Consider the following 186,980-nt stretch of genomic DNA (forward strand, 5'->3'; position numbering starts at 1 on the left):
TGCGGCGGCCTGGGGACCGGACCATGTGTCCGGGCTGCTCATGTGCCTGGCCGGCTCGCTGTGCTATGCGGCCGTGACCATCCTGGCCAAGACCGAGAAAGTGGTCACGCCGTTTGCGCTGGCCTGGTGGCAATGCGCGGTCGGCACCGTGCTGCTGCTGTGGGTGCCGCTGGTTCATGGCTGGCCGCAGGCGCCGTCGTCCTGGGCCTGGCTGGCAGGGCTGGGCGTGCTGCACACGGGCCTGGCCTACGCCATTCTCTTTGCGGGCATGGCCCGCCTCACGCTGGGCCGCATCGCCGTGCTGCAGTACGTCTATCCGCTGACGGCCATCGTGCTGGACTGGGCCGTCTACGGGCGTGCGCTGGGCGCCGTGCAACTGGCCGGTGTGGGCCTGATGGCCGGGGCGCTGCTGGTGGTCAAGGCCCGACAGCTGCGATGAGCCGTGCGGGCCCTGGCATAGGGCCTACTCCTTGCCCAGCGCCTTGTACTGCTCGTACAGCTCGTCGGCCAACCGGCGCAGGGCGCGGCCTATGGCGGCGTACTCGTACTCGTTGAGGTTGGCCAGCGAGGCGCGGCCCGAGGGGCGGTCGGACCCGAAGCCCCGGCCCGGCAGCAGCACGATGCCGGTCTCATCCGCCACGCGGAACAGCATGTCGCCCGTGGACGACTGCTGCACGGCCCATTGCGAGAAGGCCTCGCCATAGAGCCGGCAGGTCACGTTCTGCAGGTCGATCAGCGTGTAGTAGTTGACCGAGTTGGGATTTTCCAGCGGGGGCATGCCCAGCTCGCGGTACAGCGTGGCCTCGCGGCGGCGGATCAACTGCTTGAGCGCCTGCTTGTAGGCGTCCGCTTCATCCATGAGCGCAAACAGCGAGAACAGCACCATCTGCACCTGCTGCGGCGTGGACAGGCCGGCCGTGTGGTTCAGCGCCACCACGCGGCTGTCGGCCACCAGGCGGTCGATGAACTTGAGCGAGCGCACATCGGGCAGCAGCGAGCGGTAGCGGTGGTCCAGCGCCTTCTTGGCGGACTCGGGCAACTGCGCCAGTGCATGGTCGAACACGTTGTCCTTGTGCGCCGCGATCACGCCCAGGCGCCAGCCCGTGGCCCCGAAATACTTGGAGAACGAATACACCAGCAGCGTGTTCCGGGGGCAGACCGAGAACAGGGACTGGAATTCATCGGCAAAGGTGCCGTAGACATCGTCGGTGAGGATCAGCAGGTCGGGCCGCTGCTCGGCCACGATGGCGCGCACGCGGTCCAGGCTGCGCTGGTCCATCTTCACGGACGGCGGGTTGCTGGGGTTCACACAGAAGAAGATCTTGACGTCCGGGTCCTTGAGCTTGTCCAGCTCGGCGTCGGAGTACTGCCAGCCGTTGTCGGGGTCGGCGTGTATGGGCACTTCCTTGAGGTCGTACTGGGCCAGTTCGGGGATCTCGATATACGGCGTGAACACCGGCATGCCGATGGCCACCTTGTCGCCGGCCTTGAGCAGGCCGCTGATGCGAAGGCTCTCGAAGATATAGGCCATGGCTGCCGTGCCGCCCTCGACCGCGAACAGGTCCACCGACTCGGGCGGCACGGCGCCGCCTGCCATCTCGCGGACGATGTACTGGCGCACGACCTGCTCGCTCACGGTGAGCATGCGCGGCGGCACGGGGTAGTTGCAGCCCAGGATGCCGTCCACCATCTCGTGCAGGAAGGCGGCGGGGTCCAGCCCCAGCTGGTCGCGCACATAGCTCAGCGACTTGCCCAGGAACTTCACGCCCTCCTGGTCGCGGTGCTCGGCGATGAAGCGCTCGAAGCGCCCCTCGATGCCGTCGAGCTTGGCCAGCCCGCCCACGCCCACCGTCATGTAGGAGTACGACAGCTCCGACTCCGCCGCCGCGAACAGCCCCAGCCGGAAGAACGCCCGGCGCGGCGTGGTCGCCAGGAAGTTGGGATTGCCACGCCCCGCATTGAGCATGAGGCGGTTGGCCTTGCCCGAGGCCACCTTGATCAGTTCGTCCTTGAGTTCGAACGGGCTCAAATTCGCCAGACTCCGATAATCCTTGCTCATTGCGCAGCTCCTTGTGATGGTCCTTGGTGGTCCTTGGGGATCGGTCAGGGGTGATCAGGGGTGATCAGGCAAAGGCGATGACCAGCGGCCCCAGCAATGTGAGGAACACATTGGCCAGCGCATAGGTGATCGCAAACGGTGCCGTGGGAATCGAGTTGCCGGCCTTGTCCAGAATCTCGCCAAACGCCGGGTTGGCGCTGCGCGCCCCCGACAGCGAGCCCGCGAACACGGCCACGTTGTCATAGCGCAGCACGTACTTGCCGAACAGCATGGCGATCAGCAGCGGCACGATGGTCACCACCACGCCCAGCAGGAACAGCGTCAGGCCCTGCTGCATCACCGTGGTCACGGCCTGCTGGCCCGACTGCAGGCCCACCATGGCCACGAAGCCGGCCAGGCCCAGGTCACGCAGCAGTGTGGAAGCGGCCGTGGGCATGTTGCCGAAGGTGTGCTTGCGGCTGCGCCACCAGCCGAACAGCAGGCCCGCCAGCAGGGCGCCGCCGCCGCTGCCCAGCGTAATGGGAATGGAGCCCAGGCGCAGCACCAGCAGCCCGATCAGCAGGCCCACCGTGATGCCCAGGCCGTGGAAGACAAAGTCCGTCTTGTCGCTGGGCACGATGATGGGGCCCACCGACTGCGCAGCCTTCTGCACATCCTGCGGCGTGCCGAACAGCGTCACCACATCGCCCGGCATGACCATGGTGGCCGGCGCAATCGGCACCGGCGTGCCCGCGCGCATCAGCGCCACTGCGTACACGCCGTGCTTGAACTCCTGCGACAGGCTGTCCAGGATGTCCTTCACGCTGCGGTTCAGGTACTGGTTGTTGGAGATGGCCACGTCGCGCCGCACCATCACCACGTCCATGCCCTCGGCGCCCTGCAGCTCCTCGCCCACCGAGGCGCCCAGCGCCACCACGGCCGCGCGCCGGCCCACCAGCAAGATGATGTCGCCGGCCTCCAGCGCCAGGCTGCCGTCCACGCCCACCATCGCGTTCCTGCGCTGTATGCGCTCCACCGTCACCGTGCCGCCGTTGGCGGTGGCGCTGGCCTCCAGCTCCGCCACGGTGCGGCCTGCCTGTCCCACGCGGAAAATGCGCCCCACCAGATCCGGCACGGCCGGTGACTCGCCGGTTCCGTACACGCGCACGCCCTTGAGCAGCTCCTGCTCAGCCTGGATCGCGTCCTCGCGGATATTGCGGCCCGTCAGCCACTGCAGCACGTTCACGCACATGATGATGGCGCCGAAGGAGCCGAAGATATAGGTCACCGCATAGCCGATGGCCACGTTGGCCTGCATGCGCTGCACCTCGTCGGGCGCCAGCCCCAGCTTCTCGATGGCCGAGCCCGCCGTGCCGATCTCGCCCCAGGCACCGCCCGGTGCGGAGACCACCCGCGCGTTGTTGCTCATGTTCTGCGCCTTGAAGGGCGCCACCTTGTAGCCCTGCGCGCGGTACCAGGCGCACAGAGCGGTGGCCACCCAGCTCTTGCCGGCGCCGCTGCTGGTGCCCAGCACCATCACGCACAGCGCGGGGCGCTGGCCTGGGGTGGGCAGGGGCAGATTCACGGCAGCGGGTTCATTCGATTGCATGGTGTTTCTCCATTGGCTGCCAGGCGGCCAGCAAGGCGTTCTGGGAGGCGGGCGCCAGCACGCCCATGCGCACGCAGCCGGGCAGGCCGAAGCTGTCGCAGTCGCGCAGCTTGATGCCCTGCGCGCGCAGTTGGGCCAGACGCGTCTGCATGGCATCGCCCTGCTGGGCTTGCGGCCAGCGCGCCACAAAGTAATTGGCCTGCGAGCCGGGCAGTGCCTGCCAGCCCAGACGCTGCACCAGATCGAGCTGCTGCGCCTTCCAATCGCGCAGCCGTTGCAGGCTTTGCGCCAGCCATTGCCGGGTGGCCGGTGCGGTCCAGGCCGTGAGCATGGCCTCGCCATGGGCGCCCACGGGCCACGATGGTGACAGGGCACGCAAGGCCTCGATCTCGTCGTGCGGCGCGGCTTCGGGCGCAATGGCGTAGGCCGCGCGCACGCCGGTCATGCCCAGGGCCTTGTTGGGGGTCCACATCTGCCAGGCATCGCGCACCTGGGCGGGCACGGCGGGTTCCATGCCCAACTCCAGTCTGAGGGGCGCATAGGCGCAGTCGATCACGCGCCAGGTGCCCGGCGGTGCGGGCTCGCTCCACAGGGGCCAGACATCTTCGGGCCGGCCCAGCGGGCTCGATGGCGCGCAGGCCCAGTGCAGGCCGGGGCCGGCCTCGGTGATGCCGTCGCGCGCGGCCAGGGGCAGGCGCCAGACCTGGGCCGCGTGGGCGTAGTCGCCGTAATGGTGGGCCGGCAGGCTGGCGACGGCCGCGCCCTCGCGCGCTGCATGCATGGTGATGCGGTGGATGAAGTCGCTGGCGCTGGCCGCGATGACGATGCGCTCGGCCGGCACACCATGAAAGTCCGCCAGCCGTGCGCGCAACGCCGTGTAGTGCGGGTCCGGGTACTGGGCCGCGTGGGCCTGGGCCAGCATGTCCAGCGCCTGCGGGCAGGGTCCGCAGGCATTGCGGTTGGTGGAGAAATCGTGCGCGGGCACGCCCAGCGCGTCCGTGCCGCCGTGGATGACTGTCATTGGTTTCATCGTGTCTGCCCCGTCATCACCCATCCAAGGACCAGCGCGAGGGCCAGCCCTGCAGCCACCAGCATGGCCACCACGCGGCCCGCATGCGCCACGGCCTGCTGCAGCTCGGCCGCCTGCGGCACGCGGCCTGCGGGGTTGAGCACGTAGACGCAGGGCTTGCCCAGGCGCACGCCCAGCAGCCTTGCCATGGCGCCCATGGGCCAACCGCCGTTGGGCGACGGGGTGATGCGCGCGTCCTGGCGCAGCGCGCCCCAGCCCGGCCGCCGGCCAGCGGCCAGGCCGGACAAGGCCAGCAGCAAGGCGGTCAGGCGCGCCGGTATCCAGTTGAGCAGGTCATCGGCACGCGCCGTCCATTTGCCGGCCCATTGCCAGTGGCGCCGGTCATCGCCCTGCCCGCGCCAGCCCGGGTAGCCCCACATCGCATCGGCCGTGTTGGCAAAGCGGTAGAGGGCCGCGCCCGGCAGTCCGGCCACGGCAAACCAGAACAGCGGCGCCAGCACGGAGTCGCTGAGGTTCTCGGCCAGGGTCTCGATGGCGCTTTCGCGCACCTGGCCTGCGTCCAGCTGCGCCGTGTCCCGGCTGACCAGCCAGGTCAGGCGCTCGCGGCCTGCGGGCAGGGATTGCTGCAGCGCGGCTTCCACGGCCAGCACCTCGTCGCGCAGCATGCGCCAGGACAAAAGCGGCTTGAGCAGCACGCCCAGCACCAGGGCGCCCAGCCACCAGGGCATGGGCGGCAGCAGCCACTGGATGAACGCGTAGACGGCGAAGAACAGCAGCGCCAGCAGGCACCAGGCGACGGCGCCCAGCGCAAAGCGTGGCCAGTCGCGCACATGTTCTTCGCGTGGGGCAATTCTTCGCCCAACCGCACCCAGCAGCCGGCCCATGGCGACCACGGGGTGCATCCACACGGGCGGCTCGCCCCAGAGCCGGTCGATCAGCAGGGCCACGGGAACGGCCAGCGCGGCGGCCAGGGCGTGGCGCGCCCAGGGTTCGGCTTGGACCTGGGCCTGCGGCTGCGACAGCGCCTGCCAGCACCACCACAGCGGGCTGAGCGCGGCGCCCAGCAGTTGCCAGGAAGGGCTGTCGCTCATGCCTGCGGCTGCGGACCGGCGGCGCGCTGGCCCCAGAAGTCGTCGTAGAGCATGTCCTGCAGCGGTGCGCGGCTGGCCCACTTTTGCTGCTGCAGCATGGGCTCGGCATAGTAGGCCGACACGGGGCCCAGGCACAGCACGGCCAGTGGCCGGCTGCCCACGGGCATTTGCAGCAGCGCGGCCAGCACCTCGGGATCGAACAGCGAGACCCAGCCCAGCCCCAGCCCCTCGGCACGCGCGGCCAGCCACATGTTCTGGATGGCGCAGGCGGCCGAGGCCACGTCCATCTCGGGCAGGGTGCGACGGCCGAAGACATGGGCCTCGCGCCCTGGCGGCATGGCCACGACCAGTACTTCGGCCGCATCCAGCACGCCCTGGACCTTGAGCTGCATGAAGTCTTCCTCGCGCTCGCCCAGCGCACGCGCGGTCTGCAGGCGTTCCTGCTCGATCACGGCATGGATCTCCTGGCGCAACTGCGCATCGCGCACGCGGATGAAGCGCCAGGGCTGCATGAAGCCGACGCTGGGCGCATGGTGGGCGGCGCGCAGCAGGCGCAGCAGCACCTCGGGCGCGACCTCGCCGCCGCAGAAGTGGCGCATGTCGCGCCGCTCATGGATGGCGCGGTAGACGGCTGCCCGCTCGGCCTCGGCAAAGGGTTGGGCGGGAATGGTCTCTGGCGCCCGGGATTGCGTTTCGCTGCTCATGCCGCCATTGTCCGCCGCAGGCCGGGCCTGCGGGCGGCATCAGTCCTCAATACCACGCTGGGCGGGAATGCCGGCCTGGAAGGCGTGCTTGACCAGTTCCATGCGCGTGACGGTATCGGCCACGGCAATGATTTCCTCGGGGCAGCGGCGGCCCGTGAGCATGACGTGCACATGGCGCGGGCGGTCGGCCAGGGCCTGCAGCACAGGCTCCAGCGGCAGCCAGCCATAGATCAGCGGATAGGTGATTTCGTCGAGCACGACCAGGAAGTGATCACCCGAGAGGATGGCGGTGCGCGCACGCTCCCAGCCCTCGCGCGCGATCTGGGCCGACCGCTCATGGTCCTGGCTCTTCCAGCTGAAGCCGTCGCCCAGGCCCTCGATGGGCATGCCCAGCTGCTCGAACATGCGGTGCTCGCCAAAGCGCGCCGTGGGCACCTTCATGAACTGGAAGATCTTGACGGACTTGCCCCGGCCATGCGCGCGCAGGGCCAGGCCGAAGGCCGCCGTGCTCTTGCCCTTGCCGTCGCCGGTGTTCACCAGCACCAGGCCACGGCGTTCGCCTTCGGGCTTTTCATAGGGCTTTTCCGTCGGGGCCTGTTCGATCTGCATGGGTCTGTCATCCTCAAAAGTTGCACGCGCTGCGGCGGGCATGCGCCGCAGCGGAGCGCCACTTTAACCGAGGCGGACGCCCAGCCGGCGCTGCAGGGCACGCACGGCGCTGTCCACCGTGGTGAGCACGGGCAGGCCCGTGGCGGCCTCGCATGCGGCGCGGGCACGCGCCATGCTGAACTGGGCCAGCGCAATGCGCGTGCAGCCACGCGCGGCCAGGGCCCTGGCCTGCTCGACCACCAGGCGGTCATGCGTGGCAGTGTCGCCCCGGTTGAGCGCGTCCATGGCGCCATCGGCCAGGGCGGGCACGAGTTCGATGCCGGCCGGAAACTCCGGCGGCATGGACTGCAGCGTGGGCGCGAAGCTGGAGATCAAACCCAAGGCACCCTGCTGGCCCTGCACGGCCTCCTCGATCATGGCCTCGTTGGGCTTGAGCACGGGCAGCGGCGCATGGCGCGCGGCCACGGCCTCGATGCAGGGGCCAAAGGCCGAGCAGGTGAACAAGATCCCCTGCGCGCCCGTGTCCACGGCGTACTGCGCCAGGCGCTGGAAGCGCTCGTGCATGGCGGCGTCCAGCCCGCGCCCGTTGCGCGCCAGGTCGGCCGAGAGGCTGTCGTCCAGCAGGTTCATGCGAACCGCCTCGGGCCAGTCGCGCGCAAAGGCTTCGTTGATGGGAGCGACGGAGTGGCTGAGGGCGTGGATGAGGGCGATGCGGGTCATGGATGCGTGCAATAAGTTCAGATGCCCTTGGACGAGGGATGGGCGAAGGCCTCGCGCGTCTCGGCGTTGAGCGGGTAGTTGATGTTGATGTTCCTGGGCGGGATGGGCGACATGAACCAGCGGTTGTAGAGCTTTTCCATCTCGCCGGACTGCATCATGCCCGTCACCACGCGGTCCACGATGGCCTTGAAGCCGGCATCGTCCTTGCGCAGCATCAGCGCCTGGTTTTCGGTGCGCAGGCTTTCGCCGGTGATCAGGTAGTCCTGCGGGTTCTTGGCATTGGCGATCTGGCCGGCGAGCAGGATGTCGTCCAGCACAAAGGCCTGGGCACGGCCGCTCTCCACCAGCATGAAGGAGTCCGAATGGTCCTTGCCCGAAAGGTTGGTGATGTCGAGGTTGCGGCCCCGGTCAGCCTCGCGCAGCAGGCGAAAGGACGTGGTGCCCGCCGTCGTCGCCACGGTCTTGCCCTGCAGGTCGGCGACGGAGCGCAGCCCCGAGTCCGCGCGCACCAGCATGCGCACGTTGTAGCGGAAGATATCCGGCGAGAAGGCCACCTGCTTTTGCCGCTCCACCAGGTTGGTGGTGGAGCCGCACTCCAGGTCCACCGTGCCGTTGGCCACCAGCGGGATGCGGTTGGCCGAGGTCACGGCCTGATAGCGCACCTGCAGTGCGGGCAGCTTGAGCTGGGCCTTGACCTCGTCCACGATGCGCCGGCAGATGTCCATGCTGTAGCCCACGGGCTTGAGATCGCCATCCAGGTAGGAAAAACCGAACGAGGACTCGCGGTAGCCCAGCGTGATGGCCCCGGCCTGCTGGATCTTGGCGAGCGTGCCGCTGTCCTGGGCATGGCTGGCAGCCAGCGGCAGCAGCGCGGCGATCAGGGCGCTGGTCACGGCCAGGGCCGTGCGCTTCAGGGTCGGGCGGGATGGGGTCATGGGGACACTCCTGTGGCGGGGTTGGGGAAAGCGTGGGAAAGCGAGGAAGTGCGCGCGAGCGCAGGAACGGATCAGAGAACCTGGGTGAGTGCGGCCTCGATGGACTCGGCCAGGCGCGTGGCGATGGTCTGCAGCTGTTCCCGCGTGGCGATGAAGGGCGGCGCCAGCAGCACGTGGTCGCCCGCACGGCCATCGGCCGTGCCGCCGCCGGGGTAGCACAGCAGGCCGCGCTGCATGGCTTCGGTCTTGATGCGGGCATTCAGCTTCAGGCCCGCATCGAAGGGCGCCTTGCTGGCGCGGTTGGCCACCAGCTCCACGCCCCAGAAGAAGCCGCGCCCGCGAATGTCGCCAACGTGCTCGCCCGCGCGGCGGTGGCTGCCCAGGGCGTGCACCAGCATCTGCCCGAAGGCTTCGCCATCGGTACGCACCTTGTCCAGCAGGCCGTCGCGCCGTATCACGCGCTGCACGGCCAGCGCCGCCGCGCAGGCCACCGGGTGGCCCAGGTAGGTATGGCCGTGCTGGAAGAAGCCGCTGCCGCGCGACATGGCATCGACGATGCGCCCCTGCGCCAGCACCGCGCCCACGGGCTGATAGCCGCCGCCCAGGCCCTTGGCCACGGTGATCAGGTCGGGCACCACGCCTTCCTGCTCGCAGGCATGCAGGGTGCCCGTGCGGCCCATGCCGCACATCACCTCGTCCAGGATGAGCAGCACGCCGTGGCGGTCGCACACCTCGCGCACGGCCTTGAAGTAGCCGGGCACGGGCGTGAGCACGCCGGCCGTGGCGCCGCCCACGGTCTCGGCCACGAAGGCGATCACGCTGCGCGGGCCGTGGACGCCGATGGCCGCATCCAGTTCGTCGGCCAGGCGCTGGCCGTATTGCTCTGGGGTTTCATCGTCGCGCTGGTCGCGGTAGGCATTGCAGGGCGAGACATGGGTGGCCGGCACCAGGATGGGCGCGAACGGCGCGCGCCGCCAGGCATTGCCGCCCACGGCCAGCGCACCCAGCGTGTTGCCGTGGTAGCTCTGGCGGCGCGCGATGAAGTGCGTGCGCTCGGGCTGGCCGATCTCCACGAAGTACTGGCGCGCCATCTTGAGCGCGGCCTCCACGGCCTCGGAGCCGCCGCTGACCAGGTAGGCGTGGCTGGTGCCTTCGGGCGCCCCGCGCACCAGTTCCTGCCCCAGTTCCTCGGCCACCGCAGTGGTGAAGAAGCTGGTGTGGGCATAGGCCAGCCGGTCGATCTGGTCATGCATGGCGGCGATCACGTCGGGATGACCGTGGCCCAGCGAGGACACGGCCGCGCCGCCCGAGGCATCGATATAGCTGCGCCCCTGCGCGTCGCGTATCTCCAGGCCGCTGGCGGCGACGGCAACGGGGGGCGTGTGGTGCAGGTGACGATGGAACACATGGCTCATGGCAGTTCTTTCAAGGAACGAATGTTTCATCTCATTATTTGACGGAACATTTGTTCCGTCAACAGAGATTTCAACCACAGCCGTTCCAAGCCGGCCCGCGCCTGGGCTACAGTCGGCGCAGCCAACACCGCCCTTTTCCTCTCCTTCCTCCTGAAAACCCATGTCCGTTCAAGACGACATCCGCCAGCGATTTGCCGAGCTGAGCCCGGCCCTGCAACAGGTGGCCCGCTTCGTGCTGGAGCATCCCAACGATGTGGTCACGGCCTCCATGCGCAGCGTGGGCACGCGCGCCGGCAGCCCGCCCGCCACGCTGGTGCGGTTTGCGCAGTGGCTGGGTTTTGACGGCTGGCCGCAACTCAAGCAGGCCTTCGCGCAGGACATGGGACTGGGCAGCGACGAGGCCTACGGCCAGCGCGCCAAGGCCCTGGTGGGCCGCGCTGGCGACCATGACCTGGTGGGCGAGACCTTCGAGGTGCACCGCCGCAATCTGGAGGCCACCGAGCGGCGCCTGGGCGATGCGCTGCAGCAGGCCTGCGCTCTGCTGGAAAAGGCCCGCAGCGTGCATGTGGCGGGCTTTCGCGCCAGCTACCCCGTGGCCTTTTCCTTCGTCTATGTGTACCGGCTGCTGCGCGCCACCGTGCACCTGCTGGACGGCCAGGGCGGCACGCTGGAGATGCAGTGCCGCGCCATGGAGCGCGGCGACGCCCTGCTGGTAGTCGCCTTTGCCCCCTACTCGCGCGAGGCGCTGGCCGTGGCCCAGGCCGCCAGGGATGCGGGCTGCCGTATCGTGGCGCTGACCGACAGCCCCGCCTCGCCCCTGGCGCTGCTGGCCGACGCCACGCTGCTGTTTTCGCTGCACAGCCCGTCGTTCTTCCCCTCCATCACCTCGGCCGTGGCGCTGTCCGAGGCCCTGGTGGAACTGCTGGCCAGCCGCGCCGGCAAAGGCGTGGTGCAGCGCATCGACCAGGCCGAGGAGCAATTGTTTGCCAGCGGTGCGTATCTGGAGGCACCTCGGTCGAGGAAAGCCGGTCGCGACTAGCCCAAGGCCGAAGCCGCCATTTGCGCCACAGCCATCGCAGCGCCAGGATCGTCACCGTCTTCCATGCTCCAGACGGCAGACAGTCCCGACCAGGCCAGCACCCATTGCAACAGGCGCCTTTGCTCTATGCCCGAGACTTCGGCAATGGTGGCCATGCGGCGCGCAAAGCGCCCCGGCGCCAGTGCGCTGGCGCGGTCGGGATTGCTCAGGATGTTGGCGTAGTCGAAGCCGCGCTCGCCGTACAGGCCCTTGGGGTCGATGGCCAGCCAGCCCAGGGGGCCGAAGTCCAGCACATTGCCGTGGTGAAGGTCACCATGCAGCACGGTCACGTCGCGCGGTGCGGCCAGCAGCTCGCGCGCCGTGGTGGCGCACAGGCCGAGCAGGCTGGCGGTTCCATGGCCTTGTGCAAGCAATGCAGGGAACCACTGCGTCAGCGGCACCAGGGGTGGCAACGCCTTGGCGCGCGGCAGGTGCAGGCGCTTGGCAGCGGTGCACAGGATGCGCGAGGCCTCCTCATCGCGCTCGCCACGGGCCATCTCCACCAGCGATTCGGGTCCTGTGGCGCGCAGCATCAGCAGGGCCGGCCCCTCATGGGCCAGCACGGGCGCGGCACCATCGCCATTCCACCAGGCCATCAGCTGGGCGCCGGCCACTTCCTCGGGCTCCTGGGCGATCTTGAGCATGGCGGGCGTGCCGCCCTGGCGCACGGGCAACAACACGCCGCGCGGCGTGGACAGGGGCTGACCATCGATGGTCAGAGCCCAGCGGCTCAGATACGGCGCATGTAGAGACATTTTTTTCTGGCGGGCGATCAGGCAGCCGCAGCTTGCCCCCGCAGCCGTGGCAGGGCCAGCCACTGCCCGTCGATGGCGCGGATGCGCAGCCGGTGCTCGAACACGGCCTCCAGCGCCGCATGCGTGGCCGCGTCGGCGCAGGCGCCCTGGTGCAGCACCTGCCCCTTGTCGAGAATGACCAGTTCCTGGGCCTGCAAGGCCATCGATATCTCGTGCAGCACGCTGACCACGGTGCAGCCCTGGGCGACCAGGGCCTGCACGCATTCGAGCCAGTCGGCCTGGTGTGGCGGGTCGAGGTTGGCCAGGGGTTCGTCCATCAGCAGCACGCGGGCCTGCACGGCCAGGGCGCGCGCCAGCAGCACGCGCTGGCGCTCCCCGCCCGAGAGACTGCCCACGCTGCGCATGCGCCAGTCCCAGCCCTGGGTCTGGCGCAGGGCCTGCTCCACGGCGGCATGGTCTGCCTGGCTGGGCGCAGCCAGCCAGCCCTGGTGCGGCAGGCGGCCCAGCATGACCACGTCATGGACCCGCATGTCACCGGCCACGGGCTGGTTCTGGCCCAGCCAGGCGAGCGAGCAGGCCCGTTCGCGCGCACTCCATTGCCGCAGCGGGCGGCCCAGGAGCTCCACTTCGCCTTGCACGCCAGCGCCGGACTCCATGCCTGCCAGGGCGCGCAGCAGCGTGGATTTCCCGGCGCCGTTGGCGCCGACGATGGCGGTCCAGCGGCCGGCGGGCAGGGCCAGGTTCAGGCCGCTGAGGACCTGTCGATCGCCCAGGCGAACCTTCAGGGCGCGCGCTTGCAGGGCGGGGGCCAGTGCCGTCATGCGCCCTCCCCGCCGCGCAGGGCGTGGCGGCGGTGCATGAGCCACAGCAGGTAGCTGCCGCCCAGCAAGGCCGTGAGCGCGCCCACGGGCAGCTCCTGCGGGGCGATGAGCCAGCGCGCCAGCAGGTCGGCTGCCAGCAGCAGCACGGCGCCCATGCCCGCGCTGAGCACCAGAAGCCAGCGGTGCATGGACCGCACCATGGAGCGCACCAGATGCGGCGCGGCCAGGCCGACGAAGGCGATCAGCCCGGTCTGCGCCACGGCCGTGCCCGTGGCCAGGGCCAGCAGCAAGATAAGCACCATGCGCAGCGGCGCCAGCGGCAGGCCCAGGCTGTGGGCCGTGGCCTCGCCCAGGGACAGGCCGTCGAGCACGCGGCCCAGGCACCAGGCGCCCAGGGTGGTGGCCAGCAGCACGGCCAGCATCAGCGCGCAGGCGCCCCAGCCGATGAAGGAGGTGCTGCCCAGCATGAAGGCCTGCATGGCCTGCATGATGTCCGGGTTCATCAGCAGCACCAGGGACGCGGCCGCGCCCAGAACCACCCCCACCACCACGCCGGCCAGCAGCAGGCGCATGGTGTTGTGCACGCCCTGGGCCAGCACCAGGGTCAGCAGCACGGCCAGGGCCGCGCCCGCAAAGGCCGCACCCGTGACACCCAGGCGCGCCAGGCCCGCCAGTGCGAAGGGCGAGGCGCCCAGCGCCGCCATGCTCAATGCAACGCCCAGCGAGGCGCCCGAGGCACTGCCCAGCAGATAGGGATCGGCCAGTGGATTGCGGAACACGCCCTGGGCGATGGCCCCGGCCAGCCCCAGCAGGCCGCCGGCCAGCCAGGCGCCCGCCGTGCGCGGCAGCCGGATCTCGGTGACGATCTGCCAGGACAGCGGATCGCTGCGCGCCGCCCACACGCTTTCCCAGCCCGTGCTGCCCACGCCCGCGCCCAGCAGCATGAGCAGGGCACTCACGACCAGCAGGGCCAGTGCCATCCAGGGCGCAGCCAGGCCGCGGTGGAGCCTGCGGGCCGGCCTCACCGTGCGGCCCCGTTCAGGCAGCGCGCCATCAGCGCAGCGCCCTCGGCCATGCGCGGGCCGGCGCGCACCAGCACGTCCAGCTCGGCCGGCACAAAGCGGCAGACGCGCCCGGCCTGCATGGCACGCATGCGGCCCCAGCCCGGATAGGGCTCGCCCGATGTGCCCAGGCTGCGGTCGCCGCCCAGGATGAAGTCCGGGTCGGCGCGCACCACGAATTCAGGGTTGATGCGCGGGAACGGCCCCAGCTGCGCACCCACGATGTTGCGCATGCCCAGGCGCGCCAGGGTCTCGCCGATGAACGAAGACTCGCCTGCGGCAAAGGGGCCGCGGTTGACCTCGAAATACACGGTCTGCCCGCGCAGCGCGGGGGCCATGCTGCGCTCCACCTCCTGCATGCGCGCCTCGATGGCGGCCCAGACACGGTCGGCGCCCTGCGCGGGCGGCAGGTCCAGCAACTGGCCCACGGTGCGCAGCACGGCCTGCGCATCGGCATGGGTGCGCGGCTCCAGCGCCACGACCTTGAGGCCCAATGCCTGCAGCCGCGCCACCGAGCGCGAGGCCATGGACACCAGCACCAGATCAGGCTTGAGCGCGACGATGGCCTCGATATTGGGGTCCATGCCGCCGCCCACCACAGGCAGGGTCTTCACATGGGCCGGCCAGTTCGAATAGCGGTCCACGCCGACCAGGCGCTGGCAGCCGCCCAGCTCGCACACGGTCTCGGTCAGCGAGGGCAGCAGGCTGACGATGCGCTGCGGCGGATGTGGCAGCTCCACCGGAACGCCCCGCCCGTCCGTGACCCGGATGGCAGCCTGCGCCGCAGACAGCGCCAGTGCCAACGCCAGGCCCCACAGGGCGAGACGCCATGGCCTCACGGCTGCGGGCCCTTGAGCGCCAGCGGCAGGCCGGCGCACATCAGCGTGACGGTTTCGCAGCTTTGCGCCGCACGCTGGTTGAGCACACCCAGCGCATCCACAAAGGCCCTCACCTGCGATCCCAGCGGGATCACGCCCAGGCCGATCTCGTTGCCGACCAGGATCACCGGGCCGGGCGCAGCTTGCAAGGCGGCAAGAAAGGCCGTGCATTGGCCCTCCCATCCGCGCGCCAGTTCCTCGGAAGGCTGGGCCGGCATCATCCAGTTGGTCAGCCACAGCGTCAGGCAGTCCACCACCAGCAGGCGCTGCGGCGTGCTGTGCCGCGCAAGCATGGCGGCCAGGTCCAGCGGCTCCTCAAGCGTGGCCATGCCGGGCACGCGCTCGGCGCGGTCGCGCCGGTGGCGGGCGATGCGCTCGCGCATTTCGTCGTCCCAGGGCTGGCCGGTGGCGATCAGCGCGGCCTCGCGGTCCAGGGCGCCATCGAGCCAGGCGCGGGCCAGCAATTCGGCACGGCGCGACTTGCCGCTTTTCTGGCCGCCCAGAATGAGTTGGCTGCGCGCAAGCGAATAGGTGGAGATCTGGTCGGTCATGACGCCTGGCCTGCGGGAATGTCAGCGCCCAGCAGCGCCGCCACGGCACGCGGCTGCGAGGCAAACCAGGCATGGAAATAGCTGGCGTGCACGCTGCCCTGGCGGTACAGCGCCTCGCCCCGGTCGGGCTGGGGGGCCTGGCCGGGGCGGCTGCTGCGCCCGGCCTCGGTCATGGAGGTCTCCAGCCGGCTGTAGTGGAAGGTGTGACCGCGCAACAGGCCCCAGGGCGTGGGCAGTTGCTGCATGCCCAGGCCGGCCAGGCGCGGCTGCATGCGCGCATGGCCGGGCAACAGGCCCCAGAGGTCCGTGGTCCGGCCCGCAGTGTCGGTCAGTCGTTCGCACAGCGCGAGCATACCGCCGCACTCGGCCCAGACCGGGCGGCCGGCAGCCACGTGGGCGGCAATGTCACCGCGCAGCGCGGCATGGGCGGCCAGCGCGTCCAGGTGCAGTTCCGGATAGCCGCCGGGCAGCCACAGCGCATCGCACTGCGGCAGGCGCTCTGCGGCCAGGGGCGAGAAGAAGGCAATCCGCGCACCCATGGAACGCAGGCAGTCGAGGTTGGCCTGGTAGATGAAGCTGAAGGCCGCATCACGCGCCACCGCCACGGTGCGGCCCGCCAGCCAGGGCTGCACGGCTTCGGCAGGTTCCGGGCACGGTTCAAAGTCCACGGACCAGTCCTGCCAGTTGGCGCCCTGCCCGGCTTCGGCCTGCCAGGGCAACTGGCCCAGCGGCGTGGCCAGCAGCGCATCGGCGGCCACGTCCAGGCGCTGCAGGGCATCGTCCAGCTCATGCGCGGCGACCAGGCCCAGGTGCCGCTCGGGCAGCAGCGAGGTGGCGCCTGCACCCTGCACCCGCGCCAGCGCGCCCAGCCACAACGAAGGCTCGCGCAGGCCGGCACGCAGCAGGTCGGCATGGTGGGCGCTGCCCACGCGGTTGGCCAGCAGGCCGGCCCAGCGCAGGCCCGGCCGGTAGTGCTGCAGGCCATGGGCCAGCGCGCCAAAGGTCCCGGCCATGCCCGAGGCGTCGATCACGGCCAGCACCGGCAGGCCCAGCCGCTCGGCCACATCGGCAGCGCAGGGCGTGCCGTCGAACAGGCCCATGACGCCTTCCACCAGGATGAGGTCGGCCTCGCAGGCGGCGGCGTGCAGGCGCGCACGCATGTCGGCCTCGCCCGTCATCCACAGATCGACGCTGTGCACGGGCGCGCCGCTGGCCAGCTCGTGCCAGTGCGGGTCCAGGAAGTCAGGGCCGCACTTGAACACGCGCACGCGGCGCCCCTGGCGCGCATGCAGCCGCGCCAGCGCAGCCGTCAGCGTGGTCTTGCCCTGGCCCGAGGCCGTGGAAGTGATCAACAGCGCCGGGCAGCGTGCCCCGCCCCGGCCAAGGTCAATATTCATGTGTATTTGTTTGCTCCGTGCGACGCTGCCTTGAACCGGCCGCTCCGCCAACGCGGCGCATTGTAGTGCGCACCCCCGCCGTATCCGCACCCTCCCCGCACCGCGCCCGCAACCAATGCTTACGCATTACACCCCGCCGAAGCAGACGCGTCCTACACATGGCGCTACGATTTTGTGAGACAGTCTGCCGCCTGCGCTCGAATACCTGAGCACGGCGCTGACGTCAAGCCTTCTAAGCCCCCCTGCTATCAGGTTTCCTCGGATACTTCCACGGAATGCGCTCACTTCGTTCGCACGTCCTACAATCTCAGCGTCTATGACCTCCCAGACTTCCCTCGACCACATTGCAGAGCGCGTGGAGCGCCTGCTGGTTCGCCACGAGGAACTGCAACGCACGAATGCGCTACTCGCCGAACAGGTGGCGGCCCTGACCCAGGAGCGTGATTCACTGCGCTCGCGGCTCAACGCCGCCCGGGCCCGCGTCGATGCCCTGATCGAGCGCCTGCCCTCCAACCAGGGGGCTTGACCCCCTTCGCAACCGCCGACGCCCGAACGCCCATGAAGCAGATCGAAGTGCAAATCCTGCAGCAAAGCTATGTGCTGACCTGCCCCGATGGCCAGGAAGAGCGTCTGCTCGAGGCCGTGCGCCGTGTGGACACGGCCATGACCCGGATCCGCGACAGCGGCAAGGTCCGCTCGCGCGAGCGCGTGGCCGTGCTGTCCGCGCTGAACATGGCCTTCGACGTGCTGGACCGCGAAGCGCAGGAAAGCGCCATGGCCACGGCCCAGGCCGAAATGCAGTCCCTGCATGACGAGGTCACTTCGCAGCATGCCGCCCAGTCCCTGCCACCCGAGCCCAGCCCCGAGGAACTGGCCGAGCGCCAGCGCCAGCAGGCCCTTGCCGAGCAACTGGTGCTGCGCCTGGACCAGGCCCTGGAAAGCGATGCTCGGCTGCTCTGAGCCGCCACAACCCCGCCCATGCAACGGCCTCTTCGGAGGCCGTTTTTCATGGCATCGGCCATGTCAATGGAAAGCCCATGCCGTTCAAAGAACTTGATTGCGGGGCTGCCCAATCGCCGTAGAATGGAGGCGTCTGCAAACCCGCCGGGCTTTATAGTTCCTTGGACCAATGCTCTATGAGCCCGGGCTTGGTACATTGCCATTCGAGCGTGATCGTCTCGCGTTAGATGAACCCAACGTCTGGCTGCCCTTGCCCCCCTGAACCCCGGTTCAGGATGACGGCCCGGTGGTCTTTGCAGACACCTGACTCCAACCCGGCGCACCTCCACGGTGCGCCGGGTTTTTTGTTGCCCTCCCTTCCCCGCCCATCCACTACCGACCTTCTGCCGCATGCCTGACCTGCTGTTTCTCGAACTGGCCCTGCTGGGCCTGTGCTCCGGCTTCCTGGCCGGCCTGCTGGGAGTGGGCGGCGGCATGGTGCTCGTGCCGTTTCTGACCTACTTTCTCGACAAGCGCGGGGTCGGCCCGGATCTGTCCGTGAAGATGGCGATCGCCACGGCCATGGCCACCATTGTGTTCACCTCGATCTCCAGCCTGCGCGCCCACCACGGTCGTGGCGCCGTGCGCTGGGACATCGTGCGCAGCCTGGCGCCGGGCATCATCACGGGTGGCCTGCTCGCCAGCCTGGGCGTTTTCGCGCTGCTGCGCGGCAAGTACCTGGCACTGTTCTTTGGCGTGTTCATCGGCTACATGGCGCTGCGCATGCTACGCAGCAACAGCCAGCCCACGGCCACGCGCGCCCTGCCGGGGCCGCTGGGGCTGTACGGCGCGGGCACGGGCCTGGGCTTCATCTCGGGGCTGGTGGGTGCGGGCGGGGCCTTCATCAGCGTGCCCTTCATGATGCGCTGCTCGGTGCCCATGCACATGGCCGTGGGCACCAGCGCGGCGCTGGGGTTTCCGATTGCCGTGGTGAATGCGGCGGGCCTGATCTTCACCGGCGCGGGCGACGCGGGGCGCCCCGAATACTCGCTGGGCTACCTGTGGCTGCCGGCCCTGCTGGCCCTGGCCTGCTGCAGCGTGCTGACGGCACCGCTGGGGGCACGGGCCGCGCACCGGCTGCCCGTGGGCCAGCTCAAGCGCATCTTTGCCACGCTGCTGTTCGGCCTGGCGGCCTACATGCTCTGGAAGGGCTTGAGCGCAGGCAGCTGAGCGCTCGCGGCCTGGGCCATTCTCTGCCGGTAGGCGATGGCGCCAATGCCGGCGCGCTGGGCCTGCAGGCATTCGCCGAACTGCTCGCGCGGCAGGCCCGGTGCACACAGGAAGCCCTGGAAGTAGTGGCCCTGCATGCGGTGGATGGCCGTCAGCTGCTCGTGCGTTTCCACGCCCTCGGCCACGATCTCCACGCCCAGCGCCAGCCCCAGGCTGATGATGGCGCCGACGATGGCCTGGTCGCCCTCGTCGCTGGGCAGGCCGCGCACGAAGCTCTGGTCGATCTTGATCTTGGAGATGGGCAGCTTCTTCAGGTAGGCCAGGTTGGAGTAGCCGGTGCCGAAGTCGTCAATCACCATGCCCACGCCCAGATCGGCGATCTGGCATACGCGCAGCGCCATGTCCTGGGCGTCCTGCAGCAAGATGCTTTCCGTCAGCTCCAGCTCCAGCAGCTGGGGTGTGAGGCCGTAGCTGCGCAGCAGCTCGGTCACCCGCTCGACAAAACCTGACTGGCGGAACTCCAGCGCCGACACGTTGACCGAGACCTTGATGGGCATGCCCTGCTGCTGCCAGCGTGCAGCCTCCTGCACGGCCTGCTCCATGACCCAGGCGCCCAGCGTGACGATGTAGCCCGACTCCTCGGCCAGCGGGATGAAGACACCCGGCGAGACCACGCCGAATTCGGGATCGGTCCAGCGCAGCAGCGCCTCGGCTGCGACGATGCGGTCGCTGTCTATGTGCACCTGCGGCTGGAAGTAGACCGCCATGCGGCCATGCTCCAGCGCCTGGCGCATGGCGTGCTCCAGCTTCATGCGCGACAGCAGGCCGGCGCTCATCTGCGGCTGGTAGAAGCTGAAATGGCCCCGGCCCCGTTCCTTGACGCGGTACATGGCGGTGTCGGCCTGGCGGATCAGTTCATCCAGCGTGAGGCCATCGGCCGGGTACTGGGCCACGCCGATGCTGCACTGCACGGAGAAACCCAGGCCGTCGAGCAGGAAGGGGCGCTCCATCTCCTGCAGGATGCGCTTGGCCACCGAAGCGGCCAGCTCGGCGTTGCAGCCCTGCAGATAGAGCACGAACTCGTCGCCACCCAGCCGGCACAGGATGTCCACGGGCCGCATGCAGTCGCTCAGGCGCTGCGCGACCAGCTTGAGCACGCGGTCGCCGAACTGGTGGCCCAGCGAGTCGTTGATGATCTTGAAGCGGTCCAGGTCGATGAACAGGATGCTGAACACCGTGCCGCCTGCGCGCGCGGCCTCGATGGCTGCATCCACGCGCTCCGTGAGGTTCAGGCGGTTGGGCAGGCCGGTGAGCGCGTCGCTGTAGGCCAGCTGTTCAATGCGCTGCTGGGCCACGCGCTGCTGCGTGAGGTCGCGCATGAAGCCGATGCTCTGCACCACGTCGCCCTGCGCGTTGCGCAGCGGCACCCAGGACAGGCGCACGGCGCAGCGCGCGCCGCCGGCCTGGCGCAGCCACAGGTCGCCCTCCCAGAAGCCGCCCTGGTGCCACTGGATGCGGGCCAGGTCGCCCAGGGTGTCGGCCTGGCCTTCGGAGGCCTCGAACAGCGACTCCACCGTGCGCCCCTGCACGGGCATGCCGCCCAGCAGGCGTTCGCAGGCCGGGTTGGTGCGGGCCACATCCATGTAGCCGTCGGCAATGAAGATGCCGTCCAGGCTGGACTCGAAGACGCGCGCGGCCAGCTCCAGGCCCGCCTGGGTCTGGGCCTCGGCCGTGATGTCGCGAAAGGAAAAGATCCGCCCCATGGGCAGGCCCCGGCGCAGCTGAGGCACGGCGCGGCGCTCCAGGATGCGGCCGTCGCGCAGGTCCAGCACGTCGGCCGCCTCCATCAGGGGCTGGGCCGACAGCAGCTTCAACTGGCGCGCATAGGATTCGGCATCGCGCACCTGGCCGGCCAGGTGGTCGAGGATGGCCACGTCGTTGCGGCGCACCAGCAGCGCCTCGGGAATGCCCCAGAGCGTGGCAAAGCGGTGGTTGAAGGCGCGGATGCGGCCATCGGGATCGCAGACCAGGATGGCGTCGGCCGCGGACTCCAGCGTGGCGCGCAGCTCGCCCAGCAGGCTCTCGAACTCGGCCTCGTGCAAGGCCTGCTCGCGCCGGTCCAGCATGCTGACCAGCAGCACCTCGCCGTCGAGCGCGCGCACGCGCATCTCCACGGGCGCCAGCTGGCCATCGGCGCGGCGCACCTCGGCAATGAACTGGGCTCCGGCCTGCCAGTTGAAGGGATCGCTCCAGAAAGCCTGCTGCTGCGGCGTGGCGGCCAGCACCTGCACGGGCAGCCCCGGGGCCGCATCGGCCTCATAGCCGGTGACGGATTCGCTGGCAGCGTTGGCGCGCAGCACCTTCAGGGTGCGCGCATCGATCAGCCACAGGGCCTCCTGCAGTGCATCGAGCAGGCGGGGCCAGGCGCGGTTGAGCGCTTGCTTGTTCAAGACGCCACCTTCGGTGGATCCAACTCCACCGCCCGTTCAAAGTAATAGCAGACACGCCGGCGCGGCGACAGGTAGTCCAGCGCATCGCGCGGCAGTTGCGCGGGCGCCACTCCCCGGCGTATGCCCAGCTCGGGAAACAGCTCCAGCGCCAGCACGGGCGCCTGCGCGGCCGGCACGCCGGCATCGTGCACCATCACCGAGGGCTTGAGCGGGCGTGATGCATTCACGGACATGACCATGGCATGGCGCCCGTCGGTCAGCTCCACCACCGAGCCCGGCGGGAACACACCCATCATGCGGATGAAGCCATTGAGCACGGGCGCGGCGAACTTGTCGCGCAGCCGACTGAACAGCATGGACAGGGCCTCGTGCGGCGTATGCGGCGTCTGTGCATCGCCGGGATTGCACAGGCGATCGTAGCTGTTGACCAGGGCCAGGATCTGGCCCGTGAGTTCCATGTCTTCGGCCACCAGGCTCAGCGGGAACCCCGTGCCGTCGGCCCATTCATGGTGCTGGGCGATGGCCGTGGTGACCTGGGCCGACAGGCCCATTCGCATGGCAATGGCCACGGATTCGCCCACATGGCGCTCGTAGCGCTCGCGCAGGGCGTCGGGCACGGAAGGCTCCAGGGCCAGGCCGTGCATGCCTTCGACACCGGCCACGGGCTTGCCCGCGTCATGCAGCAGCGCCGCCAGGCCCAGGTCGCGCAGCAGCGATTCCTGCAGGCCCAGGGCCCGGCCCAGCAGCAGGCTGAGCACGGTCACGTTGACGGCATGCACGCTCTGGCTGCTGCCCACGCCATCGGACAGCAGGTGAATGGCCACGTCCTGCGGGCCCGCCAGTTCGGCCAGGCAGCCATCGACCAGGGCCTCGGTGGGCATGCGCGCCTGCTCGGGCGCGCTGGCGATGGTGGTCTCTATGGCCACATAGCCGCGCTCCACCTTCTGAAAGCGCGCATTGCAGTCCTCCAGCCGGCCGCGCCAGTCGGGCACGGACAGCAGCAGCGGTGCTGGCGCAGGTTCGGTGGGTGCAGGCTCGGGGGCCACCACGACGGGCGGCAGCTCCTGCGGCGGCGGGGTGCGCACCTCGGCGGGCCAGGTGTCGCTTTTGTGCGGGACACAGCGCACCACCTCCAGGCCCAGGGATTTCAGGGTCTGGATCTGTGCGCTGGAGGTGATCTTGAAGCTGCTGACCGGAAAGGGATGGTTCAGCCACCCAACATCGAGCTGGACAAACATGCCCGGACGGAGGTCTCGGATATCGATGAGGACGGAATGGTTCACGCGCGGCAACGGCCCCGAGGCTGAAGGAATCGGCAATATGTAAGCCGATGATTCGGGCATTATCTCCAGTTCTGAGGGCCTCGCAGCCAATCCGCGACCCCAGGTGCCAAGTCTGGCCTCAGCTGTTGCTCAACGGCACCAGAGGCTGGGCTTGTAGATCAGGTCCATCCACAGCGCCCAGACGGCCACGCCCACCAGCATCAGGCCGGCCAGGCGCGTGCCCCATTCGGCGCGCAGGCCGTTCAGGCGCTGCCGGCCCAGCCGCCACAGCCAGGGGCCGGCCACCAGCCACAGGCCGCTGCCCACGCCAAAGGCCGCCATGGCCAGCGCGCCCTGCAACGGGCCGCCGCTGAGCGCGGCGACCAGCACGGCCGAATACAGCAGTCCGCAAGGCATGAGCGCCCAGGCATAGCCTGCCGCCAGCGTGCCGCCCGGCGCCGACACCCAGGGCTGCACGCGCCGCCAGGCAGCGCGGCCGGCAGACTCCAGCCAGGCGGGCTGGCGGGCCTGCACCATCATGGCCAGGCCCCAGGCCATCACGGCGACATGGGTCAGCGTCCAGAACGGCTGCAGCGCCGTGGTCTGGCTGGTGAGCCAGGACAGGCTCTCCATGGCCAGGGCCGAGGCAGCGCCCAGGCTGGCATAGCCGGCCAGACGGCCGCCGTGGAACAGCGCCGTGCGCAGCCACAGCCGGCTTTGCAATCCATGCACGGCCACCACCTGCGAGCCACCGCCCTGCCCCTCCCCGCCCGTGACCACGCCGCAGGGCGCAGCGCACATGGCCAGGCAATGGGGCCCGCCGACGAGCCCCATGATCAAAGTGGTCCAGAGCAGCGACAAGAGCATGGGGCCTAGATGATCCTCGAAAACCGCGCCCGGTTCTTGTCCGCCTGCAGATATCGGTCAAACAGCATGGCCACGCCGCGCACGAAGTACCAGCCCATGGGCGTGACCTGGAAGCCCTCGTCGCTGATCTGCACCAGGCCCTTGGCCTGCAGGTCCTCCAGGGCCGCCATCTCGGGCGCGAAGTACTCGCGAAAGCCCAGCAGCCATGCCTGCTCCATGGGCTCGAACAGCACGGCGCCCTGGCACATGATGGCCATGATGACGGCGCGGCGCACCAGGTCGTCGCGCGACAGCGCCAGGCCCCGCACCACGGGCAGGTGGCTGGCGTCGATGGCGTCGTAGTACTCCTCCAGCGTCTTGGCGTTCTGGCTGTAGCTGGCGCCCACCTTGCCGATGGCCGACACGCCCAGCGCAATCAGGTCGCAGTCGGGCTGGGTGCTGTAGCCCTGGAAGTTGCGGTGCAGCCGGCCCTGGCGCTTGGCCACGGCCAGCGAGTCCTCGGGCAGGGCGAAGTGGTCCATGCCCACGTAGACATAGCCACCGTCCATGAACGCGGCGATGGAACGCGACAGCATGGCCAGCTTGTCGGCCCCCTGGGGCAGATCCTCGGCCGCAATGCGCCGCTGCGGCTTGAAGCGCTCGGGCAGGTGGGCATAGGCATAGAGCGCGATGCGATCGGGCCGCAGCGCGTTGACCTGGGCCAGCGTGCGCTCGAAGGATTCGGGCGTCTGCTTGGGCAGGCCGTAGATCAGGTCCACGTTGATGGAGGCAAAGCCCAACTGCCGCGCGGCCGCCACCAGCTCGAACACCTGCTCTGCCGGCTGCACGCGGTGCACGGCGATCTGCACCTGTTCGTCGAAGTCCTGCACACCGAAGCTCAGGCGGTTGAAGCCCAGCTCCTTGAGCACGGCCAGGCGCTCGACGCTGACGGTGCGCGGATCGACCTCGATGGAATACTCGCCACCCGGCTCCAGCTTGAAATGCTCGCGCAACAGGCCCATCAGCGTGCGCAGCTCGTCGTCGGAGAAGAAGGTGGGCGTGCCGCCGCCCAGGTGCAGCTGGCTGACGGTCTGGCCCTTGCCGCAATGGGCCGTATGCAAGGCCATCTCGCGCGCCAGGTAGTCCAGGTAGACGGCAGCGCGATCGTGGTGGCGCGTCACGATCTTGTTGCAGGCGCAGTAGTAGCAAAGCGACTCGCAAAAGGGCACGTGCACATACAGCGACAAAGGCGTGGCACGCGCTGCGGTACTCGATTTGCGTTGTTGCAGCGCCAGGATATAGTCCTCTGCACCAAAGGCCTCGACAAAGCGGTCGGCGGTAGGGAACGAGGTGTATCGGGGCCCCGGTACGTCAAAGCGACGCAGCAGCTCTGGGGTGACAGCGGTCATGGGTTTTTTCCTCTAATACCTCGACTGTGCCGCAGCACATCGGTCATGTCCTTGACTCATATCAAGAGTTGTTTGAGGGACTGCTGCGACAATTTGATCCAACTCATCGCAATCCACGAGGTCACCGCCGGCACGCTGTGTGCCGCTGATGTTTATCACTCCATGAACCTTCAGACCATCAAAGCCTCCTGCTCCAACTGCAACCTGCGCGAACTGTGCATGCCCATGGGCCTGGATGCCGAGCAGATGCAGCGCATCGACGACATCGTGGCCACGCGCCGCAAGGTCAAGCGCGGAGGCCTGCTGTTTCGCAACGGCGAGACATTCACCTCGCTGTACGCCATCCGCACCGGCTTCTTCAAGACCTGCGTGGCCACCGAGGACGGACGCGACCAGGTCACAGGCTTTCAGATGGCCGGCGAGATCATCGGCCTGGACGGCATCGTCAACGACCACCACACCTGCGATGCCGTCGCGCTGGAAGACGCCGAAGTCTGCGTCATGCCCTTCGACAAGCTGGAAGACCTGTCGCGCGAGGTCACGGCCCTGCAAAACCATGTGCACAAGGTCATGAGCCGCGAGATCGTGCGCGAGCACGGCGTGATGCTGCTGCTGGGCAGCATGCGCGCCGAGGAGCGCCTGGCCGCCTTCGTGCTCAACCTGGTGCAGCGCCTGCATGCACGGGGCTTTTCCAAGTCCGAACTGGTGCTGCGCATGACGCGCGAGGAAATCGGCAGCTACCTGGGCCTGAAGCTGGAGACGGTGAGCCGCACCTTCTCCAAGTTCGCGGACGACAACATCATCGAGGTGCGCCAGCGCCATCTGCGCATCCTGGACACGGAGGCGCTCAAGCGCATCGTCAACAGCCAGCAGTGCCAGTGAGGCTGCAAGGGCGGCAAGCATTCGTCCGCCAATGAACAAGGCCCGCGACAGCGGGCCTTGTTCATTGCGGCGGGCTCTCGATCAGTCCCGCCCCAGCCCCTGCATGGCCAGGTCCGGGTCGGGCTCGGAGACCACGCCGTCATTGAGATCGCGGGCCGAGCGGCCCAGCATGGTGGTCATCAGGCTGGAGAGCATGGTCACGCCCCAGAAGGCGAAGAAGGCCAGCGTGTAGATGCCCTGGCGCGACCAGCCCAGGTCGCCGAGCCAATGCAGCTCCAGCGGGTCCACAAAGGCAAAAACCAGCATCTCCATCACGGCGGCTGCCAGAAAGGCAGGCCAGGCAATCCACATCCAGCGTTGGGCCAACATCAGCGATCTCCTTGTGCTGTCGAGGGGTCGCCTTCATTGTGCGCCGCGCCAACGCATGGCGCCAAGCCCCGCAGCGCCCTGCACGCCTGTAGGAAACCCTCACCCGTCGCGCATGCCGGAGATGCGATCCGCCATGCAAAAAGGCCGCGACTGCGGCCTCTTGCAGGGGTGCACGGCGATCAGCGGTCGGTGGGGTGATCGTGCGCGGGCGTGGCCGCATGGTTGCGGCCGGTGACGGCGGGCGCCATGCTCTTGGGCACTTCGCGCACGCCATCGGCACGCTCGTTGATCGTGATGCCGTTGCGGTAGTAGTCGGGGTCGATCACGGGATCGGCGCCGTTGATGGCGATGATGGCCGTGATCACGGCAGCGACCACCACGGCCGCCGGGCCGGCCACCACCAGCCAGACATGGCCGAACCTCCACCAGGGCTTGCCGGCGTCGGGGTGCGAGGGAGCCTGCGCGGGCGCGGACACTGCGGGACTGGAAGACATGGGAAACCTCTTTCTTTCAGGCGGCAGGCGCGGACCGTGCCGCGCCTGCCAGGAACATCACCGGGGCACCAGGAAGACGGCCTTTTCGGACGCGCGTCCCGCGCCCGAATGCACGGCATCGATATCGAAGAATACGGTGTGCGAGCCCGGCTCGGCCGAACCGTAGGGAATCTGCAGGCGCGCCGCAATGCCGCGCGTCTCGGCCGGGCCGACCTCGACTTCCTGCTCGGACGCCAGCTCCAGCCCATCGAGGCCGTGGGCGCTGATGCGGTAGCGCTGGGCCTGCTCGGTGGCATTCATGATCTGCAGGCGGTAGACATTCTCCAGCTTGCCGCCCGCCACGATGCGCGACAGCGAGGCGCGGTCGCGGATCACGTCCACCTTGACCGACTGGCGCAACGCCAGGCTCACGATCATGACCACGCTCAAGCCGATCAGCACGGCCGAGTAGATCAGCACGCGCGGACGGAAGATGCGGCGCAGCACCTGGGCACGCCGCCACAGGCCGGCCATGGCGTTCTGCGTGGTCAGGCGGATCAGGCCGCGCGGGTACTCCATCTTGTCCATGATGGAATTGCAGGCGTCTATGCACAGGCCGCAGCCAATGCATTCGTATTGCAGACCGTTGCGGATGTCGATGCCCACGGGGCAGACCTGCACGCACATCTTGCAGTCGATGCAGTCGCCCAGGCCCTGGGCCTTGTAGTCCACCTTCTTGGTGCGCGGCGCACGCGGCTCGCCCCGGCCCGTGTCGTAGCTGACGATCATGGTGTCCCGGTCGAACATGGCGCTCTGAAAGCGCGCATAGGGGCACATGTACTTGCAGACCTGCTCGCGCATGTAGCCCGCGTTGCCATAGGTGGCAAAGCCGTAGAACAGCACCCAGAACATCTGCCAGCTGCCCTGCAGCGCCAGCAGCTCACCGCCCAGCTCGCGGATGGGCACGAAGTAGCCCACGAAGGTGAAGCCGGTCCACAGCGCAATGGCGATCCACAGCAACTGCTTGAGCGACTTCTTCCAGGCCTTCTCGAAGGTCCAGCCGTTCTTGTCCAGCCGCATGCGCGCGCTGCGGTCGCCTTCGACCTTGCGCTCCACCCACATGAAGATCTCGGTATAGACCGTCTGCGGGCACGAGAAGCCGCACCACAGGCGCCCGGCCACGGCCGTGAACAGGAACAATGCCAGCGCCGAGATGATCAGCAGGCCCGCCAGGTAGATGAAGTCCTGCGGGTACAGCACCAGCCCGAAGAGATAGAAGCGCCGCGTTCCGAGGTCGAACAGCACCATCTGGCGCTGGCCCCACTCCAGCCAGGGCAGGCCGTAGAAAACCAGTTGGGTGAGAAACACCAGGGCCCATCGCCAGCGTGCGAAGACACCGCTGATGGAGCGCGGGTAGACCTTCTTTTCCGACTCGAACATCGACACCAGCTCGCCCGGATCAGGCGTGGCCGGCGTGATCGGAATGACTTTGCGGGGAGGCTTCCCGGTGTCATCCCCGCTCTCGGGCTTCATGGTGGGTTCCTTTGTTTTTTTGAAATATCTGAAAACTCAAAACGCAAAAAGGCGGCGCCGCAGCGCCGCCCCTGTGCTTACTGACGGACTGCGCCGTCTTTGTGCGACATGCCCCAGACATAGGAAGCAAGCACCGCGATCTGCGCCTCGGTCAGCTTGTCCTTCTGGGCAGGCATCTCGTTGTGCTTGCCGTTGTTGATCATGGCCGTGATGGCGGCCTCGCCCCAGCCGTGCAGCCAGATGTCATCGGTCAGGTTGGGCGCGCCCAGGGCCTGGTTGCCCTTGCCGTCCATGCCGTGGCAGGCAGCGCAGGCCGTGAACTTGGACTTGCCCAGCGAGGCCTTGAGCGAGTCGTGCGGGCTGCCCGACAGGCTCAGCACATAGTGCGAGAGGTTGCGCACATCGTCGGGCGTGCCGACGGCAGCGGCCATGGGCGGCATGATGCCGATGCGGCCACCCGTGATGGTTTCCCTGATCTTCTCGGGCGTGCCGCCATGCAGCCAGTCGCCATCGGTCAGGTTGGGGAAGCTCTTGCCGCCGCGTGCATCCGAGCCGTGGCACTGTGCGCAGTTGTTCATGAACAGGCGCTCGCCGATGGCCATGGCCTGGGGATCCTTGGCCATGTCTTCGGTGCTCATGCTCGTGAACTTGGCGTACAGCGGCTCCAGGTCCGCGCGGGCCTTGGCCATCTCGTTTTCATAGGCGCCCAGCTGCGTCCAGCCCAGCTTGCCCGCGAACGAGCCCAGGCCCGGATAGGCCGCCAGGTAGGCGAAGCCGAACACCGAGGTGATGATGAACAGCCACATCCACCACTTGGGCATGGGGTTGTTCAGCTCGCGCAGGTCCTCGTCCCAGACGTGGCCCGTGGTGTTGTCGGCCGATGGGACCACCTTCTTGCGTGCGGTGAGATACAGCAGCAGCAGGCAGCCGATGATGCCGCCCAGCGTGATCGCCGTGACATAGATCGACCAGAAGTTGTTTACGAAATCGCTCATGGGAAGTTCTCGTTCTGGTGGAGGGACTCAGTCTTGCTCGAACGGCAGCTGGGCGGCCTCGTCGAAACGGGCCTGGTTGCGGCGGGCGAACGCCCACCACCAGATGCCGATGAAGCAGGCCAGCGAGGCCAGCGTGGCCACGATGCGCATGGTGGTGATGTCCATGTCGCTCTCCTTTACTTGACCGAACGGCCCAGGACCTGCAGGTAGGCGATGACGGCGTCCATTTCCGTCTTGCCCTTGACCTGCTCGGCAGCGCCGCTGATTTCCTCGTCGCTGTAGGGCACGCCTACCTTGCGCAGCGCGCTCATGTGCTGGGCGACCACGGTGTCATCCACCTTGTTCTTTTCCAGCCAGGTGTAGGCAGGCATGTTGGACTCGGGCACCACGTCGCGCGGGTTGTTCAGGTGGATGCGATGCCATTCGTCGCTGTACTTGCCGCCCACGCGGTGCAGGTCGGGACCCGTGCGCTTGGAACCCCACTGGAAGGGGTGGTCATAGACGAACTCGCCAGCCACCGAGTAGTGGCCGTAGCGCATGGTCTCGGCGCGGAAGGGGCGGATCATCTGCGAGTGGCAGTTGTAGCAGCCCTCGCGCAGATAGACGTCGCGGCCCATCAGCTGCAGCGGCGTGTAGGGCTTGAGGCCCGCCACCGCTTCCGTGGTCGACTTCTGGAAGAACAGCGGAACGATTTCCACCATGCCGCCGACGGCCACCACCAGCAGGGTCAGCACGATCAGCAGGAAATTGTTGGTTTCCACCTTCTCGTGGGAAAAGCTCTTGGGAGCGCTATTGTTGTGATCGGACATGAGTAATGCTCCTAGACGCTCAGGCGTGGGCCACGACGGCAGGCACGGCCACCTTCACCGAACGGCCCGAGATCGCGGTCTTCCAGGTGTTCCACAGCATGACCAGCATGCCGCCCAGGTACAGCAGGCCACCGGCCACGCGGATCACGTAGAACGGATAGCTGGCCTTGACGCTTTCGACGAAGGTGTAGGTCAGCGTGCCATCGGGATTGACGGCGCGCCACATCAGGCCCTGCATCACACCGGCGATCCACATCGCGGCGATGTACAGCACGATGCCGATGGTGGCCATCCAGAAGTGCAGTTCGATGGCGCCCACCGAGTGCATCTTGGTCTTGCCGAACAGGCGCGGGATCAGGTAGTACAGCGAGCCCATGGTGATCAGGCCCACCCAGCCCAGGGCGCCCGAGTGAACGTGGCCCACGGTCCAGTCCGTGTAGTGCGACAGCGCGTTGACGGTCTTGATGGACATCATCGGACCTTCGAACGTGGACATGCCGTAGAACGACAGCGACACGATCAGGAAGCGCAGGATAGGGTCGTCGCGCAGCTTGTGCCATGCGCCCGACAGCGTCATCACGCCGTTGATCATGCCGCCCCAGCTGGGAGCCAGCAGGATCAGCGAGAACACCATGCCCACGGACTGCGTCCAGTCGGGCAGCGCGGTGTAGTGCAGGTGGTGAGGACCCGCCCACATGTAGGTGAAGATCAGCGCCCAGAAGTGGACGATGGACAGGCGGTAGCTGTAGACCGGACGGCCAGCCTGCTTGGGGATGAAGTAATACATCATGCCCAGGAAGCCCGCGGTCAGGAAGAAGCCCACGGCGTTATGGCCGTACCACCACTGCACCATCGCGTCCTGCACGCCGGCGTAGGCCGAGTAGCTCTTCATCCAGCCGGCCGGAATGGCTGCGCTGTTGACGATGTGCAGCAGTGCCACGGCGATGATGAAGGCGCCGAAGAACCAGTTGGCCACGTAGATGTGACGGACCTTGCGGATGCCGATGGTTCCGAAGAACACGATGGCATACGAGACCCAGGTCACGGCGATCAGCAGGTCGATCGGCCACTCCAGCTCGGCGTACTCCTTGCCCTGGGTGTAGCCCAGGGGCAGGCTGATGGCGGCGGCGACGATGACGATCTGCCAGCCCCAGAACGTCAGGCTGGCCAGCTTGGGCATGAACAGCCGCGTCTGGCAGGTGCGCTGCACCACGTAGTAGCTGGTTGCGAACAGCGCCGATCCGCCAAAGGCAAAGATCACGGCGTTCGTGTGCAGCGGACGCAGGCGTCCGTAGCTCAGCCATGGAATGCCGAAGTTGAGTTCCGGCCAGGCCAGCTGCGAGGCGATCAACACCCCGACAGCCATGCCTACCACCCCCCAGACGACGGCCATGATAGAGAACTGCCTTACGACGGAATCGTCGTAATAGACAGCGTTTTTATTTGAACTATCCATCGTGCACCCCTTAGATTGCTATCAAAGTGTTACGTTCTTCGCTCCCGGGCGTGTTGACCCACGTCAATCGTCCCGAAGAATGCGCTCACCCTCTTGCTCCACACTCTCGAACTGCCCGCGATATACGGCCCACCACAGGGCCGCAAGGATGGCCAGCACCAGCACCACCGACAGCGGGATCAGCAAATACAAAATATCCATGGTCAGTTCCCCGTGGCGCTGACGCGCCACGCCTTGCCCCCAGAACGGGCGCGATCCAGCTCAGTGACACCGAGCAAGAGCCGCCTCGCGGCGAAGGTGTCGTTCCCCTCCCGCGAAGCGAGAGAGGGGGAAGCGGCGCAGCCGCTCAGGGGGTGTATTTCCATCAGAACCTCCCCACCGTTGCGGTGGAGCCCGTCTTTATCGCGACGGACGCTGCGGGCGCAGCAGGCGTGCCCGTGTGTTTCGTTGCAGCCAGTGGCAGGCTGCGCGCAAGGCGCGCGGCATTCATCACCACCAGCAGCGAACTCAGTGCCATTCCCAGTCCGGCCACCCAGGCAGGCATGAAGCCCGCCAGGGCCAGCGGAATCGACACCGCGTTGTAAGCGGCTGCCCAGGCCATGTTCTGGCGCACCACCTGCAGCGTGCGGCGCGACAACAGGCATGCCTGGAGTACCAGTTCCAGGCTGTCACCCAGAACAACGAAATCTGCGCGCGATTGTGCCAGGGGCACTGCTCTACCAAAAGCAAAAGAGACATGCGCTCCAGCTAAAACTGGGCCGTCGTTGAGGCCGTCGCCCACCATGGCCACGTGGTGGCCGGCAGCCTGCGCCTGCTGCAGGCGCTCCAGCTTGTCCTGCGGGCTGCAGCCGCCTTCGGCCTGGGTGATGCCCACGCGCGCCGCCATGGCGCGGGCCGCGTCCTCGCGGTCGCCGGACAGCAGCATCACCTGCACGCCATGCCGGTGCAGCGCCTGCACCACGGCGGCGGCCTCGGGCCGCACGTCCTCGCTGAGGACGAAGCGGGCCAGCGTGTGCCAGCCCTGCGAGGTCTCCTCGGCCAGCAGCACACCCTGCACGGGCTGCTCCCCGGCCAGGCCTGCGTGCAGGGCCGAGCCCAGCCGCAGATGGCGGCGCGCGCCGGGGCGCTGCACCCAGGCGTCCAGGCCCAGGCCGGCCATTTCCTGCATGGTGTCCAGCTTCCAGTCGGTGGCGGCATCGGCGCCGGCCTGCGCAATGGCGCGCGAGGCCGGGTGGATGGACTGGCGCGCCAGCAGCGCCGCCAGTGCCAGCACTTCGTCGGCGTCTTCGCCCGCAGCAGGCTCGAAGGACGACAGGGCCAGGCCATCGCGCGTGAGCGTGCCGGTCTTGTCGAACACCAGGGTGTCCACGGCGGCCAGCGCCTCCAGGCCCTGCAGGTTGCGCACCAGCACGCCGCTGCGCGCCAGCGTGCCGGCGGCAGTGAGCATGGCCACGGGCGTGGCCAGCGACAGCGCGCAGGGGCAGGTGACGATGAGCACGGCCACCGCCACCATCATGGCCTTGCCGGGATCGGTGGGCCACCACCAGATGGCGGCGCCCAGCGCAGCCAGCAGCACCACGACGAGAAAGGGCCGCGCCACCTTGTCGGCCAACTGGGCCAGGCGCGGCTTTTGCAGCGAGGCGCTTTCCATCAGGCCCACGATCTGGGCGAAGCGCGTATCGGCGCCCACGCCATCCACGCGCACATCGACCACGGCATCCAGGTTGTAGCTGCCGGCCGTGACGGTATCGCCCTCGGCACGCAGCACGGGCGTGGACTCGCCGGTGAGCAGGGCCTCGTCGGCATGGGTGCGGCCGCGCACGATGGTGCCGTCGGCCGGGAAGGCCTCGCCACTGAGCACGCGCACCCGGTCGCCCGCGCGCAGGCGGCGCGTGGCCACGCGCTCGAAATGGCCGGCTGCGTTCTCGCGCAGCACGGCATCGGGCAGGCGGTTCATCACCGCTTCCAGCGCGCCGGCCGTGCGGTCGCGCAGGCGCAGCTCCAGCCAGCGGCCGGACAGCAGGAAGAAGACGAACATGGTCAGCGAGTCGTAGAAGACTTCCTCGCCGAAGGGGCCCGAAGGATCGAAGGTGCCCAGCGAACTGATCACGAAGGTGATCAGCATGCCCAGGGCCACGGGCAGGTCCATGCTCACGCGGCGCTGGCGTATGTCGCGCAGCGCGCTGGAGAAGAAGGGGCCGCAGCAAAACAGCACCACTGGCAGCGAGATGACCCAGGAGGCCCAGCGCAGCAGCGTCTCCATCTCCTGCGACAGGTCGCCGGGGCGGGCCACGTAGGCGGGCCACGCATACATCATCACCTGCATCATGCAAAAGCCGGCCACCAGCCAGCGCCACAGCGCACGGCGGCTCTCAGCCTGGCGGCGCTCGCGCGCAAAGGCATCGCGTGCGGGAAGCGCCTGGTAGCCGGCGCGCCGCACGGCCTCCATCCACTCGGAGGGAAGCACCTGCGCGTGGCGCCAGGTGACACGGGCGCGGCGCGTGGCAGCACTGACTTCGGCCTTCTCCACTCCGGGCACGGCACGCAGCGCATCCTCGATGGTCAGGGCGCATGCGGCACAGTGCATGCCTTCCAGAACGACGTGCGAATCCCAGGCGGGAAAGTCGGTGGGTTCCTTGGAAGGGTCGGCGGGAGTTGCGGGGCCTGCGGGCCGTCCGAACGAACTCCACTCCTGCGGATCATCCAGCAGCCGGGCGGTGGCCTGCTGCGAGGGCGAGGGGCCTGAATCAAGCGCCGCCACTGCCGCCTCGCTGGATGGGGCTATCGTGGTGTGGGGCATGGTTCTTAGCGTAATCGGGCCGCATGATAAGCGTATTGACATTAATCAACCGTTAACTCATGGTTGGGTCTATGCTGACTTCATCCCATCCATCAGCACACACGAAAGGAGCACGCATGTACAACCGCATCCTGATCGCCACCGACGGTTCCGAGCTTTCCGACAAGGCCGTGGACAGCGGGCTGGGCCTTGCCGCGCTGTGCGGCGCCAGCGTCGTCGTCGTCCAGGTGGTGCAACACTATCCGCGCAGCTACTTCGAGGGCGGCGAGACCGTGGACCTCAAGCAGATCGAGCGCATCGAAGGCCAGTGGACTTCCAACGCGCAGACCGTGCTGGATGCCATCCATGCCAAGGGACAGGCTCTGAAGGTCAACGTGACCACCGAGATCGTCAAGTCCGACCTGGTCGCCGAAAGCGTGATCGACGTGGCCAAGCGCCGCGACTGCGATCTCATCGTCATGGCCTCGCACGGCCGCAAGGGCCTGCAGCGCCTGCTGCTGGGCAGCGAGACGCAGCATGTGCTCACGCACACCCATATCCCCGTGCTCGTCCTGCGTTGAAGGGTAGCGGCAGCCTCGGCGGCCGCCACACAAAAAAAGGCATCGGCGGCGCCGATGCCTTTTGCTTTTTCAATCAGGCCAGGGCGCAATCCGCACCCTGGCGCCAACTCAGGCGAACAGCTGCTTGTGCTCGTCGCGCAGCAGGTTCTTCTGCACCTTGCCCATGGTGTTGCGCGGCAGCTCCTGCACTACGAAGCAGCGCTTGGGAATCTTGAAATTGGCCAGCTGGCCCTTGAGCGCATCGACCACCGCCTGGGGCTCCAGGGCGGCACCGGGGCGCGGCACCACCACGGCCACGCCCACTTCGCCGAAGTCCGGGTGCGGCACGCCGACCAGGGCGCTTTCGGCCACGCCGGGCAGCTCGTTGATGAAGCCCTCGATCTCGGCCGGATAGACGTTGTAGCCGCCCGAGATGATCAGGTCCTTGCTGCGGCCCACGATGCTCACATAGCCCCGCTCGTCGAGCTTGCCCACGTCGCCCGTGCGGAACCAGCCATCGGCCGTGAACTCCTCGGCCGTCTTCTCGGGCATGCGCCAGTAGCCCTTGAACACATTGGGGCCACGCACCTGGATATTGCCGATCTCGCCCACGGGCATCTGCTGGCCTGCGTCGTCCACGATGCGCACGCCCACGCCGGGCAGCGCAAAGCCCACGGTGCCGGCGCGGCGCTCGGACTGGCCGCCGTTGTGCGCGTCGGCGCGGTAGGGATTGGAGGTCAGCATGATGGTCTCGCTCATGCCGTAGCGCTCCAGGATGACGTGGCCGGTGCGCTCCTGCCAGTCGCGGTGCGTCTCCACCAGCATGGGGGCCGAGCCCGAGATGAACAGCCGCATGTGGGCCGCCGCCTCGCGCGTGAGCCGCGCGTCCGCCAGCATGCGCACATAGAGCGTGGGCACGCCCATGAAGACGGTGGCGTCGCGCATGCGCGAGATCACCGTTCCGGGCTCGAACTTCGACAGCCAGATCATGGGGCTGCCATTGATCAGCGCGCCGTGGATGGCCACGAACAGGCCGTGCACATGGAAGATGGGCAGCGCGTGGATGAGCACGTCGCCGTCCTGCCAGCCCCAGTAGTCCTTGAGCGTCTCGGCGTTGGACAGCATGTTGCCGTGCGTGAGCATCGCCCCCTTGCTGCGGCCCGTGGTGCCGCTGGTGTAGAGGATGGCGGCGAGGTCGTCCTCGCCGCGCTCCACCACCTCATGCTCGTCGCCATGGTGGGCCGCGCGTTCCAGCAGCGTGCCGCTGCGGTCGTCGCCCAGGGTGTAGACATGGGCCACGCCCGAGGTGAAGGCGATCTTGGAGACCCAGCCGAAATTGCCTGGCGCGCAGACCACGACGGCGGGCTCGGCATTGCCCACGAAGTATTCGATCTCGGCGCTCTGGTAGGCCGTGTTCAGCGGCAGGAAGACATGGCCGCTGCGCAGCGTGGCCAGATAGAGCATCAGCGCCTCGACCGACTTTTCCACCTGCACGGCGATGCGGCTGGCGGGCGGCAGTTGCAGCGACTGCAGCAGGTTGGCCATGCGCGCGCTGCCACGGTCCAGGTCGGCCCAGCTGTAGAACAGGCTGGCGCCGTCCGCGCCTATGGCCTCTACGGCCGACTTCTGCAGATCCTGGGGAAAGGCGGCGCGCAAGGCAGCGAACAGATTGCGGTTGGTCATGGCTGTGAAGAAGAAGGAAGAGTCCGCGGGAAGCAGGGAAATCTCAGGCACGTTCATGGTTGGGCGAAGGCTGCGCCACGGACAGCTCGCGCAGGATGCGCTCGCGGTCCGCGTCCAGCGCGGGCGGCTGCCTGCGCACCAGGGGCTGATCGCACGCGGCCAGCAAGGGGTTGCCCGCCACGCGCAGCGTCTGGCCACCGGGGGCCTGCACCTGGGCCAGCATGCCGCGCTCGCGCACCTGGGGGTGCTCGACGACATCGGCCACGCTGTTGTACTCCCCCGCCGGGATGCCATTATCAGTGAGCAGGCGCAGCCAATGCGCCCTGGGACTGTCCCGCAGGCGCGCCTCCAGCGCGGCCTTGAGTTCGGCCTGGTGCTCGCAGCGCAGGGCATTGCCGGCAAAGCGCGCGTCCTCGGCCAGTTCGGGCAATTGCAGCAGGCTGCACAGCTTGCGGAACAGCGCATCGCTGCCCACGGCGATGACGAACCAGCCGTCCTGTGCCGCGAACACATCGAAGGGTGCCATGGACGGATGCCGCGTACCCATGGGCCCCGGCACGCTGCCCAGCGCACCGAGCCGCGCCACGGGGTTCTCCAGCAGGGCCACCTGGCAGTCGAGCATGGAGACATCGACACGTTCGCCCTGCCCCGTGCGGGCGCGGCGCATGAGCGCGGCCTGCGTGCCGATGACGGCATACAGCCCTGCGCCCAGGTCGCCGATGGACACGCCCACGCGGCAGGGCCCGGCGCCCGGGTGGCCGGTCACGCTCATCATTCCGCTCATGGCCTGCACCACCATGTCGTAGGCAGGAAAGCCGCTGTAGGGACCCGTCTGGCCGAAGCCAGAGACCGACGTCATCACCAGCCGGGGATGGCGCGCATGCAGGGTCTCCCAGCCATAGCCGAGCTTGTCCATGGTGCCGGGGCGGAAGTTCTCGACCAGCACATCGGCGCCTTGCAGCAGGCGCTCGAAGACCTCGCGGTCCTGCGGCTGCTTGAGGTCCAGCGCAATGGATTCCTTGTTGCGGTTCACCGACAGGAAATAGGCCGAGCCCCCGTCCACAAACGGCCCGATGCCGCGCGCATCGTCGCCCGTGCCGGGCTGCTCCACCTTGATCACGCGCGCGCCCAGGTCGGCCAGCATCTGCGTGCACATGGGGCCGGCCAGCACGCGCGTGAGGTCGATGACGGTAAGGCCTTCCAGCGGCAGGCCCGTGGCTTGTTCATTCATAGGGATTTCCATATCGTTATCTACTGCTTGATGCGACACCCACAACCTGTGGGACCGGCGGGGCCCAAGACCAGGACACCGAGGAAGGGCCGCTCCCGCACCGAGGGTGTCGTCCCCCCGCGAAGCGAGAGGGGGAAGGCGCGTGGCGCCTCAGGGGGTGTCTCACTGCAGCCCGGCGCCGGAACGCTGGGTCAGGGCCTTGGACTCCTGCCCTTCCTTGAGGGCCCAGGCACGGAATTCCTCAAGGGATGCCGAGGGCGCGGCCAGATTGCCCTGCTTGGCCAGCCTGGCCTTCACATCGGGGTCTTCCAGCGCCTTGGTGCTGGCATCGAACAGCTTCTTCGCCACGTCCTCGGGCAGACCCGCCGGGGCGAACAGGCCGAACCAGAACGTGTAGTCAAAACCCGGCACGCCGGACTCCTTCATGCCCGGCAGCTCGGGAAACAGCGGGGAGCGCTCGGCCGTGCTCACCGCCAGCATGCGCAGCTTGCCCGCCTGGGCCAGCGGCAGCACCGAGGGCGGCGTGCCGAAGGTCAGGTCCACATCGCCGGCGGCCACGGCCTGTATCGATGGCGCACCGCCCTTGAACGGCACATGCAGCATGCGCAGGCCACCGCTGGCGCCCGCGAACGACAGCGTGGCCAGGTGCGTGATCACGCCTGCGCCCGAGGAGGAATAGCTGAGCTTGTCGGGCTGGCTGCGCGCCAGCGCCACCAGATCGCCCACGCCCTGGCCCGGAAAATCCTTGCGCACGGCCAGCAGCATGGGGGCCGAACTCCAGCGCGTGATGCCCGTGAAGTTGCGCGCGCCGTCATAGCGAGCGCTCTTGTAGAGCAGCTGGTCCGAGCCATAGATATTGGCGCTGCCCAGCAGCAGCGTGTAGCCGTCGGGCGCTGCACGCGCCACATGCTCGGAGGCCAGCGTGGTGCCGGCGCCCGGGCGGTTGTCCACCAGCAGGGGCTGGCCCAGGATCTTGCCGACCTTGTCGGCCACGATGCGCGCCACCGCATCGGCGCCGCCGCCGGGCGGAAATCCCACGACCAGCGTGACGGGCCGGGCGGGATAGGACTGGGCCATCGCGCCACCGGCCAATCCGGCCAGCAGCAACGACAGTGCAAAACGCTTGAACATGGCTTGTCTCCTGTTTATTGATACCCCCTGAGTCGCTGCGCGCCTTCCCCCAAAGGGGGACGACACCCTCGGTGCGGGAGCGACCCTTCCTCGGTGTCCCCGAGTTGGGCCGCGCCGGTTCCGTGGGCTGTGGGCGGTAGGCAGCACCACGGGCAATCTGCGTGTATGCGGGTGGATGCGGTTCAGCGCCCCTTGAACTCCGGACTGCGTTTCTCGCGCCAGGCCCGGCCGCCTTCCTGCAGGTCTTCGGAGGCGATGCTGCGCTGCACCTCGCGCGTGATCTCGGCCACGTCATGGCGGCCACGCGCGATCAGGTTCAGGTGCTTTTTCATGCCGAACAGGGGGATGGGCGCCATGGCGGCCAGCGTGCCGGTGAGCTGCTCCACGGCCGCGGCGAAGGCGGCAGGATCGGCCAGATGGGTCAGGAATCCGCAGGCCTTCATCTCCGGGGCCTGGATGCGCTCGCAGGTCAGGAACAGCCGCTTGGCCGTGTCCAGGCCCAGGCGCGAGACATAGCGCTCCAGCCCGCCGGCGTAGAAATGCAGGCCCAGGCGCGCGGCCGGCATGAACATCTCGGCCGCCGTGCTGCCCACGCGAAAGTCGCAGGCCAGGGCCATGTCCGTGGCACCCCCGTAGACGCCGCCTTGGATGGCGGCCACGGTCACGGCGCGGCATTGCTCGATGGCGTCCACCATCTCGCCGAAGCTGCTGCCCTCGGTCTGGCTGCCCTGGATCTCTGATATATCATAACCACTGCAAAAGTACTTGCCTTCGCTGCGCAGCACCACCACGCGCACATCGTCGCGGTGGTTGATATGCTCCACATGCGCGACCAGCGTGCCCAGGTCTTCGGGGGCCAGCTTGTTGGCCGCTTCGGGACGCTGCAGCGTGATGGTGGCCAGGTGATCCTGGATGTCGAGTCTGGGTTTCATATGTATCAGTCAGTCAATCAGATATATTTGAATTAGAAAATGCTTCCAGCCAAGCAGCCATTGGAGAAAACCCCGGCCACGTCCAGCCTGCAGGAGCGTATACGGCAATCGCTGGAAGACGAGCTGCGCTCGGGCGCCATGCGGCCCGGCGACGCCATCGACGAGCCGGCCCTGTGCGAACGCTTCGGCGCCTCGCGCACCCCCGTGCGCGAGGCGCTGCTGCTGCTGGTGGCCAAGGGGCTGGTGGAGATCGTTCCGCGCTCGGGCATCTATGTGCGGCGGCTGGATGCGCGCGAGCTGGTGGCCATGATGGAAGGCCTGGCCGAGCTGGAAGGCGTGCTAGCGCGGCTGGCTGCCACGCGCATCCATGCGCAGCTGCGCGAGCGGCTGCAGGCGGCGCTGGCGCACACCGCCGCCTGCGCCCAGGCGCAGGATGCCGAAGGCTATGTGCAGGCCAACATGCAGCTGCACGAACTGATATACGAGGCCAGCGGCAACGACTTCATCGTGGAGCAGACGCGGCTGCTGCGGCTGCGCATCACGCCCTACCGGGGCCGCATGTTCGAGAAGCCCGGCCGGCTTGCGCGCTCGCAGCAGGAGCACGCCACCGTGGTGGCCGCCATCTGCGCAGGCCAGGCGGAGGTGGCCGCCGAGGCCATGCGCCAGCACATCTGCGCAGGCGGCAGCGCCTTCACCGACATGGTGCTGGGCGCGCCCGCGCAGGCGGGCTACGAGCGCCCGCGCAAGTCAAGGTAGCCCGAAGAGGGTTCAGGGCCGCACTTCAAAGGCCAGGAACTGCGTGACCTGGTTGTCCGCGAAGTTGTTGTCGGCCACCAGCACCAGGGTGCGGTTGCCGTTGGCCAGGCGCGGACCCCAGGAGATGCCTTCGATGTTGTCGAGCTTGACGCCCTGGTAGGTCACGGGCATTTCCAGCAGCAGCTCGCGCTTCATGGGCTTGTAGCTGGCGCCCAACAGGCTCTTGAAGCTGCGCACGTCGGTGGTGTCCGGCTCGATGGTGGCGCGCGTCAGGCGGATGGTGTTGCCCACGCCATCGGCAAAGGCGCGCTCGATGGCGATGAACTCGTTGTTGGAGACCGCCAGCAGCTCGGGCAGGCCGTTGTCCGGCGGAAAGCTGCCGCTGGCGGCCTTGTCCAGGGGAATCTTCGGCAATGCGTAGGCATACTGCGCCCCCGACTTGCCCGTGGCCGGATCGAGCTTGAGGACGCGGATGACGCTGCCCGCTGCCAGCGTGGTGAGGGGGCCGTCTTCCACCAGCGCATCCTCGTTGGCCGTGAACACGCTGCCGTCGGGCGTGACGGCCAGGGCCTCGAACAGCTTGTTGTTGCGCCCTCCGCTGGTGGTGTTGTCCACGTAGTTGAAGGCCGCAGGCGTCTCGAAGTCGCGCACGAAGCTGCCGTCGACCTTGATCTCGCGCACAAAGGGCTGGAACAGGCTGGCGGGGTCGGTGCTGAAGTTCCCCTCGCTGGACACGTAGAGGTTGCCGTTGGGCGCCACGCGGATGCCTTCGGGGTCCACGGTGCGGCGCGTGCCGGGCAGCGGCTGGCCGTCGCGGCCCTTGAGCGTGACCATCTTGCGGATGGTCACGGCCTGGATGGCCTTGTCATCGAACTGAATGCCCAGGTTGTAGAAGCGCGGCGTGCCACGCTCGCCGCCGCGCTCATCGGAGATGGCCCAGTAGCTGCCATCGGGCGCGCGGTCCAGGCCGGAGATGCCGCCGAACTCCACTCCGTCGAACAGTGTCTTGGTCTTGATGCTGTAGTCGCCGATCAGCCGCAGCGAGCCGATGGTCTCGGGGCCGTCGTCGCTGCCGCCGCAGCCTGCCAGGCCCGTGGCCGTGCCGAAAGCCAGGACCAGCGCGAGCAGCACGGATGCGGGCGAGCGGACCTTGTCTGCCTTGTTCATATTCCCTCCCAGGATGGATCTCAGAAGGGATGGACCGTAGCCAAGGCCCGTGACAGGGTGGTGACATGCACGCGCATGCCGCCGCCCTGCCCCTGCCCTGCCCGGCCCCTCGTCCGCTACTCCAGCTTGGCGCCCGAGGCCTTGACCACCTGCGCCCAGCGCGCGATCTCGCCATGCACCATGGCCGCGAACTGCTGCTGGTTCATGCCGCCGTAGTCGGCGCCGTTGCGCGCCCAGATGGACTTGATCTCTTCGGCCGAGCCTATGCGCTGCACCTGGTCGATGACCTGGGCCTGCACGGCCTGCGGCGTGCCCTTGGGCGCCCACAGGCCGTACCAGGTCGTGACCGTGTAGTCGGGCAGGCCGGACTCGGCCGCGCAGGGCACGTCGGGGAAGGCGGGGTTGCGCTTGTCGCCAGAGACCATCAGCGCGCGGATGCGTCCGCTCTTGATGTGCTGGGCCGACGAGCCCAGGCCGTCGAACATCATGTCCACATTGCCGGCGATCAGGTCCTGCAGCGCCGGGCCTGCGCCCCGATAGGGAATGTGGGTGATGAAGGTATTGGTCTGCAGCTTGAACAGCTCGCCGGCCAGGTGGTGCGAGGTGCCCGCGCCCGCCGAGGCGTAGTTGAGCTTGCCCGGCCGCTTGCGCAGGTCGGACAGCAGCTCCTGCACGGTCTTGTGCGGCACGTTGCGCGGGTTGACCACCAGTACCTGGGGCACGCTGGCCAGCAGGGCCAGCGCGATGAAGTCGCGCTCCAGGTCATAGTCCAGGCGCGGGTACATGGACGGCGCAATCACATGGTGGGTGCCGCCCATGAAGAAGTTGTAGCCGTCCGGCGCCAGCTTGGCCGCGTAGCTGGCGCCCAGGGTGCCGCCTGCGCCGCCGCGGTTGTCGATCACCAGGGTCTTGCCCGCGCTTTTGGCGAACTGGGCCGAGAACGGGCGGGCAAAGGCATCGGTGCCCCCGCCGGCCGGAAACGGCACGACCAGGTTAACGGGTTTGGACGGCCAGTCCGCCGCCGCGCGGGCTGCCATGGGCAGGGCCAGCGCGGCCATCGAGGCCCCGGCTGCGCGCAACACCGCGCGCCGCCCCGTGGGGTGGGAAGCTTGCATGACTTGTCTCCTTGTCGCCTCTTTGAGGCTGTCTTCGTTGTCAGGCGCAGCAGTCCCTGTGCAAGAAAAGGGGCACGGCCTGCGCCGCGCCCCTTTTCATTTGCACAGGGCTTCGATGTCCGAGGACACCGGTATGCGGCCCTGCGCCAGCAGGCCGCGATGCTTGTCCAGGCGCTTGAGGTCGTAGAGGTAGTTGACCATCAGCCCCAGCGACTGCTTGAGTCCCTTGGCCGACAGGTCGGCCGCCCAGTTGAGCCGCTCCACGCGCGCGCCGTTGCCCAGGTGAAAACGCGCCACCGGGTCCAGCGGCCGGCCCTTGGCCGTCTCGCGCCCCAGATAGTGGGCAGCGCAGAACAGCAGTGCGCGGCGCACGGGTGCGTCGGGCTTGAGATCCTGCGGCGCATCCAGCGCCGCCAGCAGGTGCTCGGCGCCCATGCCGCCGGCCTTGAGCTCGAAGGCCTTGCGCTGGCGCTCGTCCATCTTCTCCAGGATGGCATCGCCGTGCTTGGCGATCCAGGCACGCAGGCCCGGAATGGGAGACAGCGTGGCGAAATGGCGCAGCCGGGGGAACTCGCCCGTCAGCGTCTCCACCACATGCTTGATCAGCGAGTCGCCAAAGCTCACGCCGCGCAGGCCGGCCTGGGTGTTGCTGATGGAGTAGAAGATGGCCGTGGTGGCGCGGCCCAGGTCGGAGGCCGCCGCCGTCTCGTCCAGCAGCGGGGCGATGCTGTCGGACATCCGGTCCACCAGCGCCACCTCCACGAAGATCAGCGGCACGGTGGGCATGCGCGGGTGGAAGAACCCGTAGCAGCGCCGGTCGCTGTCCAGGCGGTTCTTGAGGTCGGCCCAGCTGCGGATGTCGTGCACGGCCTCGTACTGGATGAGCTTTTCGATCAGCGAGGCCGGCGAGTCCCAGCTCAGGCGGCGCAGCTCCAGCAGGGCCACGTCGAACCAGTTGGCAAACAGATGCTCCAGCTCGGCGTCCAGCGCGGAAAAGCGCTGCTGCTCCGCCTTGGGCAGGGCCAGCAGTTCGGCGCGCAGGTCCACCAGAAAGCCCATGCCGCCCTGGGGCTGGGCAAAGCGCTGCAGCAGCCGCGTGCGCGGCGACATCAGCGCGCGGCGCAGGTCCATCTCGGCTTGGCCGCGCTCGGCATCGCTGGCCGCCGTGTCATAGCGCTTGCGCGCGGCCATCAGGGCTTCGGTATCGGGGCCGAACTGCTCGACGATCAGCGCCCAGAAATCCTTGTGCGCAGGCAGCTCGGCCTGGGCGTACCAGTCCATGAGCAGTTGCGCATGGCGGCCGCCCTCGACGTCGCTCAGGCCGGCGTCGGCGGCAGCCTGCAGGTCTTCCATGAGCTTGCGCAGCTCGCGCGGGGACAGCACTTCCTGGCCGCGCCGCAGGGTGGCCTGCAGGCGCTGGGCCGTGCCGCGCGGCGCGGGTCCCTTGGCTGCCTCGCCCTCGGACTTTGTTGCAGGCGCAGCCGCATCGGTGCTGCGAAAGCGGGACACATTGCGGGCAATCCAGTCAGTAGCCAGACCCATTCAGAAGTTCCTCCATGTCAAGCGGTCACGGGACTGTCATGCCGCCAATCGGCCAATGACAATCTTTTGCTGCTCACATTATGAGAGTCTGCACGGCAGACCGTGTACGCCGATGTCGCGTTCTTGTCTTCGGGCTATCCCCATGCACGCCCCTGCCCCCTCTCCCGCCAATCTTGCACAAAAAAACAAAGCGGGCACCAGGCCCGCTTCGTATCCGTGCGTACCGCCGGCCTCAGGCCGGCTTGCCCGCCTGGGCAGGATAGGCCGGGCGCCCCGCAGCCCAGAACCACATGGCGATGCCGCCGATCACCATGGGCACGCACAGCCACTGGCCCATGCTCATGCCCAGCGACAGCAGGCCCAGGAAGTCATCGGGCTCGCGGAAGTACTCGGCAATGAAGCGGAAGGCGCCGTAGCCGACGAGGAAGACCGCCGCCACCTGGCCCGGCTTGTGCTCCTTGCGCGCATACAGCCACAGCAGCACGAACAGCAGCAGGCCTTCCAGCAGGAACTGGTAGACCTGCGAGGGGTGGCGCGGCAGCATGGAGCCGCTTTGCGGGAAGACCATGGCCCAGGGCAGCTCGGGGCTGGCGAAGCGGCCCCACAGTTCCCCGTTGATGAAGTTGCCGACGCGGCCGGCCGCCAGGCCCGTGGGCACGCAGGGCGCGACGAAGTCGGCCACCTCCAGCCAGGAGCGGGCCCGCGAGCGCGCGAACCAGACCATGGAGGCGATCACGCCGACCAGGCCGCCATGAAAGCTCATGCCGCCCTGCCAGACATAGAAGATCTCCAGCGGGTGGCTCAGGTAGTAGCCCGGCTTGTAGAACAGGCAGTAGCCCAGCCGGCCGCCGACGACCACGCCGAGCACGCCCAGGAAAAGAATGTCTTCCACGTCCTTGCGCGTCCAGGCGCGGTCGCCCTGCGTGCGCACGAAGGGCGGGTGGCGCAGCCTGCGCGTTCCCAGCCAGAGGAAGAGGCCGAAAGCGGCCAGATAGGTCAGGCCGTACCAGTGCACGGCGAGGGGCCCGATCTGCAGGGCCACGGGATCGATCTGCGGGTACATCAGCATGGTCGGCATTGTGCCGCAGCGCCGCATGGCCGGCGCCGGCCAGGGGTTGGAAAGCGGGCGGCGCGGCGGTTCAGCCCGGCTGGCTTTCCTGGATGGCCATGAGCTTGTCCAGGGCCGCGAACAGATGGCGCTGCTCGGTGGAGGTCAGCAGTTGCTCCAGCTCGTCTTCCAGTTGCACCACCACGCCCTCGGCCCGCGCCTGCAGCGCGCTGCCTTCGGCCGTCATGTGCAGCTGCTGCAGCCGGCGGTCGCGCGGATCGGGCTGGCGCCCGATGAGCCCGCGCTGCACCAGGCGCTCGACCACCGGCACCAGGTTGGAGGGCGAGATGTCCAGCGCCTCGCCCAGCTGGCGCAGGTAGATGCCGGGATTGGAGTGGATCAGCACCAGGATGGAGAACTCGCTGGGCTTGAGGTCCAGTTCGGCCACGCGCCGCGCGAACAGCTTGTGGATGTGGATTTCCGCGCGCGTGAGGCGGTAGCCCAGGAAACGCTGCAGGCGCGACTGATCGACGGCGGGTTCGGAGGAGCTGTCCATGGACACGGATCTGGAAGAGGAAGAAGGCACACCGAGGCAAAGCCGCCCCGGCGCCTGCGGATCTTCAGGGCCGGTGCGGCGTTCCATCATAAAAGCCCCGGCTGCCCGCTCAGGCCACGGCAGCCGGCAGCGGCGTGCGCGCGGCGCACTCGGTGCGGCGCAGCCAGTGCTCCGCATCCAGCAGCCCATGCGCGAAGAACCAGGCCGCGCTGTCCGCCTTGGAGCGGCGCAGCGCCGGATCGGCCAGCGGCTGGCTGACACGCGCCGCGCGCGCGCAGGCAAAGGCCATGCACAGCGTGCCGACCAGGCGCAGATAGTCCTCGGCGCAGCGCGCCAGCAACGGGGCGTCGCCCGCGGCGCGGGCGCACAGCGCATCCGTCAGCGCTTCGGTGCGATCGCTCCAGCTGCGCAGCGCGCCGGCCAGGCCGGGCTCCATGCCCGCCGCCTCGCAGGCAGCGGCCTCCTCGCGCAGTGCCGCCAGCAGCGGTGCCAGCGCGGCCCCGCCGCTGGCGGCCACCTTGCGCTGCAGCAGGTCCAGCGCCTGGATCTGGTTCGTGCCCTCGTAGATCATGGCGATGCGGGCATCGCGCAGCGTCTGCTCTATGCGGTACTCGTGCACATAGCCGTAGCCGCCGAAGACCTGCAGCGCCTCGCTGGCCAGCGCAAAGCCCCGCTCGGTGAAGAAGGACTTGACCACGGGCGTGAGCAGCGAGGCCAGCGCATGGGCCTGGGCGCGCTCCTCGGCATCCGGCGCCTGTTCGGCCAGGTCCAGCTGGTGCGCCACCCAGCCTGCAATGGCGCGCATGCCTTCGGTCCACACACGCAGGTCGGCCAGCATGCGCTGCACGGCCGGCTGCAGGGCGATGGGGTCGGCGGGGCCCTGCGCATCGGCGGGACGGGGCTGGGCGCGCATCTGGCGGCGCTCGGCCGCATAGGCGCGCGCCAGTTGCCAGGCCATCTCGGCATGGCCCAGGCCCTGCAGGCCCACGTGCAGGCGAGCGGAATTCATCATCACGAACATGGCGGCCAGGCCCTGATGGGGCTGGCCGACCAGCCAGGCCTGCGCACCCTCGAAGCGCATGGCGCAGGTGGCGCTGCCCTTGATGCCCATCTTCTTTTCGATGCCGTCGCAGTGAATGGCATTGGGCAGGAACCCGCCGCCGTCCTGGGGAATGCCGCGCGGCGCCAGGAACAGCGACAGGCCCCGCGTGCCCGCCGGCGCATCGGGCAGGCGCGCCAGCACCAGGTGCACGATGTTCTCGCTCATGTCCTGGTCGCCGCCCGAGATGAAGATCTTGCTGCCGTCCAGGCGGTAGCTGCCATCGCCCCGGGGCCGGGCCTGGGTGCGCAGCAGGCCCAGGTCGGAGCCGGCCTGGGGCTCGGTCAGGCACATGGTGGCCAGCCAGCGCCCGCTGACGATGTGCGGCAGATAGGTGGCGCGCAGGTGCGCGTCGCCATGCGCGTGCAGGCAGGCATAGGCGCCGTGCAGGATGCCCGGGTACATGGTCCAGCCATGGTTGGCCGAGGCCAGCATTTCGTGCAGCGCGGCATCCAGCAGCTGGGGCAGGCCCTGGCCGCCGGCCTCCGGTGCGCAGGCCAGGGCCGGCCAGCCGGCTTCCACGAAAGCCGCATAGGCCTCGGGAAAGCCGTCGGGCGTACGCACCCTGCCCTCTTCCAGTCGGCAGCCCTGCAGGTCGGCCGGGCCGTTGAGCGGCGCCAGCACGTCGGCGCAAAAGCGCCCGGCCGCCTCGACCACCATGTCGGCCGTCTCCTGGTCCAGGGCTTCATGGGCCGGCATGCGGCGCCAGTCGGCCTCTGCGCCCAGCCAGTGCTGCTGGACGAAGCGGATGTCCTGCAGCGGCGGCTGGTAATGCGAGCAATGCGATGCCTGCGCGCTCATGCCCGGCCCTCCATGGCCGCGACCAGGCGGCGGTAGGGGCCGATGGCGCTGGCCAGGCACAGCACGGACAGCAGCGCGGCCAGGGCGGACACCAGGCCCAGCGACAGGCCCACGAGCTTTTCGTCGTGGAAAACGAAGTCCGTGAAGAAGGCCACGAGGAAGGGGCCAAGCCCCAGGCCGATCAGGTTGATCAGCAGCAGGTAGATGGAAGTCACCTGGCCGCGCAGCTGGTTGGGCGTGACCGCCTGCAGGATGGGCGGCGCCAGCGCCACCGGCATGCCCAGGAAGAAAGTGGTGACCGCCACGGCCACCAGGGCCACGGTGGGCGAAGGCGCAAAGGCCAGCACCAGGCCGCTGGCGATGAGCACGCCGGTGGCCACCAGCGAGATGACGATCGACCCCACCTGCTTGCCGCGCGCCGTGAGGTAGTCGGCCAGGAAGCCGCTGAGCAGCATGCCGCCAATGCCGAAGGTCAGGATGATGACGCCGTAGGCGGGGCCGATCTCGCCGGGCGTCCAGCCCCACTGGCGGATGAAGGTGGCCGGCAGCCAGGCCGTGACGCCGAAGGTGATCATGGCCGTGATGCCAGGCGCCAGCAGCAGCGGCAGGAAGGCGCGCTTGTTACGGAACACATGGGACAGATCGGGCGCGGGGCCTGCTGCAGCGGCGGCCCTGGCGGAGGCGCCTGCCGCCTGCAGGCCGCGGCGCACCGGCTCGCGCACGGTGTACATCAGCGCCACCAGCGGAATGCCGGGCAGGGCCACGAAGATGAAGGCCGCCTGCCAGGGCTTGAAGCTGCCCAGCAGCGGGAACACCACCTCGCCGGCCTGGCTGGTGGCCTGGATGACCAGGCCACCCACGATGAAGGCCGTGGCCGAGCCGATGTACACGCCCGAGGTGTAGATGCTCATGGCGCGCGCGCGGCGCTCGGGCGGGAAGTAGTCGGCCAGCATGGAATAGGCCGCCGGCGACAGCGCCGCCTCGCCCACGCCCACGAACATGCGCGCCACGAACAGCGAGACAAAGCCCGTGACATAGCCACCGGCCGCCGTGGCCACCACCCAGATCGCCATGCCGATGACGATGAGGTTGCGGCGGTTCCAGCGGTCGGCCAGGCGCCCCAGGAAGATGCCGACGAAGGTATAGAAGATGGCGAAGGCAAAGCCGTGGACGATGCTGAACACCCAGTCCGACAGCTGCAGATCCTTCTTGATGGGCTGCACCAGCAGACCCAGGATCTGGCGGTCCACGAAGGACAGGGTGTAGGCCAGCAGCAGGATGATGGTGACGTAGTAGGCATAGCCGAGTCCGTTCGACTCGGCCGGCGCGGGCGTGGACACGCGGCCCGGCGGGTAAGGCAGGCTCATGGAGACCTCCTGTGGAGGAAGGGGAAGCGGAAAAAAGAAAGCGGGAAAGCGAGACAGGGCTGCGCATGAAAAGGGCCGGCGCACCGCGCCAGCCCTTGCGCGATCATCAGCCCGCGCTGTGCTCGACCAGCATCAGCGCATCAAGCGCGACCACCCCCTGCCCTTCGGGCAGCACGATGACCGGGTTCAGGTCGATCTCGCGGATGGCCGGCGTGCCGCGCAGCACCTGGCCCAGGCGCACGATGAGCTCGGCCAGCGCCTGGCGGTCCAGCGCCGGAGCGCCCCGGTAGCCGTGCAGCAGCGGCGCGCCCTGCAGCCGGTCCAGCTCGCGCAGCACCTCGCCGGTGGACAGGTCGGCGTCCAGCAGGCGCGCATCGCGCATGATCTCGGCTGTCACGCCGCCCAGGCCGGCCAGGATCACCGGGCCCCACTGCGGATCGTTGCGCGCGCCGATGATCATCTCCAGGCCACGTTGGCCCATGGCCTCGATCAGCACGCCGTCCAGCGCAATGGCGCTGTCATAGGCGGCCACATTCGCATGCAGCCGGCTCCAGGCCTCGCCCATGGCCTGCGCATCGGCAATGTTCAGGATCACGCCGCCCGCATCGCTCTTGTGGCTGAGGTCGGCGGACTGGGCCTTGAGCGCCACGGGCCAGCCGATCTCCGCCGCTATCGCCACGGCCTGCTCGGCCGAGGTGGCCAGCCGGCCGCGCGCAAAGGGTATGCCGGCCTGTGCCAGCACGGCCTTGGATTCGTACTCGGGCACCACCGTGCGGCCTGCGGGCAGGGTCAGCGCGACGGGCTGGCCATCGGTTCGCTCGAAACTGCGCTGGCTGAAGGCCGTCAGGCGCTGCACGGCGCGCAGGGCACGCTCGGTGCTGGGGAAGTACGGCACGCCCAGCGCACGCATCTCGGCGATGAACTCGGCAGGCACGGCCGCGCCCTCGTCCAGGCCCGCCACGATGACGGGCTTGGCCGGCCGCAGCTCGCGCACGGCGCGCAGCACGGGTGGCATCTTGATGCCGCAGGTCACCGGATCGCCCTGGATCAGGCCGACCAGGACGGTGGAAAAGCGCGCATCGCCAAACAGCGCATCCAGCGTGCGGAAATACAGATCCGGCTCCACCAGGCCCTGGGCCGTGAGGTCCAGCGGGTTGCTCACGCCCACGAACTCGGGCAGCGCAGCCCGCAGCGCGGGCGAGTCGTCGTCGCCGATGGCGGGCAGGGCCAGGCCCAGTTCCTCGGCCCAGTCCAGCGTCAGCGCCTTGAAGGCGCCGGACTCGCCCAGCACGGCAACTCCCGCTGCAGCGGCTGCACCGGCCCCACCAGCCGATGGCAGCACGGGGCAGCGGATGGCGATCTCGGCGATGTCGCCCAGCTCCTCCAGTGTCTCGGCAAACACGGCGCCTGCGCGTTCCAGCTTGGTGCGCATCAGCGCATAGTCGCCGGCCATGGCGCCGGTGTGCGTGGCGGCCGAAGCGCGCGCCGCGCTGCTCTTGCCCGGATGCAGCAGCACCACGGACTTGCCCAGGCTGCGCGCGCGGGCCACGGCGGCCAGGATGCGCGCGGGCTGGCGGAACTGCTCGACGATCATGGCGACCACGCGCGTGGAAGGCTGCTCCAGCAGGAAGTCCACATAGTCCTCGGCATGGCTGGCGGCCTCGTTGCCCGTGGAGATGGCGTGCGACAGCGGCAGCGCGCGGCTGGCCAGCGTGGTGCACAGCACGGTCATCATGGCGCCGCTTTGCGAGACCACGCCTATCGCGGGCCGCGCGGCATCGATATGCTGCGCGTCGATATTCACCTCGACAAAGGTCAGCGGCACGCGCTGCAGGTAGTTGATGCAGCCCAGGCAGTTGGGGCCTTCCACCACCATGCCGGCCTCGGCGGCAATGCGTGCGATCTCGCGCTGCTCGGCCATGCCGCGCTCGCCGGCCTCGGCAAAGCCTGCCGAGAAGATCACCGCCGCGCCCACGCGGCGCGCCGCCAGTGCGCGCACCGTGTCCAGCACAAAGGGCTGGGGGATGGCCAGCACGGCCACATCCACGCCTTCGGGCAGCTGATCGACCGAGGCCAGGCAGGCCCGCCCGGCGATCTCGCTGCGCTTGGGATTGATCAGGTGGATGTCGCCGGCGAAGCCGTTGCGCTCCAGATTGCCCAGCACCGATGCGCCCAGCGCACCCGGCGTGGCCGAGGCGCCGACGATGGCGATGGAACGCGGCCTCAGCAGCCTGCCGATGTCGGGCCGCAGGGCGGCCGCCATCTCTGTCGTTGTCATTCTTGTCTCCAATGATTAAAGCTGGGAGGCCTACCGCCCGTGGTGGACGCTGCCCAAGCGAGGGACACCGAGGAAGGGCCGCCCCGCACTGAGGGTGTCGTCCCCCTCCCTCGCGAAGCGAGTTAGAGAGGGGGAAGGCGCGAAGCGCCTCAGGGGGTGACTTGCTTGCTCAAGTCGTAGGTGCCCAGGCCGGGCTTGTAGGTCTTGTCGTCCAGGAACTGGCGCATGCCTTCCTTGCGGCCTTCGTTGTCATAGCTGTTGGCGGCTTCCTGGGCGCGCACCAGGTAGTCCTCGGCGTTGTCGTAGCTCATGTCGCGCACGCGGCGGATGGCGTCCTTGGTGGCCTTCAGGGCGCTGGGGTTCTTCTGCAGCAGGGCCTCGGCCACTTCGGTGACGCGGGCCTGCAGGCGATCGGCCGGCAGCGACTCGTTGACCAGGCCCCACTCGGCGGCCGTGCGGCCGTCGATGTTCTCGCCCAGCATGGCGTGGTACATGGCACGGCGGAAGGACAGCAGCTCCACGGCCACCTTGGAGGCGCCGCCACCGGGCAGGATGCCCCAGTTGATTTCGGACAGGCCGAACTTGGCGTCATCCGAGGCAAAGGCCAGGTCGCAGGCGAACAGGGGGCCGTAGCCGCCGCCGAAGCACCAGCCGTTGACCATGGCAATGGTCGGCTTCTGGAACCAGCGCAGGCGGCGCCACCAGCCATAGCTCTCGCGCTGGGCCTTGCGGGTTCCGGCCAGGCCGGTGGCCTCGGTCTCGCGGAAGTATTCCTTCAGGTCCATGCCGGCCGTCCAGGCCGTGCCTTCGCCTGCAAGCACGACCACGCCCACGTCGTCACGGAACTCCAGGTCGTCGAGCACACGCATCATCTGGCGGTTGAGCTGGGGGCTCATGGCGTTGCGCTTTTCGGGACGGTTGAATTTCACCCAGGCCACGCGGCCTGTGACGGTGCAGGACACGGTCTGTTCTTCGGTACGTTCGGTGCTCATTGCGCTTCCTTGTGCAAAGGGGAAATGGGGTTTTGGACACCGATGCTTCGGCTCCATAATCGTTATGATAAATAACTATTATTGAAGCCCGCAATACAGCGTTTACCCTAGCCCCAGCCCCCCCCACCAGCCTGCCGCGATGCGAATGCTTCTGCGTCGCGCATGCATGCAATGCGCCGTCCACGGGGAATTGCAGCGCGCGCTTTGGCCCAAGGGCCGGTTCACGCGATACTTGCGGCGTTCACACAGTCAGGAGAAGAAGAACATGCAAGGCCAACCAGAAGTCATCGAATGCCTCATAGAGTTGCTGCGCGGCGAGCTTGCCGCGCGCGACCAGTACTTCATCCACTCGCGCCAGTACGAAGACCAGGGCCTGCTGCGCCTGTTCGAGCGCATCGGCCATGAGATGGAAGAGGAAACCCAGCACGCCGACGCCATCCTGCGCCGCATCCTGTTCCTGGGCGGCCGCCCCGACATGCGCCCGCACGAGTTCACGCCCGGCGAGACCGTCGAAGAGATGCTGCGCAAGGACCTGGCCACCGAATACCGTGTGCGTGACAGCCTGCGCTCGGCCATGGCCCTGTGCGAGCGCCACAGCGACTTCAACAGCCGTGACCTGCTGCTGGCCCAGCTGCGCGACACGGAAGAAGACCACGCCTACTGGCTGGAGAAGCAACTGGGCCTGATCGAGAAGATCGGTCTGCCCAACTACCTGCAAAGCAAGATGGGCGAGCCCGCCTGAAGACAAGTCGCCCCACGATGAAAAGCAAACCGGCAGCCACGATGAAACGGCAAGCCGGTCGCCCCGCGATGAAACAAGAGCCCTCAAGGGCCTGAAAGAAGAGAAAAGAAAAAGGGATGGAAAGCCGCAAGGCCTTCCATCCCTTTTTCTTTTCATCGGGTGCGCACCGCCGGGCGGCGGTGCTGCGCGGTGTCAGTCGTCCAGCAGGGACAGGTCGCGCACGGCGCCCTTGTCGGCCGACATCACCAGCTTGGCATAGGCCTTGAGCGCGGCCGAGACCTTGCGCGGGCGCGGCTCGGCGGGCTTCCAGCCCTTGGCATCCTGCTCGGCACGGCGGCGGGCTAGCTCCTCGTCGGAGACCAGCACGTTGATGCTGCGGTTGGGAATGTCGATGCGGATGCGGTCGCCGTTCTTCACCAGACCGATGGCGCCGCCAGCGGCAGCTTCCGGCGAGCAGTGGCCGATGGACAGGCCCGAGGTGCCGCCCGAGAAGCGTCCGTCGGTCAGCAGCGCGCACTCCTTGCCCAGGCCCTTGGACTTGATGTAGCTGGTCGGGTAGAGCATTTCCTGCATGCCCGGGCCGCCCTTGGGACCTTCATAGCGCACGACGACGATGTCGCCGGCCTTGACCTTGTCGTCCAGGATGTTCTGCACGGCCTCGTCCTGCGACTCGGTCACGTGGGCCGTGCCTTCGAACACGTGGATGCTTTCGTCCACGCCGGCCGACTTGACCACGCAGCCGTCCAGGGCGATGTTGCCCGTCAGCACGGCCAGGCCGCCTTCCTTGGAGAAGGCGTGCTCGTAGGAGCGGATGCAGCCTTCTGCACGGTCCAGGTCCAGGCTGGGCCAGCGCGTGTTCTGGCTGAAGGCCACCTGGGTGGGAATGCCTGCCGGGCCTGCCAGGTAGAAGTGCCTGACGGCTTCGTCCTGGGTGGTGGTGATGTCCCACTGCGCCAGGCCTTCGCCCAGGGTCTTGGCGTGCACGGTGGGCACGTCGGTGTGCAGCTTGCCCGCGCGGGCCAGCTCGCCGAGGATGGCGAAGATGCCGCCGGCGCGGTGCACATCCTCGATGTGGTACTTCTGCGTGTTGGGCGCCACCTTGCACAGCTGGGGCACGGAGCGCGAGAGGCGGTCGATGTCGGCCATGGTGAAGTCGATCTCGGCTTCACGGGCAATGGCCAGCAGGTGCAGGATGGTGTTGGTGGAGCCACCCATGGCGATGTCCAGCGTCATCGCGTTCTCGAAGGCCTTGAAGCCCACGGAGCGCGGCAGCACGGAGGCGTCTTCCTGCTCGTAGTACTCGCGGGCCAGCTCGACGATGCGGCGGCCGGCGCGCTTGAACAGTTCCTCGCGGTCGGCATGCGTGGCCAGCACCGTGCCGTTGCCGGGCAGGGACAGGCCCAGCGCCTCGGTCAGGCAGTTCATGGAGTTGGCGGTGAACATGCCCGAGCAGGAACCGCAGGTCGGGCAGGCCGAGCGCTCGACCTGGGCGACCTGCTCGTCGGTGTAGTTGGAGTCGGCCGCGATCACCATGGCATCGACCAGGTCCAGCTTCTTGAACTCCAGCTTGTGCGTGTTGGGATTGGCCAGCTTGGTCTTGCCCGCCTCCATGGGGCCGCCGGAGACGAAGATCACCGGAATGTTCAGCCGCATGGCAGCCATCAGCATGCCGGGGGTGATCTTGTCGCAGTTGGAGATGCACACCAGCGCGTCGGCGCAGTGGGCGTTGACCATGTACTCCACCGAGTCCGCGATGATGTCGCGGCTGGGCAGCGAGTACAGCATGCCGTCGTGGCCCATGGCGATGCCGTCGTCCACGGCAATGGTGTTGAATTCCTTGGCCACGCCGCCTGCGGCCTCGATCTCGCGCGCCACCAGCTGGCCCAGGTCCTTGAGGTGGACGTGGCCCGGAACGAACTGCGTGAAGGAGTTGGCGATGGCGATGATGGGCTTGTCGAAGTCGCCATCCTTCATGCCGGTGGCACGCCACAGGGCGCGCGCACCGGCCATGTTGCGGCCGCCGGTGGAAGTCTTGGAACGGTATGCGGGCATGGGGAATCCAGTTGTCTGTCGTCTCGGTCCATCCCTGGTCCTGTGGGGAAGGCCAGGGTCTGGGCGAAGATTATGGCGCAGCGCCCGCCGCACCGCTGGGGCACAGGAATGCCTCGGCCGGCATGGGCCGCCCCTTTGCAGACCCCAGGCATCGCCTGCGGCGAAGCCTGCGCCGCCGTTCAAGGCCCCTCAGCGGCGCGAACGCGAGCGCGTGCCCGTGCCCATGGCTTCCTTGTTCTTTTCGATGCGCTTCAAGCGCCGCTGCTCGATCTTGTCGGCCGCGCGCCGCTTGGTGTAGCCAGAGGTGTCGGCCCAGGCCCACCAGGCTGCCGTCACGCCATAGGCGCCCAGGATGACGTACCAGGACCAGGAGGCCACAGGCTCGATATCGGCCAACTTCAGCAGGGTGAGCAGGACCGCGATTCCCAACAGATACATAACTTCTCCTTCACCAGACGGTGCTTCACACGAGGTAACGCATCAGGCATGCGCGCCCACTACAATGTTTCGCATAATTATTCCCGACAACCCCCAGGAACTCATGATGAAGCAGACATTGATCGCATTGGCCTTGACCGTCGTCACCGTGGCTCCCGCCATGGCCGACCAGGCTCTTGCCGCCTCCAAGAACTGCATGGCCTGCCACGCCGTGGACAAGAAGCTGGTGGGCCCGTCCTATAAGGATGTGGCCTCCAAGTACGCAGGCCAGAAGGACGCGGTGGACAAGCTGGCCGCCAAGATCATGAAGGGCGGCAGCGGCGTCTGGGGCCCGGTTCCCATGCCCGCCAACCCCCAGGTCAACGATGCCGACGCCAAGAAGCTGGCCGCCTGGGTGCTGTCGCTGAAGTAAGTTCCGCCGGCCTCCCGCCTCGGGGCCCGCAACGAAAAAAACCGCGCAACGAAAGTCGCGCGGTTTTTTTTCATGGTACGCCCGTGATTCCAGGCGCGAGCCGCCTACCTGTAGTCCGGAGCGCCTGCGCCGGGCTGCTGGTACAGGCGAACCTGCTGCTCCAGCTGCCCCACATAGGCGGCCGTGCTGTTGTCCGACTCCTGGGCACGCTGCACCAGGTGCGCCTCCAGCCCGTCCAGCCGTGCCATCAGCACTTCCTTGTCACGCGCATGCAGGTCTTCCAGCACGGTGCGCAGCTCGGTGAAACGCGAGGCCTCGGCCTTGTCGGCCAGGTCACGCTGGGCCTGCATTTCCTTGGCGTGGCGGCGCGCCTCCATCAGTACCGAGCCCTGCAGCCACAGCACATAGGCGACGAAGAACACGCCCAGCAGGCAGGTCAGCGCCAGCATCAGCACGCCCAGCGGCGCCTGGACTTCGGTCACGCCCAGCGACACGACGGAAGGCGCGGCCAGCGTGTTCCAGTTGAATGCCGCCAGCAGCGCAATCAGGGCCACGGTGATCAGCAGCGACAGGGTTCTCAGATTCATGGTGCAACGCCTCCCTCGGCAGTGGTGAAAACAACAGCTTCGGTTGTACTGCAGCCATCATGCCTGAGCTGTCGGCCCACACAAAATAGGACTGCAAGACAGCGCGCCGCCCGCAGTCCAGCCAAGAAAAAACCGGAGCCTGTGCTCCGGTTCTTCATGGCGGGCGTGTCCGCCCTCAGTTCGTCTCGGCCAACTGGTCGAGGATGGCCGGGTTCTCCAGCGTGCTCGTGTCCTGGGTGATGGCCTCGCCCTTGGCAATCGAGCGCAACAGGCGGCGCATGATCTTGCCGCTGCGCGTCTTGGGCAGGTTGTCGCCAAAGCGGATGTCCTTGGGCTTGGCGATGGGGCCGATTTCCTTGGCCACCCAGTCGCGCAGCTCCTTGGCGATCTGCTTGGCCTCCTCGCCCGTGGGACGCGAGCGCTTGAGCACCACGAAGGCGCAGATGGCCTCGCCTGTCAGGTCATCGGGGCGGCCCACCACGGCGGCTTCGGCCACCAGGTCGGTCTTGGACACCAGGGCCGACTCGATCTCCATCGTGCCCATGCGGTGGCCCGAGACATTGAGCACATCGTCGATGCGGCCCGTGATGCGGAAGTAGCCACGGTCCTCGCTGCGCACCGCGCCGTCGCCGGCCAGGTAGGTCTGCCCGCCCAGCTCGGCCGGGAAGTAGCTCTTCTTGAAGCGCTCGGGGTCGCCCCAGATGGTGCGGATCATGCTGGGCCAGGGCTTGGTGACCACCAGCAGGCCGCCTGCGCCGTTGGGCAGTTCATGGCCGGTCTCGTCGACGATGGCGGCCATGATGCCCGGCAGCGGCAGCGTGCACGAACCCGGCACCAGCGGCGTGGCGCCAGGCATGGGGGCGATCACGTGGCCGCCGTTCTCGGTCTGCCAGAAAGTGTCCACGATGGGGCAGCGCTCGCCGCCCACATTGCGGTGGTACCACATCCAGGCCTCGGGATTGATGGGCTCGCCCACGCTGCCCAGCAGGCGCAGGCTGGACAGGTCCGAGTTCTTCGGATGCACGGCGGCATCGCCGTCGGCGGCCTTGATCAGCGAGCGGATGGCCGTGGGCGCCGTGTAGAAGATGGTGCAGCCGTGGCGCTCGATCATCTGCCAGAAGCGGCCCGCGTTGGGGAAGGTGGGCACGCCCTCGAACACGATCTGCGTGGCGCCAGCGGCCAGCGGACCATAGGCCACGTAGGTGTGGCCGGTGATCCAGCCGATGTCGGCCGTGCACCAGAACACGTCGCTGGGCTTGAGGTCGAAGGTCCACTCCATGGTCTGCTTGGCCCACAGCACATAGCCGCCCGTGCAGTGCTGCACGCCCTTGGGCTTGCCCGTGGAGCCGCTGGTGTAGAGGATGAACAGCGGGTGCTCGGAATCCACGGCCACGGGTGCGCACTCGGTGCTCTGGCCGGCCAGGATCTCGCCGAAGGTCTTGTCGCGGCCTGCCGTCATGGCACAGGCCGTGGCCGTGCGCTCGTAGACGAAGACATGGCGCACGGCCTCGCAGCCGCCCAGCGCCAGCGCATCGTCCACGATGGCCTTGAGCGGCAGCTCCTTGCCGCCGCGCATCTGGTAGTTGGCGGTGATCACGGCCACGGCGCCCACGTCCACGATGCGCTCCTGCACCGCCTTGGCCGAGAAGCCGCCGAACACCACGCTGTGCGTGGCGCCGATGCGCGCGCAGGCCTGCATGGCGATCACGCCCTCGATGGTCATGGGCATGTAGATCAGGACACGGTCGCCCTTTTGCACACCCTGCGCCTTGAGCGCGTTGGCGAACTGCGAGACGCGCTCCAGCAGTTCGCGGTAGCTGACCTTGGTGACCTCGCCGCCATCGGCCTCGAAGATGATGGCCGTCTTGTGCTCGACGTCCGTGCCCATGTGCTTGTCCAGGCAGTTGGCGCTGGCGTTGAGTTCGCCGTCGGCGAACCAGCGGAAAAACGGGGGATTGCTGTCGTCCAGCACCTGGGTGAAGGGCTTGGACCAGACCACGTTCTCGCGCGCGAGGCGGGCCCAGAAGCCCTGGTAGTCGTTCTCTGCCTCGGCGCACAGCGCCTTGTACTGCTCCATGCCGGAGATGCGGGCCTTGGCGGCGAAGTCTGCCGGCGGCGGGAAGACCCGGTTCTCCACCAGTACCGATTCAATGGGGGATGCTGTTGCGGTGCTCATGCTTGCTTGTCTCCTGGGCTGGCCAAATAAAAATTGTGGTGTGACTGTCGGGGGCCGGTCTTACATGCCACTGACTGAAACCCCCTTGGGCGCGTCTACCTGGGGATTCCCCGCAGTTCCCGGCTGTCACTGGCAATGGCCTGTTTCGCCGCTAAAATCGCGCGCCCGTTTTCCACGGCCATTGTCCCCTCCCATCCACGCTCCCACACCAGACAAGCGCGACCGACCACCATGGCCCGCCAGCAAAACTCCAATCGAGCCCCCGGCTCCCCCCTGCGTCCCCTACCCTCCCTGATCTTCGCCAGCCGCTGGCTGCAGCTGCCGCTGTACCTGGGCCTGATTGCTGCCCAGGGCGTCTACGTCTGGCACTTCCTGCTCGAGTTGTGGCACCTGATCGAGGCCGCCTTCGGCAACCAGGAGGCGCTGCAGGCCCTGATCACCAGCATCGGCTACAAGCACGATGCGCCCATCGGCGCGCTCAACGAGACCATCATCATGCTGGTGGTCCTGGCGCTGATCGACGTGGTGATGATCTCCAACCTGCTGATCATGGTCATCGTGGGCGGCTACGAAACCTTCGTCAGCCGCCTGGGCCTGGACAGCCACCCCGACCAGCCCGAGTGGCTGGGCCACGTGAACGCCTCCATCCTCAAGGTCAAGCTGGCCCTGTCCATCATCGGCATCAGCTCCATCCACCTGCTCAAGACCTTCATCAACGCGGGCAGCTACGACGTCAAGGTGCTGATGTGGCAGACCATCATCCACGTCACCTTCCTGGCCAGCGCACTGGCCATCGCCTACACCGACAAACTGATCAACAGCACGGCCAGTAACCACTGAGCCGGCGGCATCCCGCACCAAAGCCCCGCAGCGCCAGCCGCCGCGGGGCTTTTTTCATGGGCGGGCGCAGGCAACGGGTCGGACACCTGCTGGCGCCCGGCCGGCCAGCGCGCCAGGCACGCTTTTTGCCGCAGATCGGCCCTGAAGCTTTCCTCAAGCTGACGCTTGACCGATTTTATTCATCGATGACAGCATATGCCTTGTGAATAATGGCCTCAATGCTCTCATTAAGTGAGCAAATATTGGCCGGATTGCAGCCCCCAAGGGCTTGAAACAGCCCAAAACAGGCCTTCTTCGGCTCATGCGTTTTGACGCAGTAAAACCTGTTTTATATAATTTCGGCTTCTTTACAACCTGCCAAGCAGGTCATCGGCACCGTCTTCACGGCCTGCCGATACACCCCGGCGGATCGTTGTGCTCCCGGCACAGCCCCGTCAACCGGGCCGAAACTCGGTCCTGATGTTGTGGGGCATCGCGCTGGCTGATCTTCAGCCACGATGCCCGACTGAGACACCGCGCGCCTCGCCGCCGGCTGCTCTCGCCTTCTGGCTCTTGCGCACCGCTTCGCGTGCCATCCGAGCCGCCTCGGGTGCTTTCGCACCTGTTTGAATCCCAGCAACGGGGGACGGCAGTCCTCTGCAGCGAACGGCATCAGGGCTTCATTTTTGGCTTGCGCGCCAGCGTCTTCGCCCGTCGAGGACGCTGGACTGTGTTCCATCTCACCCAAAAGGAGAACGCCACAGTGGCCAAGCAGATCATCATCGATCATGTGTTCAAGGTGTTCGGGGACGACCCCAAGACCGCACTCGACCTCGTTCAACAGGGCCTGAGCAAACAGGAGATCCTGGAGCGCACGGGCCAATCCATCGGCGTGTTCGACGCCAATTTCACCATCGAGGCCGGCGAGATCTTCGTCGTCATGGGCCTGTCGGGCTCGGGCAAGTCCACCCTGGTGCGCATGCTCAACCGCCTCATCGAGCCCACGGCCGGGCGCATCGTGGTCGATGGCCAGGACATCAATGCCCTGAGCGAGCGCGATCTGCGCGCGCTGCGCCGCAAGGACATTTCCATGGTGTTCCAGTCCTTTGCGCTGATGCCGCACATGACGGTGCTGGACAACACGGCCTTCGGCCTGGAGCTGGCCGGCGCCGACAAGGCCGAGCGTCAGAAGCAGGCCCAGGCCGCGCTGGAGCAGGTGGGCCTGGGCGCCTGGGGCGCCAGCTACCCCGACGAGCTGTCGGGCGGCATGCAGCAGCGCGTGGGCCTGGCCCGGGCGCTGGCGTCCGATCCGTCCATCCTGCTGATGGACGAGGCCTTCTCGGCCCTGGACCCCATCATCCGCACGGAGATGCAGTCCGAGCTGCTGCGCCTGCAGCAGATCCAGCGCCGCACCATCGTCTTCATCTCGCATGACCTGGACGAGGCCATGCGCATCGGCGACCGCATCGCCATCATGAAGGACGGCCAGGTGATCCAGGTCGGCACGCCCGACGAGATCCTGCGCAGCCCCGCCGACGACTATGTCCGCAGCTTCGTGCGCGGCGTGGATGCGGCCTCGGTCTTCAAGGCCGGCGACATCGCGCGCCAGGCGCTGACCGTGGTGTCCGAGCACAGCGACCGCGGCTGCCGCGCAGCCCAGCGTCTGCTGGAAGACTCCGACCGCGACTACGCCTATGTGGTCAACGCGCGCCGCCGCTTCCTGGGCGTGGTGTCCTCGCAGTCGCTGCGCGACGCACTGCATGGCCGCCCCGGCATGCTGGGCCTGAGCCACGCCTTCCTGCCCAACGTCGAGCCGCTGTCCGCAGGCACGCCGGTGGCCGAGCTGTTCGGCCCCGTGGCCGCCGCGCCCTGCGCGCTACCGGTGACCAGCGACGACGGCCAGTTCATGGGCGTGGTCAGCCGCACCACCATGCTGCGCTTCCTGGACCGCGACACGCCGCCCGTGCCGCCGCCGCAGGAGATCGTGCCGCCGGTCACGCTCAACCCGCATTTCCCGGCCTCCAACGCCCCCACCGTCGCGCCGACCGTGGAGCCGATCGAACAACGACAAGGAGATGCCGCATGAGCGATGCAACCAACAGCCTGAACCCGAACACCGCCGCTGCCGCCACCGATCCCTGGGCCGATGCGAGCGCAGCCCCTGCTTCCACCGATTCCGCAGCCTCTGCTGCCTCTGCAAGCGCCGATCCCTGGGCCACCGCCGCCACGCCGGCACCCGATGCCTCGGCCGATCCCTGGGGCGCCGCCAGCGGCGGTGATGCCGCAGGCGGTGACTGGCTGGGCGCCTCGGCCGGCTCGGGCGTTCCCGACGACGCCCATGCCAGCCTCTGGCACCAATTGACCACCGACGGCCTGCCCGTGCAGGGCTGGATCAACAGCGGCCTGGAATGGGTGGTCCACCATTTCCGCCCCTTCTTCCAGGCCGTGCGCACGCCCATCGACGGCACGCTGTCGGGCATCACCGATGCCATGCTGGCCCTGCCCTGGCCACTGCTGATCCTGATCCTGACCCTGGTGGCCTGGCAGTTCGCGGGCCGCGCCATGGCCATTGGCGCCGCCATCTCGCTGGTGGTGGTCGCCATGCTGGGCATCTGGCCCGAGGCCATGGTGACGCTGTCCCTGGTGCTGACCTCGCTGGTGTTCTGCATGGTCATCGGCCTGCCTGCGGGGATTTTGCTGGCCTCCAGCGACCGTGCGCAGCGCTGGACACGCCCGCTGCTCGACGCCATGCAGACCACGCCGGCCTTCGTCTACCTGGTGCCCGTGGTGATGCTGTTCGGCATCGGCAACGTGCCCGGCGTGATCGTGACCATCATCTTCGCGCTGCCGCCGCTGATCCGACTGACCAACCTGGGTATCCGCCAGGTGCGCCCCGACCTGATCGAGGCCAGCCGCGCCTATGGCGCATCGCCCTGGCAGTTGCTGTGGAAGGTGCAGCTGCCGCTGGCCATGCCGTCCATCATGGCGGGCGTGAACCAGGCGCTGATGCTGTCGCTGTCCATGGTGGTGATCGCCTCCATGATCGCCGTGGGCGGCCTGGGCCAGATGGTGCTGCGCGGCATCGGCCGCCTGGACATGGGCCTGGCCACCGTGGGCGGACTGGGCATCGTGCTGCTGGCCATCGTGCTGGACCGCATCACCCAGGCCATGGGGCAGACGACCCGTGGCGGTGCGCGCTGGTGGCACAGCGGCCCCGCCGGCTGCATCGCCCGCCTGCTGGGCGCCGGCAACAAGCCGGTCCATCGCGGCAGCACCAGCTGAATGCTTTCACTGCGGCGCGGATGGGCCCACTGCCGCGCCGCCTTCCCGAAAAGCGGCCAGCCGCGCTGGCCGCCCACTCCCCTTTCATCACACAACGGAGGAACCCGAGGATGAACCAAGCCCTGAACCACAACCGACTGCCGACTGCCGCTGCCAGCCACTGGCTGCGCACCGCCACGATGGCTGCCGGCATCGCACTGGCCTGCGCAGGCGCATCGGCCGCCAGCGACCAGCCCGGCAAGGGCGTGAAGGTGTCGCCGCTCAAGAGCTCCATCGCCGAAGAAAGCTTCCAGACCCTGATCGTCATGAAGGCCCTGGAGAAGCTGGGCTACGACGTGCAGCCCTTCCAGGAAGTCGAGTACCCCACGGCCCACGTGGCGATTGCCAATGGCGATGCCACTTTCCTGGCCACGCACTGGAACCCGCTGCACGCCGACTACTACAAGAATGCGGGCGGCGACGCCAAGCTGTTCCGCAAGGGCGTTTACTCGGACAACGCGGCCCAGGGCTACCTGATCGACAAGAAGACGGCCGACGAATACAAGATCACCAATATCGGCCAGTTGAAGGACCCCAAGATCGCCAAGCTGTTCGACTCGGACGGCGACGGCAAGGCCGACCTCACCGGCTGCACGCCGGGCTGGGGCTGCGAGGCCGTGATCGAGCACCACCTGACGGCCTACAAGCTGCGCGACACCGTGACCCACAAGCAGGGCACGTACTCGGCGCTGATCGCCGACACCATCTCGCGCTACAAGGCCGGCAAGCCCATCCTCTACTACACCTGGACGCCCTACTGGGTGAGCAACGTGCTCAAGCCCGGCAAGGACGTGGTGTGGCTGGAGGTGCCCTTCTCCTCGCTGCCCGGCGAGCAGGCCAAGTTCGATACCAAGCTGCCCAACGGCAAGAACTACGGCTTCGTGGTGAACAAGCAGCAGATCGTGGCCAACAAGGCCTTCACCGACAAGCACCCCGACGCCGGCAAGCTGTTCGAGCTGATGCAGCTGCCCGTGGGCGACATCAGCGCGCAGAACCACATGATGAGCCAGGGCCAGAACAAGCCCTCGGACATCAACCGCCATGTGGACGGCTGGATCAAGGCCCACCAGAAGACCTTCGACGGCTGGCTGGAACAGGCCCGCGCCGCAGCCCGCTGAACGCTGCGGGGGGAGCCGCTACAGGCGTTCCCCGGCTTCCGGCTTCAAAGGCCCGCTTCGGCGGGCCTTTTGAACATGCGCAGGGCGATGGCCGTGACCACCACGCCCGCCACCAGCGCCACCGCATACATGGCCACGTGGGTCACGGCGTTGGGAATGGGCGCGACGAAGATGCCGCCATGCGGCACCTTCAGCTCCACACCCGCCAGCATGGACACGGCGCCGGCCACGGCCGAGCCCAGCACCAGGGCCGGAATCGTGCGCAGCGGATCGCGCGCCGCGTAGGGAATGGCCCCCTCGGTGACAAAGGCCAGGCCCAGCACGCCGGCCGAGGCGGCGCTGCCGCGCTCCTCGCGCGTGAAGCGGTCGGCAAACAGGCGCGTGGCCAGGGCCAGCCCCAGCGGCGGCGTCATGCCGGCGATCATGGCTGCAGCCATGGGCGTGTAGACCTGGCTCGCGATCATTCCCGTGGAAAACGCATAGGCGGCCTTGTTCACCGGCCCGCCCATGTCAAAGGCCATCATCGCGCCCAGCAACAGGCCCAGCAGCAAGGCGCTGGCACCCTGCATGCCGCGCAGCCAGGCGCTCAGCCACTGCAGCAGCTCGGCCACGGGCGCACCGACCAGATAGAACATCAGCAGCCCCGTGAACAGGCTGCCCAGCACAGGCAGGATCAGCATGGGCAGCAGGCCCTTGAGCGCCTGCGGCAGCCGGATGTGCGCCGCCATGAAGGCCACGCCGTAGCCGGCGATGAAGCCGGCCGCGATGCCGCCGATGAAGCCTGCGCCCATGCTGGACGCGATCATCCCGCCGATCATGCCCGGCGCAATGCCGGGCCGGTCGGCAATGGAATAGGCGATATAGCCGGCCAGCGCCGGCACCATCAGCGCAAAGCCGCCCTTGGCGCCGATCTGGAACAGCGTCCATCCCAGCGTGCCCTGGTGCGCATCGTCATGGACATAGATGCCGCCCAGCGCAAAGGCCATGGCGATCAGAATGCCGCCCGCCGTGACGAAGGGCAGCATGAAGGACACGCCGGTCATCAGGTGGCGATAGGCACCGCCCTGGGTCCGGGCCGGCGTGGGCGCGGCGCCGCCTGCAGCAGCGCCCACGGCGGCACCATGCACGGTGGCTTCGGCCAGCGCCTTGGCGATCAGCCCCGAGCCGTCGCGTATGGCCGGCTTGGTGCCGCTGCGCAGCAGCGGCTTGCCCGCGAAGCGCGAAAGATCGACCTCGCGGTCGGCGGCGATGATGACCAGGTCGGCCTCGGCAATCTCCTGCGGCGTCAGCGCATCGAGCGCGCCCACCGAGCCTTGCGTCTCCACGCGCATGGCGTGGCCCAGCGCCGCCGCGCCGCGTTGCAGGCCCTCGGCCGCCATGAAGGTATGGGCGATGCCCGTGGGGCAGGAGGTGACGGCCACGATCCGCTTGCCCGTGCGCTGTGCTGCGGGACTGGCGGCAGCGCAGCGTGCAAGCACGCCGGCCGGATCGTCGAGCGCCTCGCGCAGGCTGCAGCGCTCGACGGCGGCCTGCACGAAGCGGGAGGCATCGGCGGCGGTATCTGCATCGTCATCGGTGCCGGCATCCCCCACGATCAGCAATTGCCCGGCCTGCGCGGCGGCATCGGCCGCATGCAGCCCGATCACACCGCCGCTGGCGCGCACTTCCACGGCCAAGGGACGCTGTCCGGCCGCATGGCGCAGGGCTTCGGCGGCCAGCAGCGCTTCGGCGTCATGCCCGGCGGCTGCGATCACCACAAAAAGAGGGTTCATGAAAGCGCCTGAAGAATGGGGGATCACGGCCACTGGCATGGCTCCAGCAGCACGCTGGCGGCCAGGGCCTGGACGCGGTTGGCATCGACTTCGCGTGCGGGTGCGGCCTGCAGCCAGGCCAGCGCGCTGGCCGTGGACAGGCGTGCGGTGTCCGCCAGATCCAGTCCGCGCAGCCGCGCGGCCACCATGCCCGCGACCATGGCATCGCCCGCGCCCACGGAGCTGCCGCGCGCGCGCTGCGGCGGCCGCGCAATCACCGAGCCTTGCGCGCTGGCGAACAGCGCGCCCTCCTCGCCCATGGACACCACGGCCAGCCCCAGCCCTCTGTCCAGCAGACTGCGCGCGGCGGCCAGAAGCGCATCGCGGCCGTCCAGGCGCTGGCCTGTGGCGGCCTGCAACTCCTCCCGGTTGGGCTTGATGGCCCAGGGCATGGCCGCATGGGGGGCCGTGGCCAGGGCGGCGGCCAGGGGGGCCTCGCTGGTGTCCAGCAGCACATCGGCACCGGCGGCCACGGCCTGGGCCTGGAGCCGGGCCCAGCTGTCCGCAGGCAGGCCGGCCGGCAGGCTGCCCGACAGCACCACGGCCAGGCCGGGCCGCAGATACCGGGCCAGCGCGGCCATGACGGCGTCCAGATGCGCTTCGGCCAACACCAGGCCCGGCAGGTTGATGTCCGTGGTCTGGCGTCCGCCATCGGCCACCAGCTTGATGTTGGTGCGCGTCTGGCCCGGCACGCGCAGGCAGGCGTCGGCAATGCCGCGCTGGGCGAACAAGGCCTCGAACATGCCGGCGTTGTCGCTGCCCAGCACGCCCAGCGCGGCCGTGGAAACGCCCAGGCCCGCCAAGGCGGCGGCAACATTGATGCCCTTGCCGCCCGGCGCCTGCACGCTGCCCAATGCGCGCTGCACCTGGCCGGGCAGCAGCGCATCCAGGGTCACGAGCTGGTCTATGGCCGGGTTCAGGGTCACGGTGATGGCTTGCGGGGCGTTCATGCCGTCACCTCCTTGGCCAGGTCCCGCACCTGCGCAGCATCCTCGCAATCCAGCGCCCTGTCTGCCAGCGCCTGCAACTGCCGCAGGCTGGCCGCGCGCAGGCCGGCCTTGACAACGGCGATGTCGTTGGGCGTCATGGACAGCTCGCCCACCCCCAGCCCGGCCAGCAGCAGCGCACCGAACGGGTCGCCGGCCAGTCCGCCACAGACGCCCACGGGGCGTGCGCGGGTGGCAGCACCCTGCACGGTGGCGCGCACCATCCGCAGCACGGCCGGATGCAGGCTGTCCGCCTCGGCCGCCAGTTGCGGGTTCTGGCGGTCCATGGCCAGCACGTACTGGGTCAGGTCGTTCGTGCCGATGGAGAAGAAATCGGCATGGCGGGCCAGTGCGTCGGCCTGCACGGCGGCGGCGGGCACCTCGATCATGATGCCCAGCGGCAGGACCGGGGCGTCCAGTTCGGCACGCAGCCGTTCGCAGGCCGCGCGCAGCGCCAGCAGCTCCTGCACGCTGGTGACCATGGGAAACATCACGGACAGCCTTGCGCCATCGCGAGCCGCCCGGTACAGGGCGCGCATCTGGGGCTCCAGCAGGTCGGGGCGGCGCAGCAGCAGCCGCGCACCGCGCACGCCCAGGAAGGGGTTGTCCTCGCGCGGCAGCTCCAGGTGGGCGACCTGCTTGTCGCCGCCGATGTCCAGCGCGCGAACGATCAGCGGCCGGCCCTCCAGCGCCTGCGCCATGGCGCGGTAGGTTTCGTACTGCTCGTCCTCGCCGGGCGTGCTGCCGCGCTCCAGGAACAGGAATTCCGTGCGCATCAGGCCCACGCCCTCGGCGCCCTGGGACAGGGCCAGCGGCACCTGCTCGGGCAGGTTGACGTTGGCGCAGACTTCGATGCGCACGCCATCGGTGGTGATGGCAGGCAGGCTGCGCTGCGCGGACACGCGTTCCTGCAGCGCCCGCTGCTCGGCCATGTGGGCACGCGCCGAAGCCAGGTCCTGCTCCGAGGGATCAAGGTAGATGCGGCCATTGGCGCCATCGACGATGGCCAGGGCCCCATCGGCCATGCCCAGCACGCCGCCGCCCGCCGCCACGGCGGCCGGCAGCCCCAGCGTGCGCGCGAGTATGGCCGTGTGCGAGGTGGGACTGCCCTGCGCCGTGACCAGCGCGGCCACGCGCGCCGTGTCCAGCTGGGCGGTTTCCGAGGGCGAAAGATCGGCCGCGACCAGGATGCAGCCGCCTTCCGGCAGGCCCTCCGGCCCCGCCGCTGCCAGCGAGGGCTGCAGTTGCACGAGCACGCGCCGGCCCACGTCGCGCAGGTCGGCGGCACGCGCGGCCAGCGCAGGGTTGTCCAGCGCCTGGAGACGGGCAGCACCCTCCTCCACGGCGCGGTCCCAGGCCCAGGCCACGCCGTGGCCCTGGACCATGAACTGACAGGCGCGCGTGATGAGTCCGGTGTCGCCCAGCCACTCAGCCTGCGCGCTGAAGATGGCCGCATCGCCTTCGCCCAGGCGGCGGCGGGTGTCGTCATGCAAGGCGCGCAACTGGCCCTGTGTCTCGGCCAGCGCCGCATGCAGCCGCGCGCCGCCCACGCTGAGTGGCTCGGGCAGGTCGGGGATCTCGGCGGCCTCCACACGCCACTGGTGGATGCGGGCCACAGCCAGCCCCGGGCTGGCGCCCAGGCCCACAAAGGCAGGCCGCGCCAGCGGCGGCAGCCAGCCCGTGGCGGGCGATTCGGCTGCCTTGCGCGCAGCGGCGTCGGCATCGGCACGTTCCTGGGCCACCAGGGCCTGGGCCACGGCACACAGGCGCTGGACCGCGGCCCTGGCGTCGGGGCCCTCTGCCGAGACGGTGACCTTGTCGCCTTCGCGCAGTCCCAGCTGCAGCAGGCTGGCCATCTGCCGCGCATCGGCCACCTCGCCGCCATGGCGCACCTGGATGCGCGAGGCAAAGCCGCGCGCCGCCTCCGCCCAGCGCGTGGCAGGCCGCGCATGCAGGCCGTTGGGATAGGCAATGGTCCATTCGCGCGCCTCGGCCAGGTCCACTGCCGCCGGGCGGGCGGCAGGCGGCGCCGGGTCCGCTTGCCCCTGGAGTACATCAATGACCTGCTGCGCATCGCCCGTGGTGAACAGCGCCTGCAGCCGGGGTGTCTGCAGCAGGCCGGCCAGGCGGCGCAGCAAGGTGATGTGGGCATCGGAGCGTGCCGCCACCGCCACGACCAGATGCACGTTCTGGCCGGCATTCCAATCCAGGCCCTCGCGCACCTGGAGCACGGCCACCGCGTCGCGCAGCACCAGGGCCCGGTCTTCGGCGCGGCCGTGGGGAATGGCCACGCCGTGGCCCAGAAAGGTTTCGGCCTGGGCCTCGCGCGCCTGCATGCCGGTGGCATAGCCAGGGGCCACGCAGCCAAGGTCCTGGAGCAGCCGGGCCGCCTGGGCAATGGCGTCGGCCTTGTCGCGCACCCTGGCGTCCAGGCGCACGGCGATCTGCAGGCCCGCAGGAGCGGTGGGTGCAACCGCCGGGAGGGATGAATGGGCATTGATCATGGCGCGGATTGTGGGAACGTTCCCAACCATCAGTCAATCTGCACTGCAACATAACCTGGCCATAATCCGGCCATAACTCGGCATTTCTTTGGAGTTATCCTCTGCGGCACACCACAACCAACGGGAACGATTGCATTGAGCATCAGCATCAACGATGTGGCCCGTGCGGCCGGGGTTTCCAAATCGACGGTGTCGCGCGCGCTGGCGGGCGGCTCGGTCAGCGAGGAGGTCCGGGCGCGGGTCGCCGCCGCCGTGCAGGCCACGGGCTACCGGCCCAATCTGATGGCGCGCCGGCTGCGCGCGCGCGACGCTGGCCCCATGGGCGTGCTGGTGGCCGACATACGCAACCCGTTTTTCACGGCCCTGATCCGCGCGGTCGAGGCCGAGGCCTATCGCCAGGGCCGGCGCGTGCTGTTGTGCAACACCGACGAAGACCCGCAGCGCGAAGCCATGTACCTGCAGCTCATGCAGGAAGAGCGCATCGCGGGGCTGATCTTTGCGCCCACCCAGGCCAGCCTGCACAAGCTGGAGCGCATGCAGCTGGAGTTCCCCGTCGTCCTGGTGGACCGGGCGGGCGCCCCGGCCTTCCATGACAGCGTGGTGCTGGACAACGCCCAGGCCTGCGCCACCCTGGTCAGGCATCTGGTGGACCAGGGCCGCCGCCGCATTGCAGGCGTCTTCGGCAGCACCAGCAGCACGGCGCGCGAGCGCTGCGACGGCTATCTGGCCGCAATGCGCGATGCGGGCCTGGAGCCCGACTTGCGCCAGTTGCCGCCGACCAGCGATGCCGCCGAGGCCGAGGTCGCGCAATGGCTGCGCCAGCCGCAGCGGCCCGATGCCTTCGTGGCCAGCAACAGCCTGCTGCTGGAAGGCTGCCTGCGCGCGATACGCGCCGCAGGCCTGCGCATCCCCGGCGATGTGGCGCTTGCCGGTTTCGACAACGAGCGCTGGACAGAACTGGTGGCCCCCGCCATCACCGTGATCGAGCAGCCGGTGGAGGCCATGGGCCGCGCCGCATTCGGCCTGCTCATGGAGCGGCTGCACACGCCCGACCTGCCGCTGCGCAAGGTGATCATGCAGGGGCGCTGCATCGTGCGCGAGTCCACGCAGGCGGCGGGCTGAGGGGCTGCGCCGGGGCGGGGATCACGCAGGGATCTGCAACTGGCGCACGGCGTCGTCCACGCTCCAGCCCGCATAGCTGGCGTGCGGCAAGGCCGGATTGCCCACGCGCGCCAGCAGGTCGCGCACGGGGTCCTTGACGCGGGCCAGGGCCAGCGGCACGCCCAGTTGCCGCAACTGGGCCGCGAAGTCGCACAGCGCCTCGACACTGGTGGCATCGAGATCGGCCGAATCTTCCAGGCTCAGCACCACGCCGCGGGGCGAAGGCAGGGATTGAAGCCGCTCCCGGATGGCCGCAAACACCGGGTCGGCATTGCCGAAGAACAGCGGCGCCTCGGGCCGCGCGATCAGCAGGCCGGCCGGCACCACCGCGTCAGGGTGGCGTGCGGCATCGACAAAGTCATGCGTGTCCCCCAGCCTGCCCAGCCAGCTCACATGCGAGCGCGACAGCGTTTGCAGCAGCATGAGCAGGCTGGCCGCAATGGCCAGCAGCAACCCGTCGAGCACGCCCAGCGCCAGCACGGCAAAGAAGGCCAGCACCACGATCAACCGATCCCGCCGCCAGGCGAAGTAAGGGCGCAGCGCGGCAGGGTTCAGCGTGTGGCCCACGGCATGGATGACGATGGCGGCCAGCAGCGGCTGCGGCGTGCGCTCTATCCAGGGCAGCAGCAGCCAGACGGCCAGGCCCACCACGGCGCAGGCCACCAGGCCTGCAGCGCGGCTTTGCGCGCCCGCCACCTCGTTGGCCGAGGTGGCCGAGTAGCCCGCGCCCACGGGCATGCCATGGAACACGCCCGACAGCAGGTTGGCCGCGCCCAGCGCCATCAGGTCGCGGTTGGCATCGACGCGGTCGCCGTGGCGCAGCGCAAAGCTGCGGATGGAGCCATAGGACTCGGCATAGAGGATGAGCGCCATCGCAAAGGCCAGCTCGCCCAGGCGCAGCCATTCGGCGCGCGACAGCGAGGGAATGCCGGGGTTGGAGAAATCCAGCCGTATCGGCCCCACGGCCGCAATGCCCCAGCGTGCGCACCAACCGCCCGCATCCAGCGCAATGCCGGCCGCAAGCACCAGCAAGGCCGCAGGCAGGGCACGCCAGCGGGCCAGCGCACGCATCAGCAGCAACGCCGCAACGGCCATGGCCAGGCCCGCTCCATTCCAGTGCCGCCAGCCGGCCAGCAGCTCCCAGACAAAGCGCGGCAGATCGCCATGCACGGGCTGGAAGGCGACGGCATGCGGGATCTGCTTGACCACGATGGTCAGCGCCAGCCCCAGCGCAAAGCCGCGCAGCACGGGCTTGGCAATGAAATTGGAGACCGCGCCCAGCCGCGCCAGCCCCGCCACCACGAAGAACAGGCCCGTCAGCAACACGATGCCCACGCCCAGCAGCATGCGCTGCTGCGGCGAGGTGCCGGCCATGGACGCCGTGGCCGCCAGCAGCACGGCGGCAGAGGAGGATGTGGCCGAGACGATGGCGAAGCGGCTGGTCCCCAGCAGGCCATAGGCCAGCAGCCCGGCGAACAGCGCAATCACCCCGGCCTGCGGCGGCAGGCCGGCGATGCCGGAATAGGCCACGGCCTCGGGCAGCAGCAGGCCGGCGATGGACAGGCCGGCGCCCCAATCGGCCAAGGCAGGCAGGCCAGGGGCACGCATCAGGATTGCGGGGCAACGACGCCGGACCAGCCCGGCAGGTAGCGCGCCTCGGCGCCGTGCGCCAGGCCCAGGGCCTCGTGCAGGGCCTGATCGGGCAAGGCGACATCGCTCTTGCCACTGCGCAGGTCCTTGGTTGCAAAGCGCGTGCGGAAAAAATCGGCCCAGAGGAATTCGACGAAAGGCGCCGTGTCCTTGGCATAGCCACCGGCCTTGCGCACGGCGCCGGCCAGGCTGCGGTAGGGGTCGTCGCGCAGGCGGTCCAGCTGCTCGGGCATCTTGGCCCAGTCGCATCGGCGGCCGCGCTCGTCATACGGATGGGCCCATTGGTGGAACTCCATCAGGCGCCAGAACATCAGCGGATCGGCCTCGCTGAAATCGGCCAGCTGCATGACCCAGACCTGCTCCACGGACTCCTGCGTCAGCGCCAGCCCCAGGTGGTGGTGGTCAACGATGTAGTGCAGGCCACGCGGTCCCAGCACGGCAGGAAACCAGTGCGAGGCCAGAAGGCCTTCGCGCTCCTTGCGCCTGAGGCGGCTCCACTGGGCGCGCTTGGTCTGCACTTCGGCGGCGCCTATGGTCATCTGCGTGGGACGCAGTGCGTCCAGCGGAACCCGGGTCAGATGCTGCTGTGCTCTCATCGTCCAACCTCCGTTGCATCAAAGGTGCGGACCCGGCGGGCTGCCCGGTCCGACATCCAGAATACGCCTTCGGAGTTACAAATGGTCGCAACAACGGACTTGCACCCATAATCGCTCACAATTTTGTCCCGTTGACCTCATGAACCAGCCCCAACATCCCATCGTCCATGGCACGGAAGACGTGCTGATCAGCCTCTGCAACTCCGTCTCGCGCGTGCTCCAGGTGGCCACGCAGTGCCAGATCCAGTATTCGGGCATGGTGCAACGCATCACCAAGACCAGCCTCAAGCCCGACATCGGCTGCTTTGTCCTGGTGGACGGCGGCTTCTCGGGCCTGGTGATCATCAATTTCTCGGCCGCCGCCGCCATGGAGCTGTACCGCAGCTACATGCTGAGCATGGGCATGGGCGAGGACGACCTGGCCACCTCCTATACCTCGGACGATGTCAGCAACGTCATGGGCGAGCTGATGAACCAGGTGGTGGGCGACTTCACCAGCAAGGTCCAGCGCGAGCTTCAGACCTACATCACCCAGAGCCAGCCCAAGATGATCCGCCTGAACAAGCAGGTCAACCTCAGCGTGGACGCCAACCTCGACTCCCCCGAGGCGCGCCGCGTGACCTTCTACACGGGCAACAACAACATCTTCTATCTCGAACTGGCCATGGACCGCACGGAGTTCATCAAGGTCGTGGACTTCGAGCCCCAGGAGCGCCCCGATCCCGATGCGCTCATGGCCCAGACCGCCGCCAGCGCCCCGGCCGCAGCGCCCGCGCCGGCCGCCAGCACCGACACCGACGAACTGCTCAAGTCGCTGGGCATGTAACTGCCGGCACACGCCCCGGCTTACAACCCAGGCACACAGCCCCGGCACCGCGGGCAAGACCCTGATGCATGCGGATGTATCAGGGCGGCCCCGCAAACGACATCGTTGATATACAGATAATTGGGATGCCAACTATTTGAATATCACCCGATGTCGTCCCCTTCCACCCCCTTCCCGCCCACGCAGGCCGACCCCGCCGCCGTGCAAAGGCATTTCATGTTCACGCTGGGGCAGGTGAACAAGCAGTGGCGCCGCACCCTGGACCGGCTGCTGGCCCCCATGGGACTGACCCAGGCACTGTGGATGCCGCTGATGCACCTGGCGCGCTCGCCCGAGGCCATGCGCCAGAAGGATCTGGCCCACTCCCTGGCGCTGGACAGCTCCTCCGTCGTGCGCCTGGTGGACGGCCTGGCCGCCCAGGGCTGGATAGAGCGCGTGGACGACAGCGACCGCCGCGTCAGAAAAATCCAGCTCACGCCAGCCGGCCATGCCCAGGTAGAAGCCGTGCAGGGCCTGCTGCAGCAGGCGCGCGCCCAGGTGCTGGGCGCCGTGCCGCCCGAGGAACTGGGCGCGGCCTATGCCACGCTGCAGCGCCTGCTGGAGGCCATGGCCGCCGAGCCCACCTCCGACACGGACCTGCCCGACGAGCAGGCTGCCTGAGATGGCGGCCGAGCACTCTTCGCTGCCACCCGCCCAGGACCATGCAGCGGCCAGCCTCAAGGCGCCGCTGTGGCTGCTGGTGATCGTGACCATCGTCGGCACGCTGGCCATGCACATGTTCCTGCCCGCCCTGCCCGATGCGGCACGCCAGCTCCAGGCCGGCGCCAGCCAGATGCAGCTGACCATCACGGTCTACATCCTGGGCCTGGGCGTGGGCCAGCTGATCTATGGCCCGCTGTCGGACAGCCTGGGGCGCCGCCCCATGCTGCTGGCAGGGCTCATCCTCTATGCGCTGGCCAGCCTGGCGGCCTTTCTCGCCCCGTCCGCCCCCTGGCTGATCGGCGCGCGGCTGCTCCAGGCGCTGGGCGGCTGCGCGGGCCTGGCCCTGGGCCGCGCCATTGCGCGCGATTCAAGCACGCCCGAGAACGCCGTGGGCAGCCTGGCGCTGCTCAACCTGATGATGATGATCGGCCCCGGCATCGCGCCGGCCATTGGCTCGGCCATCGACGACGCCCTGGGCTGGCGCGCCATCTTCGGCACGCTGGCCGTGGTCGGCGGCGTGACGGCCTTCGCCATCTGGAAGCTGCTGCCCGAAACCGGCCAGCCCACGGGCCGCCTGCACCTGGGCACCATCCGCGACGACTACCGCAGCCTGCTGCGCTCCCCTGCCTTCGTGGGCTTTGCCGTGGGCGGCGGCTGCGCCACCACGTCCATCTATGCCTTCCTGGCGGCGGCGCCCTTCGTCTTCATCGAGCAGCTGCATTCCACCAAGCATGAGGTGGCCATCTACCTGGGCCTGCTCATGGGCGGCATGGCCGTGGGCAATGCGCTGGCCCGCCAGCTGATACGCCACTGGCCCCTGGAGCGGCTGATGCTCAACGGCAATCTGCTGAGCCTGGCCAGCGCGGCCATGCTGCTGTTGCTGGCCCTGTTCAACCAGCTCACGCCGGCCATCGTGGTGGGGCTGATGGTGCTGTTCGCGCTGGGCTCGGGCCTGACCAGCCCTGCGGCGCTGGCCAGCGCGCTCAGCGTGCATCCGCGCCTCACGGGCTCGGCCGCCGGTGTCTACGGCAGCACCCAGATGGCCGTGGGCGGCCTGTGCACGCTGGGCGCCAGCCTGGGCAGCAACCCGGCCCTGTCGGCCGCACTGGCCCTGGTGGTGGCCTGCGTGCTGGGGCAACTGGGCTTTCGCAGCGCGCTGCGCCACGCGCAGCGGGCGCCCGGCTGAGGGCCACAGTCCCCCAGGCGACGGTCCGGCCGCATGCGGGCCCGAGGCGCACAGGCCCTCGATTACATTGGCGCAGCCGTGGCCAGCCGCTACGGCCCACAGGAGACAAAAAACCATGCGCCAACTTTCCTTTTCCATCGTCCTGCGCCAGGCCGCCACCGGCACGCTGGCAGCCGCCGCGCTGCTGGCCGGCACAGCCGCCCAGGCCGGCTCCATCGAGGCCGCCGAGTTCAAGAGCGCCACGCTGCAGCGCAGCTGGACCTACAACGTCTACCTGCCCACGGGCTACGACGCCCAGTCCAGGCTGCGCTACCCCGTCATGTACCTGCTGCACGGCAATGACGGCCAGCGCAATGACTGGCCCGTCAAGGGCAATCTGCTGCGCACGGTGGACCAGCTGATCCAGAACGGGGAGATCCCGCCCGCCATCATCGTCATGCCCGACGCGGGAACAACCTGGTACGTGGACCTCAAGGAGCCCATGGAGACGGCCTTCTTCCAGGACCTCGTCCCCCATGTCGAGAAGAAGTACCGCACCCTCACCAGCCGCGATGGCCGCGTGATCGGCGGCCTGTCCATGGGCGGCTACGGCGCGCTGCGCTACGTGCTCAAGTACCCCGAGAAATTCCAGGCCGCCGCACTGCTGAGCCCCGCCATCTACAACCCCGAGCCGCCCGCCGATTCCTCGGCACGCTCGGTCAAGGTCTTTGCCGAACCCAATACCGGCGGCCAGTACAGCACCACGGTCTGGAAGAGCTACAACTACCCTGTGCTGTGGGACAGCTTTCTCGCCCGCAAGATCAGCGTGCCCATGTACATCAACTCGGGCGACGACGATGAATTCATGATCGAGTCCGACGCCGCCCAGCTCTACGCCCAGCTGCGCAGGAACAAGCAGCCTGCCGAGCTGCGCATCGTCAACGGCAAGCATGAATGGCCGGTCTGGGAAAGCACCATCGGCGACGCGCTCAAGTATGTGTTCCGCACCGTGCGCCGCCCGCAGGCGGACAACTGAGCCAGGCCATGAAGCAAAAAAAAGGGGAGCCGATCGGCTCCCCTTTTTTGATTGCATCAGCAGGTCTTACAGGTTGCCGACCATCTTGGCAGGGATCACCCAGGCGTCGAACTGTTCGCCGGTCAGGTGGCCGGAAGCCACGGCGGCTTCGCGCAGGCTGGAGCCTTCCTTGTGCGCCTTCTTGGCGATGTAGGCCGCCTTGTCGTAGCCGATGTGCGGGTTCAGCGCCGTCACCAGCATCAGCGAGCGCTGCACCAGCTCGGTGATGCGCTCGCGGTTGGGCTCGATGCCCACGGCGCAGTGGTCGTTGAAGCTCTTCATGCCATCGGCCAGCAGGCGCACGCTCTGCAGGAAGTTGTGCGAGACCATGGGGCGGAACACGTTCAGCTCGAAGTTGCCCGAGGCGCCGCCGAAGTTGATGGCCACGTCGTTGCCGAAGACCTGGGCCGCCAGCATGGTCACGGCTTCGCTCTGCGTGGGATTGACCTTGCCGGGCATGATGGACGAGCCGGGCTCGTTCTCGGGGATGGAGATCTCGCCCAGGCCGCTGCGCGGGCCCGAGGCCAGCCAGCGCACGTCGTTGGCGATCTTCATCATGCTGGCGGCCAGCGTCTTGAGCGCGCCGTGGGCGTGGACCAGGCCGTCGCACGAGGCCAGGGCCTCGAACTTGCTGGGCGCCGTCACGAACGGGTAGCCGGTGAGCTGGGACAGCTCGGCCGCCACGCCCTCGGCATAGCCCTTGGGCGCATTCAGGCCCGTGCCCACGGCCGTGCCGCCCAGCGCCAGCTCGTACAGATGCGGCAGCGCGGCGCGCACATGCTTTTCGCCATGGGCCAACTGGGCCACCCAGCCCGAGATTTCCTGGCCCAGCGTCAGCGGCGTGGCGTCCTGCAGATGGGTGCGGCCGATCTTGACGATGTCGGCATAGGCCTCGCTCTTGGCCTGCAGCGTATTGCGCAGCAGGGCAATGGCGGGCAGCAGCTTTTGCTCGATGGCCGTGACGGCAGCCACGTGCATGGCGGTCGGGAACACGTCGTTGCTCGACTGGCTCTTGTTCACGTCGTCATTGGGGTGGACCAGGCGCGACTCGCCGCGCTCGCCGCCGAGGATTTCGCTGGCGCGGTTGGCCAGCACCTCGTTGACGTTCATGTTGGTCTGCGTGCCCGAGCCGGTCTGCCAGACCACCAGCGGGAACTCGTCCGGGTGCTTGCCGGCGATCACCTCGTCGGCGGCGGCCAGGATGGCCTGGGTCTTCTTCTCGTCCAGCAGGCCCAGCTTGTGGTTGACGGTGGCCGAGGCCTTCTTGACCTGGGCCAGCGCGTGGATGATCTCGCGCGGCTGCTGCTCTCCGCTGATGTCGAAGTTCTGCAGCGAACGCTGCGTCTGCGCACCCCAGAGCTTGTCTGCGGGGACGGCTATGGGTCCGAAAGTGTCTTTTTCCTGGCGGGTCGCGGTCATTGGTATGGACTCCTTGGTGAAAACAACGCGGCGCAGTTGGCTGGAGGCAGGTCGGCGGGCCGCGCAGGACGTGGCTCGGGGATATCTGGCTGGCAGGGCCGCAATGGCAAAAACCCGCTCATGGTAACTCCGTAAATGGGAACCTCTCGCATCCGTCCCCCACTGAGGTGTCGCCGAGGCGGGCTTGTCCAGGCAAACCCCTCGACTCTTGTACAAGACTGCGCCCATTGCGTGCACTTTTCCCCCTGCAGCGCCGATAATCGCCCCCGGGATTCCCCTCCCCTGTTCCCCCGATCAAAAAGACACCCCACCGATGACCACCACGATCCGCCAGCAGGACCTGATCGATTCGATCGCAGGCGCCCTGCAGTACATCAGCTACTACCACCCCGCCGACTACATCGCCCACCTGGCCCGCGCCTACGAACGCGAGCAGAGCCCGGCGGCCAAGGACGCGATGGCCCAGATCCTGACCAACTCCAAGATGTCGGCCACCGGCCACCGCCCGATCTGCCAGGACACCGGCATCGTCAACGTGTTCCTGAAGGTGGGCATGGACGTGCGCTGGGAAGGCTTCACGGGCGGCCTGGAAGACGCCATCAACGAAGGCGTACGCCGCGGCTACAACCACCCCGAGAACACGCTGCGTGCCTCGGTCGTGGCCGATCCGCTGTTCGCGCGCAAGAACACCAAGGACAACACGCCTGCCGTCATCAACGTGCAGATCGTGCCCGGCGACAAGCTGGACGTGACCGTGGCCGCCAAGGGCGGCGGCTCGGAGAACAAGTCCAAGATGATCATGATGAACCCCAGCGACAACCTGGTGGACTGGGTTCTCAAGACCGTTCCGACCATGGGCGCAGGCTGGTGCCCGCCGGGCATGCTGGGCATCGGCATCGGTGGCACCGCCGAGAAGGCCGTGCTGCTGGCCAAGGAAAGCCTGATGGAAGACCTGGACATGTACGAGCTGCAGGCCAAGGCCGCGCGCGGCGAGAAGCTCGACCAGGTCGAGGAACTGCGCCTGGAGCTGTATGAGAAGGTCAACGCCCTGGGCATCGGCGCGCAAGGCCTGGGCGGCCTGGCCACCGTGCTGGACATCAAGATCAAGATGTACCCCACGCACGCGGCCTCCAAGCCCGTGGCCATGATCCCCAACTGCGCGGCCACGCGCCATGCGCACTTCGTGATGGACGGCTCCGGCGCGGTCTACATGGACGCCCCCTCGCTGGACCTGTGGCCCAAGATCGACTGGGAGCCCGACTACAACAAGTCGCGCCGCGTGGACCTCAACGCACTGACCAAGGAAGAAGTGGCCAGCTGGAAGCCCGGCGACACCCTGCTGCTCAACGGCAAGATGCTCACGGGCCGCGATGCCGCCCACAAGCGCATCCAGGACATGCTGGCCAAGGGCGAGAAGCTGCCCGTGGACTTCACCAACCGCGTGATCTACTACGTCGGCCCCGTGGACCCGGTCAAGGACGAAGCCGTGGGCCCCGCAGGCCCCACGACGGCCACCCGCATGGACAAGTTCACCGACATGATGCTGGAGCAGACCGGCCTGATCGCCATGATCGGCAAGGCCGAGCGCGGCCCGGTGGCCATCGAGTCCATCAAGAACCACAAGTCGGCCTACCTGATGGCCGTGGGCGGCGCCGCCTACCTGGTGTCCAAGGCCATCAAGAACGCCAAGGTCGTGGGCTTCGAGGACCTGGGCATGGAAGCCATCTACGAGTTCGACGTGGTGGACATGCCCGTGACCGTGGCCGTGGATGCCGGCGGCACCAGCGCCCACATCACCGGCCCTGCCGAATGGCAAAAGCGCATCGCGTCCGGCGAGTTCAAGACCATTGAGATCGCCTCGGCCTGAAGCCGGCGCCAAGCGCAAAGGGACCGCCTTCGGGCGGTCTTTTCATTGGTGCGGGCATTTGTGACAGACTGCCCGCTGCCTGCAACACAGCCCATTCAACATGACCATCGCGCTCGTCCTCATCGCCCTGCTGGCCGTGACCAGCCTGGCCTGGCGCCTGTCCTCCCGCCGCCATGTCCTGCCCTGCCCGTCCTGGCTGCGCTGGATGGTCGAGCTTGACAACCCCTTCGCGGCCAGCAACAAGGCCGCCTTCATCGTCGGGCAACTGCAGATCCAGCCGGGCATGAAGGTGCTGGACGCAGGCTGCGGCCCGGGCCGCGTCACCCTGCCATTGGCACGTGCCGTCGGCGCGCAGGGACAGGTGCTGGCCGTGGACCTGCAGCCGGCCATGCTCGAACAGGTGGCTGCCAAGGCGCGCGCCCAGGGGCTGGAGAATGTGCGCACCCAGGCGGCTGCGCTGGGCCAGGGGCAGCTCGCAGCCGAGCAGCACGACCGCGCCGTGATGGCCGCCGTGCTGGGAGAGATCCCGGACCGCCAGGCCGCGCTGGCCGATATCTTCCAGAGCCTGCGCCCCGGCGGCCTGCTGGCCGTGGCCGAGCTGGTCTTCGACCCGCATTTCCAGCGCCGCACCAGCGTGGAAAAGCTGGCAGGCGAGGCAGGTTTCATCCCCCACTCCTTCCACGGCCATGCAGCCGCGTATCTGCTGGTACTGCAGCGCCCTCTCCAACCATGACCACCACACATTCCCCTGTAGCGACCCTGCGGACACCGCGCCTGATACTGCGCCAGTGGCGGACCGGCGACCGGCAGCCCTTTGCCGCGCTGAATGCCGCCCCACAGGTCATGGAGCACTTTCCGGCACTGCTCAGCCGTGAACAAAGCGATGCCATGGCAGACAGGATCCAGGCACTGATCGAGGAACGCGGCTGGGGCTTCTGGGCGGCAGAGCACCTTGCCAGCGGCGAGTTCATGGGCTTCATCGGGCTGCATGCTCCCGCCGCGTCTTTGCCGTTCTCGCCCTGCGTGGAAATCGGCTGGCGGCTCGCCCGGCCTTTCTGGGGCCAGGGCCTGGCCAGCGAAGGCGCACGGGCGGCGCTGGAGCACGGCTTCAGCACGTTGCATCTGGAGTCCATCGTCTCGTTCACCGCGCTGTCCAACCTGCGTTCGCAGGCCGTGATGCAGCGCCTGGGCATGGAGCGCGACGCCCATGACTTCGACCATCCGGAGGTGCCGGCAGGCCATGCGCTGCGCAGGCATTGCCTGTACCGCCTGACACATGCCCAATGGCTGCAGCAGCAAGCCATGGCCGCGGCATGAACGCGCCCGAGCGGGCATACTGGGCGCCGCCTCCAAAAGCCTTTATCCGGATCTCCAAATGACCTCCCCGGCCTCTCCCATCGGCGTCTTCGACAGCGGCATCGGCGGCCTCAGCGTGCTGCAGGCGCTGCGCCATGAACTGCCGCATGAGCGCTTCGTCTACCTTGCCGACAGCGGCAATGCACCCTATGGCGATGCGCGTGGCGATGCCTTCGTTCAGCAGCGCACGCGCACCATTGCGCGCCATCTGCGCGAGCAGCACCAGATCAAGGTACTGGTGATCGCCTGCAACACAGCCACGGCAGCGGCCGTGGACATGCTGCGCGCCGAAATGCCCGAACTACCCCTGATCGGCGTGGAGCCCGCCATCAAGCCCGCCTCGCTGTCGAGCCAGACCGGCCACGTGGGCGTGATGGCCACACGCGGCACGGTGAGCAGCGCACGCTTTGCACGCCTGGTGACCGACCATGGCCAGCGCGTGCAATTCCACGTCCAGCCCTGCGACGGACTGGCCAAGGCCATCGAGGAAAGCACGGAGCAACCCGTTCCCGCCGACCCCATGGCCACCGAGGTCGCGCAACTGTGCGCCAAGTATGTGAATGCCCTGGGCAGCTTCGGACAGAAGACGGGTGAGATGGATTCCCTGGTGCTGGGCTGCACCCACTACATATTCGCCCGCGAGCAGTTGCGCACGCTGCTGGGGCCGGACATCCAGTTCATCGACACAGGTGCCCCGGTAGCCCGCCAGACGCGGCGCGTGCTGGATCGCCTGGGCACCCTGGCCAGCGAATCAGGACCCTTGCCCGCGGCAGAGGGCCAGGTCCAGCTGATGACCACGGGATCGCTGCAGGCCCTGCAGTCTGCCGCATCGCGCTGGCTGGAGCTGCCCGCGCAATGCTGCTCGTCCGTTCAGGTCGGCGAATCCAGCGCCGTCCCCACGGCCGCTTGAATCAGGGCTGCGCCTGCCACAGGCGCCGGCCCGAGTGGTCCATCCAGCTCAGGTAAAGCCGCAGTTCGAACTCCAGCTGGTGGTAGTCGGGTTCCATGTGCGTGCACAGCTGGTAGAAGGCCTTGTCGTGGTCGGGCTCGCGCAGATGGGCCAGCTCATGGACGACGATCATGCGCAAGAAAGCCTCGGGCGCCTGCTTGAACAGTGCGCCGATGCGGATCTCATACCGGGCATTGAGGCGGCTTCCCTGCACCACGGTGCGGCGCGTGTGCAGGCCCAGGGCGTTGTGGACCACATGGATGCGGCCGTCGTAGGCCACCTTGTTCAGCGTGCCGGCATTGCGCATGTGCCGGCCCTTGAGGGCATCCACGTAGTCATAGAGGCTCTTGTCCGTGCGCACGGCATGGGCCTCGGGATGCTTGCGCAGCAGCCAGGCCTCGGCCTTGTCATCGGCCAGCCAGCCACGCACCTGTGACTGCAGCGCGGCCGGGTAGGCGGACAGGTAGGGAAGCGGCAGCGCGCCACCGGCCACCTCGCGCCGCTGCTCGCGCTGGCGGCGCACGGTCTCGGTTACTGCTCCGGAATACTTGGGCGTGCTGGCCTGTGCCGCCATGGCTGTACGCTGCGCGGGGCAGCGCCTTGCGCTCAATGCAGGTGGCGAGGGCGGCGGTTGCCGCCGTGGCCCGAACCCGATCCACCCATGCCACGCGGCGGCTTGCCGATCTCCAGCGAACTGACCAGGGCGTCGAAGCGCTGGGAGAACAGCTTGTCGATCTCCTGCACCACGCCACCCAGCTCGGAGCCGTCGAAATGGCGCTCCATCAGGTTGACCACGTCCTGCACCAGCAGATCGCGCTGCACCTGCATGATGGCCGCGGGCGTCGGGCCCACGAAGAGCATGACGAAGTCGTCGCGCGACTCGGCCTCTTCGGACTCCTCTTCCTCGTCGAACTCGGTGTCGTAGAAGGTCACCTCGATGGCCGCGCCCTGCTCGGCCAGCTCGTTGATGCCCATGCACATGTCGTCCAGCGACTGGCGGAAATCCTCGTCACCACGCACGGTCCAGCACACCTGGAGCAGGCGCTCCTTGGTATCGAACTGGATGCCTGGCTCTTCCTCATAGACGCTGCCAGCGCCATCGGCCAGGGAACGGGCCCCCGCATACTTCCACAGCGGACCCAGCGCTTCCTGCAACTGCTCGTAGGTCGTGTCGGGGCGCAGCAGCACTTGGCCGTGCACGTGGATTTCAAATGGAGCGTTGTAATTCGACATGTTCTCGTCTGGGATGAGTTTGGCCACACCTGTCACGCCGCACCATGTGCCACGATCAACGTCAACGGAACGCATGCAGGCATCGCCATCACTGTCTGCCCGAGCCGCGCCATCCAGGCAAGCAGCCCGGGGCCTGATGAATGGATTCTCGCACGTTATGCCAACGGGCAAGGACTTGGCAACGCATGGACACCGTGCAGCGCAGCAAGCGGGCAGGACCGTCGATGCACGTTGCGGCCCGACGCCTGAATTTGCGGAACAGCAGGCGCCTTGGCTGCTTCAATCCGCTACCGTATAGATAGCAACAATGCCTAGTACGTATTGGGTTGTGGTGCCCCGAGCCGGGATCGAACCGGCACGCCCCTGTTCGGAAGCGGCGGATTTTAAGTCCGCAGTGTCTACCAATTTCACCATCGGGGCCCTGCACCGCAGCGTCACAGGTCAGCGCGAACTGCTCACACCTGCAACTGCAGCACCAACGAAAAAGGGAAGCGTTACCGCTTCCCTTTTTTCTGAATTGGAGCGGGAAAACGGGTTCGAACCGTCGACCTCAACCTTGGCAAGGTTGCGCTCTACCAACTGAGCTATTCCCGCGTATCTGTAAAGCTGTGCGCCTCACAGAGCAGACTTGAATTCTAGCGCAGATTTTTGGTGCTTCGGAAGAAGCCCGCAAAAAATCTGCACCAAGGCAGATCGCAGCCCGCCTTGCACTTTGCTGCGGCAGGCTGCTTCACCGTCGACGCCTACTTGCCGTCGATGCGATCCTGCATGCGCTTGGCCCGCTGTTCGGACGGCGGATGGGAGCTCAGGATGGAGCTGCCGCCGCTGCCAGCGCTGAGCTTGGCCAGCTTCTGGAACGATGTGACCAGCCCCTGGCGGCTCATCTTCTTTTCCGTGAGCAGATCGAAGGAGTAGTCATCGGCCGCCGACTCCTGCGACTGCGAGAACTGGGCATTGATGAACTTCTCACCCAGATCACCCGCCTGCGAACGCGACAGCGAGGCCAGCGCCGAATTGCCGCTATTGGCCGCAATAGAGCGTGCAGCCGAAGCCGCATAGGCCGTCTGCATGCGCTTCTTGCTGTGACCCAGTGCCACGTGCCCGATTTCATGGCCAATCACGCCACGCAGCTCGTCATCGTTCATCAGATCCATCAGGCCGCTGTAGACACGGATACAGCCATTGGCCATGGCCCAGGCATTCACGTCCTGCGTCATATAGACCTTGTAGACAGCCTTCTTCCCATTGACAGCCTGCGGCATGCCGGCAATCACCTTGTTCAACCGCAGCGTGTACTTGCTCTTTGCATCTGCCACCTTGTTCTGAGCATCCATGGCTGCGCAGGAATCATTGGACAGCGTGACCACGTCGTCATCCGTGAGCGTCATGGCCTTCATGGCCGTGGAGCCCGAATCCAGCAACCCGCCCACATCGGCAGACTCCATGGTTTTACAGCCCGCCAGCACCACGCCGCTGGCAACAATCGCCGTCAATAACTTGATCTTCATAATCCCTCCCGATAAATGAAGCGCGCATCATATCCACGACCCCCCAATTCAATCTACCGGCAATGGCAACCCATTTGCAATTTCTTGCAATTTCTCAATGGATAAGCAATGCCAAATTTCAATGACGACTGCTCATTACAACAAATGGAAACAATTAAATTCACCAAATCAGCGATGAATGACCAAAACAGGCATGCAGCCATGCTCTCGATGCACAGAGCGTGAAGCACTACCACGGCACTGAATCGGAAGAGAAGAAGATGCGCCAGCCAAGTCGAGGCCGCTGCGGAGACATGGCACCAAGGACCAACAACGATCCGTGATGCAGAAAAAGAAAAAGGCCCCGAGGGGCCTTTTGAACACTGTGTCTGCAATGAATTTTTGGAGGCGCGAACCAGAGTCGAACTGGTCTAACCGGATTTGCAATCCGGGGCATAACCGCTTTGCTATCGCGCCAAGATCACTATCAAACATGCAGCATTGCTGCAGTTTTTAAAACTGGAGCGGGAAAACGGGTTCGAACCGTCGACCTCAACCTTGGCAAGGTTGCGCTCTACCAACTGAGCTATTCCCGCAAAAAATTCAAGCAACCAACCGTCACCTGAATCGGATGTGCACTAGGCACATCCAAAACTGGAGCGGGAAAACGGGTTCGAACCGTCGACCTCAACCTTGGCAAGGTTGCGCTCTACCAACTGAGCTATTCCCGCTTGAATCATCCATTCTGGCAGCCAACCGCCACCAGAACCGAACACACACGAAAGCATGTTCAAAATCTGGAGCGGGAAAACGGGTTCGAACCGTCGACCTCAACCTTGGCAAGGTTGCGCTCTACCAACTGAGCTATTCCCGCATTTCTACCGAAGCCTGACATTCTACAACGTCGTTTGCTGCGATGGGATGAATTGTAGCGTAGTTCTTGGAGGGTTCAGGAAAAACGCTACATTTTTTCATCTTCAGTGCTTGACGGCTGGCTCCACAGGCTTGGATTCCGCTGGCGGCGGCGCTGCGGCCTCCTCCTCGGACAAGGGCTCGGGCACGCGCTCCAGCGCCACCTTGAGAACCTGGTCGATCCACTTGACGGGGATGATTTCCAGGCCGCTCTTGACGTTGTCGGGGATCTCCTGGAGATCCTTGACGTTCTCTTCCGGGATCAGCACCGTCTTGATGCCGCCACGCAGGGCCGCCAGCAGCTTTTCCTTGAGGCCGCCGATGGCGGTGACCTCACCGCGCAGCGTGATCTCGCCAGTCATGGCGACATCGGCACGCACCGGGATACCGGTCAGCGCAGAGACGAAGGCCGTCGTCATGGCCGCACCCGCGCTGGGGCCGTCCTTGGGCGTGGCGCCATCGGGCACGTGCACGTGGATGTCCTTCTTCTCGAAGGCCTCGTCCTTGATGCCGAGCATGCGCGAGCGGCTGCGCACCACGGTGCGGGCGGCTTCCACGGATTCCTTCATCACGTCGCCCAGGGAGCCGGTGCGCGAGATCACGCCCTTGCCGGGCATGATGGCGGCCTCGATGGTCAGCAGATCGCCACCGACCTCGGTCCATGCCAGGCCCACGACCTGGCCGACCTGGTTGTTGTGCTCAGCACGGCCGTAGCTGTACTTGCGCACACCCAGGTAGTCGGTGAGGTTGTCGGCATTGACGACGACGGTGGGCTCCAGCTTCTTGAGCTGCAGTCCCTTGACCACCTTGCGGCAGATCTTGGAGAGCTCGCGTTCCAGCGAGCGCACGCCGGCTTCACGCGTGTAGTAGCGCACGATGTCGCGGATGGCGGACTCGTCGACCTGCATTTCGCCGTCCTTCACACCGTTGTTGGTGAGTTGCTTGGGCAGCAGGTAGCGGATGGCGATGTTGACCTTTTCGTCCTCGGTGTAACCCGACAGGCGGATCACTTCCATGCGGTCCAGCAGCGCGGGCGGGATGTTCATGGAGTTGGAGGTCGCCACGAACATCACGTCGCTGAGGTCGAAGTCCACCTCGACGTAGTGATCGCCGAAGGTGTGGTTCTGCTCGGGGTCCAGCACTTCCAGCAGGGCGCTCGACGGGTCGCCACGGAAGTCCATTCCGAGCTTGTCGATTTCGTCCAGCAGGAACAGCGGGTTGCGCGTGCCGACCTTGTCCAGGCTTTGCAGCACCTTGCCCGGCATAGCGCCGATGTAGGTGCGGCGGTGGCCGCGGATTTCCGCCTCGTCACGCATGCCGCCCAGCGCCATGCGCACGTACTTGCGGCCCGTGGCCTTGGCGATGGACTGGCCCAGCGAGGTCTTGCCCACGCCCGGAGGTCCGACCAGGCACAGGATGGGCGCCTTGACCTTGTCCACGCGCTGCTGCACAGCAAGATACTCAAGGATGCGGTCCTTGACCTTTTCGAGGCCGAAGTGGTCGGCATTGAGCACGTCCTCGGCATTGGCCAGGTCGTGCTTGATCTTGGTCTTCTTGCTCCAGGGCAGGCCCGTGAGCACGTCGATGTAGTTGCGCACCACGGTGGCTTCGGCCGACATGGGCGACATGAGCTTGAGCTTCTTGAGCTCGGCCTCGGCCTTCTTGCGCGCCTCGGCGGGCATGCGGGCCAGCTTGATCTTCTTTTCGATCTCTTCGATGTCGGCGCCGTCTTCGCCCTCGCCCAGTTCCTTCTGGATGGCCTTGACCTGCTCGTTCAGGTAGAAGTCGCGCTGGTTCTTCTCCATCTGGCGCTTGACGCGGCCACGGATGCGCTTGTCGACGTTGAGGATGTCGACTTCGCGGTCCAGTTGCTCGAAGAGGTTCTCCAGGCGCTCCTTGATGTCCACCAGGTCGAGCACGGCCTGCTTGTTCTCAAGCTTGAGCGGCAGGTGCGCGGCAATGGTGTCGGCCAGGCGGCCGGCATCGTCGATGCTGGCGATGGAGGTGAGGATCTCGGGCGGAATCTTCTTGTTCAGTTTGACGTACTGGTCGAACTGCTGCGTCACGGCGCGGCGCAGAGCCTCGATCTCGCTGGGCTTGTGCGTTTCGGCCTCAGGCGCCACGGGCACGACGGAGCCCACGAAGTGGGTCTCCTCGTCCACGACCTGCTTGACCAGCGCGCGCTGCTGGCCTTCGACCAGCACCTTGACCGTGCCGTCGGGCAGCTTGAGCATTTGCAGGATGGTGGACACGCAGCCGACATCGAACATGTCAGCAGCCGTGGGCTCGTCCTTGGAGGCTGTCTTCTGGGCCACCAGCATGATGCGGCGGTCGCCCTCCATGGCCAGCTCCAGCGCCTTGATGCTCTTGGCGCGCCCCACGAACAGCGGGATCACCATGTGGGGGAACACGACCACGTCACGCAGCGGCAGCAGCGCCAGGTCTAGGGGGGTGGAAGGCAAAGGGGTATGTCCTGACATGGGAATCCTCGGTTTGTCAGCGGAAGATGGTCCGCACACCGGTGTATTTCAACCCTGCGGCCCGAAAGGATTTCGGGACGCAGGGACTTGCGCTGCCGGACCTTTGCAGGCGGCGGCGCATCAGGCCTTCTTGGCCGCTTCGCGGTAAACCAGCAGCGGCGCCTTTCCGTCTTCGATGGTGGACTCGTCCACCACTACCTTTTCGACATTGTCGGCGTTGGGCAGCTCGTACATGGTGCCGATCAGCGATTGCTCCAGGATGGAGCGCAGGCCACGGGCACCCGTCTTGCGCGCCAGCGCCTTGCGGGCGATGGCCTTGAGCGCGGCAGGCCGGATCTCCAGCTCCACGCCCTCCATGGCCAGCAGCTTGCTGTATTGCTTGACCAGGGCGTTCTTGGGCTCGGTCAGGATCTGCACCAGGGCGTCTTCGCCCAGTTCGGCCAGGGCCGTGACCACGGGCATGCGGCCGACCAGCTCGGGGATGATGCCGAACTTGATCAGGTCTTCAGGCTCGATCTCCTGGAACACTTCCGAGATGGAGCGCTGCTTCTTGCTCTTGACCGTGGCGCCAAAGCCGATGCCGGACGCCTCGGTGCGGTTCTCGATAACCTTCTCCAGGCCCGCGAACGCGCCGCCGCAGATGAACAGGATGTTGGTCGTGTCGATCTGCAGGAAGTCCTGGTTCGGATGCTTGCGGCCGCCTTGCGGGGGAACGCTGGCCATGGTGCCTTCGATGAGCTTGAGCAGGGCCTGCTGCACGCCCTCGCCAGACACGTCGCGCGTGATGCTGGGGTTGTCGGACTTGCGCGAGATCTTGTCGATCTCGTCGATGTAGACGATGCCGCGCTGTGCACGCTCGACGTCGTACTCGCAGCTTTGCAGCAGCTTCTGGATGATGTTCTCGACGTCCTCGCCCACGTAGCCGGCTTCGGTCAGCGTGGTGGCATCGGCCATGACGAAGGGAACGTTGAGCATGCGCGCCAGCGTCTGCGCCAGCAGCGTCTTGCCGGAGCCCGTGGGACCGATGAGCAGGATGTTGCTCTTGGCCAGCTCAATCTCGTCCTTGCCGGCCTTGTCCTTGTGACGCAGGCGCTTGTAGTGGTTGTAGACGGCAACGGCCAGCGTGCGCTTGGGCAGGTCCTGGCCGATCACGTAGTTGTCCAGGTTGGCCTTGATTTCGGCGGGCGTGGGCAGGTCGCCTCGGCCGTCCTTGGCCTCGGTGCTGGGCTGCTCGTCGCGGATGATCTCGTTGCAGAGATCGATGCACTCGTCGCAGATAAAGACTGACGGACCCGCGATCAACTTCTTGACCTCATGCTGGCTCTTGCCGCAGAAGGTGCAATAAAGGTTTTTTTCGCTGGAGGAGCCTTTTTTCTCGGCCATGGGGTCGGTGCCTTGTTACAGAAATATGGAAAAGGATGATAACCAAATGGAAAGCGGCGTTTTCCGTAGGGGGAAAACGCCGCCCATTCTCATGCAGCCTCCGGACTTCAGGAGCGCTTGTTGATCACCTGATCGACCAGGCCGTAGTCCTTGGCTTCCTCGGCGGACAGAAAGTAGTCGCGCTCGGTGTCGTGCTGGATCTTTTCCAGCGGCTGGCCCGTACGCTCGGCCAGGATCTTGTTTAGGCGCTCGCGGGTCTTGAGGATCTCGCGGGCGTGGATCTCGATCTCGGTGGCCTGGCCCTGCATGCCGCCCAGCGGCTGGTGGATCATGACCTGGGAATTGGGCAGCGCAAAGCGCTTGCCCTTGGTGCCAGCGGCCAGCAGGAAGGCGCCCATGCTGGCTGCGATGCCGGTGCACAGCGTGGACACATCGGGCTTGATGAAGTTCATCGTGTCGAAGATGGCCAGGCCGGCGCTCACGGAGCCGCCGGGGCTGTTGATGTAGAACGAAATGTCCTTGTCGGGGTTTTCGCTTTCAAGGAACAGCAGCTGGGCCACGACGAGGTTGGCCGTCTGGTCATTGACAGGGCCCACCAGGAAGATCACCCGGTCCTTGAGCAGGCGCGAGTAGATGTCGTACGACCGCTCTCCGCGGCCGGACTGTTCGATGACCATTGGGATCATGCCCAAACCCTGAGTTTCCAATGCGCTCATGTTTTCTCCAGTACTAGGGGGCTACTTTAGCCGTATCCGGAAAGAAAATGGGGCTTGTGCGCCAAAGCACAAGCCCCGCAGATGCCAACCCGCCCGCCGATCTCACGAAGCGGCAGGCAGGCGGTGCTCAAACCCTCAGGCCTGGCCCATCAGTTCGTCGAAGGACACGGCCTTGTCGGAGACCTTGGCCTTGCCCAGCACGAACTCGGTCACGTTGTTTTCGATGACAACGGCTTCGACTTCAGCCAGGCGTTGGCGGTCGCCGAAGTACCAGCGTGCCACGTCTTCGGGCTTTTCGTAGCTGGCGGCCAGCTCTTCCACGTGGGCCTTGATCTGGTCGGGCGTGGCGTGCAGCTCGTTGGCGCGCACCAGCTCGGCCACCACCAGGCCCAGGCGCACGCGGCGCTCGGCTTGGGGCAGGAACACGTCTTCAGGGATCTCGGCCTTCTCGGCGTCCTTGATGCCGCGCTGCTGCAGCTCGGCGCGGGCGCCTTCCAGCAGACGTGCGACTTCAGCCTGCACCGAAGCCTTGGGCAGTTCCAGCTCGGCCTTGGACACCAGGGCATCCATCACGGCCTGCTTGTTGCGGCCCTGGACGCGGAACTTGACTTCACGCTCCAGGTTCTTCTTGATGTCGGCGCGCAGGCCTTCGACCGTGCCTTCAGCCACGCCCAGTGCCTTGGCAAAGGCCTCGTCCACTTCGGGCAGGTTGGCGGCTTCGATCTTCTTGACCGTCACCAGGAAATCGGCGGTCTTGCCGGCCACGTCCTTGCCGTGGTAGTCAGCGGGGAATGCCAGCGGGAAAGTCTTGGACTCGCCAGCCTTCATGCCGCGCACTGCGTCTTCGAATTCCTTGAGCATCTGGCCTTCGCCGACCAGGAACTGGAAGTCTTCAGCCTTGCCGCCGGAGAAGGTCTCGCCGTCGATCTTGCCTTCGAAGTCCACGGTCACGCGGTCGCCGTCCACGGCCACATCGGCCTGGGCGCGCTGCGCGAAGGTGCGGCGCTGCTTGCGCAGGATGTCCACGGTCTTGTCGATGGCGGCGTCGTCCACTTCGGCGGTCAGCTTCTCGACTTCGGCCGAGGTCAGGTCACCGATCTTGACTTCAGGCATCACTTCGAAGATGGCTTCGAACTGGGCCTCGCCCTCGGGAGCGCCTTCCTTTTCGGAGATGCGGGGCTGGCCAGCCACGCGCAGCTTGGCTTCGTTGACGGCCTGTGCAAAAGCCTCGCCAACCTTGTCGTTGAGCACTTCGTACTGCACCGAGTAGCCATAACGCTGGGCCACCACGCTCATCGGCACCTTGCCGGGACGGAAGCCGTCCATCTTCACGGTGCGCGCCACCTGCTTCAGACGGTTCTCGACTTCGCTCTGGATGGAGTTCAGGGGCAGGCTCAGCGTGATCTTGCGCTCGAGCTTTTCAAGGGTTTCAACAGTAACGGCCATGTTTGTTCCTATGAGGGATTGGACCGTGCCGGCTGACATGCAGCCCGCACCGTATTGCGCAAAGTCACGGTGCATCGCGGACCGAAGCCAGTCGGCCGCGCGGCACCTCAGATTTCAAGGGCTTACATCGCATGCGCCTGGCCGCCTGGACCTCGCATGGTTCGCTCAACCCGTGATAAGCGAAGCCAAGTATTATAAACGAGGCGCTTTTCCCATCAGAAAGGCCGCATTGGGGATTTGCCCTCGGTTTTCAGTGTGCGGCAGCAGCGCGGGGACCGCGCCTCCCCGCAGCACGACCCAGTTACCCGGTCACCCTGCATCGAAGCCCTGGCGCCCCCCTTAGATATCAATGAGCACATAGGTCAATTGAGGGGCTTCACCCGTGATCGCCTGCCCCTGGACATAGACGCTGCCGCCCTCCTGGCTGCCCAGGGGATTGCGTACGCGCAATCGGCCATTGCCAGGCAGATCGACCGTGGCTGTTCCGTCGCCATGCACCGCGCTGATCCGTCCGGTGAGCACAGGCTCGTCAGGCAGCAGTTGGACAAGACGCTTGAAGAGATTGACGGTGCTCATACGGTTGCGCGCTCCACGGTAATCTGCTGCCGCACCACGGGCATGGCAGCGCTGAGACGGGTTCCACGGACCAGACCGCGCCAGGATTCGTCGGTATCGACGACTTCGATCAATTGGCCGGGCCGGATCAGGCCTGGTGCCGTCCCACCGGAAAGCAAGGGCATGGTGATGGACTGGACCAGCTTGTTGCCCGATGCTCCCAGCACGGCCTCGCCACGCTGGCGTGCGGCCACGGCCTCGGTGATCAGGGCATCCGTGACCTGGGGAGCCAGGCTATTGCCCGCCGTCCCGGCTCGGCGCACGTGACCGAGGATGCCGCCCGCCTGGCCGCTGACATAGATCGCGTTGTAGGCGGCACGCGGCTCGGGCCGCAGCTCGTCTGTCACAATGACGTCCGCCGGCATGCGCACGTCCGGCGTCGCATCCGCCCACTTCCATGGCAGATGTGCGAAGCGCGGCGCGACGATCAGGCGCTCCTGCGTCCGATGGCTGCTCACCACCGCGCCAATCGAAGCAGCCACACGCATCACGGCCGACAACGGCGTGCCACGGTGACTCCAGGCGCCGGCCGGCACCAGCCAGTCCGACACCTTCCAGTCCAGTTGCACGCCGGTGAACTCCAGCGCATTGCGGATCAGTTGCTGAGCCGTGGCCGGCGCCGTGTTCAGCCAGGTCTGCTCCGGCATGTAGGGACTGCTCAGCAGGGCGGTGGCACTCACGCCCTGTACGGCCACGCGGTGGTTGCCGAAGCTGCGCGTGCGGCTCAGGCTTTGTACGACAAAGACGAAGTCGATGCCATCGACCACCACGCGCAGCCGTGCAGGCAGTCCCCCGGACGGCGCCAGTTGATCCAGCAGGTGGTCCGGACCATTGGCCGAAAAGCTCCATCCGAAGCCGTCGTCATCGCTGGCGATCGTCACATCGCTCAGCGCAACGGCTTCCATGCCCGGCAGCAGGGCTGCCTCCATCGTGTGTACTGTCATGTAAACCTTCAGTTGCGGGATGACATAGCGGGGTGGTTGGGGATCCGTGCCCGGCCTGCAGCAGATGAACACGAGTTCGGAGCTTTCGCTCCAGACGCTCGAGAACGCCAGCTCGACGGCCCCACCCGGCGGCGGCCGATAGCACGGTGGCGGCTTGGGCGGATCGACAGGGGGGCCCGGCGTGACGCCGGGCAGCGGCGCCATGGCGTCCTGATGGCGGGCACCGCCCATCACGATGCCCAGCACCCGGGCATCGCCCATGCTGCTGGCGTGCCAGGCACCTTCGCAGAGGCCGTCGCTGAAAGCCTGCCGCATGGCACGGCGCAAAATGATGCCCTCCTGGAACCTCTGCAGCACAACCGCCTGGCCAGCCAGTGCGTTGGCCAGGCCCTGGCGCGTGGCCAGGCGCAAGCGCATACCCTCTTGCCAGGCCTGGGCCGTGAGTCCCCCCACGTCCATGGCAAAGCCCATGCCTTGGCGCGTGGTCAGACGCAGGCGCGCCGAGTCCTGCCAGCGCTGCACGGTGGCCGCGCCTGCGTGCAGCGCTCGCCAACCGCGCATCTGCGTGACCCTGTCGGCAATGGCCGCCTGCTGGTAGACAGACACCAGGCCGCCCTGTGCCGGGGCGGCCTCTTCAAATCCCGACAATGTGCCCCCCACGGCCGGCCTGTCGGTGCGCGTCTGGTACGCCGCTCCAAGCGCCATGCGCGCCCCAGGCAGGCGAATGCCGGCGCCAGCGGCCTTGCGACGCAAGGCACCGATGGCCACGCTCGTCCCCGGCAGCCGGATGGCCATCCGTGTGACTGCGTCCTGAGTCGAGCCCGGGTCCGAATCGTCCTCGTTGCCGAACACCATCTGGCTGGGTGAGCCAGCAGCTGGTGGGCGATGGAAGATCAGCTCGATGCGTGCCATGGCGCTACTCGATGTAGCTGGTCGGCGCCAGCGTCAGATAGCCGCCCGCGTACAGCTGGGTGCTGTCCGGGATCTGGATCTGACCCTCGCCACCTTCGATCGACACATCCGCGTCGAGCACCAGCGCACCGCTGGCCGAGACGACGCGGCCCCAGGTGGCGATGCCGGACTCCAGGATCATGGCGCCGGCCGTATCACGGGCCAGCAGCCGCAGCCGGCCGGCCACGATCTCGCCACAGGGTCTGGCCAGCGGCAGCTCCACCAGCATGGGCAGGGCCGAGGGCTCGCCGAAGGCGGGCCGCTGGGCGTCCGCAAAGAAGCGCACGCAGGCCGTGCCCGGACCCACGTCCAGCAGCAGATCGCGCAGGCCCTGCAAGCGGGCCTCGTTGGCCTGCACCGTGATTTCAACACTGCGCTGTGTCATGGCATGGCCTCCGGCGTGACGCGGTCGGCGACCACGGCGCGGAAGTCGCCCTCATGGTCGTAGCTGAGCACGGTGTATGCGGTGGTGCTGTCGATGCGCGCGAACTCGTAGTCGCCCTGGGCGTTGCTCCAGGCCTCGCGGACCAGCAGGCCGTCGCGGTCGCGGTACAGCCGCACGCGGCGCGAAACTGGCACCTTGGGGCTGTTCTTGTCTTGCTGCTCGACCGTGCGACCACGCACGCGGCCCAGGCCGTTGCCACCCAGCACGTAGTCTTGCTGACCGGCCGATCCGACCTGCAGCGGCCTGGCGATGTTGGAATAGAGGCCTCGACCGCCAACTCCTACCACGGCGGTCAGCCCCAACAGACTGACGGGGTAAGTTACTTGCGCCATGGCCATCACCGCCAGGGGCCTGTGATGTCAACGAAACCGTAGCCAGATGGCGCAGATGCAGATGATGACTGGGGCAACGCAAGCAAACGCCTGCCAGTGCCCTCTTCAAACAAATAAGTATCGCGCTCAAAGTACGCCGCAGTGTTGGCTTGGGGCACATACCGGAAGCCAGGTATCAAGGCGCGTGGAACATAGGTTGAGACTGGCGTGTTGTCTACGAAGGTACGTGTGAGCTTGAGCTCGCCATCCACATCGCTGGGGAAATTCCCCAAAAAGCTGTCTGCCCCGGACGTACTCGACCCAATAAAGCTGCTGTAACGCGGAGCCACAGCACCACCCAACCCCGTTATTGCCCTCGGAAGATAGATTCTGGAACTCGTTGTGTTCTGCTCCAGCGCACCCATGTTTGGGGTTCCGTAAGCATCAGCAAGGTTTGTCGCCCCCATAAGCACCGTGGCAAATGCATCGCCTGCACGGCGCAATGCCAGCAAATCACCAAATGCACGACTCCCACCCGCAGTAGCCGTCGTCGAATTTGAGGAACCCGGTGCCACGTTTTCGAGAAAAAACCGCGTGTCGCCGACAAGGCACCACCGTACCGCCGCCGAGCTTGCGACTGTGCTTTTGCCCCAATACAACCCCACAGCCTGCTGGATGGCGGTCGGAAACGGCCCCTGACCCACATCGATGGCCGACATGCTCTCGTAACCTCGCATGGCGGTCGACCTGGTGTCGCGGTCATCCACATAGAGGTGCATACCGTAGCTCTGCGAATCGGTGGAGCGATACACGGCCTGGTTCGTGCCACTGAAAACCTTGGCCCAGCCCAGTGGCGCGTACTTGAACGTGATGCTCGCGCCTGTGTCAACGCTGTCAGGCGCGGCCGTGCGGAACTTGAACAGGCCACTGGCCGACTCGGAAACGCGCTGTTCACCGTTGAGCAGGGCTTGCGCGGCGCCTTCGATCAGAAGCACGCTGTCCGGAGGCGGAGGCAGCGCCGTGCCCACCGAGAACTCCACCGAAGCAACGCCGGCCGCCACGGTGATGCGCGTGGCCGCGCGCAGGCCGAAGCCCGTGAGAAGGCAGGCGTCAAGGACAGCGATCTTGCTGCCAGCCTGGCCGTTTTGCACGGGCGCGCCATACATTGATGAGAGGAAGTGCTTGACGCTGGTATCGACAAGGGTTGCCATGGGTGATCTCCAAAAAGTCAGGTACGGTCGACGCTGCCGCGCACCAGGTGCTCGAACTGGTAGTCGTCGGCCACAGCCTCGCTGGGCTGTACGGTGCGGATGAGGGCATGGGGTGCGATGCCGCCCTCGGTGTTGATGCGCAGCACGTTGCCTGCGCGCCAGCCCTGGCCCCAGCCCAGGGCGCGGATGGTGATGTAGGGCACGCCGCTGATGGGGTTGATGGGCGCGAAGTCCGCATTCGTGGAGCCGGGGCCCAGGTTGCCCACGTGCTCTCCGATGAACTCGAACGTCGTGGCGCTGGTGAAGCGGCACATCCAGCGCTCGGGCAGCGCGCCGGCGTTGGTCACGATGAGAGGAGCAATGGTGTCGTTGTAGCTGGCCAGGGCCTCGGCTCCATCCACCGTGTCCTGCCATCGGTTGCCCCAGTTGTCCTGATCAAACATGAGGCTGACACGCGCGCGCAGCGTTCCGGCCATCAGCGCGCTGGACACCACGCTGCCCACAGGGAACTCGTGGCTCAGCTGCTTGGTGATCGCCAGCATGCCGTTGATCTGCACATCGCTGACGCGCGCCATCTCCTCGATGCGGTGCTGGAACGTGACCGGCTGGGCCCAGCCCGTGATGTCGCTAACCGTGATCTTGCCTGACTCAAGATCCACGCTCCAGCCCTGCTGGATGCGCTGGCCATCGGCGCCGATGACATAGGCACGCGAGAGCCGCACGCGGCCACAGTTGATGACCTGGCCGTTAGTCACGGTGACGGGGCCGACCTGGCCTGTGTGGCCGATCACGATGTAGCTGCCCACCCGGTAGATGGGCACGCGGCCATCGGGCGGCAGGCGCACCGGGTCCAGGCCGATGACATCAGCGTCCAGCGGCAAGTAGAAGTAGCTGACGCTGTTGTAGCGCAGCGTGGTCGGGTCCACGGGCCAGGGGCGCCAGATGCGGTTTGGCTGCACGGCCCCGATGTCGTCAGCCGAATACCACCACTCGGTCTTCTGGGCAGCGGTCAGCGAGGTGTCCAGCACATAGTCGCCGAACTGCAGCTCGACCACGCCGCTCTGGTAGTCGATCTTGCCGCGCAGGTGTGTGCCCGAGATCACGCCGTCGATGCCGGCCGAGGCCGTGATCTGCTCGCCCGTGGCATCGGACAGGTTCATGACAAAGCCGGAGGGCTTGATGGGCGCGGCGGCCGTGCGCATGAAGATGCTGGCCGTGGTCCAGTTCTGGCGCACGGTCCACAGGCTCTCGACCACCAGGTCGGTGGCCGGACCATCGACCACATAGTCGAAGATCCGCGCCACGCCGCTGGAGTAGTCCAGCGCGCCAGCCACGATGCCCAGCGCCGTGGACGTGCGGTCGCGCACCAGCACGCCGTCGTAGTCCTCGTAGACATGGCCCATCCACCGAAACCGCACGCTGCCCGGCACGATGTAGTCGGTGGTGTAGGGGCACAGGTCCAGCACCACGGGCTCCGGTGTGAAATTCATCACATGGTGCTGCGCGCTGGTGAAGTCCTCAGCGTAAGTCACCGTCACCGTGCTGGCCGCCAGCAGTTCTTCGCTCACCGAGGTATCGCAGCGGTCACCGCCCTTGGACATGGTGGAGAAGCTGGGGTCGCTGCCATTGCCGCCCATCGTGGTTTCTTCAAAACTCAGGGCGTTTTCGTAGTCACTGTTGTAGCCCTCGGTCTTGCTGTCCAGCTGCACGAACTTGATGTTGAGGAACTTGCCCGCGTAGTTGATGGTGCCGTCCGGGCCGAACGTGCCCCGGCCGTCATCCGTCAACAGGTGGCGCACCGTGTCCTGGGTCTTGCTTGTCTGGTAGCTGGACCGGCTGTGTGTCGAAGACGAGCTTGCCGATGTCCTTGTTGTCTGCATGACAACGCCGCCCGATACGCGGCCCACTGATACTTCTGCCATGGTTTTTCTCCCTTAATTGATCAGGCGCCCCAGCGCCGGTAATCCACGCCGCCGATGGACTTGACGCCCGCCGTGTACTCGGCATCCGTCCAGACCACGCCATCGACATCGGGCGGCACGTACTGATTACCCGTGGGCGAGCTGGTGGCGCCGACCTCGATATAGACGGCCCCGCCGCTGGCGCGCGCGCCGCCCTGGGCCATGTACTTGCCTGTGGTCGATCCATCGGATAGAGGCACACGCGAGGTGATGACGGGCGCAGGCGCCGGGGGCACCTGGGGCAGGTAGCTGAATTTGCCGCTGCCGCCGTTTTTCGAGGCCGAGGTGCCGCCAGACGAGGCGCCGGAGCTGGCCGACAGATTGCGCACGGTGATCCATGCCACAGCCACGGAGCCGGGCGCGGGGATGGTGTCCAGGGTGATCGTGCCGTAGCCGCCCGCATCCAGCGTGACCGCCACGTTTTTGTTGATGACCATCGCGTAGTCGTACTCGATCGCGAACTGCCCGCCCGCGTCGATCATGAATTGCGGGCGCAGCAGCAGCGCGGCCGAGGCGTAGTTGATCTCGCCCGTGGCAGCGCCCTGCAGGTCGCCCTGCCCGTTGTCCGTGGCCGTGCGCAGCACGCCGCCCGAGGTCCATTTGATGACCAGCGAGCCCGGCTTGATGCCCTGGTGCGGCAGGCGCATGGCGTGCTCGGGCAGCCGCCAGCCCGTGGCGCTGGAGCGGTTGACGAAGGCCGAGGCCTCGCCCCACTGGAAGATGATGGAGCTGCCCACATCAGGCAAAGCGGGCAGCGTCACGGACACCGAGCCATTGGCATAGTTCACCGTGCCCACGGCCGAGCCCGTCAGCCCGCCCTGCCCGTTGTCGGATGCGGTGTACCAGACGCCCATCACTTGGAAGGACACCACAAGCGTGCCGGGCGCCGGAAAGGGCTTGAGGATGGCCACCCAGCTGAAACCACGGTTTTCCTGGCCTACCTTAATTCGCCTGGTATGCGGGGAATTGGGCACCCGGATCTCACGCGGCGAGGTAGCGAGCACCAACTGCCGCACGCCGGCCGGGCGCTGATCCAGAGCCGCTGTCTCGGTACGCGAGTTGGGCACCAGCTGGGTATGGATGCCGGCCACGCGCAGCATGCTCTCGCCCAGTTGTGCGGCAGCGGTCAGCGGCTGGGCACCGAAAAAGCTGGCCGCATCCGCCACGGTGGTGTCCCGGATGCGAGTCTTCGTGGTGTCCAGGACATAGTTGCGGTTGGGTGCCGTGCCGGGGAACGCGCTGCGCAGCCGGGGGGTGACCTCACAGGTGGTGACACTGGCCTGATAGTCCACAAAGCCGTTGCCGCTGTGTGTGAAGGTCTGCGTCTCCGTCTCCGCGCGCAGCACACGCACGTATTGCAGCACCTGGCTGGCCAGACCCTCGTTGTGGACGAGGATCAGCGTGCGACCAATGGTCGGTGCAGGGGTTCCGGGACGATGGAATATCTTGATCGAGGCCTGTCCCTGGACGTGGTTTTCCAGCAGGAAACCGCTCCACTCCGTGCCCGGGATCAGGTAGGCGGCGATGGCTGCCGCGATCTCCGAGCGGCGCGCGAACACACCACAGGCCGCTATGGTGATGGATACGTTGGGATCACTGGGTACTGCCGAGACGATGATATTGGTATCCATCAGTGCCTCGGTCGTCGGCGTCTGCACGGCCGCATGCACCTGACGGATGCTCACGTCGCCGCCGGCGCGGTCCACTTCGGTGATGTCCTCGAAGATGCCATTGCTCTTGCCCCAGGCGATGACGTTGCCCGTGGGGCCGCCGCCGCCATTGGGGTCATCGGTCATGACCTTGGACTCGAGCAGGCGGATATCGCCGTCTCTGACTGTCATATTTTCAACTCCTCAAACTGTGATGAGCCGCAACGTTGCGACATAGGGATTGGCGAGCGCGGGAAGCTCGGGCCTGCCGACGGGCCGGGCCGTGATGGGTTCGTCGCCGGAAAACTGCACGTCGAAGGCGCGGCCATCCGCCAGCCGCAGGCTGTAGACCTGGCCTGCGGCGCCAGCCATCTGCAGCAGCACGAGCAAGGTGGCGCGGCGGATCCAGCCATGGGACTCATCCCCCTCCAGAGTGATCGGACGTCCCGCAGACTTGCCGGCTTCGTCCACGATCAGCGCCCCCGTGATGCTGCGCGCCGTACTGCGCGCCACGGCGGACCATGTGAATTCATCCATCCAGGTCATCCCGCGGGGAATCTCAAGCGTTCCCAATAGGTGGTTCTTGGCTGTCATCGTCATATTCCGGAAAGGTTCTTGCTTCGCTCAAGCTCCGACAGCAGGCGTTCGATCGCCCGTTCGCCATCGGCGTCGGTCCTTACATTGCCCAGCGAGCTGCCGTTGATCCGCAGGTCGATGACCCGAGCTGCGGCCCCAACCGTGGACGTGTTGGTGGGAGACTCCAGCGGTGCCCTCTGCGCTTGGGCAACCTTGTCCCTCGCCTGCTGCAAAACAGCATCGGCGATAGCCCTGTTCACCTCGTTCGGATTCACGCCGCCCTGGATCCCGCCGAAAATGCCGGCGGGTTTGTCGTACTGCTGCTCGAACTGGTCCACGACGCGCAATGCGGCCGCGTCATCCAGCCCCTGGCCCTTGGCCATTTCGAGCACGGCCGTGCGCGAAAGAATGGTGAGTGCCACTCGCTCGCCTGCGGTGTTCAGGCTGTGGCCTTCCTTGTCGATATTCCATTTCTTTCGGTACAGCTCCAGCTCTCGTTCCTTGAGCTCGTTGGCCTTTTCCTGCGCGGCGATCTCTCGCTCACGCTCGGCATTCAAGCGCTCCAGTGCAGTGCGCTGGTCGTTCACAGCACGGGTTACCTGATCGTTCGAGCCTTTCGTCTTGTCGGCAGCATCTTTCAGGTCCCTGGTGCTTTTCCCTGTCTTGTCCACCTCGGACTTGAGGCCTTGCAAGGAGGCTTTGCCCTTGTCCAGGCCCGTATAGGCTTCATCCACCGCCTTGGCTGCCTGCTGCGCGCTCTGAGCGGACTCGGGAAGCGCCTTCTGGATCTTGTTGATTTCCTCCAGCTTCTCTGCAGCGGCCTGCAGGTTGCCCGCCTCCATCAGTTGCCGATATTCGGCACGCAACTGGCTGACGCTTTGTGACGCGGTGGCCGTCGCCGTAGCCGTACTCTCCAGCGCCACCTTGGTTTCCATGCTCTTTCGGCCGGTCTCCTCGATGGAAGCAGCCATCTGCCGGAAGGCGCGCTCCGATTCGCCGCTCGCCGTACTGGCCTCCTGGGAGCCTTGCACCAGGCCGGTGAATCCATTGCGCGCCGTCTGCGCGGCATCGGCCACGGCCTGCAGGGACTCGGCGGCCTTGTCGCGCATGGCCTGGGCCGAAGCCCCGAAGCCGCCCGCCATCACCTCGGCGTCCTGCGCGGCCAGCTTGAAGGATTGGGACAGTTGGCCGAACGTCACGGCGGCCAGACCTTCGCGCAACTTCGCCACTCCGGTCATGACAGCGCTGGCGATCTCGGCGAACCCCGCGCCCAGGCCATAGATGACGGTCATTACGCCATTGACGCCAGCGCTCATCGTGCCCCAGGCAATCTTCAGCACGTTGCCGGTGTTCGTGCCGTACTCCTGCACCCGCGTCAGGGCGTCCTTGGCCTGGTCCGCGAAGGCCTGCAGCTTTTCGCCCACGGCCTTGAAATCGATCGTGGAAATGAAGCCCTTGGCGAATTCCAGGCCGGAGCGGAAGGCTGCGGCAATCGATTCGCCGAAGCGCCCGATGGCGCCGTCAGCAACGGCAGTGCGGAAGCCCTCTGCCACCGCATCCACCGCCTCCTTGAGAACAGGCAACACGGGCGTGCCCAGCGCGGTCTTGACACCCTCCCAGACATTTCCGAACCCCTTGACCGAGCCATTGAGGTTGTCCGACATGGTTGCTGCCATGTCGGCGGCACTGCCGGAGGCATTGCCCAGCGTGGTGGAGAGAGCATTCAGTGAGCCCATGCCCTGGCTGAGCAGCCCGGACAGCACGGGACCGGCCTCCGTCCCCAGTGCCTTGATGGCCTGCGCACCTTCCGGGCCCTTGCCGGCCAGTTGCTGCAATGCCTGCTCGAAATCGTCGGTGACAATGCCGGCCTCGCCCAGCTCCTTGCGGAACGCGCTGGCCGGATCCGCGAACTGGCCCAGGATGGTATTGAACGCCGAGCCGGCCTTCTCCGCATCGGTCCCAGCCTGCGAGAACTGGCCGATCATGGCCACCGTGCTCTCCAGGCTCAGTCCCACGCGTCCGGCAGCAGGGCCCACCGTGCCCAGGGTCTCGGCCAGGCTGCCGATACTGGTGCCGGTGAGCACCGACCCTTTGGCCAGCACATCCGCCACGCGCCCTGCATCCTCGAATTGCAGGCCCATGCCCGAGACCGCCTTGGTCACGGCTTCGCTGGCGGCGGACAGTTCCATGCCGCCGGCCTGCGCGAGGCTCAGAACCGCCGGCAAAGTGGCGATGCTCTCCTGGGCCGTCAACCCCGCCTGGGCCAGGCTTTCCAGCGCGCCGGCAGCCTGCACGCCCGAGTACTGCGTGGTGAGTCCGGCATCCGTGGCCGCCTTGGTCAGCGCGGCCATCTCCTCGGCCGAACTGCCGGTGGCGACCTGGACACGGTCCATTGCCGACTCGAAATCCGCCGCAGCCGTGACGGCATTCTTGAAGGTCTCTCCAGCCGAAGCACCAAAGCCCTTGAGCATGGATGCCCCCACCTCGGACAGTTTGGTGGCAAGACTGTCCAACGAGGCCGCGCCCCGGCTCACCATCCCGCTCACCGCAGAGCCGGCCGCCGTGCCGAGCGCCATGAAGGACTGGGCTCCCTGGGCGCCCTTGTCCGCCAAACTTTGCAACACGGCCTGCACACCGTCCATCACCGTCTGGAAATTGCTGAGCGCTTTGGCCGCGCTGTCGAAAGCAGACCTGGCCGCAGCACCAAAACTCTGGAGCATTGATGTGCCCACCTCGGCTGCCTTGGCCTTGAGGCTATCGAACGCCTTCTCTGCGGCGTCCTTGGCGCGGGTGAGCATGGAAATGGGTTTCTCGTCCATGATTCAGGGTTCTTTTGTAGGCATGTCTGGTTGGCGCTGCCGCCTGTCCAGGCGGCAGGGCGAACCACCCGGCACGCGGCCAGGTGGGATGGTTCACATCAGGGGATGGACACGGGACGGCCGTCGCGGTAGATGGCCTGCGCGTTGGGACCCTTGAGAACTTCCAGCGAGAACTGCATGCTCACGGGCTTGGTGTCCTCGGTGATCAGAGGCATCTCGCCCGTGGGCGTGAGCGCCACCAGCGGCATGTACCAGTCGCTGTCCAGGCCGGCAGCGCTGTCGGACACGATGCGGATCGCACAGGTCATGTCGGACTTGGCGCCCGTCATCACCGACTCGAACTGGCCGGCCACGGGCGTGTAGCCGAAGACCACCTTGCCGGCGGCGATCTGGCCGCCTTCGATGATCTGGACACGGCCGGTCTCCAGGCTCAGGTTGTAGTCGCGGCCCGCGACGTAGCTGGTCTGACCGTCCTCGCTCTTGATGGACACGGTGGAGACGTTGCGAACGCCCAGAGGATTGGCAGCGGTGGCGCCCAGCTGGTACTGGCGGCCGGGTACCACGGCGCGGCTCTCGTTGTCCACGGGGGTGGCGTCCTGTGTCTTCAGCGCATGGGTGCCGGACAGCCAGGAGGCCACATTGCGCGCGCTGATGTTGTCGCAGGTCAGGGCGCCGGTGCGGGTGACCTTGATGGGCCAGCTGCCGTCTTTCTCGGACATGCCTTCTTCGCTGCTGAAGTGCTCAGCCTTTTCTGCCGCGACGGTGAGGGTGAAGCCAGGGCAGTTGCCCATGGGAATCTCGCCCGTCAGTTGCTCGTTGGCGTCATAGAGGTCGATGTAGACGCGGCCTCGCGGAATCTGGTAGTCATTTTTCGGGTGTGCAATCGGCATGTCGCTGCTCCAATCAAAGGTAAGAAATCACGGCTGGCCGTCAAACAGGGCCGTGGTGGTGAATGCGGCCTCGTACCCCACGAGGCCTGGGTCGGGAAAAGCCGCCTCCTGGATGGAGACGAACTGGAAGGGGGTCCAGAAGCGGTCATCGACCGCTCCCGGCGACCAGTTGTGCAGTGCTTCGACCAAGGCCCCGAGTGCCTCGCCCAGCGCGGCGGCAGCCTGTGCGCCGCGCGGCACCATCAGCGCGGCAACCCAGGTCGGCTGCAACTGCGCCGCGGTCCTCATGGCGGCCACCCCTGTGGCAGATGCCATGCGCACCTGCGCAGCAGGCACAGCCGAGCGGTCGACGGACTCGCTGGCTCCGCTGACGTGCCAGCCCCCGAAGGCCGGCAACGACTTGAGGCGGGAGGCTAGGATGGATTCGAGCTGAAGCATCAGGCGCGCGCTCTGGTGGCGGCCGTCTGGCTGCGGATACAACCGTCCGCTGCATCCGGCAAGCCTGCGACCGGGGCCGCAGTGTTGAAGGTGTTGTTTCTCGAGTGGGTGAACATAGGAAAAAGACCGCCTGTATCCTTGGGTTCCATTGCGCCCTGCTGGGCGTGTTCAGACAGTTTCTCTGTCCTCGCGTCTCATTTCCTGCCGACAAATGAGACTGTTTTCAAGCACATGCCAGGCGCAGCAGCGGTCGCCGTCCGCCGCTGCGCTGCACGGCTCAGCCCTCTACGGAAAGCGATGTCTCCGGAGGGGAAACACCGTTGCGAACCGCGCCTGGCCGCTTGCCCAGGATGCGGTACAGCTGAGCCCGCTGGAGTCCATATTTGGTCTGCAACTGCTTGCGGTTGACCCCGTTGAATTCCTGGCGGATGGCTTCGTTGCGCTCCTTCTTGCTGGGCGCGGGCACGTAGATGGCGGCGCCGCGTGCGCCCATGCGCATGCCGCCATAGCGCTTTCGCAACCCGCGCAACATGGCCTGGGCAACGGACAAGGCCTGCGGGCCGCTCAGCCCAAGCTCCTGCTCGGCAATCTCCAGCAGCTCGCACTCCAGCAGCTGCGCCGCCGAGTCCTCAGGCGGGCTGACGGATTCAATGGATGTCGTCATGGTGTGCAACGCCCCGGGTCGGCGATTCCTGCCACGGGCCCCGCGTCACTGCCTGGAGCCCACATCGCCGAACTCGCCCTTGTCCATGCCGGTGCGGGCCTGCGCGTCCACCCTCTGCCGCTGCGCATCGGCTTCGGCGCGTGGCGCAGCGACGGCGGCGGGCAGGCCGTTGCCAGCAGGCTGCCCGCCCCGCCGCACCCAGTCGCGGGCAGGCAGGATGAAGTCCTCGATGATCCTGGCATCGGACATCGCCATGGGCCTGATGGATGGCAGTTGAGCACGCAGCCGCGAGCGGACCGCCTCGACAGCCTTTCGAACGAACCCCGCCTGCGGCGACTGCTCGGCCATGGCCGCCAGCACATCCTGGGCGGCGGCACGCCGACCCTCCCGGCCCTCGGCCAGTCCGTGCTCCTGGGCCTTCTCACGCACATCGCGCGGGCGCGCTGCGACGATCTGGTCGAGCACGGCATCCATCCCTTCGCCAAACGCCCCCTGAAGACCATGCTGGCCTAGCGCCTGCCGGTATACGACCCGCGCAACCTGGGCCGGCGTATGGCTTGCATTGGCAAGCAGGTGGAGCTGACCATCGGCATAGAAACCGCGCGGCCCCTGCGTGCCGCCATCGGCCCCCGGTTCCCGGCCGGCATCACGCATTGCCTGCGCCAGGCGGGGCTCCTTCAGGTCGAACATGACGCGCACCGGAGGTCCCTTGGTCCATGAGGCACTGATGGCATCAGCCACCTCTTTCACGTTGCCCATGGAGGCATCAGGCGCCGGGCTTGCACTCTTGTCTGCATCCTGGCGCGAAGCTGGCTGTACCGCAGCAGGCGCTGTATCGGGTGCCGAGGCGCCATCGCCCGCACCGACCTTCACTGCAGCTGGCAACGCGGCGGGCAGTTCTCCACCCGGATGGGGCCGTTGCGCCGCAGCGGCAGGCGGCCCGGAGGAGTCCTGTGCACCAGAAGCCTCATCCGCAGTAGCCTCCCCACTCCGCCGCACACCCGGGGCAGGTTGCATGGATGCCTTCTCGCTGCCCGGGACCGGTGCGCTGTCTTCAGCGACAGGGGCGGCGGGCGCATTCTCGTCGCCCGGTGCACGGACCGTGGCATCCTCCACGGGCGCTGTGCGGTCAGCCGAGGCTTCCCTGCGTGCAGCCTGCACGGCTTTCCAATCGTCCTGCAGCAATTCCCAGGCAGGTGTACCCCTGCGCAGCCTGCCGATGTTCTCGCCGCGCTCGGACACGAACTGCAGCCAATTGCGGGCCTGCACCGTAGCTGGATCGAAGGCCGGCGCATCGCCACTAGCAAAGGCATCGGCCGGCACTGGCCCGCGTTGCCTGGCGCCTTGCGGCTTGGCGTCGCCATCGGCTCCACGACCGGATGCTGCAGGTACCGTGCTGACAGCCTTGTCCATCTTGGCAGGACCTGCGGAGATTTCCATGGCAGCCGGGCCTGCGTCCACAGGTACCGGCGATCCGGGCCGCGACGGGCTTGCAGATTCCGGGCTGGTGATGGGCAGCGCTGCATCGCCCTCACTACCCGCCTTGCCCCCTTGGGCCCGGCTGCGCCTGGCGGCGATGGCAGCGACGCCCGCAGGCGGCAGGCCGCTGACAGCGGCCTCCGCCGCCGTGCGTCCGACATTGCGCGACAACGGTCGCCCATCGACCTCCCCAGCCTGGTGGTTTGTCGCCATCTGGGGCAGTACGTCATCGAGCTGCTTGCCCAGCATCGCCGATGCCAGTGCTCCGGTCACGGCATGTCCCCTGCCCGCCAGAGCACGCTCGATGTGGCGCTTGCCAGGCAGCAAGCCGGTCAAGCTGCCTATGGCAGCAGGCAACACCGACTTGCCGAGGGCGATCCGTACCGCCTCGTCTTCCGGAACGTTTTGCTTGCGCAGCGTGTCGCGGACCTCTTCGAAGGCTTTTCCACGGGCGCCTCCCGCATTCATCAGTGCCTCCGTGGCACCTGCCATGGTGGTGCCGGCCGCAGCCGCCAGGGCAGTGCTTCCTCCTGCGGCCAGCGTGGCAATCTGCCCCACCCTCGACGCGCCAAGGCCCGGGAGCACACTGGGCAGATTCGTGAAGATGAAGCGCGAGATCAGTACGGGGTCCGAGCTGTAGGCCCGCGCTGCCGCGATGGATTGTTCGATGATCGAATCCTGGTCCGCCGCGCTGATCACCTTTTCGGCTTCGGCCAGCTTGCGCTGCATCACGGGGCTTTGTGCCTTGCGCCAATGCTCGCCATTGCTGCGGAAAAAATCCGCAACACCGGATGAGGGCGAAAAGAGGTTGAAAACGCTGCCCAAGGTTGTATTCACCCCTTCAGCGCTTTGCACGCCGGCATCCGCGATCGCCTCACCCCAGCTGCGCTCCTGCGGCTGTGCAGGCGGTTGGGCAGGCACGGGCCGGTAGCGTGCGCCGGCACCGATGCCGGTCACATCCAGCCCGTCCAGCAATTCGAATGCCTCTGGCTCGTAGGCCCGGCTGCTCGGCTGGTCCAGCCTTTCGCGCTTGTACTTCTTGCTGCTCATCTGATCCCCTTTTGGCAAGAAGCACAGACTGGCAGGCTTGGCACGGCAGGCAGCGGCACCCGGGCTCCTGAAACGGCAAGGCCCGCTGAAGCGGGCCTTGGCCTGGGTTGCAGAATCAGCGCCGCGCTACCTGGAAGCGCCATACGGCAAGCCGCTCGGGACGGTTTCTCGGCTCGGACGCAAGCTGCGTTGGAACTCGCCCTGGGAATACTGGTACAGCGCCGCCGGGCTGGCCATGGACTTGAGAAGTCCAAGAGCCTCGCCACTGTCCTTAAGAGTGACTGGCGCCGCCTCCCGGCCATTCAGGTCTGTGCGCTTGATCTGCAAAGCCCCTCCCTGTCCCGCCTCGATGCCGGAAATTTTGTAGCCACTGGGAACATAGCGGTTGTAGAGCTCCATCAGCGGGGCATAGTCGCCCACCGCCAGGCCAGCAGCGGCTTTGTCAGATGCCTCCTGACGCCTTTTTGTATCCATCTGGATTTTGATGTGCGACTGCGCCATCAAATCCTGGGTAGCCTGGTCCGCAGCCTTGAGATGCCCAGCCTGTGTCAGCGCCGCTATACGGCGCTGACTATGGGCAAGGTGGTCGTCCATCGTCGCTTCGCGTGACTTGCCGCTCTGGTCAATCAATGATGCCTGGAACTGCTTTCGTTGCTCGCCCTCGATGCGCCCCACTTCGTCATCCTGCTGCCATTGCTTCATCTCTCTAGCCTGGCGTTTGACATCGTGCGCCCCCAGCGTGAGCTGTTGGCGCATCTGCAGGCCGCGCTCTGGGTCGGTACGGCCGATCACGTCGGCCATGGCCAGCATGCGCGTGCTGTCCTGCTGCTCGCGGCTCATCGACCCCGCCGAACGCTCGCCCATGAAGTCGGTCACCCCCTGCATGGCGATGGTCTTGGTGTCGCCCGCATCGTTGCGCGCGACATAGGCCTTCTGCGCGCCGTCAAAGTCGATCTTGTAGCCGTTGGCGGCCAGGCCTTCCAGCTCCTTGCCCTGGTCGGCGGTGTAGCCCGTGGACTCCACGGCTGTGGCACTGGCAATGCCTTTCAACGCCTCTTTCTGCGCAGCCTGGTCGCGCGTATCGTTCATTTGCTGACCGGCGCGATAGGCATCAGCAATGCCCCGCGTAAATTGCTGGCCCTGTGCCAGGCCCGCAGCGAAACCACTTCCCAAATTCATTGTTCGCACTCCTTCAATTCGCTGTCCAACTCCTGCACCCGGCGCGCCAGCTCGGCGCGGATGGTCTGCAGACTCGCTCGGTACTGCCCCACCTTGTCGGGGTGCAGTTGCTTGAGATAGGCGGCCTTGCCGTCGTCCCACCATGCGCTGCAGTGCAGGCATTCGGGCGCGCTGATGGCGCGGAAGGTGTCGTAGACGGCATTGCGCGGGGCACCCACCGCCTGAAGGAACTGGAACACCTGGTCATGGCTCCAGTGCAGCAGGGGCAGCAAAACCTCGTAGGCATCGCCTGGGCCGCGCGCCGGCACTTGCCCCGTGTCGGCCAGCTTGGTGCCGCGAATCACCACCTCGATGCCGTCGGCCAGCATGCGCTGGTGCATGGGCTGCATCAGGTTGGCCACGCAGCAGTCCATGCGGCCCACCAGCGGCGTGTCGCTCATGCCGTAGGCCTGGCCGATCCAGCTCGATTGCGCCGTGGTCACGTCGCTCGGGATGCCATGGGCTGCTTTCCAGGCGAGCACGTCCGTCTGCACGGTACGCAGATCTGGAACCCACGTGCGCACCTGGTCCACAACCGCGCGTGTTTCCGGGATGGTGTCACCCGTGGACAGCCAGTAGACCGGCAGGCCCTGCTCCACCAGTGGATGCAGCAGGTACAGGCATGCCAGCGAGTCCTTGCCCCCACTGAACTGCAGCGCAGCGCGCCGGCCGGCAATCGCCTGGCCCACGCTGTCGGCAATGTCTGCGGCCCGCATCAGAAGAACATGGCCGCAGCAGACAGGCCCGCGCCCACGATGGCCCCCGTTCCGGCGCCGCTGGTGGCCTGGGACTGCTGATAGGCCTGGGACTGCTGCCCCCACATGTTGGCCGCGCTGTTGCCGGCATTGCCTGCCATGCCCGCCGCCTGGCCGTAGCCTGAGTTCAGGCCAGCCAGGCCGGTGTTGGCGATGTTCTGACCCGAGGTGCCGTAGCCGGCCGTGGCAGCCGTCGTCTGCATGCCCATGGCGGGATAGCCGGCCAGCGCATTCGAGGCCCGATCCGTCAGCGCCCGCCCTTCCGCGCGTGCAGCGGTTCGGGCCGAGTTCTTTCCGGCGGCAGTGGCCAGTGCCTCGCTGGCAACCAAGGCATTGGACCCGGCGCCATACTTGCCATCGGCAGGGTTGACACCCATGCGGGCCATTTCCGCGCCCTGTGTGCGCTTGGCGCTTTCATAGGCGTTGGAGACATCGGCAGCCGCCTGGCCCGCCAGCTCCTCGCGCTTGCCCTCCGTGTCGAAGGTCCGCGCGTCCTCCACCATGGTGTCCTGCAGGCCCGTCAGCTTGTCGCGGCGCCCCAGCGCATAGTCGCGGTCGGCCTGAGACTGCTCCCAGGCCGTGCGCGAGGTGTCCAGCGCGAACTGCGTCTGCTCCTTCTGCAGCGGCGCCATGTCGTTCGCATTGCCGATGATCTGCTGGATCATGTCGTCCTGGATGCCCAGGTTCTTCACCTGCGCTTCCACCAGTCGCGGATCGGGTGCTGGGGTCGAGGCGCCGCCACCCTCCAACGTCATGCCGCCCCCGGGCCGAGGTCGGAATGCCTGCTCGGGCAGGAAATCAAATTCAGTGCTGTGCCAGCGTGTCATGTTTCAGCTTTCCTCTCCAAAGGGTGCAGACCACCACATCGCCGCCGTCGCGCGCTGCGCCTGCCAGCACCGCTTCCTCCACGGCGCCCAGCCGGTGGGCCAGTGCACGCAGCCTGGTGTTGGAAGCGAGCACGTAGCCGCGCAGCGCATCGACCGCGCACACAGCGAACGGGTAGTCAAGAAACGCGCGCAGGAAGCGGCGCGATAGCGGGGCGTCGATGGCCACATGCGCCCACACGGTGCGGCCGTTGTGCTGCTCGAAGACGGCCCCGGCCACCAGCCCCCCGCCGCGCTTCCAGCCGATGCCCACAGCGCCCTCGGTGCTCAACAGGCCAGGGATGCGCATGCGCAGGAAGGCGTAGATGGCGAGCGTGTCGTAGTCCAGCATGCTTGCCACATTGGCAGGCTTGGCACGCATCAGGCCGGCGGCGTGGGCCACACGATGGTGAGCGGGTCGGGCTGGTCGGTGATGTCGCGCAGGGCCTGGCGGTAGGCCATCCACTCAGGCTCCAGGCGCCGGCCCTCCTCTTGCGCCCGAGTCACACGCCAGTCACAGGCGGCGATACGCCGGTCGCGGTCCGCGCGCACGGTCGCCCAGGCCGCAGCTTCATTCAGCGTCCAGGCGCCTGAATTCGACAGCACATGAAACGGAGAAGGGGCTGGGGCCGCCACGCGCACTTGGTGCCCATCAAAAAACAGCGGCCCTCCCGCGACAAGATCGTCGCCCAGCCGCACCACTTGCCCGCCTGGCGGCGTTGGCACTGCCGCCAGCGGCGCGTTGGTACTCCCCCGGCCAAGGATGTCACCGGCGGCACCTATCAATACGTAGTGGTTCACCGCTTTCCCCCTGTGGCCATGATGTGCGACAAATGGACCTCTATGGCCCGGTTTGCATCAAGGTTAGTGGCCACTAATCTATACGTCAGATTGCCCGCAGGTGGCCAGCTTTCAAAGGCGCCAACATAGGCCGCTGTCCGGAATCCATTAAGCATCGAAGTCCCGCTGAAACGCATTGCGTTGTTGTCGCGGAATATGGTCAACCCCAGCCCTGCATCGCCATTTCGAGGCATGGCGTTGGCAAATGCCATGATGGCTACGCCTGTGCCACCTTCGGCCATCTGCAAGGTGCATCGACACAGTTCAATTTCGGCACCAGGAGATATGTAGATGATCCGACCGGGCTCCTGTTCACCTTGGACCATGGAGGTGACTGAGCCCCCCTTGATTTGGAGCGTGCCCACGGCCGCCTGCCCGATATAGGCCGTACCAATGGCCGCCGTGTCCATGAACACCCCGATGTTGTTGGACGTGATGCGCTGCAGCCGGTTGATGAAGTCGCTGGTGTTCATCGTCGTGCCGTCCGGAAACGCCACGGTGTCGCCAATGCGGGCCTTGTCCTTGGTGGCCAGTGGCCCCAGGCCGTTGACCTGGGCGGCCTTGAGATTGCGCAGCCATTGCGCGTCCAGGCCGTTGGCGTCCAGGATGACGTTGCCGGCGTTGTCGCGCACGGTGAGCCCGCGTGTGTCCACCTTGCGCGCGGCCACGGTGCCGTCCACCAGCAGGTCGCCGTTGAGCACGGCCGCCGGGATCAGCCAGGCCGCGCCCATCCAATGCCGGGTCTGGGTGAAGCTGGAACCGTTTGTGATGGTCACGGCATCGCCCACGATCAGGTGGTTGGTGCTGGGTGCGCTGCCGCTGTTGCCCAGGGCCTGCCAGACGGCCTGGCGCGCGGTGGCATCGCTCCAGAAGCTGCCGCTGGCCGACAGCAGCACCGAGCCGCGCAGCCCGTCCACGAGCTTCTTGCCCAGCCCGTCGATGCGCATGTTGCCCTTGAGATAGACGTTGCGCTGCAGGTAGATGCCGTCGCCATCGACGCCGAACACCACGTCTTCGGGCCGCGGCGTGCTCATCTGGCCGGCGTTGTAGCTGGGGGAGACGATGGCGAACTTGTCCGCCATGATGATGAAGGCGCTGGAGGTCTTGCCATTGACCTCCTCGGCCGCGATGCCGTAGCCGGCAAGGGCCCCGCCCGCCTGCACCTTGAGCGTGTACTGCGCGCGCAGGCCTTCGCTGTAGCCGGCCAACACCGTCATCTCCTGCTCCAGCATGGCGCGGCCCGGTTTGCCGTCCTGGTAGTAGTTGCCCAGGGATGCCTGCAGCTGCAGCACGTTGGTGGCCATGGCCCGCTGGCCGTCAGCGAACGCCGCCTGCGTGGCGCGCAGGCCTGCGCTGGCGTTGCGCAGGCTGGCAGTGACCTCGCGCACGGCCATGGCCAGGCTGCGCTCGTTGCTCTGCACCACGGTCTGCAGCTCGCGCACCTCGGCGCCGCGCTTGGCGGCCTCGTCGGCGATGGAGCGCAGCAGCTCGTCGCGGATCTCCTGCGCCAGGTGGTCGAAGCGGCTGGGGTCGTCCAGGGTCTTGGCCAGGCTCTTGAACAGGCGCGATTCGATGATGGATTTGGCGAAGCGCTCCACGGCCACCGTGGCCGACAGCCCGCCGCCCAGGTCGATGACGATCTCGCCCTCGCCGGGCGTCTTGTCGGTGGCCAGCAGCTGGGTGACGCCCTGCACCGATCCCTGCAGGGCCACCAGCTCGCGCAGGGTCACGCCGCGCTCGAACTCGTTGCCCCGGGCGCCGGAGCGCACTTCCAGGTGCTCGGTCACGGCCTGCATCCAGTTGGACAGGGCCTTGTCCTGGACGTTGACCCGGGCCAGGGCCGGCAGGCGGGCCGCGCCCGTGTCGATTTTCTTGCGGTTGGTCATACGCTGCGCAGCTCCTCGGTGGTCGAGCACAGCACCATGCTGGTGACGCGGGCCGCGCCCTCGATCTCCACCTGGTGCTCCAGCCAGCGCCCGGGCGGCAGGCGCTGCGGCTGCAGGTCGGTGAACTGGGCCGTGTGCTGCAGCTGGCCGTCGCCCCACAGGCGCAAGGTGATCGGGTGCTGGGCGTCCTGCAGACCGTAGACCTTGGCCCAGGCCAGCGGCAGCTGCTGGCCCTGGGTGGCCAGGCCTGTGCGCCAGCGCGCCGTGCGCAGGGCATCGCCCGTGAAGCATTCCAGGATGTCCTGGCCGCGCGCCACGTACATGAGGTCGTTGAAGCGGTCCACCCAGACCGCCGTCACTGTCGCGCCGCCCAGGTCGGTATGGCCCAGCTTGGCCCCGTCCTGCGCGCTGAACGCCAGGCAGCCGCCGCCGGCCCCGGCGTAGAACAGGTAGTAGACGCCCTCGTGCTCGGCCGCGAACATGCTGGACGGCTGCATGCGCTGCCAGTCCTGGCGCGCGATCAGCTGCCGAGTCACCACCTGCACGCCGCCCGGGCTGGCCAGGCACAGGCCATCGGGCGAGGCATAGAGCACGCCGCCCTGCACGGGAACGATGGAGCGACGCGCGCTGCAGGACTGGTTGCTGTCCAGCTTGATGGCCGACATCTGCGCCGAGTGCGCGCCCGTCACGAAGTAGGGATTGCCGGCCGTGCCCACGAACAGGGTCTGGTCGAACACCGCCATGCCCACGATGGACCACTCGGTCGTGACCTGGTAGTCTACGGGCCAGGCGTAAGGGATGTAGGGCTCGCAGAAGGCCACGGTGTTGTCGATGAAGCCGGCCATGATGCCGTTGGGCATCCCCGTGAGCCCGCGCAGGTAGGGATTAGCGCCCACGCTGGGCTTGTTGTCGCCCTCGTACTGGCTGTCCATGCGGTACGGGGGCGCGGCCCAGGTGAACTGCGGCTGCAGACTGTCCAACTCCTCGCCCTTCTTGTCATCGAGGAAGCTGGCCACGGAGATCTGCAGTTCCTGCACCAGCTGCCAGGCCGCCGCTGCGGCCGAGGCGTTGCTGCGATAGATGCGCCACTTCACGACGTGGCGCGCGGCATGCTGCTCGCCCGTCATGGCCTGGGGCCGCTGGATGGTCACGGTGTCGTTCTGGTCCACCTCCAGCATCTCGGAGATGGGCGACGGCTCGGACTCCTCGCCCCAGTCGGTCACAAAGGCCACGACGTAGAAGCGCGAGTCCACCACGCGCTCCACAGTCTTGCCCGCCAGTTCGGCCACGCCGCCCAACTGGTCCAGCCAGGTGCCGATCACGGCCGTGTCACCCGTGGCCGCGATGTACTGGCCGGCCAGCTGGGTCTGGATGCTGGACACCAGGGTGCTGCAGCGCTGCTGGATCTCAACCATGCGGGCATTCAGGCTGGCCGCCTGGGATGTGGCAGCCGTCTTGCCTTCCGTGTAGGTGTCCAGGGCCTTGTAGTAGGCCTCCAGGTCGCGCCTGTACTGCACCCAGTCGGCGTGCTCGAGGGCGTTGTTGTCGGAGTCGAAGTAGTACTGCGCGGCCTTGGGCTCGCTGGGCTTCACGGGCGCCGCGCCCGGCGTGGCCCAGGCCTTGGCCAGGCCCAGGTCGGCGAACTCCTTCACCAGCTTGTCCAGCTCGCTGCGCCAGTTGGCGCACTTGGTGCCCGGGGCCACGGCCTCCTCCACCAGGTCGGCCAGCTTGGCGGCCTGGTCGGCCGTGAGCACAGTTTCACCGGAGCGCTCGCCGGCCGTGTCCGGAAACTCATGCTGCTGCAGCGCCTCCACCAGAGCGGGCCGGCGGAACGGGTAACTGAAGGGCATGGCGGCCAAAGGGATGGCCCAGCCGCTGGCTGTCTTGACGGCACCCAGGCGTGTAGTGTCCATCTCGCACGCAGCCGCACGGGCCGCCGTGACCACGGCATAGAGGTTGCCAGCCGACGCCCCCGCGCCCACGGCGGTAGACAGGGACAGGCCGTAGTTGGACGTGGCGCCGGCATAGGCCTTGCCATTGGCATCCCAGCGGATCGCCTCCTGGTGGCCCTCGTGCTGGATCACCGTGGCCAGCAGGTCCGCGCGCACCAGTTCGGCGAAGTCGCCATACAGCCAGGTCTTGGCCTCCTCGGTGGTGAACTCGTCCACCACCTGCAGCGTGACCGTGGGCTTGACCGGGCGCACCACGCCCAGCAGCCGGTCATTGCCGCGCACGTCCAGCGCACGCGGCGCTGCGCTGCCATCGTTGGTGGTCTGGTAGGTGCGCTCGGTGGCCTCGTCGTTGATCTGGCCCTTGACCAGGGACAGCTCCTGCACCCAGGAGCGGATGGGCGCGGCCGGGTTCTGCTGCACGGCGCCGCTGGCATCGCGCGCGAAGCGGTGCAGCGTGCGGGTGCCGGCCAGGCATGCCGAGTGGCGCCGGTCGGTGGCCAGCGGCCAGAACTCGGAGCTGGGCAGGAAGAGATTGAAGTGCTCCCGGGCGAAGTTCGCGCCCAGCGCGCGATCGGACACGCTGGGCGCCTCGCCCGGGAATGCGGACAGCTTGTAGGTGGTCATGGCCTGCTACCCTGGCAGGCTTGGCACCATTTCAAACCTCGACGGTCACCGCATGCTTGAAAAGCGCGTCAAGGTCTGATGCAGAAAGGCTCAGTAGTTCGCCCATCAGCACGATGGAGGGGCTGCGGCGCCTCCACTCCGTCGCCCTGGCAAATCCTATGCGAGTCGTATAGCGCAGGGCGTCATCTTCGATGGCTTCAATGGTCGCATTGAGCGCATCTTCAGTGATGCCCCTCAGTACATAGAGAGCAACCAAGCCCTGGGCGGGCGTGCATGATTCGGGAACTACCGCCGGTGGTGGCGGCTCCTCAGTAGCCTCGACCGCTGCGATCAGAGACTCGTACTCAGGCGCTTGCGCCCCGAGGTCGGAGCGCAACTCCTGCATTTGGGAGTTGGCATAAATGTGGCAACGTGCCACATTGCCCTCATCATCAAGCCATGTCACCTCAATTGCATGGGCGTTGTCGTAGCGAATAACGCTCTTTATTTTCATTAGATTGCTGCACCTTTAGTAATTGCAAAATTGATTTGCACCGAATGTGCCAAGGCAGACGATGAAATATTCTTCAAGCAAATATAAAATGAACCATTGTTATAGGCAACAGCCCAAACATTATAAAATGACGAATCGACTGTCCCGTCGCTATTAGTTAATGTCAAATTGACGACATCAAGGGGACCAACCATGCTGTTATATACCAAAAAAACAGCCACGGCGTTAGGCGCCAACGCTTGGTTATGCGTGGTAATCACTCCGGCAACTTTGTTGATAGCAACACTGGTAGATTTACTTGTTGGCTGGGTCACTGTGCCACCGGCACCAGGACCGTAACCAAATCCCCCATTACCAACGAGGACAGGACCACCATTAGGATTCAAGAACAGCCATTGATTCAATGTGTAATCCGAATAGATTCGCGGCTGTATCCAAAAGGCCCCAGACTGATACACCCCAAAGTCCAACGCAACACTTCCCCCTTGCAAGCGCATGATGGAATTCGGGTCGGCACCACTGCCAGTAGTCTGCGGACCACCACCTACAAGAGCCGAATTGCTAACGACAAACTTGGACAGCGGCAAAGATGTGCCCACACCCACATTACCGTTGGTTCGGATAATCATCCGCTCTGATCCGCTGGTGTAAAACGTCATGGGAAGGTACTGGCCATTTCCCGTAACACCGGAGTTCAGTCGGACCTCTTGGCCTCCCAGAATAACCAGATCCCCAACAGCCGAATTACCAGGGTCTGTCCCACCATGCGTGCGAAAGCCCGAGATCGTCCCTGTCCCAGTCGGAAGCGCACCAATGATGGTCAAAGAATTGTTAATGTTCGACTGAAAGGCGAGGCGATCAGAGAGCACGTTGCTACTGAAATCAGCGGTCAGCCTCAAGCCATTTCCATAGAGATTCAGACTACCTCTCATGGTGTCGCCGGACTTCTTCAACATCGTGTCCAACGCATCTTGCAAGCCGGTGACGGAGGCTATCGCCTGCTCACCCGTGTGCGTGCTGCGGTCCCGCAGTTGGGCATCGGTCGCGTTCTTGGTGGCACCCGTCGCCACACCGCCGAGCTTTGCCGCAGCCTCGTCGGTGAAATCGTTGGCGCTCAGGCCCTTACCGGGCACCTTGTCCACCTTGCCCTGCAGATCCGCCGCCGTGGCCATGGGTTGGGCAAACGTGGGGTTCGGGTACTGACCGGCTAGCACGCCGCCGGCCGCGCCGGTCGGTGCACGCGGATTCGACATGCGCTCATCCGTGGTCTGCACCACCTCGCGCATACCCCCGGCCGTCATGCGCATCTCCAGCAGGTCGCCCGAGTTGTAGGCACGGGGCGCCGTGCCTTCCTGGCCGCGCAACACCGTCAGGCGGCATTCGCCAATCACCGAGTTGTCCACGGCGGTGACGCGCAGGATCTCGTAATCGGTTTCCAGGGAGCCGTTGCGCTTGTAGGCTGTCAGCACGTACCAGCCGCCGGCGGGCGGATTCAGCAGCGCGCCGGCCGCGCCATCGGACACGCGCAGCACGCCGTAGTCCAGCTCGCTGGCCGGGGCACCTGTCTGCGGCGCCGCGCGCACGTCGGCAATGAACTGGGTCTGGAAGTTGTTCAGGAACAGCTGCGGCATTTCTATTTTTCCTTGATGGGCACGATCAGCTCCACCTCTTTCGTGCGGCCGTCGTTGGTCGTGGCGGCCACGCTGATCTGGTACTTCTGGCCGCTCAGGCCGCCCGCGTAGATCCAGACCTTCACGCGCTGGCCCACGTAGGCAAAGGACGGCGGCATGGGCATGGCCGGGTGGACCTTGAGCTGCACGGAAACAATCTCGTCGCCTGGCGGAAACCAGTCGGCGAACTCGATGTCGTAGTCCTGCGTGTCCGCAGGCTGCATGGGGGAAGTGCGGAACATGCTTTGCCCCTGGTCTGTGACGTAGAAGGTGGTCATTCCTGCGGGCACGAGGAAGGTGCGGGATTCGGGCGCCTGCTCATCGAAGGGCAAGCGCTTGTGCACGGCGGGATCAATCTCGATGAAGGCCACGCCCTGAGCCTGCAGCGGCGCGCGCACCAGGCGCTGCCCACGGGCCGTTATCGCAGCCTTGGCCTGGACCAGCGCGGCCAGACGCGCCTCGACCCGCCCCTGCGTGACGACAAAGGCCTGACCCTTGCCGTCCACAGGCGAACGCAGCCAGCGGCGCACGTAGATGCGGCCATCGGCAGAGCCACGCGCCGTGGGCGTGGATTGCACAGGGCCACGGCGCAGCAAACGCGCCTGGGGCTTGAAGCTGGCACTCGCGGTCGCGTCCACGCCAACGCGGGCCTGCACATGGGCCGTGACCGTGGCGTTGGCCCGTGCCTGGACTGCCACACGCCCGCGCACGGGAGGCAGCGTGACCTTGACGATGGCGCGGCCCGTGGTGGCCAGCAGGCTGCGCACATGGACCCGGCCCAGCACGCCCTCGACAGCTGCGCGCGCCAAGGAATCGGCCGAGAGCTTGGCGTGCACGCGGCCCAGCGGGCCGGTCAGCGCAGCAGCTGGTGCCGAGTGGACCACGGCATAGGCGAGCACTCTGCCACCGGCACGCACACGGGCATAGCCCTTGGCGTCCACGCGGATGCGCACCACGGGATCGGAGGCCCGCCCGTTCAGCGCGAAGCCATTGAGTGCGCCCCTGTTCATGGCTTACAGCAGCTGCAGCGTGAAGTCGCCTGTCAGGGCCTGGCTGTCCACCAGGAACACGTCGTTGATCTGCAGCGTGCGCGGCGTGGGCAGCGGCTCGGAATACATGAGCGTGGCCGTTCCATCGGTGGCCGAGTCACCTTCCATGATTCCGATGTGCGTGACCGTGACCTGGGCGCCCGTGACGGGCGGAAACTCCGCGCGCACGGCGTTGTAGGTGGCGCCGTTGTTCGGCGCGGCAAAGGCGCCCGTGGCCACGCGCTGGTACCACGGTGCTGCCACCTCGGTGCCGGCGGTGAAGGCGTCGGTAGGGTCGGCCGTGAACAGGGCGAAGAAGGTGTTGCGGATGGCCGGGAAGGCCTGCTTGCGCAGTGTGGCGCTGATGATCGCGTTGGCGAGGGATGTGCTGAAACCAGCCATGACGGCTCCTATGGCTTCGAGCACTCCAGCGCCCCGATTGAAGATGCCCGCCAGGATGGCAGGCTTGGTTCACTTTTGGGCGACGGCCGTGGTGGCCGCAGCCTGGGCCTGAATGCCCAGCGCCTCGTTGTAGAGCGCACGGTGCGCCGCCGCGATGGTCGCGTTGCCGCCGAACTCGGCGTCGATGGACCAGGCCCGGAACAGCACGAAGTGCCGCACGGCGTCCATCCAGCGCTCGGGAACCGAGGGCGTGCCATTCTCGTCGGCCAGGTCCACAGCCGCGACACCCACCATGGCGCGCACCTTGGTGCCGGCGACCACGGGCGGATAGACCAGGAATTCCTGCGGCGTGCCCAGGTCGTGCATGTAGTGCTGAACCTCGCGGCCCGGCGAGCCCGAGCGCCAGGCGCCGGCCACGGCGTCCAGCACCCACAGGTCGGTCTTGGTGATGCGCCGCTGCGTGGCGTTGGCGTTGTTCGTGATGTCGATCAACGTGAGCATGTCGGCCGGCAGCTCCTGCCGCCACCCGGCGGCCAGCACCAGTTCGCGCGGCTGGGCCATCTGGTCGGGCCGCTGCTCGGCAAAGGCGCGCTGCGCCGCGTTGAACCAGTCCAGCAGATCCACGCGGGTCCAGCGGATGTGCCCTTTGTCCTGCAGGTCGCGCGCTGCATCGTCCAGCAGCTGGGCCACGGTCAAAGCCATGATGCCCTCCCCCGCGAGCCGCGGCTGGTGTTGGAGCGCCACACGTCGGCTGTGGCGTCATCCATGGCGCGCTGGAAGAACGCCAGGGCCACGCCGGCCTGGTCGGGCTTGTAGTAGTCCGTGCCCTCGGTGGCCAGCAGCTCGGCCTTGGCGCCCTCGCGGATCGCCTCATGGTAGAGCGAGGCAACCTCGTCGGGCACGCTGTTGCCGCGCAGGGACGGCATCAGCGAGGCGTAGACCTGCAGCCGGCCCGCGCTGCCCGTGCGCACAGTGAATTCGCGCAGGTTGGTCGTGACCAGGTAGAGCTTGCCGCGCAGCTCGTGCTGCCAGGGATCGGCCGGAAGGTCGCGCGCCTTCGCCACCTCCAGCGGGCGCCCAGCCAGCGTGGCGCGCTCCAAGCGCAGCAGCTCTGCGCCCTGGGGCAGCTCGAAGGTGTATTCGGCGAAGGCCTCGCCAGTCACGTCCGTGGGCTCCAGCCATTCCTGCCAGGCGCGCGTTGCCTTGAGAAAGGTGCGCGCGGCGCGGTTCAACGCCAGGTGAATGAGCGGTACCGGCGCCTTGGGGGCAGCCAGTACCAGCTCAGGCATCCAGTTCTCCCAGCTGGCCATGGTGCGATCAGCCGGTCACGTTGGAGGAGCGGGCAGCGCGGCGCACGCGGCCGGTCGGCGCGGAGTCGGACTCCTGGGGCATGCCGGTGCCGCCATCCAGGTCGTCCTCATCGTCCGGGCCCACGCCGGGCGAGAAGGTGCCGCGCGAGGACGGGGCCTTGCCGTCCTGGGCTGCGCGGCGGGCTTCGCGCTCGGCGGCCAGGCGCTGGAATTTCTGCTCGGCGTCGAACTCCTCCTCGGTCTGGAAGTTGCCAGCGCGCAGATGCTCGGCATGGGCCTCGTTCTCGACCTCGCAGGCAAGAGGCTTTCCCTCGAAAACATAGGTGGCGCCCTTGATGCGCACGATCAGGCTTCCGTCCTTGCGTGCGGGCAGCGAAGTGAACAGCTTCATGGTTTGGTTCTCCGGGGTTCAAAAAGCCCCGGCAGCCGATGCCACCGGGGAAAGCCCCTTTGCGGGGGCGCACACATGAGCGCGCTGTCAGGCGTTCGTGTAGATCAGGTCCAGCGTGAACAGGCCGGCAGCCGTGCCTGCGCCCGAAACCTTGAGGATGATGCGTCGGTCTTCATCCTTGGTTGCGAGTTTGGCGAAGGCCGCTGGCACAAGGTGCGCGTAACCACCGGCTGCACCCACATCGTTGTCCGTCACCCAGGCGCCGCCGCCGTCGTCGGCCGCTGTGCTGATGTCGCCAGCCGCATCCGCCAGGCCAATGGAGGCCTTGAAGCCCGCGCCCAGGGCCGCAGGCACGCGGATGTACAGCGACACGGGCAGCATGCCGGCGGGCAGGATGCCGATGACGCCACGGGTACCCACTGCGTGGTCTGCCACTGCCAGGGGCTGGCCGAAGCGCGAGCGCACCAGCTCGGAGCCGCCGGGGGTGATGGGGGCCTGATGGCCTGCGGCCACGGCACTGAGTTGTTTGAAAGCCATGAATGACTCCTTTCGTTCGGTGGGGATCAGCGCGAAGCAGCGGCCGTGTCGATGCCGTAGACGCCGTGGTCCTGCTTCTCGCCCTCGATCTCGAAGACCGACTTCTTGACGCCGAAGATGGACGACGTGGTGATCACGACCTGGTTGCCGTTGTCGCGGGTTTCCTCATGCCAGCCGTAGCGCATGCCCGTGCCCGGCGAGCCGAAGGCCATCACGCCCGCCTGCGCGCCCATGAACAGCGCGCGCGCCGTTTCCAGGTCGCCCGTGGCGCCGTGGGTGTTGTGGCGAATCACGTTGCGGTGCGAGTGCAGCACCACGTTGCGGTACATGCCCAGCGCGCTCTTGAACAGCGGCGACTTGAAGCCCACCGCAGCGGCTGCAGCCTTTTGCAGTTCCAGCCAGCCGCCCGTGCCGGTTTCCTTGCGCAGGTCGTCTTCCTGGAAGGTGTGCATGACCATGACGAACACTTCCTCGCCATCGACCACGCAGGGCTGCATGACGGGGATGTTGGTGGCGCCGCCGCCTTGGCTGTCTGCGCGCACGCGGGCACGGTCCACCACGGCCAGCGACATCTTGTCGGTGGCATCCAGGTTGGCCACCGCCGTGGCATCGCCGCCGAACAGGTGCTGGTTGGGCGTAGGCGCCGTCAGCGGGTTCTTGGCACGGCCCTGGTAGCCCAGCGGCAGGATGAAGTTGGCATTGACGCCGCGCGAGCCCGACAGGTAGGTGAAGGTCAGCTCATCCTGGAAACGGCCCCACCAGTTGGCCTGCTGCTGCTTGGCGCGCATGCGCAGATCGTGCAGCGTGCGCTTGCGCGACATGCGGCCGCCCGTGTTGACGCCCCCGCGCGCCTGGTCGATGTACAGCTCATCGGTATAGAAACGCTGCCCTTCTTCCTTGCCCTCCAGCACATCGTCGCCCTCGACGGGCGCCATGCGCAACTCGGCCAGCAGGTCATAGCTGACCAGGTCACCAGCTTCGGATTCCAGGTCCGTCAGAAGTTGGATTGGCGTCTTGGCGCCCTGGCCCACGGCCGCAAAGCGCTTGCCGAAGTACGAGGCTTGCGAGACATCGAGAGCCAGGTCGCCGGAAAAGCGCTTGACCGCGCGGGGGCTGTTCACGCCCACCACTGTTTTGCCCATAGGAGTGCTCCTGTGTGGTAGCGAGCACTCCAGCGCCCCGGTTGAAAAATGGTTCAGCCCTCAAGATGGCAGGCTTGGTACGGGCCGCGAGGCAGCTGCGATCTTTCGCACGCAGGTATCCGGCGCCGCCGCGATCACCATGCGCGCGGCCTGCCCCTTCTTGTATTCCAGCTGGATGCGAACGCCGCCCACCTCCAGCACATCCCCCGTGCGCAACTCGATGAAGATGCGGCGCACGCCGGGCGTCGATGCTGCAGCCTGTGCCATGGGGCCCTTCACACCGAGCGCAGGAACTGCGCACGCTTTTCTTCGGACAGGCGGCCCAGCGCGCGCTCGTAGTCCAGGCCGGTGAGCTTGTCCAGCTCGGCGAACTCGTCGCCCGCGGGGTCGGCATCGCCTGCGCCGCCGGGCACGTCGGCCAGGTTGGTGACTATGTCGGACGGATCGGCCCGGCGTCGCATGTCCACGGGCTTTTTGGTGGTAGGGATCCCATGCAGGGCCAGAACACGCCTGTGCGCTTCCTCCAGAAACCAGCGAAAAGGCCTGTGCTGGTTGGCGGGAGCTGCCCCAAGTGCCTTGACGAAAGCGTCCAGGTCAGCCTGTTTTTCCAAGTCCGCGTGGTAGTTCACGCGACCCAGTTCAGGCATTTTTGCAGCGTCATCCAGGAACGTGTGGATGGAGTGGGTCCATGCATCCATTTCAGACTGCTGGCGCATTTCCGCAGAGACAGTGGCACGCGTTTTCACATCGCGTAGCTGGTCACGCTCATCTTGCAGCCTGTCCAGTTCAGCCTCCATTTCCGAGTGGTCCAGATCACCGTCGTTGAACCTGCGGCGGACTTCGGCCATGGCAGATTTGTTGGCCCAGACCTGGTCCTGGTAATCCAAGGGCAGATCCACCCTGTAGCCAGATGGCAACGGCTTAGAGGATCCCCCGGCGCCGTGGCGTTCGGCATTGTGGTCCGTTTCGGGCGAATGGCTCGTTGACGCTTCCTCCCCGGCTTTCAGCGTGGATGCTGGCGCGTCATCACTGTCACGGCCATCGGCTTGCCCCATTGGCTCATCTTCGGGGCTCCCATCGAGACTGCCACGGCCCAACGCAGCAAGTGCTGCCGCATTGTCCTCGCTGGGGTCATAGTCGTCTTCCTGCAACGTGGCGCGCTCGGCTTCGGACAGAAGGCGCAGTTGGTCGTCTTGATTGGTCATGGTTGGCAGTTCCTGATGTGCGTGCTCAAGGGAGATTGGCAGGCTTGGCACGGGGCCAGGCATCACCCATCAATCGGACGTCAGCGGCATGGCCATCAGCCGCTCGCGCGATGTCTGCACCGCGCTGTGCCATTCTTGTACCTCGCTCTGCCAGACTTTCGAGTAAGGCTGTGCAGGTGCTGGCGTACTGGGCAAGAGAGGGCCGGGTAGCTGCGCTGATACGTTCTGGCAAACCGGCGAAGTCACCGCGCAAGCCTGCAGCAGCAATGTGCATGTCGCGCAGGCTGCGCTCAAGATCCTGCTGGACCAGCGCATTGCGCTGCTGGGTACGTTGGAATGTGGCAAGTGCATCGTCAAGTCCCTTGGAAAAAGCAGCCATGTCCTGCGCGGCCTGGCGCACACGGGACAGTTCGTCGCTGACAGCCTGTTGCCTCAGTTGCTCCAGGCGCACTCCGTAGCGTTGATCCTGAGTCCACCACGCGCAACCTGCACCGAGGATGAAGGCCAGTCCTGCAGCCATGGACTGGACGAAGAAGCGGGAGCTCAAGGCATGACCCTCCACTCTCGGCAGATTTCGCCATTCGCATCGCCTCGCAGTTGCAGCCCCGGCAGAACGGTGGAAACGCCCTTGACCGTGCCCCTATTCCAGCGAGGGTTCTCGTTGCAGGCCCCTGCCAGATCACCGGCGTTGGCTTTGCGCCGCAGCGTGCTGGAAGCCAGGCTACCCGCCCCCTTGTTGTGCACGAAGTCGATGAATTGCCCTTGCACGAATGGGTCATACGCCGCCCAGTCCACAAGCATTTGCCGTGCATGGCGCTCTGCAATCAGTTAGCGGCCAAGTTCCAGTGCATAGCAGTCTGAGGAGCTGTACCAGCGGCCCGCCGTGACCCCCTCCCCAGTGATGCCATTGCAGACAGTCAGTGGCTGGCCCTTGCCCAGCTTGTCGACATAGGGCATTCCCACATGGCGCCCGCTGCTCTCGTAGAACGAGCCCAGTACCATCGCAACCTTCACGCCGGGCGAGGTTTCAGTATCTGCCGCAACGGCCTGCACATAGGGATCGTTGAGTGCCGGGCCGTCAATGTGCCGGGCCACGATTGCCCCTCCACTGCCCAACCCGGCCAGCAACACCAGCGCAGCCAGCCGGCCTGCCAGCCATGCCGGCACCTTGGAAGTCTGCTCAGCCATCATGCATTCCCCTGGGCATGCACCCATGGCCCGGCAGTTCGCCCAGGCAAGGCGGTGGTCCATCGATCTTGCGTCATTGCCCCCCCTCCTCGTCTGGGGCATTGCGCGTACCGCTGCGGCGCATGAGGCTCATGCGCAATTCGTGCTCAGCCTGATCACGAGCCTCTTCCGCCAACTTCAGTTGAAACTCCTTGCGGCGGTAGTACCAGCTGACCGAAAAGCCTGCGACCCCCACCACTATGCCGATAGCGACACCGGCTTCGGAGGTCAAGAGCCAGCCAAAGCCACCCAGTCCGAGTCCGCTCCAGCCGACCTTGCTGCTCATGGCCGCCGCCGCCCCAGCGTTTGTTGCGTTGGCCGCAGCTTCGAGCGCGGCCTGCGTGACGTCATTGCCCATCCATCACTCCTTGTTGTTCAAACTGGGCGAGGCGACCCGACATCGAATCGAGATGCTGGCGGCTCAAGGCCTGGATTTGCGCCACGCGCTCGCGCGAATCGGCCTCGATGCACGCCACCTGCAGGCGCACGTCCTCGTCTGCCCGGATCTGCAGCGTCTTGTTGGCAAGGTCTGCATTGGCCTTGGCAAGTTGCTGGCGCATGTTGTCCAGCTCGACGTCCGCATCGCGCCGCACTGAGGCGGCCGCACCCGCCATGCGCAAGGCCAGAGCCTGGTCCCCGCCGCTGGCACGCATGTGCTCGGCCTCGGCCTCCAGCTTCTCGGCACGGGCATTGACTTCACGGACCTTGGCCACCTGCTCGGCAAGCGCCTGGCGCGCGCCCTCCTGCTGCATTTGCAGGGCCTCGGCCTGGGCCTGCATCTGCTGCTGCATCTGTTGCTGCTCTTCGGGTGTAAGAGGTTTGGCGGGGTCGCGCTCGCCGGTCAGCTTGCGCATCTCATCTGCGATCTGCTCCCTATTGGGCAGGTCGGAGTAGTCCATGGCGATGGTCAACAGGCGCAACGCAGCCTCGGGCGGCATGCGGCCGGCCATCTGTGAAAGCGACTCGAACATGACCTGGCGCAACGTGCCCGCATAGTCCTGCTCGGACACAATGAAATCAGCCAGGCTTGCTGTGATGTCGTTGAGGTAGCGCACGCTGCCATCCGGCTGCAGCTCGGGCAAGTTGATGCGTACCCAGTCGAGACGCCCTTTGTGGCCTGACAGACGAATGACCTTTTCCTCCGTGTACCACTGCTCGATCAGGCTCAGTTGCTTCTCGCCCTGGATCTGCACAGCCAGCCGGTGATTGTCGAATGGCTGTGTGGTCACGACCGATCCTTGCATCTGGCGCGCCTTGATCGCAATGCCGGAGCTGGCATTCGTCTGCCGGCCCAGGTTCTCGCTGCCGATGCCGGCGGACTTCTGTATCGCCTGGGTATCCAGGTTCATCATCTGCATCTGGCCGGAGGCCATCTCGCTGTCGCGGTGCACCTCGAATTTCCGTCCGGCGCGATAGATCACGACCCCATCGGGCTGATTGATTTCCTCGCGCGCCTCGTTGATATCGTCGAAGGCGCCCTTCTCGGCGAATATCTGGTTGGTGGACAACAGGAACAATGCTTTGCTGGCCCGCTTGTTCAGGTCCATTTGCAGATCGCGTACACGCCGCACCACGCCATAGGGCATGCGATCGCGGCCGCGGCGATAGCACCAGATGGGCGTGAGGCTGAAGCTGTTGTGCCGCATGGGCATGGGCCCCAGCGCAAGCAGATGGCCTTCGGTGAATACGGCCACGTGCATGCGCATGACCACCCGGTCCACGATGGCCCCGCCAGCCTGACCGATGGCTTGCATCAAAGCCTGGTCCCAGGGTTCAACGAACGCGCCCTTGAACGGCCCTTCGGTCACGACGCGAACCGAGGCCGGCATGCGGAACTGGCACTCGATCAACCGCACGCGGCGGCGCTGCTCGTCATCGGCATCGCCATAACCACTGGCCAGGCCACCCCGCGAATGCTGACTGGAGGAATGGCCCTGGTAATGGAATGCGTCCTCAGCCCACTGCTGCGCGCTGTGCTCCTGTCCCTGCTCCACTGCACGCTGCAGCACGTCGCGGCGAGCTGGGTACATGGTGATGGCCACATCCTCGTCCACCCAACGGGTGCGGAAGATATAGCGCGCGTCGCTCAGATCGTTTTCCATGGCCATGGAGTCCCAGAGCACGTTGCGCCAGTCTTCGTACTTGGAGTAGATGATGTCCTTGGTTGGGTCGTTCCGTACCCCGTCGTCCAGCCAGCCGACACCCACCTTGATGGTGTCTTCAAAAGCCCGGCTGCGGTTGAAGCCCGTGCGATTCACATCGGACACGTACTTGAGCACCTTGGTCTTGATGTCAGCCATCTGCACGCCTTCCTCGGTACGTGGCAGCACGCTCCAGTCCACGCGCGCGCGCCGCTCCGTACCAATCAGCCAGTCGCACATCACGGCCACCTCGTTGAATACCAGAGGTACCTGGCCGCGCCCCTCCAGCGTGGCTGCGTCGGCAGGATCCCATTGGTCGCCGTCGTAGTAGTCGGCGTCGATGGACATCTGCAGGCGGTTCTCGGCCTGGATCTCGCGCTCGCGGTAGTACCAGCTCAGGAGCTTTCGCAGCGTATTGCGGGCCTCGGCCTGGTCCAGCGGATGCTGGGGCGCTGTGTCCACCACATCGAAAGCCAGCGGCTCATCGTTCAGGACGTGCTCGCCCACGCCTGCTCGGCGGTTGAAGCGGGGTTCAAGCAGGGACATATTCGGCCCCCACATCAGGAACGGTCAAAGCCTGCGCTGCAATTTCCTTGCCTTCCATCTTGATCACCAGCTGACCGAACTCGCGGCCCCGGCGCTCCCATGGCGGCTCGCTGGGCATGGCCACCAGATCAGGCAACCCTTCATTGATGATGGAGGCCACCCGCACCCAGTTGGCCCGGCTGGGTTCAATACCCAAAACCTCGCAAGCCTTCACGCACATGCGTGCAAGGTAAGACGGATGGTCATAGAGATAGGCGACGCTCTCCATCACCACATACCAGGGCGCTTTGGGACGCAGACTGGGGATCAGGACCAGGGCCCTCTCTCCATTGATCCAGGTGTAGATGGCTAGCAGGTCGCCGTGCCGGCGGTGGAGGTGGGACTTGCGAAGATCGATGCATGCGGGCATGCCATGACAATGGCAGGCTTGGCACGGTCTCAACGCGCCATGCCGCCTCCGCGCCGCCGATTCCTCATCGCGCCCTGGGTCGCGTTATCCATGCGCGGCAGGGCCATGGCCAGATAGCGCCACACATCTGCGCCGTGGCTGGCGTCGTCATGCAGCGGCGCGCCAGGCTCCTGGGTTCGGGGGTCTATCTGGCGCCGATACCGGCTCAGGCAGTCCAGCAATTGGGCGCACCTGCCGGCATCGACATAGGCCTGGGCAAAGATGCCACGCGCCATCCGTATGCCGGCCTCCAGCCCGAATCGCTCGAGCACCTCGACCTCTCGGCCCATATCCTGCAGGATCTGCTGCGAAGTCTGCCCGGTCTTGAAGTCTCCGTGCGCGCCATCGTGCGGGAGGAAGTCTGTGCCCCATAGATAGGGGAGTTTTTCCATCTCCTGCACGTACCACTCCAAGGTCTTCTGGTGGCCTTGCATGAAATGAATGATCCGAAAGTCCACGGCCGTGCGCTGCACGAAAGCGATCGCCATGTCGTCGGCCCATCCCAGGTCCCACACAGTATGCACGGGCAACCTGGGATTGCAGGGGACGGGGCAAACGCGGCCGTCGTTGTGCAGGCGCTCCACCTCCTTGGCGTAGATGGCACCAGCCAGGCTGCGTCTGGGACGGCCCTCCCAGATGTTCCAATAGCTGTCTGGATCACGCTTGAAATGGCGTCCCCGTTCCTTGTCCAGCACATCGGGAAACCATGGGTTGTCGCGCCAGTTGATTTCGCAGAGCCAAGTATCACCATCCGCATGGGTGATGAAGCGGTCATAGGTTGGGTCACTGGCCAGGCCAGGATTGAGCGTCAGCCAGATCTCGGATCCTGGACGCCGAATGGTGGGCACCAGCACCTCCCAACTGCCCGCGCTGACGCCCTGCGCCTCCTCCACCCAGACGATATCGATCGCCTCGAACGACTTGATGGAGTTCACCGTATGGGCCTGCAGGCCTGCGAACAGGATCAGTGTTCCGTTGGCTCCGCGGATTTCCGTACCCAGCACCTCGTAGAACGCCCCCAACCCCAGGGCCTCGATCTGGTCCTGCAACAGGCGATGCACAGACTCGCGCATGGACTTCTGCACCTCGCGGGCACAAAGGATGCGCAAGGGGCGGTTGCTGCCAAGCACCAGCAAGGCCATGGCAACGGACCACGACTTCGCCCCTCCGCGGCCACCGTACATGACCTTGAACCGCCGCGGCTCGAAGAGTGGCCTGAGCTTGAGCGGGAACTCGACGGTGACGCGCGAGCGCTCGACCTCATAATCGGCTGCAAAATCAGGAGGCTCGCCCGAAGGCAGGCTGTCGAGCGCGAGCATCGGCAACTCATCAGACATGGTGCTCATGCACGCTCCTCGCGAGGATCGTCACTGCGCCGGGGTGGCTCAATGAAATGCACTTCGAAGTGCCCCATGCCCATGCTTTTCTGAGCGGTGTCCCGCTGGTACAGGCCGTGATAGCGCATCAGTTTCTCTATCACATCCAACTGGCTGCGGAGGCTGATCTCCGTGCCGTACTTGCCTTCCTTTGCGCCACCGAACAGCGCCAGCGCACCGCGCCCAAGGCCGCGCGTGTCCTTGACGACCGTGCGTGGCAGGCCGGCGCCAAAACACTCAGGGCACTCCGCCAGGGGGGGACGGTGGGCCTCGTAGCCCACCCCGCCGAGCTCGGGAAAGTCCTGAAATTGCTTGCCGGCATCAATCCACTTTTCACGCTTGGAGTTGTACTCGGACAGCGTGTACTGGTAGCCATGGGCGGCTCCGTAGCAATGCCGGCAGCACGATACGTGAACCTCGACCAAATCGCGCGGATCGGCCATCAGCATTTCATGGAGCCGGCGCACCACTTCCTCGGCCCGAACCTCGGCATGCTCCGCGACGCGTTGGCTGCACTCCCTGACATAGTCCTGCACCCGTGGATCCTTCAGCAGCCTGGCGCCCTGAGATGCCGCAGAGGATGGACTGTAGCCTGCGGCGACTGCCGCCCGCGTGGCATTGAAACCCGATGCAACGTACTCCCGTGCAAAGCAACGATGCCGCTCCTGCGTGCTGCTGTGCTGACGGGAGGAGGAGACTTGCTCCCCCCCGGAAAGGACGGTGTTGGAGATTAGCGTTTTCATACCTGCGAACCTGTCAGGCTTGGGACGCGCCATCAGGCAGGCCCGAAGAATTCGCAGGCACCTCGCGACGGTCGCAGATCAGTCGGTAGCGCAGAACAGGCTTGCGCCCGGGCAATTCGGTGAGCCTGGCTTGGACCAGGCCCCGCCCCGTCAGGTACTGCAGCCCCCAATCGATCTCTCCTTTTGAACGCCCTAGCGCCAGCACCAGTTCGCAATGGAAGAACCAGCGGTCCGGCAGTTGCTGCAGATGGCGCAACAATGCGTCCGTACCACTGCCTGGGCGCACGACTCCGGCAGGGCGAGGGTTGTGATTCCTGGGCCTGCCATCCTTTCGGCCTTGCAGTTGCCCCGCCAGCCAGTTGATCGCTTCGTCTCCCATACGTTCAGACCTTTCCTGCACGGGCGTCAGCCAGGCTCAGATGTGGCAACCAACGAGCCGATCCGGCTTGGATGGCGCACACCGGGCCGCGCCGCTCAGGCCACTGGAATACGTTGTTGCGAAAAAGCGTGGAATTCAAGGTTCTACCCTTTCAATGGAAGGCTGGGAAACGGGCGGCTCTGGGCACGGAAGGGGAAGATTGGTGCCACGGCGCAGCAGGCAGGGACGTCAGGACGATGGAGATAGGCTGTGGGGGGCATTCGGACAAGTCTGGACATTCATCGCGGCCACCCATCCATGCCCATGGCCTGCATGGCATTGCGAAGCACTGCGCGGGTGACGGTCTGGTCACCGGCCCGGATTCGGGCCAGGATGCGGCGCGCCCAGTCCTTGCCATCGCCTACAGGCACCAGTTGCACACGGACAGGCGAAGCACCAGGTGCTGGCAGACGAGTCCACCCCTGCAACTCGGCATGTGTGCTGCGCGGGGTGGCGGCACGGCACAGCGCTTCAAACTGAGGCAGATGCGGCGGGAAATCCGGATGGGCCGCAGGCAGTCGGGCCACGGCAGTTTCAATCACACTGGAGTCGTATTTCGCCAGCGCTGCACTCCAGACACGCATGGCCGCGCGGACCCCGAGATCTCGCCCGCCATCATCCAGAACGCCTGTGGCGAATTTGCTCAGAAACAGCGAACCGTAGGACCCCTGCATGACCAGGAACAGGTTTTTCACGGCGGAACTCGCGGCCTGCTTCCGGAGCTCTCCCGTTATCGCAACGGACGACAGGGCGGAAATGCTCTGCATGCCTACGCCTCCATGATGGCCGCGTAGGCTGCGCCGTGCCTGCCCACGGGGACGGAGCGACGAATAGCGGCCCTCGTCGGTGGCGGCAGTGCGGCAGCCAGCCATTCCAGCGGTTGCAGCGGCCTGGCCTGGGCGCAGGCACGCAGCCTGTCGATCAACGCATCGTCCCCATGGACCTTGCGCAACCCGCCAAGGAAGGACCGTGCCTGTCTTTCCGGCGTACCCGAGTTGACCAGCAGAGACAGCCCATAGCCGAAAATGATCTCGCTGCAGTCGCTGGCAGGAACGGGCTGGCGGATCGAACCGCCAGGATTGGAGCGAACATCAGGGTGTCCCTGTCTCTTTCCCTTTCCCTGTCCCTTGGAGGCGCTTTCCGCAGAGACCGCAACACAGCTTCCACGGGACACCGGAGCACTGTCCCCAGGGACACTGTCATCTTGTTCCCCCGGACATGCGTAACCGTCCCCGGACATGGACAGCACCTGTCCAGTGGGACGGCCGCAATCTATCCATTCCTCATACGATGGACGGCGCACATCTGTCCCGTGCCTGTCGTTGTGCTTTTTGATGCGGCTGCATTCGGTGCGCCAACGCTGCAGCAACTTGGCACTCCAGGCATCGCGAACCTTCTCCGCTACCACCGCGTGGTGGTAGCGTCCGTCACTGCATAGCACCCAGCCTCGCATGGCTCCCTCACGCACGCGTTTCCACTTGGGGTCAATACGTCCCCGCAGGGCATAGCCCGCCTGTTTCGCGATCCAGGCATCGTTGTCCGGCATGGAGCCAGCGGGAACTTGGTGCCAGGCGGCAGACCACAGCAGCACGGCGGCCCAGCATGCATCGGGGGTCTCGTTGGCCGCCAGGTCCGAATCTCTCAGCCGGGCGACATCCAGTGGCATGAACGGAAAGTCGGAAAGATCACAGTCGCAGGGCACCATGGGATCAGGCAGAACGGCATTGCATTGGCTTGTCATGCGCACCTCCCATGGCCTATCGAGCGAGCTTCGTTCTGGAAACGAGCCCTTTCGGTCAATGGCAGCGCATCCAGGGAAAACCTGCCGCCCCCCAAAGCCACCATCACGTCAGCCAGCCCCAACTCCACTTTCCCGCCGCCATAGACCAGCTTGCTCAGCAGCCCTGGCGTGGTGCCACACCGCTCGGCGAACTCGGCACGCCCGCGACGATCCAGCTCACAAAAAAACAATTTGAATGGGTTCATGCAGCACATGATACCCAAGGAACCTACAAAAAGATACCCGAAGGTATCTTGTACCCACAGGTACTCAACGCGAAAATCAGACCATGGATCAGCACACACGCCTGCAACAACTTCTTACAATCGTCTGCTCGGAATTCGCCCAAGGCAATCGGGCCGCGATGGCACGCGCCATAGGAAAGGACGCAAGCTACGTCAACCGACTTTTCTACCCTCAAGACAAGAAGGGCGCCAAAGGAATTGGGCAAGAGTTGATGGAAGCCACGCGGACGGCATTCGATCTGCCGCGCGGTTTTTGGGAAATGACACCCAATGAGGCAGCCGCAGCTCTAAAGCACACCCCCGACCTGGTGGAAAATACCAACAAGAAACTCACACGAGACGAAATAGTGATTCGACAGTACTCCACAGGTGGCGCCATGGGCGGCGGACTGGTCTTGCGAGACCAGCCCGGCGTCATCAACAGCTGGAGCGTGAACAGTGAGTGGGCCCAGAAAAACCTCCCCTACGTGACGTCCTATGACAACCTGGCCATCGTGACGGGCTTTGGAGACTCCATGCTGGGGATGTTCAATCCAGGCGATCCGCTCCTGGTGGACACTGGCGTCAGGGAGTGCGAGTTCGATGGTGTCTACTTCTTCTCGGTCGACGGAGAAGGCTTTATCAAGCGCCTTCAGCGAATTCCCGGTGAGGGCATTCTGGTGATCAGCGAGAACAAGAAATACCGGGAGTGGTACATCAAACCCGGCATGAACCTTCAGATCCTGGCCAAGGTGCTGCGCGCCTGGGAAAGCAAAGTCTACTAACCCGCACAGAAGACTACCAAGCCACCCTCAGGGGTGGTTTTTTTTGTCAACAATACCCACAAATACCCAAAGGACAATACCCAAAGAACCATCAAAAATAGAACCTTAAGGTATATTAAAGGCATCGATTCTCGCAACCACGCACACCCACCTCGCCTTGCCACATCGATTGCAGACAGCCATGAAAGCAAACGCGTCTACAGCCTGCTGGGCCCACACGGCGGCATCCAGCCATGCCAGCAGCGAAGGCCACGAGCAGTATCTCGCCGAGTACCTGGATGCCTACGTGCTGGAAAACTACGGACCGCCTTGGGTCGCCGAGTTCATCCAGGAGGCCTTGCATGACATGCCCTACCGCGTTGCCCAACAGATTGCCATCGATGGTGAAAAGCAATGTCCAAAGGGCCTCGAAAGCATGGGCATCACGCTGGACGCCTGGATAGGCGGCTACGCCCGCATGCGTGCAACGCAAGTGCTCGCCCCAAGACCAGGAAGCCTGGCATCCCATAAGCCCTGCTTTTGAACAGCCGCTCATACCGTCAACTGGCCTCGAAAGGAACATGACCCATGCGAATGATGTGCCCACACTGCAATGAACACGCGTACACACGCACCAGCTTGCAATTGACCAACACCAGCCGGGAAACCATATTCCAGTGCCGCAACTTCGAATGTGGCCACGTATTTTCAGCAGTGACGGAGATCAACCGCACTATCTCTCCCAGCGCCATCCCCAATCCGTCTGTGATACTTCCGATAAGCACACACATCAAGCGCCGGGAAGTCGCACGACAGATGGCAGCCATGCCATTGTCAGAATTCGATGCACAGCAACATCGCGGCACTGAGCCAGCCACCCATATGGCTCAGTGATCACCCCTAAGCAGAAAGCGCCGCGCCTGGTCACGCGCCCCGTCGAAGATCTGCCGGGCCATAGACTGCGGCACGCTGGCCGGCAGGCGTGGCTGCAGCCGGGCTATGGCGCCGTCCAGCGCCTCGACCATCTCCACCATGCTCTCCCACAGGCCTGCGATGCGCGTGGTCTCGGCCAGGGCCTTCCAGTGGCGGTGCTGGATCTCGGCCAGGCGGTAGTGGCGGCTGCGCCCCGGCAGGGCCATGGCCATCCTGGCGCGCTGGCGGGCGATCTTGCCGTGGCCGTGACCGATGATGGGCCAGGCCGACAGCACGTCGTACAGCGGTGTCATCTCATAGCCGCCGCCCGGCTGCAGGAACACCGAGAAATTCTTGGCATGCCCGTCCGTGGCCGCCAGCAGCCAGAACGCCAGCTGGGCCATCACGAAGCGGGCGCAATCCTGGGCAGGCTCGCTGCCATGCTGCAGCACTTGCAGGCACTGCAGCATGCCGGGCCCGCCATGGGTCTCGTACTTGTTGGCGCTGGCAACGCCGCGCACCTGGCAGAAATCTTCCTGGGGCAGACGCGCAATCCAGCCCTGGGCCGTCCAGGCGCGGTCAAAGCGCTCCACGCACAGCACCTGCTGCCCGCCGAAGGTCTCGATGCTGCTGTCGGCCACGGCAAAGCCCAGCTCGGCCAGCAGCCGGGCGCACAGCCACTCATTGGCCACTGACTCGCTCAGGTCGTAGTGCCAGTGCGGCACCACGCCGATGGCCGGCTTCAGGATATGCGTGGTCGGCGTCGCGCCCAGCGGGCGGCACCACTGGCCGCCATGGCGCAGCACCGCCGTCTTCTCCTGCGCACCGGCAATGGACAGCCGGAACTCCTGGTCCACCTCCAACGCACCAAACCCGGCGCCCAGGCTGGCCAGGTGCTCTGCAATCTGCGCCTCGCTCAGCGGCTCGAAGCGCACCTGGTCAAAACCGTCGGGCACTGCACCCTCGGGCAGCAGCTGCACGGCCCCCACGCAATCGCGGCCAATGGCTTCCAGCAGCGAAAACGCATCGATCCCGCGCAGCCCGAAGCGCTGGTGAATGCGCCGGCGAATGCCCTCGCCGTCCGGCAGCAGGTTGTCGAAATAATGGGCCACCACCTCGCCCGCCACCGTCAGGTCGCGCGTGAAGGGCATGGACAGTGACAGCGGCCGCGCATGCGCGCTCTGCGGCCAGGCCGGGTCATAGGCGAACACGTGGCGGCCCGTGCGCGTGACCTCCCAGGTGCCCACCCGCTCCCCATTCATCCAGACGCCCAGCGCCGCCATCACCAGGACCCTTTCGGCTTGCGGTCCTGCCAGTGCGGCGGCAGCGCCTGCGGCTTGAAGGCCACGGGGCGGTCGGCGGGCTTGCGGGGCACGTTGTCACCCGCGTACGGTTGTGGAGCTGGCTCGGCCACCTTCAACGCAGCAGGCACAGGCACAGATGCAGACGCAGGAGAAGCCACCGCATCCGCCCTGGGCCGCATGAGCAGATCGGCATCCAGCAGCTGCAGGATCTCCATCAGCTGGCGCACGCTGATGGCAGCCGGGTCACGCTCTATCGCCGCCACACGCGACTGGGACACGCCCAGCCGCTGTGCCAGTTGGGACTGGCTCACGCCAGCGGCCTTGCGCAGCGACTTCAGGTGCAGCGCAAGCTGATCGGGCAGTTGCAACAGGTGGTCCATGGTGTTCTCCTGGCCAGGGCATTCAAAATATCATCTCAAGATGATGAATTGAAATTATTACCTAAAGATAATATAACAAATATATCATGCTTAGATGATATTTTCATTTATCTCGCTATAAGCCTTCCAAGAACGTTGCTGTGGCATAGCGGCATCACATCCACACACCTGTTACCCCCATGTCCGTGACATGCAGAGGCGAAAAAAAACCCGTTTTCTTCGAAGAAAACGGGTTTAAGTGAGATTAGGCGTACTCTGCCATTTCTCTATTGTGGTGCGCGGGGGGGGACTCGAACCCCCACACCATTGCTGGCGTCAGGACCTAAACCTGGTGCGTCTACCAATTTCGCCACCCGCGCTGGTTCTTGGGGGAGCCGCCTGCGCGGCGGCTCCTAGGTCAGGGCGCAGATTCTAGCCGCAATTGCGGGGTGCATTGCCATACCCCGGATTTGAGCGGCGGCCTCTGCGCTTTCGCCGCCTCAATGCGTGGGCTCGCGGCGCACGCGGAACACGGCGGCGTACATGGCCGGCAGGGCCAGCAGTGTCAGCACCGTGGCCACGATCAGCCCGCCCATGATGGCCACGGCCATGGGGCCCCAGAACACGCTGCGCGACAGCGGGATCATGGCCAGCACGGCGGCGGCAGCCGTCAGCACGATGGGGCGCAGGCGGCGCACAGCGGCTTCGATGATGGCGTCCCAGGCCGGCACGCCGCGCGCGCGGTCGGTCTCGATCTGGTCGATCAGGATCACCGAATTGCGCTGGATCATTCCCATCAGCGCCACCACGCCCAGCAGCGCCACGAAGCCGAAGGGCCGGCCCAGCAGCAGCAGCGCCGCCGCCACGCCGGGAATGCCCAGCGGCCCGGTGATGAACACCAGCAGTGAACGGCTGACACTGCGCAGTTGCAGCATGAGCAGCGTGAAGGTGAGGAACAGCATCACCGGCACACCAGCGACGATGGCGTCCGAGCCCTTGGAGCTTTCCTCCACGGCGCCAGCCACATCGATGCGGTAGGCCGTGTCGCCCGCAGCGTGCCAGCGCGCCTCGATCTCGCGCAGGCCCGGCAACAGGGCATGGGTCAGCGTTGCGCCCTGCAGGCCCTCGCGCACATCGCCCTGCACGGTGATGGCGAACATGCGCTTTTCTCGCCACATCACGCCGGGCTCCCAGACCATCACGGGCTTGGCGATCTGCGTGAGCGGGATCGACTTGCCCGACGCCGTGGGCAGGTAGGCGTTGGCGATGTCGGTGATGGCGTCGCGCTCCGAATACGGCGTGCGCAGCACGATGTCGATGAGCTTGTCACCCTCGCGGAACTGGCCCACGGTGGAGCCGCTGAGCATGACGCGCGCCGCCTGGGCGATGGCCTGGCTGCTCACGCCCAGGGCGCGCGCCTTGTCCTGGTCAACCTCCAGGCGCACGGCCTTGACGGACTCGTTCCAGTTGTCGTTGACGCCGCGCATGTCGGCGTTGGCGATCATGACCTGCTTGACCTCGTCGGCATAGGCACGCAGCTTTTGCGGATCGGTGCCGGACACGCGGAACTGCACCGGATAGGGCACGGGAGGCCCGTTGGGCAGCAGCTTGACGCGGCCCCGCACCTCGGGGAACTCCTGGGCCAGCAGCGCCGGCAGCGCCTTGCGCAGACGCTCGCGCGTGGGCAGGTCCTGGGCGACCAGGATGAACTGCGAGACGTTGTTCTGCGGGAACACCTGGTCCAGCGGCAGGTAGAAACGCGGCACGCCCGAGCCCACCCACTCGCTGACCGTGCGCACGCCGTCCAGCTGCATGAAGCGCTCTTCCACGCGGCGCGTGACGGCTTCGTTGGCGGCCAGCGACGTGCCCTCGGGGAACCAGATGTCCACCAGCACTTCGGGCCGGCTGGAATCCGGGAAGAACTGCTGCTGCACGCGCGACATGCCCACCAGGCCCAGCGCAAAGACCAGCACCGTGATGGCGATGGTCAGCCAGCGGTGCGTCACGCACCAGTTCACGGCGCGCCTAAAGCGGTTGTAGAACGGGCTGTCGAAGACTTCATGCTCGGCCGACGAGGCATTGAGGTTGGTCTCCTCGATGGGCACCTCGCCCGAGGCCACCTCGGGCGGCAGCGTGGCCGCGTGCGGCGGGCGCTTGAGCAGCAGCATGCCCAGGTAAGGCACGAAGTACACCGAGGCGAACCAGCTGAGCACCAGCGCAATCACCGTCACCGCGAAGATGGCGAAGGTGTACTCGCCCGTCATGGACTTGGCCATGCCGATGGGCAGGAAGCCCGCCGCCGTGATCAGCGTGCCGGTCAGCATGGGCTTGGCCGTGATCTCGTAGGCAAAGGTGGCGGCGCGGTACTTCTCGTAGCCCTCCTCCATCTTGCGCACCATCATCTCCACCGCAATGATGGCGTCGTCCACCAGCAGGCCCAGCGCGATGATCAGCGAGCCCAGCGACACCTTGTGCAGGCCGATGTTCCAGTACCACATGGCCAGGAAGGTCGCGGCCAGCACCAGCGGGATCGTGATGGCCACCACCAGGCCCGGGCGCGGGTCGATGTACCAGCGCTTCCACAGCGGCTGGTGGCCCTCGCGCTTGTGCAGGCCCAGGCTGATGAAGCTCACGGCCAGCACCACCACCACGGCCTCGATCAGCACCTGCAGGAATTCGTTGACCGAGTCGGCCACCGCCTTGGGCTGGTCCTGCATGTTGGCCAGCTCCACGCCGGCCGGCAGCGTGCGCGCGATGTCGCCCACGGCGCCGCGCAGGGATTTGCCCAGGCGGATGATGTCGCCGCCCTTGGTCATGGATACGCCCAGCGCAATCGTCTCGCGGCCCTGGTGGCGCACCTTCACATTGGCCGGATCTGCATAGCCGCGGCGGATCTCGGCGATATCGCCCAGGCGCAGCTGCGCGCCCGATGCGCCTCGGATGGGCATGGCGCGCAGCTCGTCCACCGCCAGGAACTGGCCGGCCACGCGCACCTGCACATCCTCGCGCGGCGTCTGCAGCACGCCTGCGCCCTCGATGGCGTTTTGCTGGCCCAGCTGGCCCAGCACCTGGTTCATGTCCAGGCCCAGCTGCGACAGGCGGCGCTGCGACAGCTCGATGTAGACCTTCTCGTCCTGCACGCCGAACAGCTCGACCTTGGCCACATCGGGCACGCGCAGCAGGCGCTGGCGCACGTCGTCGGCCATGGTCTTGAGCTCGGCGTAGCTGAAGCCGTCGGCCTGCAGGGCGTAGATCACGCCATAGACATCGCCGAACTCGTCATTGAAGAACGGCCCCTGCACGCCCTGCGGCAGGGTGTAGCGCATGTCGCCGATCTTCTTGCGCACCGTGTACCACAGCTGCTGGACATCGCCGGGGCGCGAGTTGTCCTTGAGCTGGAAGATGATCATCGACTCGCCGGGCTTGGAGTAGCTGCTGATCTTGTCGGCGTAGGGCACCTCCTGCAGCGTGCGCTCGATCTTGTCGGTGACCTGCTCGGCCATCTGCTGCGCCGTGGCGCCCGGCCAGTTGGTGCGCACCACCATGGCGCGGAAGGTGAAGGGCGGGTCCTCGTCCTGCCCCAGCTGGAAATACGAGGCAAAGCCCAGCAGCAGCAGCACGACGATGAAATAGCGCGTCAGCGCCACATGGTCCAGCGCCCAGCGCGAAAGATTGAAGTGCGCGCCCTGCGGCGCCTTGTGCTTGGGCCCGCTCATTGGGCCGCTCCGCTGGGCGCAGCGCCTACGGCGGCAGGCGCCTGTGCAGGCTGTGTCTGTTGCGGCCGCTGCTGTGCCGGCTGCTGCTGTGCCGGCTGCGGGGCCTTGTCATAACGGTCCTGATAGACCGTGACCTTCTGGCCTGGCGTGAGCACATGCACGCCGGCAGCCACCACCTGCATGCCGGGCGTCAGGCCTGCGGCAATCACGGCTTCGTTGCCATCGGCCGTGGCCAGTTGCACGGGCTGCAGCTTCACCGTGCTGCTGGCGGCGTCGAACACCCACACGGCCGTGCCCTGGCCGCCGCCGCCTTCCTGGCGCAGCGCCGTGGTCGGCAGCTTGATCACGGGCTGGCCCGTGGGGCCCATGCCTTCGGGCAATGCGTGGACCGTGGCACCCAGCGGCGGCACGGCGGCGGCGTCCGAGGTGGGCAAAGCCACCTTCACCTGGTAGGTGCGCGTGACGGGATCGGCGCTGGCCGCCACCTCGCGCACCTGGCCCTGCAGCGGCTGCATGCCGGCCGACCAGGGGCGCACATTCACCTTCTGGCCCACGCGGATGGCACCGCGCTTGTCTTCGGGCACCACGAAGACCACGTCGCGCGGGCCATCCTGGGCAATGCGCACCACGGGCGAGCCGGCCGACACCACCTGGCCGGGCTCGGCGTCTATGCCGGTCACCACGCCGGGCACATCGGCCAGCAGTTGGGCATAGGCTTCCTGATTGCTCTGCGATGCCAGCTGCGCCTTGGCCTGGTCCAGCGTGGCCTGGGCAGACTTGAGCGTGGCCTCGCGCCGCTCCAGCTCCGCACCGCTGATGAAGTTCTGCGCCTTCAGCTGCGAGTAACGCCTCACATCGGCAGCGGCAAGATCGCGCTGCGTGGTCGCGGCCGCCACCTGGGCGCGCGCGGCGTCAGCTCCCAGCCGGTAGTCGCTGGCATCGAGCCGCGCCAGCAACTGGCCTGCCTGCACGTGCTGGCCCAGCTCCACCTCGCGGCGAACGAGCTTGCCGGCCACGCGAAAGCCCAGGCGCGACTCTATGCGCGCGCGCACCTCGCCCGCGTACTCCAGTTGCGTGTCCAGCGCGCCCACGCCTACGGTGAGCAGCTTGACGGCGCGAACCGGCTCGGGCGGCGGCTCGGCCTTGGAGCAGGCGCCCAGCGCCAGCACGGCGGCCAGGCACAGAGGGGCAAGAAGAAGATGGCGCGGCAAAGCGGGCGCGGCAGGGTTCGATGGCAAGTCGGGCATGTGGATCCGGGAGGGCTGGTGCGAAAAGCGGCTGCGGGCTGCAAGATCCGGGCAACATGCCGCGGCAGCTGGCTGGCGCCGTTTACTGACTGACGGGTTAGTAATTTAGGAGAAGCCCTTGAGCCCGTCAAGTGAAATGCATGGCCTTGCGCGCAGCATCGACAATCGGCCACCGTGAAGTCCACCGCTCCCACCCTGCCCGCCTCCCCCGCCCCGGTCACGCACTACGAGAACTTTCCCGTGGCGTCCTGGCTGTGCCCGCCCCGCTTGCGCCCGCCGATTGCCGCGCTCTACCACTTCGCACGCACTGCAGACGATCTGGCCGACGAGGGCGACGCCACGCCGTCCGAGCGCCTGGCCGCGCTGGCCGCCTACCGTGCCGACCTGATGGCGCTGGGCACCGAAGGCGAGGCCCCCATGCTCTCCCGCACGGCCTGGCCCCTCGTCTTTGCAGGGCTGGCACCGCAAGTACGCGCCCACCAGCTGCCGCTGGCGCTGATGGACGACCTGCTCAGCGCCTTCGCGCAGGACGTGCGCAAGACCGAATCCGGCACCACCTACGCCGACCGCGCGGAGCTGCTTGACTACTGCCGCCGCTCGGCCAACCCCGTGGGCCGGCTGCTGCTGCATCTGTACGGGGTGGATGATGCCGAATCGCTGGCCCGCAGCGACGCCATCTGCACCGCCCTGCAACTGATCAATTTCTGGCAGGACTTCAGCGTGGACCTGCCACGCCAGCGCCACTATCTGACCGATGCCGACTGCGCCACCCATGGCGTGCGGCGTGAAGACCTGCGCGCCGAGCCCGCTGCACTGACCCCTGCCGTGCGCGCGCTGTTGGCCGACCAATCGGCCTGGGCGCGCGCCCTGATGCAGTCCGGCGCACCGCTGGTGCACCGCCTGCCGGGCCGCATCGGCTGGGAGCTGCGTCTGGTCGTGCAGGGCGGGCTGCGCATCCTGGACAAGGTCGATGCGCTGCAGGGCGCCAGCCTCTACCGCCGCCCCACCGTCGGCAAGGCCGATGCGCCGCTGCTGCTGTGGCGCGCCCTGCGCATGTGATGGCGGGCCGGCCGTTGCGACACCCAGGCTTTGGCTCCCAGCCGTCCATGGGACAATCCGGCCCCATATGAATCCGGATCAGTACGTCCAAGACAAGGCCGCCGCCTCGGGCAGCAGCTTTTATTACGCCTTCCTCTTCCTGCCGCGCGAGCGCCGTGCGGCCATCACCGCCTTTTATGCGTTCTGCCGCGAAGTGGACGACGTGGTGGACGAAGTCTCCGACCCCGGCGTGGCCGCCACCAAGCTCGGCTGGTGGCAAAACGAAGTGCACCAGGCCTTTGCAGGCAAGCCCTCCCATCCCGTGATGCGGGCGCTCATGCCGCACGCCCCGGTCTACGCCATCGAGGAGCGCCACCTGCAGGCGGTCATCGACGGCTGCCGCATGGACCTGGAGCAGACCCGCTACCTGGACTTCCAGGGCCTGACGCGCTACTGCCACCTGGTCGCAGGCGTGGTCGGCGAAGTGGCCGCGCGCATCTTTGGCCAGACACAGGAAGAAACCACGGCCTACGCCCACAAGATGGGCCTGGCCTTCCAGCTGACCAACATCATCCGCGACGTGGGCGAGGACGCCATGCGCGGACGCATCTACCTGCCCATCAGCGAGCTGCAGCAGTTCGACGTCAAGGCGCATGAGATCACCAAGCGCGAATACTCCGACCGCTTCACCGCGCTGATGCGCTTTCAGGCCGAGCGCGCCCACCGCCTCTACGACGAGGCCCTGGCCCTGCTGCCCGCCGCCGACCGCCGCACGCAAAAGCCCGGCCTGATGATGGCCAGCATCTACCGCACCCTGCTGCGCGAGATCGAGGCCGACGACTTCCGCGTGCTGCACCAGCGCATCAGCCTGCCGCCGCTGCGCAAGCTGTGGCTGGCCTGGAAGATGCAGGCGCTGGGGCGCATGGCGCGGTGAGCAGAGACAGCGCCAAGGACAAGCCGCGCACCTCTGTGCCGCGCGCAGCCATCCTCGGCGGCGGCTGGGCCGGCTTTGCCGCCGCCCTTGCGCTGGCGCGCAGCGGCTGGCACATCACATTGCACGAGGCTGCGCGCGAGCCCGGCGGCCGTGCGCGCGGCATGGACCTCGACACGCCACAGGGCCCGCTGCGCGTGGACAACGGCCAGCACATCCTCATCGGTGCGTACACCGAAAGCCTGCGCCTCATGCGCGAGGTGGGCGTGGACCCTGAACAGGCCCTGCACTGCCAGCCCATGGCCTTGCCCTATATCGATGGCAGCGGCCTGCGCTTTCCCGACTGGCCTGCGCCGCTGGATGCGCTGGCCGGCATTGCAACCGCACGCGGCTGGAGCCTGGGCGAGCGTGCAGCCCTGCTGGCGCGTGCCGTGCGCTGGCGGCTGGCGGGCTTTCGCTGCGCGCCGCAGGCCACCGTGGCCGACCTGTGCGCCGGCCTGCCGCAGCGCCTGGTCAGCGAGTTCATCGACCCGCTGTGCATCTCGGCGCTCAACACGCCCATTCACCTGGCCAGCGGCACGGTGTTCCTTCGCGTGCTGCGCGATGCGCTGTTCAGCGGCCGTGGCGGCTCGCATTTCCTGGTGCCGCGCCGTGACCTGGGCAGCCTGTTCCCGGCGCCGGCCGCGCAGTGGCTGCAAGAGCGCGGGCACGCCGTGCGCCTGGGCAGCCGCGTCGCAGAACTGCAGCCCCAGGGCCCGCACTGGACGCTGGGCGCAGCCCAGGGCGGCGATGCGCCTTTCGACGCCGTGCTGCTGGCCTGCCCCGCGCCCGAGGCGGCGCGCCTGGCACTCACCGCCGCCGAGCACGACAGCCTGCCTGCGCGCGACGGCATTGCCCTGCAGCGCTGGGCGCAACTGGCCCAGGACCTGCAGCACCGCCCCATTGCCACCGTCTATGCGCAGACCGGCGATCCCTCCCACACATTGCCCCCGGGCGCTCCCTGGCTGGCGCTGCGCTCCACGCCCGATGCGCCTGCGCAATTCGTCTTCGACCGTGGGCAACTCGGCGGCCCGCAGGGCCTGATGGCCTTCGTCATCAGCGACAGCGCATCGGACCGCGAAACCCTGCAGGCCCAGGTGCTGGCCCAGGCCCAGGCGCAGTTGGGCTGGCATGGACTGGTTGCGCTGCGCACCGTGATCGACAAGCGCGCCACCTTCGCCTGCCTGCCGCAGCTGCAGCGCCCCGGCATGGAGTTGGGCCACGGCCTGTGGGCCTGCGGCGACCATGTGGATGGACCGTATCCGGCCACCATCGAAGGCGCCGTGCGCAGCGGCCTGCAGGCGGCCGAGGCCATCGGCCAGGCCCTGGGTGCCGAGGGAAAAGCCTGATCCCCCGGGTATCTCCGTAGCCTGCAGACCCTGGTTTGACAGCAGATTGACAGCCGCCGGCGCCACCATCGCTGGCGCCGCATCCGCTGCCCATTCACTACAACGATAGCCAGGAGACCAGACATGCCTTCGCGCGACTTTCTTCACCACGCAGACCTGCCCCTGCTCGGCCGCCGCCAACTGCTGGCCGGCACGGGCGCCATGGCCCTGTCGGGCCTGCTGCCTGCGGCCGCGCTGGCGCAGGACGCCTGGCCCACGCGTCCCATCCGCTTTGTCGTGCCCTTTGCGCCGGGCGGCAGCTCGGAAATCGTGGCGCGCTCCACGGCGGCCGAGCTGTCCAAGACCCTGGGCCAGAACGTCTTCGTGGACAACAAGCCCGGCGCGGCCGGCAACATCGCCATGCAGGAAGTGGCGCGCGCCGATGACCAGAGCACCGTCATCCTGGGCCACATCGGCACGCTGGCCGTCAATCCCTACATCTTCGACAAGCTGCCCTACGACGCGAACAAGGACTTCCAGCCCGTCAGCCTGCTGGCCAAGGTGCCCAGCCTGTACGTGGTCCACCCCGATGTGCCGGTCAAGAACCTGCGCGAACTCATCGCCTACGCCAAGAAGAAGCCCGGCCAGCTCAGCTACGGCTCGGCCGGCAATGGCAGCGCCGGGCACCTGGCCTTCGAGTACCTGAAGATGACGGCCGAGATCTTCATGCTGCACGTGCCCTATCGCGGAACGGGGCCGATGATGACGGACCTGATGTCGGGCCGCCTGGACGCTGCCTCCGTGGGCGCTGCCGCCCTGCTGCCCTTCATCAAGGCGGGCAAGGTGCGCTGCATCGCCACGGGATCGACCCAGCGCCTGCCCCAGTTGCCCGACGTGCCCACCGTGGCCGAGCAGGGCTTCCCGGGCTTCGAGATGACGCAGTGGTACGGCATGCTCGCTCCCTCCAGCATGACCCGAGCCCACGTGGACAAGCTGGCTGCCGAATGCGCCAAGGCCGTCAAGGCGCCGGACGCGCTCAAGCGCCTGCAGGGCGATGCGGCCGAGCCCATCGGCAGCACGCCCCAGCAGTTCGCGCAGTTCATTGCCACCGAGCAGGCACGCTGGCAAAAGGTGCTCAAGCGCGCCCAGGTCAAGCCGGACTGAGCGCACACGGACTGACACCCCCAGGCACCGGCCCCGGCATCAGCTGGCCGGGCCTGCCTTCTCGGCCATGGCGCGCAGAACGCCCTGGCCGGCCTTTTGCACGTGATCGGCGCTCAGGCGCGCAGCCTGGTCCGCATCGCCCAGCTCTATTGCCGCCACGATGGCATCCAGCTCGGCCAGCGTCTGCGGCAGGCGCCCGGGCTGGGACATGGAGATGCGCCGCAGCACCGTCACGCGGTTGTTCAGCTGCCGCAGCATCTGGCCGGCCACCAGATTGCCGCAGCCCTCGATCAGGATGTCGTAGAACTGGTTCTTGATCGCCAGCAGGGCCACCTTGTCGCTGGCCACGGCGGGCACAGCCAGCTCGCCCAGCTTGGCACGCAGCGCGGCGCGCTGGCCTGCCGAGGCATGCAGCGCAAAGCCCCGGCTGGCCAGCCCCTCCAGGCTGGCCCGCACCTCGTAGATATCGCGCACTTCCTGCACCGAGATGTCCGTGACCTCGGGGCCACGGTGCGGAACGATGGTGATCAGCCCCTCGGCCTGCAGGTGCTGCAGGGACTCGCGCAGGCACGAACGGCTCACATCAAGGCTCTCGCACAGCTCGCGCTCGGACAGCTTCTGGCCCGGCGCAAACACGCCATCGAGGATGGCCGTGCGCAGGGTCTGCGTCGTGCGCAGGCGCAGCGACGTTTCTTCGCGGGGGACACGCAGCATCTGGTTCATGGGACGAATCCTACCCGCCAATCCAGGGGCAGGACGGACTGACGGATTGTCATACACACACCTGGCCCAGCAGGCAATCCAGATTTTCATCAAGTAGGATTGTCTGACAATCTGATTAAATTCACTCCACCGAAAGACACCTTCACCGCCTTCCATCAGGAGTTTTCATGACCCGAGCCTATGCACCCAAGAACCCCGCCCTCTTCGACCAGGGCCTGTCCACCCGCCGTGAGGTGCTGGGCGCCGAGTATGTCGATGCGTCCATCCAGAACGCCACGGACTTCAACATCGACATGCAGGAGCTGGTCACCCAGTACTGCTGGGGCGATGTCTGGAACCGCCCCGGCCTGGACCGCAGGACGCGCTCCTTCCTGAACCTGGCCATGATCACGGCGCTGAACCGCCCGCATGAACTCAAGCTGCATGTGCGCGGCGCCATCAACAACGGCCTGACCAAGGAAGAGGTCAAGGAGGTCTTCCTGCAGACCGCCATCTACTGCGGCGTGCCGGCCGCCATCGACTCCTTCCGCGTGGCTTCGGAAGTCTTCAAAGAGATGGACATCTGAGGCACGCAGCATGACCACCATAGGATTCATAGGCCTCGGAATGATGGGCCAGCCCATGGCCCACCTGCTGCACGCCGCAGGGCACGCCCTGGTCATCCGGGACGCCTTGCCCGCCGCCACCGCACGATTCGCGCAGGAGCATGCGGGCGTGGCCGTGGCATCCGGCGCGGCCGACTTTGCCGGCTGCAGCGTGGTCTTCACCATGCTGCCCGACTCCCGCATCGTCGATGCCGTGGTCGGCGAACTGGCACCGCACCTGCCGCCCGGCGCCTGCATCATCGACATGAGCTCGGCCGACCCCAACCGCACGCGTGCTCTGGCCGGCCTGCTGGGCGAGCGCGGCATCGGGCTGCTGGATGCGCCGGTCTCCGGCGGCGTCAAGCGCGCCATTGCGGGCACGCTGTCCATCATGGTCGGGGGCGATGCGGACCTGCTCGCCCAGCACCTGCCGCTGCTGCAGCGCATGGGCCAGGCCATCACCCATGTCGGCCCCGTGGGCGCGGGCCATGCGCTCAAGGCCTTGAACAACTATGTCTCGGCAGCGGCCCTGATCGCCACGGCCGAGGCCATCCATGCAGGCGCGGCCTTCGGCATTGCGCCGGCCACCATCGTGGACGTGATCAACGCCTCCACCGGCAAGAACAACACCACCGAAAACAAGGCCCATCAGTTCATGCTGAACGGTGCCTTCAACTCGGGCTTCTCGCTGGCGCTGCAGGCCAAGGACGTGGGCATTGCCCTGTCGCTGGGCCAGGCCATGCACACGCCCATGGCACTGGCCGAACAGGTCAGCGCCATGGCGGCCGACGCCTCCAGGTCCCTGGGACCCGCCGCCGACCACACCGAGCTGTACAGGTACGTGGCCCCGGCCTGAGCCTGCGCCGTCTCGCCGTCGTCAAGGGCCGCATGCGGCCCTTGCCTTACTGCCTCACGCCACCAAACACGCCACCGACAACCGGCCGCACAGAGCCGGCGGCCCCTGCACGCGCCTCCAGGAGACAAACCCATGCGCCCCCTCATCCGCAATCCCCTCGCCCAGACCCTTCTCGCCGCCGCGCTGTCAGCAGCCAGCCTTGCCGCCCTGGCCTTCCCCAACAAGCCCGTCACCATCGTCGTTCCCTACGCGGCCGGAGGCTCCACCGACGTGCTGGCCCGCGTGCTGGCCGAGGCCATGACGCGCGACCTGGGCCAGCAGGTCATCGTCGAGAACCTGGGCGGCGCCGGTGGCACCATCGGCACCAGCCGCGTCACACGGGCCCAGGCCGACGGCCACACCCTGCTGCTGCACAACATGGGCATTGCCACGGCGCCCGCGCTCTACAGCAAGCTCGCTTTCGATGTGAGGCGCGACCTGGAACCCATCGCGCTGGCCGGCGACGTACCCATGATCCTGGTGCGCAGCAAAGGCTTTGCGCCCGCCACGCTGGCGGACTTCATCGCCCACATGAAGGCCAAACCGGGCGAAGTGCGCTTCTCGCATGCCGGCGTAGGCGCCACCTCCCACCTGTGCGCCATGCTGCTGCTGCAGACCACCTCCACCGAGGCCACCCTGGTGCCCTACCGTGGCACGGGCCCGGCCCTGCAGGACCTGGTGGCAGGCAATGTCGATGTCATCTGCGACCAGCCCGTGGCCACCGGCCCGCACATACAGGCGGGCATGCTCAAGGGCTACGCCGTCGCCACACGCGAACGCCTGCCCTCCCTGCCCGATGTGCCCACCTTCGCGCAGGCTGGCCAACCCGGCTTCGAACTTGCCGTATGGCACGGCCTCTACGCCCCGCGAGGCACGCCCCAGGCCGTCATCGAACGCCTCAACAAATCCCTGCGCACCGCCCTGTCCGAGCCCGCCCTGGTCAAGCGCTTCACGGACATGAGCGTCATCATCCCGCCCGCAGACCGCCTCACCCCCGACGCCCTGCGCCAGCACACCGCCGCCGAAATCAAGCGCTGGGACCCGGTGATCAAGGCTGCGGGGGCCAAGGCGGAATAGAGGCGCAGCAAGGAGCAGGCAGGCCAGGAAGATAGGCGCGCTGAGCAGGGCACAAAAACCCGACGCAGCCCAAAGCCTGGGACACCGAGCAAGGGCCGCCCCGCCGCGAGGGTGTCGTCCCCCTCCCGCGAAGCGAGAGAGGGGGAAGCCGCGCAGCGGCTCAGGGGGTGACGATCATTTTTCCATCCACCACTGGATGACGATCTTGGCGATGTAGCCCACAAAGCCCACGCCCAGGCCCAGGAAGATCACGAAGGTGCCGAACTTTCCTGCCTTGGACTGGCGCGCCAGCTGCAGGATGATGAACACCATGAAGAGGATGAAGGCCCCCACGCCATAGGTGAGGAAGAAATGGGCGATCTGTTCTTCTGTATACCCGAATATCACGACAACACCGTCCTACATCCTCCCCTGCAGGCCCGGCCGGTCCGGGCCCGCCCGGCTCAACGCGCCGGGAAGGCCGACGCATCGACCAGATCGCGGTACGCGTGCCAGCTCGCGTGCCCCAGCAAGGGCATCACGGCCACCAGTCCCAGCAGCCAGCTGCCCAGGCCCAGCAGGGTCAACAACACAATGAGGGCGGCCCACAGTGCCAGAGGCACAGGGTTAGCCAGCACGGCCAACCAACTGGTCAGCACGGCCTGGCGCACCGTCACCCGCCTGTCCAGCATCAGCGGCATGGCCACCACGCTGGACGCAAAAATAGGCGCTGCCAGAAAACTGCCCAGCGCCAGCCATATCGCAAACAACTGCCCGTCGCGGGCCAGCACCACGTGCTGCACGAAGTCCGCCGGAGTGGCGATGCGCACGGGTGAGAGCACGGTGATCAGCGACGCCGACACCAGCACCCAGCCCGTGGCCGCCAGCGACAGCAGCAGCCCGAACTGCACCAGGCACCAGTAGCCGCCCTGCCCGTCGGCCTTGGCGACATGGCAGTTTTGCCAGCGCGTCCAGGTGCTGCGCACCAGGGACAGGTCGGCGCGCTCGCCACGCTCCAGCGCACGGCTGATGGCGTAGAGGCTGGTTGCCACGACAGGGCCGACGATCAGGAACCCCGACAGGGCCCCGGCCATCAGCCAAAAGCGATTGTGCCCCAGCGTCAAGATCAAAAACCCGATCAAGGTCAAGACCAGGCCATGTGCCAGGCTCAGCCAGGGCGCCCTGGCCATGTCGCGCGCGCCACGCGCCAGCCAGCTCAGGGGGTGTTTCCAGCCGATGCTGCGCACGGCGGGGAGGACGGGGGGGTGGAAGAAAGCTGTGCTGTGGCTGGTGGGCATGGCATGGCGCGGCTTCGCGGGCAGGCAGGGTCAGCTGTCAGCCAGCCCCTGGCACAACTGCGCAAGGCTGGCCACCGTGACGTGGGGCGTGGACCCCTCGTGAGGCCATGCTACGCCCGTGCGGTTGAGCCAGACTGCGTGCATACCCGCATCCATGGCGCCCAGCGCATCGAGCCGCGCGTCGTCGCCAATGTGCAGCACCTCGTCAGGCGCCACGCCTGCCGCCGCTGCCGCCGCGTGGAAAAAGCGCACATCCGGCTTGGCCATGCCCGCTTTGGTCGCGCTCAGCGCGGCATGGAAATGCTCGCCAATGCCCACCACGTGCACGCTGGCGTTGCCGTTGCTCAGCGCCACCACGGGCCAGCGCGCGGCCAGGAACTGCAGGGCGGGCAGCGCGTCCTCGTAAAGGTCCACACGCTGGCGCTCGGCAAAGAAGATGTCGAAGGCCGTTTCCGCCAGGCCGCCATCGTCGCCATTGCGCTGCAGCGCCAGGCGGATGGACTCGCGGCGCAGGCCGCTCAGGTCGTGGGCAAGGTCCGGGCGGTCACGCTCGATCTGCACGCGGATGGCGCGCAGGGTGGCCACGTCGCGCAGCGCTGCGGCCGTGGTGGGCGCATGGGCGTGCAGCCAGTCCAGCAGCACCTGTTCGGCGCGCGAGATGGCTGGCCACACGGGCCACAGCGTGTCGTCCAGGTCGATGGAAATGGCGCGGATGCGGCCGCTGCGGCGCAGCTGCTGCAATGCGGCCAATGCAGGGTCAAGAGAGGATTCGGCGAGGGGGGCGATGGTGGCTTGGGACATGGTTCGAGCATAGCGAAGGCCGCCGTCGCCGGCAGCAGCCGGGTCATCCGACTCGCGTGGCAGGCGGCTCCGTCCTGCCACAATCGGCCCCATGCCTTCCCGCTTCGCGCCAGAACCTCCATTCCGCCACGACCAACCCCAGCGCACCGCCGTGCTGCTGTGCAACCTTGGAACGCCCGATGCGCCCACGGCCCCGGCCGTGCGCCGCTACCTGGCGCAGTTCCTGGGCGACGACCGCGTGGTCGAGATCCCCAGGATTGCCTGGCTGCCCATCCTGCACGGCATCATCCTGCGCACGCGGCCGGCCAAGTCGGCGGCCAAGTACGCCACCGTCTGGCATGAGAAGGACGGCTCCCCCCTGCAGCACTGGAGCGCGCGCCAGGCCCTGCTGCTGCGCGGGTGGCTGGGCGAGGCCGGGCACAACGTGCTGGTGCGCCATGCCATGCGCTACGGCAACCCGTCCATCCCCAGCGTGCTCGATGCCCTCAAGGCCGAGGGCGCCACGCGCATCCTCATCCTGCCGCTGTACCCGCAGTACTCGGGCACGACCACGGCCAGCGTGTTCGACGCGGTCTATGACTGGGCCCGCACCCAGCGCCATATTCCCGAGCTGCGCTTCGTCAACCGCTACCACGACGATGCTTCCTACATCGACGCGCTGGCCCAGCGCATCGAGGCCCATTGGCGCAGCAACGGCCGTGGCGAAAAGCTGGTCATGAGCTTTCACGGCGTGCCCGAGCGCACGCTGCACCTGGGCGACCCCTACCACTGCGAATCGCGCAAGACCGCGCGCCTGCTGGCTGAGCGCCTGGGCCTGTCGCCCTCGCAATACCTGGTGACCTTCCAGTCGCGCTTTGGCAAGGCCAAATGGCTGGAGCCCTATACCGAGCCCTCGCTGATCGAGCTGGCACGCAGCGGCACCAAACGCGTGGACGTGGTCTGCCCCGGCTTCACCAGCGACTGCCTGGAAACGCTGGAGGAAATCAGCCAGGAAGCGCGCGAGGCCTTCATGCATGCGGGCGGCGAGCAGTTCGAGTACATCGCCTGCCTCAACGACAGCGCACCCTGGATCACGGCGCTGAGCCGCATCGCCCAGCAGCATATGCAGGGCTGGCCCACGCAGAAGGCGCCGCAAGCCGAACTCGACGCCAGCCTGGAGCGCGCCAAGGCCGTGGGTGCACAGCGCTGAGGCCGTTCTGCATCTTCTGCGCCGCGCCATATAACCCTGCCTCATGAGCAGAATGCATAAGCGTCTTTGTATATAGATGCTGCAAGCGGGACAATTGCACTCCAGTTGCTTGTTCCGCCGGTCTTCCATGACCGGCCCCAGCCATCATGACCAAGACATTTCTTCCCTCGCTGCGCCTGGCAGTCCCGCTGCTGGCGCTGGGCCTCGCCTGCACCGCCTTCGGCACGGCCCACGCCGCCGAACCCCTGCTCACCCCTGCCGGCGTGCAGGCCGCCGCCGGCCAGGACGCCGTGCGCATCATCGACATCCGCGATCCCAAGGCCTATGGCGAGCGCCACATTCCCGGCGCGCTCAACGCCCCCTACGGCAAATGGCGCGGTCCCGCCACCAATCCCGGCGAACTGCCCGAGCTGCCCAAGCTCACCGAACTCGTGCAGTCCCTGGGGCTGACGCCCGCCACCCACGCCATCGTGGTCTCCACGGGTGCGGACGCCACCGACTTCGGCGCCGCAGCGCGCGTGTACTGGACGCTCAAGCTGCTGGGCCTCAAGGAGCTGTCCGTGCTCAACGGCGGCATGAAGGCCTGGAACGAGCAAAAGCTCCCGCAGGACAACGAGGCCGTCAAAGTGGCCCGCAGCAGCTACCAGCCCCAGCTCGACACCAGCCTGATCGCCACGCGCGAAGACGTGGGCCAGCACGTCAAGCTCAGCAACGCGGCCCTGGTGGACTCGCGCCCTGATGCCTTCTACCAGGGCAAGACGCGCGCACCCGCCGCCAAGATCTCGGGCACCCTGCCCGGCGCGCAGCAGCTGGACTTCAACCAGTGGTTCGTGCCCGGCACCTCCACCTTTGTCGATACCGCCACGGCCAAGCAGATCGCGGCCAAGGTCAAGCGCGAGCAGGGTCAGGACATGGTGGCCTTCTGCAACACCGGCCATTGGGCGGCCACCGACTGGTTCGGCCTGTCCGAAGTCGCGGGCCTGCCGGGCGTCAAGCTGTATGCGGGCTCCATGGTGGACTGGACGCAGCAGGCCGATGCGCCGCCCATGGCCAACCAGCCCGGCCGCGCCGAATCCCTGGCCTACGACGCCAAGCAGTGGTGGGAAAAAAAGTTCAAATAAACACCCCTTGAGGCGCTTGCGCGCCTCCCCCCCGTGGCACGGCGCCTCTCTACCCGCTTCGCGGGGGAGGGCGACTGCATGGAGAAAAATGATATGAAACGACTTCCTCTTGCGGCCATCCTGGCCGTTTTCTTTGGCTGGCTGCTGTGGAGCGTCTCGGTGCGCCAGGCCGCGCTGTTCGCCGTGGGCCTGGGCCTGGGCGCGGTGCTGGCCGGCAAGCGCTTCGGCTTCACCACGGGCTGGCGCATGCTGATCGAGGACAAGGACGCCAGCGGCGTCTTCGGCCAGTTGCTGCTGCTGGCGCTGGCCGCCGCGCTGGCCATGCCGCTGCTGGGCCACTATCCCGAACTCACGGCCGCCCTGGGCCCGCCCAGCATCAGCCTGCTGGTGGGCGCCTTCGTCTTCGGCCTGTGCATGCAGATCGCGGACGGCTGCGGCAGCGGCACGCTGTACAAGGCCGGCATGGGCATTCCCATGAATGCGGCCATCCTGCCCGTGTTCGCCATCGGCAGCTTCCTGGGCAGCCTGCACCTGGGCTGGTGGCTGGACCTGGGCAACACCCAGCCCGTGGGCCTGGTCACGGCCTGGGGCTGGGCCCCTGCCCTGCTGGCCACACTGGCGGCGCTGGCCGTGGTCGCGCTGGGCGTGGCCTGGTATGTGCGTGGCGCCAACATGGCACTCAAGCGACCGACCAAGCCGCTGTTCGTGCGCAAGTGGGTGGTGGGCGCGGTGCTGTTGGCCGTACTGGCCACGCTCAACCTCATCATTGCGGGCCAGCCCTGGGGCGTGGTCTACGGCTTCGGCCTGTGGGCCGCCAAGATCGCCAACGCCACAGGCGCCGTGGACCTGGCCGGCAACTGGTTCTGGAGCCAGCCCGGCAACGCCGCGCGCCTGCACGAGACCGTGCTGCTGGACGTGACCAGCATCACCAACATCGGCATCCTGGGCGGCGCCCTGTGGGTGGCTGCCGCCAAGCCCGTCAATGCCAAGCCGCTCACGGGCACGCAATGGATGGTGGCCCTGGTGGCCGGCCTGGTGCTGGGCTACAGCTCGCGCCTGGCCTTCGGCTGCAACGTGGGCGCCATGCTCTCGGGCATCTCCACGGGCAGCATCCACGGCTGGATCTGGGTGCCGCTGGCGTTTGCCGGCACCATCTTCGGCCTGCGCATCCGCCGCCATTTCAATTTCTGAGAGGTCCTGCCATGACACAGCAAAACACCCTGCGCGCGGTCTTCTGGGCCGTGCTCGTCCTCTTCCTGGCCTGGGACCACCTGCACTCGCCGCCCGTGGACCTGCGCTTCGAGGCGCCGCTGATCGCGGCTGGCTCGGGCAAGGCCACGCAAGGCGGGCACTGCTCGATGCCGGCGGGCAAATAGGTCTGCTGATGGCAGGACCTCACGACTGAATTCGCCTGAATGAAAAAGCCCCTTGGCAGTGCCAAGGGGCTTTTTTGCTTCGCACGCCCCCTCAGGAGCAGGTTTTATTTGTCTTGAGCGATGACTCTCAGCAACTCGATGATCTTCTTCCTTTGCTCTTCTTCCACCGCCGACTGCCGGACCCTGAAAACAACGTAGGGGATGATGCAAAAAGCACAGGCCATAGCTGCAAGTGCCGCCTCTTGCGGTGCTCCCTGGACGCCAATGGTTGAGAGCATGAAAAAGACACCCATCACGGCGCCGATGTAGACAACGTACTTCATATTTCTTCTGGAACGAACCTGAGACAAGGATAAAAAATTGAACTGCAACGGGTGAGACGAGGAAGCTGCCTATTTGTGATCCCATCCGACAACATACCCGTCATCCACCGTGATACGCAGCCGATACCGGTTCCGGCCTGAGGGCTGGTACTTCCACACCTGACGATGTCTCGTCTTCATGACCTTGGAGTCGATGTCGACTGGGCTTCCAAGCGAATCGCATAGCTGCTCCTCTGTCTGCCCCTGCCAGAACATCTTTTTCATGATGCGCTCGACAATGTCCGCATCGCCGTACTTCTCCATAAGCCGCGCCCTCTTCTTCTCATTCAAGACATGCGCCAAATAGAAATATCCAACAGCGCCAAGAATCAAGAGAATCAGCAATGTCATGACCATGCCCTCATTCAAATGAACGGCAATAGTAACAAATTAAAACATTGAAGCATGGCGCGCTTCAGGCACCAGCAAACGCTAGGTGACCATCCTGCATCTTGGCAAGCGATAGGGCGAGGAGCGCATCAGAGAGAGAGCAAGGACCACTTCAGGTCCAGCCCGCTGACGTCTCTACCAGAACAGACGACTCGTTATCAACTTCGTGTGAACGTTAACGTTTTCTCGCCCTCAATCCGGCAGCAATCCGAGGACCTTCAGCCACTACGGCACGCTGGGCGCCGGCCCCTCGTCCGCACCTGCCGTCACGGGCAGCGGCGCGGTCTCCACGTCGAAGCCAGCCGCCTGCCAGGCCTTGAGGCCGCCCACCAGCGGGCGCACGTTGGCAAAGCCGGCGCGCTGCAGCTGGCGCGCCAGGCGGGCGGCGGATATCTCGTTGGGGCAGTCGCAGTAGATCACCAGCCCGTGGGGATGGTCGTGCTGGGGCAGCAGGTGCGCATGCGACTCGCCGCCATCGCGCGGGCGCAGCTCCCAGGACTGGGCGCCGGGGATATGGCCCTGGCGGTACTGCGGCAGGGCGCGCACATCGATCACCGTGGGCTCCATGCCCTGGGCATGCAGGCCCGCCAGTTCGCGCACCGACATGCGCGGCATGCGCAATGAACGCACCATGCGATGGCGCTGCCACCACTTGCGCACGATGAACAGCCCCAGCGCCACGCCCAGCAGCAACAGGCCCCACTGGCCCAGCGCCGTGAGCACGCCCAGCAGGTCTTCCACCGTGGAGCTGAACAGCGAGCCCAGGTACACCGCCGAGCCCACCCAGATCAGCGCGCCCAGCCCGTCATACAGTACGAAGCTGCGCAGCGGCGTGCCCATCACCCCGGCCAGCGCGCTGGCGATGGAGGCGAAGCCCGGCACGAACTTGGCCACCAGCAGCGACCTTGCGCCCCAGCGGCCGTAGACGGTCTCGGTCTGGCGGATGCAGGCATCGGGCGACAGCGAGATGCGGCAGATGCGCCCCAGCACCCGGTGGCCGTAGGCCTTGCCGGCCTGGTACCAGAACAGGTCAGCAATCAGCGCCGCGCTCACGGCCACGGCCACCAGCCACAGCAGGCGCACCCAGTCAGCGCCTTCCAGCGCGCCGGTCACGACCAGCACCGGGTAGGCCGGAATCGGCGCACCCAGCTGCTCGACGAACACATTGAGAAAGACGATGCCGAAGCCGTACTCGCGGATCAGCTCCACCAGAAAACCCATGTCAGGCCTCTCTTGCCCAGACGGTGCCCGCGCCCGAAAAGAAGGCGAGGCTGCACCCGTCGCAAATGCTAGCGCGGCAGCAACATCCGCGCCCGGCCCGGGTTGATGCTCAGCCGCGCTGCAGATGCTCCAGCACCCATTGCCAGTGCGCGGGCACGTTCAGCGCCGGCGCATGGCCGCAGCCGGGCACCTCCTGCCAGTGCAGCAGGCCGCGCGCGCCGGGGCCGCGCGTGGTCATTTCCCGGGCCACCTCGGGCAGCACCAGGTCCGAGTCCACGCCCCGCAGCAGCAGCACGGGAATCTGCAAGGCGTCGTAGTGCGGCCAGATGCCGTAGTCGTCGTCATGGGCCGTGAACTGCTCGATCATGGCCGGGTCGTAGTGCGGCGTGACGCGCCCATCGGGCAGGCGGCGCACGCTGGTTTCGGTGAGCTTGCGCCACTCTGCCTCGCTGAGCCAGCCATAGGGCCGGTAGGCCTGGCGAAAGAAGGCCTCCAGCTCGCCCACGGTGTCGAAGGCCGGCGGCTCGCCCGCATAGGCCTTGATGCGCGCCAGCGCCGACTCGGCCAGCTGCGGCGCATTGTCATTGAGCACCAGCGTCGCAATGCGTGCGCGCAGCGAAGGCTCGAACAGGCCCGAGGCGCAGACCGTGCCGATCGCCCCGCCCATGGACGTGCCCACCCAGTGCGCGCGCTCCAGCCCCAGCGCATCGAACAGCCCGCGCGCGATGCGGGCGTAGAAGCTCAGCCGGTATTCCTCGCGCGGCGCGCGGCTCCACTGGCTCAGGCCCCGGCCCGGCGTGTCGGGGCAGATCACGCGCCAGCCCTGGCCTGCCAGGAACTGCGCCAGTGCATCCATGTCGCGCCCCGTGCGTGCCAGCCCGTGCCAGGCGACGACGGTGCCCGCTGGCGCCACATCGGGCGCGGGCTGCCAGTCCATGTAGTGGATCTCGTAGCCCGCGCATTGCGTGTAGCAGGAAGCGGGTACGGGCGCGGATGAGGAAGATGCTTTGGAAGCCATGGGAGAAATCTCTGCGGTGCAGGAGCGGCCGGCCGCCTTGGCCGCCGGCCGCTCCAGGGCCTGGCTCACTCAGGAATGCGGATCAGCCCGTCGCTGACCTCGATGGTGTTGGCCGTGCTGGGCCGCGCCACGAAGGGCGGCACCTGGGCCGCCGTGATGGCGGGTGCCGCGCCCGGCTGGCCGCCGCGCGGCGTGGTGCGCACCACCTGGCTGGCGGGCAGCGCGGTGCTGCTGCGCAGGTTGGCCCACACGGCATCCATGGCCTGGTTGAAGTACGGATGCAGCGGCACGAAGCGCGTGTCGAAGCCGGAGAACGGCAGGAAGGCATCGAAGTGCTGGGCATTCACCACCTCGATATAGCGCAGCCGCGTGTTGCTGCCGTCCAGCCCCCGGTTGAGCACCGTGTAGGCGCGCGCATTGTGGTTGACCGGCACCAGCGCATCGCTGCGGCCCGCCACGATGATGGTGGGCTTGCCTCGCAGCTTGGCGGTGTGCAGCACCTCGTTGATGCCGGCGCGCACGGCGTCGCTCTGGGCACGCGTGGGCACGCTGCTTTCGGAGAGATTGAAGCCGGTCACCGGATCGAAGCCCGTCACCAGCGCGTGCTGGCACAGCGCGTTGTCCAGGCCCAGGTCGGCCACGCGCGTGGAGGGCGACACGGCAAACTGCCAGGCCTTGGCCCCGCCCACCGAGTCGTTGTAGACCACCGTGGCGGGCGTGCCGTTGGCCGTGCCATTGGCCGTGGCAAAGCTCTGGGCCAGCGCGGCCCCCGTGGCGGGCACCACGTCGCCCGTGGCATTGGCGGCCGCAAAGCTGGTGCGGCACAGGTTGGCATCCACGCCAAACCGGCCATAGGCCATGGTGTACATGGCCGACAGGATGGGGCCGTTGCCCAGCGCGTAGTGGGCGTTGTGCATGCGGTCGTGGTCGCGCGTCCAGCCGTACAGGCGCAGCTTGCTCAGCGCATTGGCGGCGCGGTCGGCCGTGGTGCTGCCAATGACCAGGCCCTTGGCAGCCAGGCTGGTGCAGCGTGCCTCGGCCCGCGCCGTCATGGCGGTGAGGCCTATGTAGTTGAAGATGGATGTCTCGGTCAGCGCCGCATCGGGGGCGAGTGCCGCGCAGGGCTGGTAGATGTTGCCGTAGGTGGTGTACTCGGCCAGCGTGCGGCCCGGGTTGGGCATGGTCGCATTGCCCACGGCAATGGTGTAGCCCTGGCGCGTGGGCATCTCGGTCACGGGTTCGGAGGCCACCACGCCGTCGATCAGGCCGTCCGCATCCAGCTCGGCCGCACGCAGCACGGCCGCGCCGCCGTTGGAGGCCGAGCCCGCCAGCACCAGCGTGTTGTCCTTGCCGAAGGGCACGGGGTCCTGCGTGGTGCCATAGCGGGCATTGAGCACGTACAGCGCATAGCGGGCCGCGGCCAGCGTGTCGTTGCCCCAGTCCTTTTCGGGGTTCTGCTGGGAATGCGCGTGCTTGATGGCAATGCGGTTGGGAAACGCAGCGTTGTAGGCGGCGCGCGCCGCATCGGTCAGCCGTGCGGCAAAGAAGGACAGGCTGCCCGCATCCGTGCGCGTGGCGCGCGTGCCGTCCAGCTTGTTGACGGTGTCGTCGCTCAGGTTGTGCAGGCCCACGCCCTTGCCCGCATCGGTCAGCGCCACGGCGCAGCCCTTTTTCAGGCCCCACTCGCCCGCCGTGCCGATGGCGCCATACACGCCGCGCGAGCCCGAGGACGGGCCCAGCACGATGCAGGGCCGGTTGCGGTCAAAACTGTCCGGCACCTGCACGGCCACCATGGTCTGCTTGCGGCCCGTGCCGTCGTCCAGCACGGCCAGGTACTCGCGCCCGGGGATCAACCCTTCGCCCGCAGTCACCTGCCCGTCTGCCGTGATGTTGGGGCCGTACAGCGTGCCGTAGCCGCCGCCCGCCGTGGGGTCCAGGATGCCCCGGTAGTTGGAGTACAGCGCATTGCGCCGCAGCTCCGCCGCCGTGGGATTGGCAGGGTCCGCATACAGGGGCGCGGCTGCGGCGCCCAGGCCCGTCTTGCCCAGGCCGCCCGTCAACAAGTCCTGCGTGGCCGCCGTGGCGCCCGTGCCCGTGGCCGTGGCCGGATACACCGTGGCGCCCAGCTCGGTAAAGCCCTTGGGCAGATCGTTGCTGGGTTCATGCTCGCCGCTGCCGCAGGCTGCCAGCGCGGCCGCAGCCAGCGCCGTGAAGGCCCAGCGCCAGGGGGTTGCAGGAATCGACGACACCATCTCTTCACGCTTCAACATGCCCATCTCCTTGTGGTAGTTCTCTGATGCACGAATGCGCCAGGGGCCCTGGTCAGGCTCCGGCGCGGGAAGAACGCAGACGCCCCACGACGCCCGTGGGGAAATAGTAGACCGACAACACGAACAGCACGCCCAGCCACAGCAGCCAGCGGTCGGGCGACAGCAGCGCGGCCAGCCAGGGCAGGCTGTGCGCGGCCTCGCTGGCCACGCGCAGCAGGTCCTGCAGATAGCTCTGGGCGATGAGGAACAGCACCGAGCCGATCGCCGCGCCATAGATGGTGCCCATGCCGCCGATCACCACGATCAGCAGGCAGTCCATCATGATCTCGAACGACAGCGAGGTATCTGGCCCGTTATAACGCAGCCACAGCGCCAGCATGGCCCCGGCCACGCATGCGAACAGGGCCGACAGCACGCTGGAGAGGGTGCGGTACACCACCACGCGGTAGCCGATGGCCTCGGCGCGGAACTCGTTCTCGCGGATGGCCTGCAGCACGCGGCCGAACGGGGAATTGACGATGCGCAGCAGCGCCAGCACCAGCACCACAGCCAGCACGAACAGCAGGTAGTAGGTGATGATGCGCCCGTCGATCAGCACGCCCAGCACCTCATTCTCGAAGGGCTCGAAGCTGGGCGACAGCCACTCGGGCAGCTTGAAGCTCAAGCCGTCCTCCCCACCCGTCCATTCCGACAGTTGGGAGGCCAGCGTCTGGAACGCCGCCGCCACGGCCAGCGTGATCATGGCAAAGAAGATGGCCCGCACGCGCAGCGAGAACAGGCCGATGGCCAGCGACAGCAGCAGCGACACCAGCAGCGCCGCGCCCAGGCCCAGCGCCAGCGCGCCCCAGCCCGCGCCCATGCGCGACGATGCAATCGCCACGCCATAGGCGCCAATGCCGAAGAACATGGTGTGCGCAAAGCTCACGATGCCGGTGTAGCCCAGCAGCAAATCGAAGCTGGCCACCAGCACAACGAAGATCAGCACCTTGGCCGCCACGTTCAGCGCCTTCACGCCAGGGAACACGAAGGGCGCCGCCGCCAGCCCCAGGAAGATCAACAGCAGCAGCACCGCCAGCACGCGGCTGCGCGGCAGGTCGCCGGAAAGCAATCGGTTGAGCATGTCGATCACTCCTTCAGCGGTTCGCCACGGGATAGACGCCCTGAGGCCGCCACAAGAGGATGGCCACCATCAACGCAATATTGGAGAACAGCGCCACCTTGGGCACCAGGAACCCCGTGTAGTTGGCCATCAGCCCCACCAGCAGCGCGCCGATCAGCGCCCCGCCTGTGCTGCCCAGCCCGCCGATGATGATCACGATGAAGATCAGCACATTCACCTGCGCGCCCATCTGCGGCACCACGCTCTGCTGGTACATGCCCCACATCACCCCGCCCAGCCCGGCCAGGGCCGAGCCCGCCACGAACACGCCCACGAACAGGCGGCGCACGCGGTAGCCCAGGGCCTCCACCATCTCGCGGTCCTGCACGCCCGCGCGGATCAGCAGGCCGATCTTGGTGCGCGACAGCGTCCAGGCCAGCAGGGCAAACACCGCCAGCCCCACCAGCACGGCCACCACGCGGTACTTTTCCACGGCGGCATCGCCCAGCAGCCAGGCGCCCTTCATGCCCTGGGGCAGCGGCAGCGGAATCTGCTGCGGGCCCCAGATGAGCTTGATCAGTTCCTCGCCGATGATCATGCCGCCCATGGTGATCAGGATCTGCTTGAGATGCTGGCCGTACACGGGCCGCACGATGAAGCGCTCGAACGCCAGCCCGATGGCGCCCGCCACCAGCATGGCCACCACCATGGCCGGCAGCACGGCCAGCAGGTTGCGCCACAGCTGCTCGGACCCCGTCCAGTCGCCCATGGCACCCAGCACGCTGGTGGCCACGAAGGCACCCAGCGCGATGAACACGCCGTGGCCGAAGTTCAGCACGTCCATCAGCCCGAACACCAGCGTCAGCCCCGAGGCGATGATGAACACGATCATCCCCATGGCCAGCCCCGCCACCGTCAGCGTCAGCCAGGTCGAGGCCGAGCCCACCAGCGGCAGCGCCACCAGGGCCAGCACGGGCACCAGCAGCAGCGGCTTGAAATCCCAATCCAGCTTGTTCAGCTTGTTCATAGCGAAAGCCCCAGCAGCGACTGCTGCAACGCCGCGTCTGCCGAGAACTCGGCCATGCCGCCCGCGTGCACCACGCGGCCGTTGTCCATCACCGCCACGCGGTCGCCCAGGCGGCGCGCAAAGCCCAGGTTCTGCTCCACCAGCACAATCGTCGTGCCGCCCGCCTTGAGCTGCGCGAAGGCCGCGATCATGTTCTCGATGATGGCCGGTGCCAGGCCCTTGCTGGGCTCGTCCACGATCAGCAGGTCGCGCGGCTCCACGATGGCGCGCGCCACCGCCACCATCTGCTTTTGCCCGCCCGACAGCTTGCCGGCGGGGTGGTTCCAGAACTTCTCCACGGCCGGGAACATGCCGAAGATCCACTGCAGCCGCTGCGCGTCCATGCGGTCGGCGCGCGAGGCGCCGCGCGCGGCCAGCAGCAGGTTTTCCTGCACCGTCAGGTCCGCGAAGATGCCCATGTTCTCGGGCACATAGGCAATGTTCAGCCGCGCGATCGCGGGCGTGGGCAGGGCCGTGATGTCGGCCCCGCCAAAGGCGATGCGCCCCTGGCTGGCCCGCCACAGGCCCATGATGGTGCGCAGCGTGGTCGTCTTGCCCGCGCCGTTGCGCCCCAGCAGCATGGTCAGCTGCCCGCGCGGCACGGCCAGGTCCACGCCATGCAGGATGTGATAGGCCCCGATATGCGTGTGCACGCCCGACAGCTCAAGCAGGTTGGAGTGGGAACTGTGGTCGAGCGTCATGCGGCCTCCTTCACGGCGCCCTGCTCCGGCATCACACCCAGGTAGGCCTGCTGCACCACAGGCGAGGCAATGACCTCGGCCGGCGGCCCATCGGCCACCAGCGTGCCATTGGTCAGCACGATGATGCGGTCGGCCAGCTCGCGCACCACATCCATCTTGTGCTCCACCAGCAGGATGATCTTGCTGCGGTCCTGCTTGAGCTTGCGTATCAGGTCCAGAATCACCGGCGCCTCGTCATGGCTCATGCCCGCCGTGGGCTCGTCGAACATATAGACCTGGGGTTCCAGCGCCATCAGCAAGGCCACCTCCAGCTTGCGCTGGTCGCCATGCGGCAGCGCGGCCACGGCCTCGTCGCGCCGGGCGGACAGGGCCACCTGGTCGAGGATGTGCAGCGCCCGCTGCGTCAATGCCCGGTGGTCGCTCCAGATGCTCCACAGGTTCAGGCTGCGCCGGTGCGGCCCCTCGTCGCGCGCCTGCACGGCCAGGCGCACGTTCTCCAGCACGCTCAGGTGCGGGAACAGATTGGTGAGCTGGAACGCCCGCCCCAGCCCGGCGCGCGTGCGCGCCGAAGGGGCCAGCCCCGTGAGCTCGCGCCCGCCCAGCAGCACGCGCCCTGCCGTGGCCTTGAGCTGCCCGGAGATCAGGTTGAAATACGTGGTCTTGCCCGCCCCGTTGGGCCCCACGATGGCCGTCAGCGTGCCCGGCTCGAAAGCGCAGCTCACGCCGTTGACGGCCACATGGCCCCCGAAGCGGATGGTCAGATCCTCTGTGCGCAACATTGCTCAGCGGCCGTTGCGGATGGGGACCTGCATCTCCTCGGGCTTGATCTCGCGCACCAGTTCGGGCACGCCCCAGGCCAGCGCCGGGTCCACGCGGATCTTGAAGTGGTACATGCTCTGCAGAGCCTGGTGGTCTTCCTTGCGGAAGGTCATCTGGCCCTTGGGCGTGTCGAAGCTCATGCCCTCCATGGCCTTGATCAGCGCGTTGGTCTTGGTGTCTCCACCTGTCTTCTTGAGCGCCGTCACGATGGCCATGGCCGCAGAGAAGCCGCCCGCCGTGAAGAAATCCGGCGGCGTCTTGTACTGCTTGTAGTGCATGGACACCAGCGCCTCGTTCACCGGGTTCTTGGGAATGCCGTAGTAGTAGTACGTGGCGCCCTCCATGCCCGGCAGATTCTTGTAGGCCGCCATGGCGGGCAGGATGTTGCCGCCCGTGGCGATCTCGATCCCGTAGCGCTTGAGATCCATGTCCGCGATCTTGAACGGATTGCCCGCCCCGGCCCACACGATCCAGATGATCTTCCTGCCCGGCTGGTCCTTGAGCTTGTCGATCAGCCGCTGCGCCCCTGCCGTGAAATCCGTGGTGGCGGCAGGCAGGTACTCCTCATGCGCCAGCTTGCCCTTCTTGATGGAATCCTTGAAGGCCTTCACCCCGTCGCGGCCGAAGGCGTTGTCCTGGGCCAGCGTGGCAATCGTCACGCCCGCCTTGTCGATGGCCACCGCATTGCTGATGGCGTCCTGGCTGGAGTTGCGGCCCGTGCGGAAGATGTACTTGTTCCACTTGTCGCCCGTGATCGAATCGGCCACGGCCGGCTCCACCAGCAAAATCCTCTTGTACTCCTCGGCCACCGGCAGCATGGCCAGCGCCACGCCGGACGACGTGGGCCCCACGGCCAGATCGGCCTTGTCATCGGAATACGCCGTGGCCAGCAGGCTCTTGCCCAGGTCGGGCTTGCCCTGGTCGTCCTTCTCGATCACCACCAGCTTTTTGCCATTCACCGCCATGCTGCCGCCCGTGGCGTACTCCAGCCCCATCAGCAGCCCCGCCTGGGTCTGCTTGCCATAGGCCTCCAGCGCGCCGGTCTTGCTGTAGACGTGGGCAATGCGGATCTCGCCCTGCTGGGCCATGGCGGCAGGAGCCGCAGCGGCCATGGTGGCCATGGCGGAGAGTGCGAGGGCGGAATGCATGAAGGGGCGGCGTTGCATGGTTTGTCTCCTTGGGTTGGCGGCTGGGCTGGCGCCCGCTGCTTTTGTGGGGAGGGACCATGCATGCTTTGTGCCAGGCAGGCCCAGGCGGGCCAAGCAGGCGCAATGGCGGGCGCGGGCAGAGCACGGGCAGCGAATGCCCGACTATTGAACAGATTCAGTGTCTTGACTTCAGACAGTTGCCTGAATCCGATACAGGGCAAACCATGAACCCCTGGCACCCTTGCACCCCAGGGTTCTGCCCCTGCGCTTGGCCACGCAGGGCATCAGGCCTTGGCGAGCCGCTCCTTTGCCAGCTTCGTGCCTTCTGCCAGCGCCTTCAGCTTGCGCCACGCCACGTCCCGGCCCATGGGCGCCAGGCCGCAATTCGTGCAGGGGAACAGCCGCTCCTTCGGCACGAACTCCAGTGCCCGGCCGATGGTGTCCGCCACTTCCTCGGGTGTCTCCACCACGTCGCTGGCCACGTCGATCACGCCGACCATCACGTCCTTGCCGGCCAGCAGCCTCATCAGGTCGGGCGGCACATGGGAGTGGATGCATTCCAGGCTCACCTGGTCGATGCGGCTCCTGGCCAGCGCGGGAAACACCGTCTCGTACTGGCGCCATTCCTCGCCCAGCGTGCTCTTCCAATCCGTATTGGCCTTGATCCCGTAGCCGTAGCAGATATGCACGGCCGTTGTGCAGGTCAGGCCCTGCGCTGCGCGCTCCAGCGCCTGCACGCCCCAGTCGGCGGCGTCCTTCATGTAGACATTGAAGGCGGGCTCGTCGAACTGGATGATGTCCACGCCGTCGGCCTGCAGCGCCAGGGCCTCCTGGTTGAGCAGCTCGGCAAAGGCGAAGGCCATCTTGACCTTGTCTCCATAGAAGCGGTCCGCCACGGTATCGACGATGGTCATCGGGCCGGGCAGCGTGAACTTCAGCTTCTTCCTGGTGTGCGCACGCGCCAGCTGCGCCTCGAAGGCATGCACGCGGCCCTTCAGGCGCAGGGCGGCAACCACCTGCGGCACCATCGCGTCGTAGCGGTTGTCGCGGATGCCCATCTTCACCTTGTTGTCGAAGTCGATGCCCTCCACCTGCTCCAGAAAGCCATGCACGAAGTGCTGGCGCGACTGCTCGCCGTCGCACACGATGTCCAGGCCTGCATCTTCCTGGGCCTTGATCCACAGCAGGGTTGCATCGGCCTTGGCCTGGCGAAGCGCATCGCCCTCGGCCTGCCACTGGGGCCAGAGCTTGTTGGTTTCGGCCAGCCAGGCTGGCTTGGGCAGGCTGCCGGCGATAGAGGTTTCAAACATCGGAGAATTCCTTCAAGGCAAAGAGGGGTGGTGCCAGCGTACTTCAGGACCGTTGTCCCAAGCCGCTGTGCAATGAATGAAAAATGGTCTGTCTGTCTGTCTGTCTGGCCGGTCAGAGCGCGCAATCGGCAGCCCACTGCTCAAGAACATTCCTGTACAGCTTGATGAAATGCTCCTGCGCAAACCTGCCCTGCTTGACGGCCAGCTGGCTGCGCTCTTCGCGGTCATAGACAATCTGCGTCAACGAGTAATCATGGTTCTTCAGGCTCGGCTGATAAATTTTTCCTGCCGCGCAATTGGCGTTGTAGATCTCGGGGCGATAAATCTTCTGGAAGGTTTCCATGGTGCTGATAGTGCCGATCAACTCGAGATTCGTGTAGTCGGCCAGCAGGTCGCCCTGAAAATAGAAAGCCAGGGGTGCCACGCTATTGGGCGGCATGAAAAATCGAACCTGCATTCCCATCTTCCCGAAATACCGGTCCGTAGATGACAACTCATTTTGCTGATACTCGGCACCCAGTACGGGATGCTGGTTTCCGGTGCGCTGATAGGTCTTGCTGGTAGAGGCGCTGATGCAGATGACGGGGGGCTTGTTGAAGTGCTCCCTGTACGTGCTCGAACGGGCGAACTGCTTGAACAGCTTGCCATGCAGGTCGCCAAAATCGTCCGGCGTGCTGAACTCCTGGCGGTTGATGTTGTACTCCGGCAGCAGAACACTGAAGTCATAGTCGCGCACGTAGGAAGAGAAATTGTTCCCTGCAATGCCGGCTATGCGCTTGTTTGATTTTCTGTCGAGAATGCTGGTCTTCAGTATCTCGATCAACGGAAATACGCCACTTCCCATCTCGGCACCCATGCCCATCTCCACGGAGATGATGTCCAGCTCGACTGAATAGCGGTCTCCCGTCGGATTGTCCCAATGCGCCAGGTCATTGAAGCGGTTGTCAATCATCCTCAGCGTATGGCGCAGGTTCTGTTGCCGGCTCGCTCCCCTGGCCAGATTGGCAAAGTTGGTGGTAATGCGCGTGCTGTCCGATGGGTGATAGTTCTCATCGAAACGGATGCTCTTGAGGCTGAAGTGCAGTTCTGCGTTCATGGTGATCCAATGACCTGATTTAGAAGTAAAAAAACGTGGGGTGATTCAGGCCGCAGCCATTTCCTCGGCCAGGCAGGGCCTGGCGCGGTGCATCAGTTCGACCAGCGGCAATGCCCGTTGCACCGCCAGTGCGGCCCGCTGTATCAGGGCCTCGTCGTGCAGGCGGTAGTCCACGAAATCCTTGTCGGTCGCGTAAACGCCCAGCGGCAGGGTGCGCGCCTGGAAGAAGCTGAACAGCGGCCGCAGCTGGTGGTCGATCACCAGGGCATGGCGCTCGCTGCCACCGGTGGCCGCCAGCAGCACGGGCTTGTCGATCAAGGCGTCCTGGTGGACGAAGTCGAAGAAGTGCTTGAACAGCCCGGTGTAGGCGCCACGAAAGACCGGTGTGGCCACCACCAGCACATCCGCCTGCTCCACCGCCGCAAGCTCACGCTCCACCATCTCGGGCAACTGCGAGCGCCACACCGCGCCGGCAAGCTGCGGCGCAAGCTGGCCCAGCTCCACCAGGCGCTGTTCGCACGGAACTTCGTCGGCGATCAGATCAGAAAGATGCTCTGCCAGGGCGGCAGATTTGGAGGGGCGTTGCAGTCCACCGGAAACGGCGACCAGACGGAGCGGACGTGACATGGCTGCTTTCACGCGAGACGGCCAAATTCAGCGCGGGAGCCGGCTCTGGCATCCATGCGATCCGAGGGTGTGGTGTTGACCATGACTGCTTCCCAAATGCAAACGAACAATGGGAGCGAATGGTATGGATGCGAATCGATGAAGTAAAATGGTTTTAATTCACAGATGCATGAGCTGCACTCATGCGAAAGTGTGATCCCATCCTTCTGAGCACTGCGCTATGCGGCAGCCATGCCAGGGCCTGCGCGCATCGGGGTTGCAACGCAGTGAATCCAAGGCCAGTTCAGCCGCCCGCGCCCTGCACCTGCACCAGACACTCCCGCAACGCCTGCGCCACAGGCCCCAGCACGCGGTCACGCCTTTGCAGCAGGCCCAGCGTGCGCCACACATCGGGCGCGGTCAGGGGTACGCCGCAGACCTGGGCGTGGTCCTGGCGCAGGGCCAGCTGGGGCACGGCGGCCAGGCCCAGGCCGGCTTCCACCAGGGCCAGGGCGCCTGTGACGTGGTTGCACTCGTGCCAGGCCACGGGCTGCTCTGGCAGGCCGGCCATCACCTGGTCCAGCAACAGGCGGTTGCCGCTCTTGTGGGAGACGGAGACCAGGCGCTTGCCCGCCAGCTCGGCCCATTCCACCTGGCTGCGCGCGGCCCAGGCGTGGCTGCGCGGCATGGCCAGCACATAGCGCTCGCGCGTGAGCGCCTCAAAGCGCAGCGACGGCTCCTGGCTGCCCGTGAAGCTCAGGCCAAAGTCCGCATCCCCGCGCAGCACGGCCTCCACCACCTGCTGCGCGCTCTCGTCGATGACATGCACCTGCACATCGGGCTGCTCCACGGCAAAGGTCTTCAGCACGGGCGGCAGCAGATTGGTGGCCACCGAAGGCACGCAGGCAACCGTCACGCGGCCACGGCGCAGCTTCAGCTGGTCATCCACGCGCTGCACGGCCTCGTCCAGGCCGGCCAGGGCCCTGCGCGCCTCCTGCAGGAATTCATGGCCCACCTCGGTCAGTTCCACACGCCGCGTGGTGCGCTCCAGCAGCCGCGCGCCCAGCACGGACTCCAGCCGCTCCACCCGCCGGCTCAAGGCAGGCGGCGACAGGAAAAGCGCTTCTGCGGCCAGGCGAAAACTGGCCTTCTCGGCCGTGGTCACGAAGGCGATCAGTTCCCCCATGTCGAATTTGATGCGCTGCACGCAACAGTCCTTCCAAAAGTTGCAATTCACAGAATAACACCCGCTGCATAGGATGGCGCCCTTGATAACGCTGCCCCCTGCGGGCAGGCAAGACCAACAAACGGAGACGACATGCACCAACGCAGACTGATCGCAGGCGGCGCCCTGGCCGCCCTTCTTTCCCTGGCCGTGGGCACTGCCCAGGCCCAGGACTTCCCCCCCAAGAAACCCGTGGTCATGGTGGTCGGCTTCGCCGCAGGCGGCTCGGCCGACATTGCCGCGCGCATCATCGCCAAGAAGCTGGGCGAGAACATCGGCCAGAGCGTGGTCGTGGAAAACAAGCCCGGCGCGGGCGGCAACCTGGCCCACACGCAGGTGGCCAATGGCCCGTCCGACGGCTCGGTGCTGCTCTTCGGCTCCATCGGCCCGCTGGCCATCGCGCCGCACTTCATGAAGATCGGCTACGACCCGCTCAAGGACCTGGCCCCCATCACCATGGGCGTGAACTTTCCCAACGTGCTCGTCGTGCCTGCCGCCACCGGCATCAAGACCCTGGGCGAATACGTGGCCAAGGCCAAGCGCGAACCCGGCAAGCTGGACTTCGCCTCCACCGGCCCCGGCTCCGCATCGCACCTGGCCGGTGAACTGCTCAACGATGTCGCCAAGATCGACACCCTGCACGTGCCCTACAAGGGCGGCGCCCCCGCCCTGCAGGACGTGCTGGGCAACCGCGTGACCTCCTTCTACGCGGCCCCGCCCACGGCCCTGCCGCACATCGAATCGGGCAAGCTCATCCCGCTGGCCACCACGGGCCTCACGCGCCCGGCCTACCTGCCCAACGTGCCCACCGTGGCCGAGAGCTTCCCCGGCTTCAACGCCACCAACTGGTACGCCTTCGTGGCATCCGCCAAGACGCCCAAGCCCTTGCTGGACCGCTGGAACACAGAGCTGGTCAAGGTGCTGAACACCCCCGAAGTGCGCGACAACCTGCTCAAGCACGGCCAGACCGCCGCCCCGGACACCCGCGAGGAACTGGGCCAGTTCATTGCCGCCGAGCACGCCAAGTGGGGCCGCATCATCCGCGAGCGAAAAATCACCGCCGATTGATCCCCTCTGCAGCCGTTAGCCGTTCCCCAACCATAAAAAACCAGGAGACAAACCATGACCGCCATCCGTTCCACCCCCCTGCCGCCCTCTGTGCAGTCCTCCGTGCCATCCACCCTGCGCCGCCGCACCCTGGGCGCGCTGCTGGGCGGCGCCCTCAGCCTGGGCCTGGCCCTGGGCGCTGCCACGCCCTCCACCGCCGCCGCAGATGAAATCCGCGTGGTCACCTCGGGCGGCTTCTCTGCCGCCTACGACCAGTTGATACCCCTGTACGAGCAGGCCACGGGCCACAAGGTCGTCACCTCGCGCGGTGCCTCCATGGGCAACGCGCAGGACTCCATTCCCAGCCGCCTGGCGCGGGGCGAGCAGTTCGATATCGTCATCCTCGCGGATGGAGCCTTGGACAATCTGGCCGCCCAAGGCAAGGTGGAAGCGGGCAGCCGCGTGGACCTGGCGCGCTCCATGATCGGCATGAGCGTGCGCAAGGGCACGCCCAAGCCCGACATCAGCACCGTGGACGCGCTCAAGCAGACCCTGCTGGATGCCAAGACCATTGCCTACTCGGCCAGCGCCAGCGGCACCTATCTGGCCAACGAGCTGTTCCCGCGCCTGGGCGTGGCCGAGCAGATGAAGGGCAAGGCCACCCGCATCCTCAGCGAGCGCGTGGGCGCCGTGGTGCTGCGTGGCGATGCGGACATCGGCTTCCAGCAGGTCAGCGAACTGCTGCCGTTCAAGGAACTGGAATTCGTCGGCCCCCTGCCCGATGAAGTGCAGCAGCGCGTCTTCTTCTCCGCTGGCGTGGCCACCGGCACCAAGAGCCCTGACACGGCGCGCCACCTGATCCGCTTCCTGGCAGCCCCCGCCGCAGCGCCCATCGTGCGCAGCACCGGCATGGAGCCGGCGGCCAAGCCCTGACGGCAGGCCCCCGAGCCCTCAAGGCTCTCTAGGCACTCAAGGCCCTCGACACACAGGGGGCCTTCACCCCTCCCCGGTTCGACCTCCATTCAGCGGCATTGCAACGGCAGTGCTGCGGCATGCCGCTGCCCAGCCCTATCACCCTCGCCACACCCATGAACACCAAAACCCTGGTGCTGATCACCCTCGCCGCCGCACCGCTGTCGGCCCTTGCGCAATCCAGCATCACGCTCTACGGCATTGCCGATACCGGCGTGCGCTACACCAGCGGCCTCACCGCCGCCAACGCGGCCAGCAACACCTCGGGCGCCGCGCTGTCCAGCGGCGTCAACACCACCAGCCGCTTCGGGTTTCGCGGGCGCGAAGACCTGGGCGGCGGCATGTACGCCCTGTTCAACCTGGAAACCGGCCTGAACCTGGACACCGGCACCACCGCCAACTCCAGCAAATTCTTCGACCGCGCAGCCATCGTGGGCCTGGGCGGCAGTTGGGGCCAGGTCACGGCCGGACGCCAGACCAACCTGCTGGCAGATGCCATCAGCCCCGTGGACCCCGTGGGCATGCGCTTCGCCGCCTTCAACCCCAACATCGCCACCGCCGCGCTCAGCAGCCACGGCCTGGGCGTGGAATACGGCAGCGCGGGCGCCACCACGGGCTCGTACCGGCTGGACAACTCGGTCAAGTACACCGGCCGCTTCGGTGGCCTCACCGCCCGCGCCATGTACAGCTTTGGCGAGACGGCGCAAGGCGGCTCCGCCCGCTCATCGGCCGGCGCTGGCCTGGCCTATGGCACGCAGACATGGACGGTCTCCGGCGCCTACCAGCGCTTCAAGACCGCAGACCAGTGGGAGCTGAAAGCCGCCACCCTGGGCGCCTCCTACAAATGGGACAACCTGCGCCTTGCGCTGAACACCGCGCGCAGCGACGGCCAGACCAACGCCACCACCAGCCGCACCGTGCAGCGCGTGCACTCGCTGGGCGCCACCTGGTCCGCCCGCAGCACGCTCGACCTGACCGCTGCCCTGTACCGCGTGGAACGCGAACGCAGCGGCCGCGCCGCAGACGGCTACACCCGCGCCCTGCTGTTTGCGGAATACAAGCTGTCACGCCGCAGCAAGCTGTATGCGGAGCTGGACCGCACGCATTGGAGCGGAGGGTTTCAGGGCGGGCAGAACAAGGATGTGGCTACGGGGGTGACTGCGGGGTTGATGCATAGTTTCTGAGGGGCGGGCGGCGACCCGCAGCACGGGCTTTGGAGGTGCTTGTGGAGGGTTGCTGCCACTCATCTCCGCCAACCTCAGACGCAGGCACCGGGCAGTGCCTGCGTCTTTCGCGCCGCCATCAATGACAAACTGCCAGGCTTGCCAAAGCGCAGAGCGTACAGAGCGAAAGGACGGCAGGTCCACCCTTGGTGACAGGCGGCTGCCTACGGCAAAGACTTCGGAAAAGGCGGCTTTGAAGTCCGCATGCTCGCTTGCCGAAAGATCAAAGGCAATGAACAAACGCTCCATGCACTTCATGTCCTCAACAGCTGCCGTTTTAGGGATGATCTCTGCGAAGCCACGCTTCAAACTGTTGAATAGGCTGATTGAAACATGGTCGGCAACAGCTTCCAGCGAAGGGCTGTTGACGGCCTGGGGCCGTCAATCCCGCCAGGACTGCTTTCGGATACTCTGTCGGTATGTCTCCGCTGAATATGGCCATCGAAAATCTCGACGAAGAAGCAGTCCAGGCGCTTATCGCATCTGGAGCGGACGTCAACCGGCCCGAGCCCGATTTGGGCGGCTGGCATCCGCTGCAGCATTCTGTTGATATCGAGTGCGAGGATTCATGCCGTCGCTACGATGCGGGAGACAGGGACGCAGCCCCACGTGCGTACATCACAGAACTATTGTTCCGCGCTGGAGCTAATCCGGACTTGGTCGACGGGCACGGTGGATGCGCACGCTCCTGGGCCGAGCAGCGGTCTCATCAAGATGCCCTGCGCGTATTCCTTGAGATCAAGCGTAATGCAGGCTGAGACTTGATGTCCAAGGCACGACCGATCGCGATGCTTACCTTGATGACTGCTTCAGGCTGAACAGAGTCATTCGCCGCCGCCCGCCTGAGCAGCCGCTTCGACCGTAACCGCGCATCCGGTGAGCACACAGGCGTTGTCGGGCACGATCATCTGCGGCACCCCGCCTATGAAGCGCAGTGCCCGGCCGATGGCGCTCAGCCAGGAGCGCATCGACTGGCCGGCCGTCACGCAGGCAAACGTGTAGTTCGACGCACCCATGGTCGCCACGAACACCTGTCCGCGCCCGCCATCGGCCAATGCCAGCGTCGGCCCGGCGTAGTCCACGAACAGATTCTCGCTGGCGCGGTGCTGCTGGCGCATCGAGCGCTTGTGAGTCCAGGCGTGGCGCGTGTAGTGCCCGCAGAGCTGCGTGAGCCCCTGGTGCGCTTGCCCTCGTACACCGCTCGGTACTCCTCCTACAGCGGTGCCAGCGTCACGCCCTTGCGGCGCAACTCGCCATGCAACCGGGCGAAGTCGGGCTGAGCCACTCTTCGCTGCTCGGCCGAGGCACCGAACAGTTGGCGCTCCGGGGCTGTCTCGCCCAGCGGTCCGACCGCATCCCAGCAGCTCAGGCCGGCCGCGACGGCTAGCGCTGTGTACTTCGCCACCACGCCCTTAGAGACCGACTGGCTCCGGGCAACCTCATCATGCGACATCAGCCTATGAGTAGTGCTGCCTGATGGCCGGAAGAAGCAAGTCGCCACGGGCATTGAGCGTGTGGACGCGACTCATCGGGGACTTGTTTCAAACCGTCTGCGAACTAGATCACTCATGAAGGCGGTGTGGACGGTGTCGTGAGACGGCATCGATCTTGATGACAGCGGCTCGGTGGACGTTAAACGATCATGCGGCCGGCGACGGTGAAGTCAACGCGCCCTCTTTGAGCGTACTGTGCCAATGCGTCGATGGAAGGCTCCAGCTCGGACGCCATCTGCCTGATGCGTAAACGCCGCAAAGACTGGGCTGAGTGGTGCTGCTCCTGGCCAGTGACCTGCGCGACAAACTGAGCGATCAGCGCCCACACGCTCCATGAGGAAATCGGCTCGTCGGAGCCCAAGCGGGCGATTGCCGGGCTCTTGCGTGTCAGCGAGACGTCGTTTTCCTGCCGGATATCCAGGTACCGCAGCCAGGTGTTGACCGCATCACCCTGCATCTCCTCGACGCTTTTCGAGCGCGGATGCCGGAGCCACAGCGCTCCGGTGTCGGCCAGCAGATCGCTGCATCGGAGTGCGGCGATATCGCTAGAACCAAGGCCGCCCCAGTAGGCCAGCAACACGGCCATATGGGCTCTCAGTAGACCTAGGCCCGCTTCCTTGTCGAGCGGGTTATGCAGTGCCGCGTAGAGGTCCGGATGCACTGGTTCCTCATCGGCGGAAAAGCCGATCAGCGACCCTCGAAGGCTCTGGACTTCCGAACTCGGGCCGGTGTGCATTCGCCGGGCTTTGGGTGCCCACGATAGCAATCCATCGTCCCGTGCCCAGCGGAGAAATGCCGCTGAGATCCTGATCGCCTGTTCCACGGATGCCGGGGCAAGCGGCTTCTCCTGACAGGTCACCACATGAGGCCGTGTGCCTCGAACTTCATCGACGTACTCGTCCCAGTGAGCTTCGTTGAACTCGCTCAGCATTAGTCCGCCATGCTTGACGGCAAAGAACTGTGCCAATCGGTCTACCTCGCCGCGATAGGCGCGCTCGGTTGATTTACTAAGCGGCACATCTCTCCTGCGAGTCCATCTGGCCGCAGCCTCTGCCAACGAAACAACATTCCTTTGCATTCACAAAGTTTATGTTCATAATCTTGGATCATGCAAGTGCGGCAAACATTGGATACCGACGGCGCCTCTGGCGCGGCGGAGCCGTTGCTGCGTTGGGCTGGTAGCAAGAAAAAGCTGTTGCCCTTGCTGCTTGCCGCGGTGCCTGAGGGTGCGGATCGCTACATCGAGCCATTCGCAGGCTCGGCAGTGCTGTTCCTGCGCCTGCGTGTAGAGGACGCCATCCTTGGGGACCTGAACCGATCCCTCATCGAGACGTACCGCATCGTTCAGCGCTATCCGCGTGCGGTGTGGGAGCGCGCGTCACAGTTTGGCAGCAACCCCGAGGACTACTACAAGCTTAGGGCGGTGCCGCGAGAGCGGTTGAATGCCTTCGACCGTGCAGCGCAGTTTGTGTATCTGAATAGGTATTGCTTCAACGGCGTCTATCGAACAAACCGCGCAGGTCAGTTCAACGTCGCCCGAGGCAAGGGCCATCTCTTCATGCCAAGCCTTGAGGCTTTTCAGGCGTTCGCCAAGCTGTTAAAGGCCGCTGAACTGCGCTGCAGCGACTTTGAAGAGATCCTCGAGGAGGCCGGCACCGGTGACTTTGTCTACCTAGATCCGCCTTACGCCTTGGGCGACAAGCGGGACCGTGGCGAGTACGGTTGTGACGCGTTCAGAGAGAAGGACGAGAGGCGGCTGATTGCCTCGCTCCGGGCGGCAGACCGTCGCGGCGCGAAAGTGCTCCTCTCATACTCGCCTGCAGACACCGTCTTGGAAGGTCTCAAGAAATGGCGCCGTCACGACCTCACCGTGGCGCGCAACGTGGCCGGCTTTACGTCGGCGCGCCGTCACGCTGCCGAAGTGCTTCTTTCCAACTACGATTGGCAGCGCGATTAACATTGCGCAAAATCAATTTCAAAGGGAGCGCTTGTGGAGGAGGCCGATGGGTATGATGGACAAGTCGTGGAGGCGGTGTTCGCCGTTCTGGGCGATCCACACTTTGCCCATGCGGCAGGTGCGCGAACGCACCTGAAAATCAAGCCTACGGGCGAATTGGCAAGCGAAAGTCCAAAGCAGAATCCTTGGGCTGGGCTGAACGACCTCGTTGCCACGCAGTCGTTGACAGCCGACGCGGTTCTTTGCCCGGGCGATATCGCATTCCAAAATGACGGTGTGACGCTTACGGCGGGGTGGAAGCACCTAGTTGACCTAGGCAAACGGTTGCAAAGCAAGCACGTACTGTGCGCGACTGGCAATCACGATGTCACCTCTCGCAGCCTGGAAGCCAAGGTTCACGAGAACGTCGTCGCGAACCTGAAGGCCGGCCTGGGGCCCTTCGAACCGCTGAAGGTCCTCAAGCCCCCGTATCCGTCGGTGACGCGGGACGACGACGATGGGGCGAAGGGGCGAGATCACCGGGTACGGTACTTCGGAGCCGGGCTTGTGCTGGTTGAGGCCGAGAAATATCAGGTGTTGATCGTCAACAGCTGCAGCGAGCACGGTCACGATAAGTTCGAGCACGAGCGAGGCACGTTCCCGAAGTCAGCGGTGTCGGAGCTGGAGCTGGCGTTGCAGCAATGTGATCACCGCAAAATCAGCATCGCGATCATGCATCATCCGCCTGAGCCGCACACGCAGGACGGCGAAGGCGCTCACGACTTCATCGACAACGGCCAGGAGCTTTTGCGTCTGCTGTCTGAAGAAGGCAATTGGCTGGTGATCCACGGCCACAAGCACGAAGCTCGGCTGGGACTCTCGTCGGGCAATGGCGAACAACCGTTCGTGTTCGGTGCGGCGAGCCTCGCGTTCTACATCAGCGAACTGGCGGGGACCTTCCAGAACCAGTTCTACCTACTCAAAGTCAGGTTGGATTCTCGCGGCATCACTGGGCGGTTTCGCACCTGGGACTGGGCGCAGGGGAAGGGCTGGCAGCCCGCGGTATCCGATGGCAACAGCATCTACGACGGGGCATCATTTGGTGCTCGAGATCCAGGAAGAGTCATTGCCGCGATCGCGAAGCTCGAGGATCTTCCGATGGACTGGTCTGACGTCATCAAGCATGTTCCCGAGGCTGACCTGCTGACGCCGGAGTCGCGCAACCACGTCAAGAGACAGCTCGATCGTCGGCATAGACTGAATATCCATGCAGACAGGGACGGCCACTGGCTGACGCTAGAGAGGAAAACCTCATGAGTCAGGGCTTCCTGGAGCCATTCAACGCCAAGGCGATGAGCTTTGCGGATGTGGCTCGCACGTTCGTGCCATCTACGAAGTTTGCGCTCCTGGCGGGACCGTGGAACTCGGTGCTGGTCGGACCTCGGGGCGGCGGCAAGACGACGCTTCTGAAGATGCTGAGCGCAGAGGGACAGGCGGCCTGGAGTGGTCCGCAGGCGGACGAGGTCAAGTCCACGCTCGGCTATACCGGGGTCTACGTTCCCTCCGACATAGCGTGGGGCACGATGCTCGAGTCGCTGCAGCGCTCGGGCCAAAACGAACGGGTTGGCATCCTGTTCTCGCAAGCCGCGTTCGTGACACACGTACTGCTGGCGGTTGCCAGCGGAATCGAGCGGCATGTTCTTTTGAATCCCGTTCGGCGCGGCAACGATGTCGTTGATGGCGAACTACGTCCGACGCAGACCGAACTGGAGGCCGCGATCAAGTCAATCGCGGCATTGTGGCGCCTCAAGCCGATTTCGCTCTCCCCAGCCAGCCTGGTAGAAGCACTTCGCCTTCGTCTGCTGGACATCAAGAGCCAGGCGCATCTGTGCGCATCGCTTGGGCCAGAGGTGGTCGGAGAGGCAGTTGTTCGCAGCTGTGACTATCTTGGCCTCGACATGTTGGAAGCGACGTCCCAGGGGCTGCAGACGTTTGACGCCATGTATGGCCGGTCGGACCATCGTTGGTGCTTGCTCCTTGACGAGTTCGAGGTGGCGCCGATGCATTTGCAGCAGACGGTGTTGGCGTCTATGCGAGCGAGCGGTGGTCAGAAGCTCCTGCTAAAGGTCGCGTTGGCACCGTGCGGGCCTGATGTGCTCTACCAGCGAGACGTTGCCGCTCCAAGCCAGCTCAACGACGTCCGACAGGTCGAGCTTTGGTACGCGGACAAGGCAGAGGCCAGCGAGTTCTGCAAAAACGTGTTCCTTTCAAGAAGTCAGTCTTATGTAGGGCTGAGCGGTGAAACCCCTAACAACGTGTTCGGCACGTCCGCCTACTCGGTGGTCGACGAGGGTGAAGAGGCGGAGCAGTTGGGATTGTTCGCACGGGCTACGCGTGCAGCGACCAAGCAGATCACAGATCACTTTGTCTCCCTCTCGGAGAAGGACGCTTCCTTCGTCAGGTTCCTCGAGCGCAAGGAAATCGACCTCACGCAGGAACTGGGGATGCAGCCGAGCGACTTCAACGGCAACACTCTGCGCAAGGTCGCACCGCTGGTTGCGTTCCGGAACGCCTACCGAGGCAGGTCAGAAGGACGCAAGCGCGGCGTGAAGCCGTTCAACGCCACCTACGCAGGCTGGGAGTCTCTCTCGGCGATCAGCGAGGGCAATCCACGTTGGCTGATCGGTCTGATCACACGCATCCTGTCCCATGCAGACCCGAAGCAGCTCCCTGTGCCAGTGCCTCGGCAGACGGAAGGGGTGCTCTGGAACTGCCAGCGGTACTCTGAGATGTTGCAGTCCCTGGCCAGTGAGCAGTTCCACTCAATCAAGACTTCTGCATCGGTTTTCCAGGTGCTGGAGAAGATAGGCGACTACTTTCATGACCGCCTGGTCACCGCCGACTTTGTCGAGGATCCTCCGTTGTCCTTCATCGTCGACAACGACGTCGACGATGACGTCGAGAACGCCTTGCGGATTGCGATGAACCACGGCGCAATCGTCTGCTTTGAATCGCCCGCGACGGTCGGTGGATACCGGTCGCTTCGGGGCAAGCGCTTCAGGTTGACTTATCTCCTGGCGCCGATCTTCAAGTTGCCGATGCGCAAGTCGAAGCCAGTGTCCTTGTCAGCGATCCTCAATCCACCTCCTGTGGAGCGGAAGAGCGAAGCGAAAGTTGATCAACCGCCACCGGAGCAATCCGGGGCTTGGAAGCAGGACGGGCTATTTTGAAGCTGGCCATCCGAAACCTCACGCAAGTGAACATCGAAGGCAAGGCGACTTCTGCAGTGCTCAGCAGCGAGCCTGCATTGATCATTGTCGGAGACGGCGAAGGTCGGCGGAGACGGAATCTGCTGATGCTGCTGACGGCCGAGGGCGATCTGAACGCGCGGATGATTGCGGTCGGGTATGGAGCCGAAGGTGAAGCCCGATTCTCGAAGCGCCTCGAGGTTGAACGTCTGAAATGTCGCGACACATGCGATGTCATCCGCGCCCTGTCGCGCAACGGCAGCGGCACCGCGTCGATTTTTGTCGACGTGTCTTGTCTGTCGCGCCAGCAGATGGGCGCCATCTTTTCGGAGATTAAGCGCCTTGCGCGCAGCGGGCCGGTGGACCTTCAGATCGGCTATAGCTTGGCGCGCTATGTGAAGCCAACTGCTCAATGGTCCTCCGCCATCCGCCGCATCGCACCGGTGAACGACGAGTTCGCGGGCTGGACCGCAGCGCCGGACAACCCAATCGAGCTGATCGTGGCGCTGGGGTACGAGAAGGGCAAAGCGATCGGTGCGGCGGAGTATTTGGAGCCGGGAGACACTTGGCTTTTCGTACCGACCTCTCCTGAAGAGAAGTATCTGGAGGAGGTGCAGGAGCAGAACAAGGACCTGCTGCAGGAACTGAATGACAAGCAGATGGAATATGGGGTGATGGAGCCCGTCGATGCCTACCACTCGCTCCTGTCTCTCGTGCGTGGGACCCGACGCACGGCGCGCCCCATCCTGCTTCCATTCGGGCCGAAAGTGTTCTTTGCACTGTCTCTACTAGTAGCCATGATCATCGAGGAGGCCGCAGTCTGGTTCGTCGACGGCGAGAACACGTCCAGCACGGACCAAGGCCAGCCCTCGCCCCACGCCGTCATACTGAGCTGTCGGATCGAACCAGTGGTCGAGACGTCAGACGCTGTCTGATGGGTGCAATTGACGCTTGGCTGAGCAGAGTGAGCAGGCGAGAGTGAAGATCGCGTGAAGCGCTAACGCCAAGAAGTGGGCCAAGTGGCCTGCCGGCAGCCAGTCTTGCGGCCCCGCCGACAGCAGCAGCATCTGGTCGTGCTCGTAGGGTCGGTGGCTTCCAGCCATGCCATGCCATGCCATGCCATGCCCCATCAACGCATCTGCACTGCCGTGCGGCATCAGGAGCTACCCGGTTCTGCCGCGCAGACTCCTAACTCTAAATCTAGAGTAAATCCTGATTTCTGATTTGGCGTCGCCGCCGACTTTGTCCACGGTTACATGCCGTCCGTTAAACAGCCGGCCGGCTTCACCCCAAGTAACTGTCAGCGTGGTTATTGCCGGTCGCTACTCCGACTGACTGCTCGTTGGCAGTGAGCGTGAATGCGCCTGCCGGCCTCGACAGACCGCTCACGCTGCAAAGCCAACACCCCCAGGCCCACAGATGAGCGCCACCAAATGGTCGATATCGGCCCAGAAGCTAGACGCCCGGCCAAGCCAGCGGCTCAGTTCCGAGGGAGATCCCAATTGCTTGGCTCTGCGACTGCCTCATCCCAAGCGTATGCACAAAGCATTCAAGTTCCCACGACGGATGAAAGAGTCAGCCACAAAGCAACGCCAGACTCAGAGCTTGGCCCCGACCCATATGCCTCGCCCTTGCACCAGACTCTCTGCCTTCCCGGCAATGACGATATCCGGGTGCTCGCTTTTATCAGCGTTGTCGGCCACGGCATGCCAAACGTCACCCACCCGCTGAAAGCGCCGCACAAGCATCTGCCCTTCCCACGCGAATGCATAGACGCTGCCACGGCGCGGCGTTCGATCCGCACGATTGAGCAAGAGCACGGCCCCGTCCCGAATCGTGGGCTCCATGCTGGTTCCGGTGACATGGACGATGCCCGCGTTCACCGGGCTGACGCCGATAGCACGCAGAAAATCGCGTCGGAACTGGAGAGCCCCGAGTTCCTCGACAAGATTGGTTTTTCGAGAGCGTTCGGGCGCGGCTTCAACATCCAGGCGGACGAGTTGGATGAAGTCCTCACCTTCCGCGACACGGCCTCGCAACAAGGTATCGACGTCCACGCTGAAGTAATCAGCAAACTTCTGCAGTGACTCCATTCGCACGCCGGTTTCCCCGCCAACGATGCGCTGCAAAGTGCCCTGCCCGATGTCGAATCCAGCATTCTTCATGTCACTACGCAGGCGCCCGATCGCCTTGCCCTTGATCATCAGGGCAGCGTTTTCGGCCAATGTTGCGTTCACGAAGCTGCGCATGGGCAGCATTCTTTGGTCTTGCTATACCGATTTCGGTACGATAGAGTTAGTGCAAATTCACTTGAATTCGCCAGTTTTGAAGAGCCAGCCTATGGCTCAACTTAAAACTTCTCATACCGCTTTCGGTGAAGCTGTCCAAACTCTGGATCAACTTGGCCGCACAAGCTTCAACTAGACGCAGACGCCTACATCCATGCACATCACCCACCACTTCACCCCTGGCCTGCGCTTCGCTGCGCAATGGAAGTACGCCGCCCGCGCGCCATCGGGCCGGGCCTGTTGGTCGCGGCTGCCGCTGGGGCAGCCTGATGCGGGCAGGGCTGATCCGCATGGCGCCTGGTGGTGTGTGCGGCGCTGCGCTGCCGTGCTGCGGCGGGAGATGTGGCAGTCGGTGGATCTGCCTTCAGACATACCCTTGCGGCCGGGGCCGGAAGATGTGGCGCTGGCCCTGAACGCGCTGATGCCGCGCTGGCAGGTACAACTGAGCGCAGGGGCCGGGCACATGTCCATGCAGTCCTGCACCCAGGCAGTGATGGCCGGGGGCGGAGCGGTGCTGCAACTGCAGTCAGAGGCGCTGCACCAGCGGCCGCAGAGCACGTTCTGGGCCTGGGTGATTGGCGTGGAGATGCATCAGAGAATGCTGCCCGCGCCGGTGAAGCCATGGCCCGCAAGCCGCGCGCCCCGCCCTGCCGCGCTGCTGACCATTCCCTTTGGCTGGAGCATGCCCTGGGCCTGCGGCTATGCGGCGCGGGTGCAGATGAACCGCGACGGGCACTGCGACGTGGATGGCATTGACGGGCAGTGGCGCGAGTGCCGCTGCCTGGCCGCAGTGACGCTGTCGCCCGCGCGAGATGGCCAATGCGGTCAAGTCGACCAATTCGGCCATGCCGGCCTCCTGCAGGGGCACCCACTGTGTTGATGCCTGCCCGAGCCGGAAGATTTGCCCAAGCCGCTTGTCCCTTGCCGCCATCCATGAATCACGGGCGCGGCAGCCGGCAGCACCAAGGCCGCCGCAGCGGTGCCAAGGCCTCGGCCCTGCTACCGGGCCTGGAACCGCCGGCGATGCTCCACCACGGTGCCGCGCAACTGCAGCGCCTGCTCGTCGCTGGATAGTGTGGGATGGTCTTCGTTGAGCGGCACCAGCTCGAAGATTTCCGCACCGGCCTTGTCCAGGCCGCGCACCCGGTACTTGCGCAAGATGGCCTGTTGCCGGGAGTCGGTGGCCAGCACGCAGTCCCCGGGCCGCGGCGGCAGGGCGGGATCGATGAGCACGCGGTCCCCTTCCCGGATTTCCGGGGCCATGGCGTTGTCTTCCAGTCGCACGAAGAACGCACGGGGCGATGCGTTGTCGCTGGCGACTTCGATGCCCAGGAACTGCTCATCGTCGGCATCGTCCATGGCGTCTTGTGCGCTGCGGCAGCTTGTCTGCTGCAGGCCAAGCAGGGGATAGCGACGCGTGCCCTGGGGCAGTTGGCGCTGCAGCGCTGCGGCATCGGCCGACATGGGGCCCTTGCCGCATTCCAGCCACAGGGCCGAGACACCGCACAGGGACGCGAGCGTGGCTGTTTTGGAGGTGCCGTTTCCGCTTCTCTCAAGGTCGGCAATGGTCGATTGCCCCATGCCCGCCTGGCGGCCCAGCTGCGCTTGGGTGAGGCCCGCAAGACTGCGAGCACTTTTGAGGCGTTGGCCGAAATCGGTTGACATGCTCCGTAGCTTACGGAAAACCGATATGTCAAATTCGATTGTAAAAAAATCGACTTTTCGATAGCATGAAACTATGGAATGGAAAGACTACCTCGCCAGACTTGCTGCGAAGGGTGTCAGTCAAAGCCAGATCGCCCGCGAAGTGGGCTGCGGTCAAGCAACGATTTCTGACCTCGCATTGGGCAAGACCAAAGAGCCGCGCACATCCCTGGGTATGGCGCTCATGCGCATCGGGGACCGCTACGGCATCAAGACTCCGTACGGTGCCCAGCCTTCGGCACACGATGATGAGAGGTCCTGTGGCTGAGACCACGCACCTCACCCACCGCTTCACCCGAGGGCTTCGCTTTGACGGACTGTGGACCTACTCGGCGCTCACGCCTTCAGGCCGAGCCTATTGGGCACGGCTGCCGGCAACCCGGGCAGGCGGCATGGCTGCAGCAGATCCACAGCGGGCTTGGTGGTGCGTGCGCCAGTGCGTTGCAGTGCTCAATCGCAGGCCCTGGCGTTCCGCGCATCTGCCCTCGGGCCTGCCGGCGCAGCCGGAATGTGGCGATGTGGCGCTGGCCCTGGGCGCAATGCTTGCGGGCTGGAACGTGAAGGTGCTCGATGAACCCTCGACACAGGCGCCGCTGCTGCGCAGCACCGATGCGCTGCTTGCCGGTGGCTGCTCTTTGCTGCAACTGCAGACCGAGGATTCGAGCGATGGCGTGCAAGCCGTTTTCTGGGCCTGGGTGATCGGCGTGGAAATGCACGAGAGATTCCAGCGTGCCAAGCGCATTTCAGCCTTTGACATGCCCGGGCGCCCTGGCGCGCTGCTGATCTGGCCCTTCGGCTCGCCCCTGGCATGGAACCACGCCTTGAGGGTGACGGTGGATGGCGAGGGGCTGTGTGATGTGGATGGCCTGGATGCGCGCGCAAGCCGATACCGCTGCACGGCGGCCATCACGCTGGAGCCACTGAGCAACGACATTGCCGTCAACAGCAGCTTCTCCTGACCGGCTTTTCCTGACCGGCTTTCCTGACCCGAAGAAATGCAGAACTCCAATCTCACGCCAGAGCAGTACGAGCGGGAAATTCCGCTGGAGCCAAGTAGTCCCGGTCAACGCCTCATCAGCGGCCTGCTCTTTGATGGTCACTGGCAATACAGAAGGCGTGCGGAAGCCGGCAAGACCAGCTGGACACAGCTGCCGATGGCCTCCGACCTTGCTGGCCCGGCCGACCCTTATGGCACCTGGTGGTGCGTTCGCCGGTGCGCCGTGGTTCTGGAGCAGCAGCACTGGTTGTTCCTGCGGCTGCCCGTTCACCTGCCCCCGCTTCCCGACGTGGAGGAGCTGGCGCAGATCCTTGATGTGCTGCTGCCCGATTGGGACGTGCAGGCACCTGCTGAATGCGCCCGGACGCCCTTGCTGTGCGCCCAGGCAGTCGAGCAGGGAGGCAGTGCCTTGCTGATGCTGGAGTCACCGGAATGCGAAGGGCCCAAGCCGGGCATTTTCTGGGCCTGGGTGGTGGGGTACGAGCCGGAGCTGCCGTTGTCGTGCACCGACGATTGCGTTGCGTCCGACACGTTGCCGTCACTAGGTACGCAGGCCATGGCGCCTCCCAAGGCTTTGCTTGCCCTGCCCTTTGGCTCGACCCTGCCCTGGTCCAGTGGGTACGCCACCCGGATCCAGGTGCAAGCCGACGGGACCTGCCTCCTGCATGATGCGGGCGGCCCCTGGCACCCATGCCAGTGGCTTGGCACGGTCACGCTTGCAGCCAGGCCCGCACCGGCCTGACGGTGGTGGATCTGCAGCCGCAATGCACATGCCCAGGTCTCCCATTCGTACCTTCATGCCCGGCCTGCGCTTCGATACGCAATGGCGCTACCAGGTGGGTACACAGACGCGCAAGACGCGCTGGGCCACACTGCCCACGGTTCCCGATGCCCAGTGCCTGCCCGATCCGCTGGGCGCCTGGTGGTGTGCACGGCGATGCGCTGCCGTGCTGCGGCAACGGGCATGGCTGCAGGTGCAATTGCCGCTGCAGTTGACGCCACAGCCCGGCCCGCAAGAGCTGGCGCAGGTTCTGGCTTTGCTGCTGCCCGGCTGGAAAGCGCAGCTTGAGAATTTCCCCGCCCTCGCTCCGCTGCGTTGTGCCCAAGCCATGCAGCGGGGCGGCAGCGCCATGCTGCTGCTGGAAATGCCAGGTCACAGGTTTCGCCACCCGGCGCTCTTCTGGACCTGGGTGATCGGCATGGAGCGATCACCGCTGCGCCTGCGCTCTGCAAACAATCTCACGCGCCTCGAACCCTATCCATCAGCGCAGCCGCTGCCCGAAGCCTTGCTGGCCATGCCCGCCCGCCGCTCAAGGCCCGGCGCCAACCGCCACGTCACCCGCATCCAGATGGACGCCGCCGGGCGCTGCATCTCGGATGACGCCGCCTGGCCATTGGATGGCTGCAGGTGGCTGGCGTGCATCACGCTGGAGCAGTTGGGCGGGGGTTGAGCTGTGGCCGCGGCAGCCAGGCGCCCTGCGCAACACGCCTCAGGTGGGCGTGTCCACGTCATCCCAGTCATTGCCTTCGAAGCGCACCAGCCAGTTCAGCGCATGGTGGCGTTCCATGAGCACGTCGGCGTTCAGCCCGGCTGGCGCGGACTGCTGTTGCACCTGGGCCTGGCGCACGATCCAGTGCAGGCGGTAGTGCTGGTCCAGTGCGTCGAGGATTTCGCTGTCGGGCCGCATGCGTGCGGCATGCAGGGCGCCCTTTAGGTCGCCCGCCTGCAGCAGGGTGCGCGAGGTGAGCGGCACGTCGCAGATGGCATCGGGGAACGGCAGCGTATCGACCAGGCCCAGCGCCCATTCCAGTAAATACGCGGCTTCGTAGCGCCAGCCGAACTTGGCGATGGCCTCTTCAGAGGGCTGGGCAGTGGCCATGAATTCGCGCTCGTTGGGGGTGAGCGCAGCCTGGGCGGCCGGCAGGCGCTGGAACAGCTGTTCGGGGGTGAGCGGTTCGCCACTGTTCAGTGCTTCGTTCAGTGCGTCGTTCAGCGATTCGGCGCGCACGGCCACGGCCAGCAGGGCGAAGGCGCGTGCGGCGATCTCGTCGGGCGCGCGCATGCGCAGTTCGGGCTCGGAGATCAGCGGCGGCAGGCTGGCCGCTGGCGTGAAGCCGCGCTGCGCCAGCGTCTGCTCGCTGCGCTGCTTGCGCTGCCAGGCCTGCTGCGGATAGGGCAGCGCGGCCTGTTCATCGGGCTCGGCGCCGTTGGCGGCCAGCAGGATGCGGCCCTGCGGGTCGCGAATGCTGCCGTCCGCCAGAAATGCGATGGCGTTGGCGCGCTGCGCCCAGCCGGCAAAGGCATCGAGCTGGGCCGGCGCAATGCCCAGGCTCAGGTGCTGCTGCACGCGCTGGATGTGGCGCATGGCGTGGTAGCGGTTGCGCGTCATCTGCCCATCGCCGCGCCCCAGCACATAGCCGACAAAGCCGGAAAGATGGGGTGCCAGCTCAGGGTCCGAAAGATCGCGGCGCCCGGCCAGCGTGTGCGGAAAGTCAAGCGCGGGAAGGTCCCAGACGGTGCAGTAGGCGTTGATGAGTACTTCTTCTTCTGCGGCATCCGACTGGGGTTCGTGCGGCTGGTGCTGGGTTTTCGGGTGTTCCTCTTGGCGAGCGGGCTCGGGGGCGGGCTTGCTGAATGCGGTCTTGAGGCGGGTGAGGAGATTTTTCATGTTCACGGGCTTGGTTCCGGGCTTGGTTCCGGGGTTGGTTCCGGGATCGGGAGCGGCAGGAAGCGCCCTGCCTCTTGGCGACGGTACGGCCTGCAGGCGGCGGGTGACTCAGCCCTGCTGCTCCAGCACCGCCATGCGGTCATACAGCGTGGCCCGCGAGATGCCCAGCTGGCGCGCCGTGGCCAGTTTGTTGCCGCTGTTGGCGGCCAGGGTGGCGGTGATGGCCTTGCGTTC

Annotated in this window: 179 protein-coding genes and 7 tRNA genes; 50 read left to right on the forward strand and 136 right to left on the reverse strand. The window is 66.4% G+C overall.

Translation table 11 applies throughout. The features are described from left to right. Positions 1–439 (forward strand): DMT family transporter (locus INR38_RS11860; protein ID WP_207475957.1); only part of this gene is annotated, 439 nt, incomplete at its 5' end. Positions 440–463: 24 nt separating this feature from the next. Here the strand turns inward: INR38_RS11860 and INR38_RS11865 are convergent. From INR38_RS11865 to INR38_RS11905, 9 genes are all read right to left on the reverse strand, one after another. Beyond that, positions 464–2,059: a bifunctional aspartate transaminase/aspartate 4-decarboxylase gene (locus tag INR38_RS11865; RefSeq protein ID WP_047327311.1), complete on the reverse strand. Its 1,596-nt coding sequence runs from the start codon at positions 2,057–2,059 to the stop codon at positions 464–466. 64 nt (positions 2,060–2,123) lie between these two features. After that, on the reverse strand, positions 2,124–3,647 hold the full coding sequence (aspT, locus tag INR38_RS11870; protein ID WP_207475959.1) for an aspartate-alanine antiporter: 1,524 nt from the start codon (positions 3,645–3,647) through the stop codon (positions 2,124–2,126). Beyond that, positions 3,634–4,677 carry an aminotransferase class I/II-fold pyridoxal phosphate-dependent enzyme gene (locus INR38_RS11875; protein ID WP_207444012.1) on the reverse strand — a complete coding sequence of 348 codons (1,044 nt, stop codon included), beginning with the start codon at positions 4,675–4,677 and terminating at the stop codon, positions 3,634–3,636. Before INR38_RS11875 ends, aspT begins: the two co-directional genes overlap by 14 nt. Next, on the reverse strand, positions 4,674–5,768 hold the full coding sequence (gene cbiB / locus INR38_RS11880; RefSeq protein WP_207444010.1) for an adenosylcobinamide-phosphate synthase CbiB: 1,095 nt from the start codon (positions 5,766–5,768) through the stop codon (positions 4,674–4,676). The genes INR38_RS11875 and cbiB overlap by 4 nt, the downstream gene beginning before the upstream one ends. Then, positions 5,765–6,472 (reverse strand): 5,6-dimethylbenzimidazole synthase, encoded by a 708-nt coding sequence (gene bluB, locus INR38_RS11885; RefSeq protein ID WP_065347931.1) that lies wholly within the window; start codon positions 6,470–6,472, stop codon positions 5,765–5,767. Before bluB ends, cbiB begins: the two co-directional genes overlap by 4 nt. A 39-nt stretch (positions 6,473–6,511) precedes the next feature. After that, a complete protein-coding gene (gene cobO, locus INR38_RS11890; protein WP_013803210.1) occupies positions 6,512–7,081 on the reverse strand; it encodes a cob(I)yrinic acid a,c-diamide adenosyltransferase in 570 nt (189 codons plus the stop codon). Positions 7,082–7,144: 63 nt separating this feature from the next. Then, positions 7,145–7,801: an aspartate/glutamate racemase family protein gene (locus INR38_RS11895; protein WP_013803211.1), complete on the reverse strand. Its 657-nt coding sequence runs from the start codon at positions 7,799–7,801 to the stop codon at positions 7,145–7,147. A 17-nt stretch (positions 7,802–7,818) separates the two neighbouring features. After that, complete coding sequence (locus INR38_RS11900) at positions 7,819–8,736, reverse strand: amino acid ABC transporter substrate-binding protein (protein WP_013803212.1); 918 nt, start codon at positions 8,734–8,736, stop codon at positions 7,819–7,821. 71 nt (positions 8,737–8,807) lie between these two features. After that, positions 8,808–10,151: an aspartate aminotransferase family protein gene (locus INR38_RS11905; protein ID WP_207444008.1), complete on the reverse strand. Its 1,344-nt coding sequence runs from the start codon at positions 10,149–10,151 to the stop codon at positions 8,808–8,810. Positions 10,152–10,311: 160 nt separating this feature from the next. Between INR38_RS11905 and INR38_RS11910 the strand changes: the two genes are divergently transcribed. Further along, a complete protein-coding gene (locus INR38_RS11910; RefSeq protein WP_207444006.1) occupies positions 10,312–11,190 on the forward strand; it encodes a MurR/RpiR family transcriptional regulator in 879 nt (292 codons plus the stop codon). Here INR38_RS11910 and INR38_RS11915 read toward each other — a convergent pair. The 6 genes from INR38_RS11915 to INR38_RS11940 are packed head-to-tail and all read right to left on the reverse strand — an operon-like array spanning position 11,187 to position 16,692. Beyond that, complete coding sequence (locus INR38_RS11915; RefSeq protein WP_207444004.1) at positions 11,187–11,984, reverse strand: aminoglycoside phosphotransferase family protein; 798 nt, start codon at positions 11,982–11,984, stop codon at positions 11,187–11,189. The two genes, INR38_RS11910 and INR38_RS11915, sit on opposite strands and share 4 nt — an antisense overlap. Positions 11,985–12,001: 17 nt before the next feature. Then, a complete protein-coding gene (locus INR38_RS11920; RefSeq protein WP_207444002.1) occupies positions 12,002–12,805 on the reverse strand; it encodes an ABC transporter ATP-binding protein in 804 nt (267 codons plus the stop codon). Then, positions 12,802–13,785, reverse strand: a complete 984-nt coding sequence (locus tag INR38_RS11925) for an iron ABC transporter permease (protein WP_043819441.1) — start codon at positions 13,783–13,785, stop codon at positions 12,802–12,804. The genes INR38_RS11920 and INR38_RS11925 overlap by 4 nt, the downstream gene beginning before the upstream one ends. A gap of 41 nt (positions 13,786–13,826) precedes the next feature. Next, positions 13,827–14,705 (reverse strand): helical backbone metal receptor, encoded by an 879-nt coding sequence (locus INR38_RS11930; protein WP_207444000.1) that lies wholly within the window; start codon positions 14,703–14,705, stop codon positions 13,827–13,829. Then, positions 14,702–15,295 (reverse strand): bifunctional adenosylcobinamide kinase/adenosylcobinamide-phosphate guanylyltransferase, encoded by a 594-nt coding sequence (locus INR38_RS11935; RefSeq protein WP_013803219.1) that lies wholly within the window; start codon positions 15,293–15,295, stop codon positions 14,702–14,704. Before INR38_RS11935 ends, INR38_RS11930 begins: the two co-directional genes overlap by 4 nt. Further along, the gene (locus INR38_RS11940; protein WP_207443998.1) at positions 15,292–16,692 is read right to left on the reverse strand and encodes a cobyrinate a,c-diamide synthase; all 1,401 of its coding nucleotides are present in this window, start codon (positions 16,690–16,692) and stop codon (positions 15,292–15,294) included. The genes INR38_RS11935 and INR38_RS11940 overlap by 4 nt, the downstream gene beginning before the upstream one ends. A gap of 316 nt (positions 16,693–17,008) precedes the next feature. Between INR38_RS11940 and INR38_RS11945 the strand changes: the two genes are divergently transcribed. From INR38_RS11945 to INR38_RS11955, 3 genes are all read left to right on the forward strand, one after another. Next, positions 17,009–17,218 carry a hypothetical protein gene (locus INR38_RS11945; RefSeq protein WP_012204637.1) on the forward strand — a complete coding sequence of 70 codons (210 nt, stop codon included), beginning with the start codon at positions 17,009–17,011 and terminating at the stop codon, positions 17,216–17,218. Positions 17,219–17,250: 32 nt separating this feature from the next. Continuing rightward, the gene (locus tag INR38_RS11950) at positions 17,251–17,652 is read left to right on the forward strand and encodes a cell division protein ZapA (protein WP_012204636.1); all 402 of its coding nucleotides are present in this window, start codon (positions 17,251–17,253) and stop codon (positions 17,650–17,652) included. A gap of 390 nt (positions 17,653–18,042) precedes the next feature. Then, positions 18,043–18,861 (forward strand): sulfite exporter TauE/SafE family protein, encoded by an 819-nt coding sequence (locus INR38_RS11955; RefSeq protein ID WP_012204635.1) that lies wholly within the window; start codon positions 18,043–18,045, stop codon positions 18,859–18,861. Here INR38_RS11955 and INR38_RS11960 read toward each other — a convergent pair. The 4 genes from INR38_RS11960 to hemN all read right to left on the reverse strand — a co-directional run bounded on the left by INR38_RS11960 (position 18,825) and on the right by hemN (position 24,828). Further along, entirely contained in the window at positions 18,825–21,311 is a 2,487-nt protein-coding gene (locus INR38_RS11960; protein WP_207443996.1) for a bifunctional diguanylate cyclase/phosphodiesterase, read from the reverse strand. The two genes, INR38_RS11955 and INR38_RS11960, sit on opposite strands and share 37 nt — an antisense overlap. Beyond that, entirely contained in the window at positions 21,308–22,654 is a 1,347-nt protein-coding gene (locus INR38_RS11965; protein WP_071954957.1) for an HD-GYP domain-containing protein, read from the reverse strand. Before INR38_RS11965 ends, INR38_RS11960 begins: the two co-directional genes overlap by 4 nt. 69 nt (positions 22,655–22,723) lie before the next feature. Continuing rightward, complete coding sequence (locus INR38_RS11970) at positions 22,724–23,440, reverse strand: sulfite exporter TauE/SafE family protein (RefSeq protein WP_207443994.1); 717 nt, start codon at positions 23,438–23,440, stop codon at positions 22,724–22,726. A 5-nt stretch (positions 23,441–23,445) separates the two neighbouring features. Beyond that, positions 23,446–24,828, reverse strand: a complete 1,383-nt coding sequence (hemN, locus tag INR38_RS11975) for an oxygen-independent coproporphyrinogen III oxidase (RefSeq protein WP_012204631.1) — start codon at positions 24,826–24,828, stop codon at positions 23,446–23,448. Positions 24,829–24,990: 162 nt separating this feature from the next. Between hemN and fnr the strand changes: the two genes are divergently transcribed. Further along, positions 24,991–25,710: a fumarate/nitrate reduction transcriptional regulator Fnr gene (gene fnr / locus INR38_RS11980; protein WP_034391808.1), complete on the forward strand. Its 720-nt coding sequence runs from the start codon at positions 24,991–24,993 to the stop codon at positions 25,708–25,710. Between the two features lie 81 nt (positions 25,711–25,791). Here the strand turns inward: fnr and INR38_RS11985 are convergent, their stop codons facing one another. The 9 genes from INR38_RS11985 to INR38_RS12025 form a co-directional block, all read right to left on the reverse strand. Continuing rightward, positions 25,792–26,079 (reverse strand): hypothetical protein, encoded by a 288-nt coding sequence (locus tag INR38_RS11985; RefSeq protein WP_013803226.1) that lies wholly within the window; start codon positions 26,077–26,079, stop codon positions 25,792–25,794. Positions 26,080–26,258: 179 nt separating this feature from the next. Next, the gene (locus INR38_RS11990) at positions 26,259–26,573 is read right to left on the reverse strand and encodes a FixH family protein (protein WP_071954955.1); all 315 of its coding nucleotides are present in this window, start codon (positions 26,571–26,573) and stop codon (positions 26,259–26,261) included. Between the two features lie 57 nt (positions 26,574–26,630). Further along, positions 26,631–28,085, reverse strand: a complete 1,455-nt coding sequence (gene ccoG / locus INR38_RS11995; RefSeq protein ID WP_207443992.1) for a cytochrome c oxidase accessory protein CcoG — start codon at positions 28,083–28,085, stop codon at positions 26,631–26,633. Between the two features lie 77 nt (positions 28,086–28,162). Continuing rightward, positions 28,163–29,080: a cytochrome-c oxidase, cbb3-type subunit III gene (ccoP, locus tag INR38_RS12000; RefSeq protein WP_012204626.1), complete on the reverse strand. Its 918-nt coding sequence runs from the start codon at positions 29,078–29,080 to the stop codon at positions 28,163–28,165. Between the two features lie 27 nt (positions 29,081–29,107). Continuing rightward, on the reverse strand, positions 29,108–29,245 hold the full coding sequence (locus INR38_RS12005; RefSeq protein ID WP_012204625.1) for a cbb3-type cytochrome c oxidase subunit 3: 138 nt from the start codon (positions 29,243–29,245) through the stop codon (positions 29,108–29,110). Positions 29,246–29,256: 11 nt separating this feature from the next. Next, the gene (gene ccoO / locus INR38_RS12010) at positions 29,257–29,889 is read right to left on the reverse strand and encodes a cytochrome-c oxidase, cbb3-type subunit II (RefSeq protein WP_012204624.1); all 633 of its coding nucleotides are present in this window, start codon (positions 29,887–29,889) and stop codon (positions 29,257–29,259) included. A gap of 19 nt (positions 29,890–29,908) precedes the next feature. Then, the gene (gene ccoN / locus INR38_RS12015) at positions 29,909–31,345 is read right to left on the reverse strand and encodes a cytochrome-c oxidase, cbb3-type subunit I (RefSeq protein ID WP_012204623.1); all 1,437 of its coding nucleotides are present in this window, start codon (positions 31,343–31,345) and stop codon (positions 29,909–29,911) included. A gap of 63 nt (positions 31,346–31,408) precedes the next feature. Beyond that, positions 31,409–31,546 (reverse strand): cbb3-type cytochrome oxidase assembly protein CcoS, encoded by a 138-nt coding sequence (gene ccoS, locus INR38_RS12020; protein ID WP_013803228.1) that lies wholly within the window; start codon positions 31,544–31,546, stop codon positions 31,409–31,411. A 163-nt stretch (positions 31,547–31,709) separates the two neighbouring features. After that, a complete protein-coding gene (locus INR38_RS12025; protein ID WP_063326628.1) occupies positions 31,710–34,145 on the reverse strand; it encodes a cation-translocating P-type ATPase in 2,436 nt (811 codons plus the stop codon). A gap of 116 nt (positions 34,146–34,261) precedes the next feature. Between INR38_RS12025 and INR38_RS12030 the strand changes: the two genes are divergently transcribed. Beyond that, positions 34,262–34,705 carry a universal stress protein gene (locus INR38_RS12030; protein ID WP_012204620.1) on the forward strand — a complete coding sequence of 148 codons (444 nt, stop codon included), beginning with the start codon at positions 34,262–34,264 and terminating at the stop codon, positions 34,703–34,705. A 108-nt stretch (positions 34,706–34,813) separates the two neighbouring features. Here INR38_RS12030 and INR38_RS12035 read toward each other — a convergent pair whose 3' ends face one another. From INR38_RS12035 to INR38_RS12050, 4 genes are all read right to left on the reverse strand, one after another. Then, positions 34,814–36,367 carry a malonyl-CoA synthase gene (locus INR38_RS12035; RefSeq protein WP_207443990.1) on the reverse strand — a complete coding sequence of 518 codons (1,554 nt, stop codon included), beginning with the start codon at positions 36,365–36,367 and terminating at the stop codon, positions 34,814–34,816. A 43-nt stretch (positions 36,368–36,410) separates the two neighbouring features. After that, positions 36,411–37,598, reverse strand: a complete 1,188-nt coding sequence (locus INR38_RS12040; RefSeq protein ID WP_043781451.1) for a CoA transferase — start codon at positions 37,596–37,598, stop codon at positions 36,411–36,413. A gap of 162 nt (positions 37,599–37,760) precedes the next feature. Further along, entirely contained in the window at positions 37,761–38,729 is a 969-nt protein-coding gene (locus tag INR38_RS12045; protein ID WP_047217627.1) for a tripartite tricarboxylate transporter substrate binding protein, read from the reverse strand. A gap of 182 nt (positions 38,730–38,911) precedes the next feature. Beyond that, on the reverse strand, positions 38,912–39,661 hold the full coding sequence (locus INR38_RS12050; protein WP_207443988.1) for an enoyl-CoA hydratase/isomerase family protein: 750 nt from the start codon (positions 39,659–39,661) through the stop codon (positions 38,912–38,914). Between the two features lie 39 nt (positions 39,662–39,700). On the opposite strand from INR38_RS12050, the gene INR38_RS12055 reads away from it, so the two are divergent. Next, the gene (locus INR38_RS12055) at positions 39,701–40,417 is read left to right on the forward strand and encodes a GntR family transcriptional regulator (RefSeq protein ID WP_013803234.1); all 717 of its coding nucleotides are present in this window, start codon (positions 39,701–39,703) and stop codon (positions 40,415–40,417) included. Positions 40,418–40,429: 12 nt separating this feature from the next. On the opposite strand, the gene INR38_RS12060 is transcribed toward INR38_RS12055, so the two are convergent. The 9 genes from INR38_RS12060 to INR38_RS12100 all read right to left on the reverse strand — a co-directional run bounded on the left by INR38_RS12060 (position 40,430) and on the right by INR38_RS12100 (position 52,382). Next, a complete protein-coding gene (locus INR38_RS12060) occupies positions 40,430–41,584 on the reverse strand; it encodes an esterase-like activity of phytase family protein (protein ID WP_207443986.1) in 1,155 nt (384 codons plus the stop codon). 116 nt (positions 41,585–41,700) lie between these two features. After that, the gene (locus INR38_RS12065; RefSeq protein ID WP_012204613.1) at positions 41,701–42,699 is read right to left on the reverse strand and encodes a tripartite tricarboxylate transporter substrate binding protein; all 999 of its coding nucleotides are present in this window, start codon (positions 42,697–42,699) and stop codon (positions 41,701–41,703) included. Between the two features lie 96 nt (positions 42,700–42,795). After that, positions 42,796–44,241 carry a malonyl-CoA decarboxylase gene (locus INR38_RS12070; RefSeq protein ID WP_013803236.1) on the reverse strand — a complete coding sequence of 482 codons (1,446 nt, stop codon included), beginning with the start codon at positions 44,239–44,241 and terminating at the stop codon, positions 42,796–42,798. Between the two features lie 232 nt (positions 44,242–44,473). Continuing rightward, positions 44,474–45,319: a prolipoprotein diacylglyceryl transferase gene (gene lgt, locus INR38_RS12075; protein WP_242699045.1), complete on the reverse strand. Its 846-nt coding sequence runs from the start codon at positions 45,317–45,319 to the stop codon at positions 44,474–44,476. Between the two features lie 61 nt (positions 45,320–45,380). After that, a complete protein-coding gene (locus tag INR38_RS12080) occupies positions 45,381–45,845 on the reverse strand; it encodes a MarR family transcriptional regulator (RefSeq protein ID WP_034391791.1) in 465 nt (154 codons plus the stop codon). 109 nt (positions 45,846–45,954) lie between these two features. Next, positions 45,955–47,745: an acyl-CoA dehydrogenase gene (locus INR38_RS12085; RefSeq protein WP_207443982.1), complete on the reverse strand. Its 1,791-nt coding sequence runs from the start codon at positions 47,743–47,745 to the stop codon at positions 45,955–45,957. Beyond that, entirely contained in the window at positions 47,742–49,112 is a 1,371-nt protein-coding gene (locus INR38_RS12090; RefSeq protein WP_063326633.1) for an MFS transporter, read from the reverse strand. Before INR38_RS12090 ends, INR38_RS12085 begins: the two co-directional genes overlap by 4 nt. Before the next feature lie 106 nt (positions 49,113–49,218). Continuing rightward, positions 49,219–51,390 carry an acetate--CoA ligase family protein gene (locus tag INR38_RS12095; protein ID WP_207443980.1) on the reverse strand — a complete coding sequence of 724 codons (2,172 nt, stop codon included), beginning with the start codon at positions 51,388–51,390 and terminating at the stop codon, positions 49,219–49,221. 149 nt (positions 51,391–51,539) lie between these two features. After that, on the reverse strand, positions 51,540–52,382 hold the full coding sequence (locus tag INR38_RS12100) for a p-hydroxycinnamoyl CoA hydratase/lyase (RefSeq protein WP_013803241.1): 843 nt from the start codon (positions 52,380–52,382) through the stop codon (positions 51,540–51,542). A gap of 265 nt (positions 52,383–52,647) precedes the next feature. Here INR38_RS12100 and bfr point away from each other — a divergent pair, with 265 nt between their 5' ends. Beyond that, positions 52,648–53,124, forward strand: a complete 477-nt coding sequence (bfr, locus tag INR38_RS12105) for a bacterioferritin (protein WP_013803242.1) — start codon at positions 52,648–52,650, stop codon at positions 53,122–53,124. Between the two features lie 192 nt (positions 53,125–53,316). On the opposite strand, the gene ilvD is transcribed toward bfr, so the two are convergent. Both ilvD and INR38_RS12115 read right to left on the reverse strand, forming a co-directional pair. Next, complete coding sequence (ilvD, locus tag INR38_RS12110) at positions 53,317–55,176, reverse strand: dihydroxy-acid dehydratase (protein WP_043819478.1); 1,860 nt, start codon at positions 55,174–55,176, stop codon at positions 53,317–53,319. Between the two features lie 189 nt (positions 55,177–55,365). After that, positions 55,366–55,614 (reverse strand): TIGR04438 family Trp-rich protein, encoded by a 249-nt coding sequence (locus INR38_RS12115; protein ID WP_013803244.1) that lies wholly within the window; start codon positions 55,612–55,614, stop codon positions 55,366–55,368. Positions 55,615–55,720: 106 nt separating this feature from the next. On the opposite strand from INR38_RS12115, the gene INR38_RS12120 reads away from it, so the two are divergent. Further along, positions 55,721–56,026 (forward strand): c-type cytochrome, encoded by a 306-nt coding sequence (locus INR38_RS12120; RefSeq protein WP_034398318.1) that lies wholly within the window; start codon positions 55,721–55,723, stop codon positions 56,024–56,026. Between the two features lie 104 nt (positions 56,027–56,130). Here the strand turns inward: INR38_RS12120 and INR38_RS12125 are convergent, their stop codons facing one another. Both INR38_RS12125 and acs read right to left on the reverse strand, forming a co-directional pair. Beyond that, positions 56,131–56,613: a hypothetical protein gene (locus INR38_RS12125; RefSeq protein ID WP_013803246.1), complete on the reverse strand. Its 483-nt coding sequence runs from the start codon at positions 56,611–56,613 to the stop codon at positions 56,131–56,133. Positions 56,614–56,788: 175 nt separating this feature from the next. Beyond that, entirely contained in the window at positions 56,789–58,789 is a 2,001-nt protein-coding gene (gene acs / locus INR38_RS12130) for an acetate--CoA ligase (protein ID WP_013803247.1), read from the reverse strand. Positions 58,790–59,020: 231 nt separating this feature from the next. Between acs and INR38_RS12135 the strand changes: the two genes are divergently transcribed. The 4 genes from INR38_RS12135 to proX all read left to right on the forward strand — a co-directional run bounded on the left by INR38_RS12135 (position 59,021) and on the right by proX (position 64,047). Further along, positions 59,021–59,629: a TIGR00645 family protein gene (locus tag INR38_RS12135; protein ID WP_012204594.1), complete on the forward strand. Its 609-nt coding sequence runs from the start codon at positions 59,021–59,023 to the stop codon at positions 59,627–59,629. Between the two features lie 742 nt (positions 59,630–60,371). After that, positions 60,372–61,694: a glycine betaine/L-proline ABC transporter ATP-binding protein ProV gene (gene proV / locus INR38_RS12140; protein WP_013803248.1), complete on the forward strand. Its 1,323-nt coding sequence runs from the start codon at positions 60,372–60,374 to the stop codon at positions 61,692–61,694. Beyond that, the gene (gene proW, locus INR38_RS12145; RefSeq protein WP_207444569.1) at positions 61,691–62,890 is read left to right on the forward strand and encodes a glycine betaine/L-proline ABC transporter permease ProW; all 1,200 of its coding nucleotides are present in this window, start codon (positions 61,691–61,693) and stop codon (positions 62,888–62,890) included. Before proV ends, proW begins: the two co-directional genes overlap by 4 nt. A 110-nt stretch (positions 62,891–63,000) precedes the next feature. Then, positions 63,001–64,047 (forward strand): glycine betaine/L-proline ABC transporter substrate-binding protein ProX, encoded by a 1,047-nt coding sequence (gene proX / locus INR38_RS12150; RefSeq protein WP_012204550.1) that lies wholly within the window; start codon positions 63,001–63,003, stop codon positions 64,045–64,047. Between the two features lie 44 nt (positions 64,048–64,091). Here proX and INR38_RS12155 read toward each other — a convergent pair whose 3' ends face one another. Genes INR38_RS12155 through ptsP form a run of 3 tightly spaced genes read right to left on the reverse strand, consistent with a single transcriptional unit; the run spans position 64,092 to position 69,348 of the window. Further along, entirely contained in the window at positions 64,092–65,819 is a 1,728-nt protein-coding gene (locus INR38_RS12155; RefSeq protein ID WP_207444568.1) for a fructose-specific PTS transporter subunit EIIC, read from the reverse strand. 23 nt (positions 65,820–65,842) lie between these two features. Further along, positions 65,843–66,808: a 1-phosphofructokinase family hexose kinase gene (locus INR38_RS12160; protein WP_207444567.1), complete on the reverse strand. Its 966-nt coding sequence runs from the start codon at positions 66,806–66,808 to the stop codon at positions 65,843–65,845. Then, positions 66,805–69,348 (reverse strand): phosphoenolpyruvate--protein phosphotransferase, encoded by a 2,544-nt coding sequence (ptsP, locus tag INR38_RS12165; protein WP_207444566.1) that lies wholly within the window; start codon positions 69,346–69,348, stop codon positions 66,805–66,807. The genes INR38_RS12160 and ptsP overlap by 4 nt, the downstream gene beginning before the upstream one ends. A 135-nt stretch (positions 69,349–69,483) precedes the next feature. On the opposite strand from ptsP, the gene INR38_RS12170 reads away from it, so the two are divergent. Then, positions 69,484–70,470 (forward strand): LacI family DNA-binding transcriptional regulator, encoded by a 987-nt coding sequence (locus tag INR38_RS12170; RefSeq protein ID WP_013803253.1) that lies wholly within the window; start codon positions 69,484–69,486, stop codon positions 70,468–70,470. 21 nt (positions 70,471–70,491) lie between these two features. On the opposite strand, the gene INR38_RS12175 is transcribed toward INR38_RS12170, so the two are convergent. Further along, a complete protein-coding gene (locus INR38_RS12175; protein ID WP_207444565.1) occupies positions 70,492–72,117 on the reverse strand; it encodes a SulP family inorganic anion transporter in 1,626 nt (541 codons plus the stop codon). Next, a complete protein-coding gene (locus INR38_RS12180) occupies positions 72,117–72,755 on the reverse strand; it encodes a ParB-like protein (protein ID WP_207444564.1) in 639 nt (212 codons plus the stop codon). The genes INR38_RS12175 and INR38_RS12180 overlap by 1 nt, the downstream gene beginning before the upstream one ends. Before the next feature lie 139 nt (positions 72,756–72,894). Between INR38_RS12180 and INR38_RS12185 the strand changes: the two genes are divergently transcribed. From INR38_RS12185 to INR38_RS12200, 4 genes are all read left to right on the forward strand, one after another. Continuing rightward, complete coding sequence (locus tag INR38_RS12185; RefSeq protein ID WP_012204543.1) at positions 72,895–73,581, forward strand: DUF3334 family protein; 687 nt, start codon at positions 72,895–72,897, stop codon at positions 73,579–73,581. 150 nt (positions 73,582–73,731) lie between these two features. Continuing rightward, entirely contained in the window at positions 73,732–74,241 is a 510-nt protein-coding gene (locus INR38_RS12190) for a MarR family winged helix-turn-helix transcriptional regulator (RefSeq protein ID WP_207475962.1), read from the forward strand. A gap of 1 nt (position 74,242) precedes the next feature. After that, the gene (locus INR38_RS12195; RefSeq protein WP_099751442.1) at positions 74,243–75,469 is read left to right on the forward strand and encodes a multidrug effflux MFS transporter; all 1,227 of its coding nucleotides are present in this window, start codon (positions 74,243–74,245) and stop codon (positions 75,467–75,469) included. 115 nt (positions 75,470–75,584) lie between these two features. Next, on the forward strand, positions 75,585–76,484 hold the full coding sequence (locus INR38_RS12200; protein WP_012204540.1) for an alpha/beta hydrolase family protein: 900 nt from the start codon (positions 75,585–75,587) through the stop codon (positions 76,482–76,484). 66 nt (positions 76,485–76,550) lie between these two features. On the opposite strand, the gene fumC is transcribed toward INR38_RS12200, so the two are convergent. Beyond that, on the reverse strand, positions 76,551–77,942 hold the full coding sequence (gene fumC / locus INR38_RS12205; RefSeq protein ID WP_013803259.1) for a class II fumarate hydratase: 1,392 nt from the start codon (positions 77,940–77,942) through the stop codon (positions 76,551–76,553). A gap of 313 nt (positions 77,943–78,255) precedes the next feature. Between fumC and INR38_RS12210 the strand changes: the two genes are divergently transcribed. The 4 genes from INR38_RS12210 (at position 78,256) to murI (ending at position 82,075) form a co-directional block, all read left to right on the forward strand. Next, positions 78,256–79,809: a fumarate hydratase gene (locus INR38_RS12210; protein WP_034391754.1), complete on the forward strand. Its 1,554-nt coding sequence runs from the start codon at positions 78,256–78,258 to the stop codon at positions 79,807–79,809. A 100-nt stretch (positions 79,810–79,909) separates the two neighbouring features. After that, on the forward strand, positions 79,910–80,542 hold the full coding sequence (locus INR38_RS12215; protein WP_063326648.1) for a class I SAM-dependent methyltransferase: 633 nt from the start codon (positions 79,910–79,912) through the stop codon (positions 80,540–80,542). After that, positions 80,539–81,126 (forward strand): GNAT family N-acetyltransferase, encoded by a 588-nt coding sequence (locus tag INR38_RS12220; protein ID WP_207443865.1) that lies wholly within the window; start codon positions 80,539–80,541, stop codon positions 81,124–81,126. The genes INR38_RS12215 and INR38_RS12220 overlap by 4 nt, the downstream gene beginning before the upstream one ends. Before the next feature lie 58 nt (positions 81,127–81,184). Next, entirely contained in the window at positions 81,185–82,075 is an 891-nt protein-coding gene (murI, locus tag INR38_RS12225) for a glutamate racemase (protein ID WP_207443864.1), read from the forward strand. 1 nt (position 82,076) lies between these two features. Here murI and INR38_RS12230 read toward each other — a convergent pair whose 3' ends face one another. The 55 genes from INR38_RS12230 to INR38_RS12500 form a co-directional block, all read right to left on the reverse strand. Continuing rightward, positions 82,077–82,688, reverse strand: coding sequence for a YgjP-like metallopeptidase domain-containing protein (locus INR38_RS12230; RefSeq protein ID WP_207443863.1), 612 nt, complete (start codon positions 82,686–82,688; stop codon positions 82,077–82,079). Between the two features lie 32 nt (positions 82,689–82,720). Then, positions 82,721–83,347: a DUF6806 family protein gene (locus INR38_RS12235; RefSeq protein WP_013803265.1), complete on the reverse strand. Its 627-nt coding sequence runs from the start codon at positions 83,345–83,347 to the stop codon at positions 82,721–82,723. A 329-nt stretch (positions 83,348–83,676) separates the two neighbouring features. Beyond that, a tRNA-Leu gene (locus tag INR38_RS12240) sits at positions 83,677–83,767 on the reverse strand. Positions 83,768–83,865: 98 nt separating this feature from the next. Beyond that, positions 83,866–83,941, reverse strand: a tRNA-Gly gene (locus INR38_RS12245). 149 nt (positions 83,942–84,090) lie between these two features. Then, entirely contained in the window at positions 84,091–84,855 is a 765-nt protein-coding gene (locus INR38_RS12250) for a M48 family metalloprotease (RefSeq protein WP_043824220.1), read from the reverse strand. Positions 84,856–85,237: 382 nt separating this feature from the next. Beyond that, a tRNA-Cys gene (locus tag INR38_RS12255) sits at positions 85,238–85,311 on the reverse strand. Between the two features lie 43 nt (positions 85,312–85,354). Then, a tRNA-Gly gene (locus INR38_RS12260) sits at positions 85,355–85,430 on the reverse strand. Between the two features lie 59 nt (positions 85,431–85,489). Beyond that, positions 85,490–85,565: transfer RNA gene (locus INR38_RS12265), tRNA-Gly, on the reverse strand. Positions 85,566–85,632: 67 nt separating this feature from the next. Further along, positions 85,633–85,708, reverse strand: a tRNA-Gly gene (locus INR38_RS12270). A 103-nt stretch (positions 85,709–85,811) separates the two neighbouring features. After that, positions 85,812–88,226, reverse strand: a complete 2,415-nt coding sequence (gene lon / locus INR38_RS12275; protein WP_099751450.1) for an endopeptidase La — start codon at positions 88,224–88,226, stop codon at positions 85,812–85,814. Positions 88,227–88,346: 120 nt separating this feature from the next. Continuing rightward, complete coding sequence (gene clpX / locus INR38_RS12280; RefSeq protein ID WP_012204530.1) at positions 88,347–89,609, reverse strand: ATP-dependent Clp protease ATP-binding subunit ClpX; 1,263 nt, start codon at positions 89,607–89,609, stop codon at positions 88,347–88,349. Positions 89,610–89,716: 107 nt separating this feature from the next. Next, the gene (gene clpP / locus INR38_RS12285) at positions 89,717–90,325 is read right to left on the reverse strand and encodes an ATP-dependent Clp endopeptidase proteolytic subunit ClpP (protein WP_012204529.1); all 609 of its coding nucleotides are present in this window, start codon (positions 90,323–90,325) and stop codon (positions 89,717–89,719) included. Between the two features lie 135 nt (positions 90,326–90,460). Beyond that, the gene (tig, locus tag INR38_RS12290; protein ID WP_012204528.1) at positions 90,461–91,771 is read right to left on the reverse strand and encodes a trigger factor; all 1,311 of its coding nucleotides are present in this window, start codon (positions 91,769–91,771) and stop codon (positions 90,461–90,463) included. Between the two features lie 339 nt (positions 91,772–92,110). Next, a complete protein-coding gene (locus tag INR38_RS12295) occupies positions 92,111–92,347 on the reverse strand; it encodes a hypothetical protein (protein WP_013803266.1) in 237 nt (78 codons plus the stop codon). Then, positions 92,344–94,242, reverse strand: a complete 1,899-nt coding sequence (locus tag INR38_RS12300; RefSeq protein ID WP_207443862.1) for a hypothetical protein — start codon at positions 94,240–94,242, stop codon at positions 92,344–92,346. Before INR38_RS12300 ends, INR38_RS12295 begins: the two co-directional genes overlap by 4 nt. 4 nt (positions 94,243–94,246) lie before the next feature. Then, positions 94,247–94,666 carry a hypothetical protein gene (locus INR38_RS12305; protein ID WP_123691965.1) on the reverse strand — a complete coding sequence of 140 codons (420 nt, stop codon included), beginning with the start codon at positions 94,664–94,666 and terminating at the stop codon, positions 94,247–94,249. Further along, positions 94,663–95,058: a hypothetical protein gene (locus INR38_RS12310; RefSeq protein WP_207443861.1), complete on the reverse strand. Its 396-nt coding sequence runs from the start codon at positions 95,056–95,058 to the stop codon at positions 94,663–94,665. The genes INR38_RS12305 and INR38_RS12310 overlap by 4 nt, the downstream gene beginning before the upstream one ends. 5 nt (positions 95,059–95,063) lie before the next feature. Further along, positions 95,064–96,248, reverse strand: coding sequence for a hypothetical protein (locus INR38_RS12315; RefSeq protein WP_207443860.1), 1,185 nt, complete (start codon positions 96,246–96,248; stop codon positions 95,064–95,066). 17 nt (positions 96,249–96,265) lie between these two features. Further along, positions 96,266–98,170, reverse strand: a complete 1,905-nt coding sequence (locus tag INR38_RS12320; RefSeq protein ID WP_207443859.1) for a hypothetical protein — start codon at positions 98,168–98,170, stop codon at positions 96,266–96,268. Between the two features lie 20 nt (positions 98,171–98,190). Next, the gene (locus INR38_RS12325) at positions 98,191–100,050 is read right to left on the reverse strand and encodes a hypothetical protein (RefSeq protein ID WP_207443858.1); all 1,860 of its coding nucleotides are present in this window, start codon (positions 100,048–100,050) and stop codon (positions 98,191–98,193) included. A 12-nt stretch (positions 100,051–100,062) separates the two neighbouring features. After that, positions 100,063–100,452 (reverse strand): hypothetical protein, encoded by a 390-nt coding sequence (locus INR38_RS12330; RefSeq protein WP_231890527.1) that lies wholly within the window; start codon positions 100,450–100,452, stop codon positions 100,063–100,065. Positions 100,453–100,454: 2 nt separating this feature from the next. Beyond that, positions 100,455–103,253: a phage tail tape measure protein gene (locus INR38_RS12335; RefSeq protein ID WP_207443857.1), complete on the reverse strand. Its 2,799-nt coding sequence runs from the start codon at positions 103,251–103,253 to the stop codon at positions 100,455–100,457. 98 nt (positions 103,254–103,351) lie between these two features. After that, positions 103,352–104,143, reverse strand: coding sequence for a hypothetical protein (locus tag INR38_RS12340; RefSeq protein ID WP_013803273.1), 792 nt, complete (start codon positions 104,141–104,143; stop codon positions 103,352–103,354). 27 nt (positions 104,144–104,170) lie between these two features. Beyond that, positions 104,171–104,581 (reverse strand): hypothetical protein, encoded by a 411-nt coding sequence (locus tag INR38_RS12345; RefSeq protein ID WP_207443856.1) that lies wholly within the window; start codon positions 104,579–104,581, stop codon positions 104,171–104,173. 277 nt (positions 104,582–104,858) lie between these two features. After that, positions 104,859–105,245: a Mor transcription activator family protein gene (locus INR38_RS12350; protein WP_097202854.1), complete on the reverse strand. Its 387-nt coding sequence runs from the start codon at positions 105,243–105,245 to the stop codon at positions 104,859–104,861. Positions 105,246–105,290: 45 nt separating this feature from the next. Beyond that, positions 105,291–107,774: a hypothetical protein gene (locus INR38_RS12355; RefSeq protein ID WP_207443855.1), complete on the reverse strand. Its 2,484-nt coding sequence runs from the start codon at positions 107,772–107,774 to the stop codon at positions 105,291–105,293. 126 nt (positions 107,775–107,900) lie between these two features. Beyond that, entirely contained in the window at positions 107,901–108,953 is a 1,053-nt protein-coding gene (locus INR38_RS12360; RefSeq protein ID WP_207443853.1) for a hypothetical protein, read from the reverse strand. Beyond that, complete coding sequence (locus tag INR38_RS12365) at positions 108,950–109,708, reverse strand: phosphoadenosine phosphosulfate reductase family protein (RefSeq protein ID WP_207443851.1); 759 nt, start codon at positions 109,706–109,708, stop codon at positions 108,950–108,952. The genes INR38_RS12360 and INR38_RS12365 overlap by 4 nt, the downstream gene beginning before the upstream one ends. Next, positions 109,708–110,574: a hypothetical protein gene (locus INR38_RS12370; RefSeq protein ID WP_207443849.1), complete on the reverse strand. Its 867-nt coding sequence runs from the start codon at positions 110,572–110,574 to the stop codon at positions 109,708–109,710. The genes INR38_RS12365 and INR38_RS12370 overlap by 1 nt, the downstream gene beginning before the upstream one ends. After that, positions 110,552–111,013, reverse strand: a complete 462-nt coding sequence (locus INR38_RS12375) for an N-acetyltransferase (protein ID WP_207443847.1) — start codon at positions 111,011–111,013, stop codon at positions 110,552–110,554. Before INR38_RS12375 ends, INR38_RS12370 begins: the two co-directional genes overlap by 23 nt. After that, positions 110,992–111,216, reverse strand: a complete 225-nt coding sequence (locus INR38_RS12380; RefSeq protein WP_063326665.1) for a phage tail assembly chaperone — start codon at positions 111,214–111,216, stop codon at positions 110,992–110,994. Before INR38_RS12380 ends, INR38_RS12375 begins: the two co-directional genes overlap by 22 nt. A gap of 191 nt (positions 111,217–111,407) precedes the next feature. After that, the gene (locus INR38_RS12385) at positions 111,408–113,336 is read right to left on the reverse strand and encodes a DUF1983 domain-containing protein (protein ID WP_207443846.1); all 1,929 of its coding nucleotides are present in this window, start codon (positions 113,334–113,336) and stop codon (positions 111,408–111,410) included. Beyond that, positions 113,333–115,912, reverse strand: coding sequence for a hypothetical protein (locus INR38_RS12390; protein ID WP_207443844.1), 2,580 nt, complete (start codon positions 115,910–115,912; stop codon positions 113,333–113,335). Before INR38_RS12390 ends, INR38_RS12385 begins: the two co-directional genes overlap by 4 nt. Before the next feature lie 31 nt (positions 115,913–115,943). Further along, entirely contained in the window at positions 115,944–116,405 is a 462-nt protein-coding gene (locus INR38_RS12395; RefSeq protein WP_207443842.1) for a hypothetical protein, read from the reverse strand. Next, positions 116,405–118,036 (reverse strand): hypothetical protein, encoded by a 1,632-nt coding sequence (locus INR38_RS12400; protein WP_207443840.1) that lies wholly within the window; start codon positions 118,034–118,036, stop codon positions 116,405–116,407. The genes INR38_RS12395 and INR38_RS12400 overlap by 1 nt, the downstream gene beginning before the upstream one ends. A gap of 2 nt (positions 118,037–118,038) precedes the next feature. Continuing rightward, a complete protein-coding gene (locus INR38_RS12405; RefSeq protein ID WP_207443838.1) occupies positions 118,039–119,085 on the reverse strand; it encodes a hypothetical protein in 1,047 nt (348 codons plus the stop codon). A 3-nt stretch (positions 119,086–119,088) separates the two neighbouring features. Continuing rightward, a complete protein-coding gene (locus tag INR38_RS12410) occupies positions 119,089–119,505 on the reverse strand; it encodes a hypothetical protein (protein WP_013803287.1) in 417 nt (138 codons plus the stop codon). A 69-nt stretch (positions 119,506–119,574) separates the two neighbouring features. Beyond that, positions 119,575–120,207, reverse strand: coding sequence for a DUF6682 family protein (locus tag INR38_RS12415; RefSeq protein ID WP_123692002.1), 633 nt, complete (start codon positions 120,205–120,207; stop codon positions 119,575–119,577). After that, entirely contained in the window at positions 120,198–120,794 is a 597-nt protein-coding gene (locus INR38_RS12420; protein ID WP_174549427.1) for a hypothetical protein, read from the reverse strand. The genes INR38_RS12415 and INR38_RS12420 overlap by 10 nt, the downstream gene beginning before the upstream one ends. 28 nt (positions 120,795–120,822) lie before the next feature. Next, positions 120,823–121,206: a hypothetical protein gene (locus tag INR38_RS12425; protein ID WP_123692004.1), complete on the reverse strand. Its 384-nt coding sequence runs from the start codon at positions 121,204–121,206 to the stop codon at positions 120,823–120,825. A gap of 87 nt (positions 121,207–121,293) precedes the next feature. After that, positions 121,294–121,743: a hypothetical protein gene (locus INR38_RS12430; protein WP_013803291.1), complete on the reverse strand. Its 450-nt coding sequence runs from the start codon at positions 121,741–121,743 to the stop codon at positions 121,294–121,296. A gap of 26 nt (positions 121,744–121,769) precedes the next feature. Beyond that, positions 121,770–122,885: a N4-gp56 family major capsid protein gene (locus INR38_RS12435; protein ID WP_013803292.1), complete on the reverse strand. Its 1,116-nt coding sequence runs from the start codon at positions 122,883–122,885 to the stop codon at positions 121,770–121,772. A 60-nt stretch (positions 122,886–122,945) separates the two neighbouring features. After that, positions 122,946–123,152: a hypothetical protein gene (locus INR38_RS12440; RefSeq protein WP_192368138.1), complete on the reverse strand. Its 207-nt coding sequence runs from the start codon at positions 123,150–123,152 to the stop codon at positions 122,946–122,948. Between the two features lie 8 nt (positions 123,153–123,160). Next, positions 123,161–124,090, reverse strand: coding sequence for a hypothetical protein (locus tag INR38_RS12445; RefSeq protein ID WP_207443836.1), 930 nt, complete (start codon positions 124,088–124,090; stop codon positions 123,161–123,163). 25 nt (positions 124,091–124,115) lie between these two features. Beyond that, positions 124,116–124,637, reverse strand: coding sequence for a hypothetical protein (locus tag INR38_RS12450; protein ID WP_080736826.1), 522 nt, complete (start codon positions 124,635–124,637; stop codon positions 124,116–124,118). A 281-nt stretch (positions 124,638–124,918) separates the two neighbouring features. Further along, on the reverse strand, positions 124,919–125,278 hold the full coding sequence (locus tag INR38_RS28705) for a hypothetical protein (RefSeq protein WP_242699046.1): 360 nt from the start codon (positions 125,276–125,278) through the stop codon (positions 124,919–124,921). A gap of 73 nt (positions 125,279–125,351) precedes the next feature. After that, on the reverse strand, positions 125,352–125,675 hold the full coding sequence (locus INR38_RS12460) for a holin (protein WP_051940599.1): 324 nt from the start codon (positions 125,673–125,675) through the stop codon (positions 125,352–125,354). Continuing rightward, on the reverse strand, positions 125,665–128,004 hold the full coding sequence (locus INR38_RS12465; RefSeq protein WP_192368140.1) for a hypothetical protein: 2,340 nt from the start codon (positions 128,002–128,004) through the stop codon (positions 125,665–125,667). Before INR38_RS12465 ends, INR38_RS12460 begins: the two co-directional genes overlap by 11 nt. Next, positions 127,991–128,413, reverse strand: coding sequence for a hypothetical protein (locus tag INR38_RS12470; protein ID WP_207443834.1), 423 nt, complete (start codon positions 128,411–128,413; stop codon positions 127,991–127,993). The genes INR38_RS12465 and INR38_RS12470 overlap by 14 nt, the downstream gene beginning before the upstream one ends. Before the next feature lie 29 nt (positions 128,414–128,442). After that, positions 128,443–129,798, reverse strand: a complete 1,356-nt coding sequence (locus INR38_RS12475; RefSeq protein ID WP_013803299.1) for a PBSX family phage terminase large subunit — start codon at positions 129,796–129,798, stop codon at positions 128,443–128,445. After that, the gene (locus INR38_RS12480; RefSeq protein WP_097202869.1) at positions 129,795–130,571 is read right to left on the reverse strand and encodes a terminase small subunit; all 777 of its coding nucleotides are present in this window, start codon (positions 130,569–130,571) and stop codon (positions 129,795–129,797) included. Before INR38_RS12480 ends, INR38_RS12475 begins: the two co-directional genes overlap by 4 nt. A gap of 13 nt (positions 130,572–130,584) precedes the next feature. After that, a complete protein-coding gene (locus INR38_RS12485) occupies positions 130,585–130,950 on the reverse strand; it encodes a hypothetical protein (RefSeq protein WP_207443832.1) in 366 nt (121 codons plus the stop codon). Positions 130,951–131,228: 278 nt separating this feature from the next. Beyond that, positions 131,229–131,756 (reverse strand): hypothetical protein, encoded by a 528-nt coding sequence (locus INR38_RS12490; protein ID WP_207443830.1) that lies wholly within the window; start codon positions 131,754–131,756, stop codon positions 131,229–131,231. Positions 131,757–131,758: 2 nt separating this feature from the next. Next, complete coding sequence (locus INR38_RS12495) at positions 131,759–132,730, reverse strand: DUF1376 domain-containing protein (protein WP_063326679.1); 972 nt, start codon at positions 132,728–132,730, stop codon at positions 131,759–131,761. Next, positions 132,727–132,975 (reverse strand): hypothetical protein, encoded by a 249-nt coding sequence (locus INR38_RS12500; protein ID WP_141441628.1) that lies wholly within the window; start codon positions 132,973–132,975, stop codon positions 132,727–132,729. The genes INR38_RS12495 and INR38_RS12500 overlap by 4 nt, the downstream gene beginning before the upstream one ends. An 83-nt stretch (positions 132,976–133,058) precedes the next feature. Here INR38_RS12500 and INR38_RS12505 point away from each other — a divergent pair, with 83 nt between their 5' ends. The 3 genes from INR38_RS12505 (at position 133,059) to INR38_RS12515 (ending at position 134,651) form a co-directional block, all read left to right on the forward strand. Further along, positions 133,059–133,778, forward strand: coding sequence for a LexA family transcriptional regulator (locus INR38_RS12505; protein ID WP_207443828.1), 720 nt, complete (start codon positions 133,059–133,061; stop codon positions 133,776–133,778). A 181-nt stretch (positions 133,779–133,959) separates the two neighbouring features. Continuing rightward, positions 133,960–134,301 carry a hypothetical protein gene (locus INR38_RS12510; RefSeq protein ID WP_207443826.1) on the forward strand — a complete coding sequence of 114 codons (342 nt, stop codon included), beginning with the start codon at positions 133,960–133,962 and terminating at the stop codon, positions 134,299–134,301. A gap of 44 nt (positions 134,302–134,345) precedes the next feature. Then, entirely contained in the window at positions 134,346–134,651 is a 306-nt protein-coding gene (locus INR38_RS12515; protein WP_013803306.1) for an ogr/Delta-like zinc finger family protein, read from the forward strand. On the opposite strand, the gene INR38_RS12520 is transcribed toward INR38_RS12515, so the two are convergent. The 5 genes from INR38_RS12520 to INR38_RS12540 form a co-directional block, all read right to left on the reverse strand. Further along, entirely contained in the window at positions 134,645–135,952 is a 1,308-nt protein-coding gene (locus tag INR38_RS12520; protein WP_207443824.1) for a type II toxin-antitoxin system HipA family toxin, read from the reverse strand. The two genes, INR38_RS12515 and INR38_RS12520, sit on opposite strands and share 7 nt — an antisense overlap. After that, entirely contained in the window at positions 135,952–136,353 is a 402-nt protein-coding gene (locus INR38_RS12525; RefSeq protein ID WP_207443822.1) for a helix-turn-helix transcriptional regulator, read from the reverse strand. Before INR38_RS12525 ends, INR38_RS12520 begins: the two co-directional genes overlap by 1 nt. A gap of 272 nt (positions 136,354–136,625) precedes the next feature. Beyond that, a tRNA-Leu gene (locus tag INR38_RS12530) sits at positions 136,626–136,712 on the reverse strand. 120 nt (positions 136,713–136,832) lie between these two features. Beyond that, on the reverse strand, positions 136,833–140,048 hold the full coding sequence (locus tag INR38_RS12535; RefSeq protein WP_013803309.1) for an efflux RND transporter permease subunit: 3,216 nt from the start codon (positions 140,046–140,048) through the stop codon (positions 136,833–136,835). Further along, positions 140,045–141,295, reverse strand: a complete 1,251-nt coding sequence (locus tag INR38_RS12540) for an efflux RND transporter periplasmic adaptor subunit (protein WP_207443820.1) — start codon at positions 141,293–141,295, stop codon at positions 140,045–140,047. The genes INR38_RS12535 and INR38_RS12540 overlap by 4 nt, the downstream gene beginning before the upstream one ends. A 174-nt stretch (positions 141,296–141,469) precedes the next feature. Between INR38_RS12540 and hpnC the strand changes: the two genes are divergently transcribed. From hpnC to INR38_RS12560, 4 genes are all read left to right on the forward strand, one after another. Beyond that, positions 141,470–142,354 carry a squalene synthase HpnC gene (hpnC, locus tag INR38_RS12545; protein ID WP_207475964.1) on the forward strand — a complete coding sequence of 295 codons (885 nt, stop codon included), beginning with the start codon at positions 141,470–141,472 and terminating at the stop codon, positions 142,352–142,354. Between the two features lie 67 nt (positions 142,355–142,421). After that, positions 142,422–143,267, forward strand: coding sequence for a presqualene diphosphate synthase HpnD (gene hpnD, locus INR38_RS12550; RefSeq protein ID WP_013803312.1), 846 nt, complete (start codon positions 142,422–142,424; stop codon positions 143,265–143,267). Then, entirely contained in the window at positions 143,264–144,652 is a 1,389-nt protein-coding gene (hpnE, locus tag INR38_RS12555; protein WP_207444290.1) for a hydroxysqualene dehydroxylase HpnE, read from the forward strand. Before hpnD ends, hpnE begins: the two co-directional genes overlap by 4 nt. Positions 144,653–144,775: 123 nt before the next feature. Beyond that, positions 144,776–145,795, forward strand: coding sequence for a tripartite tricarboxylate transporter substrate binding protein (locus INR38_RS12560; RefSeq protein WP_034391671.1), 1,020 nt, complete (start codon positions 144,776–144,778; stop codon positions 145,793–145,795). 39 nt (positions 145,796–145,834) lie between these two features. Here INR38_RS12560 and INR38_RS12565 read toward each other — a convergent pair whose 3' ends face one another. Beyond that, a complete protein-coding gene (locus tag INR38_RS12565) occupies positions 145,835–146,518 on the reverse strand; it encodes a GntR family transcriptional regulator (protein ID WP_043823817.1) in 684 nt (227 codons plus the stop codon). A gap of 167 nt (positions 146,519–146,685) precedes the next feature. On the opposite strand from INR38_RS12565, the gene INR38_RS12570 reads away from it, so the two are divergent. From INR38_RS12570 to INR38_RS12580, 3 genes are all read left to right on the forward strand, one after another. After that, on the forward strand, positions 146,686–147,084 hold the full coding sequence (locus tag INR38_RS12570; RefSeq protein ID WP_012204485.1) for a carboxymuconolactone decarboxylase family protein: 399 nt from the start codon (positions 146,686–146,688) through the stop codon (positions 147,082–147,084). Positions 147,085–147,094: 10 nt separating this feature from the next. After that, a complete protein-coding gene (locus tag INR38_RS12575) occupies positions 147,095–147,958 on the forward strand; it encodes an NAD(P)-dependent oxidoreductase (protein ID WP_207444291.1) in 864 nt (287 codons plus the stop codon). A 132-nt stretch (positions 147,959–148,090) separates the two neighbouring features. After that, on the forward strand, positions 148,091–149,074 hold the full coding sequence (locus INR38_RS12580; protein WP_207444292.1) for a tripartite tricarboxylate transporter substrate binding protein BugD: 984 nt from the start codon (positions 148,091–148,093) through the stop codon (positions 149,072–149,074). 174 nt (positions 149,075–149,248) lie between these two features. Here INR38_RS12580 and INR38_RS12585 read toward each other — a convergent pair whose 3' ends face one another. From INR38_RS12585 to INR38_RS12595, 3 genes are read right to left on the reverse strand one after another with little or no spacing between them, the layout of a single operon-like run. Continuing rightward, the gene (locus tag INR38_RS12585; RefSeq protein WP_012204482.1) at positions 149,249–149,461 is read right to left on the reverse strand and encodes a DUF2788 domain-containing protein; all 213 of its coding nucleotides are present in this window, start codon (positions 149,459–149,461) and stop codon (positions 149,249–149,251) included. Between the two features lie 56 nt (positions 149,462–149,517). Beyond that, the gene (locus INR38_RS12590; protein WP_063326687.1) at positions 149,518–150,351 is read right to left on the reverse strand and encodes a DUF2189 domain-containing protein; all 834 of its coding nucleotides are present in this window, start codon (positions 150,349–150,351) and stop codon (positions 149,518–149,520) included. Between the two features lie 30 nt (positions 150,352–150,381). Continuing rightward, entirely contained in the window at positions 150,382–151,152 is a 771-nt protein-coding gene (locus INR38_RS12595) for an HAD family hydrolase (protein WP_013803318.1), read from the reverse strand. A gap of 91 nt (positions 151,153–151,243) precedes the next feature. Here INR38_RS12595 and hemH point away from each other — a divergent pair, with 91 nt between their 5' ends. From hemH to INR38_RS12615, 4 genes are all read left to right on the forward strand, one after another. Next, complete coding sequence (gene hemH / locus INR38_RS12600) at positions 151,244–152,341, forward strand: ferrochelatase (RefSeq protein WP_207444293.1); 1,098 nt, start codon at positions 151,244–151,246, stop codon at positions 152,339–152,341. 146 nt (positions 152,342–152,487) lie between these two features. Beyond that, positions 152,488–153,462, forward strand: a complete 975-nt coding sequence (locus tag INR38_RS12605) for a rhodanese-like domain-containing protein (RefSeq protein WP_207444294.1) — start codon at positions 152,488–152,490, stop codon at positions 153,460–153,462. A 93-nt stretch (positions 153,463–153,555) separates the two neighbouring features. Beyond that, the gene (locus INR38_RS12610; RefSeq protein ID WP_207444295.1) at positions 153,556–154,653 is read left to right on the forward strand and encodes a YeeE/YedE thiosulfate transporter family protein; all 1,098 of its coding nucleotides are present in this window, start codon (positions 153,556–153,558) and stop codon (positions 154,651–154,653) included. Positions 154,654–154,664: 11 nt separating this feature from the next. Continuing rightward, complete coding sequence (locus INR38_RS12615; RefSeq protein WP_012204476.1) at positions 154,665–154,838, forward strand: hypothetical protein; 174 nt, start codon at positions 154,665–154,667, stop codon at positions 154,836–154,838. A gap of 104 nt (positions 154,839–154,942) precedes the next feature. On the opposite strand, the gene INR38_RS12620 is transcribed toward INR38_RS12615, so the two are convergent. The 14 genes from INR38_RS12620 to INR38_RS12685 all read right to left on the reverse strand — a co-directional run bounded on the left by INR38_RS12620 (position 154,943) and on the right by INR38_RS12685 (position 169,151). Further along, positions 154,943–155,161 (reverse strand): hypothetical protein, encoded by a 219-nt coding sequence (locus INR38_RS12620; protein ID WP_013803322.1) that lies wholly within the window; start codon positions 155,159–155,161, stop codon positions 154,943–154,945. Positions 155,162–155,230: 69 nt separating this feature from the next. Next, the gene (locus INR38_RS12625; RefSeq protein WP_013803323.1) at positions 155,231–155,551 is read right to left on the reverse strand and encodes a hypothetical protein; all 321 of its coding nucleotides are present in this window, start codon (positions 155,549–155,551) and stop codon (positions 155,231–155,233) included. 264 nt (positions 155,552–155,815) lie between these two features. Next, complete coding sequence (locus INR38_RS12630; protein ID WP_065347060.1) at positions 155,816–156,811, reverse strand: rhodanese-like domain-containing protein; 996 nt, start codon at positions 156,809–156,811, stop codon at positions 155,816–155,818. A 109-nt stretch (positions 156,812–156,920) separates the two neighbouring features. Beyond that, the gene (locus INR38_RS12635; protein ID WP_207444296.1) at positions 156,921–157,829 is read right to left on the reverse strand and encodes an alpha/beta hydrolase; all 909 of its coding nucleotides are present in this window, start codon (positions 157,827–157,829) and stop codon (positions 156,921–156,923) included. A gap of 65 nt (positions 157,830–157,894) precedes the next feature. Then, a complete protein-coding gene (locus INR38_RS12640) occupies positions 157,895–160,099 on the reverse strand; it encodes a 3-hydroxybutyrate oligomer hydrolase family protein (RefSeq protein ID WP_207444297.1) in 2,205 nt (734 codons plus the stop codon). 52 nt (positions 160,100–160,151) lie between these two features. Continuing rightward, positions 160,152–161,219, reverse strand: a complete 1,068-nt coding sequence (locus INR38_RS12645) for a branched-chain amino acid ABC transporter permease (protein WP_013803326.1) — start codon at positions 161,217–161,219, stop codon at positions 160,152–160,154. Between the two features lie 13 nt (positions 161,220–161,232). Further along, a complete protein-coding gene (locus INR38_RS12650) occupies positions 161,233–162,225 on the reverse strand; it encodes a branched-chain amino acid ABC transporter permease (RefSeq protein ID WP_013803327.1) in 993 nt (330 codons plus the stop codon). Next, complete coding sequence (locus tag INR38_RS12655; protein ID WP_043823826.1) at positions 162,222–162,965, reverse strand: ABC transporter ATP-binding protein; 744 nt, start codon at positions 162,963–162,965, stop codon at positions 162,222–162,224. The genes INR38_RS12650 and INR38_RS12655 overlap by 4 nt, the downstream gene beginning before the upstream one ends. After that, positions 162,962–163,744: an ABC transporter ATP-binding protein gene (locus INR38_RS12660; protein ID WP_207444298.1), complete on the reverse strand. Its 783-nt coding sequence runs from the start codon at positions 163,742–163,744 to the stop codon at positions 162,962–162,964. The genes INR38_RS12655 and INR38_RS12660 overlap by 4 nt, the downstream gene beginning before the upstream one ends. Positions 163,745–163,747: 3 nt before the next feature. After that, entirely contained in the window at positions 163,748–164,950 is a 1,203-nt protein-coding gene (locus INR38_RS12665; protein WP_207444299.1) for a substrate-binding domain-containing protein, read from the reverse strand. Positions 164,951–165,216: 266 nt separating this feature from the next. Further along, positions 165,217–166,242, reverse strand: a complete 1,026-nt coding sequence (locus INR38_RS12670) for a methionine synthase (RefSeq protein WP_034391642.1) — start codon at positions 166,240–166,242, stop codon at positions 165,217–165,219. Between the two features lie 112 nt (positions 166,243–166,354). Then, positions 166,355–167,338, reverse strand: a complete 984-nt coding sequence (locus tag INR38_RS12675; protein WP_207444300.1) for a DUF1852 domain-containing protein — start codon at positions 167,336–167,338, stop codon at positions 166,355–166,357. A 45-nt stretch (positions 167,339–167,383) separates the two neighbouring features. Next, the gene (msuE, locus tag INR38_RS12680) at positions 167,384–167,965 is read right to left on the reverse strand and encodes an FMN reductase (protein ID WP_071954854.1); all 582 of its coding nucleotides are present in this window, start codon (positions 167,963–167,965) and stop codon (positions 167,384–167,386) included. Between the two features lie 283 nt (positions 167,966–168,248). After that, positions 168,249–169,151 (reverse strand): LysR family transcriptional regulator, encoded by a 903-nt coding sequence (locus tag INR38_RS12685; RefSeq protein WP_207444301.1) that lies wholly within the window; start codon positions 169,149–169,151, stop codon positions 168,249–168,251. Between the two features lie 111 nt (positions 169,152–169,262). Between INR38_RS12685 and INR38_RS12690 the strand changes: the two genes are divergently transcribed. From INR38_RS12690 to INR38_RS12705, 4 genes are all read left to right on the forward strand, one after another. Beyond that, positions 169,263–170,237 (forward strand): tripartite tricarboxylate transporter substrate binding protein, encoded by a 975-nt coding sequence (locus INR38_RS12690; RefSeq protein ID WP_207444302.1) that lies wholly within the window; start codon positions 169,263–169,265, stop codon positions 170,235–170,237. A gap of 54 nt (positions 170,238–170,291) precedes the next feature. Beyond that, positions 170,292–171,149, forward strand: coding sequence for a substrate-binding domain-containing protein (locus INR38_RS12695; protein ID WP_207444303.1), 858 nt, complete (start codon positions 170,292–170,294; stop codon positions 171,147–171,149). A gap of 119 nt (positions 171,150–171,268) precedes the next feature. After that, a complete protein-coding gene (locus INR38_RS12700; RefSeq protein WP_088165375.1) occupies positions 171,269–172,372 on the forward strand; it encodes a porin in 1,104 nt (367 codons plus the stop codon). A 458-nt stretch (positions 172,373–172,830) separates the two neighbouring features. Beyond that, positions 172,831–173,169: a hypothetical protein gene (locus INR38_RS12705; protein ID WP_207444304.1), complete on the forward strand. Its 339-nt coding sequence runs from the start codon at positions 172,831–172,833 to the stop codon at positions 173,167–173,169. A gap of 66 nt (positions 173,170–173,235) precedes the next feature. Here the strand turns inward: INR38_RS12705 and INR38_RS12710 are convergent, their stop codons facing one another. The 3 genes from INR38_RS12710 to INR38_RS12720 all read right to left on the reverse strand — a co-directional run bounded on the left by INR38_RS12710 (position 173,236) and on the right by INR38_RS12720 (position 174,922). Continuing rightward, entirely contained in the window at positions 173,236–173,529 is a 294-nt protein-coding gene (locus INR38_RS12710; RefSeq protein ID WP_207444305.1) for a transposase, read from the reverse strand. A gap of 95 nt (positions 173,530–173,624) precedes the next feature. After that, a complete protein-coding gene (locus tag INR38_RS12715; RefSeq protein WP_207475966.1) occupies positions 173,625–173,864 on the reverse strand; it encodes a hypothetical protein in 240 nt (79 codons plus the stop codon). A 179-nt stretch (positions 173,865–174,043) separates the two neighbouring features. Next, positions 174,044–174,922 carry a hypothetical protein gene (locus tag INR38_RS12720; protein ID WP_207444307.1) on the reverse strand — a complete coding sequence of 293 codons (879 nt, stop codon included), beginning with the start codon at positions 174,920–174,922 and terminating at the stop codon, positions 174,044–174,046. Between the two features lie 90 nt (positions 174,923–175,012). On the opposite strand from INR38_RS12720, the gene INR38_RS12725 reads away from it, so the two are divergent. From INR38_RS12725 to INR38_RS12740, 4 genes are read left to right on the forward strand one after another with little or no spacing between them, the layout of a single operon-like run. Beyond that, complete coding sequence (locus tag INR38_RS12725; protein ID WP_207444308.1) at positions 175,013–175,861, forward strand: Dam family site-specific DNA-(adenine-N6)-methyltransferase; 849 nt, start codon at positions 175,013–175,015, stop codon at positions 175,859–175,861. Between the two features lie 33 nt (positions 175,862–175,894). Next, a complete protein-coding gene (locus INR38_RS12730; protein ID WP_207444309.1) occupies positions 175,895–177,157 on the forward strand; it encodes a metallophosphoesterase in 1,263 nt (420 codons plus the stop codon). Beyond that, positions 177,154–179,070: a hypothetical protein gene (locus INR38_RS12735; RefSeq protein ID WP_207444310.1), complete on the forward strand. Its 1,917-nt coding sequence runs from the start codon at positions 177,154–177,156 to the stop codon at positions 179,068–179,070. Before INR38_RS12730 ends, INR38_RS12735 begins: the two co-directional genes overlap by 4 nt. Further along, a complete protein-coding gene (locus INR38_RS12740; protein ID WP_207444311.1) occupies positions 179,067–180,023 on the forward strand; it encodes a hypothetical protein in 957 nt (318 codons plus the stop codon). Before INR38_RS12735 ends, INR38_RS12740 begins: the two co-directional genes overlap by 4 nt. Positions 180,024–180,686: 663 nt before the next feature. On the opposite strand, the gene INR38_RS12745 is transcribed toward INR38_RS12740, so the two are convergent. Next, positions 180,687–181,337 carry a S24 family peptidase gene (locus INR38_RS12745; protein ID WP_242699048.1) on the reverse strand — a complete coding sequence of 217 codons (651 nt, stop codon included), beginning with the start codon at positions 181,335–181,337 and terminating at the stop codon, positions 180,687–180,689. Positions 181,338–181,716: 379 nt separating this feature from the next. On the opposite strand from INR38_RS12745, the gene INR38_RS12750 reads away from it, so the two are divergent. Next, a complete protein-coding gene (locus INR38_RS12750) occupies positions 181,717–182,256 on the forward strand; it encodes a hypothetical protein (protein ID WP_242699049.1) in 540 nt (179 codons plus the stop codon). Between the two features lie 119 nt (positions 182,257–182,375). Here the strand turns inward: INR38_RS12750 and INR38_RS12755 are convergent, their stop codons facing one another. Continuing rightward, positions 182,376–183,041: a LexA family transcriptional regulator gene (locus INR38_RS12755; protein WP_096915758.1), complete on the reverse strand. Its 666-nt coding sequence runs from the start codon at positions 183,039–183,041 to the stop codon at positions 182,376–182,378. A 73-nt stretch (positions 183,042–183,114) separates the two neighbouring features. On the opposite strand from INR38_RS12755, the gene INR38_RS12760 reads away from it, so the two are divergent. From INR38_RS12760 to INR38_RS12775, 4 genes are read left to right on the forward strand one after another with little or no spacing between them, the layout of a single operon-like run. After that, positions 183,115–183,348 carry a hypothetical protein gene (locus tag INR38_RS12760; protein WP_207444313.1) on the forward strand — a complete coding sequence of 78 codons (234 nt, stop codon included), beginning with the start codon at positions 183,115–183,117 and terminating at the stop codon, positions 183,346–183,348. Continuing rightward, positions 183,341–184,039: a hypothetical protein gene (locus INR38_RS12765; RefSeq protein ID WP_207444314.1), complete on the forward strand. Its 699-nt coding sequence runs from the start codon at positions 183,341–183,343 to the stop codon at positions 184,037–184,039. The genes INR38_RS12760 and INR38_RS12765 overlap by 8 nt, the downstream gene beginning before the upstream one ends. A gap of 36 nt (positions 184,040–184,075) precedes the next feature. Beyond that, complete coding sequence (locus tag INR38_RS12770; RefSeq protein ID WP_207444315.1) at positions 184,076–184,819, forward strand: hypothetical protein; 744 nt, start codon at positions 184,076–184,078, stop codon at positions 184,817–184,819. A 28-nt stretch (positions 184,820–184,847) separates the two neighbouring features. Next, a complete protein-coding gene (locus INR38_RS12775) occupies positions 184,848–185,528 on the forward strand; it encodes a hypothetical protein (RefSeq protein ID WP_242699050.1) in 681 nt (226 codons plus the stop codon). 39 nt (positions 185,529–185,567) lie between these two features. Here INR38_RS12775 and INR38_RS12780 read toward each other — a convergent pair whose 3' ends face one another. Both INR38_RS12780 and INR38_RS28875 read right to left on the reverse strand, forming a co-directional pair. Then, the gene (locus INR38_RS12780) at positions 185,568–186,746 is read right to left on the reverse strand and encodes a DUF4272 domain-containing protein (protein WP_207444317.1); all 1,179 of its coding nucleotides are present in this window, start codon (positions 186,744–186,746) and stop codon (positions 185,568–185,570) included. 108 nt (positions 186,747–186,854) lie between these two features. After that, the coding region (locus tag INR38_RS28875) for a helix-turn-helix domain-containing protein (protein WP_207444318.1) at positions 186,855–186,980 on the reverse strand (126 nt) is incomplete at its 5' end.

This window comes from Delftia sp. SD018 (assembly GCF_017355445.1).
GTDB classification, from domain to species: domain Bacteria; phylum Pseudomonadota; class Gammaproteobacteria; order Burkholderiales; family Burkholderiaceae_C; genus Comamonas; species Comamonas acidovorans.

Bases quoted from the DNA above. Each gene is read 5' to 3' on its own strand.
- INR38_RS12580 (WP_207444292.1), top strand. From the start codon at position 148,091: ATGCGCCCCCTCATCCGCAATCCCCTCGCCCAGACCCTTCTCGCCGCC.
- INR38_RS12340 (WP_013803273.1), bottom strand. From the start codon at position 104,143: ATGCCGATTGCACACCCGAAAAATGACTACCAGATTCCGCGAGGCCGC.
- INR38_RS11965 (WP_071954957.1), bottom strand. From the start codon at position 22,654: ATGCCCGAATCATCGGCTTACATATTGCCGATTCCTTCAGCCTCGGGG.
- INR38_RS12565 (WP_043823817.1), bottom strand. From the start codon at position 146,518: ATGAACCAGATGCTGCGTGTCCCCCGCGAAGAAACGTCGCTGCGCCTG.
- INR38_RS12635 (WP_207444296.1), bottom strand. From the start codon at position 157,829: ATGGCTTCCAAAGCATCTTCCTCATCCGCGCCCGTACCCGCTTCCTGC.
- cbiB (WP_207444010.1), bottom strand. From the start codon at position 5,768: ATGAGCGACAGCCCTTCCTGGCAACTGCTGGGCGCCGCGCTCAGCCCG.
- fnr (WP_034391808.1), top strand. From the start codon at position 24,991: ATGAACCTTCAGACCATCAAAGCCTCCTGCTCCAACTGCAACCTGCGC.
- lgt (WP_242699045.1), bottom strand. From the start codon at position 45,319: ATGCCGACCATGCTGATGTACCCGCAGATCGATCCCGTGGCCCTGCAG.
- INR38_RS11920 (WP_207444002.1), bottom strand. From the start codon at position 12,805: ATGACGGCACTGGCCCCCGCCCTGCAAGCGCGCGCCCTGAAGGTTCGC.
- INR38_RS12090 (WP_063326633.1), bottom strand. From the start codon at position 49,112: ATGAGCCTGCCTTACCCGCCGGGCCGCGTGTCCACGCCCGCGCCGGCC.
- INR38_RS12085 (WP_207443982.1), bottom strand. From the start codon at position 47,745: ATGAGCGCGCAGGCATCGCATTGCTCGCATTACCAGCCGCCGCTGCAG.
- INR38_RS12735 (WP_207444310.1), top strand. From the start codon at position 177,154: ATGAGTCAGGGCTTCCTGGAGCCATTCAACGCCAAGGCGATGAGCTTT.
- INR38_RS12430 (WP_013803291.1), bottom strand. From the start codon at position 121,743: ATGGCTTTCAAACAACTCAGTGCCGTGGCCGCAGGCCATCAGGCCCCC.
- INR38_RS12505 (WP_207443828.1), top strand. From the start codon at position 133,059: ATGGATCAGCACACACGCCTGCAACAACTTCTTACAATCGTCTGCTCG.
- INR38_RS12445 (WP_207443836.1), bottom strand. From the start codon at position 124,090: ATGACCAATCAAGACGACCAACTGCGCCTTCTGTCCGAAGCCGAGCGC.
- ccoS (WP_013803228.1), bottom strand. From the start codon at position 31,546: ATGGATATTTTGTATTTGCTGATCCCGCTGTCGGTGGTGCTGGTGCTG.
- INR38_RS11945 (WP_012204637.1), top strand. From the start codon at position 17,009: ATGACCTCCCAGACTTCCCTCGACCACATTGCAGAGCGCGTGGAGCGC.
- INR38_RS12310 (WP_207443861.1), bottom strand. From the start codon at position 95,058: ATGGCGCAAGTAACTTACCCCGTCAGTCTGTTGGGGCTGACCGCCGTG.
- msuE (WP_071954854.1), bottom strand. From the start codon at position 167,965: ATGTCACGTCCGCTCCGTCTGGTCGCCGTTTCCGGTGGACTGCAACGC.
- INR38_RS12005 (WP_012204625.1), bottom strand. From the start codon at position 29,245: ATGGACATCACCACCATGCGCATCGTGGCCACGCTGGCCTCGCTGGCC.
- bluB (WP_065347931.1), bottom strand. From the start codon at position 6,472: ATGAGCAGCGAAACGCAATCCCGGGCGCCAGAGACCATTCCCGCCCAA.
- INR38_RS11940 (WP_207443998.1), bottom strand. From the start codon at position 16,692: ATGAATATTGACCTTGGCCGGGGCGGGGCACGCTGCCCGGCGCTGTTG.
- INR38_RS12710 (WP_207444305.1), bottom strand. From the start codon at position 173,529: ATGCGCCAGCAGCACCGCGCCAGCGAGAATCTGTTCGTGGACTACGCC.
- INR38_RS12690 (WP_207444302.1), top strand. From the start codon at position 169,263: ATGCACCAACGCAGACTGATCGCAGGCGGCGCCCTGGCCGCCCTTCTT.
- ccoO (WP_012204624.1), bottom strand. From the start codon at position 29,889: ATGTCCGATCACAACAATAGCGCTCCCAAGAGCTTTTCCCACGAGAAG.
- clpX (WP_012204530.1), bottom strand. From the start codon at position 89,609: ATGGCCGAGAAAAAAGGCTCCTCCAGCGAAAAAAACCTTTATTGCACC.
- ccoP (WP_012204626.1), bottom strand. From the start codon at position 29,080: ATGAGCGATTTCGTAAACAACTTCTGGTCGATCTATGTCACGGCGATC.
- cobO (WP_013803210.1), bottom strand. From the start codon at position 7,081: ATGCAGATCGAACAGGCCCCGACGGAAAAGCCCTATGAAAAGCCCGAA.
- ilvD (WP_043819478.1), bottom strand. From the start codon at position 55,176: ATGCCCGCATACCGTTCCAAGACTTCCACCGGCGGCCGCAACATGGCC.
- INR38_RS12360 (WP_207443853.1), bottom strand. From the start codon at position 108,953: ATGAATTTGGGAAGTGGTTTCGCTGCGGGCCTGGCACAGGGCCAGCAA.
- INR38_RS12630 (WP_065347060.1), bottom strand. From the start codon at position 156,811: ATGGGTTTTCTGGTGGAGCTGATCCGCGAGTACGGCTTCGGCATCGTC.
- hemH (WP_207444293.1), top strand. From the start codon at position 151,244: ATGCCTTCCCGCTTCGCGCCAGAACCTCCATTCCGCCACGACCAACCC.
- INR38_RS11985 (WP_013803226.1), bottom strand. From the start codon at position 26,079: ATGTTGGCCCAACGCTGGATGTGGATTGCCTGGCCTGCCTTTCTGGCA.
- INR38_RS12355 (WP_207443855.1), bottom strand. From the start codon at position 107,774: ATGAGCAGCAAGAAGTACAAGCGCGAAAGGCTGGACCAGCCGAGCAGC.
- INR38_RS12025 (WP_063326628.1), bottom strand. From the start codon at position 34,145: ATGCCCCACACCACGATAGCCCCATCCAGCGAGGCGGCAGTGGCGGCG.
- INR38_RS12065 (WP_012204613.1), bottom strand. From the start codon at position 42,699: ATGCAAGCTTCCCACCCCACGGGGCGGCGCGCGGTGTTGCGCGCAGCC.
- INR38_RS28705 (WP_242699046.1), bottom strand. From the start codon at position 125,278: ATGGCTGAGCAGACTTCCAAGGTGCCGGCATGGCTGGCAGGCCGGCTG.
- INR38_RS12330 (WP_231890527.1), bottom strand. From the start codon at position 100,452: ATGACAGCCAAGAACCACCTATTGGGAACGCTTGAGATTCCCCGCGGG.
- clpP (WP_012204529.1), bottom strand. From the start codon at position 90,325: ATGAGCGCATTGGAAACTCAGGGTTTGGGCATGATCCCAATGGTCATC.
- INR38_RS12435 (WP_013803292.1), bottom strand. From the start codon at position 122,885: ATGGGCAAAACAGTGGTGGGCGTGAACAGCCCCCGCGCGGTCAAGCGC.
- INR38_RS12510 (WP_207443826.1), top strand. From the start codon at position 133,960: ATGAAAGCAAACGCGTCTACAGCCTGCTGGGCCCACACGGCGGCATCC.
- INR38_RS12485 (WP_207443832.1), bottom strand. From the start codon at position 130,950: ATGGGAGACGAAGCGATCAACTGGCTGGCGGGGCAACTGCAAGGCCGA.
- INR38_RS12175 (WP_207444565.1), bottom strand. From the start codon at position 72,117: ATGCGTGCCCCTGGCCTGCCTGCCTTGGCCGATTGGGGCGCCGGCCTG.
- INR38_RS12535 (WP_013803309.1), bottom strand. From the start codon at position 140,048: ATGAGCGGGCCCAAGCACAAGGCGCCGCAGGGCGCGCACTTCAATCTT.
- INR38_RS12305 (WP_123691965.1), bottom strand. From the start codon at position 94,666: ATGACACAGCGCAGTGTTGAAATCACGGTGCAGGCCAACGAGGCCCGC.
- aspT (WP_207475959.1), bottom strand. From the start codon at position 3,647: ATGCAATCGAATGAACCCGCTGCCGTGAATCTGCCCCTGCCCACCCCA.
- INR38_RS12080 (WP_034391791.1), bottom strand. From the start codon at position 45,845: ATGGACAGCTCCTCCGAACCCGCCGTCGATCAGTCGCGCCTGCAGCGT.
- INR38_RS12780 (WP_207444317.1), bottom strand. From the start codon at position 186,746: ATGAAAAATCTCCTCACCCGCCTCAAGACCGCATTCAGCAAGCCCGCC.
- INR38_RS12670 (WP_034391642.1), bottom strand. From the start codon at position 166,242: ATGTTTGAAACCTCTATCGCCGGCAGCCTGCCCAAGCCAGCCTGGCTG.
- ccoN (WP_012204623.1), bottom strand. From the start codon at position 31,345: ATGGATAGTTCAAATAAAAACGCTGTCTATTACGACGATTCCGTCGTA.
- INR38_RS12250 (WP_043824220.1), bottom strand. From the start codon at position 84,855: ATGAAGATCAAGTTATTGACGGCGATTGTTGCCAGCGGCGTGGTGCTG.
- INR38_RS12220 (WP_207443865.1), top strand. From the start codon at position 80,539: ATGACCACCACACATTCCCCTGTAGCGACCCTGCGGACACCGCGCCTG.
- INR38_RS12660 (WP_207444298.1), bottom strand. From the start codon at position 163,744: ATGTTGCGCACAGAGGATCTGACCATCCGCTTCGGGGGCCATGTGGCC.
- INR38_RS11865 (WP_047327311.1), bottom strand. From the start codon at position 2,059: ATGAGCAAGGATTATCGGAGTCTGGCGAATTTGAGCCCGTTCGAACTC.
- INR38_RS12200 (WP_012204540.1), top strand. From the start codon at position 75,585: ATGCGCCAACTTTCCTTTTCCATCGTCCTGCGCCAGGCCGCCACCGGC.
- INR38_RS12745 (WP_242699048.1), bottom strand. From the start codon at position 181,337: ATGCGCAGCTTCGTGAACGCAACATTGGCCGAAAACGCTGCCCTGATG.
- INR38_RS12345 (WP_207443856.1), bottom strand. From the start codon at position 104,581: ATGCTTCAGCTCGAATCCATCCTAGCCTCCCGCCTCAAGTCGTTGCCG.
- INR38_RS11895 (WP_013803211.1), bottom strand. From the start codon at position 7,801: ATGACCCGCATCGCCCTCATCCACGCCCTCAGCCACTCCGTCGCTCCC.
- INR38_RS12095 (WP_207443980.1), bottom strand. From the start codon at position 51,390: ATGACAACGACAGAGATGGCGGCCGCCCTGCGGCCCGACATCGGCAGG.
- INR38_RS12520 (WP_207443824.1), bottom strand. From the start codon at position 135,952: ATGGCGGCGCTGGGCGTCTGGATGAATGGGGAGCGGGTGGGCACCTGG.
- INR38_RS12605 (WP_207444294.1), top strand. From the start codon at position 152,488: ATGACCAAGACATTTCTTCCCTCGCTGCGCCTGGCAGTCCCGCTGCTG.
- INR38_RS11950 (WP_012204636.1), top strand. From the start codon at position 17,251: ATGAAGCAGATCGAAGTGCAAATCCTGCAGCAAAGCTATGTGCTGACC.
- lon (WP_099751450.1), bottom strand. From the start codon at position 88,226: ATGTCAGGACATACCCCTTTGCCTTCCACCCCCCTAGACCTGGCGCTG.
- INR38_RS12665 (WP_207444299.1), bottom strand. From the start codon at position 164,950: ATGCAACGCCGCCCCTTCATGCATTCCGCCCTCGCACTCTCCGCCATG.
- INR38_RS11970 (WP_207443994.1), bottom strand. From the start codon at position 23,440: ATGCTCTTGTCGCTGCTCTGGACCACTTTGATCATGGGGCTCGTCGGC.
- INR38_RS12210 (WP_034391754.1), top strand. From the start codon at position 78,256: ATGACCACCACGATCCGCCAGCAGGACCTGATCGATTCGATCGCAGGC.
- INR38_RS12645 (WP_013803326.1), bottom strand. From the start codon at position 161,219: ATGCTCAACCGATTGCTTTCCGGCGACCTGCCGCGCAGCCGCGTGCTG.
- INR38_RS12060 (WP_207443986.1), bottom strand. From the start codon at position 41,584: ATGAACAAGGCAGACAAGGTCCGCTCGCCCGCATCCGTGCTGCTCGCG.
- INR38_RS12640 (WP_207444297.1), bottom strand. From the start codon at position 160,099: ATGTTGAAGCGTGAAGAGATGGTGTCGTCGATTCCTGCAACCCCCTGG.
- INR38_RS11935 (WP_013803219.1), bottom strand. From the start codon at position 15,295: ATGACCGACCAGATCTCCACCTATTCGCTTGCGCGCAGCCAACTCATT.
- INR38_RS11910 (WP_207444006.1), top strand. From the start codon at position 10,312: ATGTCCGTTCAAGACGACATCCGCCAGCGATTTGCCGAGCTGAGCCCG.
- INR38_RS12050 (WP_207443988.1), bottom strand. From the start codon at position 39,661: ATGAAACCCAGACTCGACATCCAGGATCACCTGGCCACCATCACGCTG.
- INR38_RS12725 (WP_207444308.1), top strand. From the start codon at position 175,013: ATGCAAGTGCGGCAAACATTGGATACCGACGGCGCCTCTGGCGCGGCG.
- INR38_RS12045 (WP_047217627.1), bottom strand. From the start codon at position 38,729: ATGTTCAAGCGTTTTGCACTGTCGTTGCTGCTGGCCGGATTGGCCGGT.
- INR38_RS12335 (WP_207443857.1), bottom strand. From the start codon at position 103,253: ATGGACGAGAAACCCATTTCCATGCTCACCCGCGCCAAGGACGCCGCA.
- INR38_RS12540 (WP_207443820.1), bottom strand. From the start codon at position 141,295: ATGCCCGACTTGCCATCGAACCCTGCCGCGCCCGCTTTGCCGCGCCAT.
- INR38_RS12715 (WP_207475966.1), bottom strand. From the start codon at position 173,864: ATGTCGCATGATGAGGTTGCCCGGAGCCAGTCGGTCTCTAAGGGCGTG.
- INR38_RS12100 (WP_013803241.1), bottom strand. From the start codon at position 52,382: ATGAGCACCGAACGTACCGAAGAACAGACCGTGTCCTGCACCGTCACA.
- INR38_RS12425 (WP_123692004.1), bottom strand. From the start codon at position 121,206: ATGAAGCTGTTCACTTCGCTGCCCGCACGCAAGGACGGAAGCCTGATC.
- INR38_RS12390 (WP_207443844.1), bottom strand. From the start codon at position 115,912: ATGACCACCTACAAGCTGTCCGCATTCCCGGGCGAGGCGCCCAGCGTG.
- INR38_RS12365 (WP_207443851.1), bottom strand. From the start codon at position 109,708: ATGCGGGCCGCAGACATTGCCGACAGCGTGGGCCAGGCGATTGCCGGC.
- acs (WP_013803247.1), bottom strand. From the start codon at position 58,789: ATGAGCACCGCAACAGCATCCCCCATTGAATCGGTACTGGTGGAGAAC.
- INR38_RS12700 (WP_088165375.1), top strand. From the start codon at position 171,269: ATGCCGCTGCCCAGCCCTATCACCCTCGCCACACCCATGAACACCAAA.
- INR38_RS12400 (WP_207443840.1), bottom strand. From the start codon at position 118,036: ATGCCGCAGCTGTTCCTGAACAACTTCCAGACCCAGTTCATTGCCGAC.
- INR38_RS12750 (WP_242699049.1), top strand. From the start codon at position 181,717: ATGTGGCAGTCGGTGGATCTGCCTTCAGACATACCCTTGCGGCCGGGG.
- INR38_RS12195 (WP_099751442.1), top strand. From the start codon at position 74,243: ATGGCGGCCGAGCACTCTTCGCTGCCACCCGCCCAGGACCATGCAGCG.
- INR38_RS12575 (WP_207444291.1), top strand. From the start codon at position 147,095: ATGACCACCATAGGATTCATAGGCCTCGGAATGATGGGCCAGCCCATG.
- INR38_RS12595 (WP_013803318.1), bottom strand. From the start codon at position 151,152: ATGTCCCAAGCCACCATCGCCCCCCTCGCCGAATCCTCTCTTGACCCT.
- INR38_RS12615 (WP_012204476.1), top strand. From the start codon at position 154,665: ATGACACAGCAAAACACCCTGCGCGCGGTCTTCTGGGCCGTGCTCGTC.
- INR38_RS12650 (WP_013803327.1), bottom strand. From the start codon at position 162,225: ATGAACAAGCTGAACAAGCTGGATTGGGATTTCAAGCCGCTGCTGCTG.
- INR38_RS12440 (WP_192368138.1), bottom strand. From the start codon at position 123,152: ATGGCACAGGCTGCAGCATCGACGCCCGGCGTGCGCCGCATCTTCATC.
- INR38_RS12420 (WP_174549427.1), bottom strand. From the start codon at position 120,794: ATGCCTGAGCTGGTACTGGCTGCCCCCAAGGCGCCGGTACCGCTCATT.
- INR38_RS12570 (WP_012204485.1), top strand. From the start codon at position 146,686: ATGACCCGAGCCTATGCACCCAAGAACCCCGCCCTCTTCGACCAGGGC.
- fumC (WP_013803259.1), bottom strand. From the start codon at position 77,942: ATGACCGCGACCCGCCAGGAAAAAGACACTTTCGGACCCATAGCCGTC.
- INR38_RS12155 (WP_207444568.1), bottom strand. From the start codon at position 65,819: ATGAACCCTCTTTTTGTGGTGATCGCAGCCGCCGGGCATGACGCCGAA.
- INR38_RS12770 (WP_207444315.1), top strand. From the start codon at position 184,076: ATGCAGAACTCCAATCTCACGCCAGAGCAGTACGAGCGGGAAATTCCG.
- proX (WP_012204550.1), top strand. From the start codon at position 63,001: ATGAACCAAGCCCTGAACCACAACCGACTGCCGACTGCCGCTGCCAGC.
- INR38_RS12705 (WP_207444304.1), top strand. From the start codon at position 172,831: ATGTCTCCGCTGAATATGGCCATCGAAAATCTCGACGAAGAAGCAGTC.
- INR38_RS12325 (WP_207443858.1), bottom strand. From the start codon at position 100,050: ATGACAGTCAGAGACGGCGATATCCGCCTGCTCGAGTCCAAGGTCATG.
- INR38_RS12675 (WP_207444300.1), bottom strand. From the start codon at position 167,338: ATGAACGCAGAACTGCACTTCAGCCTCAAGAGCATCCGTTTCGATGAG.
- INR38_RS12610 (WP_207444295.1), top strand. From the start codon at position 153,556: ATGAAACGACTTCCTCTTGCGGCCATCCTGGCCGTTTTCTTTGGCTGG.
- INR38_RS12490 (WP_207443830.1), bottom strand. From the start codon at position 131,756: ATGCAGAGCATTTCCGCCCTGTCGTCCGTTGCGATAACGGGAGAGCTC.
- INR38_RS11925 (WP_043819441.1), bottom strand. From the start codon at position 13,785: ATGGCACTGGCCCTGCTGGTCGTGAGTGCCCTGCTCATGCTGCTGGGC.
- INR38_RS12655 (WP_043823826.1), bottom strand. From the start codon at position 162,965: ATGACGCTCGACCACAGTTCCCACTCCAACCTGCTTGAGCTGTCGGGC.
- INR38_RS12185 (WP_012204543.1), top strand. From the start codon at position 72,895: ATGAACCAGCCCCAACATCCCATCGTCCATGGCACGGAAGACGTGCTG.
- INR38_RS12030 (WP_012204620.1), top strand. From the start codon at position 34,262: ATGTACAACCGCATCCTGATCGCCACCGACGGTTCCGAGCTTTCCGAC.
- INR38_RS12560 (WP_034391671.1), top strand. From the start codon at position 144,776: ATGCCTTCGCGCGACTTTCTTCACCACGCAGACCTGCCCCTGCTCGGC.
- INR38_RS12135 (WP_012204594.1), top strand. From the start codon at position 59,021: ATGGCCCGCCAGCAAAACTCCAATCGAGCCCCCGGCTCCCCCCTGCGT.
- INR38_RS12395 (WP_207443842.1), bottom strand. From the start codon at position 116,405: ATGAAAATAAAGAGCGTTATTCGCTACGACAACGCCCATGCAATTGAG.
- bfr (WP_013803242.1), top strand. From the start codon at position 52,648: ATGCAAGGCCAACCAGAAGTCATCGAATGCCTCATAGAGTTGCTGCGC.
- tig (WP_012204528.1), bottom strand. From the start codon at position 91,771: ATGGCCGTTACTGTTGAAACCCTTGAAAAGCTCGAGCGCAAGATCACG.
- INR38_RS12775 (WP_242699050.1), top strand. From the start codon at position 184,848: ATGCCCAGGTCTCCCATTCGTACCTTCATGCCCGGCCTGCGCTTCGAT.
- INR38_RS12410 (WP_013803287.1), bottom strand. From the start codon at position 119,505: ATGGCTGGTTTCAGCACATCCCTCGCCAACGCGATCATCAGCGCCACA.
- INR38_RS12320 (WP_207443859.1), bottom strand. From the start codon at position 98,170: ATGGCAGAAGTATCAGTGGGCCGCGTATCGGGCGGCGTTGTCATGCAG.
- INR38_RS12625 (WP_013803323.1), bottom strand. From the start codon at position 155,551: ATGACATTGCTGATTCTCTTGATTCTTGGCGCTGTTGGATATTTCTAT.
- INR38_RS12480 (WP_097202869.1), bottom strand. From the start codon at position 130,571: ATGAAAACGCTAATCTCCAACACCGTCCTTTCCGGGGGGGAGCAAGTC.
- INR38_RS12035 (WP_207443990.1), bottom strand. From the start codon at position 36,367: ATGACCAACCGCAATCTGTTCGCTGCCTTGCGCGCCGCCTTTCCCCAG.
- murI (WP_207443864.1), top strand. From the start codon at position 81,185: ATGACCTCCCCGGCCTCTCCCATCGGCGTCTTCGACAGCGGCATCGGC.
- INR38_RS12620 (WP_013803322.1), bottom strand. From the start codon at position 155,161: ATGAAGTACGTTGTCTACATCGGCGCCGTGATGGGTGTCTTTTTCATG.
- INR38_RS11875 (WP_207444012.1), bottom strand. From the start codon at position 4,677: ATGAAACCAATGACAGTCATCCACGGCGGCACGGACGCGCTGGGCGTG.
- INR38_RS12370 (WP_207443849.1), bottom strand. From the start codon at position 110,574: ATGACACGCTGGCACAGCACTGAATTTGATTTCCTGCCCGAGCAGGCA.
- INR38_RS12385 (WP_207443846.1), bottom strand. From the start codon at position 113,336: ATGACCAACCGCAAGAAAATCGACACGGGCGCGGCCCGCCTGCCGGCC.
- INR38_RS12120 (WP_034398318.1), top strand. From the start codon at position 55,721: ATGAAGCAGACATTGATCGCATTGGCCTTGACCGTCGTCACCGTGGCT.
- INR38_RS11905 (WP_207444008.1), bottom strand. From the start codon at position 10,151: ATGAGCCATGTGTTCCATCGTCACCTGCACCACACGCCCCCCGTTGCC.
- INR38_RS12215 (WP_063326648.1), top strand. From the start codon at position 79,910: ATGACCATCGCGCTCGTCCTCATCGCCCTGCTGGCCGTGACCAGCCTG.
- INR38_RS12465 (WP_192368140.1), bottom strand. From the start codon at position 128,004: ATGTCCCTGCTTGAACCCCGCTTCAACCGCCGAGCAGGCGTGGGCGAG.
- INR38_RS12040 (WP_043781451.1), bottom strand. From the start codon at position 37,598: ATGAATGAACAAGCCACGGGCCTGCCGCTGGAAGGCCTTACCGTCATC.
- INR38_RS11900 (WP_013803212.1), bottom strand. From the start codon at position 8,736: ATGACCCCATCCCGCCCGACCCTGAAGCGCACGGCCCTGGCCGTGACC.
- INR38_RS12515 (WP_013803306.1), top strand. From the start codon at position 134,346: ATGCGAATGATGTGCCCACACTGCAATGAACACGCGTACACACGCACC.
- INR38_RS12180 (WP_207444564.1), bottom strand. From the start codon at position 72,755: ATGAGAGCACAGCAGCATCTGACCCGGGTTCCGCTGGACGCACTGCGT.
- hemN (WP_012204631.1), bottom strand. From the start codon at position 24,828: ATGACCGCTGTCACCCCAGAGCTGCTGCGTCGCTTTGACGTACCGGGG.
- INR38_RS12470 (WP_207443834.1), bottom strand. From the start codon at position 128,413: ATGCCCGCATGCATCGATCTTCGCAAGTCCCACCTCCACCGCCGGCAC.
- INR38_RS12295 (WP_013803266.1), bottom strand. From the start codon at position 92,347: ATGAGCACCGTCAATCTCTTCAAGCGTCTTGTCCAACTGCTGCCTGAC.
- hpnD (WP_013803312.1), top strand. From the start codon at position 142,422: ATGAATCCGGATCAGTACGTCCAAGACAAGGCCGCCGCCTCGGGCAGC.
- INR38_RS12460 (WP_051940599.1), bottom strand. From the start codon at position 125,675: ATGGGCAATGACGTCACGCAGGCCGCGCTCGAAGCTGCGGCCAACGCA.
- INR38_RS12760 (WP_207444313.1), top strand. From the start codon at position 183,115: ATGGAATGGAAAGACTACCTCGCCAGACTTGCTGCGAAGGGTGTCAGT.
- INR38_RS12235 (WP_013803265.1), bottom strand. From the start codon at position 83,347: ATGTCGAATTACAACGCTCCATTTGAAATCCACGTGCACGGCCAAGTG.
- INR38_RS12230 (WP_207443863.1), bottom strand. From the start codon at position 82,688: ATGGCGGCACAGGCCAGCACGCCCAAGTATTCCGGAGCAGTAACCGAG.
- INR38_RS11955 (WP_012204635.1), top strand. From the start codon at position 18,043: ATGCCTGACCTGCTGTTTCTCGAACTGGCCCTGCTGGGCCTGTGCTCC.
- ptsP (WP_207444566.1), bottom strand. From the start codon at position 69,348: ATGATCAATGCCCATTCATCCCTCCCGGCGGTTGCACCCACCGCTCCT.
- INR38_RS12500 (WP_141441628.1), bottom strand. From the start codon at position 132,975: ATGAACCCATTCAAATTGTTTTTTTGTGAGCTGGATCGTCGCGGGCGT.
- INR38_RS12125 (WP_013803246.1), bottom strand. From the start codon at position 56,613: ATGAATCTGAGAACCCTGTCGCTGCTGATCACCGTGGCCCTGATTGCG.
- INR38_RS12315 (WP_207443860.1), bottom strand. From the start codon at position 96,248: ATGGCAACCCTTGTCGATACCAGCGTCAAGCACTTCCTCTCATCAATG.
- INR38_RS12405 (WP_207443838.1), bottom strand. From the start codon at position 119,085: ATGAACAGGGGCGCACTCAATGGCTTCGCGCTGAACGGGCGGGCCTCC.
- INR38_RS12590 (WP_063326687.1), bottom strand. From the start codon at position 150,351: ATGCCCACCAGCCACAGCACAGCTTTCTTCCACCCCCCCGTCCTCCCC.
- INR38_RS12160 (WP_207444567.1), bottom strand. From the start codon at position 66,808: ATGAACGCCCCGCAAGCCATCACCGTGACCCTGAACCCGGCCATAGAC.
- INR38_RS12475 (WP_013803299.1), bottom strand. From the start codon at position 129,798: ATGAGCACCATGTCTGATGAGTTGCCGATGCTCGCGCTCGACAGCCTG.
- INR38_RS12300 (WP_207443862.1), bottom strand. From the start codon at position 94,242: ATGGCACGCATCGAGCTGATCTTCCATCGCCCACCAGCTGCTGGCTCA.
- INR38_RS12415 (WP_123692002.1), bottom strand. From the start codon at position 120,207: ATGGCTTTGACCGTGGCCCAGCTGCTGGACGATGCAGCGCGCGACCTG.
- INR38_RS12070 (WP_013803236.1), bottom strand. From the start codon at position 44,241: ATGGGTCTGGCTACTGACTGGATTGCCCGCAATGTGTCCCGCTTTCGC.
- INR38_RS12350 (WP_097202854.1), bottom strand. From the start codon at position 105,245: ATGACGACATCCATTGAATCCGTCAGCCCGCCTGAGGACTCGGCGGCG.
- ccoG (WP_207443992.1), bottom strand. From the start codon at position 28,085: ATGAAGCCCGAGAGCGGGGATGACACCGGGAAGCCTCCCCGCAAAGTC.
- INR38_RS12115 (WP_013803244.1), bottom strand. From the start codon at position 55,614: ATGTATCTGTTGGGAATCGCGGTCCTGCTCACCCTGCTGAAGTTGGCC.
- INR38_RS12055 (WP_013803234.1), top strand. From the start codon at position 39,701: ATGCTTCCAGCCAAGCAGCCATTGGAGAAAACCCCGGCCACGTCCAGC.
- INR38_RS12190 (WP_207475962.1), top strand. From the start codon at position 73,732: ATGTCGTCCCCTTCCACCCCCTTCCCGCCCACGCAGGCCGACCCCGCC.
- INR38_RS12495 (WP_063326679.1), bottom strand. From the start codon at position 132,730: ATGACAAGCCAATGCAATGCCGTTCTGCCTGATCCCATGGTGCCCTGC.
- INR38_RS12525 (WP_207443822.1), bottom strand. From the start codon at position 136,353: ATGGACCACCTGTTGCAACTGCCCGATCAGCTTGCGCTGCACCTGAAG.
- INR38_RS11990 (WP_071954955.1), bottom strand. From the start codon at position 26,573: ATGTCTTCCAGTCCCGCAGTGTCCGCGCCCGCGCAGGCTCCCTCGCAC.
- INR38_RS12755 (WP_096915758.1), bottom strand. From the start codon at position 183,041: ATGTCAACCGATTTCGGCCAACGCCTCAAAAGTGCTCGCAGTCTTGCG.
- proW (WP_207444569.1), top strand. From the start codon at position 61,691: ATGAGCGATGCAACCAACAGCCTGAACCCGAACACCGCCGCTGCCGCC.
- INR38_RS11915 (WP_207444004.1), bottom strand. From the start codon at position 11,984: ATGTCTCTACATGCGCCGTATCTGAGCCGCTGGGCTCTGACCATCGAT.
- INR38_RS12695 (WP_207444303.1), top strand. From the start codon at position 170,292: ATGACCGCCATCCGTTCCACCCCCCTGCCGCCCTCTGTGCAGTCCTCC.